Origin of the sequence: Nostoc sp. 'Lobaria pulmonaria (5183) cyanobiont', from assembly GCF_002949795.1 — a bacterium.
Classification (GTDB): domain Bacteria; phylum Cyanobacteriota; class Cyanobacteriia; order Cyanobacteriales; family Nostocaceae; genus Nostoc.
This window is the reverse complement of record NZ_CP026692.1, coordinates 6,835,001-7,061,466: the sequence shown is the minus strand read 5'-3', so window position 1 is coordinate 7,061,466 and position 226,466 is coordinate 6,835,001. Positions and strand designations below refer to the sequence as shown.

Sequence of the window (226,466 nt, the reverse complement as noted above, 5' to 3'; positions counted from 1 at the left end):
ATGAAGATAACAAACCATCACTCAGCGACCAAAAAGATTGAAACCAGGGGCTTACCCCATAGGTTGTGGATGCTCTCATCCGGGGTAGCAGTGATTTTCCTGGGGAGCTGCTCTCTTCTACCTGCTAAGACCTTTGATACTCAGCAAAGTGATATTCAAGCCCAAAAAACAACAGAACCTAATCCGGGAATTGTCCCCCCGCCGATTTTCTCTTCGTCTGGAGATCCTAATTTTGTGGTGAAGGTAGTACAACAGGTGGGGCCTGCGGTAGTTCGCATTGATTCTTCCCGAACAATCACTTCTCGCGTACCAGACGAATTTAACAACGATCCATTTTTTCGGCGGTTTTTTGGAGAGGGAACCCCACAACCTAGACAACGCGTAGAACGCGGTAGTGGCTCTGGATTTATTATTAATTCTTCAGGTCAAATTGTTACCAATGCCCATGTGGTAGATGGTGCTGATAGAGTGACTGTTATACTCAAAGATGGCCGGACTTTTGATGGGAAAGTTTTGGGTGAAGACCCAGTAACGGATGTGGCAACGATCAAAATTAATGCCAACAATCTGCCAACTCTATCTGTGGGTAACTCCGATGCCTTACAACCAGGAGAGGCTGTAATTGCCATTGGTAATCCATTAGGCTTGAATAATACCGTCACTTCGGGAATTATCAGTGCTACAGGGCGTTCTAGTAGCGATATCGGTGCTAGTGACAAGCGGGTTGATTACATCCAAACGGATGCTGCGATTAACCCTGGTAATTCTGGTGGCCCATTGCTCAATGCTCGTGGTCAAGTGATTGCGATGAACACAGCGATTATCCGAGGCGCTCAAGGTTTGGGATTTGCTATACCCATTAACACCGTGCAAAGGATTGCTCAAGAATTAATTGCTAAAGGCAAGGTGGATCATCCTTATTTGGGTGTTCAGATGGTGACATTGACACCAGAAAATAAAGAAAGAATCAAAAATGTCGCAGGCGATCGCTTAAATATTACAGCAGATGACGGCGTTTTGCTGGTTGAGATTGTGCCGCGATCGCCTGCATCTGTAGCTGGTTTACGAGTTGGTGATGTGATTAAAAGCATTAACAGCCAGCCTGTTACTAAAATTGAAGAAGTACAAAAGCTAGTAGAAAAGAGCAAAATTGGTACTAATTTACCAATAGAAGTGGAACGCAATGGGCAAACTGTCCAAGTAGGAGTTCAACCGGCTCCTTTGCCCGTTAGACGTGAAGGATGATGTTTGTCATTTGTCATTTGTCATTGGTCATTTGAAAATAACTGACATACTCCACTCCCCCAATGCCCCATGCCCTGTTTGCCCAATGCCCCATTACCTAAAGGAGTTTTATCATGGGTGAATTAACGCCAATTATTCAATTAGGCAATCCAACATTGCGCCAAAAAGCTGCTTGGGTTGAAAATATTCAAGATGAGCAAATCCAAAAATTAATTGAAGACTTAATCGCAACTGTTGCTAAGGCTAACGGTGTGGGAATCGCTGCGCCTCAAGTAGCACAATCTTATCGTTTGTTTATTGTGGCTTCCCGTCCTAATGCCAGGTATCCCAACGCCCCGGAAATGGAACCTACTGCCATGATTAATCCTAAAATCATTGCTCATTCAACTGAAGTTGTCAAAGATTGGGAAGGTTGTTTAAGTGTTCCAGGAATTAGAGGGTTAGTTCCTCGATATCAAGCTATTGAAGTGGAATACACTGACTCTCAAGGCAATTTACAAAAGCAAGAATTAAGCGATTTTATCGCTCGGATTTTTCAACACGAATATGATCATCTCGACGGTATTGTATTTGTCGATCGCCTAGAGAATACTCTCGATATGATTACTGAGCAAGAATATCAACAACGAATAGTTAACAAATAAATGGCAGTGGGGAGTGGAGAGTAGTGTATTAATTACGTAGCTTGCTTCTCGCCTTCTCTACGAGACGCTACGCGAATGGCGAGTATTACGAATTATTTAAGCGTGTGATTCACAAACTTGCTCGTCCCGCCACAATTGATATAGTCGTGTCGTTGGCATAGTCATATATAAAACATCGCCTTCACTGAGATTAGTTTCTAATAAATCCCATCCATGAAGGGTTTGGTTATTTTTTTCTACGTACAAAGGTACGCAGTCAGCAGACATTGCTACATCTTTCACCCACTGACCGCAAAAGACGTGTGAAGCTGTAATTACAGTCGCAAAAGCTACCCAAAGACTATCTGCTGTGATGCCATTGCCGAGGATGCGTCCCCCTAGTGCAGCAGCAGCAAAAGCTGGGGCTGCCAGTTCAGCTGGACTCAGTACGGCCTCAAAGCCAAATAGCTGTTGTGCTATGCCAGCAAAATCAGGATCGGCATAATGAACAATCACTGGAATGCTCGGTGTCAAACCTTTGGCTTTGAGGGCAATTTCCAAATTGGTAGCATCATTGCTAGTAACAGTAATCACTGCGGCAGCAGAGTCTATATTGCTGGCTTTGAGTATTGTGCGGAAGCTGGCATCGCCCTGAATGACGGGAATACCCAGTTCGCGAGCGGTGTTGATATATTTGTTGTTGGAGTCGGGTTCAACTACTACAACTTCATGTCCGCTGGCGTGGAGTTGCTGGACAATTCTCACGCCAATACCACTCAAGCCACAGACAATGTAGTGATATCGCTGGGGAATTCGGGCTGCATCCCAAAATTGCTTAAAGCGGCTTCCTAAGACAAAATCGGTGAGCATGGCATACCAAATACCAATCACCACTGCTCCAACCAGCATCATCACAACGGTAAATAACTTAATACTGTTAGGAGCATTTTCTACTACTTTGTCATTTCCACCCGCTCCAGTAATCATGCCGACAGAAAAATATAGAGCATCGACAGGAGACAAACTCAACTCAGCCGACATATAGGTGAATGTAGCGATCGCAATAACTGTCAATAGTGCAATAGCACCCATGACTACCGATCGCCCGTGTTGCTGAAACAGCCTAAGATTAGTCAAGACTTTCAGCAGTTTTTTAATCAACGATCTCCGAGGAGGACGGATGCGGGGTTGTGTACCAATAATTATGCGATCGCCTACTTGTATCTTTTGTCCAGATATCACCGCTGACACCAAATCCATCTCACCTTTTACTGGCAAATAATAAATCAGCATCCGCGATCGGTCTTCCCACAATTCACTCAGTTGTCGGCCCTTCCAGAAGTGGTTTTCATCAATGTATTCTTCGTGAATCGGCCAAGTTTGCTGAAATAATTTGATTTGTCCGATCGCTTGGTTTCCCAGTGCTGCAAACGTGAATACGGGTGCTGCTAATCCCACAACACTCATACTCAAGTGGTCTGGCAAACTTTGATCTAGGCGCTCTCCTAAATTTGTATTATAAAAACGGTTGATAATCCGAATCTGGGGATTCAGCACCCGCGCTTGCATCATAATAGACAAATTTAGAGCATCTTTAGATCCAGTGATTACTAAAGTGTGTGCCTGTTGAATTCCGGCTGCTGTTAGGGTAGAAGCTGCTTGTAAATCGCCAACAATCACATCTGGTGCTGTTTCGCCAGGAATAGATCGGTGATGAATACCAACAACGAAGGCTCCCTGCTGTCTCAGCAACCGAAAGGTTTTATATCCGGTAAGTCCTAAGCCACAAACAATAATTCGAGGTTTCATGAAACGGCAGCATCTTTTACAGGTGGGGCTGCATTTCTAGTTATTTATCAATATTGTTGCCCACTTTCCTGGAATATAACTGTAGCTGACAACACGATTGTTTTAATTGGGGGCAGAAGGCAGGAGATCGGAGGCAATAAAATAATATAGAAAAATATGGCAATTTTTGTAGGTTGTGATACGCTATCTGCTTGAGAAGTGTGGAGGAGCCGAAAATGACTAAGCTGCGGGTAGGGTTACTGTTTGGCGGTCGTTCGGGAGAACATGAAGTTTCGATCAACTCAGCACGGGCGATCGCTAAAGCCTTGAGTGCAGAGGAAAATGCTAGTAAGTACGAAATACTGCCTTTTTACATCCAAAAAGATGGCCGCTGGCTGGCGGGAGAAGCACCCGAAAAAGTTTTAGCAACCGGCAGTCCGCTGCTGGAATCGACAGAATCAACTTCTGAGGGAAATCTCACATCCAACCCTCAAGCCCAAACCCTGAGCAAGTGGCAATCTCCCTCTCAAGTTGCCCAAGTGGATGTTTGGTTTCCCATTCTCCACGGCCCCAACGGTGAAGACGGGACAATTCAAGGGTTACTCACCTTGATGCAAGTCCCCTTTGTCGGTTCTGGGGTGTTAGGTTCGGCAATGGGAATGGATAAAATTGCCATGAAAATGGCTTTTGAGCAAGCGGGATTAGCACAGGTAAAATACAAGGCGGTAACTAGAGCGCAGGTTTGGTCTAATCCTTGCGTATTTCCAAAACTGTGTGACGAAATTGAGGCAGCATTAGGTTATCCCGCTTTTGTCAAGCCTGCTAATTTGGGTTCATCAGTGGGTATTGCCAAAGTGCGATCGCGCCCAGAATTAGAAGCCGCTTTAGATAGTGCTGCCAGTTATGATCGCCGACTAGTTGTAGAAACTGGTGTCGTCGCTAGAGAAGTCGAGTGCGCCGTTTTAGGTAACGATCGACCCCAAGCCTCTGTCATTGGAGAGATTATATACGACAGTGATTTTTACGACTATGAAACTAAATATACTGTAAATATGGCAGATTTACTGATACCTGCACAACTTCCAGATGCGATCGCTCGTCAAATCCAAGATATGGCTTTGCAAGCTTTTGCCGCTGTTGACGCTGCGGGGTTGGCAAGGGTAGATTTTTTCTACGTGGAAGCAACACAAGAAGTTTTGATTAACGAAATCAATACCTTACCAGGCTTTACTACGACAAGTATGTATCCCCAACTCTGGGCCCATAGTGGAGTCTCCTTTCCAGAATTAGTCGATCAGTTAATTCAACTTGCTCTTGAAAGGCATTCTCCTAGCTGAGAAAAAAATAAGCGAACTAATTTCAGATTATTAGGGCAAAAAGTCATCATAAATACAGAACTTTGGCAAAATTTAGCCAGATTTTGTAGCATCTGTTTTACAAAAAAGTTACTTAAATCTAAATTTTGTTACGGATACCTGATGCTTGACTCCTCAAGTACAATTTATTGACTAGAGGGGTACAAATCTGAAAGTAATCATGGAAAAAAGTCAGAGTGTACAGCGCGAGCGAACCCAATTAAAAAGGGCTACTCCAGAGCTGACAAATAGGAAATCGAGACTAAAAAACAGCTCGAATGTTCTGATATATCTGGTTGCACATCATCCTTGGCTATTGTTAACCGGGTGTTTAGCCATGTTTATCGGAGGTGGTGCCTTTGCCTTATATAGTTTAGGTAATGCTGGGCCCGTGCCACAAGAAGAACCAGAAAAAATCCCAGTTATAGTTGAAGAACCAATCAATCTGCCCTCTGAAAATAGCAATGCTACACCTTTATGGATGATTGCTGCGATCGTTCTCAGCTGTGGTGGTGGTTCTTTGCTGATTTTCCGAGTGCTTAACCGCACAAAGCAACCGCAAAAACTTCAAAAACAGATTAATCGCCATCAGGTACGCTTGGCACAGAAGCATTACCAAAAATTGGAACCACCACTTCCCAAGAATCAGCCAATTTTTGTGCCACAGCCACAACTAATGCCTCTTATGCAGATGCAACCTAAAACAAAACATCTAGTAACGGTTCTACCAGCAGAACACAAGCATCACCTGGATACGCGCACAGAACCTTTAGCAGACTTGATGGATCTTCGTAAAAATAGTTCATTGTCTGCTATTTTACGTCAGTATTAATACTACTGTAAAGTAAAACCACGTTAAATTAACACTTTTTGCCCATTAGCTTGGCTTAGATTCCTGACTTATTAAATAAGTCGGGAATCTTGTTATGTACTAATAATTTATCTGCTATATAGCGGTTTAACTGCTTTTAAAAAGTTAGATATGAGCAATTAGGAATATTTAAAAACTTGCCAAAATGGCAACCAGCTTTTGATTATTCAAGTTAAATTATATGAAGATAAACAACTTCAAGGGTTTGATTATCAGGGACTACCACCTAAGCAAATTCCTTTTGTAAAATACTATTTACTTAGTGATTTACAAAAACAAAAAGCTATCTCTAACAATTATTTGCAGAGTATTTATCTCAGTAAATAAATTCAATAATCAGGTTTGGCATTTGCTGCAACAGGAATATTAAATGCGTGCAGGCGTTGTTGTTGAAGTACGCATTAGCCCCCAAATAGCGGGTAACGTCTGTATACATTCCTGTTCGCTTCAGCAGCAAATGGTAGAGTGGGAGTTTGAAAGCTGACTGATATGCTTCCTCCCACTCTCTTTTTATCTAATTGTCCCCACTGCTAAATACTCGCACTTGAGTGAGCCTTGAATGTATGGCATCAGCAACGGTTTTTTGTAACTGAGTTGCAGCAGTAGTGGTTCTGTTAGACCTTGGTGATGGGTGTAATCCTTCTGCCTCACTACATCCTCACCGCTTTAGTCCTTGTGTGGGTTTTGAAGTAAAACTGAGATTTTTAAATAATTATGGCACACTCCTAACTGGATAATTAAGCTGTGTTAGGGTGTGAGAAATATAGAAGCAGTTAAAAAAAGCGTGGACAAATGGCGCAAAGAAAAAACGAATATTGAAACTAGAGCCTCATAAGTATGACACCTTAGATATTACTCTACATCTTGCTACAATGTTTCATTAATCTGTAACTAAATCTCTCCTAACGTCCATTTTTAGCATTCAGCTAACAAAAATTATGCAGTGCATTATATGTAAAAAAGATAAGCCTCACGACAAATTTACTGAAGAACATATATTTCCTGACAGTATCGGAGGAAATATCATATTAGATTGTGTCTGTAAAGAATGTAATGATTTCCTCGGTCATTCAGTAGACTCAAATCTTGTTAACCATGTATTTGTTCAATTTAATCGTCTTGCCTTGAAGATAGCTGGTAAATCGGGAAAGATACCAAATCCATTAGCGGAAGGATATATTAATGATAGCCAGGAGAAAATTCAATATATATTTAATAATTCTGGGATACCTAAAGAACTAAGAATATTTCCAAAAATCCAGATTTTTTCTGGAGATAACGGAATATTAGAAATTCAAATTGATGCTGACGTAAAAGACAGAGATAAGTTAACATCCATTATTAATAAAAAATTAAAAAGATTAGGCTTAGATGATTTATCTAAGGAAGAAAAACAAAAAATTGAAAATGCTCAACCCCTCCCTGGCGAACGACCTCTAATTCGTAAAACTATTGCTATAGACATATTCCGTTATAAACGAGCAATTATAAAAATTGCATATGAATTAGCTTATTACTGGCTTGGAGCTACTTATCTCAATGATGAAATTGGAGAGTTATTAAGGTTGAGTATCATGGATAATTCTCTAGAAGGACTTTGGTTAAAGAAATATCCAATTAATGCTCATATTGACTTGATTGGAGAAAAACCAATTTTCCCGTATTGGACAGATGAGAAAGACCATCATATTGGTCTAATACAAAGATTCGATAGTAACCTAATATGCTGTATAAAAATATTTAATATATTTCAAGGAATAATTATTATTAGTAAAAATGCACATTTATATCCTACTTTTATAAATAAATTTATAGCTATTAATGCACAAACACAAGAATCACGGGAATCAGACCTGGAAACAGAATTATTAAAAATTATAGAGTCAATTATTACATATTCGGGAATATAATTTTAAATCTAGAAAAATCAATAACATCAAAGTGATAGTAATTACTAACCATAAAAAAGACTGATTGGTGATAGGGTATAGCAACAATTTGCTGTCGTCATAACTGACTTTTTACATTTCTTATAACAGGCGCTATAACCAATTCAATCCAACCCATCCATTAATAGCTCAGACATTTCCAGTTAATCCTGGTTGCGGTTATCGTCGTAAATCTGGAGCGTATTTAGTTTTGCGTGTCTGCTGAGTTTCTAAGCTTTCCGCACATTCCCATCAGTCTTTTCAAGTACGGCAGTGATGGCACTATGGCGGCAACGGTGTGATGACATAGTTTTTTCTACACCAGCTCGTTTAAATAAATGCTTGACTATTTTATAAATGCCATCCCCGGTTAACCTGTGACCAGCATTTTGGAAGTCAATCGAAGTAAACAACGGACGGGACGAGGATATATCGCCACCACGGGCAATCACCCAGTCAGTAATAGCTATCACAGTGACTTTTGGCAGATTGACTGTCTCTCGGATTTGCTTGCTCTTACCTAAAAAATACCCAGAAAAATAACTAAAATCTATATACAGAAAGACTTTGACATTATTTTGCCTAGTTTATTGATATATCTGGGTTTCAAGCGTTTTTGCTCATTTGGTATATTTCCCTTGCCCTGCATGGGTTTGAGGCTTATTTTTTCCTCAAAAATTTTTAAGTCCCGTTAGATGGAAATTAGCAAAAAGTGGATATGCGATCGCTCAATTGTATTAGTTCATACTAAATTAGTATATTTACTCAACTAATTTGTCATGCTACTTAATTAATATATAACAAATACCATGTTTTTATATGAAAAAAATCAAAGCTTTTTTGATATTTATATCTTTATTATCACCAGTATTTTTAGCTAATATTGTTCAGGCACAGAGTGTTATAAATGTAATCAGTTCATGTTCTGTATTGACAACAGCAGGGATAACAGAGAGGGGTAAATGCAAGATAAAAACTTGGTTAGAAGGTAACTATATTATTGTTGAAGTTAAAAAGTCTTGGGATAGAGAACCTAGTTATTTTAGACTTACAAACAATCCTGAATGTAAATTGTGGGGGCCTGCTTTGGATAATGATAACCCTTGTAAAGCAGTGACAGGAGACGGTAAAAGCTGGGATGACGAGAGCATTGTAGTAGGTATCGGAGAACATACAGATGAAAATGGCAATAAAACGTTTGGATATAGCTTTGGAAGGGCTTATAACTTATTTTATGATGGCCCTTTTGTTATACCTAAATGATGTAATCATTTATCAATTTAATCGGCTCACACAAGCATAAAAGGTAAGAATCCACTTTAGAAGTTAGTCTCTTGTAAAAACTCAAGAATCGTTTTATTCAACACCTCAGAAGCCCCAGTTGAAGCATCATGACAGCAGTTAGATAAAATCTGTAATTTGGAATTGGGGATATGTTGATGTAATTTTTTACCATGACTAGCAGGAAACCAACTATCTTGCTCACCCCACAAAACTAGTGTAGGACACTTAATTGCACTCAGGTTATTTTGAATTTTAGTGAGCATATTTGGCTTATTTGCTTGCCAATTCTCAATTTCTCGCGCGGCTATTTGTAACTCTTCGGCAACTTTTGCGATCGTACCAGGCAATTCAGTAAATGGGTAAGTTATCCAATAGATATCTTCCTGCGTCAAAATTGAGGGATCGAATAATACCCTACGTCTTTCTATTGCCATAACTTCTCTAAATAGAGGTGCAAACAGATATGTCAGACGTAAGGAGTCAATTGTTTGCATTACTTCTAGGGGCGTTTGGGCAAGTAACCACATAGACCAATGGGGTAGCTGTTCGGCAAAAACAGGTACGTTTACTACTATAAGCCGTCCGATTAACTGCGGATTTTCTTGAGCAAGAGCAAGGGCAACTAATCCTCCTAGAGATTCTGCTACAATCACTGCGGGTTCATCACATAATGCCTGAATAATTCTTTGAAACTCAATAACTTGATGACCATTGTCTTCTCTACGAGACAATGGTTTTTCGGAAAAACCAAAACCTTTGGCATCAAAACAAATTACTCGGTAATATTTAGATAATGGTGCTACGCTGTGGCGCCAATTGTAGCTCCAACTCCCCATGCCATGTAATAAAATTAACGGTTTACCTCTACCTTTTTCGCCATAAGCAATTTGTACAGGATAGCCTTTAGCATCAGTAATAACTAGACTTTGCCGCCCTTTGGGAAAAGTAGCTTGCCACCAATCTTTCATTCTTTTATCAATAAACAATTTAACCACCTGAAAAGGCGTTCCACAGGATTCTAATTAGGATCACGGGCAATGCTACTAAGGCAATAGAGATTAGCAACAATCCAGCCAAAACGGCAAAGATAAACCACCTGTCTGTACTTTTTTGCTCGCTGGGAAACTTTAAGTGTTCTTCCAAGAGCTTGATATTATTAGTGTTAGCTTTCCAGGCAAAATCAAAAAAGTCTCCCAAAACTGGGACAGCGCCTACTAAGGCATCAATGATTACGTTCAAAACCATTTTACTTAGAGTGGCTCTAGATACGCCTAGCCGTGCTGCTTCTAGAATAATGTAGCTAGAAAACATTATTCCCAAAAAATCACCACCAATCGGTATGAGTCCTAAAATTGGATCTAGACCAAAACCAATTTTTGTGCCAGGAATGGTAATAGCATTATCCAACAGCCGACTTAACTGACGCAGGCGCTTCAAAGTGGGTGCTTTGGCATCAGGTTCAATCATCGAAAATCGAGGAGGAGAATCAGACATAGAGGCGATCGCTAATTTTGTATTGAATCGTTAGATATTTTACTCCCCTACTCAGCTTTTGCAATCATTTTCTCAAGGATTTACGAATTAATATTTTTCTTGCGATTGCGGCTGGGCTTTTAAGCGCATATCTTCGCCGATAGTCACGTTCAACTGATCGCCGATTAACAGAACAGCAGCGCTCATTGACAGCCAGAGCATTAAAACTATCACAGCTCCTACAGCACCATATACTTTATTATAATTCCCAAAATTCGCCACATACAGCCGAAATAGGGCAGACAACATTGCCCAAAAAACAGCTGCTAAAATTGCTCCAGGCATCATTGGCGTGCCTGAGTTCCACTTGCTTGGGCCATAGCGATAGACAAAGCCAAAGGCGACAGCGACAATACTTAAAGTTAAAGGCCAGCGTAACAGCAGCCAAAGATGCAACAAAAAGATTAAAGAACTATTTTCGCGCGCTACTATTCCCAATAGCCAATCGCTGGTAAACACTGAGAAAGAAGCCAGTATCAAAAGCAACATAGTGCCAACTGTTAATCCCAGAGAGACAAGCTTGGCTTTCCAAAAGGGGCGGATGTTTTCTGAAGGAATTTGATGAATTTGATCGAGGGCTGTCATAGCAGTACTCACCGCCCCAGAAGCAGTCCAAATTGCTAATACAAAGCTTAGAGAAAATAAACCACTGTTTTTGGAGTTGGTAATTTCTGTGGTGGCAAAATTACTAATCAGATCCAGGGCTTCTTCAGGTAGGACTTGACTTAGTTGTGCCGCCAGTTGTTTAAAGGTGTTTTGTAAAGATTTTGCCAATAAGCCAATGGCTGTGATGATAGCCAGAATTGCTGGAAACAAAGATAACATGGCATTAAAGGCGATTTCCGAGGCGAGTCCCAAAAGTCGCCTTTCGATAGTCCTAGAAAAAGTTTTTTTGAGCGTGTGCCAATTGAGGTGACGAAAGAAGCGGATAAAACGAGGCTTTAACATGATTTAGAGTTAAAACTGGTTGCGTTCATTAACTACTGTGCTAAATTTTGCGTAGCGATCGCATCTATCTTTCTACCGCAAGAATATCGAGTGGAGAGTTTCTAACTAATGACCATTGACTAATGACTAATGACTAATGACTAATGACTATTAATCTATGAATCAAGATTTAACACAACAGTGGTTGACAGAAATCCAGGTAATCAAAGAGCAGATGGCACAGCTACAAAACGATCGCGATACGGCTTGGGAAAGTGCCCAAAAATGGCGTCAGCTTTACAACACAGAAGCAGAACAACGCCGCACAGATACTCAACTTTCCCAACAGTTGATCGCCTCCCTTAAGGCAGAACTGCATAAACTCCAAGGTTTTGAAGTAGACACACTGGCTGCTGGGACACCAGTAGCTATCCAACAAGAAATAGAACAGCTAAAATCTGTGGAAGATTTGCAAGCTAAACTCATCGCCGCGATTAAAGAACGCGATCGCCTCTTGCAAACTTTGAAAACTGAGCAGGACAATCACGCCCAAACCCGCAATAGCCTGACTACTGCCTTGGGTGATGCTATTGATAGCTTGACACGCGAACGAGCAGGGGCAGAGGAGCAGAGGAGCAGAAGGGAGAAATAACCAATGCCCAATGCCCAATGCCCAATGCCCTAAAATCCCATTGCCTCAGCTACTGCGCCCAGTTCCGCCGCGATACCCTGTTGAAATTGACTGTGATTGTGTTTAATGGCTGTATCTGGGTCTTTTAGACCATTGCCTGTGAGGACACAAACCACTGTCGCTCCTGTGGGAATTTGGTCTTTCACCTGCAACAAGCCAGCAACAGAAGCAGCGCTAGCAGGTTCGCAGAAGATACCTTCTGATGCTGCCAAAAGTCGATAAGCGTCGAGGATTTCGGCATCGGTAACGGCGTGGAAATTTCCCTGGCTGGCGGTTTGTGCCGCGATCGCTAAATCCCAACTAGCAGGGTTGCCAATGCGAATTGCTGTCGCTAAGGTTTCGGGATTTGCTACTGGCTGACCGTGGACTAAGGGGGCTGCACCTGCGGCTTGGAATCCCATCATCCGGGGTAGGCGATCGCACTTTCTGGCTTGATGATATTGACAAAAGCCCATCCAATATGCAGTGATATTTCCGGCATTTCCCACGGGAATACACAGCCAGTCTGGTGCATCACCCAATGCATCGACAATTTCAAACGCTCCTGTTTTCTGTCCTTCTAGGCGGTAGGGATTGACCGAATTCACCAAAGTGATCGGATAGCATTCGGCCATCTCGCGGACAATTTCTAAAGCTTGGTCAAAATTACCTTTAATTGCCAATACTTCTGCGCCATACAGTAATGCTTGAGCTAACTTGCCCAACGCCACATAACCGTCGGGAATCAGTACAAAGGCATTCATGCCCCCACGTCTGGCATAAGCGGCGGCGGCGGCTGAGGTATTGCCCGTGCTAGCACAAATTACTGCTTTTGCCCCTGCTTCCTTAGCCTTGGAAATCGCCATAGTCATCCCCCGGTCTTTGAAGCTGCCGGTAGGATTCAAACCGTCGTATTTTACAAAAACCCGTACTTGTCTGCCAATGCGTTCTGCGATCGCTGGCACTGGTATTAGAGGTGTATTGCCCTCCAACAGAGTGACAATCGGTGTTTTTTCGCTGACAGGCAAGTATTCGCGATAGGCTTCTATCAATCCGGGCCAGGGTTGGCGATGAGATGTAGCAACAGACAGGCTCAAAGTCACGGGATTTAAAATTTCTGAATGTAAGGATTGGATATTTAGAAAGGGTGAGATAAGGAAGTGCAAAATGGGCAAGAGGAAGAAAGTAGATTTTTCGTTACCAGTTGCCTGTTGAGAGTTCCCTAATCCCAAAGAATCTTATTAAAAATATTATTTTTTGTAATGCAGGCGTTTCACTTGCTATTTTCATTTAGAAGGTTAATTTATCATAAACTGCCACGGCGACCTTCGGTTCAACAAATTAGCTTAGAGGATACTGACGAGGTGAAAAATCATCTACAAATCTATAGGACTCCTATATGATTTTGAATAAGACTCAGTACTTATCTATCCTATTGCTTGTCCACGCAAGTAAATTCAGGAATCAAACCTGATTGCTATATGAGACTTACGTCATAACTCTGTGAAACTCTAATTTACCCGTGGTTAAAGCTGCTTTTAGTGCATTCGTTTAGTCAGGTATATCTATGTATTTTCCCACCTGATTCGCTTTAATTAATCTAGGAAAATACGCAAGAGACTGTCTCTTTTTGATAGTAGCCTTCTATTTCCGTTGCGACGAGAGGCTGTGCCAAGTGTAAGTGCTTCGCCCTACGTTTTTTCATTATTTAGCATAATTCTTGATATAGTCTACATATAATTTCTTGCGTAAATTCCCCAAAAACGGCGATAATTGTTTGTACAACCATAATTGACAGACTAGAAATTAACTATTCCTAAGTACCATACAGTGGAAGAAAGCTTTACACAGTTGGGCCAGTGTTTTTTTTTGGAACACAGCCATTATAATCACCGTCTTTTATGATTGAACCCCAAATCCATTAGAGTAATTGATTGAAAATATACAATAATGTAATAAAGCTTAAAAGAGCATTATTATAATATTTCTAATGGTGTGAGTTAAATTGTGGATTTAATTAGCGATGCCTACTTATTTATCTAACGTTTCCGATCGCGAGTCCCAGACTGCCTGGGTCAGTAAGTTAACCAAGTCTTATTATCAAGACGATCAGCAAGCTAAATTGATGCATTTACAAGCAGAGGTAGACTCTCTGTTGCAGCAATTGGAAAACCTGAAGCACCAACGTCAAGCCGAAACCAACCAAAAAGAAGAATAAGTCAGTCTTGTCGATCGCGATCGCTTTTCCCCTCTCTAATTTAAATTTGAGTAAAGGGGAAATTTGAGTCAGGGATGTGCTATTCAAAGCGCTGATTTTTCTCTGACCAGCGCCTCAAACTGTAGTTATGAGCATTTTCTACCAGTAAAGCTAAGGATTGCACCCCTGAAAGCTTGGCGATCGCAGAGAGTCTTTGTAAGTAATTTCCTGTAAAATCAGTGTAAATGATTTTATTTCCATCAGAAAAAATTATAGTCCGGTCGCGGCGCTGTTCTGTGTTTTTTCTTGGAACTTTAGGTGTCGGTTGATTCAAAGATACTATTGCTTCTGGTGAGATAGTCAGTATTATTTCTGGTTGAGCGTTATTTGTTAAATCAATCACTTGAACAGGCCAATCACCTAATTTTTCCTGCATCTGTTCAAAGCTAGGAATAGCACCACCCGGAACTTCGCCGGATTGTTGTAAAGATTGCCACAGACTCGATAGCATTACCTTCACCCCTTGGGGATTTTGTTGATGCAGTTCTCGTAGAGTAATGGGAGATGGTTGCACCCATTCCAGTGCTGCATTGGTCAAGGCTAAAGGTTTGGGTTGGAGAACATTGTTTTGATTATCTGGAATTTTTGGGCCAGCAGCTAATAGGCGCAAAACTTTACCCCGTAGTTGCACCGCTTTGATAGCGGCTATAGTAATTTTTTGTTCTCCATTTGGCAACCAGACTACAATTTGGATTTCCGGGTCAGAAGTGATTCCCAAAGTTTTCCAGAAAAATTTGGCGGCGTCAGTTTTCGGAGGGTTGAAATTTTCAAAGGGGAAATTTAGCCAGCTTTTCCCGTCATTAAATGCACTTACCTCCACCTGATACCAAACTTGATTATCGGTAAGTTTCAAATCTGCTGGGGAATTTGGTTGCAGCCATTCGGTGTTGGTAACTTGAGTGATTGGTTGCACCGTACCAACAATCTGACTAGGGTGAGTAGAGGATATTTGCGATGTCCCCTTACCATTAAGTCTTGCCAACAAACCTTGAATATAGGCAAGATTATCTTTTGTAATTTTTGGTTGCGCCTTTAACCAAGAATCAGCGTGTTCTTCTCCCCGTTGAACTGCTAAAATCAACGCGAACCAAGCTTGCACCTCTTGTCTATTTGGGTTCACCTGCAACGCCGCCACTGTGCGATTCCACAACCGTTTTTCATCAGCTTTGAGTAGAGTAGCAATTTCTTGGGCATTATGTGGCGACGCTTCAAACACCTGTAAAGCTTTCTCCCAGCGACCATCAATCAAATCTGCCAGCACTTCTTGACTAGGACTGGCCCAATTTTTCTGGGCTTGAATTTTAGTAAGTTGGGAATGCAAGCGAATCAAATCCATTTGCGCTTGCGCCGCTTCTGGTAAAACTCCTTTGCGCTGCTTCTTGACGAATTTCAACCATTCAAAAGCTGGTGTCCACAATCCGCTACGGGCAATTAATAGGGCGTTTTGGTATCCAGAATCTTTGAAGGTTGATGATTTGAGGCTAATCGCCTCCAATTGAATTGGTTTGAGAAATAACTTCAAAGGTTTGACTTGGTAAACCTGTAAGTGCGGTTCTAAACCTACTGTTTGGTCGACAACTAACTCTTTTGTAGCATCACCAGTTACCTGCTGCCATTTGGGCAATTGTCCATTAGGACTAGTCCAAGACAACATTTGTAGTAGATTCGTGCGTTCTGGATTGTAGTATACGACGTAACCGTAGCGGATAACACCAGCTCCTTGTTGGCGTTTACCCCGCAAATCAAACCAAACCCCTGATGATGGTGTCTTACCTTCAAAGCGTTGCACTTCAGTTAAAGGTAGGGGAATACTGATATCCTGGGGTTCTGATGTTCCATCAAGCAAAGAAGAAATCACAAAGAATTCATCTGGGCCAGTTATAGGTAATTGAGTCGCTAGATAGTAGTAACTTTCTGACTGAGATTTAAACTCTAACTCTTCTGAGCGCTCGTAAACTCTGAGTTCCACCAGTTCTTCACAATCAGATAGACAATTAGCACGTTGTTGAAAAACTGGCAGTAAAAATGAAGTTTTCACATCCTCATGTAAAGGCAGAGTTTCCCCAAATATTTGGTTTTTTTTACTTAAATCGAGTTGAATTTGTTTGAGAGTTTGGGGACGTTCGTGTTTACCAAGGGGAATTTGTGCCCATGCAGGTAAAATTTTATTTAGCCAGCTTACCTCGTCTGGATTGAAGATGAAGAGAACACTAATCCAGGCAAAAGCCATAATTAGACTAGCACTACTTAACAGAATTGCGTAGGCGCAGCCCGTCGTAGACATCGCTAGTATTGACGACAACCAACGCCCTCGTTTTAGCTTTTTCTGGGATTTTTTAGCGACGCGTTTCATCGCACCAGCACGAGGTTGATTTAGTTTAGAGGCTTTTGGCTTCAGCTTGCGTGAACGATTTGCCATAGATTCGGGATTATAAAATTGAGGATTAGGGATTGAGAAACTCTTTTCTAGTCCCCAGTCCCCATTCCCCAATACCCTGTTATACTCGCCCTTTAAAAAGTTGCCTAGAAGCATTAAGTCTAATTTTGGACAAAATCCGTAAATGTCCCCATGTGAACCCAAGATGATCGCGAATACACTCTTCACTTAAGTATGTGAGCAGAGTGTAAAAAATTGAAAGGTAGACTTATTAGCCGCAGTCATTGCAAAACCTGGATGCTCGCATGGTTACTAATTGCGGGAGTAAATGGAGTTGCACAAAAAGCATTAGCACAAGAATATATCAATACAGAAACTACTCAGGAGATAGGAGTTAAGAGCGATAATATTATTCCCTCATCCCCCTCCCTCTCTCCAGAAGAACCGATGGCGCAAGTTACATCGGTATCTCAACTCAAGGATGTACAACCCAACGATTGGGCATTCCAAGCCTTGCAATCTTTGGTGGAACGTTATGGTTGCATAGCCGGCTATCCAGATAGCAGCTATCGCGGTAATCGCGCTTTAACTCGGTATGAATTCGCTGCGGGTGTAAACGCTTGTTTAGATAGAGTCAACGAATTAATTACTACAGCCACCAGCGATTTAGTCACTCGCGAAGATTTAGAAATATTACAAAAATTACAGTCAGAATTTGCCCCTGAATTAGCAACTTTGCGGGGTCGTGTCGATAATTTAGAAGCCAAAACTGCTGAAATCGAAGCTAACCAATTCTCAACAACAACTAAACTCAGTGGACTACTGATAGTTGGCATTCAAGGACGAACTAACAATCGTGGTGATATTAATCCTAGAGATGGCCAAAAAGATACAACTGATGCAGGAACAAACATTAATGTTATATCCCTGGCGCAGCTGTATTTAACTAGTCAAATCACTCCCAGTAGTTACTTGTTTACAGGTCTTTTAGATGGAAAAGGAAAAACTACGCCGAGATTTACCAATAGTGTTTCCCGAAATGATGTTTTACTTGGCTACGAATTTCCTACAGATAACTTGATTGTAAGTGACCTCAATTTTCATTGGCTGGTGACAGATAAATTAGCAGTAATGGTAGGAACAGAAGGCGTAAGTATGCCATATGCTTTCCGAGGCCCCAATCGGGTAGAAAGTGCTGCAACTGGACCATTATCTTATTTTGCCCAAAGAAACCCAATTTTAAATATGGGATACGGTCACGGTGGTATAGCTATCGATTGGCAATTTGCTAAACGCGCTAGTTTACAGGCAATTTATACTAGTTATCAGCCAGGAAATTCCGGTAAAGGTAGCGGTTTATTTGATGGAAACACCACTACAGGTGTACAATTACTGCTGACACCAACTGATACTCTAGATTTAAGTTTATATTACGTTAACAATTACGCTTCGGATGGTTGTTTACTAACCTTTGTTGGTGATGAATGCTTAACTACAGTTAATACCACTACCGGAAAATCAGCACCGCTACAAACTAATGCCGTGGGTGCGACTCTGACTTGGCAAATTTCTCCTCACATTAGCGCAGGTGCGTGGGGTGGTTATACTAAATCTTACATTCCTGGGCAATCAGGAAGTGTAGAAACAACAAATTATATGGTGTTTCTGAATTTTCCTGATTTATTTGCTAAAGGAAATTTAGGAGGAATTTATGTCGGTCAACCTCCTAAAATAACTAGTAGTGACTTACCTGTAGGGAATAATGTCCCTGATTTTATCAATACAGGTTTAGGACGAACAGGTGGACAACCAGGCACGACCACTCAAATCGAGGCATTTTATCGTTTCCAGCTAACAGATAATATCAGCATTACACCAGGGATAATTCATCTTATACAGCCTGGTAACACACCAGATAGTGACTCAGTTACTATCGGCATTCTACGGAGTACTTTTAGTTTTTAGTTTTAGTTTCACATAATAAGAAGCATCTGCGGCTTCCCACAGCATGAGCGCTGTGGGAAGCCGCGGAGATTAATTAATTGGGAAATTTTAGAAAGTTGGTATAAATAATCAACATATCTTTTTTAATGCCCAATGTCATATTTTCAATAGATATAGGACTAGTATTTGATTTATGAAAAAGCTCCATACATTTGAAGAGTGGCAAAATCACTCGTTTGTGTGTCGGAGAAACCACTCAAACATCCATTTAAGATGAGAGAACGAAGGAATCAAAGCACAGAAACGCCGCATCCAGGTTTTAGCTTGTAACCAAATATCCTCAATTGGATTTTGTGATATTTAAACGATCTCTGTACAGGCTCTTTCTATTTTGAGTCTTAGAGTAGGTCAGTCAAAAGCTAAAAATTCCCAGGAATTCTTTTATAGTTGCTGTTAAAGTCATTTACAAAAGTTTTCGATATACTGAATTTGAAACCAATAAAAATAAGCCTGCCATTCGCGGCAAGCCTAAATGTATTCATTTAATAAATCTAGGTAGATGTTTTCAGGATTAACCACCAGCAACAGCAGGAACAATACTTACTTCATCACCATCTTTCAAGGCTGTGTTAATACCATCTAAATAGCGGATATCTTCACTATCGACGTAAAAATTTACAAATCGACGTAGCTTGCCTTCTTCATCGCACAACCGCGATTTAATACCAGGAAAGCTTTGTTCTAAGGAGTCCAAGAGTTCAGCAATGGTGCTACCGTTGGATTCTAGACTAGCTTGATTATTAGTCAAATTCTGAAGAGTTGTAGGAACTAAAACTGTTACAGCCATAGAAGTACAAAGTGAAGAGTTAAAAGTGAAAAATACAATTTAAGAGTTAGGAGTCATGAATAAAAAACTCATAACTCATAACTCCTAACTAAACGAGGACTTGTTGCCATTCCAAGCGATCCAGAGTACGCGATCGCTCCAAGGCGCGTTCAAAACTATCCAATTTAGCATCAATAGTCAAGGGTTCACCAACGTAGCCTTGGATTGCTTCTTGCGTTTTCAGACCATTGCCGGTGATGTAAATCACGGTAGTTTCATCTGGATCAATTTTGCCAGCTTCTACCAGTTTTTTCAGCACGGCCACGGTTGTACCACCAGCCGTTTCTGTGAAGATGCCTTCGGTTTCTGCCAGCAACTTGATGCCATCAATAATTTCGGCATCATTGACTGATTCAATGTTACCACCTGTCTTCTGAGCTAGCTCCACAGCATAAATACCGTCTGCTGGATTACCGATCGCTAGAGATTTCGCAATTGTATTCGGTTTTACTGGCTTAATAAAATCGCGTCCTTCTTTGAAGGCTTGGGCGATTGGCGAACAACCTTCAGCCTGAGCGCCACTGAAACGGACGCTCTTGTTTTCTACTAAACCAACTTCGACAAATTCTTGGAACCCTTTATAAATTTTTGTAAAGAGCGAACCAGATGCCAAAGGAGCAACCACATGATCGGGAAGTTCCCAGCCTAGTTGTTCTGCAACTTCAAAACCTAGCGTCTTGGAACCTTCAGAGTAATAAGGACGCAGATTGATGTTGACAAAACCCCACCCATGTGTATTAGCAACTTCAGAACAGAGACGATTTACTTGATCGTAGTTGCCCTTGACGGCCATCAGGGTGGGACTGTAGATCAGGCTACCGATAATTTTACCGGCTTCTAAATCTGCGGGGATGAACACACAGCAATCTAAACCGGCGTGAGCTGCGATCGCAGCTGTAGAATTTGCCAAATTACCAGTGCTAGCGCAAGAAACAGTAGTGAAACCTAACTCCCGCGCTCTAGATAGAGCGACTGACACCACCCGATCCTTAAAGCTCAGGGTGGGCATATTCACAGCATCATTTTTTATATAAAGCTTATTTAAACCCAAACGACGAGCAAGACGGTGGGAACGAACCAACGGAGTCATACCAGTTCCCACATCTATAACATTGTCAGTTGCGACAGGCAAAAAGGGACGGTAGCGCCAAATTGAATTGGGCCCAGCTTGAATTGTTTCACGAGTGACAGTCAGACGTAGGGCGTTGTAGTCATATTTAACTTCTAACGGGCCAAAACATGACTCACAAACATTACTGGCTTTGAGTTCATATTCCGCACCACATTCCTTACACTTCAAGGCTTGAAAGTAGGCAGTGCTGGTTTGGGTTTGGGTTTGGGTTTTGATTGCCTGAGTCATAAACTAGCTTTCCCTGTTTGTCTGTCACTTGTCGCCTGATACTAACACGAGCAAAAATACCAGTCAAACATACCCGACTAAAAATATCGGGTATACTTCGTGTTGAGAAGAATGATTCTTGTAAAACTTTAATACTAGTAATCTCTATTTTTAGTATTTACACAGACATTTTTAATGTTATTAAAAAATAAAATAGCTTCACTTACTCAGCATTAACACGGTAATTTTCATGATTATATCGCATTAATATTATGATAAAATTGCATTAGCTGAAATTAATATCCTATTTAAGCGATCTAAATCGCTTAGTTAACTTTCAATTTTTTTATCTAAATGACTCTACAGAGCAGTATACATTTCTGACAGCAAAGACTCAAAAGCATTTATAGATATAAGTTTTAGTGGTTTAATCAGATGATTAAACCACTAAAAATGCTATGTGTGTTGCCAAAATAAAGTTAATTTTTCAGCTTTGATGTACTCATTCACGTCTAGAGAAGTTGCTTATTTCTACGGAAGACTTTATTTGCTTTAAAAGCTACATTGCTATTTACATCTAAAAGCCGCGGAAATACAGTAATAAATTACACATATTTGCAATTGCCAGCTTTGATTCTCAAGGGTAAGCGTAAAACAAGTAGACAAGTTATTTCTGGTTATTATCTCAATACAGTTTTTAAGGAGTGTCAATAATTTAACTCCTTAAATATGCATTCCCAAAACTTCAACGTTTTGGGCAGCCATAATCGGTAATTCCTAAAAGGGAATTGCCGAACTTTATCCTGTCTCAAAATCCGAGATACAAGTTCAGCAAACAAACTATTTCTATGGTAAATCGAAATCAATCCGTAAATAAGCAGCGTCAACTTTACCAATTTCTAATAGCAACAGCGTTATTAACTGGTAGCCTTTTCCAATTTCTCGCACCTGTATTAGCTGACGGAACTACAGCAGGTACATCTATCAGCAACACGGCGACTGCGACCTACGAAGATCCCAACAATCCAGGGACAACTATAAATGCCACTTCTAATACTGTCGTTGTCACCGTAGCAGAGGTTGCTGGGATTACCGTCTCAGCATCTGGAATCACAGATAGTAATGGTGGTTCTGTTGAAGTTAACGATTTATTAATATATACCTACACTCTGACAAACGTCGGTAATGACCCTACTAAATTCCGGGTTCCTAACCTAGCAACCACAACTGGGCCAGGTACAGTTTCGGGAATATTACCGAATGGTGGTACAGCTAACAACTTGCAATACAGCACTGATGGCGGCGCAACCTGGCAAAATATCACTGGGACTGAAGTCATTACAGCCTCAGTTGCGCCTGGTGGTACTGTGTTGGTACGTGTGCCAGTTACCGTACAGGCTGGCGCTCAAACAAACGATGTAATTACCGTTACCCTTGGTAATACACCTGGTAATGCTCAGAACCAACTACGAAGTCCCGATGGTGGTGACGTTTATACCGTAGATAACGCAGATGGAACTGTTACTGGTGAGGTAGCTGGCGCACCAGTTAACGGAACAAGGGAAGCTAGTGCAACCGAGCAAATCAAGGTAGGTTCTACCCTGAAGTCCTATGCTTTAGCCACCGTGCTGAAGGTTCGTGGTGTTGTAGACACTAATAACACGACCCAGATTACAGATGACAAGATACCTTACAGTTTAAGTTTAAGGGTTGAGTCCAATGACCCCACAAATAACGGAATTAGCCCAGCAGCTTTAGTAGGTACACCCATCAATGTTGATGGTAGTAATGGCAACTATATTTTAGTTTCTGATGCAATTCCAGCAGGCACACAATTAGCAGCTGCGCCAACTCCACCTCCTGGTTGGCAAGCAGTCTACACGACCGAGCCAGTCACAACTAATGCGAATACAGCCAATTGGAAAACCTTTCCCTTAAAAGGTGCTGATACACTGCCAGGTGTGACTCGTGTTGGTTTTATCAATAATCCAACTACTATTACTTCCATTGCTCCCGGTACAACGGTAAATGGTTTCTCAATTCAGTTAGCTGTTAAATCAACTGCAACTTCACCATTGACCGTCTCTAACATTGCCCAATTATTCGGTCAAACTCCTAGTACTAACGCCCTAGTATACGACGAATCTGGTGACCAAAATCCCAGCAACTACGACGGCTCAACACCTCCTCCAGGTACAGATACCAATGGTGATGGTGTTCCTGATACTCTACCAGCAGCTAGTGTTAGTGACGGCTATATTAACGACTCAACAGACCTTACCAACACTGGAACTGATACAGGTAACAACAATACTGGTACTGGTAGTGGTGGTGAAGCAAATAGCATCATACTGCAAACGCCTGTAGCTTCAGGGATACTCAACGGGCCGCAGAATGCGCCAGATGCGACTGGGCCATCCGGGAATAACGATGACTTCACCAATAAATCTTCCCTTGTACCAGCAGGCACACTACCTGGGGCTAAACTTGACCCACAATCAGTTGGCTTTACCAACACAATTAAGAACAATGGCACTAGCACAGGCAATATCACATTAGTACCAACAAAACCAACCAATCAGCTGGATTTACCAAATAGTACGAAGGTAACTATTACCTACAATAGTCAGTCGGTTGTATATACCTACGATCAAGCAACAGGAAACTTTACAACCGCTAGTACACCAATCACTATCTCTAACGTTGCTAGTGGCGCACTCATCAACTATGGTGTAGAAGTCGATCTGCCAGCCAATACTTCTTTGTCAACAGATACTATTCCAGACTATACAGGCGATAAAGAATTTGGCTTCCCAATACCCATTGCTGCCTTCATTGATGCTAATAATGATGGTGCATTCGATAAAAATACTGAAGTCTACAACATCACTATTGATCGCGTGTATACTGGCTTCCTGAAACTGCTGAAAGTGTCGCGAGTTTTACAAGGAACTGGGACTGTAGTCCAGGGGAATGATGGCACATTCAGTATCGATCCGAAGAAGCCTGCACCAGGAAACATTATTGAGTACCAAATTCAATACACAAATATTTCCGATCCTCAATCTGGAACGGGTAATGTGATTTTGAATGCTAACAAAGTTGTGATTACTGAAGATGGTACGAAAACCCCCAACAACTGGGCATTAGACAACGATGCTAGCGGTCAAATTGATACTAGCAACATTGTTGGTTCAGCTAAGGATTCCGGGAGTGCAACCATTCAATTCTTCAGTGGTAATTCAGCTACTAGCTCTGGTATTGACCAAACTGGAACTACGGCAAACACTGATGTTGCTAAGTATATAGATACTGTAACTGACACGATCGCACCGGGTATTCAAAGAACGTTTACCTTCCAACGCAAGGTGAACTAATTCGTTCGGATTGGGGACTTTGAAGTTCGCAAACTTGAAGAGTCTGCGAACCAGTTCACCTCACTCCCCAACCCCTAAACATCAAGCAAATAGGGGAATGACTTTTTCTAAGCAAAAGCTGGGAAAGATAAGTCAACAATTCACATTCTGGAATTTTTTTGAGGTTATTTATATGAAGCGTGTTTCTCTTGCAGGTTTAGGAGCATTTGCTCTCATTGCTACAGTTCCATTTGTCGGTCAAATTCCGGGAATCGCAAATGTATGGCATTTAGAAAGTGCTGTTGCTCAGAATATCAAAACTCAAGGGCAAATTCAATTGCGTTTAGAAGCAGAAAAGCAGGTGGTGGCACAGGATCAACAAGGTAAGCAAAGTAAGAAATGGGAACCTTTGAAAGGTCAAGTTGTGGTGCGACCAGGAGATGTATTGCGATATACCTTAAGCGGTGAAAATAAGAGCGATCGCCCAGTGAAGAATTTGACTTTTAATCAACCTATTCCCAAAGGAATGGTCTACGTGCTGAATTCTACCAGTGTCGCCAAAAATGCCAAAGTTATTTACAGCATTGATGGCGGGCGTAGCTTTGTCGAAAATCCCACTGTTAAAGTTACTCTTCCTGGCGGCAAAGTGGAAACAAAACCAGCACCAGCCATTGCTTACACCCATATCCGTTTGCAGATTCCGTCACTTGCAGCGAAGACGACAGTCAAGGCAACTTATCAAACCCAAGTGCGCTGATTGGGACGCAAGGACACGCCGTCCTGACTCGAAAAAGAGCTGCAATCAACAATATTTCTAGATAAAACCTGAAAACGAGATTTTTAAAGGGTTTTGGCTTAACTGGATTCCCTAAATAAATAGATGCTTTTATTAACAACAAGCTTGACATTTCAGAGGAGATGTGTCCGGTGAGCCGCCCTCAAAACCAAAAGCAAATTACTTCTAGCGGTAGCTGGTGGCAACGGTTAACAGCTACTGTTCTTCTGGGAAGTTTTTTGCATACTACTATTTCTGTGCCAGCGATCGCGCAACAGACTAACAATCTGGTTGCGTCTTTGCCATTAATAAATCAAGCTACTTATACTTATACAGATTCTGCTAGTAATTATCAATATCAAGGAAGTTCTGAGCAAATCAATATTAGTCCTAGCCCATTACTCGATCCATTAGGGCGGATTTTAGGTTGCGCTGGCACAATTCTACCTGACTATACAGGTTTTTCAGTTGGCGTATACGAACCTAATTCTAGCGACCCAACGGGTACAGAATTAGGTAGTTTAGTTGCTTTGACTAGAACAGAGTTACCCGATATTCCGAATAACAACGTTCCTGGCGGTAAATCGCCAAATACCGAGAATAGTAACCCTTACTTCGTTACGAATAACCCTGCGGGTGTCTACAATTTCCTACTCGATCCGAATAAGGGTCAAACCGCTCCAGGTAAAACCTATATTTTTGTAGTCAATCCACCACCAAATTCTATCTACAAACAGCGGCGGATAAAAATTGAAATCCTTGGTAGCACTGGTACACAAGGTAATAGTGTCGTGCGGTATGTCGCTAGTTCTCTAGATGGTCAACCAATCAATATCACAGGTGAAACCAGGGTAGAGCAAACAGTTGTTTTAGTTCCCAATGCAGAAGTAAATGGACTGGACTTATTAGCCTTTGAATTTACCACAAATATGTGTCAAGCCAATCAGTTGCAGATTATCAAAACAGGCGATCGCGCTACTGCTGAACCTGGAGATACGGTAATCTATCGCCTGTCGGTAAAAAATCTTGCTGATGCTGGTTTGAATAATATATTTGTCACCGACGACCTACCTTTAGGATTTCAGTTTTTGCCGAAATCTGTACGGGGAGAGCTAGATGGTCAACTAGTCACGATCGCCTCAGAACGCAATGGTAACACAGTGACATTCCGCACAGACGTCACAATTCCCCCAGAGAAAGTCTTGAATATTGCCTACGCTGCTCAATTAACAGCTGATGCATTGCGTGGTACTGGTCGCAACACTGCGATCGTTAATGCCCAACGAGCTGATAACCGTTTTAGTACTAAGGATGGCCCAGCAACGCACCAATTGAAAATTCGTCCAGGAATAGTTTCTGACTGTGGCACGATTATCGGTCGGGTATTTGTTGATAAAAACTTTGACGGTGAACAACAGCGTGGTGAGCCTGGAGTAGCCAATGCAGTGATTTTTCTAGAGGATGGAAACCGCATCACTACAGATCCTAATGGTTTGTTCTCCTTAGCTAATGCCTTACCTGGATACCACACAGGTGTACTAGACCTTAGCAGTGTAGCAGGTTACACCCTAGCTCATAACGAAAAATTCCGCGAACGAAATAGTCAATCTCGCTTGGTGCATTTAGAGCCTGGTGGTTTAGTACGCATGAACTTTGCTGTCACCCCCACATTTCAGGAGCCAGTCAAGAAATGAAACCCAGGCTGCACTGTATAACCACATTTAACCTGAGATTGATGGGGGCGATGCCAGTAGCTCTCTACCTTGTTTTGTGCCCTGCAATAGTTAAAGCAGAAATCACTAGTAAAAACCTCCTTTTGCCTGATTCCCATTTGCAGGCTGATAAGGGTGTTGAAGATCGTGATTTTTCAAGGGATCTGGAAAACCTCTCTCCAAACCTCTCCCCTATAAGGGGAGAGGCTTTGAATTCTTCCTCTTCAAGGGAAGGGAAGCTTGCTCGGAGGTTAAGTTTCGCTTTGGTTTTTCCAAATGACGTGAAAAGCCGGGTTGAAGATCAAGCGGATCGGAATAAAGTTGCTGAAAAAAGTATAGATTCAAATTCTCCCTATATCTTGGGAAGTTCCGATCGGCATTCTCCACCTCTCAAACTTGCCTCAACTTCTTCAATATCGGCTCCTGAAATTCTAGATGTCCAGCCAAATGAAACGGAAATACACCCATTTCAACCAGCAACTTCTGTTGATTTGCCCAGAGACTCACGCAAAGTAGTCGAAATAGAGGAAAAGAACGACGAACGCAAAAATACTGAGACACTATTTCATGCTTCTCCAACGGAAATACAACCATTTCAGCCAGCAACTTCTGTAGGTTTGCCCAGAGGATTACGCAAAATTGCAGGAGTAGAGGACGCGGGGACAAGGGGACAAGGGGTAAATGAAAATCTTCCCGTGTCCCCCACTGTCCCTACAACAATCAAAATCCTGACTCCGACGGCTGACAGTGTTGTAGATGTACAAGCTAGCACGGTGATTGTGCAGTTTCCTGCTGGTAGTCAAGTGGAATTGCGGGTAAATGGGGTGTTGGTAGACCCTTCTTTAGTGGGACGGACAGAAACTGATGCTACCACCAACTTAGTAAAGCAGACATGGTATGGTGTCTCGTTAAAAGAAGGTGCAAACACCATCTCTGCACAAATTGTTGGAGGAACAGAACCCCCTGTAACAGTACAAGTCGCAGTTCGGGGAGCGCCGCAGCAATTAACTTTAGAAACAGTTGAGTCTCGTATCCCGGCAGATGGACGTTCTACGGCTACAATCCGGGGTCAACTCATTGATGGAAGTGGTAATCGCTCGAATCGTGATGCTGTTATCACCCTGATACCCAGTGCTGGGGAGTTAGTCGGGAAAGACTTCAAACCCGATGAACCGGGATTTCAAGTGGAGGCGAAAGCAGGGCAATTTACTGCGACGTTGCGATCGCAATTAAAGGCCGAAACTGTGACAATTCGCGCGATCGCTAATGATTTAGAAGCCTTCACTCAACTACAATTTGAAACGGCACTGCGTCCAAGTTTAGTGACTGGAGTAGTAGATTTACGATTGGGCGCTAGAGGTACAAATTATTACGGCAGTTTCCGTGATTTCCTCCCTCCTGACAAAAACAACGGAACGCAATTAGATTTCCATTCAGCGATATTTGCCACTGGTGCGATCGGAGAATGGTTGTTTACAGGTGCATATAACAGTTCTCGTAGCCTCAATGAAGATTGCAACTGCGATAATCGCCTGTTTAGAACTTACCAATTCAGCGAGCAAAACTATCCTGTCTACGGCGATAGCTCGAAAGTTGATGTGGTCGCTCCTTCCATTGATAGTGTATTTTTGCGTTTTGAGCGTTCAGCTCGTACCCCTGGCTCCGATCCTGATTATGCTATGTGGGGTGACTATAACACAGAAGAATTTGCACGGCGATCGCAGCAATTTACTTCTATCACCCGTCAACTTCACGGTTTTAAAGCTAACTACAACTTAGGAAACCTACAAATTACAGGTTTCTATGGCGACCACTTAGAAGGATTTCAACGGGATACTATTGCTCCTGATGGCACAAGTGGTTATTACTTCCTCTCTCGCAGACTATTACAAGCTGGTAGTGAAAATGTCTTTATCGAGTTAGAAGAACTCAATCGTCCTGGGACTGTATTAGAACGAAAACAACTTAACCGAGGCCCAGACTACGAAATCGACTACGATCGCGGTACCTTATTATTCCGCGAACCGATTCTACGCACCGATATCGATCGAACCGGACAAGTGTTGGTACGTCGGATTGTTGTTAGCTATCAATATGACAGCGAAGACTCTGACGGGAGCATCTATGCTGGTCGTTTGCAATATAACCTTTCCCACAAACTTAACTCTGAAAGCTGGATAGGAGCAACTTACGTTCAAGAAAATCATGGGGTGCGAGACTTTCAACTTTATGGTGCAGATGCGCTGATTGCTTTGGGTGACAACGCTAAATTAATCGCAGAATATGCCCATTCCACGAATGATTCTGATGTGGTGGGAAAAGTCAGAGGTGATGCCTACCGTTTAGAAGCTGAAGGAAAGATTACTAATGGGATTCAAGGTCGTGCCTATTATCGCTTTGCTGATACGGGTTTTGCCAATAATGCCACTATTAGCTTTGTCCCAGGACAAACCCGTTATGGAGCGCAGCTTACAGCTAAACTCGCCTCAACTACCAACGTCAGAGCGCAATACGACCATGAAGACAATTTTGGGATTGCTCCCCAACCCCTAGATACTTTTGAAGAACTGTTTGCACCGCGTTATGAGGCGATACCTGGTAGTAAGGTAGATAATTCACTGACAACGATTTCTGCTGGGATTCAACAACGCCTGGGTAGCGCCACTATCGATCTGGATTTGATTCATCGTCAACTGGAAGACCGTATTCCTGACAGTACCCTAAGTAGTAATTCCGATCAACTGCGATCGCGTTTTTCAGTTCCTCTAGCTAAAAACCTGACATTCCAAGCCCAAAATGAACTCAGCTTATCTTCCCAAAAAGATGCTATTTACCCAGACCGTAGCATTTTCGGGTTGAATTGGGCAGTAATTCCTGGTGTCAGCGTTAGTCTGGCCCAACAGTATTACAGTAGCGGTCAATATTCGGGTAATTCCATTACTAGCTTGAGTGTCAACGGCGAACACAAACTCGGATCAGATACTACCTTGACTGGTCGTTACTCAATTTTGGGTGGTGCTAACGAAATGACTACTCAAGGAGCAATTGGTATAAATAACCGCTGGACTATTGCTTCTGGATTGCGGCTGAACGTTGCTTACGAACACGTATTTGGCAACTTTTTCGGGCGTACTTTGGCGGGTCAACAATATGCTCAACCCTACGCCTTTGGTCAAGCCGCATCTGCGATCGGATTTGATGGGGGTGATAGCTACAGTGTGGGTCTGGAATATAGTGATAATCCGCAGTTTCAAGCTAGCGTCCGTTATGAACATCGTTCCTCTTCTGGTGGTGCTAATACAGTAATTACCGCAGGTGCTGCGGGTAAAATTTCTCTGGCTCTCACAGCTTTGGTACGTTATCAACAAGCCGGTTCTTCCAATCAAAAGCTTTCAGGATTGGGAGATACTGCTAACCTGAAGCTGGGTTTAGCCTACCGCGATCCCAATAACGATAAATTTAATGCTTTATTACGTTATGAATATCGCCAAAATCCATCAACCATCCCTGACACCATCCTCTTAGGAAGTGGTACGGGTTCTCAAGACCATACCTTTGCTTTAGAAGCGATTTACGCTCCTAATTGGCAATGGGAATTCTACGGGAAGTATGCGTTGCGTAACAGTACCTCTTACATAGCTAGTGATTTAGCTGGTACTAGCACAGTAAATCTGGCCCAATTACGTGCTACCTATCGTTTGGGATATAGCTGGGATTTGGTGGGTGAAGCTCGTGTAATTAGTCAGTCTAGCTACAGCGAGACAGGCTTTGTTGTGGAAACAGGCTACTACCTCACGCCGAACCTGCGCGTTTCTGCTGGTTACGTCTTTGGTAAAGTTGATGACCGGGATTTCTCAGGAACACGTTCTGCGGGAGGCGCGTATTTAGGCTTTACGGTTAAGCTCAACGAATTGTTTGACGGCTTTGGACAACAAAAACCTGTAGCGCGTCAGCCACAGAAATCGGCGATGAAAACTTTGGTCGGTAAACTCAAGGCTGCAATGAGGGGCATACAAAGGCGTGAAATATAAAAGGGTTATTTGATGTATAGATGTTCCTTACAACCTGTATGTACGAATTTAACCTTTCCTCGTGGGAAGACTATTGTCGTAACGATTTTTTATCCGCTTTGAATCTAGTGCAAAAACCTTTCAATTTTCACTCTGGTATTTATATATTTATAAACTCAATATCATTATTTACATATTATGTATTTTTATTGGAACTAAATGATGAAATCTTTATTTAAGAAATTAAGAGCGATCGCCACAGTAAATATTGATGAAAATGATAAATTTTCTCTGTCTGTGGACAACCCAGTAAAAAAAACTATGGAAAAGCCATTAACAATTAGCCACCAAAAATTATGGCTAAGTAGCCTGGGCTTTTTTTTATGTATTTTAGGAAATAGTATCCAACCTAGCTGGGCTGAAGGCAGCAAAGAGTTAGTTTCTGATGGCGGATACAGACCCTACCTAGAATGGTCAGATTTAACACTGGGAGGTATTATTCGGAAAACCACGCTTAAAGTTTATGTGCAAGCGGGAGAAACAGTTAATCTTGGCTCTAGTGTGCCTACTAGTTTCTCAAACTCACAAGATATTGTTTACCGCAGTCCCTTTGGTAGTCAAAATGGCTCTTGTGATGTTCTAGCAACTGGTTTTGGTCTGATTAACACCGTTGCCAAAGAAGCGAACGGCCCTTTACCTAATACTGGTGGCTATACGCCTTGTAAATTCGTCGCTACAGAAACTGGTATTTATGAAGTTGAATTTCATTCTCCAAATACAAGTGGTTCTGGCAATCCGCCACCTATATCTGCAACGGCGGCATTTACTACAGGTAATACTCAACTTTCAGGGGTAGCGGCTTGGGATATTACAGTTCGAGATAGTAACGGCGTTGCCAAAAAAGGGCGAGTATTTGCTAACTATATCGCTATGAATATGGGAGGAAATGCTGGGCAAAATGGCGCTCCTGCTGCTTTAGGACTCAACTCTAAGCTTTATATTCAAACCAAAGATGGGTATCGTTACCAAACTGAGATGAATGGAGTCGATCCCTTTGGCTTCATCTTTTTTGCTAACAACCGGGGATATATTGATAAAACAAATAACAACACTGTCTACCATTCTGCTAAGGCTACTAATAATAATTTAGTCTTTAGTGGCAATGTGCGAGTCCAAGACCCAAGTGTTGCTGATACATCAACAGATATTACCCACTTAGTTTTCTTCAATCGACCCGACACAGCAACTCTCAATGCTTTGAGTATTCCGATAGCAGCGACGATTCCCACAGTACCAACTTCGTTCAAATTCACTGGGGGTAATGGAGGTAGTGGGAACCAAACTTCTGTAGGTGTAGGAGGCAATTTTAGCTTCAACGCTATCTCAACTGGTAGCTATCAAATAATTATTGACACCAATAATGATGGCATCTTTGACCCTAGTAGCGATAGAGTACTACAAAATGTGCTGTCTGTCGGCTCAAATGTGGTGCTTTGGGATGGGAAGAATGCAAGTGGGGTAAATCTCCTACCTCTACCAGGAAATGCACCATACAATGCCATAATCACAACACGTTCGGGAGAATATCACTTTCCCATGTTGGATGCCGAAAATAATCCGCAGGGGTTTAAAATCACAATGGAAAACTCTCCTGCTGCTTTTCCTAACCTTGTAGATCAAAATGGACAGCAGATTGGAGCGACCACAATTTATTACAATGATAACAATTATACTACCGCTAATGGCACGGCGATTAACTTAGATGGTACGGGAGCTACTAACCCGCGTAATGCTGCTAGAGGGATCAATAGTGCGTTAGGAGAACATGAATTTAGTAGTGATTATGGTGACTTTAAGGGAATAGATACTTGGACATATTTCCCAAGTCAAGCAATCACTACTCCCTTAGTAATTACTACTAACACTCAAGCAAATGTCATAGGAACCAAATCTGTTCGCTTCCTCGCAGACAATGATAGTAGTGGAACAGTGACTGTAGGCGATCGCATCGAATATACCATCACTTACTCCAACCTAAATCCAGGTAATAGCAATGCAATTAACTTTGTCATTAACGACTCATTACCCTCACAGTTAACGTTTGTAAGTGCAGCAATTACTGCTGCAACTTCAGGAAATAACATTACACTCAATTCTAGTTATAACGGTACTGGTGTTGTTGCTGTGACAAATTCTGGAATTCTACGTGTAGGTGATACGATTACCATTAAAATTACTGCCACGATTAATAATGCCAATGACGGTAATCCAATTAGTAACCAAGCAAATGCTACTTTTAACACACCTGATAACCCTACAGGAACTGTTGGTACGGTGTTCACAGATGCAGACTCTGCTGGCGCTAATAATAATCCACCTACTCTAGGTAATTCGTTCTTGCAAATTGCTGACAATGGTGTAAATATTGGCAATAATCCTGCCAGTACGGCAGATGATGACCCCACTTTATTTACAGTATTAAATACTGTTAGTTCTAATCCTAAATTGTTGTTAATTAAACGCATCACCCGCCTTAATAACCAAGATTTAACTGATATTGTGGATGGTCGCAGTGACGTTGCTACTAATGCCAGTAACTATGTACCAGAACCTTATGCTACTAATGATAGCGATCCTAAATGGCCTGTTGGCTACTTGCGAGGATTAATTAATGCTGGCACTGTCAAACCGGGAGATGAATTGGAATATACTATATATTTCCTTTCCAATGGTCTTGGTAATGCAACTAATGTGAAATTCTGTGACTTAGTTCCGACTAATGTTAATTTTATTCCTACTGCTTTTAATGGTATGACTCCTAATGATGGTGGCTTACCAGGAGCAGATCGAGGAATTGCCCTAGCTATTGGTTCTACTACACCTACGCTTTATCTCACTAATGTAGCAGATAGCGATCGCGGGCGTTTTTATACAGCTAATGATTCAGGCACACCATCATACTGCGGTACTAACACCAATGGGGCAGTAGTGGTCAATATTACAGTCCCAAGTTTTCCCAATCTACCCGCAGCCACTGGATCTGGCACACCAGCTAATTCTTATGGTTTTGTCCGCTTCCGCGCTAAGGTGAAATAGTTTTAACCACCGCTAACTAGTAAAATTAACGCCATTAAGAGAGTTCCGGCTATTTGCTAACGAGGCGATCGCAGCTTGTTTAGCAAAGCATGGCAGTTGTGCAAAAATATCTCTTTGAATAATCCGAAAAGCAGCAACTTCAGTTTGAAGATTCACCATATACCTACAAACAAGTCATGGTAAATATGAATCTAAAACTGAGATTTAAACCAGTTTCTCACAGTTGGGTTGCTCTACATCCAAAGCCTAAAGGGGTAATTCAATTTATTGCAGGCGCTTTCTTTGGAACATTTGGCTCCATGCTTTTTTATCGTTATCTGCTTCAATCTCTATTCGAGCAGGGATATACAATTATTCTTTTGCCGTTTAATTTTACTTTTAACCATTATGTAGAAGCTGGTTTTCTCATGAGGGAGCAGTATGAAATTCTACCAGAGCTTGTGAGGATGGCAAGTATTGCAGGATATGATTATGAAGCTTATCTAGATGATAAAAACTTTTCTTGGATTGGACATAGCCTTGGCTGTAAATACATCTCCTTATTAGAAGGATTTACTGCTCTATCTCCCAACCCTCAAGATAGAGAGCAGTTTATTCGTAACCTACTATCTAAAACTTCTAATGAGTCAGAAATAGAAAGTGTTATTGCAGATATTGACATTCTTTTTGATGAATTAACGCAAAAAAGAGATGAGGTTAAAAACTTAATTTATACTTATGTACATAAGAATATCAACATTAACAGTGTCTTCATTAAAGGGCAGGTTTCTATCCTATTAGCGCCTGCTATTGCTGACACAGGGAGCGCAATTCGTCCTCAATTTTTAGCGGATATCATCGATAATCTTGGTTGGGGCGTGAAACCAACCGTTGAAGAAACCCAGTATTTAATCAAGGATAGTGAGCTATTTAATATCATGGGTTTAGTCTGTTTCAAATCAGACAATATTGCTAAATCAACCTGTGAATGGTTTACTAATATTCTGCAAAAGCCACCTCAAGATTTTCGGAAAACTTTAGCAGGTGGACATTTAAGACCTCTAGGTATTCAACTAGCTAAGTATGTGATTAATCTTTTTGGTAAACCGTTAATTGAATCAGTTCAAGAGCGAAACAAAGCATTTGAGCATAATGTAATTCACTTGCTTGAGGAACTGAAAGAAAAATCAAAATAATGGGCATTGGGCATTGGGGCAGAGAGGAAAAACTTGCTCCTCTGCTCCCCCACTCCCTAACCCTCTTTCATGACAATCCCAACTCTTCTGGAAAACCGAGCATGATGTTTAGGTTTTGGACTGCGGCTCCTGATGCGCCCTTACCCAAGTTGTCAAGACGAGCAACTAGCAAGACTTCTTTGGTAGTGTCATTGGCGAATACAAAAACCTGAACAATATTAGTATCGTTCAGTGCGTAGGCGTAGCCCGTCGTAGACATCGCATCTAGAAATGTTCCGTCTCTCAGTAGAGTCGAATCTTGGAATGGAGCAACCTGCACGAACTTTTCACTTTGGTAGTAATCAGCGATCGCTTGATGAATAATCTTACCTGATGGTGGATTATCCAAAGTCCCCAGTGGTAAAGGTATCTGTACCAGCATCCCCTGCTCAAAATCTCCCACGGCTGGTACGAAAAGCGGTGGTGATACTAACCCGGAATACTGATGCATTTCTTTGACGTGCTTATGCCCAAACTGCAAACCGTAGATACCATAAGGGTGGAGCGACTCTGCGCCGGCTTGCTGTTCGTGGAAGGTATGATACTGTTTAATGAGATTCTTTCCGCCACCAGAGTAACCAGACACTGCATTAACGGTGATGGGAAAGTTACTGTTCAGGAGTTCTTTGGCAATTAACGGACGGATACAAGCTAAAAATCCTGTGGGATAACAGCCCGGATTGCTGACAAACTGGGCGCTGGCGATTTTCTCTCGTTGTCCTGGATTTAGTTCGGGGAAGCCATATACCCAGTTCTTAGCTGTGCGATGGGCAGTACTAGCATCAAGGATCTTAACCCTAGTATTACTGACTAAGCTAACAGCTTCGCGCGCCGCATCATCAGGCAGGCAGAGAATGATAACATCAACAGCATTGATTAGTTTAGTTCGCTCAGTTGCATCTTTACGTTTAGATGCTTCAATGCTAACTAACTCGATGTCATCCCGTTGGTTGAGGCGTGAGTAAATTTGTAAGCCTGTGGTTCCCGATTCCCCATCAATGAAAATCTTCGGTTTGGTAGTCATGCGCTTCTTATATGTGAGTGATATTTTGACTGATTACTGGACTTTAGACTAAATGAAGAGCGATCGTTAGGTAGCAGGTATGCAAAAAATGAAGGGATACTTATAATAACAAGCACCCCAATAACTCAACATATACTGGAAATGCTCTTTTATCCCAAATAATACTAACTATGAATAAATTTATGCAAGTCCAATTTTTTCTATCAATTGCTACATAAATTATTTTACTATGTGTAAAATATGTTTCTAACTATGTTGTTACTATTGGAAACCAGATTTTTTCAATTGTTAAATTTGGTAGTGATAAAAATCGCTGTATTCTTTTTCTTCGGCTTTCAAATTTAATTGCTAAAGGTAAAGCATTTGCTAATCTTTCTAAGTTGACTTTTTTGATTTACTGTAGGAGATTAAGCAAAATTTTTATGAACAGGTATTCTGCTGTACTCAGTTGACTTTTTAAGTGGTTTTGGTAAAATACAGGTAACATTTTCAACAGGTAGGTCTGATTGCAAATTGAAACCTATCTTTTTTTATCATAAAATGTTACAGGCTTTACATATAAAGCTTTTCAGCCTATATCGTCGCCCCTTCAGCCTTAATTAGTATTGAGCCGATATCCGCATACCGGATACCATTGGCGAATTCCCCAAATAGGGGTAAATATAGCGTAGACACTGTTGGCGAAACATTACTTAACAATCTTGGCAAGTAATATTGCACAAAAATTTAGTTCTTGGCAACTTTTGGTAATAATTGAAGACTACGCCCTTTCAAGCAGAAGGCAGCGATGCTGAAGGGTTTTAAACATTTTGCCTCCCATAAGTGAAACTTGTGACAAAGACTCAGTTCCAATTTTGTTGACGATGACACCCATGATGGTAGGCGGGTACGCGATTGCAGTTGCTTTGATAGCGGGTTATCTAAAAAAGTACAAGTCACCATAGTTTTATATTTGTTGCCTGACTTTGCCTTTCGTATTAAAATTTTAAAGTAATGCTTCATGGTTAATGCAGTCAAACGTTCAATTCGGATATTAAAGATGCGCCCTTGCATGTCTGATTTTTTATATCACCCTACAGAATTTATCTTCTTCCATTTCCAACCTCTTTTTGCGGTGGACTATACTTAGGGTATGTAGGGGCGGGCGATCGCTTAGGTGCGATCGCGTCACTGGTTAACTATCTACTGGGTGCAAAGAGTTGGCTCGTATGTCATCCTAGATTTATGAGAGTTAATTGAGTGATGTCTTTGGTTTTAGTATTGAAAGGCTTTTTCCTTTTAGTATTTACAGACTTCTGAGAGAAATTAAAATCTCTACACAGTGATGATTTTGGAGAGAATCGATGTCAATTTATGTAGGTAACCTCTCTTATGACGTTACACAAGAAGATTTAAGTGGTATTTTTGCAGAATATGGTACTGTAAAGCGCGTTCAAGTACCTACTGACCGTGAAACAGGTCGTCCTCGGGGCTTTGCCTTTGTGGAAATGGGAACTGAAGCTGAAGAAACCGCTGCCATTGAAGCTCTCGACGGTGCTGAGTGGATGGGTCGTGACCTAAAAGTGAATAAGGCTAAACCCAAGGAAGATAGAGGTGATAGAGGTTCCTTTGGTGGCAACCGAGGAGGATACGGCGGCGGCGGCGGTGGACGCGGCGGACGCTACTAATCTTGGAAACAAAAAACTTACCAAGGTCTTAAGGTCAGACAAACAAGAGTCTGTCTTTTTTTTGTAATGTTACCGCCTGCATAGCCATCGATGAAGTCAACTTAGTAGGAGAAATAATGACCCAAGTAATTGTAGGTGACAATGAACACATTGAGTCAGCCTTACGACGATTTAAACGAGAAGTTTCCAAGGCGGGAATTTTTCCAGACATGAGAAAGCATCGTCATTTTGAAACACCCTTAGAAAAACGCAAGCGCAAAGAAGTTGCCAAGCACAGACAAAGTAAGAGAAGTTTTCGTAATTAAGGGCTGATATACAGCAGAATTCAAAATTCAGAATGGGCTGCGCCCCGCTGCGCTAACAGAAGTAAAACAGGCTTTATATCTTGCTTTGACAGGAATCGTTGTGTACTTCACCTTCCTTGAATTCTGTTGTAAATATAAACGAATGCCCTCATAAATTTTATGAGGGTTTTTCTTTTGTCTATTTTAAAATCAGGAAACCTAAAGAAACGCTAAAATCAAGTCAGCCTTTGTATTGTAGCGGTTGTGTCCCACATCACTCAGAGTGCGGTTCACTGCATAAATCCTGATTGTCAACGTCCTTATCCTCAGCCTTGGGGAAACAAATTTTGCAACAGCTGTGGCGCACCGCTAGAGTTGTTAGATCGCTATGTTCCACTTCAGCCCTTGGGATCGGGAGGATTTGCTCAAATCTACACAGTTTGGGATGAAAAAACTCAAACAGAGAAAGTATTGAAAGTATTGGTAGAAGATTCGCCCAAGGCACTGGAATTATTTACCCAAGAGGCAGCAGTTTTATCTAGCTTGCAGCATCCGGGTGTTCCCACAGTCGATAACGATGGTTATTTTCAAGTACAACTGTTTAATCCTAAACCGCACCAATTGCCTTGTCTGGTAATGGAAAAAATCAATGGGCGGACTTTAGAGGAGATATTAAAAAAGTTTCCCCAAGGCTGTCCAGAGGATTTGGTTTTAAACTGGTTTGCCCAAGCTGTGCAGATTTTACAAGAATTACACAAACGTCAGATTCTTCATCGGGATATCAAACCTTCTAATTTAATGCTGGGTACATCTTCGCCAACTGTAATGCTACCTCAAGGGCAAACAGAGGGCGATCGCGTGGTACTAATTGATTTTGGTGGCGCGAAACAATTTAGTGCCTCTAAGCTGCGTTCTGTGTCTAGTTCCACGCGATTATTTTCTTCTGGCTACAGTCCACCAGAACAAGTGACTGGAGGTGTTGTTGGGCCAAGTGCCGATTTTTATGCCCTTGGTCGAACGGTGATTGAACTACTAACAGGCAAATACCCGCTAGAGTTGGAAGATCAGCAAACGGGTAAATTGCGCTGGCGAACTGCGGTGAATGTCAACCCGCAACTAGCAGATTTGCTGGATGAGATGGTGCAGGAAGATGTGCGATCGCGTCCAGCAAATGCAGCTATAATTCAAAAACGTTTGGCGAAGATTTCTCAACCATTACCGCCACCAGGGTTATTTGCCCAACTGCGAGACAAGATTAAGCAAGCCTCAACGCAAGTTTACCAGAGATTTACACTGATAATACAAGCTATTGAGCAAGTTTTAGCTAACTTTAGCCTAGCTGTCACCAAAACCGTTATTTTTATCGCTCAGACAATCATCCAAATTTTCCGAGCTTGTTTGGCGACGATTTGGGCAATGATCCTGAGTAGTATCGGCGCTTGTTTTGGTGCGATCGCTGGTTTTATTTTGGCCTATCGCACCAGCTTGGGGCGTCAGGTTGTGGAATTTATTGGGAGTCAGCTAAACCAATTAGTGCCAAATACTCAACCCGTCTTCGGTGCAGATATTTTGGTGTTCGTCGCCGCAGGCTGGGGAACCGCATGGGGGCTGACAGTATCCGGGTGTTTTGGTCAACGGCGGCGGTTTTTAGTGGCTTCCCTGATGGGCATGATTAGCTATGGCTTCGGCTGGTTAATTTTGCAATTAATCACCCCAAAAGATAGCGGCGAGGGCTTAGTGGCAGTGATTTTAGTGGCAGTTTGCCTACTCACCTTGAGTTTAGGACTTCGCAGCCATCATGTAGTGTACGCTATGTTCGCGGCTTTTGGCAGTGCGATCGCCTATGCAGTTTTGATTCTTTTGAAGTTAGCACCTCCAATCTTCCAATTTACTAGTCAACCAGCCTGGTCAGAGTTATCCTTGCCTCTGACTTTTTTTGCCTCTGTAGGCTTCTTTATCAGCTTCTGGTTAGGAGTGAGTTACTACCTAATTGTCCCTGGACTGCGCCTTTTAGGATGGCGATGAAGAAGGCAGGGGAGCAGGCGAGCAGGGGGGACAAAGGGACAAGGGGGAATTATTCAACAAGTCTCTTCCTTGTCTACCTTGTCTGTTCTCCATGCCCAACACCTAAAAACAAGATCCCCCTAGTCGTCTTTTGAATCGAGCTAGGGGGATCACATATTTGGTAGTCTATAATTGGTTCGGTATAGTTCCTTACGATTTGATTCTATAGCCTATATTTCCGTTTGAGTAGTCTTACTATTATAATTTATAGTATTTTTACAGCTTCTTAATCAATGCTTCATCCCTGTACTTCCTTAGAGAAGCGGTATATGTAAGGATGGCAGTAGGTGATGTTCGTAACTTGTTATTTTTGTAAATATCAGTAAAAAATATGAAACTTAAGATTGTTGCCACCGTCTCCCTGTTAGCTTGTTTAGGGTTTGCAGAGCAGGCTCTTGCATTAAATCAGCTAGACTTGGATCAGTTAAAGGCAACAAGTGCCTGTCCTCGGTGTAATTTGAGTGGCGCTGACCTAACTAGGCTGAATCTAACTGGAGCAAATTTGCGAGGGGCTGACTTGAGCGGCGCTACATTATCTCAAGCTAATCTCACGAATGCCGATCTCACAGGTGCAAATTTAGAAGGTGCGATTCTAAATTCGGCGAATCTCAGTGGTGCTTCTTTAACAGGAGCAAATTTAAAATCAGCCTCCCTGGAAAATGCCGATCTGTCTTTTGCCGGCTTCATCAGTACCAATTTAGAAGCAGCGAACTTAAAAGATGCCAAATTGCAATTTACTAATTTTCGGGGGGCTAACTACCGACTAACAACTTTAAATAATGGTGTTGTCACCTCCGACAAACCTTATGGTTGGTCGTTAGAGCGTCAAAATCCCAGAGAATGTAACGAGTACAAACCCGAAAATACTTTAGCCACAACCTGCTACTCAAAATAAACTGGGGAGTAGGGAATGGGGCATGGGGCATTGGGCATTGAGAAGAGACAAGGTAGACAAGGAAGAGGGGAAAGATAAGGGAGAGACTTGTTCAATAATTCCCCCTTGTCCCCCTTGTCCCCCTTGTCTCCTCGCCTCCCCTGCTCCCTTACCCCTCTGCTTGTTCTCAACTATCCTTGTATGGCAAAGAGCATTTTGTTTGTTAACATTTCTTTATCATGGGAAAAAAGCCTATAGATTAATTAAATCGATGCTTACCCGTATTAAAGACTTAGCAGCAAAACTAGCGCCCCGCTTGATTGAAATTCGCCGCCACATCCACTCTCACCCAGAACTCAGTGGTCAAGAGTACCAAACAGCAGCTTTCGTAGCTGGTGTTTTGTCTTCCAGTGGGCTGCACGTACAAGAAGGAGTTGGTAAAACGGGCGTAATTGGAGAACTCCAAGGCATTAGTCAAAATGACCGTTTATTGGCAATTCGCACTGATATGGATGCCTTGCCAATTCAAGAGGGCACAAATTTAGAATATGCCTCTCGTACAGATGGTATTATGCACGCTTGCGGTCACGATGTCCACACCACAGTGGGGTTAGGAACGGCAATGGTGCTGTCCCAAGTGGCACAGGAGTTGGGTGGAAAAGTGCGGTTTTTATTTCAGCCAGCCGAGGAAATTGCTCAAGGGGCAAGCTGGATGGTGAAAGATGGAGCGATGGAAAACGTCTCAGCTTTATTAGGGGTTCATGTTTTCCCTTCTATACCCGCAGGTTCTATTGGCGTGCGTTACGGGGCTTTGACAGCCGCTGCTGATGATTTAGAGATTCTGATTATGGGAGAATCTGGGCATGGGGCGCGTCCCCATGAGGCGATTGATGCGATTTGGATTGCTTGCCAAGTGATTACTGCACTGCAACAAGCCATCAGCCGGACACAAAATCCTTTGCGTCCTCTAGTCTTGAGTATAGGGAAATTTAATGGTGGCAGAGCGCCGAATGTAATTGCCGATAAAGTGCAGTTATTGGGAACTGTGCGATCGCTCCATCCCGAAACTCGTGCCCATCTCCCAAACTGGATTGAAAATATTGTATCTAATGTTTGCCATACCTACGGAGCAAAGTATCAAGTCAATTATCGCCAAGGTGTACCCAGCGTCCAAAATGATTACGCTCTGACACAATTGTTACAATCAGCCGGAGAAGAAGCTTGGAGTAGCGATCGCGTTCAAGTTTTACCCGAACCCTCCCTTGGATCTGAAGATTTTTCTATTTATTTGGAACACGTCCCTGGTTCCATGTTTCGCTTAGGTGTAGGCTACAAAGAAAGAGTCATTAACCACCCCTTACACCATCCCCAATTTGAAGTCGATGAATCTGCCATTATCACCGGCGTTGTAACTATGGCTTATGCCGCTTATAAATACTGTCAGCAAACTTTGTAAACAAAAACTCCCAGCGCTGATGTGCTGGGAGTTTTTGTTTAACTAACTTTTTTTAGCGGATATAGAAAGCCCAAAAGCATCCTACACATTCGATTCGCTAACAACGCCCAATTTCTCTTGAATTCGGGTCTTAGCGGCTTTGAATTCAGTAGCCAGTTGTTCCGTTTGCTCAGTGCTTAAGTTGTTGCGAATGGCAGCAAACATTGTGCTTTCTTCTTGACGAATATGATCGCCAATAGCGTCCATCAACTGTTTAACTTTCTCTTTGAATTGCGGTGAAGATGGGCTAATAGCCTTAATTTCCTCTAATGCCTGCTTTGCCTGAGCTTGTTCATCAAACAATTCTTGGGTGTTAGCTTGACCGTAGAAAGGACGTACTCTTGGGTAGACTACTTCCTCTTCAGCTTCAGCGTGAGCAGTTAAATCCTTGTAAATTTGACCGAAGTACTCTTGGATCTTTTGTGGATCGTTGCTTTGTAGTATTTCGGTGAATAGGGTATTTACCTTGTTGTGATCGAGGCGGATGACATCTTGGATATTTAGATCCTTTTTGTCGCTGTTTTGGGTAACAGCACTACCTACTACACCACTAACTGCGGCCAAAGCGTCTTGAACACGTGCCCAAATTCCTTGATCTGCATCTTGTCCAGTGAGTTCGCGGACACCCAGAATTTCCAGAATGCCTTTGAGTTGCTCTTGGTGAGCGCGGTTCTCAAAGTTAACGGTATTCAAAGGTGCGATCGCTAACAAGACATCAGCACCAACTTTTTGAGCAGCTTTGTGAACTATCAAGCCACTCATTACTAATTGATGTTTTAGCAATTCATGCTGAGAGACTTTTTCATAGAGGTTCAACTCAGAACTGTTGAACATTTCGCGGGCTCTTTCAATGAATTTTGTAATATTTTTTTTGGGTTCTGCCTGAATCCCATACTGACCAATTACGGTTTCTAAAATACCAAGATTTTTTTGATCGTCATTGATAAAATTTCGGATGCGATCGGCAATTTCGCCATCAAGCCCTTGTGTCAAAAGGGATTGTTCCTTTTCGAGCGCCAACTGTTGGAGAGCTTTAAGAGTTGCAAGTTTTACAGCAATTGCATTGCGTTTCGTATCATCTAATGTAGCTACCATCCGTGTTCTCCTCGGCAAAGTGTTCGTAATTCTTACTGATATAACCTTGGCACAGAGATTAGGGAGATTCCATCTTTCTTTTGAGCGATCGCTCTCACAACTCTGGGTAGAGAAACAAAACTTTTTGTTAGATAAAAATTAAAGCGACACTTCAATGTTTGATTACAATCAAATCAAGCAGTTTAGTATAACATTCAAATTTAAGAGATTACCTATTTGAAAGCAACCTATATCTTTGGAATTAAAATTAATATCAAAAAAACTACTTCTTATTCAAGAGGGCAAAATCGTAACCAGTTCCACTATAACAAGACTCACAACGCTCGATTTTGACTAGCATTGCTTCTCCTTGACGCTCACCGGAAGGCGAAAACTGAATCATTCCGGTTGCTCCAGATGTTGAAAAATTTGGATTAGACAATACCCTTTGTAATCCTTCGCGGGTACTATCTTGTTTTAAGCCAGTAATAATTGCTTGAAGCGCATCATAAGCTCCCGCCGTTCTCTGATTTACTTGTGCATTCCAAAGCTGAAAGGCATTTTTTGCAAAGGGGTTATCTTTATTAGCATTACGATGCCAATACACAGGTAATACCATTCCTTCAAGATCCTTGCCATTTTGTAAAGTTGTAGCACTGTACATAGTTTCAGAAGCAAACAGTGGCTTTCTACCTTTAACCTCTTGTGCTACCTTGGTGGCAAAATATATATTTCTGATTGAAGGTATTAATAAAAAGCCACTTGCATTTTCTGTTTCTATGGCTTTATCCACAAAAGCTTTCGGGTCAAAATTCTTATCTGCTAAATTGCAAGGCGTACTAATAACATTGCTGCCATATTTTTTGATAGCTTGAGTGTACTGTTCTACAAGTATCTGATTTGATGAAGAGGTTGAATTATCTCTTGAACTACGAACATCGCCACAAATAGCAATATTTCTTGCTTGTCGAGCAATGTAGCGAGAATGAGTATCTATTAAATTATCATATAAGGGATTTACATGAAACAAGTAGTTAGTGTTGGAATTATTTAACTGACTATTTACTGTATTATTCTCTAATTTTTCTGGATTTTCTGCTTGATTTGGTAGCTCGACGGGCAAGACTAAAACCAAACCTTTCTCTTTATATATTTCTGCTTTACGTCTAACACCTACCGCAGCTACAAGGCTTTTATCTTGAACTAATTCATTATCTAGCCGGACAGAATCTTCTCTATTATCAGCACTTGCAATGACAATTTGCAATTTTTTACCATTAATTCCTCCTTGGGTATTAACTTCATTTTGAGCTTGAGCTACACCACGTAAAATTTCTTCTGCTAAACTAGGATCAAAATTAATTGGTGCGACGATCGCAACTTTTATAGCTTCTGAATTATCTCGTGCTATTTTGGCATTGTTTAAATAAATTAAAGTTTCTGGGTCATTGCGATTATTTTTCAAAGAATCAGTAAATTTTTTAACGGCAGTACTGAAATCTTTCTCAGCAAAAGCTTTAACTCCATCTGTTTTTTCCGGGGATGTTTGCACTTTCACTAAAATCCTTGTACCCAAATTCATTAGTGAAGGCTTATTTGTCAATGAAGATGAAGTTTTTGTGGGGTTTGATGGTGTTGTTACGATCGTAGAAGAAACTTTGCTAATTAACCATAAAATAGCTGCTACCATTACCCCAGCCAGACCAAGAGAAATAAGCAATTTCAAGTTTTCTTTTTTATTTGTCATGAATAATTACCAAGATTTTATAAAATTTCTTTAAAAGAGATTTTGACAATTGAGCAAACCCAAAAAACTAAATATATTTAGAAATTAATTTGTTAATTATTTCAGACACACCGATAATAATAACTGTCAATAAGCCTGCCAGAATAACTAGTAATCCTACAAGCAACAGTCCATTTAAACCAGCTTTGAGAAGATTATTGTTTAGGAGATTTTTGAAAATAAAGACAACGAGTAAATTTGCGATGATCGCAATAACAATTAAATAAACTTTTTCTAAAAGCGGGCGAGATTGAAGAAAGACTAATCCTCCTAAAATTAGCAACCACAATCCTGAACTAATCCAAGTAGTTCCAAGGAAACTTATAAGTGCGATCGCTAAAAATGAACTACCCGATCCAGCTATTACTGCTCCAGACAATAATTTAGTGTCAGAGAATTGCGGTAGATATCGAGTTGATTTATGTTGACTTTGTGGTTGCCCTCTTGATGGCAGAGTAGGTGGAATAACTGTAGAAGCTAATGTATACATTAGCGGTGGCAACTTTTTCAAGTCTTCTAAGACAGCCTGTGCAGATTGATAACGCTGTTCGTGATTTTCTTGTAGTAACTTATTAAGAATCATCTCTAATTCTTGACTTATGGGTTGCGTTAAATACTGTCGCCAATTAGAAGTCCAACCATAGCCTTGTTTCATCCACAAACTCGAAGGAGAAATATTGGTCAGCAGTTGAAAGCAAGTTATTCCTAAACTATAAATATCACTAGACAGAAAAACTTTACCCGTTTGCATTTGCTCAATCGGTGCATAACCTAATGAACCAATAATTGTCCCTATCGTAGTGTTTGTAGGTTCCGTCCTTTGCTTTGCTACCCCAAAATCAATTAGTACTAATTTCCCATCATTTTGACGGCGAATAATATTTTCTGGTTTAATATCTCGGTGAATTACTTGTTGTTGATGTATATCTGCCAGTACAGATAATAAATCATTTAAAAAATCTCGAATTTTGGCTTCATCAAAAATTCCCTGTTCTTTTAATTCTTGCAACAGATTTTGCCCTTCGATAAACTGCTGCACTAAATACAGATATTCAGCTTCCTTAAAATATGCATACAAATTGGGAATTTGGACATGTTCTCCTAATTCTTTGAGACGTTTGGCTTCTCGTTCAAACAACTCAGTCGCTTTTTTTTGTGCCTGACTACCCTGACTGCCATAAAATTGACTTAGAACCAGCTGCTTAACAACACATCGTTCATTGAGCTTGTCTATATCCTCGGCGATATATGTGCGTGCAAAACCTCCTCTCCCTAATGGTGTGATGATTCGGTAACGATTTCTCAATAACGATACCAACTCTGTGCCACAACTGAGGCAGAAATTTGCCCCGTCAGGATTTTTGGGATTCTCGCAATTAGGATTTAGGCAGCAGACCATATAATTATCGCTGTCATTTTATTAGTTTTTAGAATATAGCTTAAATTCTCTAGAGGCGTTACATTGTAATGTCTTTACATAGATAATAACGTAGGCGTAGCCCGTCGTAGACATCGCTTCTTGCTCTTCTAAATAATTGACCTAGCTCTACATTGTGATAATTCCGTGTAAGTTGAATATTTTTGTAGAGATACCCACCCCATTCTAGTCAAAAAAAACCAGGCTTGGCGATCGCTGCCCTTCGATCCCAAACACGAAATAACTTGACTTTTAGTAGCCAGTAACTTCATCTCTATTGGTCAAAGATCGTACTTTTCACCAAAGCATTTCTAATTACAAATTTCTCTGTGCTAATCAACCGCAATTATCAAAAGCAATACTGCCCTTCAGCTAACACCTGTTTGTCACAGAAGCTTTTGTTATCCCACCAACGCCGTAATTACCACACATCTCCATTGTGGGGTTTACAAAACTTCCCGCAATTGTGACGATTACGCTAGAATTATTAAAGGTTCTTTACAGAATTTGCCGATCGTTCTCAATTCTGTTAAAACAGCCTAGCATTCAAATGTAAATCTTATAAACCCCCTCTAGAGTTCACCAAAAGCTTCTATGACGCTCCCAATTCGCAACGTCGCCATTATCGCCCACGTTGACCACGGCAAAACCACGCTGGTTGACGCACTCCTCAAACAATCCGGCATTTTCCGCGAAGGCGAAGACGTTCCGGATTGCGTTATGGACTCCAACGCCTTAGAACGGGAACGGGGTATTACTATCCTGTCCAAAAATACGGCGGTTCGCTACAAAGAAACACTAATTAATATTGTTGATACTCCTGGACACGCTGACTTTGGTGGCGAAGTTGAACGCGTACTCGGCATGGTTGACGGATGTCTTCTGATTGTCGATGCCAATGAAGGCCCCATGCCCCAAACACGCTTTGTTCTGAAAAAAGCTTTAGAAAAAGGGCTGCGCCCCATCGTTATCATCAACAAAATTGATCGTGGTCAAACTGACCCCCACGTTGCTGTTGATAAAGTATTGGATCTGTTCTTGGAATTAGGGGCAGATGAAGACCAATGTGATTTTACCTATCTGTTTGCCTCCGGTATTGCAGGTTTCGCCAAAGAAAGCTTGGAAGCAGAATCGGTAGATATGCAACCCCTGTTTAACGCGATTCTGCAACACGTTCCACCACCAGTAGGCGACAGCAATAAGCCTCTGCAATTGCAAGTTACAACCCTAGATTATTCTGAATATCTGGGACGGATTGTCATTGGCAGAATTCACAACGGTACTATCCGCTCAGGACAGCAAGCAGCTTTAGTAACAGAAAATGGTACTATTGTCAAGGGTAAAATTACCAAGTTGATGGGCTTTGATGGACTGAAGCGCGTAGACATGGAAGAAGCAACCGCAGGTTATATTGTGGCGGTGGCTGGTTTCGCTGATGCTTATATTGGGGAAACGATTACTGACCCCAATGAACCGCAAGCTTTACCACTAATTAAAGTGGATGAACCAACCTTACAAATGGCCTTCTGTGTGAATGATTCGCCCTTTGCTGGTCAAGAAGGCAAGTTGGTGACATCAAGACAAGTGCGCGATCGCCTATTCCGCGAACTAGAAACCAACGTTGCTTTGCGTGTCGAAGAAACCGATTCTCCCGATAAATTCCTCGTTTCCGGTCGTGGTGAACTCCACCTGGGTATCTTAATTGAAACCATGCGCCGGGAAGGCTTCGAGTTTCAGGTATCTCAGCCACAGGTAATTTACCGCGAAATCAACGGTCAACCTTGCGAACCTTTTGAACTCTTGGTGTTAGACATTCCTGCTGATGGTGTGGGTAGCTGTATCGAACGCTTGGGACAACGCAAAGGCGAAATGCAAGATATGCAACCAGGTAGTGGCGATCGCACCCAGTTAGAGTTTGTCATTCCCGCCCGTGGTTTGATTGGTTTCCGGGGTGAATTCATGCGGATGACTCGTGGTGAAGGCATCATGAACCACAGCTTCTTAGACTACCGTCAACTCAGTGGCGACATTGAAGCCCGTAACAAAGGCGTTTTAATCTCCTTTGAAGAGGGTGTTTCTACCTTCTACGCCATGAGGAATGCTGAAGATAGAGGAGCATTTTTTATTGTTCCCGGCACAAAGGTTTACAGAGGCATGATCGTGGGAGAACACAATCGTTCCCAAGATTTGGAATTGAATATCTGTAAGACCAAGCAGTTAACCAACCACCGGGCTGCTGGTGGCGATGAATTAGTGCAACTGCAAGCACCAATAGACATGAGCCTAGAGCGTGCTTTGGAATACATTGGCCCCGATGAATTAGTGGAAGTTACACCCCAATCGATTCGTCTGCGGAAGATGTCGAAGAAGTTAGCTAAACGGTAAGTCAAGCAATAACTTAATTGATTTAGAAAGCCCGCTCATGTGGGCTTTTTATTTTGTGGTAATAGGAAAATGAATATCTTGATACCTGAGTGGGTAACATAACACTGTGTAATTCATTGTGTTCACTGTCTGGTGTGTATATATGTCATGGAATTCTACAGTCTTTAGTATCTGTGCTTCAGGCAATTCTTGGTTATGGGCTGCTTGGAGTACCATTGATGATGCTTATAATTTTCTAGAAAAGCCTGAAAAGCAGTTAGAGATTGATTGCTTGTTTTTTGCTGAAGCTTCTTCTAAAGAAAATGCAATAAAAACAGCTCATAACCTATTGGGTACTCACATTAAACAAATAAGCAACGAATGGGCAGCAGAAGTCTGTAAAGAGATTCACAAGCAACCTCACATTAATGCTAATAAACCTGAAGTAGTCACTAATGAGCTTCAGCTATGTTTAGATCAACTTCATTCATTAACTGGATTAAGTGCTGTGAAATCTACCGTTCAAGAGTTGGTAAATATTGCAAAAGTAGCCCAGATGCAAGCTCAAGCGGGTATAAAAGCTCCTTCAATCACCAGACACCTCGTATTCACGGGAAATCCTGGAACAGGCAAAACCACAGTAGCTAGGATTTTAGGCGAGATATACAAAAATCTTGGTGTTCTATCAAAAGGCCATTTTCTTGAAGTAGACCGGACTAATTTAGTTGCAGAATACTTGGGACAAACAGCACCCAAAACAGCAAAAGTAGTTGAATCTGCTCTCGGTGGTGTACTTTTTATTGATGAGGCTTACTCCCTTGTTCCAGACGGACGCGGCGATATGTACGGACAAGAGGCAATCAATACTCTTTTAAAAATGATGGAAGATCACAGAGACGATCTGGTAGTTATTGTTGCAGGATATAAAGCGGAGATGTCTCGATTTATTAAATCTAATCCTGGTCTAAAGTCCAGATTTGCAAGGTCGATTCACTTTGAAGACTATTGTCCGTCCGAGTTAACCGAGATTTTTAAAGTCAGGTGTGAACAGCACGGCTATCTGTTCTCAGAGAAGACTCTGGAAGCAGTGCGTCTCTTAGTTAATCAATTTGAACATCAAATAGGAAAACTTGGAAATGGTAGATTTGTGAGAAATATCTTTGATCGTTGTATTGCTATTCAATGTAACCGTTTAGCAGCATTAGCCCAACCATCAAAAATAGACCTAAAAACCTTTCTACCTGCTGATATTCCCACTCATGAGCAACTGGTGCAGTATCTTCTTTAATAAATGTCAGAGTATCTAGTACCACCTAGCTTCGTCATTAACTCATCGAATCTTTGTGGACATTTCGATATCTTTCCGCAGCCTGTTAAACTCTGGGAGGGAGAGGCAGGGAGTATTGTAGATGGAATTTGAATGGAATCCAGAAAAAGCAACACTAAACCTTGAAAAGCATGGTGTTTCTTTTCAGGAAGCTGCAACAGTATTTAATGACCGGCTATCTGTAACTTTCCCTGATCCTGACCACTCCATTAGAGAAAGTCGTTACGTTATTATTGGCTTATCTAGGTTTGAACAACTTTTAGTTGTTGCACATACTGATAAAGAGGAAAAGATACGAATTATTAGCGCCAGAAAAGCTACTCGCCAAGAGAAGAGGTTTTATGAAGAAGGAAGTTGAAAACGAAATGGAAGATGAATTACGTCCTGAGTACGACTTAGCTCAAATGGCAAGCGGGGTTAGAGGTAAATATGTTGAGCGATATCGTACAAAAACGAACCTAGTACTTTTAGATCCCGATGTTGCTCAAGCTTTTCCCAACGATGAAGCAGTGAATGAGGCATTAAGGTTGTTAATCCAAGTCGCCCAGCGCCAGCAGCCCAAGATAACGCTATAAACAATTCCTCAGCGGTACTATTTTGCCGATATTCTTCATGCGGTTCATGCTGTTGCAACTGGAGCGAAACCCCCTGAAAGAACTGAACAAATTTCGGTCACTCATCTAGAATCAGCATAATCAACGCCACGTCACGTTAGCCCCTCAAGTTATTGGTAAAGGCAGATAGCTAGCCAGTAGGCATTCTTACAGAAAGCGATCGCCAAACTATAGCAGAGATTTACAGTGCGATTCCTCCTTGGCATATTTTCACACAAAGCGATCGCAGGTTAAAAATTTTCAATATATTTTCTTAGAAACACTAATTGATTTGCCATATCCTCGGCTTCTACACTTTCTACTAACTTCAACAAGCCTCGCAACTGTTCTCCAATTGCATAGCTCTGCTTGGCAGCAAGTACAATACCTGAATGCTTTTGTTGCTGTTCGAGATAAGCTTTATGCAATCGACAAAAATCACCAACATTGAAACTATAAATAACTCGTCTCTGTTCCGTTGTCCAGATTAATTGGCTATCATCAGACGATGCTAATCTATCTGCCTCAGCCGTTGTCATTACATCAATCCCAACATTGCGTAAGCCATTAGCTAGAGATTTCTTGCCAACATCTTCATCTAAATAGAAGCAGATTTGACTCACGCACAATTACCTGACATCCACTGCGTTTCCAGAGCGTTACATTCTGCTTGATATAAAGCAATTTCTCTATCCATTGCCTCCTGATTAGCATAGTAATAGGCAAGCGCCGCATAAATTTGCGCTAGAGATAAATGTGGATATTCTGTCACAATATCTTGAGGAGATAAACCTGCTTGAGAATCCATCATAAGGTTTTGAACAGTCATGCGCGTACCAGCAATGCAAGGGCGACCTCCAGCAACTTGAGGTGTCCTCACAATTAGGGTTCCAATATCAACTATTGCTACCATGTTTTTTCCACTCTAACTGAATCAATGAATCTTCCACGTCTATTCCATAGTTTAATAATACATTAGCAGTTCTGGCTCTAACAAAGTTACAGATGCAACCAGACCAACCTGCTTAAGCGACCTGACTGATCCCTTCCAGTAGACATTCTTACAGAAAGCGATCGCTTTCTTAGCAGCATAGATTTACAGTGTATAGGCGTAGCCCGTTGTAGACATCGCCTCTCGGTACTGCTTTCATTTCACAAAAATCAGATAAGACTGATATATTTAAGGTAAATAATTTTCATCTAATAATTGAACAAGAGTGTAAGGACACTTTTCTATAAAAATAGTTAAATCGGTTTTAATTTTCACAAAATCAACCGCGCTTTGATAAATATTCTCTAAATCATCCTGTAACTTGTTTATTAAATTCGTCGTTAAATGATTCTTTAAATCATATCTAAAAGTTTTAATTTCTCCAATCCAATGACGATAGTTTCTTTCATATTCCACCTGCCAATATTGGAGTAATAATAAATGAATAATAATTTGCCTTAAAAGACTTTTGGCTTTAGCTAAATCTCTTTTCCCCAAACTGATTAATTCCTCAATTAAGTTTTCTAAATCAAGTTGGTTAAACTGTTTTTGTTTTAATAATTCAATAGTTGTTTCTAACCATAAATTCTCATCGGTTTCATAAAGTTGTTTTAAATTGGTAGTAATTGTCATATTTTTAGCTTCTACCTACATTCCATAATTTAATCATATACAATTATAAATTTATAGATGCAACCCACAAAAATCCAGATAAATTATTAAGTTATGCATACAATTCCTCGGTGACTCCACATTATGAAAAATATTGGGTTGACGCAAGTAAAAATGACAATTACAGAAAGCACGACTCTAGAAGAGTTCTGATCATGACTTTTTTGGTAAACTCTTAAGACACTGTGAATTTCGGGTGGTGTTGGGTTAAAAAAGAAACATGAAAATTCTCAAACCCATTACCAATTGGTTAGAAACCCGCGCCAGTGCCCCTGCTTATGGCGGTTGGGTACTAGCAGCAACGGCTATTTGTTTTTTTGGCGCAGGTATCAATACGATGGCTGGTTGGCTTTACGCCATTAGCGGCATTAGTTTTGCCCTTTTGGGTGTAGCAGCCATCTTACCGCCGCGATCGCTCACAGGTCTATCCATCACCCGCCGTCCCATCCAACCTGTGTCAGCTGGTGACGATCTAACGGTGGAATTAGAAATCTGCAATCAGACACACCAGCCTGTAAGTATGTTGCAAGTTGAAGATATATTGCCCTTCGTCTTAGGGAAACCAGTACAAAAGGCAATCGAAACAATTCCTAGCCAAGGCAGTTACCGTTGGGTATACTACCACCCGACTCAACGCCGGGGTGTTTATCGCTGGCACACAGTCGAACTTGGTTCTGGTGCGCCTTTGGGATTGTTCTGGTGTCGCCGTCAACGTGATTGTGCAGCCACAGCGATCGTTTATCCCACAGTGTTACCCTTGGCTACCTGCCCCTTAGTAGACGAAATGGGGCAAGAAGAGAGCAAAAGGGGCGATCCTCGTGGTAGACCCTTGCAGACAGCGACAACAGGGCTGGTGCGATCGCTCCGTCCTTATCGTTTAGGAGATCCTACTCGCTTGATTCACTGGCGGACTAGTGCCCGCTATGGCGAATTAAGGGTGCGGGAGTTAGAAATGGTAACAGGTGGACAAGAAATAGTTATTGCCCTTGACAGTGCTAGCAATTGGGAAGAAGAAAACTTTGAACAAGCAGTAATTGCCGCAGCATCGCTGTACTTTTACGCACAGCAACAGCAATTACAGGTGCAACTCTGGACAGCATCAACAAGTTTAATTAAAGGCGATCGCTTTGTTCTAGAAACCTTAGCAGCAACCAGAGCATTAGAAGATGCCAGTTCAGTAGTTCCTAAAAGCTACCCTTTGATTTGGCTGACTCAAAATCCCCTCAGCCTTGCTACTCTTCCTCAAGGCAGTCGCTGGGTTTTGTGGCCAAATATTTCCTCACCAGCAGAACCAGAGGTAATTAATTGGGAACACCCTGGTATAGTTTTGCAAAGCGATGTCTATGACGGGCTACGCCTACGTCCACTGCAAACCCAACTACAAAAAACATTACATTCATAAATCAATTCAAATTTTATAATTTCAAAGACTGCTGACAAGTTTAGCTTCTGCGATTTCTGAGATTTTCTCCGATCCCAGTACACCGGATATATCAGCCTTTGACAAAGGTTAAGATAATTTGAGCAGGTAAGGTTGGGGAAATACACCCAGTAATCCCTTAGTGAGGCTGAGGTACAATGCAAAGAAATATTTAAATTATGAGCGACATGATCACATCAGAACATAACACAAAATCCAGCGATAAAAGCCTAGAGGCAATGCGGCATTTTTCCGAACAATACGCCAAGCGTACTGGAACATACTTCTGTTCTGAACCTTCTGTCACCGCAGTTGTGATTGAAGGACTAGCCAAACATAAAGATGAACTGGGTGCGCCTTTGTGTCCTTGTCGCCATTACGAAGATAAAGAAGCTGAGATTCACGCCACATATTGGAACTGTCCCTGTGTGCCAATGAGAGAACGCAAAGAGTGCCATTGCATGTTATTCCTCACCCCTGACAACGAGTTTGCTGGAGAAAAACAAGACATCTCTCTCGAAACAATTAAAGAAGTCCGAGACAGCATGGGATGAGCGAAACCATCCCCCAAGAGTTTTGGCAAGGCGTAGAACAGTTCAATTCTGGTCAGTTCTACGCCTGTCATGACACTTTAGAGGCTTTATGGATTGAAGCCAGTGAACCAGAAAAAACCTTTTATCAAGGCATTCTCCAAATTTCTGTAGCGCTGTATCATTTGGAGAATCGGAACTGGCGAGGTGCAGTTATTCTACTGGGAGAAGGCGGCAATCGCCTACGGCGTTACCCATCTAGTTACGGCGGCGTTGATGTAGATGAGCTATTGAGTCAGAGCGCAGCATTGCTAACGACATTACAACAAATAGGGCCAGATAAGATTACATCTGGCAATCTGGGTGAAAATCAAGTCTTATCTTTGCCTAAAATTGTGCTGACTACTGATTAGACATCTAGTGAAATTAGTTATGCGTTGCCCGAAATCCTTGGTAGGCACAATTCATGAATTGTGCCTACGTCATTTTTACTCAGATACCAATTACCTGAAACCTTAAGGTTAGGGGTAGCGTCACTATTTCAGCCAGTAGTTATCGGAAATCACTCCAGATTGGATATTTCATATCTGGATAAAGTACTTGAGATAATTAGAATGCAAGCTGAAATCCTAAATCCCCAATTGCTATGATGCCCTGCTATCAATTGCCCTTATCCCAGATACGTCGCTTTGGATTAGCTTTAATGCTGCCAGCTGCACTTTTGGGCGCTTTTGCCTTGCCTACCCAAGTGCAAACCGCTACTGCACAAATATCTCAGGCAAATCGCCCTCTCACTATCCGCGCTGATGTGCAAGAATATGACGCGAAAAACCAAGTAATCACTGCTCGCGGTAATGTGCAAATGTTGTACCCGGCTCGCCAAATTCAGGCAACATCTGCCCAAGCACAGTATTTTAGTAAAGAACGCCGAATTGATTTCAGTGGCAACGTCTATATTTTGCAACAGGGCGGTAACAGTATTCGGGCGGAGAAAGTAACCTATTTAATTGATGAAGGGCGATTTGTTGCTTTACCCCAATCCAACCGTCAGGTAGAGTCCATCTACATGGTGCAGGAATCAGATAATAATGGACAAACTGCGACACCTGCCCCAAAGACACCACCTTTGAAGCCTTCTAATTAGCATTCACCACCAATAAAGGGTGCTTCCAGAGTGAAAATTGTTTTAGAGAATATTCACAAATCTTACGGCAAGCGAGTAATTGTCAATCGTGTCAACCTTTCTGTTGCTCAAGGTGAAATTGTTGGTTTACTAGGCCCCAATGGGGCTGGTAAAACCACAACCTTTTACATTGCCACAGGTTTAGAAAAACCCAATCAAGGAAAAGTCTGGCTGGGTAATGTAGAGGTGACGGGAATGCCAATGCATGAAAGGGCACGACTGGGTATTGGCTATTTAGCACAAGAAGCAAGTGTTTTTCGCCAACTCTCGGTAGAGGATAATATTCTGTTAGTGCTAGAACAAACCCATGTGCCACGATGGGAGTGGTCAAGGCGACTCAATACTTTACTGCGGGAGTTTCGGTTGGAAAAATTAGCTAGGAGTAAAGGAATTCAACTTTCTGGTGGTGAGCGACGGCGGACAGAATTAGCAAGGTCATTAGCTGCTGGACGAGAAGGTCCAAAATTTTTACTTTTGGATGAACCATTTGCGGGAGTAGATCCGATCGCAGTCTCAGAAATTCAGCAAATCGTAGCACGACTGCGCGATCGCGGCATGGGAATCTTAATTACAGATCATAATGTCCGCGAAACCCTGGCGATCACCGATCGCGCCTACATCATGCGTGAGGGACAAATCCTCGCTTTTGGCGCTGCTGACGAACTCTATAGCAACTCCCTGGTACGGCAATATTATTTGGGGGATAATTTTCAAGTCTAAATTAACAATTATTTAGTTAATAATTTCAAAGGATATTTTGATTTTTGATTCTTCAGGATGAATTTATTAGTTAGCTTTTAGCCATTAAGTATTTGATTTTGATAGTAAATACAGTAGAGATGCTTTGCTTTGCCAGGGTTGCCAATATTTAAATTTTCAAGTTGCTTATGATATCAAAGAAGCTCACGTCTTTTAATAGTCTTTATTCGCTGTTGCCTTTTACGATCATGGATCGCTATCTTGCCAGCGAATTATTAGCACCGTTTTTCTTTGGTGTCGGAGCTTTTTCATCAATTGGCGTCACTATTGATGCTGTATTCGATCTCGTCAGAAAAATTGTCGAATCTGGGCTACCCATAGACATTGCTATTCAAGTTTTTTTGTTAAAATTTCCCAATTTTATCGTTTTAGCTTTCCCCATGTCCACGCTGCTGGCTACTTTGATGACCTACAGTCGTCTTTCTAGCGAAAGCGAACTAATTGCCCTGCGTGGTTGTGGCGTCAGTGTCTATCGTCTGGTGCTAACTGCTGTGATGTTAAGTCTTGTGGTTACAGGAATGACATTTGTATTTAACGAAGAAATTGCACCAGCAGCAAATTATCAAGCGGCGATGACTCTGGAAAAAGCGCTCAAATCAGACAAGCCAACTTTTAAACAGCAAAATATTTTCTATCCTGAATACCAGGATGTTACCCAGCCGGATGGCTCTAAGAATCGGGTATTGACACGCTTGTTTTACGCCGACCAATTTGATGGTAAGCGGATGACAGGGTTGACAATTATAGATCGCTCAACAAAAAATTTGAATCAAATTGTGGTATCAGAATCTGCCCAGTGGAATCCTTCTAAAAATGTTTGGGATTTTTACAACGGTACGATCTATTTTGTCGCAGCCGATAGCTCTTATCGCAACATCGTGAGATTTGAACACCAACAACTGCAACTACCGCGCACGCCATTAAGTTTGGCAGAAAAAAGCCGAGACTACGGTGAGATGAATATTTCGGAAGCACTACAGCAACTAGAAGTGGAAAATCTCGGTGGCGATCGCCAAAAAATTCGTAAACTTGAAGTGCGGATTCAACAAAAAATCTCTTTACCTTTTGTATGCGTGGTTTTTGGCTTGGTAGGCGCAGCGATGGGAAGCATCCCCCAGCGGACGGGGAGAGGTACCAGTTTTGGGATTAGTGTCGTAGTTATATTTTCGTATTACTTAATTTTCTTTATTAGTGGGGCGATCGCACAAGCAGGTGTCCTCTCTCCCTTTTTGGGGGCTTGGTTGCCCAACTTTCTTTTTTTGGGAATAGGCTTATTCTTATTGATGCGAGTTGCCAGACGGTAAACATCTGGTGTAATTAAATATGCGTTGTCCATAACTCTTGTAGAGACGTAGTACTGCTACGTCTCTACATTCTTTTTCAACAGATGTCTATTATTCCCCCTGATATCATGTCCGGCTAATTTAGTTATAATTCCCAAATCTATGCAGAAAGCCCAAAAAACCCTCCCCTCTGCACCTGAAGCCCCTCTGCTCCTCTGGGTCTTAATGATAAGTCTTTAACCGGACACGATATCATCCCCCCACTTCAATTACGGGTGATAATTTCGACATTGTGGTGCATCAGGGTTTTCCTTGCAGTATTCTTCAAAAGAAACTTTCGCTGATATCATACCCTCAGATTTCTGATGAGCTGCTTCTGCCTGAAGTTCTTCTACCTCATCCCAGGCAGCTGCACAGGGTTTAGAATAAGCGCCTTGTTCAGTGCAAATAGCACGAGCTTGCTCAATTGCTTTTTGAATTCTCTCCTCCAGCAGTAGCGCTTTTGGCGCTTCCACAAAGTCGCTTTTAGTCAAAATGTCGGTAATCGAGATGATGCCCAACAACTTGCCTTGAATCACAGGTGCACGATGAATACCAGTGTTAGCAAATAACCGCGCTACATATTCCACACCCAAATCAGGATTGACCACAATGCAGGGCTTGCTCATAATTTCATAAACCCGCACTTGCTTTGGATCTTTCCCGTAGGCTGTGATCTTATAAACAATATCCGTTTCTGTGACAATGCCATAAGCATCATTGTCATAGCGACGATCCACAACCAGCGCCCGCAATCCTTTATCCTTCATCAGCCCCACCGCTTCAGCAACAGTTGCCGAACCGCGAATGGTAACTACGTCTTTGGTCATGATATCTTCAGCTTTCATCATTGCTGTATCCTGGTTAATAGTCCGGTGCAACACAGCGCCCTCATGGACGTATCGAAGCATTGCAGCGCACAGTTGGCTAACTAGAAAGTAAAAAAAGTTGAACTTTTGCCCAGCTACAACAATAAATTAGACCAGTTGTCAACTTCTGATGTTATCCAATGTAACCAATGCCCAAAAACTAAGCATAAATTGTGATAACATTCTGCTGATCGACAAATGATATCATGTCCGGTTAAATACTTATAATTAAGATTGCAAGAGGGCAGGGAGCAGGGAGCATGAGGAAAGAGGATTTCTAGCTTTTTGCACAGATGCAGGAATAATAACTAACTACCAAGACTTGATATGATGCATGGAAATTGACTGAAAAAGGGATGCGATCAACCAGAACTCCCGTTGTCAAAGAACCAGGCTCTCTTTTTAACAGCCATTTATCAGTATTTATTTTTTAATTACCGAAAATTGCCGAATTTTCCAGAAATAGCTAGAAATCCAATTGGTAATAATATGAGCAACAATCGGCACTAACAAGTTGCCTGTGAGCAGGGCACTATATGCCAATATCATCCCGACAATCGTTGCCCAAATTACATAAGGCCATTGTTGGGAACCGCTAAAATGCAAAATGCCAAAGCAAAAACTGGATACAATTACAGCTGTAAGATCGGAGCCTAAAGCTGGTAGCATCACACCTCTAAATAACAATTCTTCACTCAACCCTGGTAGCAATCCCAGCCAAATTAAATCTAGTAAGGTTAAAGGCTTCAGTACCACTTCTAAGTAATAATCTGCACTTTTACGATAGGCAGTCCATAGGCGATAAGTAAAGCCACTTAACGCAGTGATCAAGAATCCCAACCCTACACCTAAGAGCAACTCTTTTTGGTTCAAGTCCCAAAAAAATAGTGAAAAGTTGCCAAAATATAACGAAAATTTGGCGACTATCAACAAAATGATTGCAGTCGCTCCCATCGCCCCAAGTATTTGGATGCGCGTCAGGTATGGAATTTCTGGCTCTTGTTTTTGTTGTTCAATCACAGGTTTTTAGAGAGAGTGGGGAGTGAGGGGTGGGGGAGGTAGAGGGAGAATTAACTAATGACCAATGACTAATGACTAATTGACTGCAAAGGTAATAATTTGGGACGGAGAGCGGAGGGGTTGATGCCTGCTTTGTGTGCGACTAATACACCCACTGCTTCTAAATACGAGTTTACCTGTATAGCTTTGATTCCCAAGGGGTGGGGAGGAACTTTGATCAGAGTTTTATTTTCTTCTACTGTAATTATTTGGCATCGTCTTTGGCTTAAACTCAGTAAAGCACTGCTACCACAAGCAGTTGCAGGTGCGATCGCAGCATCCACTTCATCTGCCCAAATATCTTCTTGCTGTGATGCGATTGCTCCTTTCTCTATTATAAATTGTGGGGCATGACTTAATCCTACAAGCACGCACGGCAAAAAAGTATAGCCCAATTCTTCGGCGGCAGAACGGGGAGATAAATCAGGTTGTGGAGGTTCGCTTAAAAGGGCGGGAGAATGGGCACAAGGAATTTGAAAAGTTCGCACTAGCAAATGGCTAATTACAGCTTCTGCACCCGCTAAAGGATCTACGCCTTCACCGTGGCGATATTTTTGTACTGCCTCCTCATCCATATCATCGGGGAAACGGGCAACAACTGCGATCGCTTCTGCCCCCGCTTTTTTAATTAATATCTCAGCTGCCCGTAATAAACTATCTGGATTGCCAATTGTCCCCCAACTAGCTCCCGATGCTGTAGTCCGTAATTCTACATTTAATGGCGCATCAGTAATTACATAATCTGTTAAGGTCAATCCTAGAGTTGCTCTGACTGCATCGGCGGCTTGTATATGTCGTAGCCGTAACTCTGGCTCAATGCCTTGGTCTAAAAGCAAACCTACTTTGTTGGTGCGGACTGGACGCAAACCCCAGCATCCAGATGCGAATTTGTCAAGTCCGTAACCTTCAACATAAAAAGCGTTTGGGAGATTCCAATACAAACTTGCGCCATTAAGGACATTGGGGTGAGTAATTAGGCGATCGCAAACCTGTGCTATAACTTTGGCAACAGGCAAAGCATCTCCTGCATAACCCCCAATGGCAGCCCCAACGCCAGTTGGTACAATTAAGACAGCAGTGTATGGACGATTCATCTTAAGTTATGAGTGCTGAGTTATGAATGATGAGTTTATGAATCACAAGCCATCAAATACTAACTCCTGTACAGACGCGATTAATCGCGTCTCTCCTAACTCTTAAGTGTAGTCACCACGGCTTCAACTGTAGCTTTTTGTTCGTCAACGTCCACAGAAGTAATTGCCCAACGAAGGGGTTCCCCTTGTTTCTTCAACTCTGTTTCAATTGCTTCTAATAATTCTGCGGGAGTTTCTTGTAAATCAATTTCTGCGGTAATAAAATGAGTCGTCATTTTGGTAAATCCTGTTTATTTGTAATTTCTAGAATAGCTGATATCAGTTGCTAGTAAATACTTATATTATTTATAACTTTTGGTAATCCAAGCGAACAGTTATCAATAATAAATCAGTATACTGATAACTGTTTACTGATTATTAGTCTTTCCCAAATTGCAACTGATAAACGATGTCTTCCTTTTCTGTCTCAAGTTTCAAATCAGAAAGGGGTTTGGCAACACAAAGCAATACGTAACCTTGCTTTTGCAAATCTGGACTAACGCCCATGCCATCCGTTTGATCCACAGTTCCCTCACTTATTTGACCGGCGCAAGTTGTGCAAACACCTGCATTACAAGAACTTGGCAGTTCCAAACCAGCAGCATCGGCAACTGATAAGATTGTTTCATTTTCAGGAACTTGCAAGGTATGAATTTCGCCTTGATGATTAATTTCTACGGTGTAAGTTTTGGGCATATACAAAGTCAGGTGATGCAACGAACAAATTTATTATTCTATCTGAATTAGTTAAAAATATCTAGATACTAGCATAAAAGTTTAGGTTAAATACTGAGATTATAGTCACTAATTCTGAACAATTTTTAGACTAGTAACATTAATTACTATAATTAGAATTATTAGTTAAATTTACTATAAATATATATGCGCGATCGCGTTTCTTTAGAGACTGTATCTGTAAGTCTGCCTTTTGGCATTGGTTCGATGTCTTGGAAAGTTGACACCACACAAAAGAAGGCGGCTTGGTCGCTTTATGTGGAATTGGTGACGCGCATTATGTAGCGATGATTGGACTCACCAACAGACTTTGGTGATTAAGGTTACAACATTAAGCTTACGGCTTTACTGTTACTGCTAAGTGTAATCCTAAAGCATCCAACAAAGAATTTAGACTGTAAAACTCAATTTCGCCTTTCTCTAATAGCATTTGGTCAAGTTTATTGTAGAGTTCCTTGACTTGTGCAGAAAGCCGGTCAACTCCACCACGCGCTTCTATGATATTTTTCAGTGCCTTACTTAACATTTTAGCGTCGCCTTCTTCTAAAACAACTTCAATATAAGCTGCTGCTTCTAGGGGATCTTGAAGGTCTTGTATCAGTTTTTCGTGATAGCTTGTACTTCTAGGCATCATCCCTACTCCTGTAGTCTTTCCAATATTCCTTGGCTTTAGCAATATCTTTATCTTGAGTGCTTTTATCGCCACCACACAAAAGAATAATAATTGTTGACCCTTCCTGCCCAAAGTATATGCGGTAGCCAGAACTATAGTCTATTCTGAGTTCAAAAACACCATCACCAACTGATTTAGAATCACCTAAATTACCATCCTCTACTCGGTCAAGCCTTGCTCTGATTTTAGCCTTTACTTTTCTATCCCGCAGAGAGTCAAACCACTCAGAAAAAATATCTATACCATCAAATCTTAAATAATTCCTGATTTCTTTTGGTTGAACTTCCATGTTGAAATTTTCCCAAACGCCCGATCCCATTATCATTGATCAATCCAGGGTGCGATCGCGCCCGTTGCTGCGACAATATGATTTAAGGCTGATTTTGCAACTATGATGAGCAATTTTACTATAATAAACCCAAATAAATTAGTTAAATTTGCTTACTATGAATATGCGTGATCGCGTTTCTTTAGAGACTGTATCTGTAAGTCTGCCTTTTGGCATTGGTTCAATGTCTTGGAAAGTTGACACCACACAAAAGAAGGCGGCTTGGTCGCTTTATGTGGAATTGGTGACACGCATTGCTGTACAACCTTTGGAAGTTGACCAGGGTTTGGTACGAGAAGCGATGAACTCTCTTTATAGTTTATTTGGTACAACCCGCGAAGTTCTCAAAGCTGCCGGGCCGGATGTGGGTGCTGCTCGTGATTCAGTGGGGGGAATTGCGATCGCAGTGTTGAATAATGGGTTAAGGCCGTTTTTGGCTAAATGGCATCCGTTGTTGCAAGCGTGGGAAGCTAGACGACCTGTAGGGGTGAGTCCCAAGGAACATGAGCAAAGTTGGTCGGAGGAACCCAAGTTACGAAGTGAGTTGGAAGCTTTGCGAGGTGGGTTGGAAGATTACGCGAAGGCTTTGGCAAAAATTGCAGGCGTGGGAGAGTGATAAGTGGAACAGTTTGATGTGTTTCTTTGCCACAATAGCCAAGAAAAGGCACAAGTAGAAGAAATCAGAACACAGCTATTGCAGACAGGAATATATGCCTGGTTAGATAAGTATGACTTTGAGCCTTTTCGTCCTTGGCAAGACCAACTAGACGAAATTATTTTTCAAATCAAAGCAGCAGCCGTATTTATCGGTTCCTCTGGCGTAGGTCCGTGGGCAGATATTGAAATGAAAGAGTTTCTGGTTGAGTTTGCCAAGCGAAAAATACGCATGGGCTTAGTTATTCTTCCTGGTTGCCCTGATCATCTCATCAATGAAGTTCCGAGATTTATGAGAAGCTTTCAGTGGGTAGATTTTCGACACCAAGATCCTGATCCTATGGAACGGTTGATTTGGGGTATCACTGGCATAAAGCCAGGAACACAAACTATTATTCATCCTCCAGTATTTGAAAGACCCTCAAAACCACCAGAAACTACTCCGAAGCCACCACATCAAACAGATGACCTATCCTCAGAAAAAGGCATAGACTACACTAAACTACGCGACCTACTAGCAGCAAAAAACTGGAAGGAAGCCGACGAAGAAACCTATCGGGTGATGATTCAGGCTGTCGGTAAAGAAGAAGGCGACTACTTCACCAATGACGAACTGTTAAATTTTCCTTGCACTGACTTACGCACAATTGACCGCTTGTGGGTAAAATACAGCAATGGACACTTTGGCTTCAGCGTCCAGAAGGAAATTTACTTGAGCGTTGGCGGTAAAGCTGACGGCAAGTATTACGAAAAAGTCTGGGAGAAGTTTGGCGATCGCGTGGGGTGGAGAGTGAAAAGGAATTTTTTTGTTGTTAGCAATTGGATTAATTACTCTGACGTAATTTATGATACAGCCTCCCCCAGAGGACACCTCCCGGCGGGTCGGTCCGGGATCGGTTTTTCTGTGTCTTCTCTCGCATCGAGACTTGTAAACTGTAACACGCCCTGACGGGAAGTCAAAAGTCAAAAGTCAAAAGTCAAAGATTTATTTCCCTAGCTTTCCTTTAGTCGTTACAATTGATTTGGCAATAATTTTAATTAATTGTTCACACTCATCTAAAAGCTTTTCTACTTGTCCCGGAGTCATCATATCTGATTTAATTAATAGCCTCAACCAGTATTTTGTTTCTTTTGCTTCTTTCAGAGCTATTGATTGCTTGCTAATAAAATCCCTATCACTTTCAGCAGACTGAGATTCTTCAATATTTGCACCAATTGATGTCCCTGATCTAAATAACTGAGCAGCTAATAATCTTGGTGTTCCTGGTTGTTTATCTAAATAAGAACAAATTTTGGTTATTCTGACAGCGAATTCAAAAGCTCTATCAGGAATTGGGATATGATTACTCATATTAAAAAGTATACCAAAACTCAATTATTATTTTTGACTTTTGACTTTTGACTTTTGACTTCCCCAACGGGGCTGTAGCGATGATTGCACTCACCAAGAAACTTTGGTCATCAATGTTACAAGGTTAACTCTTAAAGTTATAACATTAAGTCTTAAGGTTACAACATTAACCCTTAAAGCTAGAACCTGAAGCCTTAAGGTTACAACATTAACCCTTAAAGCTAGAACATGAAGCCTTAAGGTTACAACATGAAGCCTTAGAGCTAGAACATTAAGCCTTAAGGTTACAGCGATCGCTCATAGCGCTTCTCAATTGCATGGAATACAGACCATTTGTAGGAGCACAGCAATGCTCATAAGTGTCAACTTAAGCTGAAATGTTTACCCAATATACGTTTTACCGCATCCCCAATCCTTCCCCTTACCAAACTACAGTGTATACAAAAGTCGAATTACCCCAATTTGAAAAAAGAATGCAACAGATACATACGGACATACCTTTGTTCTGTCTGGCTTTCTTAATTTTGAATTTTGAATTTTGAATTTTGAATTGGTATTACCCCCCTTAATCCCCCATTATAAAGGGGGGAAATAAGATTTCCGGTTCCCTCCCCAATACATACGGGGAGGGTTAGGGTGGGGTAAAACTGACACGAAAACTCAGTGAGTAAACTATTTCAGACTTGTGTATACACCGTAGTTTTACCTTACCAAGGGGAGGGGCGGTTTTGTCTAAAGCCAAAACCGGGGTAGGGTGACGCGATAAGTAATGGTAAGTGAATAGACTTCTTGCATGAATCAAAAACACTCACCCTAAATCCCTCTCCCAAGCTTGGGAGAGGGACTTAGAATTTGGCTCCCCTTCTCCCAAAATTGGGAGAAGGGGTTGGGGGATGAGGGCAAATTTTGCATTTGTGCAAGAGGTCTAATGAACTCAATTTCACGTCTTGACAAGGGTTTCACGTTAAGTTGACACCAATGAGCTTTTTCTGTGCCCTATTGTGTATTGCATCCAAACTAGAACCGCTATAGAAGTAAAAGTGCGTAGTTTACCGCCGTAGGCATCGCTCATACAACAACATTGTAGTTTTCGTGCAACTTAAACATAATATTATTTTGCTAAAAATGCCTTTGGTAATGAAATTACGAGAAATCACGGATATAGATAAAAAGTTTTGCTAAAAAAAATGCGCTTTTTGCTGAACTAGAATACAGGTTAATTGAGGCAAAATAGCTTTGTAAAGCTTTTAAAGGTGTAAATTTATGTCTCGAAGAAAACGTAGTTCCCGGATTCTAGAAAAAGCTGAGTTTAGAGTTGCCGGATTGAAAGCTATCGATCCAAATATCAATTTTGATAATACTTACAACTTGCAAAACCTGACTCAATTAATAGAGCAGTTTCACGATATGCTTGATGATTATAACGCTGCTATAGCTATAATTGACTCTTCTAGAAAAAAGCTGGATGAGATGGAAAAAACCTTAAGTCAGGTTTCAGACAAAATGCTGACTGGGGTTGGTTTCAAGTACGGCAAAAACAGCAATGAATATGAACTTGCAGGTGGCGTTCGAGACAGCGAACGTATTCGTAAAAGTAGATTGACACGCTTGAAATCTAACACAGATAAAACATCAGATGAAAATGCAATAACCGCCTAGTACCGCTAGGCGGAAGTCAAAAGTCAAAAATCAAAAGTCAAAAGGCTTATATAATCTGCTTTTAACTTTTTTAAAATGGTATCTGTGAAAATTCCAGGTGTCTAGATCCCCGACTTCATAAAAGTTGTCGGGGATCTATTGTCTCACGAATGATTCAGGACTGCTATATAATAAAACTTTGCATTAACCCAGAACTTCCGCAATTTGAAAATTGAATGACCCGGTTTATACATGATAAATTTGCCAAAGACTATCTAGAAGAATTACTAAAAGATTACGGAGAAGTCAAAGCATCAGAAAAAGTTGCAGGAGAGATTAAAGAAATAGATGTTTTATTCACTCCTGCCAAACAGCAAAACTCTAATTTACAAGTACTGGGTTTGTTAGGAAGACTTGCAGAACATCCTGCAATTATAGAACCCTTACGGGTTCGCCAGTCGCTCATGGGGGAAACCCCCAAGACCGCGCTGGCTCACCATACCGCAATCCAGCTTCTACCGATGAAATATGCGACTGTATTCTCAAATTATTAGAAATCAAGGCTCTCCTGCGACGAGAAGCTAAAGCCAATAAAATCAAACTTCAGGACTCAGAAATTCCCCAATTGTGGGTTCTTACTCCAACCATATCTGAAACTAGATTGTCTAGCTTTGGAACTATGCAAAAAGCAGGTTGGTTATCAGGAGTGCATTTTCTGCCAGATGCCTTGCGAACAGCAATTGTAGCGATACACCAACTACCCCAAACACCAGAAACGTTATGGTTGAGGCTTTTAGGAAGGGGAAGTGTGCAGTCACAGGCAATTATCGAGTTGCAAACGTTACCATTAGATTATCCATACCAAAAAGCAACTCTTGAATTAGTTTACAATTTGCGCGAAAACTTGAGAGTAAATCAAGAATTAGAAGCAGATGATAAGGAGTTAATTATGCGATTAGAACCACTTTATCAAAGAGACAGAGAACAAGCTATACAAGAAGGAAATAAACAAGGAGAACAACGTCTAGTTCTACGTCAACTCAATCGCCGTATTAGTGAGATTGATGCATCATTAATCGAGCGAGTTCAAGGTTTATCAATTGAACAATTAGAGAATTTAGGAGAAGCGTTATTAGACTTTTCTAGCGTCGCTGATTTAGAAACTTGGTTAAACCAACAATAAGGATAAATCATTATAGCTTTTCCTAATCAAATAAGTTACATCAGAGCAAGCAAGGAGCTTGCTCTTAGTGGGTTGGGGGTGGGGTTCTGTACCTACTCAACTAATCACCGCAAATTTGGATTAATTAATTTCTAAGCAACTCGGATTCTACAGCAACCCTGTTTAGTGTTGCTCGTATTCCATCAAAGTGTAAAAATATTCGCTTCACGAAAACTAAACTTTCAGTATAAAAAAAATTGCAACCAACCGATTACCAGTAAGGCTTTTAGTAATAAAAGTAAGCTAAACTTTTATAGCCAAGTGTTGCCTAAAAATATTTCATAATTAAAGGGAGAAAATCCCAATGGAGAACATTAAAATGCTGGAATCATATCGTAAAGACGTTGCTGATAGAGGGGCACTCGGTATTCCCCCTTTACCATTGGATGCGAAGCAAACCTCAGAATTATGTGAATTACTGAAAAATCCGCCAAAGGGTCAAGAGGAGATATTATTACATCTATTAAGCGATCGCGTTTCTCCTGGTGTAGATCCAGCAGCTTATGTCAAAGCTGGATTTCTCACCGCCATTGCCAAAAAGGAAATCACCAGTCCCTTGGTTTCGCGCATAGAAGCGGTGCAATTGTTAGGGACGATGGTAGGTGGTTACAATGTGCAATCTTTAATCGATTTGCTGCAATGGCCCACCGTATCCCTCTCAGACTCATCTGAAACGCCTCTAGTGATGGGTGGACAAGGAAAGGAACCCATCGCCGCCTATGCCGCCAACGCCTTAAGCAAAATTCTTTTGGTGTACGACGCTTACCACGATGTTTTAGAACTGTCTAAAACCAATCCTTTCGCCAAGCGGGTGATTGACTCTTGGGCGGAAGCTGAATGGTTTACCCTTCGCCCCACAGTACCAGAAGCGATTACTGTTACCGTTTTTAAAGTTCCTGGCGAAACCAATACCGACGATTTATCCCCCGCCCAAAGCGCCACAACTCGCCCAGATATTCCCTTACACGCCTTAGTGATGTTAGAGTCACGGCAACCGGGAAGTTTGAAAACCATTGCCGAACTGAAGAAAAAAGGGCATCCTGTAGCTTACGTGGGGGATGTAGTTGGTACAGGTTCCTCGCGGAAATCTGCCATCAACTCTGTATTGTGGCACATGGGAAATGATATACCTTTTGTGCCAAACAAACGCGCTGGGGGTTATGTTTTAGGTGGTGCGATCGCGCCAATCTTCTTTAACACAGCTGAAGATGCCGGTGCTTTGCCTATTCAGTGCGATGTCACCCAACTCGAAACCGGCATGGTAATTACCATCCATCCCTACAAAGGCGAAATCACCAATGAAGCAGGTGAAGTCATTTCCACCTTTGCCCTCAAACCTGATACCATCCTTGATGAAGTCCGCGCAGGTGGACGCATCCCCCTACTTATTGGACGTACCCTCACCGACAAAACTCGTCTTGCACTTGGTTTAGAACCCAGCACTGTTTTCACCCGTCCCCAGCAAGCCTTTGATACAGGGAAAGGCTACAGCCTAGCACAGAAAATGGTAGGTAAAGCTTGCGGATTACCTGGTGTGCGTCCCGGCACATCTTGCGAACCGATCATCACTACCGTTGGTTCCCAGGATACCACAGGCCCCATGACCCGCGACGAATTGAAAGAACTCGCCTGTCTTGGTTTCAGTGCAGACTTAGTGATCCAAAGTTTCTGCCATACTGCTGCTTATCCCAAACCAGTAGACATCAAAACCCATCACGAACTCCCCGATTTCTTTGCTTCTCGTGGCGGTGTCGCCCTCCGCCCCGGTGATGGTATCATCCACTCTTGGTTAAACCGGATGCTGCTACCCGATACCGTAGGAACTGGCGGCGACTCTCACACCCGCTTCCCCTTAGGTATTTCCTTCCCCGCCGGTTCAGGATTAGTCGCGTTTGCGGCGGCTTTGGGTGTCATGCCTTTAGATATGCCAGAGTCAGTATTGGTAAGATTCAAAGGAGAATTGCAACCAGGTATCACCCTGCGGGATGTTGTGAATGCCATTCCCTACGTGGCAATTCAAAAAGGTTTGCTGACAGCAGAGAAACAGAATAAGAAAAACGTTTTCTCCGGGCGAATTCTGGAAATAGAAGGATTGCCAGATTTAAAAGTTGAACAAGCCTTTGAACTCACCGATGCTAGTGCCGAGCGTTCTTGTGCCGGATGTACAATTAAACTGAGTGTAGAGACAATTTCGGAATATCTGCGTTCTAACGTCGCGCTGCTGAAAAATATGATAGCACGCGGCTATCACGATCCGCGTACCATGCTGCGCCGTGTGGCAAAGATGGAAGAATGGTTAGCAAATCCCGTCTTATTAGAAGGCGATGCCGATGCGGAGTATGCCGAAATAATTGAAATTGATTTGAACGAAATCAAAGAACCAATTGTTGCTGCTCCCAATGACCCCGATAATGTTAAATTATTATCGGAAGTTGCTAACGATCCAGTGCAAGAAGTATTCGTCGGTTCTTGTATGACGAATATCGGTCATTATCGGGCAACAGCCAAAGTTTTGGAAGGCGCAGGTGAAGTGAAAACTCGCCTGTGGATATCACCACCAACCCGCATGGATGAACACCAATTAAAAGAAGAAGGTGTATACAGCGTTTTTGGGGCTGCGGGTGCGCGTACAGAAATACCCGGATGCAGTTTGTGCATGGGGAATCAGGCGCGAGTTGCTGATGGAACAACAGTGTTTTCTACCTCTACCCGCAACTTCAATAATCGCATGGGTAAAGATGCGCGAGTGTATCTTGGTTCAGCGGAATTAGCCGCAGTTTGTGCGCTGCTGGGACGGCTTCCGACAGTGCAGGAATATTTGGATATTGTGGCGAGGAGAATTCATCCTTTTGCAGATGATTTGTATCGGTATTTGAACTTTGATCAAATCGTCGGTTTTGAGGATGAAGGGCGCGTGATTGCGTTGGAAGATATGCCGAAGCTTGAGGATATTTTGGGTATGCCTACTGCGGCGAGGTAGGTAATAATTGACATTAAACGCCGCAGGCTAAAGCCTGGGGCTACACGAACGAAGCCCGCATTAGCGGGCTTTTTAATGCAAATCAATCACACGTAAGTCTTTGATAATCCAAAAATTTAGTTATTATCGTATATGATACATAAAGCAAATAACAAGTATGAAAGCATCAGAAACAAGTCTCCGTAACTTACTAGAAGGTGGTAAACAGTTTCAAATACCTCTTTTTCAGCGACCATACTCTTGGAAAAAGGAGAACTGGGAGACTCTGTGGGAAGATTTGATAAGTCTTTATAATGATGATGAAAAAGGCTTTTATTTTCTTGGGCCTATAGTAACCCAAGCTGAACTGGGAACCGCTGACGGTATAAGTCGATATATTGTTATAGACGGACAACAACGTTTTACAACCCTTAGTATTCTCTTGGCGGCATTAAGAAATTATCTCAAGAAGTCTGACAAACAAATAGCAGAACAGATACATGAATTTTTTTTAATAAACAAGTATCAAAAAAATGATGATTTTTATAAAGTGCTGCCTACTCAGGATGACTGTGACGCATATAAAAGCATTATCGACAATAAGATACCTAAGGCTAAAAATAAAGAATCACAATCAGGAGCAATACATGAAGCTTATAAATTTTTTGATGGCAAGTTGAAAAAGCCTTTTGTAGATGAGGATGTTTTGTTAGACTTTGCCAAATTTAAAAATATTATTTTAGAACGTTTAGTATTAGTAAATATTACTTCTGATAACAACGATAACCCATATCTTATTTTTGAAAGCTTAAATAACAAAGGAGAAGAATTAACCCAGGCAGACTTAGTTCGTAACTATATATTTATGAAGTTACCTTCTGAAGAAAGGGATGAAGTTTACAACAACGAATGGTTGCCTCTTCAAGAAAGTTTTAAGTTAAACATGAAGCAAAAGGAATATGCAGAAGAACTAACTAAGGCATTTTGGTTTTATCTGCGTAAAGATGGAGAGGCAGTTAATGAAAAAGCCGTTTATAAATCAATTAAACAACGTTTTGATGAATCGGCTAAACGCTTTGAAAAACCTGAATTAGGTATCAAGGCTGAGTTACATAACCTTATAAAATTTACTAATTACTATCTACGTCTTAATTTTGATGAGGAAGAACAAGAACCAAAACTAAAGTATTGGTTTCAGCGGTTAAAAAAATTGGATTTTACTACTTGTCATATATTTCTCCTGAATATTTATTATGAATATGAATCACAACGCTTATCTATTCAAGATTTTGAGAAAATCCTGCAATATTTAGAATCTTATTTTGTACGCCGTTGGATTGTCGGGATTCCTACTAGAGCTTTAGGCACAATCTTTAACAATCTTTATAAGCAAGTAAAGCAAAAAAATCCTGAAGATTTAGTGAATGGATTACGCCAAGTTCTAATCAGCTTTGAGAAAACTCAAGTATTTCCTGACGACAATTTATTCTATCAGCATATCATCAATGAACCTTTATATAATAATAAAAGCTCGGCAGCAAATGAACGTGTAAAGTTTTTATTAGAAAGTATAGAACAATCTTTGAGCAAGGAGCGTGTTGATACTCTGCCTATGAGCCTTGAGCATATTATGCCCCAAAAGTCCCCTTTACGTAAAGAGTGGCAAGAAATGTTAGGCGCAGATTATAACAAGGTACATAAGGAATTGCTTCACACTTTAGGTAATCTCACGCTAACACAATATAACTCTGAATTGTCTAATAAATCCTTTGAAGAAAAGTTGAAAATTTTAAGAGCTAGTAATGTGACTTTGAATCAGTATTTCCGAAAGGTAGATGTTTGGAATGAACAGGAAATCAAAAGTCGTGCTGAATATTTAGCTAATATAGCTATTAAAGTGTGGCCTCGATAAAAGAAAGTTGGTATAGTTTAATTCGCTGGGTGTTATGCCCACCTTATTTTTAGCGTTTTCAAGAGGAATATTAATGACCAGTCCATCTTTTATAAATGAAAAAAACCTTTATGAACAAGACTTTTACTTGTGGACACAAACAATTGCCCAGCAGTTAAAAGAAAATAAATTTAATGAAATAGATATACATAATCTAATTGAAGAAATTGAAAGCATGGGGAGAAGTGAAAAACGCGAGTTAAAAAATCGATTAATTGTGCTATTAATGCACTTGCTGAAATGGCAATATCAACCAGAAAAACGTAGTGAAAGTTGGCGCAGTACCATTTCTGAACAGCGTATCTGTATTGAAACATTATTAGAAGATAGTCCCAGTTTGCAACCTCTACTTGCAGAAGTATTTGAAAATTGTTATCAAAAAGCTTGTGTAAAAGCATCTGATGAAACAGGTATTAAATTAAATTTATTTCATAAAGAATCTCCATTTACATTAGAAGAAACCTTAAAAAATAGTTATTAAATTGGAGGAAGGAATAAATTTTTATACCGTCGTACCCAGAAAAAATTCTGGCTATTTGTTTAGGATTGCCAATAAACCGCCTACCACCTAAACCTAGATAATCTACAATCCAATATTCAGGTATTCCAACCTCTTCGTATTTACCTGCTTTGGTAAAATAATCGTCTCGCCAGTTTGTACTTACCACCTCAATTACTAAAGGAATTGATGCCGCTTGGCTTACAGTAGATTCTTTTTTCCATAGAGATTAATTTACTAAATTAGAGTTATTCAACAACAGTACATCTGGTGAGTAAGCTGCTTCGCTTTGAAACAGCGTCGGTTTAATGAAAGCTGTTTTAGGGATGAAATAAGGTAGTTTTAAACGTTTGTATTCTGTAACTATTTCCCCAACTAAAAATCTCACAATCTGTTCATGTTCGCCTGTAGGAGCCATTTCAACAATTACCCCATCATGTAGTTCATAATGCCTATCTGAAGATTCGGGATACCAGGCGATAAATTCATCAAATGTTACTTGTTTGGCTAAGGCTTGAGTCATGCTTTGCCCTTTGTTAATTTAAAATGAAAGGCACAGTCTCCTGAATTACGTTCCCTGTCAAATCCAGAAAACGAAAAATTATATAATTCCTGGGGGTAAAAATGGAAACAAAAAAATTGCGATCGCATATTGGGACAGATGGGATATTGCACATTCAGACACCCACTGATTATAAAGATACATCTGTAGAAGTAGTGGTAGTTGTGCAGCCGTTAGATAAAACAAACCTTGCACCATGCGATGACACTGTACTGCAATATAACGCTTGGGGAAAGCCGACAACAAAAAAATCGATTCAAGAAGCAATTGCCAAAATGCAACAACTGCGGCGAGAAGTAACCTTAGATAAAACCTCAATCCGCGAAATGCTTGAAGAGGGACGAAGATTTTAATGCAGTTTGTTTTGGATTGTTCTGTAGCAATTAGTTGGTGCTTGGTGGATGAAAACGATGATTATGCTAATGCCATATTGGCAATGATGCCAGATTCTGAAGCTTTTGTACCAGGAATTTGGTCGCTGGAGATTGCTAATACCCTTGTTGTGGCTGAACGACGTGAGCGGATGACTAAGGAACAATCTGAGCAAGCTATTGCTTTGTTACAGTCACTGTTGATTCAGGTCGATCGAGTTACGGATGTAAAGGGATTGGATGTAACCTTGAAGCTAGCACGACAGGAAGGTTTAGCAGCTTATGACGCAGCTTATTTAGAATTGGCCTTGCGGTTACAATTGCCTTTAGCAACTCTTGATACTCGGTTAGCAGAGGCGGCGACTCGTTGCGGTGTGGGGTTTGTCGTTGTTAACGAGGAAACATGAACTCAAGGCTGAGTTTGGGGCGTTTGTCACCCCTTCCCATCCGAAACCGGGGAATTGCGTTCCCTGTGAGAGTCAGGGAACGAGAAAAACACGAAAATTTAAACTTTCGCCGCAGTAGCACTTGGTAAACTGACTTTTAAGCGCTTAAACATCGCTTCTCGTGCTTGTACAGCGAGGCTATCGTCAAAAGATTTTAAGGTAATTTCCTGCTGATACTTTAGCCGCAGCGCTGTTTGAATTAACCAATCGGCGACAAAAGGATTTTTCGGTAACAAAGGCCCGTGAGAATAAGTAGCGATCGCATTCTGATAAAATGCTCCTTCTGTCCCATCCTCTCCATTATTTCCCAAACCGTACACCACTCGCCCCAAAGCTTCCACTTTCCCCAACTTGGTACGTCCGCCGTGATTTTCAAAGCCTACCAAATATGGTGTGCTACCTGTCATCTCTTTTAAATCTCGCGCCAGACGGGAAGCTGTCACTTCAATTACTAAGTTGCCAATACAGCGCTTAGTATTTTCACCAGGATGCACAGAAACTAAATCAAGTATTCCCAAACCATCAATTCGTTGTCCCAAGCCTGGTTCATAATAATGTCCCAGTAATTGGGGTGAACCACAAGTAAATACTCCTGGTGTTCCATTTTCGATTTTGTCCCGCATAGCGTCGGCTTTCGCACCTTGCAAATCACGCATGACAATCTCTTGCTGGCGGTCTTGTGCGCCACCACCGACTATGACATCTACAGTTTTAATATCTGCGGCTGTGGCATTTTGATCTAGGGGTAACACTTTCACATCGTATCCCCGCCATTGAGCGCGACGTTCTATAGTAATTACATTACCGCGATCGCCATAGGTACTCATCAGCGTCGGATAAAGCCAACCAATTGTTAATTCTAAATTTTGAGAAGTCATAAATTTAGGGAATAGGGAATGGGACGATCGCAAATGACAAATGACAAATGACAAATGACAAATTTAAAGAATTTTCCTACCAGTTAGGACTTCTCGCACTTCTAGCATGGCTGAGTAGGTAGGCAAAATATGCAAAGTTTCATTCTCTGGTGTATGCTCTAATGCAGTAGCGATCGCTTGTCGCAAATCTTCTTCCACAATTAAATTTAAGTTACTCTCAGGGGACTTTTGGCTGTAACGTAGACGTAGTGCCATATCGTAGACGCGATCGCCACTCACTACTAAAGTCCCGCCTCGTTCGACTAATTTCTCGGTATCTACGTCCCAAATCCAGGATACATCAGTGCCATCGGGCGTGCGATCGTTCAATACCAGCAGTGTGGTTTTATCTGTGCTTTGAGTAACTACGCGAATGGTTTCATTTGTTCCTACAGGATTTTTTGATAACAATATCCGCACTCGTTTACCGTTAATTACTAAATCTTCAGCCCGACCAAAAGCAGCTTGGAAATTATTAATAGTATTTCTAATTGTTGCTTCATCAACTCCTAACTCAATAGCCGCAGTTGCAGCAGCTAAAGTATTATATTTGTTGTACAAACCAACCAGAATTTGCGACCATTCATTACTTTCTAAAGTTGGTTTACTTTTACTAAAACCACACTTGGGACAAGTAAAATCTCCCAAATGAGACAAATAAACACCCTTGTAATCTAGAGAATGTCCACATTTAGGACAATAAATAGAATCAACAGCGTGAGGAATTGCTTCTAGATAATGTTCTGGTTCATTCAAGCCAAAGAATAACACCCGTTGGGGTAACTGCTGACCAAGGTTAGATAAAGTTGGGTCATCAGCATTGGGAATTACTACCGTTTCTGGTGGTAGGGTAGAAATAACTTTTGTCCAACGCTTACTAATTGTGTCTACTTCGCCATACCTATCGAGTTGGTCGCGAAATAAGTTTAAACAGAGAATAATTCGCGGCTGGAGTGGGCTTAATACTTTTGGTACAATATTTTCATCCACTTCCAAAATGGCGTAATCAGCATTTAGCGTACCTAGTAAGTTGGTGCTTTCTAACAGCGCCGTCATCAAGCCATTTTCCAGATTTGCACCTGTAGAATTATGAGTGATGCGAAAACCCTTGCGTTCTAATATCGTGCATAAAAGCAGCGCTGTAGTAGTTTTGCCGTTAGTACCAGCAATTAAAATCACCCCGTTTTTAACTTGCTGACTCAATAATTGTAAGAGTCGGGGTTCAATGCGACGAGCAATCGAGCCTGGTAACACACTAGCAGCACCCAGACGGAGCGATCGCACTATAAACGTCACACTTTTTGCCACTGACACCGCGAAACCCAATCGCAGTCTATCTATGAATTGTATTTTGTTTCCCACATCTGTACCCTAGTCTTCTGGCGGTTGCTAATTAAAAGTGCAAATTTAATCTTGTGAGTTTAGCGAATCCTGGTTGAAAAAGCCAGTCATCGCAATTTTGAATTTTAGATTTTGGACTTCGACTTCTCTTTGAGACGCTGTTCGCATTCGCTCAGTCGAACGATTTTGGATTCTTGAGCCTTACAGTTGCGCTACTTTACCTCTGTTTTGACTTGCGCGTAGCGATACCAGCCACTTGCGACAGATAATCTCAGTAAGCGTTATCTTAAAAAATAGTGCGTGGGCGTAATTACATATCTAGCCCCGGTTGCCAAATTAAGCACAAACTCACAACAAGTAGTAGCTTGCAAGGTTCCTTTTGATGAATAGCACAAAGTTTCTTTTTTTACATAAACAAATTACTGGCTGGCAAGGGTGGTTGTCCAAATGCCTGTTGTTGCTTGCAAGTCTTTTCATTATAAGTATGCAACCTGCATCTGCTGGTCTTAATAATGATTTATATGATGGCAACATCTTTGTCGTTTATGCAGGCAATGGTTCATTAGTTCCTCCCAGACAGACACTGGCACAGACTTTAGCGGAACATAAACCCGTATTTTTGGCTTTTTATCTGGATGATAGCAGCGATTCCAAAAGATATGCCATTTCTATCTCACGGGTACAGGAATTCTATGGTCGGGTAGCAGAGATTATGCCGATTAGTGTAGATACTATCCCGCCTAAAGAGACCTACGACTCAACAGAACCAGGATATTACTATGGTGGGAGTGTTCCGCAAGTAGTGGTGTTAAATAAATCAGGTGAAGTAGTTTTGAATAAAAAGGGTCAAGTAGCTTTTGAAGAGATAGACGATCAATTTCGTAAAATCTTTGATTTATTACCACGCATTGAAACAGCACAGCTAAAGCGGCGAGCCTTCAATGAGTTCAGTAGTGAGTTAGCTAAGTAACTTATGGGGTAGACCAAATTGGTCTGCCCTAATTTTTAGTGCTATCTGTTACTACATTTCTGCCGATGCCAAAGCATAATATTGAAATATCTGTGTTAACAATTGAGGAAATTAATCCATAGTCTATAGTCCGTAATCAATGCCCAATGCCCAATAATTAACTAGAGTGTATTCTGATGTCAAAAGTTTACACCACTCAAGAGCTAATTCAAATTTTGGCAGCCGAACGCCAAGCTTGCCTCAAAGGAAAACGTCTAAAATTAGAAATAACAGTCTCTGGCAATCCTGTAATTGACCAGTTCATCAGAACTGATGGACTGCAACAGTTCACTGCCTATCAAGATTTCAAAACTGCAATTCACGAGTATCAGAGAGAAAACCGAGTTTCTGGTATTATCTGGCGGGAAATGACAGTTAAAGGAAAAAGCTTACACTATCCCGAAATAGATACTGAGTTAATTGCCCTCGCTAGTGACTTAGAAATATTAAAAGCTGCTAAGAATTCCATCGTAAAATTTTGGTGTGAAGTCACTGTGGGCATGGATTTATACTTGAGTTTTAATAATAGTAAACAACACCAACAAATTGTCACATCTGATGTCGAAAGGATTGTTCAAAGAACAGAGTGGGCAAGTTTGTGCAAGTGGGAAAATTCTAGCTTTTTGGAAATGATTTTGCAGCTAGGATGGGGTAAACCAGAAGAAGCTTATTATAAACGAGGAAGACCGCGATCGGGTAGTGAATATATTCATGCAGTCAATCCTGGAAATCGCCCTATTGGTTGACTTCAGGAGGCAGGAGGCAGAAGGAACCCACATTTAAAAACGTGGAATTGAAGCAAAGACGCTTCGTATCTCGTGCTACACTCTCAAGTAGAAAGGTGCATTACACTTCGTCAACGCATCCTAAAAAATATTCCCGAAATTAGGAAATTACCCAAAAATCGGAAATATTATTAACTTTTGACTTCTCAATTACCGACTCTATCTGTAACAGAAATTTCAACTGTACAGATAAGTAGTAGCATGAATCCACAGAGGGTTATTCGCTAGCCTTGCCACGGATCAACCAAGCTAGCGGTTCAGCCTTGTGTAGAATTAGCCTGTGGCAGTACGTCTTGACTGGCGTCGAAATCGGCAAGCTACTAGAAAACGAACTGACTAGGGAATTGTTCGGCTACCGCGACTTACTCAAAGCCAACGTAAGCGTTCAGGGTGAGAAGCTGCTAGGTGGTAAGCACATCCAAGGCAAGCTCATAAGTAAAGTCGTAAACCTACTGTAGCTTAGGGCATCACTGGCTACTTTATGAATTTTACTTGTGATGCTAATTGCTCAGATGCTACCTTGATTTGGAGACAACAGGGTGTGCAATCTGTTGTGGGGTTGAAAGCAGGCGAACGCACTTCTTTAGTAAAAATGGCTAATTCTACGATTAATCCCTAGCTAGCGTCAGAGTTTGATTGTACTTCCCAACGAAACAGCCGCGGCAATTGAGATATATCTATGGCGTAGTTAACAATCCACATCACCAATTCAAAAATCAATAAATATCGTACCCACTGCAACTCGCTTGTAGAATCCAAAAGTGTCAAACCCTCATACAATTGCCAGAAACGGTAAGGGAGATATATATAAGGAACCATCACCCAGACGACATTTTGCAACTGCCTAAGCGTCACTCTTTCAGAAATGATTTGCAACCCTAAGACGATAAAATACCAAGCAAGCACAGTTAAGACCGTGCGATCGCCCCACCATACACCCCACAATAACATGACCGCTAATGGTGGCACTACTGCTAACAGTTGCACCGAGCCAAACCAGATTTTATACCAACCAGGAAATGGTAAAGGTAGAGTATAAGGCTTTGCGTTTTTCCATCCCCAGTTCACAACCACAATAAAAAGTGTGGCAATAAGGAAAAAGAGGAGATTTTCTAGGAACAGATAGAGGTTAATGTTTAAGGAAGTCATGAGGGTATTATCAAACTCTGATGTTTGTGTGTCATTCTCCTCAAGTAGTATTTTTGCTATTTACCGACCTAGCTAAGTTTTAATAATGTCAAGAACACTGAAACCACCCCAAATCAATGCCATTAGTAAAGTTACTTTTGATTGTCGGTCTTACTCAAAAAAATAGCGTTCTAATTCGTTAAACAGTCGAGCCATACACACCAATTTTTATCAAATATCAGTAAATAAATATACTTAATCTCCACATAAAATCCAAAAGATATTTCAGCTTTTGTTTGCTCTATTTTCTTGTATCAAATGAATAATCGATGGCACTAAAGAAATAACTATAATTAGTCCAATAATTGGTAACAAATACTTATCAACCTGTTCAGGTGGTAAAGATTTTCCTAAGAAAAACCCTAACATGGTGATAGCGAATGTCCAAAAAAAGCCACCGATTAAGTTGTAAGACATAAATGTTCGATAATGCATTGCACCAATCCCAGCCACAATCGGCGCGAAAGTCCGTACAATGGGTAAAAAACGCGCTAAAACAATCGTTTTTTTACCGTGCTGTTGATAAAAGTTTTGGGTTTTAATAAGATGCTTTTTATGAAATAACCATGAATCTTCCTTTTGAAAAAGTCTTCTACCAAATTTATGTCCAGTAAAATAGCCAACATTGTCACCTAAGACTGCACAAATAAAAGCACCAAAAATCAAAACCCAAATGTTCAGTAAATTCTGAGATGCAACAAATCCAGCGGTGAACAATAAGCTATCCCCAGGCAGAAAAAAACCAATTAATAAGCCAGATTCAGCAAAGACAATCGCCCAGACCCCAAAATAGCCGAGTGATTTAATCAGTTGTGGTAAATCCAGATGCATAGAATTTTTACTTTTCAACAATAGATCCACAACATCTTAACGTTCTGCAATTTTATTGAATAAAAAGTAATATTAAATTTATGTAAAGTTATTATGTAATCTTGGGAAATGTAATGACAGATGGCAGATTTTAGGTTATTAGTGCAAAAGACAAAGATATTTGAAAGTACTAAGAATATTTTGGGGTGCTGCGATCGCAGCAGAGTTGGAATATCGTGTTAACTTTTTCATAGCTACCCTTAGAGATATGAAAAGTGATCAAATTCCTCCTGGAAGCTTTGGTATACCTGTATTAGGTAAAACACTCTCTTTTGTTTTCGACCGCGATTTCGCTAAAAAGCGCTATCGCCAGTACGGGCCCATCTTCAAAACTCATCTTCTTGGTAGACCGACTGTATTGATGGTCGGACCGGAGGCATTAGAGTTGGTTTTGTCAAGCCAAATGGAGAATTTTTCTTGGCGCGAGGCATGGCCTGATAATTTCAAGACATTACTGGGTGAATCACTTTTTCTGCTTAGAGCAGGTTTTGTGGGAAGTTGAAAGATTGCATCAACCTGTCGGAGGCGGGTTTCGTGGCGTAATTAAAGACTTTGAGTTTAAAGGTTATCACGTTCCTGCTGGTTGACAGTTATACTATTCAATTGGAGTTACTCACCGAATTGAAGAAATTTATTCTGAACCAGACCTGTTTGAGCCAGACCGTTTCAGTCCCCAGCGCCAAGAAAACAAAAAATACCCTTTTAGTTTAATTGGTTTTGGCGGTGGGCCACGCATCTGTATTGGCCTAGCCTTTGCCAAAACGGAAATGAAGATCGTTGCTGCTCATCTTCTCCATAGTTATCATTGGGAGATATTACCCAATCAAAGTTTAGAGGAAGTTGTGGTTCCCACTAATCGCCCGAAAGATGGATTGCGGGTTAGATTTCAACCTCGGTGAAATATTTTATGACATCCCAAATAAACATACATTTACCTAATAGAGTTTTACAACGCTGGCAAAATGTGAAAGATTTTGTGGGCGGAAGCGTTAACTCTCTAAGTAACTCAGCACAACAAGCTGGTGAGTCTTTAAAGACAACAGCCACTACCACAACTGATAGAGCAATTGATACAGTTACAACAAGTTTAGAGCAAACTTGGCAAACAGCAGAGCAATTGAAAAATACAACATCGGGAGCAGTTAAAGATGCAATCGCATCTTCTGCAAGTGATTGGTTAACACAACACCCGATATTTTTTCGGTTAGTTCAAATACTAAGTTGGGGAGCTAATCACCCAATTATTAGTGTAATAATTTTGCTGTTTGCACTTGCTCTACTTTGGAGTATCATCAAAGCAATTGTCCGCCTAATTGAAACCGCTAGTTGCTCAATACTCAAAGTTCCGTTAAAATTGCTTCAGGCTTTGATTAAAGTTAGTTTTCTATCCTTAACTCAAGTTGGAAGTTTTGCTGTTCAAAGAATCCCAGGAGCTAAAATAACTGATAGTCTGCCTACTTTACTACCTGAAAGTTTTCAACAAAATAAACAACAACGATTAGCAGAAATTTCTATTCGTTTGGAAGCAATTCAAAAAGAACAATATGAGCTTTTACAAGAAGCGGCAGACTTGATTTCTACCGACACAATTGATATAGAAATATCAAAAATTAAACAGCTAAAAAGCGCTGAATCACATCTTGGCTAAGTTCGGCTGTGGAACCGGAGGCGACAATACCACCTTTTTGCATGGCGTAATAATAATCAGCCTGACGGACAAAGTGTAAATGTTGCTCTACTAATAACACCGAAATGCCTGTGGTTTCGACGATGCGACGGACTGCGGCTTCAATTTCGAGGATGATGGAGGGTTGAATACCTTCGGTGGGTTCATCTAAAACAAGTAATTGAGGTTCTCCCATTAAAGCACGTGCGATCGCTAATTGTTGCTGCTGTCCTCCACTTAAATCACCACCCATCCGCGAAAGCATGGTTTTTAACACCGGAAATAAACTAAAAACTTCCTCTGAAATTTCTGCTTTTTTTACTGGTTTGCGTCTAGCTTCCAACCCCAGCAGTAGATTTTCTTTAACTGTTAACCGAGGGATAATCTCTCGTCTTTGGGGAACATAACCAATTCCCAACTTTGCCCTTTGGTCTGGGGATTTAGAGTTGATTAATTCTTCAGCTAAATTAATAGTACCGCTGCGGGGTTTGAGTAAACCCATGATAGTTTTTAGTAGGGTAGTTTTTCCGACACCATTGCGTCCAATTAGGCAAACCATTTGCCCAGATGGTACGCTCAAATCTACATTGCGGAGAATGTGGCTTTCGCCATAGTAAACGTCAAGGTTAGATATTTTTAGCATTAGAAGTTATCTGTATATTAAAATTTCACCCACAGGCACAGAGAGAAAGATAGAGTTTTGATATTTTTGTATCAATATGGAATTATTCAGATGGGTTGCATAATTGAAGGCTAGACCGCTATTTATTCATGCTTATCTAAATGCGTAGTCATCAATATTTGATTAATGAAAGTTTTTTACTTTACAACGAAAATAACATCTGTTAATGCACTGAATGTTTGTGATTTCCCAGAATAATTAAAATCCATCTTTAAATCTGATATTTCCTTTGAACTAAAAGCTTCAAGAAAAGTGTTTATCGTAGGTGTTAAGAGGTCTAAGTTCCTTTTAAGTTTCCACGAACTGGAAAAATCATTTGTATCAATTAGTACAATAAACAAGCGGTTTTCTGAGCCAAAACGCATTTCTCCCTGATTCTCATACAACCATTTTGCTAGATTTTTAGGATTCTGTTGAGCTTCGTTAACAATTGCCATATTTTCAGACTTTAACTGATTAAGAACAGATTCAGATGCATTGTCATTTCGATCTCTTAACTTTTCAGTTATTTCATAATATATATTGGAAGGTTTTGCTGTTTTATCAAAGTTAATTGAAAGCTCTTTTGCTTTTTTCTTTAAAAAAGTGAGTTCAACAGGAAGATTCTTTTCCTTTCTCTTGGATTTTAAATATTCTGACGGGAAATAAGTAACCTTTAAATCAAAGGGTATATTTTTAATGAAAAAATCGACACTCTTAATTTGTCCAACAGTAGGTAAAATAGACGGATGTGATTTAAAGATATGCTCAATTAAAATACTAGACCAATGGTTATACCAACTATTCAATACATATCCTTGAACAGTACGATTTATCTCTGTCTCAAACTTTGACATCAATATCTCATAAGATATGATAAATTTAGTTTTAACATAATGGCTTATTAAGTATTTATCCAGTGAGTTTTGATAATCCCCTCCCCATTCAAATGTTTTCAATTTATATAACTCCGAAACCAGGCTTTCCTTATTTAAGGCTTCCAATATTTGTGCATTTTTTTCTTTAATATATAAATCCAATCGCTGATGAGACTGAGATAGGTTTGATTCCAAAAGCAAAAATAACTCCTCGAATTGTCCGTTTAAGCTGCTAGTATTTAAGACTAGTGAATATTTGTTGACAAATTCTGAAATTAATTCTCCTCTTCTGATTGATTTAGTTTTTAACCACAGTTGACCTGTATAATCCGTATTAAATTCTGTTAGATTATCATTCTCATATAATCCTTTCCAATAATAAAAATTCTTCATAGCCAATCCTGAAAAATCTTCATCTTATATTGCTGACGCTATTTGGGATATTGAAGTTGACCAACCTGGTATCTTATTAAGTTCCTGCTGAGAATTAATATTACACCCTTTTCGTTTGAGGACGAGAACATAATCTGTTTTCATTCCACCTCTTCTATTATCTTGCACTACTGAGTTTGCAGAATATTCCATAGGAAAAGCCCCAATAAATTGTAAATTAGAATTATTTTCAAGTATCTCTAAGAATTTCCAACTTTCTTGATCGCGGGCATTAAAGTATATTAAAAACATTCCATCATCAGTAAGAATACGACTAGATTCACCTATAAACAATTTCATTTTTTCAATATACTCGATCTTTTTTTTATTTCTCTCTTTGGCGTTAGAAACAATTATTTCTTTCTCAAAATAAACATTTTTATTTAAAATAGAATTCCATATCTCACTTAATTCAAGGTATGGAATTCGATCACTATGCGGTGGGTCAGTGCAAATCAGTTTTATAGTTTTTTCTGGTATTTTTTGCATTACATCTATGCAATCATCATTAATAATTAATGCTCCTTGTCTATTTTCTAAGAGCGCACTTATTGATTCATGTCTTGGATATTTATGATCGCTAATATCAATTAATGCTTTATAAAGTTTTTTAGCTCTACTCTCAAAACAATTCCAAACATTAATTTCAAAATGTAATTCTGGTCTCCAATAACCAATCACCCAACTACCGACCTCAATTTTATTAGAAATTTGATTTTTTGTTTTTCCTCGATTGGTAATTGCAAATACCATAGATGACATTTGTCCTGATGAAGAAGTAAGAGTTAATAATAAAGCTTTTTGAATTAAATCTGGAAATAGTTTAATTTCATCCAGTATTAAATCAATATTATGCAAAGCTCTACGAGTAAACAAATCATAGATAGACATTTGATTACTTGAGTTAATTCTTGAATTTGTAAAAAAAGTTAGTTTTCTAATGTTCCGTATTGAATATTGAGAAAAAGAGTCAATTTTTTTTAGATCAAAGCTTGTTGTTTCTATCTCAATTCTCCTTCTACCTACCTTTGGCTTCATCCATACTTTTAAAATATCACTACTACTCCATAAATAATGTGATACTATTTCCCCCTTGTCGGTAAGATATGTCTCATTTATTTTATGTTTAATATTTGTTTCAATCTTTTGTAGAGCTGATTGAAATTCTGAAGCTTTTGGAAGTTCTAATAAAAAGTTGGTATGTTCAATTGCAAAAGGATTAATATCAATTCCAATAAATCTCCTTTTTTGGTACAAACATTCTCTACTGATAAGACCTGAACCCAAAAATGGATCAAGAACTATATCTGATTCAGATGTATAGTTTTGTATAAAAAAAGCAATACTTTCAGTTGGCTTTTTACCCCAGTATTTATGGAAAGAATATATACCTTTATAAGTATCAGGATTACTAATATCTTTTATAGTCTTTGCGGTCATGTCAAACTCTATATCTAAGAACCTTAAATATAGAGTATCATGTCCCGGGCAAACGCATCTAAAGTATAATAATCGTTTAATAGCAAAGGTTTCGGCGTTTTTAATTTTTGCTTATTTTTTCATCAATATCCATGCCCAGCAAAAGTTTCAGAAATACCATGCGTTCGCCCTGGTATCATGTCGAGCTTTTGAGATAAAAATTTACTCTTCCTGTTTTCCCAGATATACTTCAATTACACAAAAGTCATTTTGCACTTCTTCAAAATTTCCTTCGCACAGTACCAAACCTTCGTGTAATACTGTTACTTTCTTAGCAATTTTACGCACAAATTCCATATCATGTTCAATTACTAAAATTGAATGACTCTGCGCTAGTGCTAAAAGTAGTTTGCCTATATTGTATGTTTCTTCATCTGTTAAACCAGCAACAAGTTCATCAACAAGTAATAAATCTGGAGACTGTGCTACTAACATTCAAATCTCTAAACGTTATTTTTCTGTGCCTATAACATCTTTGATTCTAGACAGTTAAAAATGGCTATCTTTGTGCAAAATTCTGGTCAATGCTGAATAGATAGCTGGTTAACACAGCAATAGTTTTAATTATTAAGTCAGGTTAGAATGTTCCACCTACACTGCTATTATTCAGATACTCAAATGGCTTGCATTAAATAATCGAATGCAAGATGCTAAAATAGCACCTCGCAAACTGTACCGCTTGGCTCTCAAAGAGCGCTAATTCCGATTAAACAACCACAAAATTGTTTTCGCTAACTGACAATCCAGTAGATAGCTGTGCAAATTTTACCTGAGTAAACCCAGACGCATTGCCATCAAGGTCAAAGAACAGTCCACCTGTAGCACTGTTATAGATAAATCGTTGATTGCCTGTCGTTGCAAATGTTCCGAGGGTAAACTGACTTGTGTTAAGTGAACCTGGTGATAACCCGCCGCCAAAGCCAGTAGCCGATACCTGAATCAGTTCATTAGTCGCGTTGAAGTCATAAATACTGTCAACACCTTGATTGTAACTATTGAAAACAAAGGTATCAGTACCAGTTCCTCCATAGAGGGTGTCATTACCAAAACCACCTATAAGAATGTCATTCCCACTTCCACCATAGATTGTGTTCTTACCAAAGGCGCTAGAGGCGGAGATATAATCATTGCCAGCACCACCATCCAGTAAGTTATCACCTTTTGAATTACTAGCATTCAAGTTATCGTCCCCAGTGCCACCATTAAGGGTGTTATTACTTATAGAACGAGACTCGTATGTGATGGAGACATCGCGGGGTGAGTACGGGTCGCTGGGAATATAGCTGTAGTCGCCAGAGATGGAGAGATAATCATTGCCATCACCCCCAGAGAGCAAATTATCGCCTGTTGAACCGCCAGCACTCAAAGTATCCTTACCTGCACCACCGTTGAGGGTGTTCTTACCAGACGAGCGAGAGTCATAGTTGCTGTAGTTATTTCCTTTGTAGTAGCCAGAGATGGAGAGATTATCATTGCCATCGTCCCCAGAGAGCAAATTATTGCCTGTTGAACCGCTAGCACTCAAGTTATCGTCACCTGCACCACCGTTGAGGGTGTTCTTACCAGACGACCGAGAGTTGTAATCGTAGTCTGGATAGCTAAAGCTCCGGTAGCCAGAGATGGATAGATAATCATTGCCATAGCCTCCAGAAAGCAGATTATTGCCAACAAAGGAGTCATTACCCGTACCACCAATGAGGGTATCATTACCCGTACCACCAATGAGGGTATCATCACCTGCACCACCTCGCAGCAAATCGTTTCCACTCAAGCCATCGATTTTGTCATTACCGCCTTGACCATTAACTACATCATTTGAGTCCTCTAACCCCGTAATGTTATTGTTGAGGTCATTGAGAAAAGTTACTGTGTTCTTGATGCCCAGGCTAGTATCAGTAGAGTTAGAATCGAGGACATTAAAGCTGTCGGTGATGCTATTTTGCCCGTCAAACAGGATATTACCAAGAGCTGGTTTTGCTCCAGACGCTTTCAGATTCTCCAAGTTTTCTAGTTTGAAGTTTTGCAAGATAACTATGGTATTAGCATTCCCTTCAAAGGTGATTTCTAGATCGTTGCCATTCTGGGTCAGCAGTAAATTTTGAGCAGTTAATCCTGTACCCTGGAATTTGATGGTGTCTACTTCAGCAATAACCGCTGCTGTCGGGTTAGTTCCTTTACCTATGCCACCGAAATCAGGGATTGTATCAGTGCCGTCGCCCAAGTCGTAAACAAATTTATCCTTGCCACCGCCACCAATAAGAGTATCATTCCCAGTATCACCAATGAGAGTATCATTCCCAGTACCACCCTGTAGTAAGTCGTAGCCGCTGGTTCCAATGATATTTGCCATAACTTTTACCTACCTGATTCCATTTTTTCAGTAATTTCAGTTCTGAACCTGTTTTGCACAAAGGTGATATCGGGCACACGATGATGTTACCAGAAATTGCACCACTAGCGTTGATATCGGCGCGATCGTTACCCTCTAATTTTGCTCTTTGGAATATAATCCAGTAGTTAAGAGGTGAATTTTCTACGACCTTCAATCATCAACACGGTTGTGATTGACGTAGCGATCGCAATTTTTTCAAGAATTCCCGATCAAAACTTGCAAGTCCCATCTTGCTTGGGTTAGTAACAATCGACTTCTTGGGATTGCGGGGAAAAGTTTTTTCTTCTTCAACATTTCCCTTTTACCTTTCAGTCTAGTAAGTTGAAGCGGACTTTTCTAAACCCTCAAAACTTTTTGAGAAATTAATCATCAATTAAATCTCCAGTTATATAACCATTGTCACGGTTATCTAACTGGAGATTCGCTATATTTAACAGTTAACGGCTAAAAGGAGTTAAAGAGATGGAAATTAAGCCAACTGACCCATCGCTAGCACTCATGGAAATTCCCCCAGGCTATCTCAATATTATGGGTTACGTTGATCAATCAGAAGTTAATGGCCCTGGTTGTCGTGCAGTCGTCTGGGTACAAGGTTGTCTGCGTGAGTGCCCTGGCTGCTTTAATACTAACTCCTGGTCTTTTGAGGCTAATCAATTGATTGCTGTTGATACTCTTGCTGAAAATATTCTCAGCAATCCCCGCAATACGGGTGTAACATTCTCTGGTGGAGAACCCTTTTGGCAAGCAACTGCACTGGCATCTTTAGCCCGGAAGGTAAAAGCTGCTGGTTTAAATGTAATGTCTTTTTCAGGGTTCACTCTTAAGCAGCTACAATCCCAATCGGCGCCGCCAGGTTCCCAAGCATTGTTAGAACAACTCGATATTTTGATTGACGGGCCTTTTGTACAATCTCTGGCAATTAATTCTCCCAATTCTCCAGTTTCTTCTAGCAATCAACGGGTTCGGGTGTTAAACCCGGACTTCCAAGACCAGATTACTTGGGCTAGCGACCAGATAGAAATCCACATCCTTAAGGATGGTGGACGCATTGTCACTGGCTATCAAGGTGGACTAGAACTAACATAAGGGCGCGCCTAATGAGTGGGCTGCCGCCTATTAACTTGCGGCAGCAGCCCAATGAAAAGTATTTCCAGCCTCTGGCTGGAAATGAGGTTTTAAAGGATTTGCGCTTAAGTTGACACCAATGCACAGCCGTGTGTCCCTACAAAAGTTTGGTATTTCGTGAACTGACAAATGTAATTTTATCTTTAACAACCAAGAACGCTGGTTGTTTTGTGTTTAGGTAATCTACAATACTTTTATATTTAAATAAAAAAATTCTTAAAAATAGAGATTTTTCATAATTCGTCTCCATAGCCACCTCAACGAGGAATTAGCAGCTCTAACAAGTTGTGTTTAATTCCTCTAAGCTAATAACTTCCTGTTACAAAAACTGTAATAGTCACATTTGATTTATTAGAGCAAATGCAATAGTTAATCATTGACACAGTATCCGTGTCAACTCTGAGCACAGAACAGGAGTATTTGGCAAGTGAGGTGGTAAAATGAATCGGCAGAAATTTAGTTGTGTGAAGGAAAATTTTATGCAAAGACGTTATGCTCTGGTAGCTGCAAGTATTGTTCTATTTAGTGTATTAGGGTATTCTCAAATCGATAGTAATAAGAGTGCCCTTGCCAAATCTAGCTTACCTCAGCTAGAAACTCCATTGCAAAAAAAGACAGCCAAAACTGATACAAAAATTGTTGCCTCTAGCAATAAGTTTGGCTTCAAACTATTTTCAGAAGTTCAAAAAGGTAATACAGGTGAGAAGAATGTTTTTATCTCACCTTCGAGTGTTGCGATCGCTCTAGCTATGACCTACAACGGTGCAAGCGGCACAACTCAACTAGCGATCGCAAAAACCCTGGAATTACAGGGGATGAATCTACAAGAGATCAACTCTTCTTACGCAGCGGCATTAAAGCAGCTTGTAGACAATTCCGATCCGAAAGTGCAACTGAATATTGCTAACTCACTTTGGGCAAATCAAAATTTTAGCTTTCAGCCAGACTTTCTCCAAAGAATACAGTATTTCTATAAAGCTAAAGTCAGCAATTTAAATTTTCAAGATCCCGCTGCGCCTAATATTATCAATAACTGGGTCAAAGATAATACTAATGGTAAAATCAATAAGATCGTTGATAAAATTGAGCCAAGTCAGGTGTTGTTTCTGATTAATGCCATCTATTTTAAAGGAAAATGGAGCCAAGAATTTAATAAAAATCAAACTGCTCAATACCCTTTTTACAGCACATCTGGCAGACCAAAACAACAGATGATGATGTCACAAAACGGTGACTATAGATACTATGAAAGCAAACAATTTCAGGCAGTTAGTTTACCTTACGGCAAAGATGGTAAATTCAGTTTTTATATTTTCCTGCCGAAACAGAACTCTAATCTAAAAGCCTTCTATCAAAACTTGAATCTTGAAAACTGGGAAAAATGGATGACTCAGTTCAGCAAACAAAAAGGGTTTATTCGCCTACCCCGCTTCAAAACAGATTACGACGTTACACTCAATGATTCCTTGAAAAGTTTAGGCATGGAGGAGGCTTTCAGCGACAAAGCTAATTTTTCCGGTATGGGTAAAAATCTTAAGATTAGCGAAGTTAAGCATAAAACTTTTGTCGAAGTGAACGAAGAAGGCACGGAAGCGGCTGCTGTTACTTCAGTTGGTATATCAACAACAGCTTTTATTGACATAAATCCACCATTCCAAATGATTGTTGACCGTCCCTTCTTCTGTGCCATTAGGGATAATCAGACGGGAAGGGTTTTATTTATGGGTTCAATTATTGACCCACAGTAAAAAATTCAAAATTTCTTCATTTTTAATTGAACTTGAGGGTAATGTCACTTCAGAAATGCTCGGAGTGTTTTTAGCGTCAGCTTTCGGGGACTTGTTTGGTGCAATAGGTGCTGTTATTTCCTCGGTGGCGCTGTCGTCTGTGTCGCTGCTTAGGCTTCTAAGACACAAGGCGCTTAAGGTCGAAAAGTAGACCAAATGGCACTTTCAGCCACAAGAAGGTAGGGATAAGGCCTGATGTTATACAGGTAGATAAAATTAACTGGGTGACAAAGAAATTTTGGAAGCTCAGGCTGACTATTTTGGAGAAAGGATGGCGAAATTTGACTAGACCATTTCAGACAATTTTTACTGAACACCGCGTATTTTGGGCTGTTTTACTCTTTGGTACAGCACTGGTGGTAACGCTAGCACTGTCGCTTTCTCAAGGAGCAGTACCTTTAAATATGTCGGAATTTTGGCAAGCTATTCTCCACAAAGGCGATCCGGTTAAACAGACAATTCTCTGGGATTTACGTCTCCCGCGCATTACGGCTGCGATCGTTGTCGGCGCAGCTTTGGGAATGTCAGGAGCTTTGCTGCAAGGAATGTTACGTAATAGTCTTGCCGATCCATTTATTTTGGGCATTTCAGCAGGTGCGGGACTACTTGTAATTCTGATGATTGTCTGCCAAATATTCCCGATCGCAATTCCTTTAGCAGCATGGATAGGAGCAATTTTAACTGCCGCGATCGTTATTTTACTCGGTCGTTCGGGGTCGGGAATTTCTGTTGAGCGGTTGATTTTAGGCGGAGTGGCGGTGAGTTCTTTATTTGGTGCTGTACAAAGTACATTGCTGCTTTTAGCTGAAGATGGGCAAATTCAAATTGCGCTCAGTTTCCTAGTTGGTAGTCTTAATGGACGGGGTTGGCAAGAAATTGCTACGACTGGCCCTTATATCATCGTTGCATTGATCGGGGGATGCTTGCTGGGGCGATCGCTAAATATACTGGCTTTGGGAGATGATTTAGCTGTGAGTTTAGGGCTTTCGTTGACGCGAACGCGCCTGTTAATTGGTGGTGTCGCCACTTTATTAGCCGCAGGTGCAGTCAGCATCAGTGGCTTGGTTGGATTTGTTGGTCTTGTTGTTCCTCACGCTGTCCGCCTGATTGTTGGTACAGATCATCGCTTTGTTTTACCACTTTCCGCCCTCGCAGGTGCATGGTTACTCACTTTTGCAGATTTACTCTCTAGACTAGGAACAGTAGAACTACCAGTAGGTTCGGTCACTGCTTTGCTGGGTTCACCCCTGTTTATCTGGTTACTTTATCGTCGTTCTGCTGGATTTAATAAATTTTGAGCTATCAGACCGCTATCCATCCCTCTTATGTCACTTTCCGGGAGGGCGATCGCTAGAAGCCTCATGAGACAATCAATACAAGCTATACTATTAGAAAAAAATGGGTCTTGTATTTGTTCTTAGAAAAGAATCGCGCGATGCCTGCGGCGGGCTACGCCTACGCTTGCTATACAAAAGCTCTAGAATTCAGAAATGGCAAATGTTTTCGGAGAGTGACAGAAGAGGGATATAGCCGTAGCCACATAGGTTAGGACAATGTTTATTGCTAAAAGCCTTGATTTAACTGGGTTTCTACTCAGCACTCAGCACTTTGCTATACATCAAGGTTTAGAAGATACCTTGCGCTTGTTTGCTCATAAACTCAAGTGCGGTGTCCAAGTGCAACGCAATTACGATCAACGTCTTCCGAAAATTCTTGCCTATGGCAGTGAACTCAATCAAGTGTGGACGAACTTAATTGATAACGCCATTGATGCAATGGATGGTAAAGGACTGCTGGAAATTACAACACACCATTGCGATCGCTATGGCCATATTGACATCATCGATTCTGGTAGTGGAATTCCACCTGAAATTAAAACCCGCATTTTTGAACCTTTCTTCACCACTAAATCAGTGGGGCATGGTTCAGGACTCGGTTTAGAAACTGTTCGCCGGATTGTAGAAAATCGCCATCACGGTACGCTTTCATTTGAGTCGCAGCCAGGCAGAACTTGTTTCACTATTTGCTTGCCCTTATTGAATCAATAGGCGATGGGATTAGAGATGAAAAAAATGGGAACCAATGGTTCCCAAAATATAGCAGCAAGTGAATATTTCTGTTAAACTTCTAGTTTCTTATACCCAACATTTTCAGGGCTTTGTTGGATTTTACTCCATTCAACCCAACCTACAAATTTTCTTAACCGAGTAGTATTAGGATTACTCCTAGTCAATTAATATCTGATAATTTTGGTGTTTTGGGTTGTTGTTCGGAGTTAATGAATTCAGTTTTTGGTGGTTTTCCTATTGTCTTAGGGGGTTGTGTTTTTTTTGTGGATTGTGAGTTATTATTCTCGCTCATGTTAATTTATCTCCTTAATAGCTTTAGTTATTTGGCTGTTTTCAGATTTATTGCTTGGAGTTGGTCAAGCAATAAATTCAGTGAACGCAGTCAGTTTGTGTTCCGATGATTATGACTTCAAGTGATGTCATTGCAATTCCGTAATCCTGTTGAAAATTTTGCTCCCTTGTACGTTGAATACTATTGTCAAAGAGGTAGATAGGGGAGAAAACTCCTTAGTATCTACCTCTTTAACCTTAGTTTTCTATTTAAACTATTTTTGCAGCCAGACCGATATTGAACCACCTGGACATGGGAAATTTCCCCATCCGTCGTTATTGGTGTGAATGATATCGTTTATATGTCCCGTAACATCGTAAAATTCCTGATTCGGTCGGAACACATTCATCCACTTGTTCCCTGGTGCGCTATTGGTCAGCACTACAGCCATTGCACCCGGATGTTCCCTAGTACCCAAGCGCGTCCAACCGATAGTATTGGGATGGTCAAAGTAATCATGCTGGTCGCCAAAACCGTATTCTCTACGCGCCTTTAAGAACTTGTCAATCAAAAAACGGTGAGAGTAAAGGGTGTTATCACGTTCTTTATCTTGATATTGTGCGCCGTAATAATCTGCATAGAAAACGCAAGGATAGCCTTCTCGGCGCAGTAAGATTAGTGCATAAGCTAAGGGCTTAAACCAAGGTTCAACAGGCGACTCTAGGGATTGACAAGGTTGGGTATCATGGTTTTCAACAAAGGTAACAGCTAGGGCAGGTTGTTCTTTAACTAGGGTTCTATCAAAAATCGATTGCAGATCGAAACTACTACCTTGGCGACTAGCTTGGTGAAATTTGAAATGTAGAGGCACATCAAATAACGACAAACGCCCATCACTAGAGGCAATATAACCGTGTAAGGCATCGATATCTTGAGACCAGTACTCACCAACGCTAAACAGTTCCCGCCCACCAAAATGAACTCGCAAGTGATTTAACCAATCACGGAAAAAAGTAGAGCGGATATGTTTAACAGCGTCAATGCGAAAGCCATCTACACCTGTGGTATCAACAAACCAACGCCCCCAATACATCAACTCACCGCGCACGAGGTCATTACCTGTATCCAGGTCGTTCGCCATTAAATAATCGTAGTTGCCGTGTTCGTGGCTAACTTCCGTCTCAAAATGTTTATCTTTAAGACGGTAGAGTTTGTCTGCCCTTTGGGTATCTGCGTTATATGATAATGAATCAAAGCACCACCAATACCATTTCATAGTGGAGTATTTATCTCCACGACCAGAAAAATTGAACTTTGTATAAGCTCCAATTTCGTACCAATCGCTGACTGGATGGTTGCGGTCATTCCAATCCATTTCTTGGGCCGAGATGCGTTCTATTTCATCCCCACCATCTTTGTGGTTGAAAACCACATCAGCATAGATTTGAATACCTGCACGCTGTGCCGTTTTAATCGCCTTTAAGTATTGCTCGCGTGTTCCATATTTTGTCCGAACAGTATTTTTTTGATCGAACTCACCCAGATCAAACAAATCGTAGACTGCGTATCCAACATCCCATGTTCCACCACTGCCCTTATAAGCTGGCGGCAGCCATAAAGCAGTGAAGCCTGCATCAGCTAGCTCATTGGCTGTTTTATCCAGCTTGTCCCATAATGTACCATCATTGGAGATGTACCAATGGTAATACTGCATTATTACGCCGTTGGTCATGCGATCGCCTTTGTAGAATCTTTGATTTTAGAGATTTCTGTCAGAAATCTCTGATGCTAGAATATGTTACTTTTGTCACACATCCTCACTTCATCCGAATTTTTTTAGGTTTCAATGACGACTTCACAAAGAGCAATTACGAATTACTGGGACGGGATAATTGCTGATTTGCCTTGACTATTCCCTAATGCTAGACGGGAATGGTTCGTGTTGTAGAAGTTACAGTTACCAAAACTGAAACGATTATCAAATCCCAAGCTGCTCAGGACTATTCTGGGTAAATAGTCAAATGTGATAGAACAAATTTAGTGTGAGGATTTAGCCATGTCTTACCCGATTTCATCCAAAATGTGGCAGCGAGTCAGTATTGTAATATTGTTTTTATTGATACCCTCAGTAGGAATTGCCGTTTTACGTCAGTCTGCTACAGTTGCAGTTCCAGCCAATCAGACTCCTGCCAGTTCTACCCCAAAAACTTCCATTCTACCCAATCACCCTGACTACCAAGCACTCCAGGCATTGGTACAACAGTATAGTTGTGTCGTTCCCGTCCAAAATTTTGGCACTCTTCCTGTAACTCGAACTGAGTTTGCCACAGTCTTGAATGCCTGCGTGAATCGCAGCAATGAGCTAATAGCGACTGATCCCAAGATCGTTACCCCAGCAGATATAAAAATTCTGCAACGTTTGCAGTCAGAATTTGCACCAGAGTTAGCAACCCTAAAAAGTCCGATAGATGAATTGGAAGCTCGTAGTCCCATCACTCCGACTCAGACGACCAGAGAACGGACTCAAACCGAGTCTACCCGAAAGACTCAACCTTTACCCACAGCCCTACCCCTTAGTATTCCGTCTGGCTCATCTGTGCAGGATCAAGTTGCTAACCGTGCGAATATGCCTAAACTCCAAACTCGTGGCAGTATTGGAAGGGTTGCCCCGGAACCACAAATAGATAGCAGATTCAATACAGAAAACTATAACCCGATTGAGGATAATCCCTTTCATCGCGTCGGTAACGATCCTCTTTCCACCTTTTCCATTGATGTAGATACAGCATCTTACAGCAACGTGCGACGGTTTATTACTCAAGGGGAATTACCACCCAAGGATGCAGTGCGAATTGAGGAATTGATCAATTATTTTACCTACAATTATCCCCAACCAAAAGGCGAACGTCCTTTTTCCGTCACCACTGAAGTTGCTGCTGCTCCCTGGAATCCTCAACACAAGCTGATACAGGTGGGTTTGCAAGGTAAACGCCTAGAAAGCAAAACCTTACCACCTAGCAACCTAGTATTTCTGATTGATGTCTCCGGTTCTATGGATGACCCGAACAAATTACCCTTGGTGCAACAGTCACTCAAATTGCTGGTGAATAAACTGCGTCCTGAAGATCGGGTGAGTTTGGTAGTCTATGCTGGGAATGCTGGATTGGTTTTACCTGCTACTCCTGGTAGTGAAAAATTAACAATTCTGGCGGCGATTGACCGCTTAGAGGCTGGAGGCTCGACTGCTGGCGGCCAGGGTATTGAACTCGCCTACAAAATAGCCAAACAAAGCTTCCTCAAGTCTGGTAATAACAGAGTAATTTTAGCTACCGATGGAGATTTTAATGTCGGGGTTTCTAGTGATGGCGACCTAACGCGATTAATTGAACAAAAGCGAGACCAGGGAATTTTCCTGACGGTGTTGGGATTTGGCACCGGCAATTATAAGGACGCAAAAATGGAGCAACTGGCTGATAAGGGTAACGGCAACTACGCTTACATAGATACCTTATTAGAAGCCAAAAAGGTTTTAGTTAACGATCTCAGGGGAACTCTATTTACTATTGCCAAGGATGTGAAAATTCAGGTGGAGTTTAATCCGGCAAAAGTTCAGGCATATCGCTTGATTGGTTACGAAAACCGCCTGCTGCAAAACCAGGATTTCAATGACGACAAGAAAGATGCAGGGGATATTGGGGCTGGTCATTCTGTGACAGCGCTTTATGAAATAATTCCCACTGGCACGAAAAGCGATGTGAAACTGCCAGAGATAGATCCTTTGCGCTATCAGCGTTCTGGTGAAACTGTCTCGGATGCTGCTGGTAATGAGTTGATGCAGGTGAAACTGCGCTATAAGTTGCCCCAGGACAGCACCAGTCAACTAATTACCCAAACTATCCAAAATGATGATTTGAGAACCGACCAGATACCCTCCACAAACCTGAGATTTGCTGCTGCGGTAGCTACCTTTGGGATGGTGCTGCGTGACTCTGAGTATAAGGGGGATGCTAGTTATGATTTGGTGATGAAATTGGCAAGCCAAGGGAAGGGGGAAGACCAGGAGGGCTATCGGGGTGAGTTTATTCGCCTAGTGGAGCAATCTAGAGGGTTGATTACAAGAAAATGATTTTAGACCACAACTGAGACGGGGACTAGGGAGTGGTGTAGTTCAATTACTTAAAAACCGCTATGATATCTTGGAGATATTCACAATCCACATCAAAGGCGATCGCTCTCTACTGTATTAGATATCTGCAATAAATATAGCAATTTAATTTCAGAAGAGAGCATTACATATCTGCAAGATATTTTTTGATCACTGCTAGTCAAAAAACTTATTCCCTACTCTGCAAGACGAGAAGGAAGAAATGCTTAACTGAACTGTATTGTGCCATGTAAGGTTTTTATTTGTTTCTATTTTCTCCCCTTTCTTCCTACTGGTATACACATCGGTGTACCGGAAACTGGGTCTGGGATAATCCGACATTCCAATCCAAACACCTCCCTTACCATCTTCTCAGTGATCACCAAATTAGGTTCGCCAACAGCAAAAATTTGACCTTCTTTCACCGCTACCAAAGAATCAGCATAACGACAGGCGTGATTCAAATCATGTAACACCATGACAATCGTTCGTTGCTGGTTTTGGTTCAAATCATACAATAAATCTAAAACTTCTATTTGGTGCGCCAAATCTAAAAAAGTAGTTGGTTCATCTAACAATAAAATATCCGTATCTTGAGCTAATGCCATTGCAATCCAAGCACGTTGTCGCTGTCCACCAGAAAGAGTATCTAACTCGCGTTCTGCTAAGTATTTAATCTCAGTAATTTCTAACGCTAGTTCTACTAATCTTTCATCTTCTTTTGTCCACTGCTGCAACCAGTTTTGATAAGGAAATCTTCCACAAGCTACCAAATCTCGAACGGTTAATCCTTCTGGTGCAACGGGTCCTTGGGTAAGAATTCCTAATTTTTTAGCAACATCTTTTGTTGATAGCTTAAATATATCTGTTGTATCTAAATAAATTGTGCCAATACGAGGTTTTAATAATCTTGCTAAACCCCGTAATAAAGTGGATTTCCCAGAACCGTTTGCACCAACTAAAGCAGTTATTTTTCCTGGTGGTATATCTAAATTTAAATGCTTAATAATAGTTATATGGTCGTAACCCAAAGTCAAATTATTCGCTGAAATTTGGTAATGTAGATTATCGCTCAATAATGACATTGACATAATTAAATTTAAGGGAATATTTTGATGATTTTGTAAGTATGTAATATCATGTCCGATTGATTACTTAATTAAACCCAAAAAACCCCACGCTGCTTTAGCAGCGCTTTATCTCCCCTTCTTGCAGGTAGATAGGGGATTAGGGGAAGCCAGCACGGTGATAGAAGAAACCCCATGAGAAATTGGCGCGTAGGGTGCAATGACTATGGGAATCATAACTAGTTACCTGAACATGATATATTACACTATTCACTTTTATTAATGCTACACCTAAAAAAAATTTTTCTCTACTTACTTAGTATTAAGTATACTGAATTAGGTCTTATTTTTTCGATTCTTAATTAATAAATAAAATCTGGAGCACCAATCACAGCAGTAACAATTCCACAAGGAATTTCGATAGGAGCAAAAATAATTCTGCCAATAAAATCAGACAAAACCAGAATCATTGCTCCTGTTATTCCCGCTACTGGAATCAAACCTTGATGATTTCCACCTACTAATTGACGAGCAATTAATCCTACAAATCCAATTGTTCCCGCAGTTGCTACTGCTGCACTAATTAATAATAATAAACTGCGCTACCATTACAACTTTATTACCTAAACCTTTGGCAATCTCATCTCCTAAATTTAAAGCATTTAATTCTGATGCTTTGATTAACCCTCTTTTGTCACTCTCAAAAAACAATAATCTCAGCCAAATTCTGAGACTTTGATTTAATCCAGGTTTGAGGCTTTATTTTCTAATAGAAGCTAAAATTTATAGACAAAAGGTAGAAATTAAAGCCCCATAACCGTTTGAGCAATTGGATTATCCCAAAGTGATAAAAGAGGGATGAGTATCTGATGCAGAGGAATATCTGCTGCGCCAAATGAGACGCTGAAAATTAGACAAATCAAAAGAATTAGCAATCCCACAATTAAACCCGCAACGGGAAATGTTAGGAATGACAACAATCCTCTGGCTGGTGAGGGAACCGATCTACTCATTGTTCAAATTACTGGCTTTAAGCAGTGTAATTGTTGCTTGTGAAGATAAGCCAACACAAGCTGCTAGCTCTTCTAATGCCAAGCGATCGCGTGCGTTTGTATTCAGCATCTCCGTTGCAGCTGTAACATAGTCAGGATTCGCCAGGTGACTTAAAGTTCCTTGAGAATTCATGGTAGCAATCCGCTCAGTTTTTGCTCCCAAAAGGGCAAGCTGTTGCATTCGATAAGTGGCTATTTTCGCAGCTTGACGGGCTTGTAAGTAAGCAAGATAGTATTGGACAACGGCTACCCGTTTTTGCTGTTTAACTTCATGCCAGCGAGCTTCTCTTATCGGTAATTGCTGAATGATATTCAAAACTTTAATCGGGTCAATTGTCATTGCGATCGCAAAACTGCGCTGACTTTCAGATGCTATTTCAGGCAAGTTGTAATCGATCGTGCTTTGAGATGGTGATAATTCTACACTCAAAACATCGGTGAAAGCACTCCATCCCATAGCAGCTTTTGCCTCCTGTACCTGCGAAGACTGACGTTGGGCGATCGCAACTAACTGCTCAATAATTTTTAGATCGCGATCGCTAATTTCTGTCTGAAGAATTTGTGGTTGATAATTATTCAGCTGTTTGTTTTCTGACAACGCTGGTAAAGGCAGACTAATAAGTGCGATCGCCAGAACAATTTTCCAGCTGTACAGACAGCCTATTAATTCATAACTCATAGCTGTCAAAAAGTTTTGCGTTCCTCCAAGTGTGCTAATACTTCTGGACGAGTTCGCCAAACAGGACGCAATTGCTTCTGAGAAAACAGTGGTAGTTGGTCGGTAATATGGGGTGAACCGGGTTGAGTAGCGTTACCGTAGCTGATGAGAGCCATTGCTTTTACTGGTTGCGAAAATTCAATGGCTGCAACATAACTATCACCAGCTACGGCTTGAAAGCGTTCATCCTTAGCTGGAGCAAAATAGAGGGCACGGAATATTCCTTCATCGCCATCGCCACCATTGGCAGGTAAATCTAAGTTTCCGCTATGCACTCGAAAGACTTCACCCCAAGCAACATCTAGCTTTCCATAAGCTTTTTCGACTTTTGTTGCTGCTATTTGTAGCGCTTTCGCCGCACTTTCGGGGTCTTTTAAACCATCAGGTGTGGTGCGCGGCGAGTTCTCACTCCAAGGAATACTAAAGGTTTGCTCTTGATCCATTTCTTGCCACCAAAAAGAAAACAATACCGCGCCTCGACTATCAGCATTAGCATTCCGATCCCAAGCAGCCAAAATTTCAGCAGCACGACGGGCTAATTCATCACCATAAGTTTGAGCAGCAGGGATTAGGTCATCAAGGATGCGTTCTGCAAGTTCCATTTTGGTGGAATGTTTGTACTTAATCATGTTCTCAAAAGAAATTTTTGGATCTTCAGCCAACATTTTTGCAGAACTTTGTGCCCGAAAAGACATTTTTCCTCGTGGAGCCATATAGGCAGGGTAATCATCTGCTTTGATGGCAGGGGGGAAAGTTGTTGTCCAAGGTGCATCATTAGCATTTTGCAACCAACCGCTAGGCGGGTCAATTACACGCGGTAAATCTTTGTATGGGTGCATTTTTGTCCACAAAGTCTTAGATGTGTCGCCAGGAATTAAGCCTTCCCAGTATTTAAAGTCTCCTTGTTGACGAATCGGCACTAGACCGTTGAATAGGTGCATGATGTGTCCGGCTCGATCTGCATACATGACGGTAAACATCGGTAGTTGCAAGCGTTTCAATACTTTTTGAAATTGGTTGAAGTTTTGAGAACGTGCCATATCCCACCACTGTTCCAACACACCGGGACGGTCTGCACCGACAACCCGCAGCGCTACAGCGAACCCATCTTTTTCTTGAACGACTGCACCGTGGACGGAACTTTTAACTAATAATGGTTGTTCGACTAACGAGCCATTCTTTTGCTTGACCTTTAACAAAAACTTTGATGTTGTAAAAGGACGGACTTTGCCATCAAAAAGATAACCATTATCAGCCAATTTCAACTTGTATACATCCCAACCATCAAGGGTATTGACGGTATGAGTCCAACCCAAATGATCGTTAAAGGCGATCGCTAAAACTGGAATTCCCACTAAGGCTGCTCCAGAAGCATTCATCCCTGGCGCAGTAATTTGTGCTTCATACCAGACAAATAAATCCGACCATAACAAGTGGGGATTTGCCAACAACATCGCTTTTCCACTGGCAGAATGTTTGGGTGCGATCGCCCAACCGTTAGAACCAGCTTTCGATTGAGTATGAGTAATATTTGCTGCTTGTTCTTGATTGACAATAAAAGTAAAATCCAGCACTCTTTGCAAATGTGCCAACACATCTTCTGGCTTGATAGGTAATACTATTTTTACTTCATCATTAATTAAATCAGGATGTGCTTTAGCATACGCATTTATCCCAGTGGCAAAGGCATTTATATAACTACGAAAAGCTGGACTTTGTGCCTGATACCAAGAACTAGCACGATTGGGCACTCCCATCGTCAGTACCCATTTATCAGATTCTAAATACTCTTCTCCCCAGTATTCAGCTGCTTTTCCCCTAGCTTGACCATAGAGGTGCAACAGCAAGTTAGCATGACTCTGCATCTGTGCCCAACCAAACGCCTGGAAAGCACTTGGAGCATCTTTACCGTATATATGCGGTATGCCGTAAGTATCCCATAATATTTCTGTAGTTCTGGGTGCAGTCGCAAAACTGTTATTTGCCAAAACGACAACTAAAATAGCACTGAGGATAAAAGCTAAAAATCTAAATAATTTTCTTTTCAGTCTTAGCTGGTCAAATTGCCACAAATACACCCTAACATTCAACATGATGGTTTGATTAAATTAATTTGACTCGGAAAAATTTAGTGCTTTTGGTCTATATTCCGTAACAAACCGACATTAAATCCAAATACACCCACCAGCAACATACATAAAGCAGATAGAACGTAACTTTATTAACGTTATCAATGCGTTGCACAAGCAATTGTGCCGCTCCGGTAGAGTGAGATTTATGACTAGATAATTCGGCTGTCTGTGTTCCTGCATGGGCTGGTTGTACTAAGCTGCTAATTACCGCTGATGCTAATGCCACCGAACGTATCTCACTCATTAACCCACCCTTCATTCTTGTTTCTCCTTGAACTGAACCTGTAATTAACAGGCTTTTAAGTAAAGGCTTTAGTTGCATATTGATACTCATTCTCACAGTCTGTGAAAAATGTCATCCCCTCAGATTAATGACGCGATTTATTATCAATAATGCTTGACACTAGCTCTAGAAATCTTCAAAAGCTATCTGCGACTAATTTGCATTTAACTCTAGTGCTATTAGGAGACATTATCATAAAGGTTACACATGAGCAAGCTATCAAAACTTCTAAATTTTATAAATCTGACTAGCGTTATGTGAAAAATCTTTATAAATAAGTCTTTTCAAGATATCGCTACAGTAGAAATCAAGTTAAGTTTACCTAATTTACACTTTGTAATCTATCTGTTGATATATTTTATAAAAATTATTTTGAGCAAAAGATAATAATAGTTTTTAATTAAAATTTGCTTGCTATCTTAGCTAAGTTGCTTTGGAGCCTTAATTAATTGCAAAGTAAAAGCAATAATATTCTAAATAGAACGCGGTTAGAGTTTGTCATTCTTTTGGCAAAGGCTGCAACGGCTTGATATTCCAGAATTCTTTGTGCATCAGGATTTTGAAAGTACAATGACTCAATATGTCAATAGACCTCTTGCAAAAATCCTTGAATCACCCCTCCCCAACCCAGGGCTGTTTCATTCCCTAAAAGGTGTAAAATGACAAGCGTCGAGGGGATGAAAACAATGGGTGCAAATCTGATTGAACAACTACGGCAAGTAAAAGATTTTCGAGTCAAAGATGGGCAAAGACATGGGTAACGCCCCTGCAAATCTATCGGTACTCCGAACGTAGGCGTAGCCCGCCTTCGGCATCGCACTCAATATTTGGCGCCGAAATGGTTATTCTTCCATCACCTCAGCCCAGAGATTTACCTCTAATGATATTGACAAACGCTTATCCTTTGTGGAATGAAACAGCCCTGCCTTCTTAAGGGGGAAACAAGAAATCCAGTTCCCTCCCCAATGCATCGGGGAGGGTTAGGGTGGGGTAAAACAGCACGGCGTAAATAAAGCAACTATTTCAAATCGTTCAAAAGCCTGTCTTCTAAGCTTTTTGACTTTTGACTTTTGAATGCATGACTTCCGCCTTGCGTCTTGCGGTACTAGGTATATTTGCAAAAATGAGATACCCGCCTAGTAAACCAATACTAACAACAGCTACCCATCGCATCGGCTAGAGGGGGATGAGACGAAGCACACTAAAAATTTATTTTTATAAGTGAAAATTTTATTTTATTTATGTGTTAAGTAACTTTTAGGATGTTATCTGTATAATCTATCATTCAGTCTGAATTATCGAGTGTATAATCTATCATTCAGTCTTATTGATTATTGACCTCTGTTACTTATTGATAGGTTGAAATTTGGGGATTAGGGCATCTCTTTTTAAGACATAACATACCACTCACCTAGTAGTTATTTATTAACGGAATTTGAGAAGTTATGTAGGCATACTCTATCCTAGACATTACCTAAACTTCTACTTGAAAAATCATGAGCCATTATATGGATAGTTAGCACCTTTACAGCACTATCCAATGTCTCAAGACTTATTAAACTCCTTTCAAGAAGCATACAGCAATCTCGAACTGTTTCCGTTGATGGAATGGAACGAAATGGAAAGATTTCGAGTCGAATATGGTGATGATTTGATTGCAGACCTGAACCAATTAGTGGAAGATAGTCCTAATGGAGATGGCAAAATTGTCTTTACAGGACATCGAGGATGTGGTAAGTCTACTTTGTTAGCTGAGTTTAGCCGACAAATTCAAGATAAATATTTTGTAGTTCTCTTTTCTATTGCTGACAAAATTGAAATGTCGGCTGTTAATCATATTAATATACTGTTTGCGATCGCAGTTAATTTAATGACAGAAGCAGAAGCACGCAAAGTTGATATTCCGCAATCTACTAAAGAAGCTCTTTATAAGTGGTTTGCTACCCGCACTCGCACTGAAGAATCAAATTTGCAAACAGAAGCTAGTATAGGTTTTGACCTCTTAAAACTGATTAGTTCTAAATTAAAAGCTGATGCTAGCGTTCGGGATGAAATTAAGCAAGAGTTTGAACGTAAGTTATCAGATTTAGTTGCCAGAATTAACGAAATAGCTGCTTTAATTCAAGCTGCAACTAAACAAAACGTTTTAGTAATTATTGATGATTTAGACAAACTAGACTTAGGCAGAGTTAATGAGATTTATCGAGATAACATTAAAGCTCTTTGTCAACCTAATTTTCAAATTATCTACACTATCCCGATCGCAGTCCTTCGGGAAACATTTATCAGCACAATAATTGCCACTGAAACCAACGATCAAGTTGTGGCAATGCCTGTCTTAAAAATCTTTGAGAAAGGTAAAAATCGCTTCCCTAACGCTGAACCTCGCCCAGAAGCAACAAAGATTCTCGGTGAAGTTTTAGAAAAGCGAATTCCCAGTGAATTAATTACAGCAGAAACGGCTGAAAAAATTGTGATTTACAGTGGTGGCGTATTGCGAGAGTTAATTCGGATTTCTAAGGAATGTTGCCGTATATGTTTGCGAACGATCCGGCGAAATCCTTCAGCCAAAGTTATTATTGATGATAAAATTCTCCTGCAAGCAATCAATAAAATTCGCAATGATTTTTCCATACGCTTAGGAAAGGTTGATATCGATATTTTGCAGAGTGTGTATGAACAATTTATGCCCAACGATCCCAAACAAGCAGAGTTTTTAGATTTGTTACATGGGCTGTATGTTCTAGAATATCGCACTGATGAAACTTGGTATGATGTTCATCCTATTATTATCGAAAGCTTGAAAAGACAGGGAGCCATTAATGTTAAATGAAGAATTATTAGATGATGAAGGAGAAAATCAAGATGCGTATGATGATTTAATTGTTTCTATTGAAGCTCAAAAGCGGGGATTAAATTTGCTGATTGCGGTTTGCGATGATGCTAGCTTTCGTGATGAGATTATTGCCCAGTATGAAGCCGAACTACAACCCGCTTCCCGTCCATATCGAGTGACTTTACCACGTCAGGAACCAAGCCTAAAAGCTGCCCTTAATCAACTTGTACAACAAGAAGAATATCTTCGTCAGCAGAACCCGGCGGTAATCACTGTGACGGGTGCTGAACAACTTTATTTTCTCAGATTAGGAAATGAGCAATCGGAACAGGAGAAATTTTTTGGTTACTTACAGTGGACAAGGGAAGGATTGCGTGAGTTTCCTTTTGCGATCGTGCTTTGGGTAACTAACCAAATTTTAGTCAACCTAATTAAAAAAGCCCCTGATTTTTGGAGTTGGCGCAACGGTGTATTTCGGTTTGAATCTAAAAAGACGAATTCTATTCCTGGTAAAGAACTAGAACATATACGCTTTGTTTTTAGAGACACAGAATTAGCCAGCACAGATACTAATGAAGATAACTCTTTTTTCTTGCCCATCCAAGATTTACAAGGGTTAATTGAGAAGGTAGAACAAGAACGGGGAACTAAAGATCCTACTTTGGCTACGTTATATTCAAGATTGGGTGATATTTACCACAGCAGATTAGATCGGGGTGAATCTCAAAATTATCAAGAAGAACAGGAATTAGCAATTAAATATTGGCGTCAGGCGAGTGAGCTACAAAATGAATTAGGTTTGCAGATAGACTTAGCTAATAGCCTCAACAATTTAGCAGGAATATATCGTGCAACGGGACACTACAGCGAAGCCGAACCCTTATATAAACAAGCTTTAGAACTGAGGAAACGCCTGTTAGGAGAAAATCATCCTGCTTTTGCAATTAGCCTGAATAATTTGGCTGGACTCTACAAATCTACTGGACAATATAGTAAAGCAGAACTCTTATATCAAGAAGCTTTAGAACTGAGGAAGCGTTTGTGGGGAGAACACCATGCCGATGTCGCCGCCAGTCTGAACAATTTGGCATTACTATATGATGAACAAGGACGTTATGACGAAGCAGAACCTTTATATTTGCAATCATTAGAACTCGAAAAACGTCTGGTTGGTGAAAATCATCTTTCTTTCGCTCTGATACTGAATAATTTAGCGCTACTTTATTATCATCAAGGACGTTACAGTGAAGCCGAACCCTTGTCGCAACAAGCAATAGAATTAGATAAGCGATTTTTGGGAGAAGAAAATCCTGATGTTGCAACAGATTTGCACAATTTAGGTTTAATATACCGCGCTCAAGGACGTTACAGTGAAGCCGAGTCTTTGTTTTTGGAATCATTGGAACTCAAGCAGCGTGTATTACAAAAAGCGCATCCGCTTTTAGCAGATACGATCTACGCTTTGGGTTATATGTACAGGGAGCAGGGGCGTTACAATGAAGCGGAACCCTTATGTATAAGAGCTTTAGAACTTGATAAGCACCTATTGGGAGAAAATCATCCCAATGTTGCCGAAAGTCTGAATAATCTGGCAGAAATTTATCGTGAAACTGGACGTTACGGTGAAGCAGAACCGCTATATTTGCAAGCTTTAGATATTTGCGAACGAGTCTGGGGTGTTGAGCATCTTCGTAGTGTGGCTGTGCGGGAAAATTTAGAAAAACTGGCGGCGGCTATGGGGAAAAGTTAAGAATAAATCACGCAGAGATGCACAGACAAGGAGTAAATAATTGGATGTCAAAAATATGAGATGTTCTCGATTTGGTTAGCGATCGCATTTTTCTCAAGCCAGATTTATACTATAATAATCGCGTTATCAGAAATCGGCTCGTCAGCCATTGGAGTTTAAGAATAAATGCGATTGCACCTTTATTTGGAACAGAGCGATCGCTCTAAATCCCCGACTTTTTAAACAAGTCGGGGATTGGTAGGAAGCTTGCTCAATTATCCTTCAAATCTACTAGCGAACTCTAACAAAACCAGCTTGCTCAATTGCTCTTTGCCCTTGGTCAGTTAATAAAAGATTGGCATAAGCATTTCCAATCTGCTGTTCTGAACCTTTATTCTGCTTAATAATCACAAACAAATTAGCAATCATCGGATAGCTGCCATTTTTGATCGCCTGAGTATTTAGCTGGTTGCGCTGACGCGGACATTGCTCAGGCGAAACCATCGGCTCCCGATAGGGGGTAATTAGCTGACCAGAAGTCTGACCCAATGGCAAAGCCTTCACGCTACATTGAAAGACTACCGAACGGGCAGAAGCGTAATACACACCACCAGGGGTTTTACTGAGTTGGCGCACTGCATCTGTAGCAGAGTAGACATACTGCACATTCGAGCCAAATGCTTGCCCCTTTAAGTCGCTGTTATTAGGGAATATTACTGTATCTGCGTCCTCTGGACGTTGGGAAAAAGCTGTAATGGGTAGATTTGGCCCACCGACTTGATTCCAGTTAGTAATTTTCCCCAAATAAATTTGCTGCAATTGTTCGACAGTTAAACCAGGCACATTGAGTGATGGATTGACTACCACTGCTATCCCATCTCTACCCACCTGACGTTGCTCAAGGGTGAAGCCTCGCTCTTTTGCCGTAGCTTGTTCTTCATCTGTGAGGGGACGGGAGGACTGAGCAAAGTCTAGTTTCCCATCAAGCAACATCCGAATGCCGGAGCTAGAACCAGGGCTACCATTAACAGGGTTTACGTAGCGTAATTGTAGTTCTGGGCGATCGCTCTGGATCTGAGAATCTACCAATTGCCGGATTGATGCCCATGCTGTACTACCTCCGTAATTGAATGAGGCAGGGGGAACATCAGCAACTGTCTGAAAAGTTGATCCATTATTATTAGAGACATTATTAGAGATATTATTAGAGACATTATTAGAGACGCTCTTGACATTTTGAGCAGAGGAAGGGTTAACACTGTTGCGGGACGACAATAAATTTGGCTTCAAGAACCACCAAAGTAATCCGCCAATAACCATAAGTGTGAGAACTTTACCAATAATCAAACCTCTGAGAAAGAGGGAGATTTCGCTGTTAATTAAAGCTTTTCTTTGATTTGTATTGTCCATATTTTTAAATATTGTTTCATTGTATTTATCTTACAGGAATATCTAAGTATTTATCCTACAGTCATCTTAAAATATTTAGATTAAAAATAAATCTGTAATAGCTAGTTAATAGGCAGTTATTATGATTGTTGCTAGATGATTAACTCTTTCTCATTGAGATGAAATTTGCTCTTTGGTAGTTTCTGCAATGGTGCAATTGCTTTGACAGATTCTTCTGTTTGGTGTTGATTTAGCTAGTAGACTATTTGTATTAATTAACGGTAACTCAACAAATCTTTCTAGAAAACTCTTTAGTGGAGTAGGTTGGTTTGGAAGCGATGTCCCTGTATTAATAAAGGTGTAGATTAAAACTATTACTATCAAACTAGTGGTTGCACCAAGACCGATGCCCAGCAGCAAAATAAAGTTTCTATAAGTTAGCAAATAGGTATCATCAGCCTTGTGGTTGATGTCAGCAGATTGTGAAGACTCTGACAACGCTACATCATTAAGGGCTTGTAAAGCTTCTGTGGCAGACTGATAACGCTGGCTGTAGCGATCGCGAACCATTGTATCTAAAATATTTGCCAGACTATCACTTACCTGTGCTTTATCGCGCCAGATAACTTCTCCAGTACTGGGATCTTCTGGTAGTTGCTCAGGTATTAAACCTGTTAAAGCTTGAATGCCAATCATCCCTACAGCATAAATATCGCTGCAAAGTTTTGGCTTTCCCTTAGCCTGTTCGCTTGGCATATAGCCAGGGGTTCCAACAGCAATTGTTAAGCCTGCTCCCAAAGCACCAATTTTCTTAATACTCCCAAAGTCAATTAGCACAATCTTCCGATCTGAAGACCGTCGCATTAAGTTTTGAGGTTTTATATCTCGGTGAATAATATCGTGTTCGTGGACGAAAGCCAGTACTTCTAAAATGTCTTTTAATAAATTTAAAACTGTATTCTTGTTAAGAGGCTGACCTGGGACAATTTCTTGAGTCAAGGCATGACCGTCAATAAATTCCTGAACTAAATAAAAATCCCCATCTTCATCAAAATGGGCAAACAGTCTCGGAATTTGATCGTGGTCGTTGCCTAGCTGGTATAAAACTTCCGCTTCTCGAGCGAATAGCTTTTTAGCAATGGGTAGAACAGCAGGGCTGGAATCTTTTGGGTGAAAATGTTTGACGACACAATGGGGTTGTCCTGGTAAATCCAAGTCAATAGCCAAGTAAGTATCACCAGAACCTCCACTTCCTAAGTGTTTGATAATCTCAAAGCGATTCCGAAGTGTTTTTCTATTGAAAGAGTATCGATTTCTGTTACGTATAGCACCCCCTAATAAGTAAGTATTATCAGATTCTCTGCTTTCCATCACTTTGACAGTTTCAAAGCGACTTCGGAGTGTTTTTCTGACTAGAGGGTTCTGGCTCATGTGGCGTGTACTACTTCTTAATTTACTGACCATTCAGAGCTTGGGTGAGGTTATGAATAACTGCTTGCTGGTAGATTTGCTGGTATTTGCGGCAGTTAGCCATCGGGCAACCTATGCTTTAGATGAGTTGGATGCTTAGTTGCTTGATTGCTTAATTTAATACCTTTATACGTATCTTGATACAAAATTAATTTATGAAATACTTTTGTAATTTTATCACTTAAGTAAATTTAACACTAGTCTACAGTATTTAAACTGGGGGCGGAAAATAATATTCACGAATCAGGATATTTACTTATTTATTTTAACTGTTAAGTCTGATTACTGACAAAACCTTGAATAGTAAAATTTAAAGGCAAAAGGCACAAATACCCTGACAGTTTCGCCACAATTTTTTTACCAGATTTTAGTCATTACCAACCGCGATCGGGTTGTCAGATCAATGTGAGTTCGACGAAAAAATTAAAAAAGAGAGGATAAGTTTTTGAGGTAGATACTGAGTGATAGTTTTTGAGGTAAATTAAGTGTAACTTTTTAATCACTCACACATTTAACGATCTCGATATACTCATAATTCTGGCAAATCTGTAATGCGTATTCGCTTCCATGAAATACCACAACCAACACCTGATACCAATTGTTAAAAAAGATTCCGTCCCTACCCTACCCTTAGCAAGGCGAGAGTGCAGGTTGGGTTATCTGTCGTAAACATTTTTTGAATTGATACAAGCCACTTAAATGAGAAAGCAAAATGGCGAATTACAATGCTTGCAATCTCTCGAATAACTTTAAGTTCCCACTTTTCTGAGTAGAAGAAATATTAGGACTGCATTTCCTTAAGTTAAATCCGCATAAATTTGCGAACTTTCTTTATTTATTGGTTTACTTAGTCCTTAAGATATCAATTTACAGTATATTAACTGCTTATTCAATACTTCCTCCAAAACATCCTACTTTTCCGACTTTTCCCACCTTTTACTTCAATTGCATATATATCACTTGCAACAACTCAGTTGCATCTAGCAAAAGTAATAGTGGGAATAGTCTAAACTTGCTTTTATATATTTTTTATTTAACTTTTTTAGGCAAACGATAAATATGCGTTATCCATGATCCTTGTAGAGACGTAGCACTGCTACGTCTCTACAATCTTTTTCACTGATATTTTTATTCTGTTAATTAAAAAAGCCCCCACCAAGGGGGCTTATTAAGTTGTCCGCGTGGATTAAACAACTAGTTAATTAATACTCACAGTAGATACAGTAATCCGAACAAAATAATCCAAATCACGTCAACAAAGTGCCAGTAGATTTCGGCTGCTTCAATACCAAAGTGCTTTTCGTTACTGTAGTGACCCGGAAGGCGCGATCGCCACAACACAGCAACAATTGCCAAAACGCCGATAGTAACGTGCAATCCGTGGAAACCAGTCAAAACGTAGAATGCACTGGCAAATAAATTGGTAGTTAAACCAAATTCTAAATGGGTATATTCATATACTTGACCCACCAAGAAGATAGCACCCATTGCAGCGGTAATTGCTAACCAAATCTGGGCACCCCGCGCATCGTTCTTTTTGATCGCAGTATCGGCATTGTGCATGACAAAACTACTAGAAATTAGATTGATGGTGTTGACTCCAGGTAGCAATAGTTCTAACTCTGGGGTACCTGCTGGCGGCCATGCCGGTAAGGTAGCACGAAAAGCCAAATAGGCTCCGAATAGTCCCATGAAAATCATCCCTTCAGCAATCAGGAAGACAATTAGCCCAAACATACGATGATCTGGATGTTCTTCGTGATGACCGACGGACGCTTCCGCCGCGTGGTGATGATTCAGTTCGGTTTTAGCTGGGTCAATAGTTTGACTTTGCATGAATTTTGATAAGTGGGGAATTGGGAATGGGGAATGGGGAGTGGGGGGTGGGAGTTAGGAGTACAGACGCGATTAATCGCGTCTGTACAGGAGTTAGGAATTGTCATAACTCATCATTCATAACTTATAACTCTTCACTCCTAACTCATAACTCTATTTCCGGTCTTCGGGATTGGCGGCAACCGCTGGGTCGGGTTCTGCTCTTAATACTGAGTTTGGCCCACCAGATAAGAGAGGATTGGGATCGGATAAAGGTACATCTTCATTAGAATTTTCCAAACCGTAGTCGTAGGGGCCTGTAGCCAGTACTGGGGTTTGATCAAAATTCTCGATCGCAGGTGGTGATGTCGTCATCCACTCTAAGGTCAATGCTCTCCAGGGATTATTACCAGCTTTTTCGCCGTATAACCAACTCCAAATGGCATTGATGATGAAGGGAAATGTCGAAACTGCCAGTATGTAAGCGCCATAAGTGCAGATTTCGTTGAGAAAGGTAAATTTGGGGTCATACTGGGCGATGCGGCGGTTCATGCCCATTAATCCCAGCTTGTGCATTGGTAAAAAGGTCATATTTAGACCCACAATTGTTAAGGCAAAGTGAACCTTACCCCAAAATTCGTTTACCATCCGTCCCGTCATTTTCGGGAACCAGTGGTAAATCGCCGCATAAATGCCGAGAACGCTACCACCAAATAAGACATAGTGCAGGTGGGCCACCACAAAATAAGTGTCATGAACGTGAATATCAAAGGGCACTGCTGCCAACATCACGCCACTGATCCCGCCAATCACAAAGGTGCCAACAAAGCCGATGGCAAATAGCATGGCACTGTTAAGCCGGATTTTCCCACCCCACATGGTTGCTAACCAGCTGAAAATTTTAATTCCCGTGGGTACGGCAATGATCATCGTGGTGATCATAAAGAACATCCGCAACCAACCGGGGATACCACTGGTAAACATGTGGTGCGCCCAAACAATTAGCCCCAAAAAGCTAATGGCAAGAGACGAATAAGCGATCGCTTTATAGCCAAAAATCGGCTTGCGGGAATGCACCGGAATAATTTCTGAAATTGCCCCAAAAAAGGGCAAAATCATGATGTAAACTGCTGGGTGGGAGTAAAACCAGAACATGTGCTGATACACAACTGGGTCGCCACCCCCAGTTGGGTTAAAAAATGTCGTTCCTGCCAATAAGTCAAAAGCCAGCAGAATTAGACCTGCTGCTAACACTGGCGTAGATACCAAAGTCAGCGCCGAGGTAGCAAACATCGCCCAGCAGAATAAGGGCATTTGGTGAACCCCCATACCAGGGATACGCATCTTGAGCAATGTAACCAGGAAATTGATTGCCCCTAAAATCGATGACGTACCTAGTAGGAGAACGCTCATAATCCAAATTCCCTCACCTACTTGACCTGTTACCAAGCTCAGGGGAGGGTAGGAAGTCCAACCCGCATCCGGTGCATCGCCTACCACTAAACTAGCGATCAACAATAAACCCGCAGGGGGAATCATCCAAAAGGCAACAGCATTCAAGCGTGGAAATGCCATATCCTTTGCCCCAATCATCAAAGGAATGAGGAAGTTAGCAAAACCCGCACCAGCTGGCACGATCCACAAGAAGATCATGATCGTGGCGTGCAGCGTAAATAAGCTGTTGTAGACTTCAGGGGTGACGAAATCGACTTCTGGGGTTCGCAGTTCTGTACGAACCAAGTCAGCCATCACCCCACCGATACAGTAAAAAATGAATGTAGTGACTAGGTATTGAATCCCAATCACCTTATGGTCGGTGTTGAAACTAAAATAGTCTTGCCATTTTCTGATCCCTGGCTCCTCAAGAAGAGCAGGGGCGTTGGCAGTTTCTTGCACTTGAGCTTGGGTCATTTGTCATTTGTCCTTTGTCATTTGTCCTTTGTCACTTGTCCTTTGTCACTTGTCCTTTGTATGAGTACTAATGATCAGTGACTAATGACTAATGACCAATGACTATTTGTGAACTTGATGAAGGATTTCTGGCTGAATTCCCATGTCCTTGGTGTAAGGAGCAAGAAATTCATTTGGGGATAGATTCGCAGGGTTAACAGCAACGGCTTGATTTAGTGTTTCTTTGCTGGCAACTAGTTGTTCTTGCACCCATTTATCAAAGGCTTCTTCTGGCTCAACGACTACTGTTGCTCTCATCGCACCGTGGTAGGGGCCACAAAGTTCAGCACAGATTAGGGTATAATCGCCTGCTTTTTTGGGGGTGAAGCGAATCTCGCTTTGCCTACCAGGGATCGCATCTTGTTTCAGGCGGAACTCTGGCACCCAAAAGGCGTGGATAACATCGTTGGCTGTCATATTGATTTCCACTTCTCGCCCGATGGGTACGTGCATTTCACCTGTAGTTATACCAGTTTCAGGATAGGTGAAAATCCAGGCATATTGTAGACCTGTGACGTTGACCTGTAATCCTGCTGGTTTGCCTGCTTTATCAGGAGTTCCCCCAATTGTCGGAGCAACACTACCGACACCAGGAGCATTCCGCAGTTGGGGAATTTGGTCAGCATTACGAACTTCTGCGGTAGCTGGGTCTTGCATTGCCTCATCAGATTTTTCTTGATTGAGGTTGGGTTCGGTGCTAGGAGGAGTATCGTTTAAAGTTGCTGCCATAGCACTTCCAGGCATTGCCATCGACTCCTGATTCATCGGCGCTTGATGGATAGCATGGGGATCAAAGCCACCGATTTCGTTGTAGACATCAAAGCTGTAAACAGAAATACCGATAACGATAATTGCTGGGATCGCCGTCCAGAGAATTTCTAAAGGTACATTGCCCTCAACTGGTGGGCCGTCTTCATTGTCACCTGCACGCCGACGGTATTTAAATGCAGAGTAAATTAAAACACCTTCTACGAGGAGGAATATACCTGTAGAAATGACCATCATCGCGTTGAACAGATTATCTACCAAGACGGCTTCATCTGTGGCTGCTGCTGGCAACAGTCCGTGATTTTGACCGTACCAAAGGCTGGCGAGCGTTAGCACGATGCCAATGAGTAATGTCCAGATTGAACTTGGAATCTTCACGGCTTACTTAATTGAATTTACTACGTTATCTTAAAGCTGCTCACTTACTAAGGTAGTCTAGGCTAGAAGGCATGGAGTCCAAAGGTCTGAAATTTTTATTAATTTTTTTGGCTATTTCATTAATTTTGAGTATGAGTTTACTATCATACAACGCCAAAAATAGATGTGAATCAGTGAAAAAATTTAAGGAAAAATTTAGAATGTTTAAATTAATTGTGATTAATCAATTTTTGACATCTTGAAAAATACCTAAAGCTTCAGGCAAAACCTTTCTAGAGTGATTCAAAGTATAAGTGAGTGCTAATCTATAAAACCTTAACCTATACGCTAGGGTGAAGATAGGACGCTAAAAGAAAATTGAAGATTTTAAGAGATCCACCAAGAGCGGGCAGAAGGTATCGTTCATGAGCGAATTTGTCCTACAACAACAAAATGAAGCGGCTCTTCAGCAGCAAAAGCCCAAGGAAATGATTCGGCGCTTGGTGTGGAAAATGTGCATAGCCACCTTAATTTTGATGGCAATAGGCAGTGCCACCCGCGTGATGAATGCTGGGCTTGCTTGCCCAGACTGGCCCTTATGCTATGGCGAACTCGTGCCAGCCAAGCAAATGAATCTCCAAGTGTTTTTGGAGTGGTTTCACAGATTGGATGCGGCTTTAATTGGTTTAAGCGCGATCGCACTTTTCGGTTTGTCCTGGTGGCGTCGTCGTTTCTTACCCTCTTGGCTGCCTTGGGCATCTACATTCGCCCTATTTCTAATCGTCTTCCAAGGTATCTTAGGGGGACTCACCGTTACCGAACTGTTGCGGTTTGATATTGTTACTGCCCATTTAGGAACGGCGCTGTTGTTTTTTACTACTCTCCTGATTATCGGCACAGCACTCACACCCTATCAGGGGAATGGAACCGTTGGTAAGTTGCCTTGGGTCGGTTTAACTGCTGCTGTTCTAGTTTACCTGCAAAGTTTGCTAGGTGCTTTGGTAGGCTCTCGCTGGGCGCTACACCAATGCCTCGGCGGTTCTCAACTTTGTACTGTAATGTACAGCCATATTGCTGGTTTGGTGCCGCCAACAGTGGCAACCTTGGCAATGGTATTGATCTGTTGGTGGACACCAGCACTACATCCAGCCTTGCGGCGACTGGCAAATATGGCTGGTGCTTTGTTGACATTACAAATCTTGTTGGGATTTGCCACTTTCAAATTACACCTCCAAGTCGAGCCTCTCACAGTCTCTCATCAAGCTATAGGAGCTACTTTGCTAGGTACTTTGGTGGTTTTCACAGTTCTCGCACTGCGTGACTCAGTGAGTGCTAATTCACAAATGCTAAGTGCTGAGTAGGAAATGGGGCATTGGGCATTGGGCACAAGAAGAAGAGGGGAAAAACTTACTGCAACTTCTCCTCTGCTCCCCTGCTCCCCTGCTTCCCTACCCCCTGCCCCCACTCCCCACTAAACGACGAAAGCCGCAACGGCGAGTATTGCGACCCACGCAGGTGCAGAAAATCTGTGTTTTCGTTTGCCTGAAAGAGCCACCTTGAGCGGGGGCTGCATATAAGTTGTTGAAAAATAAGGAACCAGAGCCAAAATGATTGAGACTAATGTCTCTCGCCACCACCAAACATTTTTACAGGTAATTCAAAGTTACTACCAGCTAACGAAGCCTCGGATTATTCCGTTGCTTTTAATTACCACGGCTGGGAGTATGTGGATTGCTGCTAAGGGAGAAGTAGACCCATTGCTGTTGCTAGTAACTCTCACTGGTGGCACTTTGGCTGCTGCAAGCGCTCAGACGATTAACTGTGTGTATGACCGGGATATTGATTATGACATGGAGCGGACGCGCCACCGTCCGATACCTTCGGGTAAGGTGCAGCCACGCGATGCTCTAATTTTTGCGATCGCACTGGCGACGATTTCCTTTACACTCCTGGCAGTATTTGCCAACCTGTTAGCCGCCTTGCTAGCCTTCTCTGGTATCGTCTTTTATATTTTGGTCTATACCCATTGGCTTAAACGCCACAGCACCCAGAATATCGTTGTTGGTGGGGCCGCTGGGGCAATTCCGGCGTTAGTGGGTTGGGCTGCTGTCACGGGTACATTAAGCTGGTCAGCATGGCTGATTTTTGCGATCGTCTTTTTATGGACACCGCCCCATTTTTGGGCGTTAGCTCTGATGATTAAAGATGACTACGCAAAAGTTGGGATACCAATGTTACCTGTGATTGAAGGTACTACGGCAACCGTGAAGCAGATTTGGTACTATACCCTGCTTACCGTAGTTGCAACCGTGTTATTGGTTTATCCCTTGGGAGCAAGTGGAATTCTTTATGCTGCGATCGCCCTAATTCTGGGAGGATTATTTATCCACAAATCTTGGCGGTTGTTGCAAAATCCAGAGGATCGCACTGTAGCTAAAGAGTTGTTTCTCTTTTCCATCTCCTACATGATGCTGTTGTGTCTGGGGATGGTAGTGGATAGCCTTCCCGTTACCCATAATCTAATTAATGCAGCGATCAATCAGTTGCATTTTATTGCTTAGGGGATGCAAAATTTAGCGATCGCGTTGGGAAAGTGGCGCGATCGCATTTTCAGAAATTAAAAAATATACATAATAATTAGAGTTTGGCGGATTTGCGATTAAAAGTAAAATTTAAGTCATAGGCAAATTGATCAAAAAGCTAAATGTTGACAAATTACATTCGTACAGCATTACACAAAGCAACCTACGATTTGCTTGAGGATGGAACTTTTTATAGCGAAATTCCAGAATGTCAAGGAGTTTGGGTAAACGCTGCAACACTAGAAGCTTGTCGGGAAGATTTGCAAGATGCTCTTGAAGAATGGATTATTTTAGGATTCCGTTTGGGTCATACTCTACCGATACTTGATGGTGAAGTTACCTAATCCTTGTAAGGCTATCAAAAATAAATATCCTTGTTCTCGCAGTGCAACCCAATTTAAGGTTAAAAGCTAAAAATTTTCAAGGAATCTGTCTTCTTCGCTGCTCAAAGATTGATATAATTTGCCATTAGGCATGATTGCTCCCTTCAAGCTAGCACCGTCCAAATTAGCATTGGTTAGATTAGCAATCCGTAAACTGACACCAGTCAAGTTAGCACCCGTCAAGTTAGCATCCGTCAAGTTAGCACCCGTCAAGTTAGCACCCGTTAAGTCAGCACCCGTTAAGTCAGCACCCGTTAAGTCAGCACCCGTTAAGTCAGCATCAGTCAAGTTGATACATCTCAGGTTGCTAGTACTCAGATCAGCTTTTCCTAGTCTGGCTTTACTGAAGTTAGCATTACTCAGATCAGCGTTAACTAAACAAGCTGTTTCTAAGTTGGCGTCAGCGATATCGGTATCAATCAGTTTTGTCTCACGCAGGTCTGCAAACTTGAGATTCGCTTTTCTGGCTTTGGCATTTGTCAAGTTTGCTCCTCTCAAGTTGACTCTAACCATTTCTGCATTATCTAAATTTGCTTCTTTTAAAACAGCCCTACTTAGGTTTGCCCACCCAAGCTCTGCATTTTGGAGATAAACTTGGCTGAGGTCTGCTTCAGTCAGTTCCGCACAAAACAGATTCGCAGACACTAGTTTTGCAAAAAGGAGCTTTGCCTCTCTGAGTGTTGCTTTTTTTAAGTTTACTCCTTCAAGATCAGCTCTTCTTAGGTCAGTCTGATCTAAGTTGGTTTTACTCAAGTCTGCCTGACATAGGTTTGCTCCTGTTAGATTTGCTCCTGTTAGATTTGCTCCTGTCAAGTTTACCTGACTTAAAATAGCCCCGCCTAAGTCTACACCAGAAAAATCCCTTTTTCCTGCATCATATCGCTTTATAAGCTCATCCTCTTTCATTCCTTCAGCTTGCATAATAAACAAATCACCCAAGTCACAGCCAAAGTAGTTACACAAAACTTCAGCAGTGTTGCAGTCAATTCGATCAAACTCTTCTTTATAAAGCCTCCCAATAGCATTGACGCTAATACCAGTGTTTTTAGCTAATTGGTACTGGGATAAATGCCGTTTTTCCATAAAGTCTTTTAACTTACAGCTAATCTTTCTCATAAATGCTCTTTAAGATTTAATTACGAGGTATGCATTAGCTTACACTAGCAAACTGTATTAGCGCTACAGTATACTACGGTAAAAATAATATAGTCGTTATTATTGACAAAGTAATACGGACAAAGTAACGTGTATATATTCGGCAACAAAATTGCCAAAAAAAATGCCCTCAAGCTTTCAACTTGGTAGGCATGTTTTCAATTATTTATTTCGTACTCCTATTATGACGCAAAATACCTTCGTTTCATCCAATGCTCAATTTCCTACACCCGATCAGGTTCTAATCCTTGATACAGAAACCACAGACTTAGACGTTAAGACAGGGCAGGTTATAGAGCTAGGAGCTATTCTGTATTCGGTGAAACATCAAACCACCATTAAACAATATTCAGCTCTTCTCCCAGCACAGAATAATCCGGCAGAGCATATAAACAGGATTAAGCCAGCACCGTTAATGGAAATAACAGAAGAACAAGTAGCTGAAAGTGTGTGGATGATAACTGAGATGGCAAAGAAGGCGCAAGTTATTGTGGCACACAATGCTGAGTTTGATCAGAAGTGGTTTGGTTCTTCAAATAATGGGAAGAGTCTACTACCTGTTTTATTGAACTCTAAAAATGAACCACTTCGTTGGGTTTGTACCTGTACTGAATTTGAATGGCCTCGTCAAATCCGATCTGGTCAATCTCTTATTGAATTAGCAGCAGCACATGATATTGGTATTTTTGGAAATCATAGGGCATTAACAGACTGTCAATTGATCGCATATCTTTTTGATCGGATGGAGAACCTGAATGCCATGTTTAAAATGGCGTTAAGACCCAAAGCTTGGTTTAAAGCTCTTGTAACCTATGACAATAGGGAACTTGCAAAAAAGGCAGGTTTTAAATGGATTCCTGAACTTAAGAGTTGGGTGAGGAAAATGGCTGTGGATGATACCAAAGAACTTCCTTTTATGGTAAACCAAATTGAATTTTATCAGTAATCTAGACGAAGTTCATTTATTTCCTGAAATAAAGCGATTGCGCCTATGTTATCCCAGCCGTTGGCCAGAGGTGCAATCAATCTTTAACTTTAAGTCCAGATAGGCTGTCTTTTTTAAGATAGCCTATATCTAACCTTCAGGAGTCTACAGTTTAAGTCAACTTTTGCTAGCGTAATTATATAGAATTTATCGCTCCCCAGTAAGCGCTTGGAAGCAAAAGGATTAATATGGCTCATTTAAATCAGTGTCGCTCCCAAAATGTTAACGGCGATTTTTATGTAGACACTACCTGTATTGATTGTGATACCTGTCGCTGGATGACTGCTGAAGTGTTTTATCGTGTTGATGAACAGTCAGCGGTTTATCATCAACCAATGAATGATGCAGAAAGATTCGCAGCACTTTAAGCACTTTTGGCATGTCCTACTAATTCTATTGGCACAGTTAAAAACCAAAAGATATCACAGTTGCTCAACAACAGTTTCCAATATTAGCAGGAGAAAATATTTACCACTGCGGCTATCATTCTGAAAAATCTTATGGTGCTGCTAGCTATTTAATTCAACTTCCAGAAGGGAACATTTTGGTGGATTCTCCCCGCTTTACGCCGTCTTTAGTTAAGCGTTTAGAAGAACTGGGATCAATTCGTTATATGTACCTAACTCATAAGGATGATGTGGCAGATCGTCAAAAGTTTGCCGAGCATTTTCAGTGCGATCGCATCCTCCACATTGATGATATTACTGCGGCTACTCGCAATGTATAAATACAGATAACTGGTTTTGAACCACTTGCCTTGACTCCAGATTTATTAATTATCCCAGTTCCCGGTCACACCAAAGGACAAACTGTTTTAGGGACTTCCAGAAATTAAATTATTCAATTTTGTGAGCGAAGACGATCGTTAGATTCTTCCTCCCCTGCTTCCCCTGCTCACCAAAGTGATGGGTATTTTTTTAGTTGGAAGTCCCTTGCTGCTCCGTCACAAGGGTACAGGATTGAGTTGTTGACAATGCGTAAGTTCTGATAGAATTAATTCTCATTTAGCTTTAAATTATCACAATCTGGTTTGCTAGCTCTGTGACAAGGGCACAGGATTAAGTTTTTGAGAAGGGTCTACCATGAATGCAAGAACGATTCGCAATACTGCATTTCACCTGCATCGCTGGCTCGGTTTAATCGGTGGCACTCTACTCTGCATCGCTGGATTGACGGGCAGTGTACTGGTTTTCTGGCACGAAATCGATGGCATTGTTCTAGCACAACGGTTTGGTCGCATCATCCCCGCTAAAGAGCGAGTTTCAATTCACGCGATCGCAGACACTGTGAAAACTGCCTACGCCTCCAAAGGCTTGACTATTGGCGGTGTCAGCTTGCCAGAACACATCGATCAACCTTACCAGGTGTGGTTGAATGATGCAGCCGATCGCGTTTGGTATGTGTTTGTGAACCCATACACAGGGCAAGTAATGGGCGATCGCCAGTGGGAAACCAGTTGGATTGGCAGCATTTATAGCCTGCATTACAAACTCTTAGCAGGCGATATAGGCCAATGGATCATGGGTATTGTTGCCCTTCTAACTCTGATCCTTAGCATCACGGGTATCATCCTCTGGCCCGGTTGGCGCAAATTGATTGCTGGATTCAAAATCAAATGGCAGAAGGCTCATATCAAACGCACGAATTTTGATATTCACAAAGTAGCAGGTATTATCACCGCCGTCTTTCTTGGCTTCATTGGCTTCACCGGTTTTGCCTGGAACATTCCTCAAGCAAAGGTGACTGATATCATTTATGCTGCAACCCTGACACCAAAACCCGCAGAGCCAGTTTCTAAACCGATTTCTCTTCAGCAACCCTTGGCGATCAAAGACCTGCTACAACGAGCCGATACCGCCGTTCCCAATGCTACTACTACCTACGTTTCTTTTGCTAATAAACAGGAAGAACCATTTCGGGTGGGCAAAAAGCAGGCTCAAGAAACAGGTCAATATGGGAGAACGCAAGTCTATCTCGATCAATTCACAGGCAAGGTGATTCAGATTAATGATGGCGTTAAACCCTCGCGTGCCGAAGCCATTTTGAATCAGTTTGGCTCTGTGCATTTTGGCACCTTCGGTGGACGGCTGACGCAGGTTTTGTATGTGTTTGTGGGTCTGGCTCCTACCGTGCTGATGGTGACAGGTGTTGTGATGTGGTGGTATCGCCGTCGGGTGAAAGTGGGCACTCAACGAGAGGTCAACGTGGCAGCTGAGGTGATGCTTTAGATGTCATAACACAGTGTCCGCCATTCTTTGCTCAAGGCTACTGGCGTATATATTCAGCTGCGGGATGGGTTAAAAATCTCGCTCGGCAATATACGAATGTGCGATCGCTTTCAAACGGATTACCCTGAAGGAAAAGTAGGCGGAGTAGAGTATCATTTTCACTTCTCTGGAGAGCATCAGGATCGCTATCATTTCTCTGGAAACTATCAGGAGCAGGTGCGACCCCAAAAGAATGGTGCTATGGGTATTCCTGCTGAAGGGAGTGTCTTAACCAATCTGAATGGCAAAATCCCGCGCAATCGTAACACAAATGAGCCATAAGATAAGTAGGTCAACCTAATTAAATGTAAAACGCTCAACTTGATACTGTCGGTGGTTAGCTCGGTTATTTATACCATTAATAATAGCGATCGCTAATTCATATTCATCCTCAAAAACTTGACCAGCAAGCTCGTCACGCCTGAGATGCAACCATTCATCTTCAATCCGATTCATTTGGGGACTATTCCGATCCTGCAATTAGGCAAAGAGCCGATTACCGATTTGATTGAGGACGCTTCAATCCATCATGATCGCTATCTCTATGCCAACCCGTAAGATTTGTCTCGATACCAGCTATCTTCTAACACTCGAACTGGCAAACGATCAAAATCATTAGGCAGCACAAGGCCATTGGCAGCAAGTAATTACTACTTCACCAGCATGGTTTTCAAAAGGAGCCAAAATAGTCTATTTGTCTTTTGTTACCATGATAAATGAGGGCAAGAAGCCTGACAATTGCATGGGTCAACTAACATGACACCTGAACGTGAACTAAGAGTCGAAATCGCAAGAAACATCATTGATGAATGTGAAGTTCTGTTTAGCGCCCAAGCGTGGAAGTTCTATCAGCACTCTGGTCGGGGTTATCTGTATCTTCACAAAGTCGTAAATATCCAGCATTCCGGTGGCAACGACTTTTCAATCACAGAAAGTCCATCTGCGATCGGGAGCAAGGTTCATTATGTGGCGCAAAGAAGTGAACCCTGGAAGATGATGATGCTCTCGCAAGCGGCGAAACAACAGCCGATCGAATATGCTGAGTTGTTTAATGTGATTGACACCTATAAGCCCAAGGAAGAGTATGTGGTAATAGTGGGATTTAATTACGGCTCTGATGCCTCAGAAAACTGGTTTTTAAGACGACCAGAATTGCCACCAATGAAAGCCTATACGGCGGTTCGCCATCGTCCGCAGGAATTTGGAGTAGATTCGCTCTAAGCGCGAAACAACTATTCAATATTCCCAAAACTAAATATCAACTTTCTTCCTTCTCCACCTCAAAAAGTAGGAAATGCTCTTTCTAGTGCATGAATATTAAAAGTAGTTGATTGTTTAGGATGCTCTTTAAGCAGATGGTGTCTATGTTAAGTTTTTCATTTTCTGCTTACTGGGTTTCACGAGTCTTTATATTTTTGAGCAGATTTACTTCTAATAGTGTCTACAGTCTCAAGTTACTTTTGCTAGCGTAGGGATATAAGGTTTATCGCTCCCCAGCAAGCACCTGGAAGCAAAAGGATTAATATGGCTCATTTAAATCAACGTCGCTCCCAAAATGTCAACGGCGATTTTTATGTAGATACTACCTGTATTGATTGTGATACCTGTCGCTGGATGACTCCTGAAGTATTTTCTCGTGTCGATGAACAGTCGGTGGTTTATCATCAACCTACGAATAATACAGAAAGATTAGCAGCCCTTGAAGCACTTTTAGCTTGTCCTACTAGTTCTATTGGTACAGTTGAGAAACCAAAAGATATCAAAGTTGCTCAAGAAAAGTTTCCAATATTAGTAGCAGAAAATATTTACCATTGCGGCTATCATTCCGAAAAATCTTATGGTGCTGCTAGCTATTTAATTCAACTTCCAGAAGGTAATATTTTAGTGGATTCTCCCCGCTTTACGCCGCCTTTAGTCAAGCGTTTAGAGGAACTGGGACCAATTCGTTATATGTACCTAACTCATAAGGATGATGTCGCAGATCATCAAAAGTTTGCTGAACATTTTCAGTGCGATCGCATCCTTCACATTGATGATATTACTGCGGATACTCGCAACGTAGAAATACAGCTAACTAGTTTTGAACCATTAGCCTTGACTCCAGATTTATTAATTATCCCAGTTCCCGGTCACACCAAAGGACAAACTGTTTTACTCTACAAAAATAAGTTTCTGTTCACTGGCGATCATCTCGCTTGGTCAGAAAGCTTGCACCAACTGGCTGCATTCCGCGATTTCTGCTGGTATTCTTGGTCAGAACAGACTAAATCAATGCGTAACTTGGCTAATTACTCTTTTGAGTGGGTACTACCAGGTCATGGGCGAAGGTTTCATGCTGATAGGGAAACCATGCACCAGCAGATGCACAAGTGTATTGAGCTGATGGAATCTTTGAATTGACATTAAATAACTGACTTTTCAGGTCATGTCGAAAAGCCCAGGAAAACGTAACCCCCTAACCCCCTTCCCGTGTCGGGAAGGGGGAAATTCAAAGTCTCTCTCCTTTTAGGAGAGAGATTTAGAGAGAGGTCAGACTGTATTGCATACAAACCAGCGATCGCTATAACCTGGGTTTTAGCACCCTTTTAACCAAACACAGATTATGAAAAAGCTGATCAACAAGCCGGAAGACTTTGTGCAAGAAAGTCTAGAAGGTATGGCGGCGGCTCATTCCGATTTAATTAAACTGAACTACGATCCTGCCTTTGTCTATCGAGCCAATGCACCTATTCTGGGTAAAGTAGCAATTATTTCAGGTGGTGGCAGTGGACATGAACCAATGCACGCTGGCTTTGTGGGCAGAGGAATGCTGGATGCAGCTTGTCCTGGTGAGGTTTTCACTTCACCGACTCCTGACCAAATGCTAGAAGCAGCCAAGCAAGTAGATGGAGGCTCAGGTATCCTTTATATCGTCAAAAATTACAGTGGCGATGTGATGAACTTTGAGATGGCAACGGAGTTAGCCCGTGGTGAAGGCATTCGATCGCTAAATATTTTAATTGATGACGATGTAGCAGTAAAAGATAGTCTTTATACCCAAGGACGGCGGGGTGTGGGAACAACAATACTGGCGGAAAAGATTTGTGGCGCGGCGGCTGAGGCAGGGTATGATTTGCCACAAATAGCAAATTTATGTCGCCGAGTAAATCTGAATGGGCGGAGTATGGGAATTGCTCTAACGTCTTGTACAGTACCAGCTAATGGAACGCCGACATTTGAATTAAGCGATCGCGAAATCGAATTAGGTATCGGTATCCACGGGGAACCAGGAACAGAACGTACAACCATAAAATCAGTAGATGAGATTACCGAAATTTTGACGCGATCGCTTATTGAGGATGCAGCATACAGCCGCACACTGCGCGAGTGGGATGAAGACAAAGAAGAATGGGTAGATGTAGAGCTAACAAGTCTACCATTTGCCAAAGGCGATCGCCTGTTAGCTTTTGTCAATAGTATGGGTGGAACTCCGGTTTCGGAACTGTATATTGTTTATCGCAAACTCGCCCAAATCTGCGAACAGCAAGAATTGCAAATTGTGCGAAACTTGATAGGTTCTTACATCACATCTCTAGAAATGCAAGGTTGCTCTATTACCTTGCTGAAATTAGATGATGAGATGATCAGGCTATGGGATGCACCAGTAAAAACGCCAAGTTGGCGTTGGGGAATTTCATAATTACAAATTACGAATTACGAATTATGTTGATATGGTGACTCAAGCGCAGATATTACAATGGTTGCAGGCTTATGCAACCGAGATAGAGCAGAATAAAGCATATTTGACAGAATTAGATGCTGCGATCGGAGATGCTGACCACGGGATCAATATGGATCGCGGCTTCAAAAAAGTAAGTGCTCAGTTACCAACTCTTACAGATAAGGACATCAGCAGCATTCTTAAAGTTGTGAGTATGACCCTAATTTCTTCTATTGGCGGTGCTAGTGGTCCTCTTTATGGCACCTGGTTTTTGCGAGCAAGTACAGCAGTTGTTGGTAAGCAAGAATTAACAGAACAAGATGTTTTAGGAATACTTCAAGCAGGCTTAGACGGCGTGCTGCAACGTGGTAAAGCGCAACTAGGAGACAAAACAATGGTGGATGTGCTATCTCCGGCTGTAGCCGCTTTTGGGCAAGCTATAGGAGAAAGTAAGAGGACGGTGGAAGCTATGCAACAGACCGTAGCAGCAGCCCAAAAAGGGTTGCAAGAAACTATACCGATGCAGGCGAAAAAGGGACGGGCTAGCTACCTGGGAGAACGGAGTATCGGGCATCAAGATCCAGGAGGGACTTCTGCTTATTTGATGTTGAAGATTTTGTTAGGGGTGTTGGAAAGTTCTAGGTAATATCAAGTTCGGGTAATTAGGAGTCGTGCGGAAAGTAGTCTAAAGTGCTATATATTACCTATTGTATAATTAATAAGCTAGTAAAAAGGGTGGCTTTTACCACCCTTTTGATTTTAATAGTTGATATATTGTTGAGCCTTTTAATCCATAAATCTTCTCCAAAGCCAGTAAGCACCACAACCGACTGCTGCTGCTGCTGCAACTGGTGCGGCTGCGGCAACAACAATTCCTCCTACCATTGTTCCCCCTCCGATCGCAGCTAAACCAGAAGTTATTCCTGCTGCACTCAGACCTGCAACGCTACCGGAGGCTGAAACTAGACCAATTGTCCCGGCTGTAGCACCTACCGCACCTGCGGTAGCACCTACTGCACCTGCCCCTAATGCTCCGTTATCTTCCATATTTATTGTTACCTTTCATACAGGTAAAAAAATTAGCAGCAATTCAGCTAGTAGAAGGCATTGGCATAGCTACAAATGCTTTCTCTAGTTTTATGCTTACATTATTATTGCTATAAAGAAAATTAAAGACATAGAGACAAAGTTACAATTTACACATTCTTTACAAAGTACTATTTGATAAAGTAGCCCGAAGCCTATGAGAATCAATCGTTTTGCAAGGCAGAAGTACTAACATCCGACCAAATTAATTTACTATTTTCTGAAGATTTTGTGAACCCACAGCCCGTCGTAAACATCGTCTAAAAATCCAAACTTAGGAACGCGGATTAAATAAAATGCAAAACTTCATCCTGTATGTAGCTTCCCTCTCCTTTATAAGGAGAGGGATTGAGGGTGAGGTAAGCCAGAGACATAAATTGTATGTTATTTAATTCTTATTCCTTATCTAATTATCTGATTCACAACAGATGCACTCTGAATACGCCATTTACCTTGTTGTCTAATCAAATCATACCGAACTCGCAAATTATCGTTAGAAGAGTTTTTAAACTGACCATTTTCATATAACTGCGTCGCTTCCTTCACCGTAGCTACGACTGCGGCACGATCTGCAAATAAATCAATTTTATCTACAGATTCCACCTTCAGACTATGCTCGTACTTTCGGTAGCGGTTGTCAGACCTATCCTGTTGAGCAATCACCCGCCATTGAGACAAAGCTGAACCAGTTAAAATCTGCTCTAAATTATTGATCTCATGATTCGGCCCTAAAGCTTCGGCTTTAGTAGATAGCCAAGTGCGAATGATTTCCTCTGCCGCTGTATCTGTTAGAGGACCATCTAATCCTTGTGGTTTACTATTTGGATCGGGAATAGATATTGGTGGTTGATTTATTTGTACAAACAACTGTGAATTAGGTACAGATCGTGTAGGAAAAAACAGATTTTTTAACCATCCAAAAGTTGTTGTGGCTAACACCCAGAAAACTAATAGACTCACCAGAGAAATAAACACTCTCCATACCAGCCGTGTTTTCCCTTCGATGGTGTTAGCAAAAGTTCGCCGCCGCCGAGGACGACGAGAATGGGGACGATTATTCGGTAGACGCTCCCGGATAGCAGATGGAGTAGGTTTTCTTTGCCGACGCTTTTGGTTATGAGCAGGTGTAGCACTTTTAGCTGAACCGTTCAAATGCTCCTTTGTGCCTCTGCTCGTCCGTTCAGCAGCAGGAATGTCTGATTTTACACTTCCAGATGAATTCCACATAGGTGGTGAGAAGTTTGAATATTCTGGTGTGTCTGGCAAATCTAGGTCAGGTGTTCTGCTGTGGTTAAATTGCCTTGGAGTCCTATTTGAATTCTTAGGGAAAGGCGAATTATTTGTCTGCGGCTGGGGAAAATTTTGGGGGTTAATTACAGCCCACTCATTATTTGTTTCTGCATCCGTTGGCAGTGCTTCTAAATAAGCTTGTACCTGTTGGTTAGCAAAGTAATCTTTTAGAAAAGCTTGCTGGTTTGCTAAATCTCGAAAATGGGGAAATACTTCATGTTGCAACCACTGTTCTGCATATAGACATAGCCCTGGTAACAAATCTGGAGAGTCTTGAGATTTTTCTCTAATAAAAGCTAAAGCTTCGTACTCCTGACTAAGTTCTAAAACCCGAGTTGCTTCTTCAGTTTGTCCCAAAAGTAACGCACATAGAGACTGTTCTAAATGTACATCTTGGCGCTTGCCCAGACGTATGAGCATTTGCCTTGCTTGACGAATTAAAGCAGGTTGCCGTTGAGCAAATCCCCGCGCTATCAAGGCATAAACAGCTAAGTAAGTGGCAACAGCAGAAGGGCGTTTGCTTTGGGCTTCAAATAACTTGTGCTGCTCGGCGACTGTTAAGTGGTTGCGTAACTGCTGGATAAATCGCAGAAAGTCATCTATATTTAGACCAGAGTCATCATTGTTCGTGCCATCAATCCCGCCACGATCTTCTAAGAGGTTTTGCAATAATTCCAAACCTTGGCTTCGTTCGGCAGTCTTTTCTTGAGGTAGTGCCAGCAACTCCAAAATTCGATATGGTCGCAATTTATAAAGATCCGCCTGAATTTCTGCCTGGACACTGACGAACAACCCTTCGCGTACTAGTAGTTCTTGACCAGTTTCTAGAGATATAGCGGCATTTTCATAGTGACCTTGTTGCCACTGTTCGCGACCTAATTCTAGACAAGCAAGGGCGACAGTGAGAACAACATCTGGATGTTCAGCACTTTCATGTATTTCTTCATGTGCTAAATTATTGCCCTTTCTTGCACTTGTAGCACCATTTTTATTTACCAGGTACGGACGACCTAGTTTTAGTACAAGTTCGTATTCCCCCAACTCTTGCAAAATTAATAAAGCGCCCACTAATTCGTCTTGAGTAATTTCGATACCCAGACTCTGGGTATCACTACCCCTTTTGGTGCTTTCTGGACGATTTTCCAGTGCTACTGCGGCAGCAGCAAGGTTATCAGGGTCATAGGCGTGGGTAAGATAAAGCTGATCGTAGGTACTGCGTTGTTTTGGATCTGATAAAACCACGTAAGCTTCTTCTATGAGTTGTTTACGAGAAGAAATTGCTGCCTGAGAATACTCACGTCGTGGCAATTGTACAATGCGATCGCTGTATGCCTGTCGCAATTGTTCATCACTTGCCGCTAACGGTAGTCCTAAAATTCGGTAGTAATCTAGCGGAATTCGCACAGCCTACTTCCCCTGCACCGCGATCAACATAATTTACCTAGAGCGTTCCAGGCCTGTAAAACTGTGCCATAAAAATGCCGTATAGAATTTACTCTACAAGTGTATATTGCAACAACTTGTTTTGTACCTTCCCGAAATTTTGAGTCACATTTTAGTACTAATTTTTTGCTTTCGCCTAGAAAGCCTCAATTGTTTGTTTTAATTCTTAGTATTTTTGTTTAACACAACTATTATCAGCCTTCGATACCACAAACCACAACTACCGCTTTTAATCACAGCATAATTGTTCTGGCTGGAAGAATCTATTGATGATTGTTTTTTTTGGGACTTTCCCACTAGACAGTAACAAAAATACCACTATTGGGGATTTACCCTGATAACAGGAGAGAAAAAGCATATCATAATTTACCCTTCATTACAATTACCTATTTGGGTATTATAGATTTTTGCCTCCTTTTTTTTAAATTGTTAATGGATATGCAGAAAGCAGTCTATTTTGATTGCTAGTCTGTGAAGGGGAATAGTGAGAGAGAAAACCTAAAGCGGGAGATATTGCCGTTAGAGTCAAATCCTCACGGGGAATGAGCTGAAAAGTTAAAAATCAAAAATTAAAAATTCAGCTATTCCCTAAGACCCTTTTTTGGTGCATAAATAAAGTTTGATTGTTGAGTCTTACAAACGCTAGCCTGTTAAAAGCTGAGGTGTTATCAGACCAACTTATTTAAGACCATAACTTTAAGTTGTACAACAGGGATACTCAAAAATAATGGTTCAAGAGCGTACTTTACCCACTTTTAATCCTGCTACTACGCAAATTACTAAGGAAGAAGGATTACGGTTATATGAGGACATGGTTTTAGGGCGCTTGTTTGAAGACAAGTGCGCTGAAATGTACTACAGGGGCAAGATGTTTGGTTTTGTCCATTTGTACAACGGTCAAGAAGCCGTTTGCAGTGGTGTTGTACAGTCAATGCGACCGGGTGAAGATTTCGTTTGTAGTACCTACCGCGACCACGTTCATGCTCTGAGTGCAGGTGTACCAGCAAAAGAGGTAATGGCAGAATTATTTGGTAAAGCCACAGGTTGCAGCAAAGGGCGTGGTGGTTCCATGCACATGTTTTCTGCCGAACATCGCTTGCTCGGTGGCTATGCTTTTGTGGCTGAGGGAATTCCTGTAGCAGCTGGAGCGGCTTTTCAAAGCAAATACCGCCGCGAAGTGCTAAAAGATGAAAGTGCTGACCAAGTGACAGCTTGCTTTTTTGGCGATGGTGCAGCTAACAACGGTCAGTTTTTCGAGACGTTAAATATGGCAGCCCTATGGAAACTGCCAATTCTGTTTGTAGTCGAAAATAATAAGTGGGCAATTGGGATGTCTCACGAGCGAGCCACTTCCCAGCCAGAGATTTATAAAAAAGCCAGTGTATTTAACATGGTGGGCGTGGAAGTAGATGGCATGGATGTATTAGCAGTCCGAGCCGTAGCACAGGAAGCTGTAGCCCGTGCTCGTGCAGGTGAAGGCCCAACATTAATTGAGGCACTTACCTACCGCTTCCGGGGTCACTCCTTGGCAGACCCAGATGAAATGCGAAGCAAAGCGGAGAAGGAATTTTGGTTTTCCCGTGACCCAATTAAGAAGTTGGCAGCTTATTTGCTAGAGCAAAACCTCGCGGATGAGGGAGAAATTAAAGCAATTGACCGTAAAATTCAGGATGTAATCGATGAGGCAGTTAAGTTCGCCGAAAGCAGCCCTGAACCAGACCCCAGCGAGTTATATCGTTTCGTGTTTGCAGAAGACGAATAAACAGTGCTGAGTTATGAGTGCTGAGTGCTGAGTACTTTTTATTTTACTCAGGACTCAGCACTAGGTACTCAGCACTCCACCTTACCCAGGACTAAAATTTGTGTTTAGCATTGCAGTTCAACAGCAACAGTACAAGACGTACATTCTTTCTGACGAAGCCGCTAGTTCTCAATTGGAAGTCGTACCAGAACGCGGTGGTATCATCACTCGTTGGCGCATTCAAGGGCAAGAAATTTTCTACCTAGACACTGAACGTTTTACTCATCCTGATTTGAGTGTAAGAGGTGGAAATCCAATTTTGTTTCCTATTTGTGGCAATCTACCAGATAATATTTACACTCACAACGGGCAAAAATATACTCTCAAACAACACGGTTTTGCCCGTGAATTACCGTGGAAAGCAACAGAACAAAAAACTGGAGATAAAGCTAGTCTCACTGTTGTTCTTGATAGCAATGAGCAAACTAAGGCAGTTTATCCTTTTGATTTTCAGCTGGCTTTCACCTACGAACTTCAAGGTAATACCCTAGAAGTGCGTCAGCAGTATAAAAACTTGTCATCCACACCAATGCCCTTTTCGGCTGGTTTCCATCCCTACTTTTTGTGTGGTGATAAAACTCAGTTAGAGGTTGAAATTCCTGCTAAACAGTATCAAGACAATCAAACTAAAGAAATTCACTCTTTTGACGGCAATTTTGACTTTAGCCGTGATGAAATTGATTTTGCCTTTGGACAGTTAACAAGTCAATCCGCCACTGCAATAGATCGCAGCCGTAAGTTAAAACTCACCTTGGATTATGATGATTTCTCTACTTGGCTGGTATTTTGGACAGTCAAGGGTAAAGAATTCTACTGTTTAGAACCGTGGAGTGCCACCCGGAACTCTCTCAATACTGGTGATAACCTGACTGTGTTAGCACCAGGAGCTAGCCACACAGCATCTGTAAGGTTGACGGCTAATTTTTTCTAAACCCCTTTACAAATCTACAGAAATATATGCTATGATGGCAAAGTTGCGAAATGCAGCGAAAGGGTCGCTAACTCAACGGTAGAGTACTCGGCTTTTAACCGATTAGTTCCGGGTTCGAATCCCGGGCGACCCATATAAAAGTTTATTGAATGGTATGAGAGAGCGATCGCTATTGATTAGGGTTACGATAGGCGCGATCGCTTCGAGATGACCATTTTGGATACTGGGCTACCAGAGCTACTAGTTGTAGGGTAACTAAATGTACAGCAATACAGAGCAACTATGGGGCATAGTACAGCAGTAGAGAGCAAGTATAGGGCATATTTATAATAACTCTGGGGTAAACTTTTTCAACATAGACACACGACACTAGTTATAATTTCCTATAAGTTGAAAAAACTCTTAAGATTTAGCGTAATGATTACGCTTTTCTCAGACCGACTAGCTGACAACCACATTAGGAGGACTATCTATGGCGCTTGTACCACTGCGGCTGCTGTTGGATCACGCAGCTGAAAACGGTTACGGCATCCCAGCTTTTAACGTTAACAATTTGGAGCAGATTCAGGCGATTATGAAGGCTGCTGTCGAGACAGATAGCCCCGTAATTTTACAAGCTTCACGCGGCGCTCGTAATTATGCAGGAGAAAACTTCCTCCGCCACCTGATTTTGGCAGCCGTAGAAACCTATCCTCAGATTCCCATTGTCATGCACCAAGATCATGGTAATGCCCCTTCTACCTGCTACTCAGCAATTAAGAACAACTTCACCAGCGTGATGATGGATGGTTCTTTAGAAGCTGATGCTAAGACCCCCGCTAGCTTTGAATACAACGTCAATGTTACCCGCGAAGTTGTAAACGTAGCTCATGCTCTGGGTGTCAGTGTTGAAGGTGAACTAGGTTGTTTGGGTTCTCTAGAAACTGGTGCTGGTGAAGCTGAAGATGGTCACGGGTTTGAAGGTACACTCGACCACTCACAACTGCTAACCGACCCCGATGAAGCTGTTGACTTCGTAGAAGCAACCCAAGTAGATGCTTTGGCTGTTGCCATTGGCACAAGCCACGGTGCTTACAAGTTTACCCGCAAGCCGACTGGTGAAATTTTGGCTATCAGCCGCATTGAAGAAATTCACCGCCGTCTGCCTAACACCCACTTGGTAATGCACGGTTCTTCTTCTGTACCTGAAGATTTGCTTGCACTGATTAACCAGTATGGTGGTGCAATTCCTGAAACCTACGGTGTACCTGTAGAAGAGATCCAAAAAGGTATTAAGAGTGGTGTACGTAAAGTAAACATCGACACCGACAACCGTTTGGCTATTACTGCTGCTGTACGTGAAGCTTTGGCTAAAAAACCAGAGGAGTTTGACCCCCGTCATTTCCTCAAGCCTTCTATTACATATATGCAGAAGGTTTGTACTGAACGCTATCAGCAATTTGGCACGGCTGGGAACGCAAGCAAGATCAAGCAAATTTCTTTGGAAGATTTTGCTGCTAAGTATGCTAAAGGTGAACTCAACGTTATTACCAAGGCTGCTGCTAAAGTTTAATTGTCACAAGAGACAAGTAGGTGCATAGTGCTGCTATGCTCCTAAAAAGTTGAGGATTTTAATATTGACATAAACCGGGTACCTACCCGGTTTTTTGTTTTATAAGGGCTGGGAATGAGGCATTAATCTGTGTGTCCCCAATCGCCAATCCCTAGAATACCCGATGTTGTAAAGAGGGCATTTGACGGCGGACTTGTTCTAACCTAGTGGGCTTGATTTCTGCGATCGCAATTCCCGGTTTTTCCCCAGCATCGGCTAAAATTACACCCCAAGGGTCGATAATGACGGCGTGACCGTGGGTTAGACGGCGGGCGTAGTTATTGCCTGCTTGGGCAGGAGCAATCACGTAGGCGGTATTTTCGATGGCTCTGGCTTGTAGTAGTACTTGCCAGTGGTCTTTGCCAGTAAAGGCGGTAAAGGCGGCGGGAATAAAGATAACATCAGCTCCCTTATCTGCTAGATGACGGTACAGTTCAGGGAAGCGGACATCATAACAAATAGAAAGTCCTAAATTACCGAGTTTTTCTGAGAAATAGACGGGGGGTAGTTGCGTGCCAGCCACAACAGTGCTGGATTCACGATAGGTGTTACCGTCAGGGACATCAACATCAAATAGGTGTACTTTGTAGTAGCGGGCAAGTTCTTGACCGTTTGGGTCGATGAGTAGAGTGGTGTTATAAACTTTGCCTGTATTGTCTACAGGAAGTGGAAAGCTGCCGCCCAAGATCGTAATTTGAAAGCGTTGAGCCATTTTTTTGAGAAATTTTTCACTTTCAATAGCGATCGCATCACCTTGCGCGAGTTTGTCTTTTTCTTCTCCCATATAGGAAAAGTTTTCTGGCAAACCTACCAATTCAGCACCTTGACGCACGGCAAGCTCTATTAATTCTTCTGCCTGTGCCAAATTTTTTTGTAGATCGGGCACACTGGTCAATTGAATAGCGGCGGCTAAATAAGACTTCATAGATTCAACAACGAACAGTTGATTTATGGAAGATAGATTATCAAAATATATCGCTAGTTAAACATTTGTGGAATTTAATTAGAAATGTGTCAGCGAAGATTTTCTTTAATGGACTTGTTTTATTGCTGATCTTAATATTCCTCTGGATTCTAGCAAACTGATCAAGATTAAGATTAGGTTTGTGATTAAACCCTGATCAAAACTACCTGCTGTGGATATTCCTATTCTCATTCAAACATTTATCGCTGTGTTTGTCCTGGCAGATGCTGTGGGCAATATACCAATTGTTTTAGTTTTGACTAAGGGCATGATGCCAGACCAAAGAAACAAAGTTATAGATAAAGCAATTATCATTGCGATCGCAGTTCTTTTGCTATTTGCCTTTTCAGGGCAAGTAATTTTAAATTATTTGGAAATCAGTATCGGCTCTTTGCGAGTAGCAGGAGGACTATTGTTGCTGTTAATTGCTTTGCAAATGCTGCGGGGAGAATTAGATCAGCCGATTATTGAGGAAGGACGCGATGTCGCAATTACTCCACTAGCTTTACCACTGCTAGCGGGGCCGGGGACTTTGACAACGGTGATGTTGCTGATGTCGAAATCACAGAGTCCGCATATTGCTGTGGCAGTGGGTATCTTAGGAGCGATGTTTATCACTTGGTTGATTTTGCGTTTAGCAAATCTGATTGACCAGTGGATTGGTGCAGAAGGTGGAATAATTGTGACTCAACTTTTAGGTTTTTTGTTGGCGGCGCTAGCAGTGGAAATTGGTAGTACGGGAATTAAGGAGTTGTTTTTGAGCTAAAAAACTCCTAAAAATATTCGCAATCGCAAACTGTATAGAAATGTAAATAAGTTTGAGAGACGAGAAATTCGCGCCTCTCAAACTTATTTATAAAAATTAACCTAAACTTAGAACAACATGGATAACTCAAGAGGATTTTATTGCCGATTGAGTTTCAAAGATGCTTTTCGAGAGTGGAAGCTAATGTAGTTTTAGGCACAGCGCCGACCACCATATCCACTTTTTGTCCACCCTTAAAAATCATTAATGTGGGAATGCTGCGAATGCCGTACTGACTAGCAACATTCGGATTTTCATCTGTGTTGACTTTTACGACCTTTATTTGACCTTTGTACTGTTCGGAGATTTCATCGACAACAGGAGCTACCATACGGCATGGTCCGCACCAGGGTGCCCAAAAGTCAACTAAAACGGGTACATCGCTGTCGAGTACTTCTTGCTTAAAACTAGAATCGGTAACTTGTGCGGCTGTTGACATGCCTAAAACCTTCGCCAATAATATCTGAACTTGGTGAAAATTCTACCATAGCAAAAACCTCAGCTTGGGAGTGGGAGGATGTACATTTGCTAAGAAGCTCTAGAATTTATTTACAAACATAAGGAACCGCCCGAACAGTAGTCCGGGCGGAGTGTGGTGTGAGGAGTGAACGGAAACATGCGTCTCCGCTATCTCTATTGTAAGCGACATATCGGATTTTTCCAGCAATTGTTTAGGGGGCCAGAAATAATTTATCGAAGGATTAAGGATTAGGATTAAAATAAATCTTTCCCAGTCCCCAGTCTCCAGTCTCCAATTTTATTTCCCCATACCTAATTGTTGAGCTTTTTGGTAAACTTTCCCCTCGGTTAATAAAGAAGGTGCAATCACAACTTCCACCTGCTGCATTTCTTTAATATTTTTCACTCCCAAAGTGCCCATACTAGTCTTTAAGGCTCCTAAAAGATTGTGAGTGCCATCATCTAGCCCTGCTGGGCCAATGAGTATTTGCTCGAGGCTACCAGTGGTGGCTACGCGAATGCGAGTACCACGGGGCAAGACTGGGCTAGGAGTCGCCATACCCCAATGATAACCTCGTCCTGGGGCTTCTGCGGCTCTGGCAAAAGGGGAGCCAATCATCACACCATCAGCACCACAGGCGATGCATTTGCAAATATCGCCACCGGTGATTAAACCGCCATCAGCAATAATGGGAATATAGTTGCCAGTTTCGTTGTAGTAATCATCTCGTGCTGCGGCACAATCTGCGATCGCAGTCGCCTGTGGCACACCTACACCCAACACCCCACGAGAAGTACAAGCCGCACCAGGCCCAATTCCCACCAGTACCCCAGCCGCCCCAGCTTTCAACAAATTCAACGTGACTTCGTAAGTCACGCAATTACCCAATACCACGGGGATGGGCATGGAACGGCAAAATTCTGCTAAATCAAGTGGTACTAAAGATTCTGGTGACAAATGTGCAGTAGAAACTACCGTAGCCTGGACAAAAAATAAATCTGCCCCCGCTTTTGCCACTACCTCACCATATTTACTTGCACCGGCTGGAGTCGCACTCAGTGCGGCAATGCCACCTTGTTGTTTAATTTCCTGAATACGTTGTTCAATTAATTCCGGTTTTATTGGTTCGGCATAGAGTTCTTGCATTAGAGCAACAAATTCATCTTTCCCCACAGAGGTAATCCGATCTAATATTGGCTCTGGGTCGGCATAGCGAGTTTGAATACCCTCTAAGTTGAGGACACCTAATGCTCCTAACTGTGACAAACGTACAGCCATACGAACATCTACTACACTATCCATAGCACTAGCAATTATTGGGATTTCTCGCTCAATATTGCCAATACGCCAGTTAGTATCTGCCAAACTAGGGTCTAGTGTTCTGTTACCAGGGGCTAGAGCAATTTCATCTATTCCGTAAGCTCTGCGAGCTGTTTTTCCCCGCCCAAGTTGAATTTCCACGCTTTAACTTTACTCAAATCTGTTTAAGCTAGGGTATCAAATTGTGAGGAAATTTGGGGCGTTTTTTCCCGAACCATATTAAGTGACTAGTGACGGCTGTCATTAGTCATTTGGATTTTGACCGATTCAAAATCCAAAATTAGTTTTATTTACCGTTTATTTTTAGCGGCATCCACACCAGTGTAACCAGTTGCTAACCAAATTATCGCTCTAGCTCCATCACGAATAGATTTTTCGATAGATTCAGGGGGTTTTTCTGACGGAACTGGCACTGGTTTTAAATAAATACCCCGACTACCCAAAATAATTTCGCCAATGACACAAGCCCGGCGCATGTGGAAGTCTGAAGTAATCAAATAAACGCTTTTAATGCCACGAGCTTGCAAATCATCTACCAAAGTAGTAAAATTAGTAACTGTATCTACTGCTTCATAATCCAAGTGTAAACGTTGAGGATCAACACCAGCTTTGGTAAACACTCTCTGGGTGAATGTACGTGGACTGCCGCCTGTAATCCAAATCGGTATATTTGGATGCTCGCGAACAAATTTTGCGGTAAATTTTTCTCGTTCTAAATGTCTGGTTGAACCACCTAACACTACAACTGCTTGCGGCTGCACAAATTGGTTTTGTACTTCTTTGTATCCCCACCAGATAATTATTGGTAGGACAAAAGCCATAAAACGAAAAGATTTATTTGTAAAGAGTAGCTTATTCAAGGCTCAATAACTTAATTTACTTAGTGCACAATTTTCTCTGGATATAAGAAAAAACAATTGATAGTAGAGTAGCAAACTTCTAAAGAATCTGCCCAAATATAAATTTGGCTGGTTTTCGTGTAACAGCGCGATTAAGCGTGCCTGGAGTTTTTCCTCTAATGGATGTAATTGATGGATTATCCTAACCGATATCGGACGATTCATCAAAGGGTTCTAACCACTTTATCTAGTAGTTCTCAATCGCACAGAATATAGGAGCCAGTTGCGTGAGCGGATATGCCGACTTGGGCGAACTGGCATACTACTGTTAGAGGCACAGCAATGCTCTTACCCTGTGAATTGATATATATCAATTGTCTGAACATAACGGGACTGGTGCGACTTGAACGCACGACCTGACGCTTAGGAGGCGTCCGCTCTATCCAACTGAGCTACAACCCCAACTGCGAAGCATATATAATTATAGCAGTAGTTTTAGGGAGACTGCCAAAAATTATCCCAAGAGCCGCCGCCTACTTCTAAACCACAAAGAAAACTTTCTGCTTTTAAAATTATTTTAGATTTTCTCCCATTTAGTTCTCGTAACTCTAAATTTAGTTTTCCTTGCATGGTGTCCCGGCAACAGTATATTAAACCTTCTGCTGTGGGCGCACGTAGAGGTGTACCAGATAAATCTGTGGTTCCTGTTAATTCAATTTCATAATTAGAGTTGCTAGCTTTCATTTGCCACCTACCCCAAGGCTGAATTTCCCACTCTACTTGTGAATTCCAGGGAACAAATTCATAAAACTTGCCTTGATAGTGCAGTCCAATCATCGCTACAGATTCCATCCACCACAGCACACCCCGCCGTCCACCGCCAGCAGTTAATGCTAAGTCGGGTTCGTCCTCGAAGCAATTACAATTTATCCAAAACCATTTCTGAGGAAAAGCACCACCCCAATTTTTCTCACCGTAAGCTGGGGCGTTAGTGAATTCGTAGATTTTGCCATTCCAGTCAATCTTCCCACTGGCTAAACCATGAGCCATCAAAATTTGCCATCCAGGTTCAAAAATCTGCAAGAATGACAGCCAGCCTGCGGTTGATTGCTGAATAGCATTTTGATTGCCCCAACCGTATACTGGTTGAATTTCATACTGCCAACGGCAATAATTATTGGTGGCGCGTTCGCGAATTATTCCCTGATTCAAGGTGGCTGTGGCTTGATAACCTTCTTGGACATGATACTCAAACTCTGCTGGGAGTAAGTATAGGGGAGAAACTTGCAAATTATTTTTACCCCAATGACCTAAACCCAAAACATCCCGACTACCCCAAAATTTGTTGACATCAGGAAAAGTACGGCAAAGGTACTCATCATCCGGGCCGAGGATTTGAGCTGCACCGCCACTGTAAGGTTTACCGCCGATGGGATCTTCAATAGAGTACATAAAGGCGAATGTTTGCCCAATTTCCGGTAACGTGACGCGGTAATACCAACCTTCAAAGAAGCGGCGATTACTACCATCCCAGTGATAGCCAGAATGGGGTGTTTGGAGAGAATTTAGAGGAATAGTTAACATAGATTTATCTAATTGCCGATTTTTTCAGTATGCGCGACGATCGCTTCGATATTAATGATGCTTATGAAATTCTTGGGCTGGAACCCGGTGCGTCTCAAGCACAGGTGAAGCGAACTTACCGTAAACTGGTGAAAATTTGGCATCCCGATCGCTTTGTCGATCAAAGGCAAAAACAGGAAGCTGAAGAAAAAATAAAATCAATCAACGCAGCTTACAACAGGCTCAAATCTGAAATTCCATCTGAGCCACCTATTCCTGAAAACCCATCTTCATCTTCGCCTAAAAATCCCCCAAAAATATCTGTCAATCGTTGGGATGCAGAAACTTTCTATAATTTAGGAGTAGAAAATGCTACACAAGGCAGATATGAGGATGCGATCGCAGATTTTACGCACGCAATTGGTCTTAATCCTCACTATGTTGATGCATATAAATATCGTGGGCTAGTTTGCTCACAATTAGGATATGAATATAGAGCCGCTTCAGACTTAAATAAAGCTGCACAAATAGAAGAAGAGTTAATAAATCCAGGGAGTACGCGTAGATCGCGATCGCCTAGATATGTATCAAAACCTAGACCTCTAGTAGAAAGATTTTGTCAGAGGATAAAAAGTTTACTAAGACTAAATCGGCGTTAGAGATAAGGAGCGAATATAGTTTAAGACACTTCAGATGGCGACACCAGAGATGGAGTTAGATACTACTTATACTTGGGAATACTAAGTGTAGTAAGATTTGCTGCTGATTTCTTAGTATGAGCGATCGCTTCGATATAAATCATATTTACGATATCCTTGGATTAAAACCAGGTGCATCTGCTGATGAGGTCAAGCAAGCTTACCGCCAGATGGCTAAGACTTGGCATCCAGATTGTTTTATTGAACCGGAGCAAAAGCTAGAAGCAGAAGAAAAAATCAAAGAAATCAATCAAGCTTATGCAAGATTAAAGTCTTATCAGCCAAATGAGACAAATCAATCTGCTTCCACTTCTACCAAAATTGATTTCACTCCATCTAATGCTGAAAGTTTCTACAAACTGGGCATGGAGAAAGCTCAAAAAGGAAAATATAGTGAAGCAATTGAAAACTTTACCCAAGCGATTCGTCTCAACCCCAACTACTTTGAAGCCTACAAATACCGAGGGCTTGCTTGCTCGAAACTAGGATATGAAAATAGAGCCAAGTCAGATTTTAAAAATGCCAGAGAACTGGAACTGAAACAGAAAAAAGTATCGCCAAAGCCACCACCACCCAAACCGACATCGCCGCCGCCAAAGCCACCAACGTCGCCACCACTTGAATCACAGTCTCAACCTTCACCCTGGAAATGTGTACACACCCTGACTCATCAGAACTGGGTTTTTACAACTGCAATCAGTCCAGATGGGCAAACTTTGGCTAGTGGAAGTAGTGATAATACTATCAATATTTGGCATCTCGACACAGGGAAATTACTACATACTCTCACTAGTCATACCAAATGGGTAAGATGCCTAGCCTTTAGCCCAGATAGCCAAACTCTGGTTAGTAGCAGTGATGACAGCAGCATAATGATTTGGCAAATGTCTACAGGTAAATTATTCAAGACACTCAAAGTACATTCAACTCCAGTTTTTTCTGTAATCATTAGTCCAGATGGTCAAACTATCCTGAGTGGCGGTACAGATACTACTATCAAGATTTCCCATATAGAGATGGGGCAATTACTGCAAGTCCTCAAAGGTCATTCTTCCTTCATTTACTCCCTTACTACTTGCCCAAAACAACAGATTTTTGTAAGTAGCGGTGCGGATAATACCATTAAGCTATGGAATTTTAAGAGTAGAAAACTGCTGCAAACTCTCAACGGGCATTCAGGTTGGGTGATGTGTGTTGCTATCAGCCTTGATGGGCAAATTTTAGCTAGTGGCAGTTATGACCAAACTATCAAGCTATAAAACAGTAGTACAGATAAGCTAATTAATATTCTTGCTGGACATCGCAGCTATGTTTGTGCGATCGCTTTTAGTCCCGATGGTCAGCATCTTGCTAGTGGTAGTGCAGATTGTACTGTGAAGCTATGGGATGTTAACACGGGACAAGAACTTTACACTTTGGATAACCATTCAGATTGGGTTAACTCTGTCGCTTTCAGTCCTGATGGCAAAACTTTGGTTAGCGGTAGTCGAGATATGACCATTAAGCTTTGGCGATGCGATATATAATAACAAATTAAAAATTTAGAGAATTGAAGCAAGTTGTTAGATTTTTCGATCAATTCATTAACTGACAGTTTAATAACATCCATCTTTGGGATACTCTTTCTCTTGATTAAGTATTAACTCTCTAAAGATTAAGTATTAACTCCCTGGAGATAGAGCCACTTGTTTGAGAGCAGAGGTTATTCTGAGATTACCAACAGTTGAGTAGCAAATAAGACTCAATATTTATCAGCAACATATATTTTCAGTTCATTAAAATCTCTTGTTTTCACAAAGCTTTAGTTCATCAATATCTTAATCTGAGGAGTTAAATCAACGGCTATGTCTATTCCCAATGAACGCGAAATCAAAAACAGTGAAGTCAAGCAAGAATCTTACACTGATATTAATGGTAATACTCATACTGACTTGACACGAACCACTGAAACAGTCAAGAATAGCGCAGCTAATCCCAACTCTTACACTAACGGTTACGTAAATGGTCGAAATGTTGAGCGTAACTACCAGCAAGCAGATTTAGCCCAGCGTGATGAAAACAATGCTAGTGGTGGTTTGCTGTTGGGTATTATCATTACTTCCCTGCTTGGTTTGGTTATAGGTGGGGTTTGGTACTTCAACCAGCAGAATAACGCAGCAGTTAACAATACTGTGCCGGTTGTGGTTCCTGTACCGAGTAAGAGTAGTCCAACGCCCAGTACATCTCCTCAACCACAAACGAAGATAATCGAAACCATTAAGGAAGTACCTGTTCCTGTTGCTGTTCCTGTTCCCCAACAGCAGGTTACACCTCCGTCTGCACCTCGCCAACCGGATATTAACATTACTATTCCACCCCAGCAGCCTGCGGCAGAAAAAGCACCTTCTGTAACCCAGCCAGCCCCTAAAGCGACACAAAGTCCGGCGACGAGTCCAACTACTAATACTCCGGCTTCGCAGAACGATAGTTCTACTAATACTGTTGCTCCTAGTACGAAAAGTGACACTTCTAAAAGTACTACACCTCAAGGAGTAGACCAGTCAAACAGTACATCTAATAGCAGTTCTTCTACCGCAGGCGATTCTGCTCAATAACGGGTTCTGAACTTTCAGCCCACTTGGTAATGTTGGCGTGAATGCCAATATTACCAAGTGGGACAATTTTTAAGGAAGATTTCTGAATTATTGCGATAAATTAATGGTATTCAAGTTTAGTAAAGGTGTCTTGTAGCTAAATAAACACAATGCTAGATTAAGACCAAGGTACAAACAGGTTAAAAGTTAAACAAAAACTTTCAAGTTAGAGCCTGTGCCTCCTGCTCTAATCTTCTGGCGATCACTATGATTGGTTGTGGCATCCGTTGAATGTGTTTTTGCCTTAAGTTCAATGAGTTGTTTTGGAGGTTTTAGAACGCACAGCCAGAAAATGCCTGCCTAGTTGGAATATAAGGATGTGCAATTCTGAGTGAAGCGATGTCTACGACGGGCTACGCCAACGCGAATACTGTCCACCAAATTTTAAGTTAGTCATTTCTGAATTATCCAATCTTCAAGGAACCGCCCCAAGCTATTGAGATTTATCTATCGTAGCTTCAGGCGGTTTCTGCTTTGAGTTTATGTATTTAAATTGCACTTTGACCAGTGAAGGCTGTCATTTGTCCTTTGTGATTTATTTAGACCAATCACCAATGATCAATGACCAATGACTAATGACGAATTAAAGTAATTACAGTCACTTCCGGCGGACAAAATAAACGTCCTGGTTTATAAGTTCCTAAACCACGATTAACATATAGTTGATTTTCTTCTACCTTGTGAAACCCTTGCGCCCACTCCCAATATCGCACTACTTTTGAGCAGTCTCCTAAGAAAAATGTTACCCAACGCCGCAATTTTTTGGGAATTTGTTTGAGGAGCTTTTTATAATAAAGTACTACAGGCCCAATGCCCGGAATGACGATGTGACCACCGTGGGTATGACCAGATAGTTGTAAATCTACGCGCCATTGTTGCAATATCTTGGCTGTATCTGGGTTATGAGATAAAACGATGCGCGGTGTAAGCGAGTCTAGTTGATTCATGACTAGTGCGGGGTAAAATTCCCGTGACCAATAATCAGCTAGCCCTACCAGTGGTAATTCTTTTCCTAGTGGATAGGCGATTTCATTCCAAAGTACGTGAACCCCAATGCTAGTTAATGCTTGTGTAACTTCTGCTTTGGAGTGGCTGTAATAGATATCGTGGTTCCCAAGTACGGCGTAGATACCACAGCGACTTTGCAGATGTTTGAGTCGAAGCACCAATTGGTGAATTGGTGTGGGATCGTCAGTTACGTAGTCACCAGTTAATAGAATTAAATCTGGTTCAGCTTCATTAGTAAGTGCGATCGCTTTTTCTAACATCTCTTCCGACAGTCGCAAACCATCATAGTGAAAATCTGATAACTGTACTAACGTTGTACCTTGTAAAGATGCAGGAAGTTCCGCAATCTTAACCGTTATTTTATCTACTCTTAAATGTCCTGTAAACAACCAATGCATAAGACAACCGATACACCTCATACCAGCGCTTACAGCTTACCAAAAATCAAAATGTAACTTGATAAAATGCAATAATTTATGTCATCTACTTCAGATACAATTAATTCATTGATTTAAATTCTCTCAGGCAGTGATTAGCCAGAATCCCTGCTGTAATTGTATTCTTTTATTTTGAATTTGGAATTATCTACTCACCTTGTAGGGTAATTATAGTAACTTCTGGGCGGCAAAATAAGCGTCCTGGGAGGTAAGTTCCCAAACCACGATTGACATATAGCTGATTTTTACCTAGCCGATGCAAACCCTGCGCCCATTCCCAATGGTTGACTACAGAAACATTTATTTCTAAAAATGGGAATCGACGCCGCACTTTTCTGGGTATTTTTTTTACAAGCTTTTCGTAAAACAACGCCGCAGGGCCAATTCCGGGAATCACGATTTGACCACCGTGAGTATGACCAGATAATTGTAAATCAACTCGCCATCTTTGTAATATCTCCGCAGTATCTGGGTTGTGAGATAAAACGATGCAGGGTGTGTCGGGGTCTAGCTGGTTCATAACTGTTGCGGGGTAGAATTCCCGTGACCAACTATCAGCCAGTCCAACGAGTGGCAATTCTTTTCCTAATGGATAAGCAATTTCATTCCAAAGGACGTGAATTCCAATATTAGTAAGGGCTTCTGTAACTAATACTTTTGCCTGTCTGTAATGTATATCGTGATTGCCAAGAATAGCATAGATACCACTGCGACTTTGCAGATGTTTGAGTCGAAGTACCAGTTGGTGAATTGGTGTAGGATCGTCAGTTACGTAGTCACCAGTTAATAAAATTAAATCTGGTTTAGCTTCGTTAGTCACTGCGATCGCTTTTTCTAACATCTTTTCCGACAGCCGCAAACCATCGTAGTGAAAATCTGACAATTGCACCAGCTTCTTACCTTGTAACGATGCAGGCAACCCTGCAATGTTAACCGTCAATGCTTCTGTACTCAACGGCCCAGATAACAACCAATGCATAAAACGTTCAATAAAGCTCAATCATAGCGCTTACAGCTTAACTGAACATTGTTGGTTTGTGTGTAGCGACCAGTGCAACTTATTGAAAATTTTATGAAAGCTGTATATTTTAGGGTATTTATATTTATTGAAATCAGATGTAACTTTGCTGTTAATTTATATCAGAGTATGGTTTTTTTTCTGAAAGACAGAGGGATAGTGATTCATGTTACGTAAATAAATCAACTATACGGTCAGGGTTGATTTTGGTAGAGTATACTGTATTACATACTACTACATGGAACCAAAACACCTAAAGCTGTTTATGTCGTCATCATTAGAGCCACAATTCATCCAGGATTTTACCCACTTTGAGCAGCACGTAGCGAAATTGATCCATAAAGCAGGTTGGACAGTTGAAACTGCAAAGACCAATCAACCTGGCTACGATCTAGTGGTCAAAAAAGAAAACCTAGTTGTTGTTGTTCAGGTTAAATGGCTAAAAAGTAATGTAACAGCGCCACAGCTTTTAAAGTTTGCTGACTTTTTAGATTCTGACGAAGGTAAAAAATTTAATTTTGGTTGGTTCATAACTACAAAAGGATTTGGCGGCCCAGCATTGGCATTAATGAGAACCTGGGGTAAAGATACTAAAATTCGCTGTGGGATTGCCCATGAAAATAAGCTGGTTGCCATTAATGGCCCAAATAATCCTGACCCTCTGCCAAAAACTCAAAAAAAAGTTTATTTTGGAGTTTTTACCTGTAAAGGCGGAGTAGGAAAAACAACTGTAGCAGGTCATTTAGCAGGAGCATTAGCGCTGCAAGGATTTAATGTAGCACTTGTGGATTTAGACCCAGAACAAAATCTGCAAAAATTAGTAGGTGATGGGGTTTTTGTTCCCAATCCTAAAGGGGTAGGTACAACTATTCAAGTTTTTGATGGAAATGATTGGGATGAAGATGCTGCACGTGACTGTCAAATAGTAATTTGCGATTGCTCACCAGCATTAGAGCGTAATCCCCAAGAGCTAGTTAAGCGATTAGATTATTGTATTATCCCAACAACCTTCAATCCACTGGGAATAAGTAAGCACGGTAAAGTTATTCAAGATACTGTTAAAGAAATACGTGAAATCAATAATAAAGCTGATTTATTCGTACTAGTTAACAACTTTAAAGATCCTGGGATTAAGCGTTTAAGGCTTTTAAAAGAAGTCTATTCTAATAATTATAAAGAAATTAGTAAAATAGATAAGAAATTTCATTGTATAGATCCAGAAGAAGTTTGTATTCGGACTAGCGACCTACTTTACTACTGGGGTATACATATACTCGAAAATCCAGAAAATCCTGCCAGTAGATTAGCCTTTGATCTAGTTGGCGGAAGATGCTACCCGCGTGAAGATTTTATCAACTTAGCAGATTACATTGAAAGAGAAGCTGGTATAGGAATTCTTAGAGCTAATTAAGACTATTAAGATAAGTTTACACTTAGCGATCGCTAATTTTCTGATAAAATTTTTACCTATATCTATCCAAAAATCGAACCTCATACAGAAATTGCCTTTTAACCTGACGGTATAGAGAGGTTAGAGGGAACATCGTAATGCACTTAACAATTTAAGGGGCTGGGAGTTAGGTCTGTATTGGACTGAACTAAGAACCGCTATAATTACAAAACAGCGCCAGACTAATGAAAGACTGGCGCTGTTTTGTAATTTAATTCGCAGTTAAAAATAGTTAAATGAATTTGCTAAATCTTTTTCATTGATTGACCGCAATTTTATATTTATACAGCACTGCGGTTGGTTATTAAATTCCACAAGAAAACTGCGACAATTGCACCAAGAACAGCGACTGCAATACCTGGAATACTAAGACTAGGAGCGGCCAGGGCTAAGGTTCCCGTACTGAAGAATACACCTAAACTACCGCCAACAAAAGCACCGATGATTCCTAGCACAATTGTTCCTAGAATACCGCCACCTTGATGACCGGGGTAGATAGCTTTTGCGATCGCACCAGCAATTAGACCTAAAACAATCCAAGCAAGAATATTCATTGTTGTTAAGTTGGTATAACGTTTTTGACTTACAAGTCCATATTAACTATCTTCATCCCTGATCTAATCTACCATCAGAATTAATTATGAATATCCATAAGGAATAGTTTAATTGCTACTAAGTTTTTTAATACATAACCCAATTGAGATAGATAGTCAATTAAAAAAAAGCTCCTAGTAGGTCTTTAACTAGGGGCTTATACAAACTATTGCTTGGTAATTGCAGTATAGGCATTTTTAATTAGCTCTCTCCTCTACTAGAAGAATTAAGCTGAGTTTTTACAGACTGTCTCTAAAGTAATGTAAAGGAAGCAAAATCGGGTGATTGAGACGATTGCCTATCCCATTGCAACTTCATATCTAGTTTTTAATTTTTAATTGCTTATCCCACGATCGCTACCAATGACTTGATGGCTGAGAAATGGAAACAGTCTGCGGTAAGACCAATGCATACTTAGAAAAATCAGACTTACTAAGGTTAGCAGCATAACGCCCAGAATCGTTGTATATGCTTTAGTGCGCCACCAAAAGTCATTTGCACCCAGTCGCACAAGCTTCCATAAGTTAGTTATATCGGCGCTTTCAGAATCGTGAATGATGATTGGTAAGGATGCTGCTGTGTTTTGTCGTGCAATTGTCATTTTAATTACTCCTTTAGACTCAAATGCTGAGGCATTTAATTTTAAAATACGTAAATACGATAGACTTACCGTTATTTTATGTAATATCTCATAGCTTGATGTAAGAAGCAAGTTTTAAGGGAATTGGGAATAGGGCATTGGGTATTAGTGGGCATTAGTATTAAAAATTAGGTATTTACTAGATTGAAAACTATTCTCTAGTCCCAATTCCTACTCCTAGTCCCCAATCCCTAGTCAAAATGCCTAATCAAATTTGGTTATCACAGTTGGAAAAACACCGAGCGATCGCAGTTATCCGCGCCCCTAAAATCGAAGTGGGGCAACAAATGGCAATGGCTGTAGCATCTGGGGGAATGCAGCTAATTGAGATTACCTGGAATAGCGATCGCGCTGGGGAATTAATCAGTCAACTACGTTTGGAATTACCAGCCTGTATCATTGGCACTGGTACGCTATTCAATGTGCAGCAGCTACAAGATGCGATCGCATCTGGGGCGCAATTCCTCTTCACACCCCACGTCGATCCGGCAATGATTCAAGCAGCACAAGAAAAAAATGTGCCTATCATACCAGGAGCGCTGACTCCTACAGAAATTGTTACCGCTTGGAGTCAGGGCGCTAGTTGTGTAAAAGTGTTTCCCGTGCAGGCAGTGGGAGGGGCTGATTATATCAAAAGTTTGCAAGGGCCGCTGGGTGAGATTCCCTTAATTCCTACTGGTGGTGTCACTCTCGAAAATGCCAAAGAATTTTTGCAAGCCGGAGCGATCGCTGTCGGTTTGAGCGGAGAATTATTTCCCCAAAAGCTTCTCATAGAGGGAAATTGGTCAGCGATCGCAACTCAGGCAAAAAACCTAATGCAACAGTTAGGTTAACTTAGAATCAAATCATCAAATATTCACGTCTATTAAAGTAATAGATATGAAAATAAAGGTGAAACCTGATAAGTTTCTCAAGACCCCATGATTTGAGTGTGAGTGTATCTAAAATGAAAAGACAAATTTCTCCTGACTGGGTTCGTCGCTTACAAATAATACTCACTGGTACGGCACTGACCTTAAGTGTTTTTACTACTACTGGAACCAGTGAAGTTTGGGCGAATTCCAAAAATCAAGTGATTGCACAAAAAATCCAGACATTACAACAATCAAATCAGCGCTGGATTCAAATTGATCTTTCAAAGCAAAGATTAATAGCTTGGCAAGGTGACAAAGTGGTTTATGGAAGTGCTATTTCCTCTGGTAAAAAAGCTACTCCTACTCTTGTTGGTACTTTTAAGGTTCAATCCAAGTTTAAAACTACGCGGATGCAAGGAGAAAACTACAATGTTCCCAACGTTCCTTATGCGATGTTTTACCAAGGTAATTACGCTATTCACGGAGCTTACTGGCATAAAAGATTTGGTACTCCAGTGAGTCACGGCTGTGTGAATATCGCACCTAAACATGCAAAATGGCTATTCGAGTGGGCATCGGTAGGGACACCAATAGTCATTCATAAATAATAGGTGAAGCAGCCAAAAAGCAATTTAGGTAAAATTATAAATAACAACAAACCAAGACAATTAAGTGATTCCCAGCAATATTTTATGCTGGGAATCTTCGGAGTCGGAATTACTGAACTTGGAATAAAATCTAGAAAAGGGCATTTAACGATTTGCCCAAAAAATAAGCGGAAATCCTGATAATTCCTGTATGAAATTACAAATGCAAATATAAATTTGGGGAAAGTTTGTATTTAAGCATTTAAATGACAGATTTTTGTAAAGATTGTCCTTTGTAATTATTCATTGGTCATTAGTCACTAGTTAGGACTCATCATTTAATTATGGACAAATGACAAATGTGCAAATTGGATGCGAATTAACTTAGGACTTGTCTTGAGAAGCATTAGCGGATGAATTGCGTAAATCCTCTACAGAAAGCAAGTAGTCGATCTGGAAATTTATAGTTTTCCAGAAAATTACTTCACTTGATGATTTTTGCGTAGTTTAGAAGATGAGGCATAATGCAAACTTGGATTCGCCGTGGTGGGATTCGTTCTTCAGGAACTTTTTGTACAGGCGTGGCGCTGATGGTAGTGACTTTATTCTCTTGGTCATCACCGTTAACAGGTACACCCAACTCGACTACAGCAACAGCCACATCAGTTGATGAAAACAGCATCACTTTATCTAATAATATTAGCCAACCTCGCTGGATTGAAATTGATTTGTCAGAGCAACGTTTACGTGCATGGGAAGGTAATAAACTTGTTTATTCATATCGCATTTCTGGAGGTAAGCGAACGACTCCTACACCCATAGGTAGATTTCGGATTAATTCTAAGTATCGCACTCACCGGATGCGAGGCAGAGGCTACAACATTCCTGACGTTCCTTACACAATGTATTTCTACAGAGGGTATGCCATTCACGGCGCTTATTGGCATAACCGTTTTGGGACTCCAGTTAGCCACGGTTGCGTAAATTTACCTGTTAAGCAAGCTCGTAATCTTTACAACTGGGCTTCAACAGGAACTTTAGTAGTAGTGCGGAAATGATTGGTAATTCGTAATCAATATCTGCAATTTTTCCTTTGATGTATAGACGGGTGCGTTCACGGAGTTAAGCACCTGTCTATACATATTGCTAGACTAAAAACACATTTTTGAGGGATTCAGGAGCTATGAGCGTCATAATTACTCAACCTCTCACATTGAAAGAGTTTCTGAAGCTCCCAGAAACAAAGCCTGCGAGTGAATATATTAACGGAGAGATTATTCAAAAGCCAATGCCAAAAGGGAGACACAGCCGCTACTTCATTTATCTTAAATACGCTGTATGTCTAAGTATTGCTCGTCACTATTGAAATTGCCAAACGCTCCGATGAATTATGAGATCAACTAAGATTAAGTGGGAAAACACACACCCAAGTAGATATGATGATTGCTGTTCAAATTCATCAATTGACCTTAGTAACGCGCAACATCTGCGATTTCAATGGTTGCAGTATCCCACTTTTAAATCCTTTCAATTAATTAACTCAACTGTGCCACAAGTTGATTTTCTAAAAGTGTGTCATTCGTTAACAAGTCCTCAACGGTGATTCGTAAAAAGCGTTGTTCATCAACTTGAAAAAGGATTTTGATGCGATCGCTTCCAGGATATCCGGCTGGTGTCAGTTGGGCAATTGTCCTCGCCCCTTCTTGCTCGTTGAGGGGTTTGACACTGGTTTCACTATTGTCCATACGACGGGTAATTAAGCGATCGCCATCAAAATAAACTTCAGTACTAGCTGTATCTGCTCCCAATTCTCCCACAATTAATTCAATACTAGGCTGATTTTCCATAGAAGCGCCTAAGACTAATTCTACTGGCTGACTCATTGGGTATGCCTGTCCAGCTTTAATTAAAGAATGCCATTTGTGACGCTGATTGCGGCGATCCCAGTAGCGGATACCATAACTATGGTAAAGAAAGTCTTTAATTTGTATCCCTTGTGCTAACTGTAATGCACCTTGAGCGATCGCTTCAAAGGGACGTTCGCAACGGATTTTTTCTGGCTCAAAATACTGTTTGATCCATGTCTGCACTGCCGGCAATTGCACTGTCCCACCAACTAACAAAACTGCATTAATATTTGGAAGTTCTATCCCTTGCCGTCTTGCTTGCTGCAACAGTGTCGTCATCGACTCATCCAATAACTCAAAAAAGGCGTGTTCTTTAAGGATATTATCAAAAGTGTCGCGGTTTAGTTCCAGTTCATAGCTTTCAAATGTCTCATCATCAAAATAAACTTCACTAGCTTGATTTTGAGTTGATAGCTGAATTTTCACCCGTTCTGCCAATCTTGTTGTCAAAGGACTTACCGCCAACTCTTGAGTTTTGGCAAAGTAATCTACCAACCAATTATCAATATCAGTACCGCCCAAATTTTGCCCAGCTTTCGCCAATACACGGGCAGTTTTGACTTTTTGTTTTGAATCTTCAGCCAAGGACTTATTACCCCACTTCAGGATAAATCCGAGTGGTTTGGTGGTTGCTTGCACACCTTGATCCAACCGGACAAGGGACAAATCCAAAGTACCGCCACCAAAGTCGATCACCAAGAGAATTTCTTGATCTGCCAAGCCATAACCTAAGGCTGCGGCTGTGGGTTCATCCAACATTCGTACTTGTTCGACGGGAAGGGATTGACATACTGTCCCCAACCAATGACGATAGGCTTCAAAACTGTCTACAGGTACGGTTAACACGAGAGAATCTAACCCACCTTGCAGAGGCGCTAGTTCTTCAATTACTTTGGTGAGGAACCATTGCCCTACTTGTTCAAAGGTGACAATTTGCCCATCTAGTTCGGGTAAGAAACCTTGAATATCTGCACCAATACCGCGTTTGAAACTGCGGAAAAATCGCGTTTCGCCTTTGAGGTCAAAACCGCGATCGCGTACTTGTTGCCCGACTAAGACTTGATTTTGACTTGCGTCTTCAACATAAACCAAGCTGGGAATCAGTGGCGGATTGAGACTTTGTTTAATTGATAAACCTGGTAGAGTCAGGGTTTCTGGCTGCTGGGTTACAGGGTTCCAACGAGCAATGACTGTGTTGCTAGTACCAAAATCGATTGCGATCGCCATATTTTATATTTATTCTCTCGCACGAAGACACTAAAGCTGCTTTATCTGTGATTATTCTCTATAAGCGATCAACAATGCAAATGCGTCCAGACGTTTGCTTATTTGCATCCAAACCCAGATATCGATTCAGTCTGTTGCAGCGAAGTGTTAGATGCAACGGATAGCAGAGTTAGACAATGATCCTGGATTTTGACGTGTCCAGGAGTTGCAATTAACTCATTGTTTTTCAGCGAACTCGGTCATGCCAGTAATCAAACAATGCCTTGCTGTCGTCCATTATTATTGTGCGTGGAGGAGTTTTGTCGCTGGGTGTACCGCTTCATGGGCAATGCTCAGTTCATCTCTCCTCAACATCTAGCTGAACAACACCAGAAATTTGCTCGTGCATTAATAGATCGGTATTCTTCCAAAGCCATATAAATCAGGATGATTGACCCTTAAAGTGTAGGCACTGGCTAATTAGTACAGAAACCTAATCTAACCCGAAGTTTCGGGTTAGTGGGAGTTCATGCTCAATCTTCATTCCGTAACTGCCAGACTGCACCAAAAGCTGCCCCAGCCCCAGCTAACAATCCAGTACTCATTCCTTGGATAGTTTTTTGGAATGGATCTTGGGTTAGGCACTCACTTGTAACCTTACTATCTTCCAAGCAGAGACTACTTTCTGCCCAACCAGCAGTACCTCCTAAAATTACACCAGTGATACTACAAGAAACAATTAGCAGCAAAAGGCGTTGTGTTTTTCTAGCCATAGATGGATGTTTTACTCAATTTCGTATTTTAGACTTTAAGTTGGATTGGTATGTAAATACACTTGGTCTAGATAAAAAATTTTAGATTTTTCCATACTTGAGCCACTGTTTAACCAGGCTGCTTCAGCAAAATTCCAAATCTAAAATTCTGTCAAAAGTTGGAAATTGTAGTTGACTTTAAACTACTTTACACATCCAGGCAGCAAATGTCAGCTGGTTTATGGTTGGTGAGGTAAACTCATGCGCTTCGTCCTAGTAATCTATCTTTAAATTGATAAGTACACAATTTCGTAGCAAAGACTTTAGCTCTGAGAAAACAAGGACTAAAATCGTTACTACAAATCCTCAAAACTAGTTTGACGTAATATTTGGTAAGTTGTTGCCCACTGATACTCAAAAAACCATCTACTCAATCTTCAAGTTGAAAGGCAAGCGGGCGTAGACCCCCTGTGGATCGTTCATCTTTTGCAAAATCTCTACTTCCTGTTGCAATTTTTGGAATTCGGTGGTGAGGGGATTGGCTGATTTGAGTTGCGTCCCTTCAATCCCTAAAGCAGTCCGCACCTCTTCTGTTGCACGCCCAAAAAAGCGTTCTCTGAAACTGCTAGTGCGAGGATATTCTTGCACTTCCCAGTCTTCTCCTAGTTTCGCCTGCTTGGCAGTGTATGCGATCGCAGTATTCAAACCACCAATTTCATCTACCAAACCAATTTCTTTGGCCGCCTCACCTGACCAAACCCTTCCTTGGGCAATTTCTGCTACTTTTTGTTCTGGGAGTTTCCGACCTTGGGAAACTTTATTCAGAAACATATTATAAATACGGTTAACACTGCGCTGATAAATTTCTAACTCTTGAGGCGATTTTGGACGCGAAACTGTTTGACTATCAGCATAGCGTGCGGTTTTCACTGAATCCCAAGTAATACCATTATTATTGGCCAGCTTTTCCCCATTGAATAACATCCCAAACACCCCTATGGAACCTGTAATGGTATTTGGTTCTGCAAAAATGCGATTAGAGTCGCTAGCAATCCAATAACCACCAGAGGCGGCGACATCACCCATTGACACTACAACTGGTTTTACCTCACGAGTTAATTTCACTTCTCGCTGCATAACTTCGGCTGCGGTAGCGCTACCACCAGGACTATTAATTCGTAATACAACAGCCTTCACATCCTTATCTTGTCGCAGCTTGCTGAAGATTTTGGCAAAGCGATCGCCTCCTACTTGCCCATCTTCTCCTTTACCATCGACAATCTCGCCTTCAGCATAAACAACGGCTATTTGATTTTTGGAGTTACGTTCTACACCTAGAGATTTACCAGAAACTTGGGCGTAGCTATTGAGACTAATTTGTCGGAATGTTTTGTCTTCTTTATCGCTATTTGTCAACTTTTTCAGGTCAGCGACAACTTCATCGGGGTATTGGACTCGATCGACTAAACCGCTAGTTTTGGCTTGTGTGGCTTCTAGTAAGGACTGATTATCAGCGATCGCTTGCAATTTATCGGGTTCAATTTTCCGAGTGGCGCCGACAGCAGTGCGCCACTCTCCCCAAACATCATCCAACAATTTCTGAGTTTGTTCGCGGTTTTCTGGACTCAACTTGTTGAGAATAAATGGTTCAACGGCTCCCTTAAATTTCCCGACTCGCACGACTTGAACGCCAATGCCATACTTCTGCAATGCTCCCGCTAAAAACATTGGTTGTGAACTCAAACCGTTGACTTCCATCATCCCCAGAGGATTAAGGACAATGGAATCTGCCACTGAACTAACGTAATATTCCTTTTCACTCCAATCACTGCCATAAGCGACAATCTTTTTCCCCGCAGCGCGAAACTCCTCTAGCGCTTTCCGAATTTCTTTAAGAGAGGCATAGCCGACGCTACCAGTTTGGCTTGTGTTTGTTGCATCCACATAGATCCCAACAATGCGCGGATCGCGCCGTGCCTTTTCCAAAGTTTCCACAACTTTGCGGAGTGCCATTCTATCTTCATCCACACCTGATATTGTGTTTTGAAACAGTTCGCCTGAACTAGGTTCGCTATCAGTAATTTTCATTGACAAGTCAAAAACCAACACTGACTTATCTTTCACATTTGGCCCAGTATCTTTAGAGGAGCTAGCAGCTAATATCAGCAAGAACAGTCCAGTGGTTCCCAGACCACCGAAAATAATTAGTCCTAATAAGGTGCCAACTAAACTAGCAAAAGTTTGTTTGATAAAATTACGCATTAGTTATTAGTTATGTTATTGGGAATTGGACATTGGGCATTGGGCAAAACAGTTCCGTTATTTCATTCTCTACAAGAGGCTGTGCCAACGGGGCATTGAGCCAGTTCCGAGTTCTAAGTAAAAAAGTGAAATTCCCTACTCAGCACTCAGCACTCATTACTCAGCACTCTTGAGGGGCATTGGGCATTTACAAATGACAAATGACAAATGACTAATGACCTATTTACTTATTCTATGCGCTGTAAACTGCCAGAGTGCTTTAACTGATACAAGGTGGTGTTGCCTGTACAAAATAAGACTGTGGTGATTTCAGCGATTAATACCTCAGCCAGTTCCGCAACTGCTGTCTCTGATGTTGCTGCTGCTTGCAAAAAAGGCATTGCTAAACCAGCTATATCTGCTCCCAAGGCGATCGCAGTGGCGGCATCCAATCCATGACGCAAACCTCCTGAAGCAATTAAGGGTACATCTTTGGCGATCGCTCTAATAGTTGTAATGCACTCTGCTGTCGGTAAACCCCAATCGGCAAACGTCCTCCCTAAGCGACGCTGCAAGGGATTTTCTGCCCGTTCGCTTTCTACTTTTGCCCAAGAAGTACCTCCTGCACCCGCGACATCAATTGCTGCTACCCCAGCCGCGATCAGTTTCTCGGCGATCGCTGCGGAAATGCCGTTACCAACTTCCTTCGCAATCACTGGTACTGGCAATTTTGAGCATAATATAGAAATCTTGTCAAGCAAACCCCGAAAATTTGTATCACCTTTGGGTTGAATGCACTCTTGTAAAGGGTTAATGTGTAAAATCAAGGCATCAGCTTCTAAAATATCAACTACGCGCAAACATTCATCTAAGCCGTACTTGTAGTTAAGTTGCACAGCCCCCAAGTTTGCAAGTAGTAGAACGTCAGGGGCATACTTGCGGACAGCAAAAGTATCAGCCACCTGGGGTTTTTCCACCGCTACTCGCTGGGAACCGACACCCATTGCAATTTTGTAGTGTTGTGCGACTTGGGCCAAACGTTGGTTAATGATTGCGGCTTGTTCTGTTCCGCCAGTCATGGAAGAAATTAACAAGGGTGCGTCAAGCTTTTTTCCCAGAAAAGTTGTACTGATATCAATATCGTTGTGGTTGAGTTCAGGTAAGCAACAATGGGTGAAACGATAACGTTCCAGTCCATTGGTGATTCGATCGCACTGAACATCTTCTTCTAAGCAGATGCGAATGTGATCGGCTTTGCGATTCTGAGTTTGTGCAGAGATAGTGGTAGGGGCGTTCACTGGTGGGTATGGCTAAAAGTATTTGCTTGCGATCGCTATTGTTACATTGTCTGCAACTGTATTTGTATAACAAAAATCTTTATTTTCGCTATCTTTCGGGTACGTTACGCTATTGATAACAGAACCATTCCCCCATTTGGTGAGTTAATTAATATGGTTTTACAAACAGAAAAGCACTACACCCCTGAAGAATATTTGGAATTAGAAGAGAAGGCTGAATATAAAAATGAATACAGGGATGGAGAAATTATACCCATGACTGGGGGAACAACTAACCACAACAAAATTGCACTTGATTTTTGTCGCAAGTTTCCCCTGACAGTCCAAGGTCAAGCTTATGATATATATATGGCTGATGTTAAAGTATCAATACCCCGTTATCGCCTCTATACTTATCCTGATATTATAGTCATCAAAGGTAAACCTATTTACGAGGGAACAGGTACAACAACTATTACTAATCCCTTATTAATTGTTGAAGTCTTATCAAATTCAACTAAAAATTATGACAAAACAGATAAGTTTAAATATTATCGTTCAATTCCTGGTTTTCAAGAATATATTATGATTGACCAGTATAGTTTTGCTGTGGAACAATTTGCAAAGCAAACAGAAGGACAATGGATTTTTAAGGAATATGAAGGTAAAGATGCAGTTTTAGTCTTAGATTCTATCGATTTTCAAATTGCCTTGCGTGATATTTACGAGCGAGTTGATTTTGAGTTGATTGAAGAATAAAGCCTAACTACTAAGGTGCGATGCCTGCGGCGGGCTACGCCTACGCAAAGCATGGGCATCATTCACTGTGAATGATGCCTACTTGTTGCTTATTACGCCGTTTGTTTAGAAGCCGCTTTTGAGTCTGCGGTCGATTTTAACCGGGTAATGGTGGCTTTACGAATGCGATCGCTTTTGCGTACACCACCTGTCATTTCGTATTCCCGGCTGTCTTTGCCATACTTCAACACTACACCACTAACTAAGCGTTCTGAAGTTTCCCGAATGGTCTTTTCAAGGGTTTCTATTTCTGCTTTTGCTGTGTCAAGGGCAGTTAACATCATATTATATTGGTCAATATGGTTGCGAAGTTGCCCGGTTAACTGGGTTAAATGATTTACACTGATAGAATCACCAAAGTCGAGGCTAGAATCAATTGATTTAAATCCAATTACTCTCTGTTCAGTTTTTTCTAGCACGTTAGAACTTCTTTTTTTGCGTGGCATCAATGCACTCCTTTTACTAAACTTATCTTTCTAGAGTGTCTCAATGGAGCAATGTAGTGGTTCAGTAAAATTTGCAAAAAAGGGTATTTTTTATAATAAGATTTAGTTGATAGCTCAGTAATTACACGACGCTACACAACAAATGGTTAAGAATGGACTTGTGTTGGGAACGAATGGACTTGTGTTGGGAACGAATGGACTTGTGTTGGGAACGAATGGACTTGTGTTGGGAACGAATGGACTTGTATTGGGAACGAATGGACTTGTGTTCTGAATGAATGGACTTGTGTTCTGAACGAATAGACTTGTCTGTTTGATTATTTATTAAACTTGAAGAACCCCAACCCTTAGCAAGCTACGGTGTAGACACAAGTCTGAAATAGGTGATTAACCAAGGTTTTACCCCACCCTAACCCTCCCCTTAGAAAGCAGGGCTGTTTCATCCCCTAAAAGGCGCTGGTTTACAAGCGTTTCAAGGAAAAAATCAGGTAACTAAAAAATTTGATTAGACAAGGAAATGGCATTTGCACTTAAATTTATCCGTTGAACTGGTAATTTTTCTTTTTCCCATTTCCCTAAATTTATCGCTCATACTCTTGACAAAATCATGACCTTATCGAATGAAACAGCCCTGCCAATTGCAGAGGGAGCAATAATAGCACTGTCTCAGACAAATCGCATAAAAGCGATTGATGCCTTGGTGGAGTTAATCGGCAATCCACAACTGGATGATTCTACCCGATCGCAGGCGGCAGAAAGCTTAGGACAAATTGGCTCTGGCAACCAAAAAGCGATCGCTGCTTTGGTGGAGTTAATCGGCAATCCACAACTGGATGATTATACCGGATGGCTAGTGGCAGAAAGCTTAGGGCAAATTGACCCAGGCAACCAAAAAGCGATCGATGCCTTGGTGGAGTTAATCGGCAAACCACAACTGGATAATCCTACCCGATGGCAAGTGCCAGAAAGCTTAGGGAAAATTATGTTAGAGGAGCAGATGCCGAGTGTTGTCACTGTGTTGAAGGATTACTTATCACCTGAAACTTACAAAAATGACTTTAAGCGATTTGATAATTGCTACGAAGTTATCTGGGACTGCGCCCAAAATATGTCCTACCCAGCTTTTTATCAAGCTTGGCATCAACAAGAGAAAGTGAAAGATGGAGAGTAGCAAAGAAAAATACTTCCTCCAGCCAAAACATAAGCGAAATGTAGAAGCAGCAATCCCTTGTAAAGACTCGATTCATCCCATCTCGTAAGCGTCTCGTAAATCTATCGCGTCTGATCTTTCCACAATCCAGGGAATGCGATCGCCCCTAATAAAACAAATATTGTAAACAGAATGGGAATGCGATCGTTTTTGCGATCGCCCCTTGTAGAGACGCGATTCATCGCGTCTTTCTTTCCCACGATTCATCCCATATTTACATAGTGAGAATAATTCCGAGTTTTTTGGGTTGGCAATTACATCAATGCAAGGCAATAATTGCATAAATTTTTGTATCAATCAAAGATGTAATCATGAATCATTACGATCCTCAACCAGAAAACAACAAACCTAAATACAAAGGTAAATATCGAATTGATTCAACCCGGTTGCCAGCATGGAGTTATGCTAGTAATGCTGGATATTTCGTTACTATTTGCACCGACGGTAAAAAATGCTTTTTTGGTGAGGTTGTGCAGGGTCAAATGCAGTTATCACCAATTGGAGAAATTGCTCAGAAATTGTGGTACGAGATTCCTAATCATTTTTCTAATTGCCAGATAGATTCGTTTTGCGTCATGCCTAATCATATTCATGGAATTTTGATTATTAATCAAATACGAGAAGAAGGCGTGATGAATCAAACACAGGAAGAAGACGCGATGAATCGCGTCTCTACAAGGGGGGACGATCAACGGGGTGGGGTTACTGGGTTATTTAATCCGATGTTGTCTAAAAATTCCCTTTCTAAAATTGTTAGGTGGTACAAAGGAAGATGTACATTTGAAATTAATCAAATTTATGAAGGTTTTGGATGGCAAGAAAGGTTTCATGACAACATAATTCGTAATGAATTCGGCCTCGATCAAATTAGACAATATATTATCAATAACCCGATCAATTGGGAACGCGATCGCGAACAACCACCCCATTCCCCCTTGTAGAGACGCGATTCATCGCGTCTTCTTGTATTTGATTCATCGCGTCTTCTTGTATTTGATTCATCGCGTCTTCTTGTATTCGATTCATCGCGTCTTCTTGTATTTGATTCATCGCGTCTTCTTGTATTTGATTCATCGCGTCTTCTTCCTGATTCATCATCGCATTCTTTATTGACGGGTATAACGATGTTTTACCCCAATGGGGAAATATTCAAAATCACCCATTGGGGCTAATGTAACCTGTGGTGTTTGATATTCTGGAAGAACATAATTAGCAAACTCGCTATTTAGACGTAGCAGTTGTGAAAGAATAGAAGATGCGATCGCAAGTCTTTGATCTTCACTACCCTCTACCCCTACTGCTAATTCCACAACTACAGATAAAAATCGGTTTTTGTCAGCATCTTCTATTACCTGCAACACGAATTTACCTGTCACCCATTCTTGAATTACTGGTTGTTCTAATCCCACCGTCACATTTTCGGGATAGATATTTGCGCCAAAGTAAGAAACTGTAAAGTTAGAACGACCGAAGACATAAACAAAAGGTAGCTGATGAATACCTCTTGGTGATTCTTGAGTATCAGAACGGAGATTTTCAAGCGGGTTAAATCCCCATTCAGCTAAAAATTGCAGCATAGCATCATAACTAATTATCCCGCCAGTATCCAAGATGTCATAACGCACTAAGGGAATACCGTTATCTCCCGAAAACAGCAATCCGCCATCTTGAACTTCAAAAAAGCGAGTGAAGGGATCGTATTGTACTAGTGTGGGTAAACGCGATTCTCCAAATAAAGCTCTAGCTGCATCGGGATTTTCTGCCAAAAAACGGCGAATGCAGATACTTAACGGTGTTTCATTACCCAAAACTCCTGCATCTGCCGTGCCGTAAAGTGATGCAAAATCATAGCAAGGATTTCGCGAACCAACTCTTTCGCCAACTAAACTTCGCCATTCTTCACTAAATACTTCTCCCGCCATCACTAATTTAATCTGATATTGCTGCCACTCCACACCACGAGCGATACCAGTATCAATCACATCTTTTAAAAATGGCGGGTATCCCAATAACACCACTTGCTCAAAACCTGAACCAAGTTCCTGCACAACTCGCAAGATTTCTTCTTTGTTGTTACCAGGAGTAATTACAGTGATGAGATAACCTTTGCTAGCAAGATAACGACAGCAATTAGTGGTAAACATCCCACCTACCCAAGTGCCTAAAGTGAAACAAATCACTGCTAAGGTACGTCTGGTGTCTGTATAGAAACTATCGTGAAAAATCTGTTCAAAGCGTGTGGCGATTTGGAGTTCATCTGTGAAAAAACGAGGCCAAAATGTCGGTTTACCACTGGAACCTGATGAAGCAGCTATCATGTCGCACTCTTGGAGTTGTCCGTTACGGCACAAGTCAGCTAGAGGATAACGCAGTATATAATTTTCTTTAGCGATCGCTGGTAATTTCTGAAACTCCTCCAAGGTTTGAACAGTCGCGGGATTAATTTCCCTTTCTGCTAAAAATGCCTTGTAGGCTGGTACATTCGCCACCACATCATGAAATAAACTCAAAGCTGCCGAAGTTTGAGTATTGAGATGCCGTTGCAGTATCGTTTCTAGAGGGGTAGACAAAAAGTCTTCAAATGCTTTAATTACTTGCTGATGTCGTGATTTGCAGTTCATGACGCTTGTTGTTTATCCTGAAGTAGAATCAACACCGTTAAAAATAATTCGTAATTCGTAATTCGTAATTCGTAGAATATCCGAAAATGAGGGTATGCGCGTTGTAGTCATTCAATAAAACCTTAATTTATCCTTCAGCACCATGCAGCTCTATTGCAGTAAACAACACACAAATAATGGTAGTAACCGCTTTTGTACCCATTGTGGTGAACCATTACCTCTTGCTGTGGGACAGGTTGTGGATAATCGCTATCAAATTATCCGTCATCTAGGGCAGGGCGGCTTTGGACGCACCTATTTGGCGGAAGATATCAATAAATCCCATCAAACCTGTGTGCTGAAGGAATTTGCACCCCAAGTACAAGAAAATCAAGATTTACAAAAAGCTAAAGAGTTATTTGAGAGAGAAGCGAGTGTCCTGAAAAAACTCCAGCATCCACAGATTCCACGTTTTCACGCCTCGCTACAAGTGAAGATAGGTACTAAAGATTTTTTCTTTTTAGTGCAAGATTATGTGGATGGTGACAATTACTACCAGTTATTAGAACAGCGTAAAAGTCAAGGAAAAACCTTTAGTGAAGAGGAAGTAATCATCCTCCTGCAACAGATTTTACCTGTGTTATCCTACATCCACTCACGAGATGTAATTCACCGTGATATCTCTCCCGATAATCTAATCTGGCGGCGTTCTGATAATTTGCCAGTGCTAATTGATTTTGGTGGCGTTAAACAATTGCCAGCTTCTCAGGGCTTTTGGCGCACTAAGCTGGTTGGAAATAACACTTTACTGGGTAAAAAAGGCTACGCTCCAGAAGAACAGCTACGGCAGGGAAAAGCCTTTTTTAGTAGTGATTTATATTCTTTGGCGGTGACAACATTAGTATTGCTTACAGGTGAAGAACCACAAAAATTATACGACAGCTATCAGGGAATTTGGGGGTGGGGAAAAGAAATCCAAGTTAGTCCCCAACTGGAAACAGTGTTAAAAAAGATGCTAGCTTATAGACCGAGCGATCGCTATCAACGAGCCGAGCAAATTCTCAGAGATTTACCATCACCAACTGCAACTAAATCTCCAGGTAATTATATTACCACCAAGATTAAAACAATGGTAGTTGCTCCAGGAAGACAACGCGCCAGTGCTGTTGTGAGTAAATTCCAGAGGCAAACGCAAGCGATCGCTAAACCGGCATCTTTCCCTGTTTGGATTCGCCCTTTTGTGATGAGTTTAGGGGGAACGGCTTTAGTTGGATTAACTTTAGCGGCGGGAAATGCAGCCATTCGGGCCGTAACTTCAATCACCATCCCATCAATTTCATTACCTTCGTTACCGCAAATCCCACACTTTCCAACTGGAAAACCAGCCGGCGACAAAGGAAATAGCGACCTACAGAAAATTATCAGTCGTCGTCAAGAATTAGAAATTACTGAAGGATTTTTTATTCGCACAGTAGATGATTTATTTTATACAAAAAAACCAGAATTAAAAGGACGTAGCCTGACATCTAAACCTGAAGACGCTGGTTTACGAGATGAATGGTCTGGTATCGCTGATGATTTATTGGATAAACTAGAACAGGCTAAACTCAGTACAACAGCTCGTCAGAAATTGGGGAACTATAGTCAAAAAGATTACGATACATGGAGACAACAAGCGCGGTCGCGGCAGTTTGAGAACTACACAATCGATCAATTGACTAAAGACACAAATGAAAAATTCGATCGGTTGTTTCCCGGTCAGCAGCGTAAGAAACTGAATCAACAGACTTTCGGTCAAATTTGGTATGCGATCGCAGCCGATCAAGTCACTAAAGTACAATCTGGCAAATAAGGGGACTGGGGAAGAGTAACTAATAACTAATAACTAATGACAAATGACAAATGACAAAAATATATTGTTCTAAAGGACATGAAAATTCCCCAGGTAGTCGCTTTTGTCTCCAGTGTGGTGAAAATTTGTTGGATATGCCCATGAGTTATAGTATCCAACCGGGACTGACTTTAGGCGATCGCTATGTGATTGTGCGTCAAATTGGCCAAGGTGGCTTCGGGCGCACTTATTTAGCTGAAGATGTCAACCGTTTCCGCGAACTTTGTGTTTTAAAAGAATTTTCCCCCCAAGTTCAAACCGCTTACGTTGTCGAAAAAGCTGAAGAACTCTTTGAGAGAGAGGCGAGTGTTCTTTATAAACTGCAACATCCCCAAATTCCCCGCTTCCGGGAACTGCTGCGGCTGAATTTAGGGGGCAAAGAATATCTGTTTTTGGTGCAAGATTATGTAGAAGGGGAAACTTACAATTCTTTGTTAAATGCTAGGATACAACAGGGTTTGCGCTTTACAGAGACGGAAATACGCCAATTGTTCCTTTCAATTTTGCCAGTGTTGGAATACATCCACTCATTAGGAGTAATTCATCGAGATATTTCCCCAGATAATTTAATGCTTCGCACTGTTGACAAACTGCCAGTTTTAATTGATTTTGGCGGTGTCAAACAAGTAGTAGCAACCGTAGCTTCGGAATATTACCAACCCGGTATGGTCGCACCTCCACCAGCACCAACCTTATTAGGTAAAATCGGATTTGCGCCCCCAGAACAAATGCAAACTGGGTTAGTATCTCCCCACAGCGACTTATATGCAATGGCCGCAACAATGTTGGTTTTACTGACAGGGAAACAACCCCAAGAATTAATTGATACCTATACTCTCACCTGGCAGTGGCGACGGGAAGTTAGTCTGAGTCAAAATTTGGCACAGGTATTAGATAAAATGCTATCTGCCAGACCAAGCGATCGCTATCAATCAGCCCGTCAAGTACTCCAAGCCCTCAACCCGCCCTCGGCTAACTATCCGCCAACTCAATATCCCACTCCACCACAACCCACATCCGCCACTGTTGCCGTCTCCCCACCTCCCCCACCTTCTCCATCCCCCTCATATTCCTCATCTCCCCCGCCTTCCTCCTGGTGGACACCAACAAAAACTTTCCTGGTGGCGGCGCTAGTCGGTGGTAGTGTGGGATTAATTTGGTGGGGATTGAATGGTAGACGAGATGTCGAACAAGTCCAACCTAATCCTACAGTCAGCCCTACTCCAACTAGTGAACAACCAACTGATCCTCTAGCGCAATATTCGCCAGCAGAACGAGAACGCAAAGAAAAATTAAGCGATCGCCGTCAACAGTTGGGTATTGACTCTAACTTCTACGTGAACTTGGTGAATCAAGTTTTTTGGGACAGAAATCCCAGTTTACGGGGACGTACTCTCAGCAATGGCGCTGAAGATGAGAGTTTGCGCGCAGAATGGGATAAAACAGCCTCAGAATTGCTAGAAAAGCTTGCACCACTGAGTAATAATGCACGCCAAAAAATGGGAACTTACACAACTGCTGAACGCGATCGCTGGAAAGTGGAAGTCAACAAAGTCAATGTTGGTAGCCGTTCTTTGTATGATTTGGGAGATGCAGCTTTTTCCCGTGTATTTCCTGAACAACGGAGTAAAAATTTCCAAGGTCAGCCCATTGGACAAGTTTGGTACGGATTTGTTAGCGATCGACTCAGTGCTATCCTCGGCGGTAGCGCTTTCCAGAAACTTGTCTTCGATCCGGGGGCTACTGGCAAAACAGTCAACGGCACTCTCCAACCTGGTGATGGTAAAGTATTCATTGCTGGACTTGCCAAAGAACAATCTCTAGACTTGAAGTTAGAAGCAAATTCCCAAGTTTTGTTATCAGTCTATTCACCTTCTGGGAAAATTCGATTTTTAGAAGATTCTACCAAGCGTAGTTTGTCAACTAAATTAGCAGAAAATGGATTTTATGAGTTTGTCGTAGTTTCTACAGCAACGAAACCAGTAGATTATCAACTCACTATTACAGCGGAAAATCCCACTCCTCTCCCATTTCCAACAGCAACGCCCACGGAAACATCCACGCCAACACCAGCTCCCACGCCAACGCCAACGCCAACGCCAATACCCACGCCTACAAAAATCTCCACACCTGAACCTGAACCTACACCAATACCAACTCCTGAGACAACGCCCTAGCAGTCTGTCAAGTTTAAATTGACAGGTAAACAAGTTCGTAGTAAAACACTTTATTCCTTAATTTTCTAAGCACTAAAGTGCTTACTACAAAGCCTCTTACACTAACTTAGACATTAGACTTGTTGCATGAATCAAAAGACCTCACCCTAAATCCCTCTCCCAAGCTTGGAAGAGGGACTTTGAAATTGGCTCCCTTTCTCCCAAAATTGGGAGAAGGGGTTGGGGGATGAGGGCGAATTTTGCATTTGTGCAAGAGGTCTATTGTAGTGATGTCTTTCAACCTGTCTCTACTACACCATGTTTCCAAAGTGATTCTTTTAATTCACGCGACTCTAGATTTGTGAGACAGTTAAGATTGCAACCTCGCAGGACTTCAATTCCGAGTCTTGGGTGGTGCTGGATTGGCTGTTGTTGTTGAGTAATTTGAGTCATTGCTATGCATTTATTTTGGGAACAAACTATATAGTTAATTAGTGTAGATAATAAATTTATGTAGTAGTATTTTACCTAAAAAAATTGGCAAAGTATATTAAATATTGAAGGGCTACTAATCAAAGTCCGTTGGTAAATCTGGTTGGCGATAATGTTGAAAAAGTCGATTTATTTGTACTGGTGTCACACGTCCGAGAGAAAGTTCTGGTAACGCACCTTCAGGGAAAAAACCTACTTCTTCAGTTTCAATACTTGATGATGGAGAACCACCAATAAGTTCACAGTGAAAAAACAGCTTGTAGACATAAAACGGTAATGGTGGATGTCCCTGTTTGTTTCTGTCATAGACTGCTAGGAGTTTGATAGCGCGTGCTTGATATCCCGATTCTTCATATACTTCTTTCACAACTACCTCACTAGGCGACTCACCAACATCAGCCCATCCACCAGGTAAAGTCCAACAGCCGTCTGCTCGTTCCTTGACTAATAATATAGTATCATCACGAAAAATTGCTCCTCGCACATCAACTTTGGGAGTTGCATATCCTAATTCACGGCTAAATAAATCGAGGACATAGCTGTGTTCTACATTTGAGTAACTCGCCATGATTTCCGTGGCGAGCGCTCGTAATTGTTTGTAACGTTCGATATCAAAAGGGTTTTCAGAATAGGTTAGACCATTTTGAGCGATCGCTTGTAACTTCTGTCCCCATTCCAGCCATTTCGTTTCCACATTTTTTACCAAATTTATGTAAGTTAGTGTAAGCAAGTACCTGATTAAGAAATTTTATTTGACGATGCTTCTTAGCCCATCTCAAAAAATCTGAAAACTTCTAGAGAGATTGTTTTCTACATCCATGTGGGGAGAAACTTTCTCAGCAAAGTTGATTTTTTGTAAACCTGTCTCATAGCCATATTTTTTTAGTATCTTATCTAGTTGCTCCCATGTACCACCTTTGATAGTATCTGGATTCCGAAATTTGGCTTGCTGGGATAAAGAAACAGGAATCTTTTGATATTCAGCCCTAATTGCTGTCACATCACCTTTAAACCATGACTCCAGTTCTTCTACAGCAATTCTATGGAGAACAATATTTCCTTTGTATTTAGTCACAACACTGCTAGCATCACAAAGTTTCCTCTTTAATTCTCGACAATCACATCTATCTTCATCTACTATAATCACGATCCGCCAGTCATCCTGCACAGAGTTAGCATAAGCTCTCATCCGCTCAGGTAGTCTTTTTAAAAGTCTAGCTTTATTTTGAAAGTTATGAATTTTCAGCGTATGAGTATCACCTATAATTTTAGGGACAATAAAATTTAAAGCAACTTCAGTTGAAGGTTCTTCTACTAAAAACTCTATATGCATAATTGCTACTACTAGTAAGGTAATCCTCTAAGATATCCCTCAGACCAGAGATCACCTAAGCCTGCTTGGGATTCTATAAAATGTTTAGCATCATGGATTTGGTCAGCCCTTGTAACAGTTGCATAACCTTTCTCATCGCGTTGAAAAATCCAGAGTTGTCTAGCATCTTTTATTGTGTTAACAAAAAATGGGGAGTGGGTAGAAACAAAGACTTGTGCGCGTTGCGAGTAAGCCTGAGCTTCCTCACTTAAAGAATCAAGCAGTCGATGGTGCAGTCCATTTTCTGGCTCCTCGATGCAAAGTAATTGAGGAGGATTAGGGTCATTTAATAATATTAAATATGCCAGTAATCTTAGTGTACCGTCTGAGGAAAACCTAGCTAAAAATGGTTTACTAAAAGGTGTATCTTTAAATAAAAAAGCTAGTCTGCCATCAATTGTTGGCTCCGATTCCACTTTTTCTAACTGGGGAACACGGCTAACCAGTAACTTCAAAATTTTGGATAAAGTTTCTTGATGTTCATCAGCAAGATATTGAACTACATTGGCAATATTGTCTCCTTCACGAGAAAGATGTTCCATTGCACCAGCAGTCGCTAGCTGACGAGCTTGATCTGGTATGAAATAAGAGAGAAACCATTCCTCAATAAAACGGCGCAAACTAGCAATGCGTGGGTTATCTGATAATTGACCTATAGTTTTAATAGCCAGGGAATTGGGGTCATCCATTTGATAGTGAATTCTTTTGTCATTAATTTCGGGATTTTCACCACTAATTACTTCACCTCCACCATTTTCAAACTTTAGAAAATCAAATGGGTTTCCACGAGAACCGCGCTTCCATTTGAGAGTTTCTCTTGAAACAATTGGCGCTCCATTTTGTAAAGCAATAGCAACTGTATAGGTGATTTTAGGAGATTGATTATCTTCTCGATATTTAATTACAATTTCAATTTCTTGACCTTGACAATCACGGGAGATGACTTCTTGAAATCTTCCTCGCTTTTCTAAGGCTTTGCGAACATTAGTAGTAAGGCAATCTGAAAGAAAACCTATCACATCAAAAAAAGTAGTCTTGCCACTACCATTAGGGCCAAGGAAAACAGAAAAAGGTTTGATATCTTTTAGGGTAATATTTTGCATAACCCTATAGTTTTTGACAGAAATTTCTTCAATTCTTGCCATTACACTTTCACCTCCACGATTTTGGTGGTATGGTTGCCAAAAATGCTAATAAATACAGTAAGGGTACGGTATACCGCACCCTTACTACAATTGTCAAAAACTACCAGATTTTTTCAGTAGCTTAAGAGCTAATTTTCTTAAGCATCATCTAAAGCTGCAATTCCAGGCAATACCTTGCCTTCAAGTAACTCCAAGCTAGCGCCGCCGCCAGTGGAGATATGGCTCATTTGGTCGGCTAAACCAACCTTTTCCACAGCCGCTACTGAGTCGCCACCACCAATGATGGTAGTTGTGCCAGTTTTGCCGATTTCAGCGAGGGTATGAGCGATCGCTTCCGTACCTGCGGCAAACTTATCAAACTCAAACACACCCATTGGCCCATTCCAAATTACCGTTTTGGTATCTGCAAGAGCTTCTTGGAAAAATTTCACCGAGTCTGGCCCAATATCCAAACCCATCCAACCATCTGGGATACTCTCAATGCTAACGGTTTGAGAATTGGCATCAGGGGCAAAATTATCTGCCAATACCACATCTGTAGGCAGCAATAAAGCAACACCCCGTTCTTTAGCCTTAGCTTCCAAAGTTTTCGCTAGTTCTAGCTTGTCTTCTTCCACCAACGACTTACCGACATTCAAACCACGGGCTTTGTAGAATGTGAAAATCATCCCACCGCCGATGATCAGCTTGTCGCACTTCTCCAGCAACGTTTCAATCACGCCAATTTTACTGGAAACCTTGGAACCGCCAATAATTGCCGCCAAAGGACGTTGGGGATTTTCAATGGCGTTTTGCAGATATTGCAATTCCTTCTCAACCAAATATCCAGCCACAGAAGGACTGAGGAATTTAGTCACACCTTCAGTAGAAGCATGGGCGCGGTGTGCAGTACCAAAAGCATCATTTACATAAAAATCAGCATTAGCTGCCAATTTTTTCGCAAATTCTGAGTCGTTTTTCTCTTCTTCTGGGTAAAAACGGACATTTTCCAGTAACAGCACTTGGCCATTTTGCAACGCGCCAACTTTAGCTGCAACTTCATCGCCAATAGAGTCATCAGTTTTAATGACTTCTTGCCCTAGTAACTCCGACAGACGCTTGGCAACGGGAGTTAGGCGTAATTTGTCATCCACACCCTTGGGACGCCCAAAATGGCTGGCGAGAATGACCTTAGCTCCCTTCTGCGTCAAATCTTGGATGGTTGGTAGAGCAGCGCGAATGCGAGTATCGTCAGTAATGTTGCCTTGATCGTCCACAGGCACATTAAAGTCAACCCGCACTAAGGCACGTTTCCCAGAGATATCAGCCGAAGATAAACTTGCTAAACTTTTTTTGGACACACCAAACTCTCCTGATTGCCTTTTTGTTATTGTTTTGAAAGTAGAACCATCAAGATTTTACCGGAGTCAGGGGTACCCAAGTGACAGATATATTTAAGACGGTATTATTTCCTATCGATCAAAGCCGGGAAACGCGGGAAGCTGCTGACGTTGTTACCAACGTAGTTAAAAAGTACAGCAGTCGCTTGGTGCTGCTGTCTGTGGTAGAAGAACCGCCTCCAGATGCGCCTAGCGCCGATGATCCGATGGTGTCGCCAGAGGTAGTTGCTAAACTGTTAGAAAATGCCCAATCTTTATTTTCTGGGCAAGGAATTCAATCTGAAATCTTGGAAAGGCGAGGCAAACCAGCTTTTACGATCTGCGATGTCGCTGATGAAATCGGGGCAGATTTAATTATCATGGGCTGTCGCGGGCTAGGCTTGACAGAAGAGGGAGCGGATGATAGTGTTACAACTCGCGTGATTAACCTTTCCCCTTGCCCAGTGCTGATTGTGCCTTAGCAGTGTGTTGCTCAATACTAGTAAATTTGTAGTGCGATCGCCAATTAAAAAAGAGGGGAAAAGGACGAATGTCACGAAGAAAAGTGAAACCCTTGCTTTTTCTGGGTGTAGGAGGGTAAAGGAAGTAGTTGATTTGTAAGTATTATTTGGTTTTTAGTTTCTGACAAACAGAAAATTCTGAGCGCCGGAAGTCAGCGCTCAGAACTTTAGAGACAAAGCTTGCATATTTACACGCTTTACCTAACAGCTTAAAAGCGATAGTTGCGATCGCGCACCCACATACTAAGTGGCACTGCCTTACCTTGTGGATCTACTTTCGCTTTTACCACAATAGGTGGTACTTGTCCTCTGCGAGCGCGTTGGGCTTGTAAGTCGTTCCGAATCTGCTGGCGTTGGTTTTCTGGGATGTAATATGTTTCTAAACCGTAGTTAATAGAACCATCCTGATAAACACCTTTTAAGGCTACTTGATTAGCTCTAAGAGTTGTGGGGCGATCGCTACTTACTCGTAACGGTCTCCAAGCTCTCGGAACACCGCGACCAGAAGATAATTGCTCTTGCAAAGTCACGTAAATATTGGTTCCTTCAGGCAATCTTCTACCGCTTCCACGACCTCTGCTGACTAATGTTTGCCAGCCAGGTAGTCTGCTCAAATTTGAGATCCGGGATATGTTGTAATCTAAGGCTAAGGTGTTACCTTCGATCGCATTGTTAGGGTCTACAGGTACGGTTTGCAAAATCACCGTCTTACCTGTTACGTCTGTATAAACTGCTTGGGCTGGTACTGCCATAATTAGCCCTGTTTGCAGCGCCAGGGGAGCAAGTAACCGCCAAAAAGGTAAGGGCTTATTCGATTTTTGTTCAGTAGCAATCAAGTAATCCCGAAAAGTCACCTTATTGGAAAATTCGGCTTCGGGAGACAAGGGTTTATTCTTAGATTCAGAAGAGGTATTAGTCATGAGCGTAGTCCTAAAAAGCAGAGGTCTTGAGGAGTTCAAAAGTAACGAGATTAGGACTGACGCAGAGAAACTTTAAAAATTTTGCCGCACAGAGATTTTGATGATGGGCAGATTTCTGAATTCTGAATTTGCACTACTTTTTACTTGTAGAGCTACCACCAGGTAAACGGCGTTCAAACCAGAGTCCAGCGCTAATTAAAGCAGAACCGCACAGGACAAAGATCAGCGACTTAAAAAGTAAGTCGGTGTCGTACTCCTGCACACGACTGATAATTTGCAGTGTTACTAACAGCATACCGCCCCAAAAGGAACTTCTGTTGCTTAATTTCAATCCTTCTTGAATTAGTCCCCAGGCTAATGTTGCAAGAAGTACATTGAAAATAAAAATGCCAAGTTCATCAATCCGGCTGATAGTTTGATGCCAAAAAGGTACTATTGCAATAAAGACAAGAAATGTACTAATGACAGCAGTTGTGAAAATCACTTCGCGGCGCGGAGGATTATTTCTTTGACGCAGTAGAAACAACCATTGCAATACCGCCAAGCCGCTGAGAATCCCTAAATCGATAATCGGCAGAGACTTGAATAAGTTTGTCAAATTCGTTGGCTGATTAGAACTATAATCTGGAGATTCCCAGACCCAACGAAAAGACAAAACGTAAAAGACAATGCCGAAGCATACCAACGCTAAATTACGCGCTAGAGATTGAAACAATCTGTAATTTATCGTTGGAAACAGTAAATCATCATAACTCCAGAATAATGCAGGTGGCAGTGCAAAAGCAAAAGATGCCACCCAAGGTGCTATATCAGCATAATTCAGCAGTGGCAGTGGATTAAGGTTAGCTTGTAAGGAACTAGCAAAAACAAAGGCTGCTAGACCAAAAATCCAACGGGATCGACAGAAGTAAGCTAAAGGTACAAATACTAGCCATGCCAACAAAGGCAGATGCTGCACTACTAGCCGCGACCAAGTTAATTCACCTGAAGCGTACCACAAGTCTTCTAGTCCAGTCCAGTAGCCGATTTCCACAAGGATAATTGACAGAATTCCTAAAGAATTTAAGGACAAACTGAAGGCCATGACTACAACACCGAATCCCCAAGCGAGAAACAGTTGGGAAGCTGAACCGATGATATTGAACATCTGGGCCATCAGCAGTAAATTTGCACCGAAGATGAAGGCGCTTAAAATTAGCAAGCCCTCTCCCAGTAGGCGTTTGCTTCGTTCTGGCTTCTTTCCTTCAGGTGGTCTCCAGGTGTAAAATCCAGTGATGGCGATCGCAAAAAACAAACTCATCATCAGAATAATTTTGATTTCTCGCGATCCTCCCTGCCAGTTTCCTGATACAAAGGTAATTATGCCTAAGCATAAAAGTATGCTGCCGATCGTGATCGCGATCGCTTTATTGCGATCGCGTGCAGCAGCTTCCAGGTTTTTAAATTGATAACGTTCTGCTATCTGCTCATACTGCGAAGAACTAATTAATCCTTCATCCCTCCATAAGTGTGCTTCTTTGCGTAATTTTTCCTGAAAACTATCTAAGAACATGACCTTCTCCGGTGCAGTGGGGTAGCTTGGCCATTGCGATCCCAATGGCGGTCATTATATTTTGAGTATGAAGCCAAAAGCCTTAATTACATTGTTCTTGTGTAACAGTTTAATTTGATTCAGATACAACGTACTAATTCGTAATTCGTAATTCGTAATTCGTAATTGATAATTCATAATCTACATGGAAAAACCTTCTAATTTATTACTTAAAGTCTCGCGGCGTTTGTTTACTAATCTAGATGAGCAAGAAAAGTTTATTGAGGCTTTAATGAATCCTCAGCCTTTTTCACCTACTATTCTTTGGTGTCAAGAAAAGCCAGATGTTTCACCTTTGACAGTGGAAACACCAATCTCTTGGCAACCACAATTTATAGACCGCTTATCTCTGGGAGAAAAACCTGGTCAGCATCCCTTGCATGAAAAAGGATATTTCTATTGTTTAGATTTTTCTTCGGTGTTTGCAGCTACTACTTTGTTAGCTATTCCTGAGTCAATGCATTTAGTTTTTGATATGTGTGCGGCACCGGGAGGTAAAAGTATCTTCGCTTGGAGAGCTTTAAAACCTGAATTGCTCATCAGTAATGAAGTAATTGGCAAACGTCTGGGAATGCTAATTTCTAATTTGAAGCGTTGCCAGGTTAGCCCTAGCGCAGTGGTTAATCGAGATTCGAGCATATTTGCCGAAATGTTTCCTGGCTCTAGCAATATAGTAATAGTAGATGCTCCGTGTACTGGACAATCTCTACTTGCTAAAGGTGAAAAAGCACCCGGATGTTTTCACCCAACTGCTATTAATAAGAGTGCAAATCGGCAAAAGCGTATCATAGCTAACTCTGCTAAAATTGTTTCACCACAAGGCTATCTTGCTTATATGACTTGCACATATTCGCCTGAAGAAAATGAGCAAGTTTGTGAATGGTTCTTGGAAAGGTTTCCCCAGTTTGAAGCGATAGAAATTAGTAATTTAGCCAAATATCAATCACATTTAACGACGATGCCTTGTTACCGGATATTTCCTCAAGATAGGTTAGGTGCTGGTGCATTTACAGTCCTATTTAAAAATACTCATGAGGATGAATATGAGCCTAAAGAAGTAAATTACAATACAATTTCTTCGCTGTATATTTACCAAAATCTGAAAAAATCAAATTATATCATGTCCGTATAATTAAAGCGCGTCCACGTTGAAAACTGTAGTTCTGTATGAACAGAAAAACCCTCATCCCCCAGCCCCTTCTCCCAATATGGGGAGAAGGTGAGCCAAAAACAAGTCCCTCTCCCAAGTAGGGAGAGGGATTTAGGGTGAGGGGAAAAACTACGGTTCTCAACATAGATGAGGTTTAGTTATAACTTAGTTGGGGAAATATATTTGATTAGGCGTAAGCCCTCTAGTCTGAGAGCTTAAGATAGAGAGCTAGAAAATGTAAATAAGCTAAAAATCTTTTAATTTGCATCCTCCAAAAAATAAATCTCTTGTGGGGTGGGCCGGACAGCCATTAGTGTCAAGTTAAGATGAAATCACTGGGGTCAATTAGTATAGCTGGAGACTGGGGACTGGATGAAAAGTCTTTTTGTGTTTAGGTTTTATCCTCCTCAAATTAAAATTGAACAAAAATAATAAACGGCTGCCCGAATTCAATAAACGGCTGCCCGAATTCAATAAACAACTGCCCGAATTCAATAAACGGCTGCCCGAATTCAATAAACGACACCCCGAATTCAATAAACGGCTGCCCGAATTCAATAAACGACACCCCGAATTCAATAAACGGCTGCCCGAATTCAATAAACGGCTGCCCGAATTCAATAAACGGCTGCCCGAATTCAATAAACGGCTGCCCGAATTCAATAAACGACACCCCGAATTCAATAAACGACACTCCGAATTCGATGAACATACCTTTGACATTTGGGCTTCTGCCTTAACTTGACACCAATGGCATCTTGCCCGCCCTAGTTGTGCAAATTAAAGCAAGGGCAGCTTATAAGCGAGGTTTAGTAATCCTTGCAGGAGTTCCAAACAAAAAGATCCCCTCTTTTTGAAGAAGTCGGGGATTTCAAGCTGTCGAAATTAGAGTGAATATGTGTTGAAGAATTAATTGAATTGCTGGTTGTCGGAAGTGCTAAGGAATTTTTCCTGGCGAATAGTCCATCAATTTGGAGAACACCTGGCACAAAAATCAGGACTGAATTTGCAGTATTGGCTACCTGTCAATTGGTAAGCTGTACAATAAGGAAAACTTGTAAGTTCAATTTTGGCTGTTTGTAATTTGGAAGTATTCACCAACGCTTCAGTAAGTTTGGTTTTATCATCCAAAAGGATAGCTAAAATCTTCGGTAACGCTATGCAAGCAGCAATATTGAGCAGCGTTAGCATTATGGTGTCGATAAAATTCATAGGTAATCATCTCCTGTGAAATATAGGCGATCGCTGTTCTTAGATGCAAACCCAATCATTGCTTGCACTCTATGTAAATTAACTTTAACATAAATTTTTGTGAATATAAACGTGGAATTCCTGGAATGATCGTACACAGAAGGGAATGTGGATAATAATGACGGTTATTGTAGCCTAATAACAAAATAAGCTGGAAAACGATCAGTTAAAAATATTTAGGTAAGGTGTTATGTCAAAAACCCAAACCGCGTCTTCTTTTTTATCTAACATCAGTGAGCGAGAACGGCAGGCATTAAAACGGTTGGTAGATTACACAAATGTGGAATCGCTACCAGAAATTTGGCCTTTGGCAGCTCAACGATTTGGTGATATTGTCGCTCTCCGCAATCCTCACGCCAAACCAGAAGTAGTGATTACTTATACCCAGTTGGCAGAGCAAATGCAACTATTTGCTGCTGGCTTACAGGCGTTGGGAGTAAAGGTAGGCGATCGCATTTCCCTAATTGCTGACAATAGTCCTCGGTGGTTTATTGCCGATCAAGGCATAATGACTGCTGGAGGCGTTGATGCGGTGCGTAGTTCCCAAGCCGAAAAAGAAGAATTGCTGTTTATTATCACTAATAGCGGCAGTACAGCGATCGTCGTTGAGGATTTAAAAACACTTAAAAAACTACAAGACCGCCTCAAAGATTTACCAATTCAAGTGGTAATCTTACTTTCGGATGAAGCACCACCAACAGACGAAACCCTAAAGGTGCTGAACTTTACACAGTTGCTCGAAATTGGAGTAAATCATCATTTTGTGCCAGTAAAGCAAAATCGTGACGCTTTGGCGACCTTAATTTATACCTCTGGTACTACGGGTAAACCCAAGGGTGTAATGCTGTCTTATAACAATTTGATGCACCAAGTAACAACATTTGGGACAGTATTGCAACCAAATGCTAGCGATATCGTTCTCAGTATCCTGCCTTCGTGGCACAGCTACGAACGAACTGTTGAATACTACCTACTATCTCAAGGTTGCACCCAAGTTTATACTAATTTGCGCTCCGTAAAAGGGGATTTGAGACAATTTAAACCCAATTACATGGTCGGTGTACCCCGCCTGTGGGAATCGATTTATGAAGGAGTGCAAAAGCAGTTCCGGGAACAACCAGCGAACAAGCAACGCCTAATTAACTCTTTATTGGGTATTAGCGAAAAATATATCAAAGCGCGGCGAGTTGCTCAGGGATTGAGTTTAAATAATCTTCATGCTTCAGCCGGCGAACGATTAGCAGCTAAGATCCAAGCATCAGCTTTATTACCCCTCCATGCCTTGGGAGAACGACTGGTTTACGCCAAAGTTAGGAAAGCCACAGGGGGAGAAGTTAAGCAGATGATTAGTGGTGGTGGTGCCCTTCCCAGACACATAGATAATTTCTTTGAAATTATTGGTGTGCAGATTTTGCAAGGCTATGGCTTGACAGAAACTTCTCCTGTTACCCATGTACGGCGTCCTTGGCGGAATTTGATTGGTGCGTCAGGGCTACCACTCCCGGCAACAGAAGCTAAAATTGTCGATCCTGAGACAAAAACGCCTTTACCAATAGAGAAGCGAGGCTTAGTATTGTTGAGGGGCCCGCAGATTATGCAAGGCTATTACCAAAATCCCGAAGCGACAGCGAAAGCAATTGATCCTGAAGGTTGGTTTGATAGTGGCGATTTGGGTTGGCTGACACCACAAGACGACTTAGTGCTGACTGGCAGGTCTAAGGATACGATTGTATTGACTAACGGGGAAAACATCGAGCCACAGCCGATCGAAGATGTGTGTTTGCGATCGCCATACATCGATCAAATTATGCTCATTGGTCAAGATCGGCGCACTCTGGGAGCCTTAATTGTCCCCAATGTCGAAGCCTTAGAAAAATGGGCAGCAAGTCAGAATCTAACGCTAGATACGCCCAACGATCGAGTGACTTCCTCAGATAGTCAAAAAATTGACTTGGAGAGTAGAATGATCCAGGATTTATTTCGCCAAGAATTAAATCGGGAAGTCCAAAATCGTCCAGGCTATCGACCGGATGACCGCATCGGAACGTTTAAAATCATCCTGGAACCATTTTCCATCGAAAATGGCTTGATGACACAAACACTAAAAGTTCGACGACACATCGTCACGGAACGCTATCGCGATATTATTGACGGCATGTTTGCCTGATGATTCCACCTGCTAACTGTAAAGAGTGAACGTGAAATATTTATGGATGTCTCCAAATCTAATTTGCTTCTGAAACGCGTCGTTAACGTCAAAGTCATTGTGACTCCCCTCTGGAAAGAGGAAGTACAACAGCAGCTGCAAACCCAGATCAATCAACTCGATCAGCAACTGCAACAGCTAGACGTTGAAGGACAAAGAGCGATCGCAGCAATTCAAAAGCAGAGTCTGCAACCACCTGGCCCCCAGACCCTCCAACAAATTGACAATATCCAACTCCAAGTCAATCAAAAGAAAAGTGAATTTTTGGAGCAAAAAAACCAGTTGCTACAAAACCTCCAGCAAGTACAGTTTCTCCAGCAAGATCAGGAAGTCAACCAATTTCAAATGGAAGGTTTTTTCCGGGTAGAAACCGGTGATAACCTGATTAGTAAAATGCAGGTTGAAATCGTTCTGCGCGATGGCATTGTAGAAGAAATTCGCGGCGACATTTAAATTTTTCATTTGTCCGTTGTCATTAGTCATTAGTCATTTGTTTTGTTACCAATGACCAATGACTAATGACAGATGTGATTTAACTTAGTGTAAGAGCGGCTCCCAGACCAACATTCTGCCTGGGAGCCAGCCCAAACAATTTGCCACACTGGAGGTGAGCTAATAAAAAGCGATCGCCCAAAGGTTGTCATCTCTGCTCGATATTTAACTGTCCCAACTGAATTATTATCCCGTTTGATTTGCGTAATCGTTACTAACGCCTGATTTGGTTGCGGATAAACTACATCTATCTTTCGCGTTCCTCCCACTGCTATATCCTCAAAGGCATTCAGGGCGAGGGTCGTAGGATTACTGCCTTGGAGAGATGAGTTGAGCTTTTCTAAAGGTATAGTTTGATAATCGGAACGCTCTGAGAATGCTGCAACTTCCTGAGACTGATGTATTGCTCCCATCTGCTGGGTTTGCTCATCACTAGTCTCAACAATTGGTGCAGATTGCTGGTGCTGAATAATATAAATTCCAGCACCAGCCGTGGCAGAGATACTTAATATCACAATCAAAAAGAATTTCAGCTTTGCCGACATAAAAATAAACAGGAATTTCAAATAGGTTTATTACCAGTTTTGAATTCTAGATTGAACTACATCCTATATCCTCTATCCGTGAGAAGCTCTTGTATCTTAAGTAGTGGTTATGAGGAATATTAAATAGCAATCCCATTTAATCTGTGAGAAACTCGTGGTGGTTTTTGCAAGTCAATGACTAAAACGACATCGAGATATTGGCTAACCATTGAGGATAGTTCTGTATTATAGACCTCTAAGCTATATTTAGGTTCCTAGAGTCATTAGTGAATAACCAATGCCCAATACCCCATGCCCTTCAGGAGTGCTGAGTGGGGAATGTTACTTCTTTACTCAGCACTCGGAACTATTTTGCCCAATCCTCAACCTAAAATATAAACAGTCTAAAACTCTCCCATCAAGATACAATTCGATCTGACAAAAACTGTTAAAGTCCATAAACCATTGATTTCCAAACCACCCTATGAGCATTCACGAAGTATTTATGCCGGCGCTGAGTTCCACCATGACGGAAGGCAAAATCGTCTCCTGGGTGAAATCGCCTGGGGACAAAGTGGAAAAAGGCGAAACAGTGGTGGTTGTAGAGTCAGATAAGGCAGATATGGATGTAGAAACCTTCTATGAGGGATTTCTTGCCCATATCATAGTTGAAGCTGGTGAAACTGCCCCAGTAGGATCTGCGATCGCCTTCATCGCTGAAACGGAAGCTGAAATTGAACAGGCCAAATCTCTTGCCAATTCTGGCGGCGCAGCTGCTACTCCTACCTCTTCCCCTGAACCAGTTGCCGCTACAGCCTCAGCCGCCACACCTGCCTTAGCGTCTCAAAACGGTTCTAACCACAAAGAAGGAAGGCTTGTAGTTTCACCCCGTGCCCGTAAGTTAGCCAAAGAACTCAAAGTTGATTTAACTACACTCCAAGGTAGTGGCCCACACGGACGCATTGTCGCCGAAGATGTAGAAGCATTGTCTAATAAGGGCAAACAACCTGCACCTGCCCCAGCTGCCCCACCAGCACCCGTACCAACCAGCGCCCCAATTGCACCCCCAGCACCTCGGACACCAGCACCCGCACCCGTGGCGACGGCTGTTCCTGGTCAAACCGTACCTTTAACTACCTTCCAAAATGCTGTCGTGCGGAATATGGTAGCCACCATATCCGTGCCCGTCTTCCGTGTCGGTTATACAATTACCACTGACGGATTAGACAAACTTTATAAACAAATTAAATCCAAAGGCGTGACAATGACAGCGCTACTAGCGAAAGCTGTAGCAGTGACATTGCAAAAACACCCATTGTTAAATGCTAGCTACTCAGACCAGGGTATTGTCTATCATTCTGATATCAACATTTCTGTAGCAGTAGCAATGGATGATGGCGGATTGATTACACCTGTGCTGCAAAATGCAGACGCAGTGGATATTTATTCTCTGTCGCGTACTTGGAAATCTTTGGTAGAACGTGCCAGGGCAAAACAACTACAGCCCCAAGAATACAACAGTGGTACTTTCACTCTGTCGAATTTGGGGATGTTTGGCGTAGACAAATTTGATGCGATTTTGCCACCTGGACAAGGTTCAATTTTAGCGATCGGGGCATCCCGTCCGCAAGTGGTAGCAACACCCGACGGTTTATTTGGCGTGCGCCAACAAATGCAAGTCAATATTACTTCCGACCACCGGATTATTTATGGTGCCCATGCTGCGGCATTCTTGCAAGATTTAGCGAAATTGATTGAGACAAATCCTCAATCTTTGACAATGTAATTTTGAAAAGACACCAAATTTAAATGTTAGCGCTATCAGCGAGTAGTAGTTTGTCGTAGACTAGCGCTAACAATAAATAATACCTACACTTAAATTTTTATGGACAGTAGCATTAGAGACAGGGGTGCTTAGGGTGTGATGGGCTTAGTATTAGGCGTTTTTCTGATTAACAAAAATATTTATATTCGTAGTGCATTTTGTGTAGTTAAACTTTGCATCTTCTGGATTTTCAAAAGTTAACTCTTCAGTAGCAACCCATGTACCTATAAAAGATTTTCTAGTTAAAGAATAAATGTTAATCTGCGCTCCCCCCGTGTTTGGCCCATCAGCAACTATTACTATCCCATTCTTAAAAACATAAATTCCTTGATATTGATTTTTCCATCTTCTTCCTTCTTTTTTACGCCAAATATATTTACCATTTGAAGTATAAATAAAACGCTCATAGTTACATTTACCAGTCTGACTCCACTCACCTATTAAAAGAGCAGAATTTATTGTTTTTGAAGCTTTTGTTTGATCCGATTGTGTTGAAGCTGAAGGCCATGTTTGGGTAGTGCTGTTTATTTCAAAAACATTTCCAGCCTTTACCATTGAAAAATTAGTGAGGTTAATTGCACCAATTAAGAATATCACTAAGCTGCTTCGAGTAAAAGATGGTTGAAAAGATTGTTTTAAAGACATAATTAATTATAGTTGTGATTATTATTTTATATCTCTATGATTTCCTAAAATTATTTTTTAAATCGTCAATAATTTTTACCACGATATAGGATTATACTTTACCAAAATAGGTGATAAACTAGCTGTCAAAAATTCTAAATAGGCTACATTTAAAGTCCTGTTTATATTTGATTTTTTAAATTACCACTAAAACAAAATTGAAATATTGTAAAAATTCACTATTAACCTAAACTAGATTGATTCATAGTTTACTTTCTGCATCAAGGGGCTAAAAATTTGTTGAAGTCTGTCTCAACACCTGATGAATATTCCAAAATAGTTCGCGGAGTTGAAATCAGAACTCGCGTTGAATCTGTATATCCATGACTTCCATAACGAAACTGTGACCACTTTTCTGTTCGACTTGCATAGTCAAATAATCGAGTTGCTAAGTCACGCCATCCTTCGTTACTGGTCTTTAAAACCCCAATTGATGGTTCATTCTTTGATCCATAAATAGTTGAAAACTTATCGTTTTTAACAACCTTTATATCAGATATTGTTTTATAGTTGTTACCGATTTTAGTATATATAAAAATTGGACAACTACGGTTACTGCACATTACTCCACTTGCCGGATATAAAATTGTTTCCTTGACATGATCATTGTTAAGATCAACAAAAAAAACTCTGTGATCCTTGCTGTTCCTGCTGTAATCACCAAAATTCTCCTGATACTGCAAGAAATCTTGACGAATAGCAGCTATGAGTGCTGATGGTAATTCCTGGTAATTCAAAGAAGCAACTGCTTTGCTAGTTAATAAAGATAAAACGACAACCAAACTAAATATTAATGCAAACAAAAAATTCTTTCTCATTTTTAGCTCCTGAATAGCGATCGCATATTTTTCTCCAATAATTTGAGCAAACTATAAGAAATACCTGAGTTTAAATGTCCCTAAATCAGCACGAACTTCACTAATTTTATAGCTATAAAAATAACTCAATATGCTATTAGACTGTCTCAGTATTTTTACTAAATACGTGTTTTTTTCGTAGCATGATTTTTTTGTTATGGTAAAAGAGTCTAGGATTATCTATGCTGGCTGACGAAAACTCAAGAAGACAAACACAACGCAACGTTTCATAGGCCGCCGATTCCTGTTTACTTGGTACTGACTTCGAGATCATATCTACTTCATGTGCATATCGTGGCACTGATAGATAGAAAACGCACCAGCACCTATTTTAAAAGCTTACCATTGAAATTTTTATAAAGGTTTTCCCTAATTACCGAGTTTATACTGAAGCAGTAGTACTTAATCTGACCTTAAGACTGGAGTTTAGACTAAATGGGAAATTACCAAAAATAAAGGGGGGTCTGATTGAATACAGTCCCCTTTTTGGCAGAAACTGAGAAAAGAACTACCATTACTCATCTGCAACATGAAACGTGCCAGACTCGAAGAGTTTCGTCAAGTAGCTTACAAACATTTAGGTAGAGCCAAAGACGCAACCTTTGAATTGACCGATGCCATATTCCTAACCCGTAATATTTACTCCTTAGCAGACTTATCCTTCTCGCCAGTCTTTAGAAGCTATTTGTTCAGTCTGATTCACTTAAAACAATCATTTCTTCCTCAGCGTGCCTCTGCATTTAAAAAAATAAAAAAGGTGGGCATTACCCACCCTACCTAATTTATCCTTTTACACAAAGAACTTGCTTAAGTGTTGCTACAACTTCAACCAAATCTGCTTGATTTTGCATAACTTGTTCTATCGGCTTATAAGCACCAGGAATTTCATCTAACACACCCTCATCTTTGCGGCATTCTACGCCATTTGTTTGCTCTATCAAATCATCAAGTGTGTAGACATTTTTTGCCTTATTTCTAGACATTAAACGCCCTGCACCATGAGAACAAGAACAAAAGCTGTGAGCATTACCTTTACCCTTAACGATGAAAGACTTTGCCCCCATCGAACCAGGAATAATCCCATAATCTTCAGTTTGGGCGCGGACTGCACCCTTACGAGTAACGTATACATCCTCGTCAAAATGCACTTCTTTTTCGGCGTAATTATGATGACAATTAACCTGCAATAAAGGTTTAGTTGCCTTCCCACCTGCCAGATGCTTTTCAACTATGTGCTTAAAACGCGCCATCATCACATCGCGGTTGACACGCGCATAGTTTTGTGACCATTGCAAATCGTGCCAGTATGCTTGAAATTCTGGCGTACCAGCCACAAAATGAGCCAAATCAGGGTCAGGCAATTTATTACCTGCCATTTTTGCTAATTCTCTGGCTGTATGAATATGACACTGGGCGAGTTTATTGCCGATGTTGCGCGAACCAGAATGCAGCATCAGCCAAACTTGGTTCTCTGTATCGAGGCACACTTCAATAAAGTGGTTTCCTCCACCGAGAGAACCCATTTGTTTCATTGCTTTACTTTGTAGGTCTTGCACACCACGATGCAAGTCTTTAAAATCATCCCAGTGTTGCCAGTTGATAACAGATTTTTCAACGTCTTTGTTTTCGTTGAATCCAGTAGGAATTGCTGCTTCAATATCCAGACGGATTTTCTTGAGTTTACCTTCTAGTTGTTCGGCAGTAAATGATGTTTTGATAGCGCTCATTCCGCAACCGATATCTACACCGACAGCAGCAGGCATAATTGCCTCTTTGGTCGCAATTACAGAACCCACTAAAGCACCTTTTCCTAAGTGAACATCTGGCATTAATGCCACGTGCTTAAATACAAATGGTAATGATGCCACATTCTTGGCCATCTTGGTTTCTTCTGGACCCAAAGAGTGATTTGCCCAAGATAAGACGGGTGCTGGTGTGGTAATTTCTAACTTTTCGTAGGGCATAATTTTTTCTATTTTGGATTTTAAATTTTAGATTTTGGTGAGGTAGTGCGGTCTTCTCCCAAGGGCATGGGGGTTTCCTCCATGAGCAACTACCGTTAGCGCAGCGTTAGCGAGGTACGAGCGTCACCCGGAGGGATTGAGTATAAGGCAGTGATAATTATTGGTATGACTTATAAACCATTACTTAGTTAGTTGTAGCAATATAAATGTTGTATTGTCTTTCATTTGACTCTCTGAATTTTCGTAAAGCTGAAGAACTACTTTTAGGAGTTATATTTGTATACTACAATTATAGTACAATAAATTACAATCGTCAACGTATCACCATAGGGAGAAAGCAGATGCTTCCCAAATGTATTAAAATTTGTAAAGAAAATCACTTTGTTTAAATAGCTCCTTAAAGTTCTGACACAATATGGCAGTGCGTCAAGATACAATCTGGGAACGTTTTTTATCCCCTGTAGTGCGTCTTTTGATTGATGAAGACGGGTTACGGCGTTACGCTGATAGTATTGATTGGGAGAAAGAGAGCGATCGCTATCGACGAGATGATGTCATAATTCCGTGGTACTACAGTAATCAAAACTTTCACGGGATTGCTGGCGGATATCTGACTTACGATGCAGCAGTTACTTACGATCCGATTACCCACTATGTTTTGCCACCGAATGAAAGTATTGTTCGTCAAGCTTTAGTTGATGCCGTCAAGGTAAAACCACGACGCATACTCGATTTAGGCTGCGGCACAGGTTCCACTACTTTAATGTTAAAACAGGCTTTCCCCGAAGCGGAAGTTATTGGTTTGGACTTATCGCCCTATATGCTGGTAAGGGCAGAAGATAAAGCTAGAAATGCTGGTTTAGATATAGTATGGCGACATGGAAATGCTGAAAAAACTGGTTTGAGGGATGCAACATTTGACTTAGTAACAGCTTCTTTGCTATTCCACGAAACACCAGATGCAGTGTCTTTGGCAATTCTGCGGGAAAGCTTCCGGTTGCTGGGAACTGGAGGACAAGTGTTAATTCTAGATGGGAATCAGAAGACTCTGCGTCAGTTAGAATGGCTCAATGATGTTTTTGAAGAGCCATATATTCGTGAATATGCTGCTAGTAGTATAGAAGCGAATATGGGTGCAGCCGGATTTGAAGCAGTGCGATCGCAAGATGTATGGTGGATAAATCAGGTAACTAGCGGCATTAAACCAATAGCAACCGAAAATATCCGTCGGTATACTCACACATCAGTAGATAATAATGATTTGGAGGGACTTGGTTCTCCAGCATTTGGCATAATGGCATGAGTTTAAAGGCAGTTCTCTTTGATTTTAATGGTGTAATCATTAACGATGAGCCAATCCACCTGCAACTGATCGATGAGATTCTCATGGAAGAAAATCTCCAACCCCAACGCGTCGATGAGCGTCAAGCTTCTTTAGGACGCAGTGATCGCGCTTGTTTTCAGCAACTACTCGCTAATCGTGGTAGAGTAGGCAATGAAAACTATTTAACTCAGTTGCTGTACCGGAAAGCCCAAGCGTATGTGGTCGAACTAGAGAAAATAGAGAGACTGCCTTTATATCCAGGTGTAGAAGACTTAATATTTCAGGTGCGATCGCGGAATCTGAAACTAGGATTAGTTAGTGGCGCTTTTCGCAAAGAAATAGAACTGGTACTCCATCGAGCTAAACTAGCCGAACATTTTAAAATTATTGTCGCGGGTGATGACATCACCACCAGCAAACCAGAACCCGATGGTTATCTACTGGCAGTGAAACACCTGAATAAGGAATATCCCGAATTGAATCTTCAACCACAGGAATGTCTGGCAATTGAAGATACTCCAGCAGGGATCGAAGCGGCGAAGCGATCGCAGATGCAAGTAGTTGGTGTAGCGAATACTTACCCATTCCACATGCTCCAGCGTTGCTGTAACTGGACTGTTGATTATCTCAATGATTTGGAACTCGAACGTGTGCAGAAGGTTTATTCCCAAAAACAGCCTCAACCATCGGTAACTGAATGTTAGAATAATCTATGGTGATAATGTCTTAAATTAATGAGTAATAGTACTCTTAATTTAGCACCGATTAAGGGGAATTAGCTCAGTTGGTAGAGTGCTGCGATCGCACCGCAGAGGCCATCGGTTCGAATCCGTTATTCTCCATATGTCCATTAAATAATTATTGTCAATTTTAAAGAATTAATGTCCATTTTTTCCAACTTCAGGGGCATAAGTTACGTATTTTCGCGGCTTTCAGCAATTAAACCAGTTTTAAAGAATTATTGTCCAGAGTTGAAACCAGTTTTAAAGAATTATTGTCCAAAATCCGCCTGTAAAACTCAGCTAAATAAATATATGTTTTCTAATTTAATTTATTACAGCAAGCCCAAGGCTCTTGAATTAGAAGAATAGCTTTAAAGCACTTTATTTGCAGTCTAATTACAAAAATATATAACCTCTTCTTTTGCTGTTTTCACCCAAGCAGAGGCTCCATTACTATAAAATAGCTGCGTTTTACGTGCGATCGCAGCGCTCCTTTCAAACCACCCTAATAAAGAATTATATAGCCAAATTGGCGTCTTCAATTATAAGAACTTCAACCCACCACCTAACGGGAGGGCTGTGGAAACTTCGGGTGGCACACCGCAGGGCGATAGGGTTTCTCCATCTTTCAACCCACCACCTAACGGCTATAGTAACCGTACTTCCATATATTTCCCCAAAGATATCCACGAGGCTTTGGTAAGATGGGCTGAGGAAGAAGACCGTCCCATCAGTAATCTTGTTGTGCGGCTTGTGAGTAAGGCAGTTGAGGAGCGGGAAAAGAAGCAAAATCCGCCGCAATAATATCTAGGTATCGCAGATAGGACAATTTGTAAATTCCTGGTATACGATATATCCTCAGCCACTACATGAGCAAAGTCCTTGTGCGTGGTATGTTATTGGTTCTTTGCACGATGTAAAAACTTCAAGGCAAAGTGTCAGACGGGCTTAAGAACGTCTGGCAAAGTTGATCAGGGGAGGTATGCGTGAAGGCTACACGAAATGGCAATTAAGAAAAGTGAACTGAGGGACATCTTCAGAAAATGGCGATGGTGTGGTGATGAAGAAATTTGGCAAGCAATTCGTCTGTTTTGCCAATTACCTTGAAGTTGTAAAATATTAGACTCACACATAACTAATGTCCTTAGTCATTTGTCCTTTGTTAGTTACTAATGACTAATGACCAATGACTAATGACTAATGACCAATGACTAATGACTAAAACTATGCTTCCCTTCATCCGGTCAGATTTAGCCCAATTCACCGCCTATAAACCTCATCCTAGCAGCGATACAGCCGATTCTGTCACTACACAGTTCGATCGGTTAGATACAAATGAAAGCCCCTACGATTTACCACCTGAGTTAAAAGAGAAGCTGGCATGGACGTATCAGCAAGTAATTGAAACAAATCGTTATCCCGATGGCGGACATGAAACACTTAAGGATGCGATCGCTGAGTATGTCAATCAATCAGCCGCCCTCTCATCATCCTTATTTACTGCTGCCAATATTTCTGTTGGTAATGGTTCAGATGAAATTATCCGCTCTTTATTAATCGCCACCTGTCTAGGAGGAGAAGGATCAATTCTCGTTGCCAATCCTACTTTCTCAATGTACGGGATTTTGGCGCAAACATTGGGCATTCCTGTAGTGGCGGTGGGGAGAAATGAAAGAAATTTTGAAATTGACATAAGCGCCGCACAGTCTGCGATCGAACAAACTCAAAATTCACCGATTCGCGTAGTTTTCGTAGTACATCCTAATTCGCCAACTGCCAACAGTTTAACTGAGGCAGAGTTGGCATGGTTAAGAAGTTTGCCACAGCATATTTTGGTAGTAATTGATGAAGCTTACTTTGAATTCAGTCAAACTACCTTAGTAGGTGAATTAGCACAGCGTCCTAATTGGGTAATTTTACGCACTTTTTCTAAAGCTTTCCGATTGGCATCTCTCCGTATCGGTTATTGTGTCGCTCATCCCGAAGCGATCGCCATCTTAGAAAAAGTTCGCTTACCCTACAATCTCCCCAGTTTTTCCATCGCAGCTGCATTAGTTGGTTTACAAAATCGTACACTTTTGCTGGAATCAATTCCCCAAACCCTGAGTGAACGAACCAAACTAATCGAAATTTTATCCCAGCAACCAGAATTACAAATTACTCCAAGTGCTGCCAACTTTGTTTACCTGCGTCTCAAACCAAATGGCTTTTATTCACAAGAAGTTGCTTTAAAAACTTTCCACCAGAAACTTAGAACACTGGGCACTCTTGTGCGATGCATCAGCGGAGGATTGCGAATTACTGTCGGAACTATAGAAGAAAACGCCCACACCGTTAATCGAGTAAAAGCTGCTTTGGCCAATTTGTCATCTTAGCAATTTACTCAGTAATTAAACCTGCTATTCACCTCACTGCCCAAACGGCGTACTACTCCCACTGTTTGTGGCAGCACACCCACTAAAAGAGCAAAAGCAACATCCGGCAAAAGAGCCACTATTTCTGGTGGAAAGTATTGTTCAAATTGATCGAGAATTTTCTGGACTCGCTGCCCAGGCAGTGGGTTTTCTGTAATTTGTTTGATCAATCGAATCCACTGTCGCCTAATCAAGTAAGCCTTCTGGCGTTCTTCATTAGATTCAGGAGTTAATAAAGAAAGATTACCTATAGGCAGTGCCCTTTGGCAATCACAATCGTAATCCCCACCCACAGCAGCCCCAGGCCCAGCAAACTCTGCATGGTAGCGTTTAAAGAGTATTAATCCATTTCGCCTACGACTATTGACAATGAAAACTTTTCCACTGTGCAAACGTGTAAGGATATCCGAGCCTTGCGATTGCTCAGTTCCGTCTGACATGACAACAGAGTCAAGGAAAGTTGTTTCAGGGTAATAAGTTGATACCATAGAGGTCTGATAGCGTCGATGCTGTTCGCTATCCATGTTTTTTAAACTTTTAATGAATGTTGTTGTAGTATGCACTTCAAAACGGAATTAACTGTTATATCAAATCAAGTTTTTGAATTCTTTTATTATCAAGACCTTTCTGGTCAATCCAACTAAAAATAGCAATCGATAGGCGTTGTTTCACTAATTTAGTGATTATATCTTAAAAGATATAACAAGATTTGTCTGTAAACTATACTAATGTTTTCTTAAAGTTTTTATAAAGATGAATATCTTAATTACAAAGTTATTATGAGGAAGTGATGATTTTTTAGAACGTGATTTTGCCTATGTTGCCATTATAGTCGATTTTTATCTATATCGAATGCTTTAAAAAACTTGTTAACCACAAATCCCAGAAGGCTAAGTTTAACATTTTTTAATATTAAAATATTTACTAATAAAATAATTGTTTTTATCCGAACGAGGGGGATTTTCGTAAAAAGTTAAAACCAAATATTCTTTTGAAAAAGAATTAGCAAAAGCTATTTACTGGCTTCGGAAATTAACATGTTTTAGTTTTTATCTATAGGACTCCTATTTGATTGGGTGAAAAACTCAGTGCAACTCCAAGAGCCTTCTTTACCCTTGCCTCTTGCTTGCTAAACCAAGTAAGTTCTCCAAATCAAAGCGAATTTCTATAGATATTTAGCTAATATTGGCTGGATTTGTAATTAAACCTCGTCCATTTTAAAACCGGAAGTTATTAAAAGGAGTATATTATTAGGTTTTAGCTTGGGTTTTAAGCTTTCTCTAAGTCCAAATAACTATGATTTTCAAGGTAGACGTGGTTTAACTTAGTTTGTGTTTGATTACCGCTATGAGTTACAGACTTTATCAAATTTAATTGGAATGGAAAACAAAATTTGACAATTGCCAAAACACAATTCAGATAATGGAATCAGCACTCAGGTGCTTGTGCAATAACATCTGGCTTGAGCGTCTTAGAAGAAATGTATTCCAGTTCGATTCGACTTTATGCACTCGATATCCCAGCTTGAAATAAAGCTGCCTTGCTTGATGGTTATTTTCTAAAACATGGAGATATAAGTCTTGAAATCCCCACTCGCGAGAGACTTTTTCACAGCTAGTAAGCAATCCTGAAGCCACACCATGTCTACGGTATTTTGGGTGAACCGCTAAATTAGATAAGTAAGGAAAACCTACACCAACTTGGCTCCATGAATCACTACTATAACGTACACCCAGTTCCACACTTCCGACTAAGTTATTAGCCTCACCAGTAGTAGATTCAAGAGCAACTAAGCAAATATGACGGGGCGTAGGTGATGCCATCCGATGCCTTAAGTCTTCGTAAATACCCAGACGTAGCAACGGGAAAGCCCATCCCCATATACCGTTGTGGGAGTGAAAGCTTTCAGTAATAATTTGGGCGACACCAATCAAATCAGTCGATGTAGCTGTACGAATTTGGAATTGGTAGGAAGCTGGATCGATTGGCTGTTGGTGGTATGGGTGAAAAAACCGATATTTCAAGGCTAGTTTAGTATTGATTTTATTCAACAAAAATTTTCTCAAAAATCCTAAAACAAAATTTAAACTAAATCAAAACTTTAGAGTTGCCCAGGAGATTTAACTGAACCAGTATTGCTAATTCATTTTTGCTTGTCGATTAAACAAATTTTTACACTTTAGTTTGGAGTTTTATAACCTGCATTTTTGAAAGAGTATTAGGAGTTACAACTTCATAAATCTATAACCTTAAATTCAGTAGATTCATTGCATCCCTTGTTTTAGGTACCCAGAATATCAAACTGATTGCCACAAAAGCATCTGTAAAGTGATAGAGCTTTGAATGAGTGGGCAGAGGAATAGCATAACTTGTCCGTAAGCAGCATCTCCGAAATTGTTAAGTAAGTACACTATTGGCAAACTCTGGTTTCAAACTACCCTTGCTTGCAGTACTGAACTTGTTTTTGCAGTTGCCGATACACTGGCACTACTTTGCTACTAAGTCATTCAAATAAACTGTAAAGCTACTGGGACAAGAATCTGCAAGGTTCTCTAATCCCTAATCTCTGACTCCTCAACGACTACCACTTGTCTTAATGATAGTTCTGATTGCTAAATTAGAAAGAGGTATTTGTCTAATAGTATACTTTGGCTTTAAATCTTAATTGTTCTAATTTGGCTGACTCTACCATGACTACCATAAATAAAATTTACCTGCAAGTGTTATTACAACAGATGCAAAGGGAAAACTTAATATGCAGCTTTATCTGGATTTTTCAGCTGGCTATGAGCGCTGTATGTATTATCAGACATTGCTCACAGGAGGTGAAAAAAGATTTGGCAAGCAAGTGTCGACTCTGTAAAACTAAAACTGACAATGAAAGCAATTACACTGCACCAACGCAAACGGTAATCGGTACAAGCAATTGAGACGAATTACTGTGAGTAAACGCTCCCACACTCAGCAGTCATGTAGCCAAACAGCCTTATTGGTCGAAATGCTCTGCTCTTACCTGACTCAGAAAAATCCTTACCTGATCAGATTATTCTTTATCCGACTGCCGTTGCAGCAGGAAAGCGGTGCATGAAATCCCAAGCAAACAGTAAGCCTAAAATTTTGGTTGTCGATGATGAACCAGACAACCTTGACTTGCTTTACCGCACTTTCTATCGTGATTATAAGGTGCTAAGGGCAACCTCTGGCCCTGCGGCCCTCGATCTGCTGACTCAAGAGGGGGAGATTGCGGTGATCATCTCCGATCAGCGGATGCCAATGATGAGCGGTACAGAATTTTTGAGCCTGACAGCAACTCAATATCCAGATATTATCCGGATTATTTTAACTGGCTACACCGATGTCGAAGACCTGGTGGAAGCAATCAACGCTGGTAAGGTCTTTAAATATGTCACTAAACCGTGGGAAGCGGAGGAACTCAAAGCAGTGGTACGCCAAGCTTTGGATACCCACAATGTTCTCAAAGCCAGAACCCGCGAACTTACCCGCACACTCCGTCAAGAATCGCTGCTGAATACCGTTACCAATACGATTCGCAGTGCTTTAGACTATAGACAAATTTTGCAAGCAATTGTAGATACAGTAGGTCACATGTTGGAAGTGGATGTCTGTCTGTTGCGTCCCTTCCAAGATGAGCAGTTGGCGGATAAAGGGTTTATTTATCAGAAGCCTCTTTCTGAAGAAACAGAGGTGCAGGAGAACGAAGGGGAACTAGCACTAGGTCTTTCATCTCTGCCCGCCTCCTCTGCTCCCCCTCTGTCTCTTTTGGCTCAGACGGTGTGGGAAACCCGCGAAGTTCAGGTGATTCACGATGCGATCGATGATCAGCGCATTCACGGTAACACTCCCGAACTGCGCGAACGTGGGCAAGCTTTTGCTGCTGCTAACATTTGTTCTAGTTTAGTTGTGCCATTGATCTGCCAACAAGAACTGATGGCAGTGCTAGCACTGCACCAGTGTTCTCTGCCTCGCTTTTGGGGAGATGATGAGGTGCAATTAGTGTTGATGGTAGCGGATCAGGCAGCCTTAGCTTTATCTCAAGCTTATGCTTACGAACAAGTACGTGCCCTTGCCAAGCGAGAGAGCTTGATTAATACGATTACTAGCGCAATTCGCTCTAGCTTAGATCCTCAAGATATTTTTGCGGCAATTACCCAGCAATTAGGACAAGCTTTACAAGTCGATGGCTGCGTCTTGTCTTTATGGACAGAGGAAGATGAGTTTGTTGAGTGTGTGGGCTTGTATGACAGTTTTCAACATCTAGAAAATTTCAGTAGGCACAGCCCGCCGCAGGCATCGCCAGCCCTAGAAAATAGATTAAGTAGCAATAATCACCTACCAACCCAGAGATTACCCTATTCTCAAGCATCTATACAGGAGAATCCCATCCTCCAACAAATGCTACAGACACATGAACCTGTGGTAATTGGTAATGTGAGTCATTCTCACTCAGATGTGCGGGGTTTTGATTTGCCTTTAAAAATGCCAGCGCGATCGCTAATGTTTGTGCCATTATTAGCTGATGGTAAATGTATTGGTAGTATTACTTTACATGAAGGTAAAAAAGTACGTCAGTGGTTGCCATCTGATATCGATTTGGCCAAAGCAGTTGCAGCGCAAGCAGCGATCGCTGTGCAGCAGTCACATTTGTATCAAAAAACTCGCCAACAAGCCGAACGCTTACTGGAATTAGACAAACAAAAAACCGAATTTTTCCAAAATATTTCCCATGAGTTTCGCACACCAATTACCTTGATTCAAGGGCCCTTAGAGTCGGCGGTGGCGGCTGGTGAAGGATTATCTTACTCCCAATGTGCGATCGCCCTACGTAACTCCCGCCGTCTGCTGCGACTGGTAAATCAACTCTTGGATTTACAACGCCTGAATGCCGGGAGAATGCAGCCTAGCTTCCATCCCTGCGATTTAGTCGAATTTGTCAGCCAAATAGTGGAATCTTTTCGTCCCTACTGCGAGAAAAAGAGACTGCATCTCGTTACCCAGCTAGATGAATGTTCGACGGTGTACTTAGACATGGAAAAATTTGACAAGGTGGTTTATAACCTCTTGTCAAATGCCATGAAGTTTACTCCTGAAGGTGGCACGATTGGTATTCGACTAAAATCTGAGCGCGATCGTTGCATCTTGCAAGTACAAGATACTGGAATAGGCATTGTTAAAGAACAAATTCCTCACCTATTTGAGCGCTTTCGCCAAGCTGAAGGTTCAGCAAATCGCTCCTATGAAGGCAGTGGTTTGGGTTTAGCTTTAGTTAAAGAATTAGTAGAATTACATGGTGGTCAAGTCACTGTGGAATCAGTTTATGGTGAAGGTACTACCTTTAGTTTATGGCTAGTGACTGGAAATGCTCATTTACCTGCACAGCAAATACTAGAGACGCCTATCGAACTAAATACGAGCCGCGCTAGCGTAGAATTGGCTGATTTAGAACTAGTAGAGCCAACAACAAACAATATTGAAGATATTACAATAAATCTCTCTTCCAGTGTTGAGACTAAAGACTCAGCACTTAAGACTCAGCACTCAATTTTAGTTGTAGATGACAACCCCGATTTGCGAACCTATGTATCTGAGATTTTCCGCCGTAATGGCTATCATGTAAAGACGGCTCGTAACGGTCATGAAGGGCATAGTAAAGCTAAGGAAATTATACCAAGCTTGATTGTGACTGACTTAATGATGCCCTTAGTGAGCGGACTTGAGATGATTCAGATGATCCGCAATGAGGAGACGTTGAAAGGAACACCAATCATTCTGCTGACAGCGAAAGTAGATGAAGAAACCCGCATCGAAGGTACAGAACATGGCGCGGACGCTTATTTAGCAAAACCATTTAACGATCGGGAACTTTTGGCGGAAGTTCGGAATCTTTTAGCATTGAAAGAAAATGAACGGCGAATTGTGGAGTTAAATACTTATCTAACAGAATCGGTGCTAAAGCGCTTTTTGCCTGCTGTATTGGTGCAAAAAGCCGCAACCGGAGATTTAACGTTAGATTTGCGCCCAGAACCACGCTTAATTACAGTTTTGTTTAGCGATATTGTGGGTTTTACACAGCTAGCAAATACTCTCAGATCCCGACGAGTCGCGGAGTTGCTAAATGAATATTTAGAAGCCATGACCAAAGTTGTCTTTAGCAATGGCGGTACTGTAGATAAATTTATGGGAGATGCTATCTTAGCTTTATATGGAGCGCCGGAAGAACTAACCCCTAACGAACAAGTGCGTCGTGCGATTAATACAGCAAGAGCAATGCACCGCTCACTGGCTGAGTTAAACCAGCGCTGGCGAGAGCAAGGTGTATTCAATAGCGACAAACTTACTAGCGTACAGTTCCGGTGCGGTATTCACCAAGGTACTGCTGTTGTGGGGATGTTTGGTAGCGCTGAACGTGCCGATTATACAGCTATTGGCCCAAGTGTGAATATTGCTGCAAGGTTGCAAGCTGCCGCTGTTCCCGGTACAATCCTGGTTTCTGCTGCCGTAGCAGATTATTTACAGGAAGGAGAAATTACTAAAGGTAGGCCGCTAGAACTGAAAGGAGTAGATGAAACAGTTTTGACTTTCGCTGTTACACCAGAGGTAATGGTTAATCGCTAAAATTTAGACTGGTATTTTAAAGCATTACCAATGAGTAAAAGTGCATAATCATATCCAGTTTATATAATATGACACCATCGGTTGCAGACAAAACTCCAATTCCAGCCAAGGTCTGGAGACGACACACCGATCCACCAGGTTTGTGGATTTTTGTCGTTGTCAGTTCAGTCTCTCTGCACTTGCTGGTGTTCTGGCTGATGCGCTTATCTAATGCATTTAGTCTGTGGTTTCCCCAGCAAAATCAATCTGCTGTTCCTATTGAATTGATAGAAATTGCTCCTAAAACAAAATCAATAATCAAATCAAAATCAACAGCCAAAATAGTTTCGTCAAAGCCACTATCCTCAACTCAAAAGTCTGTACCAACACGTTCGTCACAAACAGCACGAACTACTCCTAAAAATGAAGATTTTGGTGCAATCAATTCCCCTGAGAATCTCCAGAAAAAGAGCCGAATTTACGCCTCTCAACCTAATAGTCAACCCTTTAGAAAACAGATAGTCCCCACGCCAACACCGAAACCTACACCTAAAGCCACACCGAAACCTATAGCTAAAGCCACAACGAAACCTACACCTAAAGCCACACCAAAACCTATAGCTAAAGTCACACCGACACCTACAGTTCCAGTCGGTAATTTACCTTGGAAGCGTCGTCAAGAAATTAAACTGGGAAAGGGAACGCAACTACCAACAGGTATTCCATCAAATCGACCAGTTTCAGAACCTGAAAATAGAGAAACTCCAGCAACTTCAACTAGGGAAACTCCAGCAACTTCGACTAGGGAAACTCCAGCAACTTCAACTAGAGAAACTCCAGCAACTTCGACTGGGGGAGCATCGGTAGCAATAGTAGCTCCCTTATCTAGAAATCAAGTGATTAGCTTGATACAATCAAGAGGATTCCGACAAGATGCTTTACCCGACGTTATCGCTTTATACAGAGGAAGCAATACAAAACAATTAGACCCAAGTTTTCTTGTCCACAATTCTGGACTTGAAGCAGCACAACTCTTGGCTAGCTTGATAATCGATAACAATGGTAATTTTAAACAAGCTGTAGTTCTAGAAATAGAACCAGCAACACTGCAAAGTGAAAAAAGTACATACGAGCAAGTTCTCAATGAAGTTTTTAAAACAGAAAACTTTCTTGCTGCCCACAATAACGATGGCACAAAACCAGAATTGAGCAATCTATATGTCAGGATCAGAATCCAACCCGCCAATTCCAACTAAATACTTGAATTTTGGCAAAAACTGTGTTACGTTTATATGGTTGGAAATTTGCGGGCGTAGTTTAGTGGTAAAACTATAGCCTTCCAAGCTATTAATGCGGGTTCGATTCCCGCCGCCCGCTTAGAAAAAACTCTTAAATATACGAGTGCAAAAACTAAGTCTGAATCTTGGTAAAATAATTAGTTAAAAAGCAATTCACAATTTTGCAGTATACAGAAATAGCCTGAAACTGAGAGTAGCCGAATTCAAGACAGGATGAGGAATCAGCAACAGTTTCTTTAACGACATCCGCACTCTGGCTACCTACTTATTGTTTGTTTATAGTTGGCAGTAGTCTGGAAACCGCCCAATACGTTTTGATTTTTTGGATTTTTGAATTGCTGCTAATTGAGATTTTCTAGGCGAATGCGTGGATCAGCTGCTTTGAGCATCAAGTCGGCGATTAAATTGCCAATAATCAGCAGTACTGCGCCCATCACCAAGCTTGCCATTAATAAATATAAATCTTGAACTTGTAAAGCCTGTAGAGTCAACCTCCCTAAACCGGGCCAGTTGAAGAAAAATTCGGCGATGAAGGCACCATTTAATAAACTAGCTAATTCAAAACCTAATAAGGTAATTAAGGGATTTATGGCGTTGCGGAGTGCATGAACGTAGATGACGCGGTTTTCTGGCAAACCTTTGGCACGAGCCGTTTGGATGTAGTCTTGACGCAGAACATCCAATAATTCGCCGCGAGTGATGCGTTGCAAACCAGCAAAACTAGTAATTGAGAGTGCGATTGTGGGTAAAATCATGTGCCAGCCGATATCTAAGATTCTGCCAAACCACGACAGTTCTGAGTGATTGATGCTAGTCATGCTACCCACTGGGAACAATGGCGAGGTGATTTGGGCTAAAACCAGCAGCGCTAAGGCAGTGATGAAACTGGGAAAGCCTTGTCCAGCGTAACTAATCACCTGTAAAATCTGGTCTGCTGGCTTATTTTGTTTAACAGCCGCAAAGATCCCCAGAGGGATGGCGATCGCCCATGTGACAATTAAAGATGCGATCGCTAATAGTAATGTCGCTGGTACTCGTTCCCACAACAGCGATGCAACTGAACGTTGATAAATAAAACTCGTGCCAAAATCCCCTTTGGTCAAGATTCGCCATAGCCACAGCCCAAATTGTTCTGGCCAAGACTTATCCAGACCAAACTGCCGCTTGATTTCCTCAATTCTTTCAGGAGATATCTTCGGGTTTTGCCGTAGCGTATCTACATAATCACCAGGAGCGAGTTGAATGATGAAAAACGACAACGCTGACGCCAATAACAAAGTTAGCAGTGCCTGCAATAGCCGCTTTGCCACATAAACAAAAGTTTCGCTCGTGACTAGCTCGATTAGCCAATCCCGACTTGTCTCCAAGGAAATTTTCGCAGATGTCATTTATATTTTGTCCTTTGTCATTTATATTTTGTCATTTATATTTTGTCATTTGCCAGTTGTTTTGCTATTGACTAATGACTAATGACCTATGACCTATGACTAATATTCAACTAAAGAGATAATCGGCACGTCCGGTAAATGTGTACGCCCTTGTAAATCCCGTAGCTCGATAATAAACCCAAATCCTACTAGTTCACAGCCAATTTTCTGCACCAATTTGGCTGTGGCACTTGCAGTTCCACCTGTGGCAATCAAATCGTCCACAATCAAAACTCGGCTACCTTGATGTAAAGCGTCTTGATGCACTTCTAGGCAGTCTGTACCATACTCTAGTTGATATTCAATTGAGTAAACAGCTGCTGGTAACTTCCCTTTTTTGCGGATGGGAATAAAACCAGCTCCTAATTTATAAGCTAAAGGTGAACCAAAAATGAATCCCCTCGACTCCATACCAATGACGTAATCAACTGTTATTCCAGCTTCGTTGCATTTTTGTGTTAAAAAGTCAATAGTGTAGCGCAGTCCCTCTGGATCGCGTAGTAACGTAGTAATATCCCGAAATAAAATTCCGGGTTTCGGGAAATCTGGGATGTCACGAATGAGAGACTTTAAATCCATAAAATGGGGAATGGGGAGTAGGGAATGGGGAATGGGGCATGGGGAATGAGGTAGATAAATATAATAAACAATGCCCAATGCCCAATGCCCAATGCTCAATTTCAGATACCTGAAAAATCGTACACTATAATGTCATACGCTGGGGGTCAAGTGGAGGTAAAGGTTGAAGCTTCGCCCTTCATTGACGATAATTAGAATCTAAACCAAGCTATAAAAGGTATTTCACTAATAAATGAGGTGAATTTAATTATGTTTTAAAATTTTGATTTCAATATAGGGAAAACTTTGAGTAGAAAGAGTTAAGTAATGTATATATCAGGTAGTCATGCTACTGTCACAAGTCTAAGGCTCAAGTCTTGGCTACCAATCTTAAATTTGTTTTATCTAGTCTGTTGGAACCGCACAAGGTATTTATAGAATGAATGTTTCAGCAAGTTTAACGCCGTTCAACAGTCCAACCCAAGACTCACTGCCGATGATTCTGGACACTTTACCAGATCCTGCGATCGCTTCTAAAACGTGTCCTCGCAGAACCAGGCTGCAAATTGACCTGATTTTACTGGCAATTGAAGCTTTAGAGCTTGGTGGTTCGGAAGCAATCCTGGCTTTTGCTCAAGAGTTGGATCTTAAAGGAATTGTTAAAGACAGGGTGAATTTATGGCGGATGCGTAGTTCTAACCCGCTACGAAGAGCGCACATGCGCCGTCCCTTAACTATTATGGAAGCAAAAGCTCTGGTGGTCATTGCTTGCTATATAGCACGGCGTTTAACTGTTGTCATCCGCCAGTTATTAATGATATGTCAACAAATGGAAGAAAAACAGATTCCATTAGAACAGAATTTACGGCTATCTAATTACTTAGAGCGGTTTAGAGCGCATTTTAAAAGCCGGATGAATGCTCGACGTTCTGGCGTACTAGCATTAACCTCTGATGAAAAATTAGATGCGCTAGCAATAAATTTGTTAGGACAATTACTCTTTTGTACTGGTACTGCTGGAATGCAGCGGTTCTGGATTAGTCTTTTTGACGGTGAAGTGGAATGAATATTCAACGTAAGTACAGTCTACCTAATTGTACTCTTCTGTTAGAAGGGTTAAGTGATGTGACTAGGGCTGCACAGTTCCAGGAAATGCGCCCAGAATTATCAATATTGGTAAATGCAGAATGCTATTTATCTGGTTATAACCAACCCCTAACTGGAGGGCGAGAATTTTTTGAAAGTTTGGTGAGGGCTGTTAGTGGTTACGCCCAAGAATTTCTGAGTAGCGTATCCAATCCGCAAGCACACAACCAAGAATCGGAGCTAGTAGAGTTTCAAAAAATTGATGGCAACCTCCACAGGTTAATCATACATTCAGAAAGCGCTCCAGAGGGGTTCGATCACTCTAATAATTCTAAACGTCCGCCGATTGAAATAGATTTGAATACGGTGCAGTTGTTTGATTTAGTAGAAGCAGTGGATCAGTTTTTTGCTGATACCCAGACTTTACCAGAATTATCCCTAGAACTACAACCAGTTACTAGACGCTATGGCGGTGCTAATCAGGCTGTAATCAGGCAGGCTGTTCCTGCTGCCGTGGGAGTATCGAGTTTAGCAGTAGCAGCGATCGCATTTAACTTGATTCCACCTCCCCAAATGCGTATACCGCAGCCTAAGCCAGATGAGCAAACTAGCTCTACAACAAAGAGCCTTAATCCTCCAGCATCAGCAGCTGCAACACCTATCGTGGCTACAACACCAACACCACCACCCACAGCTAATGAAAAGCCAGCAGTTAAAGATTTAGAAGCACTTTTAAATACAGTTCCAGAAATTACCGATCCATCCCAGCTGCGTGCATTGAATCGTCAAGTGTATAACCAAATTCATCCAGCTTGGACTAAACGCTCAGGATTGCAACAAGATTTGATTTATCGTTTGGGTGTAGCTGCGGATGGAGCGATCGTTGGTTATAAAGCGGTGAATAAAGAGGCCAATCAAGGAGTCGGGCAAACTCCTCTGCCTAACCTACTTTATAATCCTGCTAACCGCGCTCCCATTTCCAATGAACCAATTGCTCAATTCCGAATAGTGTTTACTACAAATGGTGTGCTGCAAGTTAGCCCTTGGCGAGGATATGCTAAGACACCAGAAGTACTCGGTGCAAAAATTACTGACTCTAATATCACTAAAGGTTTAAATCAAAAGCTTTATAATACAGTTCGCCAAACCTGGAGTGGCACTCCCACCTTTACACGAGATTTGAAATATCGGGTAGCAGTCAACAAAGATGGTGTAATTGCTGACTATGAACCACTCAATCAAGTCGCCTTTGATTATTTCCGAGAAACACCTCTTCCTAAGATGTTTAACGCTGTCTATGGTTCTAATGTAGCTCCTCCCAATGACAGAGAACCTCTAGCCCACTTCCAAGTGATATTCAAGCCTAACGGCAAGCTCGAAGTCACTCCTTGGAAGGGATATCAGTAATTGGGCATTGGGCATTGGGCATTGGGCAGAGAATTAAGTTGGAATTCCCTATTCCCCGTTCCCCATTCTCGATGCACCATGCCCTATTCCCTATTTCCTATGGATTTTAGATAAGCATTGAGCTTGGGTAATAGTTCATCAAGAATTGGTTTAAATCTACTTACCTGTTCATTTGTCAATAACTGTCTGGCGTAGGCTAACCTCAACAAGCTGATAGTTTCATACAAAGACCCTCTCGCAATCTTGACAAAACGCCGATTATCTTGGTCGTTGTACCTACCTTTACTTTCTGCGATGTTCGCACAAATACTATCAGCAGACCGAACAATTTGTTTGCCCAGTGTATCTTTAGTGAAATTGTCCCATCTTTGAACAATATGCCAAATTTCATTAGCTAGCTTTTGGGCGAGTTGATAAACTTCTAAGTCCTCAAAATCAGGTCTTCTCACAAAAGTCCATTGATCATTTATTGATCAATAGTTCCCAATTCTCAATGCCCAATGCCCAATTACCGTGTAATTCTCCGCATATAATTCCCCCATAATTGAGCTGCTTGAGCACTGCTGCCAGATGTCGGGGAATTATTGTCGTTTCCCAGCCAAACGCCAGTTACAAGTCGCTGACTGGGGATAAAACCAATAAACCACAAGTCAACGTTTTTATCAGTCGTGCCAGTTTTACCAGCTTCACCTAGTCCAATGGCAGCACTACGACCAGTACCTCTTGCGATTACACCACGCATCAAACTAGTCATTTGATCGGCGACATCATTTGTCAACACTCGTTTGTTGGCACCTGGATCTTGGTCGAAGGAGTAGATTACACGACAGGTTTTGATATCATTGCGATCGCGACAATCACCACTGTCTAAAATTCGGTTAATGGCATGGGGAGGATTGGACACACCGCGATTGCCAATAGCGCCAAAAGCACCAGTCATTTCCAAAACATTGACTACGCTTTGACCCAGTACTAAGCCAGGAACTGGATCGAGGTTTGATTTTATCCCCAAACGCTGCGCCATTGCTACTACTTTATCCAGCCCGACTTCTTTCGCAACTCGCAAGGCGATAGGATTTTCTGAAAGCGCCAGCCCGGTGGCAATATCGAAGCTAGTGTCAGCACCAGCACGACAGGGTTTATAAGTAAAACCTTGCCAAGTTAAAGGGGCGCAGGAATAACTCTTTGATGGCGAAATTCCCTGTTGAATGGCGGCAGTGTAAGCAAAGATTTTGAAGGTGGAACCTGGTTGTCTTTTGGCTTGAACAGCACGATTGAACTGACTTTTTTTGTAATCAGTCCCGCCTACCATTGCGAGGATACTGCCTGTACTAGAGTCAAGAGTGACTAATGCCCCTTGAGAAAAATTAAAAGTTCTACCAGAGTTGTTGACCGAATTACTTAACGCTGCTTCTGCTTGTTTCTGTATGCCTAGATCGAGCTTGGTTTCAATGATATAGTTTCCCTCTCTTGCAGCTCCCTCCCCCAAAATTGATTCGAGTTCAGAGAAGACGTAACTGTAAAAATAAGGTGCGATCGTTTTAGCTTGCTGTTCGCACACTTTAGGACTAATTTGGACAGTGGAGCGTCTAGCTCGGTTCGCATCCTCTGGTTTAATTTTGCCCATCTCCAGCAACCGCTTAATTACGCGATTTCGGTATTCAGCCGCTTCTAGCTTATTTGGCCCATCCCCACAAAAATCGAAAGCGTTGGGAGCAGGCAAAATTCCTACCAATGTTGCTGCTTCTGCCAAAGTTAATTCTTTAGCCGGCTTCTCAAAGTAATACCGGGCTGCATCCTCAAAGCCAGAGGTATCCCCTCCCAAAAAAACCCTATTTAAGTACATCAGCAAAATATCATCTTTGCTGTAAAATGTTTCGAGCTTTAGGGCGACAACTGCCTCCCGCAATTTGCGACCAAGGGTATCTTGTCTACCTACATACTCGCGGAACAAACTGCGCGCAACTTGCTGGGTTACAGTGCTGGCTCCTTGTTGCACATCTCCGGTGCGGCTATTAATCAACACAGCTCGTAAAATCCCCAGAGGATCGACCCCAAAGTGCCAGTAATAACGACTATCCTCTGAAGCTACTACCGCAGCAGGCAAATAAGGGCCAAATTCCTCTAATCGCTTCATATCTACATGAGAGATTGTCCGAGGTTCTCTCAGGGGAGTGGCTCCATCACGGGCGTAAACAACTACTGGGGCGCGTGTCGCTGTCGGTAGAGGTTTGACTGAAAATTTCAGCCATTCGACGCCAATCACTAATGTTAATAGGGCACTGACACCACCAATTCCATAAGCTGTCAAACTTGCAGCTTTGACATACCATGCTGGTGGATCGACATATTGCAACCGCACAGAAGCGGCGAGTTCTGGGGGGCCCAGAGTCAGAATATCGCCGTGACGCAGTTCTAGAGAGCTAACACGACGCTTACCACGATAAATGCCATTGGTTGAGTTTTCGTCTTTGATCGTGAAAACTGGTGTGCGCTGAGTAGAATTGCGCGATAGTGACAGGTGAATTTGGCTGACAACAGGGTTACGGATGACGATATCGCTGGATTTGGAGCTACGACCGAGAATATAGCGATCGCCCAACAGTGGATATACCTCTGCTTTATCCGCCCCCGCATCCTGCACCCAAAGTTCTGGTACTTTGGCATTAGGCTTGAGCGCCAATTTAGAAAAATCGACCCTAGCTTGAATCGTATGTACTGCTTGAGTCAGTTGACCTAGTAACGTTTGTGGCTTGTGAGGGGGTTGGGGAGAACTCATCGGCTATTCACATCACAGTTTTTAATGAAGAATCGGGCGAATTACAATTAATATTAGATGTTAGTCTTTCATCATTTTACTCATAAGCCAAAGCATAAATTGCCTATACGGAACTTTTTGAACTAATTTATACTTTAATTTATATTAAAGTTAGAACTGATTTGTGATTTTAGTCACTTATTTATTGAAGTAAAATTTTTTATCCCTTCTCAAAGCCTTATCTAAGCTAGTATTAATAGTTCTATAACTAGAACTATAAGATTTCCTTTGTATTTTTTAAGACTAGTTATAAATAAACAACTGATTTAAATTTTACCAATTTTACATATCCACATATATTGAAACAAACTTAAATATCTTCATTTAGGAAGATATTCTAAATCTTAATTATCTGCTTTAATAGGGCGAGTGTTCAGTTGAGGTTAATTTCAGAATGATGGGAAAATCTCTGACCCTGATTGGTACAGCTTTATCTTTGGCACTTACCACTAACATTGCTGTAGCCGAATCCAGTAAATCCCCCATAGCCCAGTCTAGTAGCGACTCCACTAGCACACCAACGGAAATCAAGATGTCGCCAGAAGGTATGAAAATTCTGTGCGATCATTTTCCGCTCAACTCACGCTGTTCCGGCGGCACAGCAGCCACCCCTAGCGCTCCTGCGCCTAACGCTCCTGGTAGCACTACAGTACCAGGAGGAACTACAACGCCTGATAGCACCACCACTCCTGATAGTACAACTACACCAGGAACCACCCCTCCTGAATCTGGCACTCCTGAAACCACTCCAGCACCAGGAAGCGTTACTCCAACCACACCAGAAGGCGCACCTAGCAACTTAACTCCAGCACCAGGAAGCGTTACTCCAATCACACCAGAAGGCGCACCTAGCAACTTAACTCCAGCACCAGGAAGCTCTACCACACCTGAAGGCGCACCTAGCAACCTAACTCCAGCACCAGGAAGCGTTACTCCAACCACACCCGAACAACCTGGCACTCCTGGCAGCTCTACCGAACCAGGTAGCTCTACTACTCCTGAACAACCTGGCACTCCTGGCACTCCTGGCAGCAGTATTGAACCAGGTAGCTCTCCCAGTACTCCTGGCTCTATTTCGCCAAAAACTCCTACCACAGGTAATTAAATAAAAAGCTGCGGCATAATCTAAATACTAGTTTGCCATCAGCGATTGTCGGTGCATCTTTCTTGAACTCTTGCACCAGTTATGCAAACTGGTGTCAGATGACAAATAAAAATTGATAAAACCTTATACGTAAAGTCTTCGCATATAAGACTGAGCAAGGGTTTCACTAAGTCAATAGCCTGGGATTAATCATCCCAGGCTTAATAGTTTAATGGGATCTGCCAGTTGGAGTTGGTGTTTTTTGCAAAGAAGCAATTAACAGGCAAACAATACCGATACTAATAAATGAATCTGCCACATTAAATACAGCAAAGTTAATTAGGCGAAAATCAAGAAAATCAACGACATAGCCTAAAACAAAACGATCGATACCGTTGCCCATAGCTCCACCTAAAATTAAGCCATAGCCTAACTGATCCCATAAATTTAATGTTGGGCCAATTAGCGCCAACGCTATCAAGACTAAACTCACTCCTAAAGATAGCCAGCGCAACCACTCTACTTTTCCACTTAACAGACTAAAAGCCGCACCAGTGTTAGTGACATAGGTGAAGTGAAATATCCCAGGTAATAGTGGTAGTGTCTGCCCCAAGCTAAAGCTTTGTACTACCCAGTACTTTGTTATTTGGTCTAAGAAAAAAGTGATGAAGGCAGCGATCCAGAAAAGACGATTTTTTAAATGCATGGCAAATTAGTCATTGGTCATTGGTCATTGGTCATTGGTCATTGGTCATTGGTCATTGGTCATTGGTCATGAGCTTTTGACAAAGCGCAAAGTCTGAGCGCCGGAAGCCGGCGCTCAGAACTTTGTAAGAGAGGACAAATAACAATGAACTAATAAAACATTAAGTGACGCAATATATATGCTATTACAGTAACTGCACAGACCACAGTTAGTTGACCTGGTAGTGCAAACCAGGAATATTTAAGGATTGCTTGCATCAAGGATAGATTTTCTGTGCCTTTCCAATGAAAAAGATAGCTAATAATCAAATAAGTAATACCGCAGATGTGGAGAGTTAACAAGCCACAGACGCAACTAAAGGCAAGAGTTTCTAGTCGAGGTCTGGCTTTAAAGGCAACTAAGCCACAAATCCAAGCTCCAGGAATAAAGCCTAGTAGATAGCCAAACCAAGATAGCTTGACATAACCAATACCGCCGCCATCGGCAAATACTGGTAATAAGGTTAACCCCATAACTAAATAGGCAATTTGCGAAAGCGCACCTGCATTTTTGCCCCCTAAACAACCCACCAACAATACTGCGCCAATTTGAAAAGTGACACCTAAAGGAAAAGTCTGAATTCCGTGCTGACTCCAAGTCCAAGGTAAGGTGATGCCATAAACTTCTAAGAAGGTACCACCCATTGTCAGGAGTAAGCCAATCATAGACCATAGTAATTGATTGGAAGCAGCAAACATTTATTAGGCAACCAAGGAAAAGCAAAAGGGAAAACCAACAGCAACTAGTATATTCATTAATATTGAAATGAAATTTGTGCTTACATCTTAAGAACTAGCATATTTTCTTTTGCCTTTTTGGTATGTAATTTTTCAGTTCTACGAATTGCAACTGAGGTGTCTATTATCTGATTTTCTTAGCTGAAGCGTGCTGTGAATTCTGGTGTTTAACCTAAAACAAGGTAAAATTGACATTCATTATTTATATTAGTATTTATACTAGTTTTGCAGAGCAGTGGCTAAATTTGGCTACAAAGTGTTTAATGCTTAATCTTAATTAATATTAATCTATTTTTTTTTATAACTTGACCAACGAAATTACACTAACAATAAAGTTTTGTAAATGAGTACAACAAACTTACTGTAGTCATATTTCTATCTTCAACCTAAAGCAAGAGTATAAAATTTATCAATCAAATCTAGAAACAAGGGTTTGCTCTTCATCAAAAAAACAAGTATTTTTATTGCTTTGTTAACCTTTCGTTAATCTCTATTGTTGTTCTTTGGGAGTATCTTAGAAACGCTCACCTGAAAAGTTACTAAAAAATTGATAGCGATGCTCTCACGTCTTAGTGCAATAAAAACTCATCGCCTCACAGGTTCAATTTCAGTGTTAGCACTGACAATCAGCCTAGCAGCTTGTGGCGGACAGCAAACACCAGATAGTACAGCCACCAAAGATACGCCTTCTGGTACTGCTACAGATACTACTGCCTCTAGCCCAGCTAAATTAGACCTTGGCGGAACCGTAAAGTTAAGCGGAGCTGGTGCGTCTTTTCCGGCACCACTGTACGATACCTGGTTCACAGATTTAAACAAAAAATATCCCAATCTGCAAGTTGACTATGCATCAGTTGGTAGCGGTTCTGGAGTTGAACAATTTATCAAAGGCACTGTAGACTTTGGTGCCAGCGATGTTGCAATGAAGGATGAAGAAATCCAAAAAGTACCAGCAGATAGAGGTGTTATTTTACTGCCTGTGACTGCTGGTAGCATCGTGTTGGCTTACAACTTGCCTGATGTTCCAGAACTTAAGCTCCCACGAGCCGTTTACGCCGATATTCTACTAGGCAAAATCACGTCTTGGGATGATGCCCAAATTGCCAAGGCTAACCCAGGTGCAAAGCTTCCGAAAGAGTCAATCACAGTTGTTTATCGTTCCGATGGTAGCGGAACTACGGGTGTGTTCACAAAACACCTCAGCGCTATCAGCCCTGAGTGGAAAAGTAAAGTTGGTGAAGGTAAAACTGTCAACTGGCCTAAGGGAGTGGGTGCTAAAGGTAACGAGGGTGTTACTGCCCAAATCCAGCAAACTCAAGGTTCCATTGGTTATGTCGAGTATGGCTATGCCAAACAAAATAGTCTCAAGTTTGCTGCTTTGGAAAATAAAGGCGGTAAGTTTGTTGTAGCTAGTGAGGAGTCAGCTTCTAAAACTCTCGAATCAGTAGCTCTACCCGCAAATCTCCGCTCCTTCATTTCCGATCCTGACGGGGCTGATTCCTATCCCATCGTCACTTACACCTGGATTTTGGCTTACAAGAAATATCCCAATGCGGCAAAAGCCAAAGCGATTGAAGCTGCGATCGAATACGCTTTAACTGATGGACAGAAGCAGGCTAGTGCATTAGGATATGTTCCTTTACCCTCAAATGTTATTACAAAGGTGGCTGCTGCTGCTGACCAAATCAGCCCAGAGTATAAAATTTCTGTCGCCAGTGGTAATAGTGCTAGCAAGTAAGCAATCAAACACGCTTATTCAGTAGTAACTTTGAACACAGAGTTACTATTGTATCAGTTTAAATAGATGATGAGGCAACAATTTTACCAATCTGGATTGCCTCCCATATTTTTCTCTGATTTCATTCTAAAAGTCGGTATTCATGACTACAAATTCTCAAAATCTGTCATCAGCGATGAAAAATCGCTCTGACGCCGAAAAATCCTTAGATTTGGGTTTTATTTGGCTGACTAAAATTTTCGCTTTTGGAGTTGCTGGGACTCTATTATGGATCGGGTCGCAGGTTGCAATTGCTTCTTGGCCTGCTATCCAAAAGTTTGGTGCTAGCTTTTTAGTCAACACCACTTGGAACCCGGTTAATGATAGCTACGGAGTTCTACCTCAAATCTATGGAACTCTCGTGAGTTCTTTTATTGGTTTGCTGATAGCAGTACCAATTGGGGTTGGTACTGCTATTGTACTGAGCGAGGATTTTTTGCCCGCTAAAGTGAAACTGGTACTGGTTTTCGCAGTAGAACTGCTCGCAGCTATTCCCAGCGTTGTCTACGGCGTGTGGGGTATTTTCGTTTTAGTGCCAATCTTAACCAATTTGGGAAAATGGCTCAATGGTTACTTTGGCTGGCTGCCATTTTTTAGTACTTCTCCTACAGGCCCAGGAATGTTGCCGGCGGGAGTCATTTTAGCGATTATGATTTTGCCCATCATCACAGCCTTATCCCGCGATGCCTTGATTTCTGTACCCCCAAGTTTGCGCCAAGCCTCTATCGGACTAGGAGCAACACGCTGGGAAACGATTTTACAAGTTCTTATCCCAGCAGCCTTTTCGGGCATAGTGAGTGCTGTGATGCTGGGACTTGGGCGGGCAATGGGAGAAACAATGGCTGTAACGATGTTAATTGGAAACTCCAACAATATCAGTCTCTCTCTTTTAGCACCAGCCAATACAATTTCTTCTCTACTAGCAAATCAATTCTCAGAAGCGAGTGGTTTGCAAGTTGCGGCTTTAATGTACGCGGCTTTAATTTTATTTTTTTTGACACTGGTAGTCAATATTCTGGCAGAGTTGATCGTTCTGAGAGTCAAGCGAATATAGCTTAGTTTTGGGTTAAATTATGACTTCTAATTTTCCAGAGCGCAGTTTAACTCGCTCCCCCACGTCTCAAAGGACACTGTTTAATACAGTGATGACTGTAGTCGCATTTATCTGCGGAGTATTGGCACTTTTACCTTTGCTAGCAGTGCTTTCTTACGTGATTATTAAAGGTTTTAGCAGTCTGAATCTGGCCGTGTTTGTGGAATTGCCACCCAAAGCTCTCCAAAAGGGAGGAGGCTTTGGTAATGCAATTTTAGGCACCCTGCTGATGGTAGGAATTGCTGCCTTGATTAGTATCCCCTTTGGAGTTTTAGGGGCGATTTACATCACAGAATTTAGTTCGGCGAAAGTAGCTAGATGGGTGCGTTTTGCGGCTAACGTCCTTAGTGGAGTCCCTTCAATTATTGCTGGGGTATTTGCCTATGGGATTGTAGTTTTGACAATGGTAAAGTTGAACTTAGGATCGTATTCAGCTCTAGCTGGAGGGTTTGCACTGGCAATTTTAATGTTGCCAATTATTCTGCGAACTACTGATGAAGCCTTGCAGTTAGTATCGCAAGATTTGCGACAAGCATCTGTAGGGTTGGGAGCGACTAACTTTCAAACGGTGAGTCAAGTAGTCTTACCAGCAGCTTTACCAGCTATTGTAACTGGGGCAACGCTAGCGATCGCCAGAGCATCTGGAGAAACCGCACCTTTGCTATTTACTGCCCTATTTTCTAACTTTTGGCCAGATGGTTTATTCCAACCAACAGCTTCTCTGGCTGTTTTAGTTTACAAATACGCCATTTCTCCGTTTAAAAATTGGCAATCTCTAGCTTGGGCAGCATCTTTAATTTTGGTATTGATGGTTTTAATCACAAGTATCATCGCTCGCTGGGCAACTCGCAAAAAAGCTTAGTAAGCAATCATCCACAGTGCAAATCCCGATCGCTTAAACTAACACTAAATTTAATTTATGGCTACCAACACTAGGACAGTGAATGACACTGAAACCGTTTTACGCACTGAAAATCTCAATGTTTACTATGGCAAGTTTTTAGCATTACAGAATATTTGGCTAGATATACCGAAAAATCAGGTTACTGCTTTTATCGGCCCTTCTGGTTGTGGTAAAAGTACGTTGTTGCGATGCTATAACCGTCTCAATGACCTGATTGAGTCATTTCGGGCAGAAGGTAAAATACTTTTTTACGATAAAAATTTGTACGCGTCCGACATCGACCCTGTAGAAGTGCGTCGGAGAATTGGGATGGTGTTTCAAAGACCAAACCCATTTCCCAAATCAATTTATGACAATATTACTTTTGGAGCCAAAATCAACGGCTATAAAGGTAATTTGGATGAATTGGTAGAAAGCAGTCTCAGAAAAGCAGCTTTGTGGGATGAAGTCAAAGATAAACTACAGCAAAGTGGCTCATCTTTATCTGGTGGACAACAACAACGGTTATGTATTGCTCGCGCGATCGCAGTACAACCTGAAATTATACTGATGGATGAACCTTGCTCCGCTCTTGACCCCATTTCTACCTTGCGTGTTGAAGAACTGATTCACGAACTTAAAGAGCAATATACTATTGTCATTGTCACCCATAACATGCAGCAAGCAGCGCGTGTTTCTGATAAGACAGCCTTTTTTAATGTTCGGACTTCTGAAACAGGAACCCGTAATGGCTATATGGTAGAGTATGATGCAACAGAAGTAATTTTCAACAATCCTCAGCAGGAAGATACCAGAGATTACGTCAGCGGCAAATTTGGATAAATAAATATTTTACATTGTTGATATTAAAGCAATGAGGGATATTCGGAAATTAAAGCTGCGCGATATTCCTCTATGTTTTTTATTTGAAGGATTTTTTCCTCCCCAACAAATCTTATCTCCATGTTGTCTGAAGTCTATTATTTGGTGCGTTCAAAAACTGACGGAAATTATCTTATAGCTCGTCCTGATGCTGAAACATCGGGCTATTTATTGCTGTTTCAAGAAAACTTTGATGCCCTTAGCTATCTCAACACCCACGCAGCAGAAGTGGCAAATCGCTTTGCTGTGGAATCTATTGCGCGTACACAGTTGGGAAATTTGCTCAAACGCTGGGGTTTTAGCGGTGTGGGTATTGTGACTGACCCGTTATTGCCCAAAGTTGAGTTTTTACAGCACAATTAACTAATTCGTAATTCGTAATTCGTAATTTTTATTAATTAAATAATTGTGCGTAGGCATAGTCCGTCGTAGACATCGCACAAGTAAAATTAGGCAATATGGGTGAACTCAATTCATTACCATTGAATAACGTAGCAACTAACTTTAAACTTGCTTGTTCGCGCCGATATACTTCCACCTGTTGCTTGCGCCAATCTACAATCCAATATTCTCTGACACCTCGTGATTAGTAGAGCTTAAGTTTTAGTTCTCTGTCCCGCTTTTCGTTTTCACTACCAGCAGATAACACCTCTACAACCAATTCTGGCGCACCAGTCTAAATGTCCCGCCTCGTCTAAAAGTAAAGGCAATCTCTCGTTGCTAGCCCAAACAACATCGGGAATAACATTATCATTATCGCTAAAAATTATTCCTGGAGCCGTCACAACTTCTCCTAGACCAGTAATTTGTGACCAGTTATCCAAGGAAGTGCTAATTCTGACACAGGTTTTTTGATGCTTCCAATGAGGCGCTCTACTTGGACAAAATCTGAATTACACCGTCAAGAAATTCTGGTGAAATCTATTGGTATCTACCAAAAAATGGTGCAAGCTTGCATCAATGCTGGACAAATAGAAAAAGCCTTTGAATACTCAGAGCGATGGAAAATTCACTGTGTCCGGTTTGCTCCCAATTGTCCGTCACAAAATCCAATTGAGGATATTTGGTTGCAGGCTAAAACTTGGGTTCGACGTTTTTGTGCTTTAGTGCCTTCGTTTTCTCATTTAAAGTGGATGTTTGAGTGGTTTATCCAAAATACTGCCTTTGATTTTATGTCTCTCCAGATGTACGGAGCTTTTTCAAAAATCAAATACTAATCCTAGACTGTTAATATAAAAAGTACCGTAAAGTGTTAAGTCAAATTTATGACATAAAAAATTCGACAGAGGAATTTCCCTTTTCACATACTCATTACTGGGCTGCTTTTATTTGCCACGGTTTACGGTGAGAAAATAATAGTATTGGGGCAATTACTCGCCCTGTTCATCAACCTGATTAAAATTTGGTAATAATTTAGGATTCAAAGTTTGGTCTAAAGTGTAGGGACAGATTTCTGGAAAAACATTTTCACCCAACTCAGTTTCTCGAATCGCTAAAGCCAAACCTAGTTCATAAACACTGAAGAAAACTTCATCGAGATAGGGTTTCAAACTAGGGCTATCTTGCAGAAGCAGTTTAATTTGAACACGTTGCTCTCGAATTGTACCCAACCAGCTATTGCTACGTTTTTCAGGTTGAAATTGCCATTTTAGTAGATGTCCTAGCAATACTCCCAGCCGATTTCGCAATTCTTGCCGTTCTCTTCTGCCCAAAGTTTCAATTTCTTCAATCAGGTTAACTGTATCTAATTGTTCCCACTGTTGAGTTTTGAACAAGCTAACCTGCTTTTGCGTCCAATCATAGAAATCTGTTTCATATAGGTGAGATGTATACATTTTTTCCACTTTATTTACACCTATTTACTTACCTACCCCTGCGGTAACGCTTGCACCAAAATCCAAAATCTAAAAATAAATATTGGGTTTAGCGATGCTTACGGTAGCAAGCTACGCCAAACCCAACCTCAAATAATCTAAAATCTCAGAACTAATTTGCTACCTCAGCTACTTCAATGACTCGCCCTTCATAGTCCTTGACTAAAAAGTTCAGGGGTTTCTGGTTACGAATCTTCAATTTCAAACCGCGCGTTTCGACTCGCATTAAAATCATTTCCAGGCAGTCGTGGTCAAAACAAACGTGGCGTTGCTGATTTTTGCTACCTAAACTTGCACCAGTAATGACGTGTAGCTGGGTGTTTTTCTTCAATTGATACCACAGCCCATCGTTAGCATTATTCATCATTTTGCTAGACAAGCTCGGGCCAGTAGACATATATAACGGATCGATGCCAGTTGCGCCTATAGTTTGTTCGTAGTTGTAGTAGTAGTGCAATGGCACCTCAGCTGCTGGCAAATCTAGCAGCCCTTCATACAATTGTCGGGCAATCTCCAAATCTGACACCATTACAGTGTGTACTTTTGGGGCACTGGTGAGAAACATCCACATAGCACCAGCGTAAGCTGCTAGTAGCATCACCATAATGCCTTGGGTGGAGAACAGGCTATCTAAGGGCAGGGAAGGCAGAAAGGAGCCTAAAGTAAGGGGACTGAGCAGGAACGATATGACACTAACTGCTATAACCATGAACAAATAAGGATTCTTTAAGAGAGTTGATTTTATGATTGTCGATTAAGACTAAAATTAAGTCCTTGTTTCTAGTTTATCAATACTCAAGTAGTCTGAGTCTCATCTACAAACTGAGCAACACCAAGATATTATGCGATTAACTAGGGGAGTGCAATTCCCAAAACTATTTTAACAACTATCAACTCCAAGACTTGTGCAAATTCCTCATTTTCCCGAAGCTAATCACCCACTGGTGAAATCGCTGTTCCATCACAGTGACCATGAACTACTGACTCTGTTTCAGCGCTATCCAGATGCTGGAAAGTACTTTACGGTGATTTTTTGCCGCTATAGCCCCATAGTTTACACCTTAATTCGGCATTCGGCGCGATCGCCTGTGCAAGCAGATTATCTGTTTGCCCTCACCTGGCGACATATATATTACGAACTCGGTGGACTAAAGTTAACTGACTCTGAATCAGGTGAAGAAGCTTTGACCATGCAGAATTGGTTAATTAATATGACAGCTTTCTGTATAAATGAGATTAAACTACCACCCACAGAAGCAATTCATTATTCTCTGCAAGCGACTTCGCCGCCGCTATGGTGCTATGTAGAACAGGCGTTAGACCAACTACCACCAGTTTTACGATTAATTGTATTAATGGCTCAAACTTTCCACTGGAGTGAAACTAGAATCGCTGCTTATCTACAAGCTGAAGGAGAAGCGATCGCTCCTAATGAAGTAGCCAATTTTCTCCAAGAAGGCTATCGTATGCTAGAGGACAAATTGCCCACAGATATCCGCACCATATACTTTGGGGAAGATTTATTTAAATCAAAAACTTAAGTACAAACGCGTATATTCATTGTCTTCAATTTAAAACATTAAAACTTCTTCTTAGACCTTCTACTTAAACCCGCAACTTTACGGGTAATTTTTATGAAACAACGGCTTGTATTTCCCTGCCAAAAGCTAGGCTTAATTTGTGTAGGTGCGATTTCTTGTCCCCAGGTACTTTTACACAGCTTTTTATTGTTAGCTTTTTTGCTGAGTCCTGTAGCGGGTGCGGTTGATATTACCGAACAACTCCATCGCCCTTTAAATAATTCTGTTGGGCGACAATCAAGAGATGAAGCAGACGGTTTGCTGCGTATTGCTGAACAAGAATACGCTTCAGGACATGGCGACAAAACAATTACGTCTTGTTTGCGGGCATTGGAACTATATCATTCCATTGGCGACTTGAAAGCACAAGGTCTAACGTACAATTTGCTTGCTAAGGCTTATGTGCAGCTTGGTAATTCAAAAGAGGCGGAAGATGCTTTCAGAAGAGGATTAGCGATCGCTCGTGATACTAAAGACTTCCAATCTCAGATTTTTGTGCTGAATAATATCGGTACATATCTGCTGCAACAAGGCGAATCTGTTGCTGCTGGTAAAACAGTTGAAGATGCACTGACAATTGCTCGCAGTGTCAAAAATATTGAAGGTGAAGGACTGTCTTTAAGTAATTTAGGTTTGGTAAGTGCCAGGTTGGGAGATTATAACAAGGCGATTAAACTGTACGAAAATGCTTTAATTTTCCGCCGTCAGACTGGCGATGCTATTGGTGAAGCAAATACCTTAAATAATTTAGGAGATGCTTATTTAGCATCTGGAAATTATCAAGATACCATTGCTACTTATGGTGAAGTAATGCAGACAGCTAAAACCAACCGTGATCGCACTAATCAATTACGGGCAATTGACGGTTTAGTTACGGCTCACACTGCTGTAGGACGTTACGAACGCGCCTTTGACTTACTAGAGCAGCGTTTAGCACTCGCTAAAGAATTACAAAATTTACGCGAAGAATTAAAATCTTTTGAATCTTATGCTCAGTTATATAAGCAACAAGGTAATTATTTAACTGCCCGCAATTTTTACGAAAGGGCAATTATACTGGCGCGGACATTGCAAGACAGCAAACAAGAAGTGCAATTGCTGGATCAGTTAACTAAAATGCTTCAGCGAAAGTAGTTAAAAGGGCGGTTGGAAACCACGTCTACACAGGCAAAATCGACCTACCTGGGTTATAAAAGCTTGATTTTCTCTAGCCCAGGTCGGTGTAGCTCTTATTTATGTAGCCGTAAATGACCTTCGCCCTAATTCTAAATTAATTAATTCAAGAACACTGAACCATTTCGTTCAATTCTCATTGTACTTCTACCCTGTGTTGCATTGGTGGCTTCCTTGAATGTAACTTCCAAATTTCCTGGCTCTGAAGCAGCTTGTGGAGTCACTATCAACTGTCCGCCATCTTCTCGTTCAAATGTTACTGTTACTGGTGCTTTTAAAGCTTGGAGTGTTACATCTGACTTACCTTGTAGCGATCGCGGTGCCGTATCGCCAATCACTTGGAAAGTTATATTAGTCGCAGTATTATTAACTAACTTGATATTAACCGTACCATTAGTAATTGCGATCGTCGCATTGGGGGTTTGCCGTGGTTCTACTTGTGGTTGTTGGTCAGTAGAAACCGCAGGTGGTGAAGGCTGTTGAGTTCGATCGCCAGGAATTGGGCGTGCTGGTCTAGCACCTGGTTGTGGTGGTACGGGAGACACTTGCCCTTCAGCCGGAGGAACTGGTTGTGGTAGTGTGACACCTGATTCTGGTGATCCGGGAGCTTGAGAGCGGTTGTAGGGTGGTTCGCTAAAAATGCTGGGACTTGGGTTTAGTGTTGAAGAAGTAGCTCCTGGCTCTTTAACAGTGGGAGTAGATTCTTGTGCGAAAGCTCGAGTAATTACTGGCAGACTAATTAGCAATCCCCCACAAAGAGCGCCAAATAACTTGCTAGACTTGCGGAAATTTTGAGACTTCATATTTGTTCTTAACTCCTAAAAAAACTTCAACTTTTTTTCTTACAAAGTATTTCTTCAACCGGAAATTAAATTAGGTTTTATCGGTCGTTGAGTACATCTAACTATTTAACAAACGACTAGATTTATTGCATCTAGCTAAGGATACGGAAATCATTTAAAAAAATGAAAATATTTCATTCTCAAGATTTAAAGTCTTACATCATTGTCATTAAGCACATTTGTGTAATAGTCAAATTCAATATACTGCTAAAAAATAAATTTTCTCGCTAATAAATAAAGTCAATTTTAATGATTTAAAATCTTACATCTATCACAGGAAAGAAAAATTTATTAGCAAATTAAGACTCAAGAGTTATTGGTAAAGTGATAGTAAAGGTAGTGCCAATGCCTTGGGTACTTTCAACTTGAATATGACCGTGATGATGTTCGACAATAGCTTGAGCGATCGCTAATCCCAATCCTGAACTAGTAGCGCTGGCTGTAGCTGTATTCCCCGTCCTATGAGTACGTGCCGGATCTACTCGATAAAAGCGATCAAACAAGCGTGGTAATGCTTCGGCTGGAATTCCGACTCCGGTATCACTCACCTTAACTTGCAACTGGGCACTGGTGTTACGTAGTCCAGAAACACGATTTATTCCCTCTATCCGCGCTAACTCCACTTTCACTCGTCCACCTGCTGGAGTGTAATGCAAAGCGTTAGCAATTAAATTTGTGAACAACCGCACCAATTGATCCCAATTACCTACAAGAGTAAACCAATTTTCCAGTAATTCGGGGCTAGTTTCAGAAATAGGAGGATCGACTGAGTTTAGAGAAAGGGCGATTTTTTTCTCAGGGACTAACAATTGTTGTTCTTCAACCACCTCTATTAGCAAAGCGTCCAACGGACAAGGTGAAAAAGTATCTTTGCTAATACCACTATCCTGTCGGGCTAGGAAGAGTAAATCATTGACTAACTTACCCAAACGCTGCGTTAACCGTTCCACCACCTTTAACTGTTGTCGATATTGCAAAGAAGTAGTCGTTTCTGTCTCTGCTAAATCCAAGTCAGCAAGCGCAACTTGCACATTAGTTTGAATCAAAGTGATAGGACTTCTAAGTTCGTGGGAAGCATCAGCAGTGAATTGTTTAAGACGTTGATAAGACTCACCCACTGGTTCCATCGCTTTACCCGAAAGAAACCAACCACTTGCGCCTACGGAAAGCACCATTAACCCAATACCTAATGCCAAATCAAAAATTAACTGGCGACTAGGTTTAGTAACTTCAAACCAGGGATGACTAACACGCAGATATCCTAATACTTGTCGTCTCACTTCTACGCGTTGGGTGACTTGTCGTAATAAGAGTGGGGAGTTAGGAATTTTAAATTTTGAATTTTCACTCTCCCCCTTGACTATGCGCACAGTTTCACCAGTGCGATTGACACGAATGGCAATATTTAGGGGTTCAGATAGCGTTGACCAAAGTAATTTACCATTTGGACTAAACCATTCTAGGTCGATGTGGTCATCTTCTACAGTCTCGGTATTATTACCAAAACTGGCTTCTACATTAATGCGAAATTTATCTGCATCAGTATTAATTGGCTCAAATATGAGTGTAGATGCACAGCCACTAGTTGTAAGGCAACGCTCCACTATTTCCACTACATGGTTAAGGGTGTCATCAATCCGCTCAATCAGTGTAGTACGAACGTATAAATAAACGCCACTGGCAAACAGTAGCAGTAATACAGCAGTGACAGCAGTGTACCAAATTGCAAGACGGCGGCGAGTAGCCTGAAACATATTTTCACCTACTTCTTTTAACTGAATATCATCAGATTACATGTTAAGAATAATTAAAAAATAATTTTTATTATCAACGGTTTTGTCCCAAATCATACTACTTATTTTTTTAGCGATCGCATCAAATTTTAACGCTCAAAAAAATATTACTTTGTCTGCCAAAATAATATAAATATAACTTTGATTCAATTTGCTGAGGGTTTAAGAAAAAAATTTAATCTTTGTATGCGGGAAGTTTCTACAAGTCTTATGCAACAAAAAGTAAGAATTTTTAAAACCTAGTTTTTAGCCATAAATTATACCAATTTGAAAAAAGAATGCGGCAAATAGACATTCATTTGTAGAGACGCGATTTATCGCGTCTTTACCCAAAGATGTGTTGCAATCATTAATCAAATTGGTATAACAGTTGAGTATTTTTTATCTACAAGTTACTTGAATACAAGATGCTGTAAGAACGAATAGTACAGCGTTAACTAGGAACGAGCATCTAAAGAAGCGTTATTACGAATCACATGATATTAAACCCCTACCAAAACGGACTCCCGCAGCTTGCCAATCACATCACTCAGATTACCCGTATTCAGGCGGTAACTCAGGGGATGGGCAATCAACCGCGCCGTGCTTTGATACAGACTAGCAATTTCAATCAAACCATTTTCACGCAAAGTTCGCCCTGTAGAAACCAAATCTACGATCGCTTCTGACATTCCAGTAATTGGGCCTAATTCCACTGAACCATACAACGGCACTATTTCCACAGGTAAATCCAGACTATGGAAATATTCACGAGCGCAATTCACATATTTTGAAGCAACTCTACCATGCGGTGGTAAATCTAAAGGCGATCGGTAAGAACTTGATGCTTTTACCGCTACTGACATTCGACAATGACCAAACTGCAAATCTACCAAGTGGGCAACTTGCGGCTGCTTCTCCCGTAACACATCGTAACCAACAACCCCTAGTTGTGCTTGACCATATTCCACATAAACAGGCACATCTTGCGCCCGCACCAGTAAAGCTTTTGCAACTCCCTTAGTATCAGGAATTTGAAGTTGGCGAGTTCCTGAATCTAAAAAAGCACTAAAATCTAATCCGACAGCTTGTAGCAAGCGGATGCTATTTTTAAGTAGTTCCCCTTTTGGCAATGCAACAGTCAACATTTTTTGTATTGGTATCCTTAGCATCTTGGCAGTTGAATAATATTGAGAATATCTCTATATGCTTACCACAAGCAGTATGAGAATTTTATTAGTTGATGATGAAGTTGAACTAACTCAACCCTTGAGCCGCTTGTTAACTCGTGAGGGTTACGCTGTAGATGCCGTTTATGATGGGACATCTGGCAGCGAACTTGCACAAGCAGGCAGTTATGACCTACTTATTTTAGATTGGATGCTGCCAGGAAAAACGGGTTTAGAGATTTGTCAGGAATTGCGACGCCAAAGCAAAACCACTCCCGTTCTGTTTCTCACAGCTAAAGATACTCTAGATGACCGCGTACAAGGTTTAGATGCTGGTGCTGATGACTATTTGGTTAAACCTTTTGAACTGCGGGAGTTACTAGCGAGAGTCCGTGCTTTATTGCGTCGTTCCGGTTCCCAAACCTATGAAACCACCACTGGACGTTTAACCGTTGCTGATTTAGAACTCGATAGTGAAAATCAAGTAGCCTATCGCCAAGGACGAATAATTGAGTTATCGCAAAAAGAAAGTCAGTTGTTGCAATACTTTATGGAACATACTGGACAACTTCTGACTCATGCCCAGATTATGCAAAATTTGTGGCAAGAGTCAGAACTACCCAGTAGTAATGTAATTGCGGCATTAATTCGTTTGTTGCGGCGTAAGATTGAGGTAGGTAAAGAAACTGCACTGATTCACACAGTCTACGGTAAAGGCTATCGTTTCGGTGCTTCTTCAGTGGAGTCAGTTTAGCCGCCTGCTTTCGACTCACAAAGATTTGGTTAATTGTTTAGAAGAATCATTGATATTTTTCAGTCTTTGCGACTGTTAATCCTGGGTAAGTTCGAGATTTTTCCCAAACACCACCAAGTCCTTTTTGTTTCTCAAAGACAGTAACATCGTAGCCTTCTTCGACAAAAGTTTTAGCTGTTACCAGACCGCTAATTCCAGCCCCAATCACGCAAATTTGTTTGATTTCCATTCTTTTTTAAGTAAATTCTCAAATAATTTCTGCAAAGATGAATTTATAGTAATTCACGCACAAGTATCAAAAAAAGAATGGCTATAATTTTGCCGCTGATTGATAAGTTTTACTTAAGCTGTGGTAACGACGACATAAGCATTTGCCACAAGTAGATAAGCATTCGTAACAAAACAGTTTGTGTTGGTAACGAACGCATAAGTTGTCGTTACTAAGGGATAAGCATTCGTGACGAAACAGGTTATGTTGGTAACGAACGCATAAGTTGTCGTTATTAACGGATAAACATTTTTAACGAAACAGGTTATGTTGGTAACGAACGGACAAGCTGTGGTAGGAACAATAACTTCATTCCTAACAACACGTCCATACAGCATTACCAATGTTATCAACGATTTTCTCTAGTGGCTTAGTCAACAGTATAGTGGCGATCGCACTCACAACAACCATCACCGTCCCAGCTTTTAATAGCTTTCATTTAATTGAACCACATCGTAAATCGGTTATAATCAACCAATTTCAGCTTGTACTATTAAGATTTACCCAAAAACTGATTAATTTGAAGTTGCAGTTTTTCTCGTAATTGTTGCGCCTGCTGATAGGCTGCTGCACGCCCTTGCTTTGAGTGGTTATCCAATCCTGCTGGTTGCAAAGGGCCAATAAAGTAACGCAAACGAGTTCTCATTGCCCAAACTCCCATTGAGGGAAACAGAAGTAAGGCAAACATCAAAGGCGACAAAGGTAAGAATGGTAGTTTGACTAGTCGTTGCAATTTGGTGAAATTAATAGCCCAAGGATGCAGAGATTCACTACCGATGCAAACTACTGGCAGAATCGGAATATGATAGCGATCGCTCAACTGAATAAAACTCACATCAAACTTTTCTAGTTGATAGCGTCTTCTCCAACCTTTCAAAGGGCCGCGGATACCTTCGGGTGCATATAAGAGAGTTTTACCTTGAGCAATTGCTGACTCAAAATCATTTAATTCGGCTCGCACACCACCTAAAACCTGCGACCATTGAGGTGGTAGCCACCAATTCACCCAAGGATGCTCAAATAATACTGGATTTGCTATGGGTTGTACTACCCATCCTTTGGCTTCACTTAATAAATAACCTAAGGTTAAAAAGTCCCAAGGAAAACACATCCCAGCATGATTCATTGCTACAATTAATGGCCCTATTGGCGGCAAGTTTTCAACTTGTTGTAACTCTCCCCGAAAATAGTATTTAACGATGGGACCCAGAATTTCTTTGCGAAAAGCTTGTTGATATTTGGAATCGAATTCACCAACTTCTTTTCGGGGTGAACGAAAACCCAGACGCAACCAGCGACTCAGCAACGCTAAATAAAATCCACCAGGAATTAAAAATAATCCATACTCTAGCCAATTCCAACCATCTGGATCTGTGTGATAGTACTGCCAATGGCGATTGAATAAAATTAGCCACCCTGAAGGATACCAAAGACAAAACCAATCAAACCAGTTAAATATATAGCCTTCACCTGGTGCATTTTCTAGTTGACTGTTTAATAAATTTTCGGAGTGTTGATTAATCAAAACAGTTAAAGATTAGGATTAGGCAAAAAAAAATTATTAAAAGTACATCATAATTTTTTAGTTTTGTGACTGGCATCTTACCATATTCAGATTTAATCCGTGAACTTCGGCAGCAACTCGATCTCTCTCAAGAAAAGTTTGCAGCCAAGTTAGGAGTTTCCCTACGAACAATCTATAGCGGTTATCAGTTGAGGGCAATACAGACCTAACCCCCAGCCCTTTCCCTATAAGGGAAGGGGAGTAAGATTCCATTCCTCTCTCCTAAAAGGAGAGAGGAATGGAAGTGAGGTCAAACTGTATTGCATTCAAACGAGAACCGCTATAATCGCTGGGAGAACGGATCTACAGTGCCTTCACAGATGGCACTAAAGCTGATTGAAGAAATGTTAGAGAAGATGGACCAAGCAGGCAAAAGATTAGTGAACGAGTATCTCCCAAAATCGGAGCAACGGGAGGACTCTTAAGATGATGGTGAAAGTACCTGAAAAAATTTTCATGATGCGTTCTTGGTTCATAGCTTTTAGTGTGATGATTTTAGCAGTCATAACGGCACTGCTGTTGACAAAAATCTTACTAGCAGTTTTTGATCCAAGCATATTTACATTATTTTATGCTGTTGTAGCAGTTAGCGCTTGGTATGGCGGTATGAGGCTGCTTCGATGCAGGTAAAAAAATTTGCATGACGTAAGCGGCACATAATCATTGATACCAAGGGGAAAGCTTATTGTTGTGGTAATCACAGCTGCTTCGGTAAGTGAGCAAGCGGGCGCAAAACAAGCTCTATCAAAGCTTAATCAAATACGCCTAGGCGTAGCCCGCCGTAGGCATCGCATGGGTAGATTAATTCGGATTTGGGTTGATGGTGGCTATCGCGGTCAAGATTTTACGCACTGGGTGATGGATGTTTATCGCTGGCTGTGGAGCGTTATTACACGCTCTGAAGAACAGAAGGGTTTTGTTGTTCTTCCAAAACAGTGGTTGGTTGAAAGAACTTTTGGTTGGTTCAATTGGTCTCGCCGACTAAGTAAAGACTATGAGATTTTACCTGAAACGACAGAGGCTTTTATTTACGTTGCAATGATTCGTTTAATGTTAAAGCAACTTGCATGATGAAAATTACCTATCTAAAACTTTTCAGACATCCTCTTAGAATTAACCCAAGTCAGAACGGCAAAATTATACCTTCAGCGACTTTTAAAACATTGTCTTACATGGAACTGAATTTTTCTGAGCAGTTACAGCAAAGACCTTAAGACATTTTACCTATCTTTATACTTTATATATGGACACAGAAGCAGACAGGCAAACGTGGGTAAAAAACAATTGGGCGTTAGATAGCATCTGTCAGACTGAAGCGCAAAGGAATTGGTCTATAAATAATTTATGCTCTAGAAAAGCGATCGCCCCTGCCAATATCCTCCACCAACCAGGCACGCAAAAGAGGATCTAAAACCAGCCAGGGAGGCAAAACACTAGAATTGCTCACAAATTAAAATGCTTCCTTAGAGACTTCCAGGAATACTATAGTCTAAAACCCTTAGGTTACAAGGATTTTATAGCGATATAGAAACAGTCCAAAAGAATTTTTGGAAAAATAGTTGACAAGCTTAAGGAGGTTCGCTATATTGAATAAGTGCTGGAAGCGGAGCGCGAAAAAGCGACGCTTAAAGAACACCGAACCTTGAAAATATTATAGTTTGAAAGCGATTATACAGCAAGTGGATTGCGTCAAGCAAATAAAAAATAACTAAGCTGAAGTTAAAAAAGAGCAGCTATAGAGCTAAAAAGCTTTCCAATTCAAAACGGAGAGTTTGATCCTGGCTCAGGATGAACGCTGGCGGTATGCTTAACACATGCAAGTCGAACGAACTCTTCGGAGTTAGTGGCGGACGGGTGAGTAACGCGTGAGAATCTGGCTTCTGGTCTGGGACAACCACTGGAAACGGTGGCTAATACCGGATGTGCCGTAAGGTGAAAGGTTAACTGCCAGAAGATGAGCTCGCGTCTGATTAGCTAGTTGGTAGAGTAAGAGCCTACCAAGGCGACGATCAGTAGCTGGTCTGAGAGGACGATCAGCCACACTGGGACTGAGACACGGCCCAGACTCCTACGGGAGGCAGCAGTGGGGAATTTTCCGCAATGGGCGAAAGCCTGACGGAGCAATACCGCGTGAGGGAGGAAGGCTCTTGGGTCGTAAACCTCTTTTCTCAGGGAAGAACACAATGACGGTACCTGAGGAATAAGCATCGGCTAACTCCGTGCCAGCAGCCGCGGTAATACGGAGGATGCAAGCGTTATCCGGAATGATTGGGCGTAAAGCGTCCGCAGGTGGCAATGTAAGTCTGCTGTTAAAGAGTCTAGCTCAACTAGATACAAGCAGTGGAAACTACATAGCTAGAGTACGTTCGGGGCAGAGGGAATTCCTGGTGTAGCGGTGAAATGCGTAGAGATCAGGAAGAACACCAGTGGCGAAGGCGCTCTGCTAGGCCGTAACTGACACTGAGGGACGAAAGCTAGGGGAGCGAATGGGATTAGATACCCCAGTAGTCCTAGCCGTAAACGATGGATACTAGGCGTGGCTTGTATCGACCCGAGCCGTGCCGTAGCTAACGCGTTAAGTATCCCGCCTGGGGAGTACGCCGGCAACGGTGAAACTCAAAGGAATTGACGGGGGCCCGCACAAGCGGTGGAGTATGTGGTTTAATTCGATGCAACGCGAAGAACCTTACCAAGGCTTGACATGTCGCGAATCCTGGTGAAAGCTGGGAGTGCCTTCGGGAGCGCGAACACAGGTGGTGCATGGCTGTCGTCAGCTCGTGTCGTGAGATGTTGGGTTAAGTCCCGCAACGAGCGCAACCCTCGTTTTTAGTTGCCAGCATTAAGTTGGGCACTCTAGAGAGACTGCCGGTGACAAACCGGAGGAAGGTGGGGATGACGTCAAGTCAGCATGCCCCTTACGCCTTGGGCTACACACGTACTACAATGCTCCGGACAGAGGGCAGCTACCACGCGAGTGCAAGCAAATCCCGCAAACCGGAGCTCAGTTCAGATCGCAGGCTGCAACTCGCCTGCGTGAAGGAGGAATCGCTAGTAATTGCAGGTCAGCATACTGCAGTGAATTCGTTCCCGGGCCTTGTACACACCGCCCGTCACACCATGGAAGCTGGTAGTGCCCGAAGTCATTACTCAAACCGTTCGCGGGGGAGGATGCCTAAGGCAGGACTGGTGACTGGGGTGAAGTCGTAACAAGGTAGCCGTACCGGAAGGTGTGGCTGGATCACCTCCTTTTTAGGGAGACCTACACCCCTCAGAAATCAAAAAACACACAGTTATATAGATTTTGAGTTGGTCTAACCTAGGTCGGTCGCAGACATTTGCAATGCAAAATGTAAAAAGCTTTCAAACTATGATTTGGTTCGATATGGGCTATTAGCTCAGGTGGTTAGAGCGCACCCCTGATAAGGGTGAGGTCCCTGGTTCGAGTCCAGGATGGCCCACCTGAAAGTAATTAGTAATTGCTAATTGGTGATTCGTCGTAATTAACTGCGAATTAAAAATTGCGAATTACGAATTATGATTTGGGGGTTTAGCTCAGTTGGTAGAGCGCCTGCTTTGCAAGCAGGATGTCAGCGGTTCGAGTCCGCTAACCTCCACCT

Annotated in this window: 203 protein-coding genes, 6 tRNA genes, 1 rRNA gene and 12 pseudogenes; 119 read left to right on the top strand and 103 right to left on the bottom strand. The window is 41.4% G+C overall.

All coding sequences use genetic code 11. From position 1 onward, the window contains the following. Entirely contained in the window at nt 1–1,245 is a 1,245-nt protein-coding gene (locus tag NLP_RS31315; protein ID WP_104909711.1) for an HhoA/HhoB/HtrA family serine endopeptidase, read from the top strand. Between the two features lie 113 nt (nt 1,246–1,358). Further along, nucleotides 1,359–1,889 (top strand): peptide deformylase, encoded by a 531-nt coding sequence (gene def / locus NLP_RS31310; RefSeq protein ID WP_104909710.1) that lies wholly within the window; start codon nt 1,359–1,361, stop codon nt 1,887–1,889. Nucleotides 1,890–1,985: 96 nt separating this feature from the next. Here the strand turns inward: def and NLP_RS31305 are convergent, their stop codons facing one another. Continuing rightward, a complete protein-coding gene (locus NLP_RS31305) occupies nt 1,986–3,677 on the bottom strand; it encodes an NAD-binding protein (protein WP_104909709.1) in 1,692 nt (563 codons plus the stop codon). Between the two features lie 215 nt (nt 3,678–3,892). Here NLP_RS31305 and NLP_RS31300 point away from each other — a divergent pair, with 215 nt between their 5' ends. The 3 genes from NLP_RS31300 (at nt 3,893) to NLP_RS31285 (ending at nt 7,792) form a co-directional block, all read left to right on the top strand. After that, the gene (locus NLP_RS31300) at nt 3,893–4,993 is read left to right on the top strand and encodes a D-alanine--D-alanine ligase family protein (RefSeq protein ID WP_104909708.1); all 1,101 of its coding nucleotides are present in this window, start codon (nt 3,893–3,895) and stop codon (nt 4,991–4,993) included. A 355-nt stretch (nt 4,994–5,348) separates the two neighbouring features. Next, nucleotides 5,349–5,843: a hypothetical protein gene (locus NLP_RS31295; protein ID WP_104910112.1), complete on the top strand. Its 495-nt coding sequence runs from the start codon at nt 5,349–5,351 to the stop codon at nt 5,841–5,843. Nucleotides 5,844–6,820: 977 nt separating this feature from the next. Then, a complete protein-coding gene (locus NLP_RS31285) occupies nt 6,821–7,792 on the top strand; it encodes an HNH endonuclease (RefSeq protein ID WP_104909707.1) in 972 nt (323 codons plus the stop codon). 248 nt (nt 7,793–8,040) lie between these two features. Here NLP_RS31285 and NLP_RS35370 read toward each other — a convergent pair whose 3' ends face one another. After that, nucleotides 8,041–8,316, bottom strand: a complete 276-nt coding sequence (locus NLP_RS35370; RefSeq protein ID WP_267894956.1) for a tyrosine-type recombinase/integrase — start codon at nt 8,314–8,316, stop codon at nt 8,041–8,043. Between the two features lie 313 nt (nt 8,317–8,629). Here NLP_RS35370 and NLP_RS31275 point away from each other — a divergent pair, with 313 nt between their 5' ends. Further along, nucleotides 8,630–9,073, top strand: a complete 444-nt coding sequence (locus NLP_RS31275) for a hypothetical protein (protein ID WP_104909706.1) — start codon at nt 8,630–8,632, stop codon at nt 9,071–9,073. Between the two features lie 56 nt (nt 9,074–9,129). On the opposite strand, the gene NLP_RS31270 is transcribed toward NLP_RS31275, so the two are convergent. The 3 genes from NLP_RS31270 to NLP_RS31260 form a co-directional block, all read right to left on the bottom strand. Beyond that, on the bottom strand, nt 9,130–10,062 hold the full coding sequence (locus NLP_RS31270) for an alpha/beta fold hydrolase (protein ID WP_104909705.1): 933 nt from the start codon (nt 10,060–10,062) through the stop codon (nt 9,130–9,132). 19 nt (nt 10,063–10,081) lie between these two features. After that, nucleotides 10,082–10,588: a DUF4112 domain-containing protein gene (locus NLP_RS31265; RefSeq protein ID WP_104909704.1), complete on the bottom strand. Its 507-nt coding sequence runs from the start codon at nt 10,586–10,588 to the stop codon at nt 10,082–10,084. An 87-nt stretch (nt 10,589–10,675) separates the two neighbouring features. Next, complete coding sequence (locus NLP_RS31260) at nt 10,676–11,575, bottom strand: YihY/virulence factor BrkB family protein (protein WP_104909703.1); 900 nt, start codon at nt 11,573–11,575, stop codon at nt 10,676–10,678. 157 nt (nt 11,576–11,732) lie between these two features. Here NLP_RS31260 and NLP_RS31255 point away from each other — a divergent pair, with 157 nt between their 5' ends. Then, a complete protein-coding gene (locus tag NLP_RS31255) occupies nt 11,733–12,206 on the top strand; it encodes a hypothetical protein (RefSeq protein WP_104909702.1) in 474 nt (157 codons plus the stop codon). 29 nt (nt 12,207–12,235) lie between these two features. Here the strand turns inward: NLP_RS31255 and thrC (NLP_RS31250) are convergent, their stop codons facing one another. After that, on the bottom strand, nt 12,236–13,327 hold the full coding sequence (gene thrC, locus NLP_RS31250; protein ID WP_104910111.1) for a threonine synthase: 1,092 nt from the start codon (nt 13,325–13,327) through the stop codon (nt 12,236–12,238). 920 nt (nt 13,328–14,247) lie between these two features. On the opposite strand from thrC (NLP_RS31250), the gene NLP_RS31245 reads away from it, so the two are divergent. Continuing rightward, entirely contained in the window at nt 14,248–14,442 is a 195-nt protein-coding gene (locus NLP_RS31245) for a hypothetical protein (RefSeq protein ID WP_104909701.1), read from the top strand. 79 nt (nt 14,443–14,521) lie between these two features. Here NLP_RS31245 and NLP_RS31240 read toward each other — a convergent pair whose 3' ends face one another. Further along, entirely contained in the window at nt 14,522–16,900 is a 2,379-nt protein-coding gene (locus tag NLP_RS31240; protein WP_104910110.1) for a hypothetical protein, read from the bottom strand. Between the two features lie 255 nt (nt 16,901–17,155). Here NLP_RS31240 and NLP_RS31235 point away from each other — a divergent pair, with 255 nt between their 5' ends. Next, nucleotides 17,156–18,823, top strand: a complete 1,668-nt coding sequence (locus NLP_RS31235) for an iron uptake porin (RefSeq protein ID WP_104909700.1) — start codon at nt 17,156–17,158, stop codon at nt 18,821–18,823. A 170-nt stretch (nt 18,824–18,993) separates the two neighbouring features. On the opposite strand, the pseudogene NLP_RS31230 reads toward NLP_RS31235, so the two are convergent. The 3 genes and pseudogenes from NLP_RS31230 to thrC (NLP_RS31220) all read right to left on the bottom strand — a co-directional run. Beyond that, nucleotides 18,994–19,156 (bottom strand): annotated as a pseudogene (locus NLP_RS31230) (IS630 family transposase); the annotation flags it as partial. A gap of 217 nt (nt 19,157–19,373) precedes the next feature. After that, a complete protein-coding gene (locus NLP_RS31225; protein ID WP_094342283.1) occupies nt 19,374–19,649 on the bottom strand; it encodes a ubiquitin-like small modifier protein 1 in 276 nt (91 codons plus the stop codon). An 88-nt stretch (nt 19,650–19,737) separates the two neighbouring features. Continuing rightward, a complete protein-coding gene (gene thrC / locus NLP_RS31220) occupies nt 19,738–21,048 on the bottom strand; it encodes a threonine synthase (RefSeq protein ID WP_104909699.1) in 1,311 nt (436 codons plus the stop codon). 827 nt (nt 21,049–21,875) lie between these two features. On the opposite strand from thrC (NLP_RS31220), the gene NLP_RS31215 reads away from it, so the two are divergent. From NLP_RS31215 to NLP_RS31195, 5 genes are all read left to right on the top strand, one after another. Next, complete coding sequence (locus NLP_RS31215; protein ID WP_104909698.1) at nt 21,876–24,404, top strand: beta strand repeat-containing protein; 2,529 nt, start codon at nt 21,876–21,878, stop codon at nt 24,402–24,404. A 172-nt stretch (nt 24,405–24,576) separates the two neighbouring features. Continuing rightward, nucleotides 24,577–25,140, top strand: a complete 564-nt coding sequence (locus NLP_RS31210; RefSeq protein ID WP_104910109.1) for a DUF11 domain-containing protein — start codon at nt 24,577–24,579, stop codon at nt 25,138–25,140. Between the two features lie 161 nt (nt 25,141–25,301). After that, on the top strand, nt 25,302–26,852 hold the full coding sequence (locus tag NLP_RS31205; protein ID WP_104909697.1) for a DUF11 domain-containing protein: 1,551 nt from the start codon (nt 25,302–25,304) through the stop codon (nt 26,850–26,852). Then, nucleotides 26,849–30,901, top strand: a complete 4,053-nt coding sequence (locus tag NLP_RS31200; protein WP_104909696.1) for a hypothetical protein — start codon at nt 26,849–26,851, stop codon at nt 30,899–30,901. Before NLP_RS31205 ends, NLP_RS31200 begins: the two co-directional genes overlap by 4 nt. 198 nt (nt 30,902–31,099) lie before the next feature. Continuing rightward, a complete protein-coding gene (locus tag NLP_RS31195; RefSeq protein WP_234017134.1) occupies nt 31,100–33,976 on the top strand; it encodes a DUF11 domain-containing protein in 2,877 nt (958 codons plus the stop codon). Between the two features lie 12 nt (nt 33,977–33,988). On the opposite strand, the gene NLP_RS33870 is transcribed toward NLP_RS31195, so the two are convergent. After that, complete coding sequence (locus tag NLP_RS33870) at nt 33,989–34,135, bottom strand: hypothetical protein (RefSeq protein WP_158680619.1); 147 nt, start codon at nt 34,133–34,135, stop codon at nt 33,989–33,991. A 26-nt stretch (nt 34,136–34,161) separates the two neighbouring features. On the opposite strand from NLP_RS33870, the gene NLP_RS31190 reads away from it, so the two are divergent. Then, the gene (locus tag NLP_RS31190) at nt 34,162–35,151 is read left to right on the top strand and encodes a DUF1350 family protein (protein ID WP_199784731.1); all 990 of its coding nucleotides are present in this window, start codon (nt 34,162–34,164) and stop codon (nt 35,149–35,151) included. Nucleotides 35,152–35,218: 67 nt separating this feature from the next. On the opposite strand, the gene argC is transcribed toward NLP_RS31190, so the two are convergent. Then, nucleotides 35,219–36,214: an N-acetyl-gamma-glutamyl-phosphate reductase gene (gene argC, locus NLP_RS31185; protein ID WP_104909693.1), complete on the bottom strand. Its 996-nt coding sequence runs from the start codon at nt 36,212–36,214 to the stop codon at nt 35,219–35,221. Nucleotides 36,215–36,332: 118 nt separating this feature from the next. Next, a pseudogene (locus NLP_RS35365) lies at nt 36,333–36,701 on the bottom strand (IS4 family transposase); the annotation flags it as partial. A gap of 856 nt (nt 36,702–37,557) precedes the next feature. On the opposite strand from NLP_RS35365, the gene NLP_RS31175 reads away from it, so the two are divergent. The 5 genes from NLP_RS31175 (at nt 37,558) to NLP_RS31150 (ending at nt 42,559) form a co-directional block, all read left to right on the top strand. After that, nucleotides 37,558–37,881 carry an RNA recognition motif domain-containing protein gene (locus tag NLP_RS31175; RefSeq protein ID WP_104909692.1) on the top strand — a complete coding sequence of 108 codons (324 nt, stop codon included), beginning with the start codon at nt 37,558–37,560 and terminating at the stop codon, nt 37,879–37,881. Between the two features lie 116 nt (nt 37,882–37,997). Further along, complete coding sequence (rpsU, locus tag NLP_RS31170; RefSeq protein ID WP_012407716.1) at nt 37,998–38,186, top strand: 30S ribosomal protein S21; 189 nt, start codon at nt 37,998–38,000, stop codon at nt 38,184–38,186. Between the two features lie 243 nt (nt 38,187–38,429). Next, on the top strand, nt 38,430–40,190 hold the full coding sequence (locus NLP_RS31165; RefSeq protein ID WP_199784730.1) for a serine/threonine protein kinase: 1,761 nt from the start codon (nt 38,430–38,432) through the stop codon (nt 40,188–40,190). Nucleotides 40,191–40,560: 370 nt separating this feature from the next. Continuing rightward, entirely contained in the window at nt 40,561–41,124 is a 564-nt protein-coding gene (locus NLP_RS31160; protein ID WP_104909691.1) for a pentapeptide repeat-containing protein, read from the top strand. A gap of 250 nt (nt 41,125–41,374) precedes the next feature. Then, nucleotides 41,375–42,559, top strand: coding sequence for a M20 family metallopeptidase (locus tag NLP_RS31150; protein WP_104909689.1), 1,185 nt, complete (start codon nt 41,375–41,377; stop codon nt 42,557–42,559). Between the two features lie 81 nt (nt 42,560–42,640). On the opposite strand, the gene NLP_RS31145 is transcribed toward NLP_RS31150, so the two are convergent. The 3 genes from NLP_RS31145 to NLP_RS31135 all read right to left on the bottom strand — a co-directional run bounded on the left by NLP_RS31145 (nt 42,641) and on the right by NLP_RS31135 (nt 46,857). Next, nucleotides 42,641–43,693: a hemerythrin domain-containing protein gene (locus NLP_RS31145; RefSeq protein ID WP_104909688.1), complete on the bottom strand. Its 1,053-nt coding sequence runs from the start codon at nt 43,691–43,693 to the stop codon at nt 42,641–42,643. 262 nt (nt 43,694–43,955) lie between these two features. Then, nucleotides 43,956–45,419, bottom strand: coding sequence for an ABC transporter substrate-binding protein (locus NLP_RS31140; protein ID WP_104909687.1), 1,464 nt, complete (start codon nt 45,417–45,419; stop codon nt 43,956–43,958). Nucleotides 45,420–45,486: 67 nt separating this feature from the next. Next, a complete protein-coding gene (locus NLP_RS31135; protein ID WP_104909686.1) occupies nt 45,487–46,857 on the bottom strand; it encodes a serine/threonine-protein kinase in 1,371 nt (456 codons plus the stop codon). Nucleotides 46,858–47,469: 612 nt separating this feature from the next. Here NLP_RS31135 and typA point away from each other — a divergent pair. The 4 genes from typA to NLP_RS31115 all read left to right on the top strand — a co-directional run bounded on the left by typA (nt 47,470) and on the right by NLP_RS31115 (nt 51,141). Further along, nucleotides 47,470–49,260, top strand: a complete 1,791-nt coding sequence (typA, locus tag NLP_RS31130; RefSeq protein WP_104909685.1) for a translational GTPase TypA — start codon at nt 47,470–47,472, stop codon at nt 49,258–49,260. 142 nt (nt 49,261–49,402) lie between these two features. Beyond that, entirely contained in the window at nt 49,403–50,527 is a 1,125-nt protein-coding gene (locus tag NLP_RS31125; RefSeq protein ID WP_104909684.1) for an AAA family ATPase, read from the top strand. Between the two features lie 121 nt (nt 50,528–50,648). Continuing rightward, nucleotides 50,649–50,924 carry a BrnT family toxin gene (locus NLP_RS31120; protein WP_104909683.1) on the top strand — a complete coding sequence of 92 codons (276 nt, stop codon included), beginning with the start codon at nt 50,649–50,651 and terminating at the stop codon, nt 50,922–50,924. Then, a complete protein-coding gene (locus tag NLP_RS31115; protein WP_104909682.1) occupies nt 50,908–51,141 on the top strand; it encodes a hypothetical protein in 234 nt (77 codons plus the stop codon). The genes NLP_RS31120 and NLP_RS31115 overlap by 17 nt, the downstream gene beginning before the upstream one ends. A 269-nt stretch (nt 51,142–51,410) precedes the next feature. Here the strand turns inward: NLP_RS31115 and NLP_RS31110 are convergent, their stop codons facing one another. The 3 genes from NLP_RS31110 to NLP_RS31100 form a co-directional block, all read right to left on the bottom strand. Beyond that, nucleotides 51,411–51,782 (bottom strand): DUF5615 family PIN-like protein, encoded by a 372-nt coding sequence (locus NLP_RS31110; RefSeq protein WP_104909681.1) that lies wholly within the window; start codon nt 51,780–51,782, stop codon nt 51,411–51,413. Continuing rightward, nucleotides 51,779–52,072, bottom strand: a complete 294-nt coding sequence (locus tag NLP_RS31105) for a DUF433 domain-containing protein (RefSeq protein ID WP_104909680.1) — start codon at nt 52,070–52,072, stop codon at nt 51,779–51,781. The genes NLP_RS31110 and NLP_RS31105 overlap by 4 nt, the downstream gene beginning before the upstream one ends. Nucleotides 52,073–52,339: 267 nt before the next feature. Next, entirely contained in the window at nt 52,340–52,783 is a 444-nt protein-coding gene (locus NLP_RS31100; RefSeq protein WP_104909679.1) for a DUF29 domain-containing protein, read from the bottom strand. Between the two features lie 259 nt (nt 52,784–53,042). On the opposite strand from NLP_RS31100, the gene NLP_RS31095 reads away from it, so the two are divergent. The 6 genes from NLP_RS31095 (at nt 53,043) to NLP_RS31070 (ending at nt 58,018) form a co-directional block, all read left to right on the top strand. Further along, nucleotides 53,043–54,224, top strand: coding sequence for a DUF58 domain-containing protein (locus NLP_RS31095; protein ID WP_104909678.1), 1,182 nt, complete (start codon nt 53,043–53,045; stop codon nt 54,222–54,224). Nucleotides 54,225–54,430: 206 nt separating this feature from the next. Beyond that, nucleotides 54,431–54,796 carry a ferredoxin thioredoxin reductase catalytic beta subunit gene (locus tag NLP_RS31090; protein WP_104909677.1) on the top strand — a complete coding sequence of 122 codons (366 nt, stop codon included), beginning with the start codon at nt 54,431–54,433 and terminating at the stop codon, nt 54,794–54,796. Continuing rightward, nucleotides 54,793–55,185 carry a DUF309 domain-containing protein gene (locus NLP_RS31085; RefSeq protein ID WP_104909676.1) on the top strand — a complete coding sequence of 131 codons (393 nt, stop codon included), beginning with the start codon at nt 54,793–54,795 and terminating at the stop codon, nt 55,183–55,185. The genes NLP_RS31090 and NLP_RS31085 overlap by 4 nt, the downstream gene beginning before the upstream one ends. A 233-nt stretch (nt 55,186–55,418) precedes the next feature. Continuing rightward, nucleotides 55,419–55,916, top strand: coding sequence for an LptA/OstA family protein (locus NLP_RS31080; protein WP_104909675.1), 498 nt, complete (start codon nt 55,419–55,421; stop codon nt 55,914–55,916). 30 nt (nt 55,917–55,946) lie between these two features. Next, nucleotides 55,947–56,675 carry an LPS export ABC transporter ATP-binding protein gene (lptB, locus tag NLP_RS31075; RefSeq protein ID WP_104909674.1) on the top strand — a complete coding sequence of 243 codons (729 nt, stop codon included), beginning with the start codon at nt 55,947–55,949 and terminating at the stop codon, nt 56,673–56,675. Nucleotides 56,676–56,902: 227 nt separating this feature from the next. After that, nucleotides 56,903–58,018: an LptF/LptG family permease gene (locus tag NLP_RS31070; protein WP_104909673.1), complete on the top strand. Its 1,116-nt coding sequence runs from the start codon at nt 56,903–56,905 to the stop codon at nt 58,016–58,018. A 248-nt stretch (nt 58,019–58,266) separates the two neighbouring features. Here NLP_RS31070 and NLP_RS31065 read toward each other — a convergent pair whose 3' ends face one another. The 5 genes from NLP_RS31065 to NLP_RS31045 all read right to left on the bottom strand — a co-directional run bounded on the left by NLP_RS31065 (nt 58,267) and on the right by NLP_RS31045 (nt 61,793). Then, nucleotides 58,267–58,887 (bottom strand): CP12 domain-containing protein, encoded by a 621-nt coding sequence (locus NLP_RS31065; RefSeq protein WP_199784896.1) that lies wholly within the window; start codon nt 58,885–58,887, stop codon nt 58,267–58,269. Between the two features lie 441 nt (nt 58,888–59,328). Further along, entirely contained in the window at nt 59,329–59,925 is a 597-nt protein-coding gene (locus tag NLP_RS31060) for a CPBP family intramembrane glutamic endopeptidase (RefSeq protein WP_104909671.1), read from the bottom strand. A 68-nt stretch (nt 59,926–59,993) separates the two neighbouring features. Next, nucleotides 59,994–61,058, bottom strand: coding sequence for a DUF3326 domain-containing protein (locus NLP_RS31055; RefSeq protein WP_104909670.1), 1,065 nt, complete (start codon nt 61,056–61,058; stop codon nt 59,994–59,996). A 95-nt stretch (nt 61,059–61,153) separates the two neighbouring features. Continuing rightward, the gene (locus tag NLP_RS31050) at nt 61,154–61,333 is read right to left on the bottom strand and encodes a hypothetical protein (RefSeq protein ID WP_104909669.1); all 180 of its coding nucleotides are present in this window, start codon (nt 61,331–61,333) and stop codon (nt 61,154–61,156) included. Between the two features lie 142 nt (nt 61,334–61,475). Further along, nucleotides 61,476–61,793, bottom strand: a complete 318-nt coding sequence (locus NLP_RS31045) for a 2Fe-2S iron-sulfur cluster-binding protein (protein ID WP_104909668.1) — start codon at nt 61,791–61,793, stop codon at nt 61,476–61,478. A 186-nt stretch (nt 61,794–61,979) separates the two neighbouring features. Here NLP_RS31045 and NLP_RS34455 point away from each other — a divergent pair, with 186 nt between their 5' ends. After that, complete coding sequence (locus NLP_RS34455) at nt 61,980–62,117, top strand: hypothetical protein (RefSeq protein ID WP_199784729.1); 138 nt, start codon at nt 61,980–61,982, stop codon at nt 62,115–62,117. A gap of 52 nt (nt 62,118–62,169) precedes the next feature. On the opposite strand, the gene NLP_RS31040 is transcribed toward NLP_RS34455, so the two are convergent. Together NLP_RS31040 and NLP_RS31035 are read right to left on the bottom strand one after the other, a co-directional pair. After that, nucleotides 62,170–62,463 (bottom strand): helix-turn-helix domain-containing transcriptional regulator, encoded by a 294-nt coding sequence (locus NLP_RS31040; RefSeq protein WP_104909667.1) that lies wholly within the window; start codon nt 62,461–62,463, stop codon nt 62,170–62,172. Continuing rightward, the gene (locus NLP_RS31035; RefSeq protein WP_104910107.1) at nt 62,456–62,794 is read right to left on the bottom strand and encodes a type II toxin-antitoxin system RelE/ParE family toxin; all 339 of its coding nucleotides are present in this window, start codon (nt 62,792–62,794) and stop codon (nt 62,456–62,458) included. Before NLP_RS31035 ends, NLP_RS31040 begins: the two co-directional genes overlap by 8 nt. Before the next feature lie 163 nt (nt 62,795–62,957). On the opposite strand from NLP_RS31035, the gene NLP_RS31030 reads away from it, so the two are divergent. Both NLP_RS31030 and NLP_RS31025 read left to right on the top strand, forming a co-directional pair. Then, on the top strand, nt 62,958–63,449 hold the full coding sequence (locus NLP_RS31030) for a hypothetical protein (RefSeq protein ID WP_104910106.1): 492 nt from the start codon (nt 62,958–62,960) through the stop codon (nt 63,447–63,449). A gap of 3 nt (nt 63,450–63,452) precedes the next feature. Next, nucleotides 63,453–64,436 carry a GUN4 domain-containing protein gene (locus NLP_RS31025; RefSeq protein WP_104909666.1) on the top strand — a complete coding sequence of 328 codons (984 nt, stop codon included), beginning with the start codon at nt 63,453–63,455 and terminating at the stop codon, nt 64,434–64,436. Nucleotides 64,437–64,472: 36 nt separating this feature from the next. Here NLP_RS31025 and NLP_RS31020 read toward each other — a convergent pair whose 3' ends face one another. Beyond that, nucleotides 64,473–64,862, bottom strand: coding sequence for a four helix bundle protein (locus tag NLP_RS31020; protein WP_325034706.1), 390 nt, complete (start codon nt 64,860–64,862; stop codon nt 64,473–64,475). A 1,239-nt stretch (nt 64,863–66,101) separates the two neighbouring features. On the opposite strand from NLP_RS31020, the gene NLP_RS31015 reads away from it, so the two are divergent. The 5 genes and pseudogenes from NLP_RS31015 to NLP_RS30995 all read left to right on the top strand — a co-directional run bounded on the left by NLP_RS31015 (nt 66,102) and on the right by NLP_RS30995 (nt 73,089). Next, nucleotides 66,102–66,497, top strand: coding sequence for a hypothetical protein (locus NLP_RS31015; protein WP_104909664.1), 396 nt, complete (start codon nt 66,102–66,104; stop codon nt 66,495–66,497). Nucleotides 66,498–66,712: 215 nt separating this feature from the next. Beyond that, nucleotides 66,713–67,659 (top strand): annotated as a pseudogene (locus tag NLP_RS31010) (DUF4351 domain-containing protein). Between the two features lie 358 nt (nt 67,660–68,017). Then, complete coding sequence (gene acnB, locus NLP_RS31005; protein ID WP_104910105.1) at nt 68,018–70,678, top strand: bifunctional aconitate hydratase 2/2-methylisocitrate dehydratase; 2,661 nt, start codon at nt 68,018–68,020, stop codon at nt 70,676–70,678. Nucleotides 70,679–70,835: 157 nt separating this feature from the next. Beyond that, nucleotides 70,836–72,569 (top strand): DUF262 domain-containing protein, encoded by a 1,734-nt coding sequence (locus NLP_RS31000; RefSeq protein ID WP_104909663.1) that lies wholly within the window; start codon nt 70,836–70,838, stop codon nt 72,567–72,569. 73 nt (nt 72,570–72,642) lie between these two features. After that, nucleotides 72,643–73,089 (top strand): DUF29 domain-containing protein, encoded by a 447-nt coding sequence (locus tag NLP_RS30995; protein ID WP_104909662.1) that lies wholly within the window; start codon nt 72,643–72,645, stop codon nt 73,087–73,089. Here the strand turns inward: NLP_RS30995 and NLP_RS30990 are convergent. Then, nucleotides 73,055–73,630: pseudogene (locus NLP_RS30990) on the bottom strand (Uma2 family endonuclease). The gene NLP_RS30995 and the pseudogene NLP_RS30990 sit on opposite strands and share 35 nt — an antisense overlap. 101 nt (nt 73,631–73,731) lie before the next feature. On the opposite strand from NLP_RS30990, the gene NLP_RS30985 reads away from it, so the two are divergent. Together NLP_RS30985 and NLP_RS30980 are read left to right on the top strand one after the other, a co-directional pair. After that, complete coding sequence (locus NLP_RS30985; protein WP_104909661.1) at nt 73,732–74,022, top strand: hypothetical protein; 291 nt, start codon at nt 73,732–73,734, stop codon at nt 74,020–74,022. After that, the gene (locus NLP_RS30980) at nt 74,022–74,447 is read left to right on the top strand and encodes a type II toxin-antitoxin system VapC family toxin (RefSeq protein WP_104909660.1); all 426 of its coding nucleotides are present in this window, start codon (nt 74,022–74,024) and stop codon (nt 74,445–74,447) included. Before NLP_RS30985 ends, NLP_RS30980 begins: the two co-directional genes overlap by 1 nt. 98 nt (nt 74,448–74,545) lie before the next feature. Here NLP_RS30980 and NLP_RS30975 read toward each other — a convergent pair whose 3' ends face one another. Both NLP_RS30975 and NLP_RS30970 read right to left on the bottom strand, forming a co-directional pair. Beyond that, nucleotides 74,546–75,364, bottom strand: coding sequence for a type 1 glutamine amidotransferase (locus NLP_RS30975; protein ID WP_104909659.1), 819 nt, complete (start codon nt 75,362–75,364; stop codon nt 74,546–74,548). A 63-nt stretch (nt 75,365–75,427) separates the two neighbouring features. Continuing rightward, a complete protein-coding gene (locus tag NLP_RS30970) occupies nt 75,428–76,765 on the bottom strand; it encodes a Mur ligase family protein (RefSeq protein ID WP_104909658.1) in 1,338 nt (445 codons plus the stop codon). Nucleotides 76,766–77,126: 361 nt separating this feature from the next. On the opposite strand from NLP_RS30970, the gene NLP_RS30965 reads away from it, so the two are divergent. The 4 genes from NLP_RS30965 (at nt 77,127) to NLP_RS33865 (ending at nt 79,157) form a co-directional block, all read left to right on the top strand. Continuing rightward, nucleotides 77,127–77,714, top strand: a complete 588-nt coding sequence (locus tag NLP_RS30965; protein WP_104909657.1) for a thylakoid membrane photosystem I accumulation factor — start codon at nt 77,127–77,129, stop codon at nt 77,712–77,714. A 176-nt stretch (nt 77,715–77,890) separates the two neighbouring features. Beyond that, on the top strand, nt 77,891–78,499 hold the full coding sequence (locus NLP_RS30960; protein ID WP_104909656.1) for a hypothetical protein: 609 nt from the start codon (nt 77,891–77,893) through the stop codon (nt 78,497–78,499). 269 nt (nt 78,500–78,768) lie between these two features. Next, nucleotides 78,769–78,996 (top strand): hypothetical protein, encoded by a 228-nt coding sequence (locus NLP_RS30955; protein ID WP_234017133.1) that lies wholly within the window; start codon nt 78,769–78,771, stop codon nt 78,994–78,996. A 23-nt stretch (nt 78,997–79,019) separates the two neighbouring features. Further along, a complete protein-coding gene (locus NLP_RS33865) occupies nt 79,020–79,157 on the top strand; it encodes a hypothetical protein (protein WP_158680618.1) in 138 nt (45 codons plus the stop codon). Here the strand turns inward: NLP_RS33865 and NLP_RS30950 are convergent. Both NLP_RS30950 and NLP_RS30945 read right to left on the bottom strand, forming a co-directional pair. Further along, nucleotides 79,154–79,687: a hypothetical protein gene (locus tag NLP_RS30950; RefSeq protein WP_199784728.1), complete on the bottom strand. Its 534-nt coding sequence runs from the start codon at nt 79,685–79,687 to the stop codon at nt 79,154–79,156. The two genes, NLP_RS33865 and NLP_RS30950, sit on opposite strands and share 4 nt — an antisense overlap. A gap of 264 nt (nt 79,688–79,951) precedes the next feature. Further along, complete coding sequence (locus NLP_RS30945; protein WP_104909655.1) at nt 79,952–80,557, bottom strand: DedA family protein; 606 nt, start codon at nt 80,555–80,557, stop codon at nt 79,952–79,954. A gap of 160 nt (nt 80,558–80,717) precedes the next feature. On the opposite strand from NLP_RS30945, the gene NLP_RS35360 reads away from it, so the two are divergent. The 3 genes from NLP_RS35360 (at nt 80,718) to NLP_RS30935 (ending at nt 82,244) form a co-directional block, all read left to right on the top strand. Beyond that, nucleotides 80,718–81,098, top strand: a complete 381-nt coding sequence (locus NLP_RS35360) for a cytochrome P450 (RefSeq protein WP_234017132.1) — start codon at nt 80,718–80,720, stop codon at nt 81,096–81,098. A 100-nt stretch (nt 81,099–81,198) separates the two neighbouring features. Next, the gene (locus NLP_RS35355; RefSeq protein WP_325034774.1) at nt 81,199–81,495 is read left to right on the top strand and encodes a cytochrome P450; all 297 of its coding nucleotides are present in this window, start codon (nt 81,199–81,201) and stop codon (nt 81,493–81,495) included. Between the two features lie 8 nt (nt 81,496–81,503). Then, nucleotides 81,504–82,244: a hypothetical protein gene (locus tag NLP_RS30935; RefSeq protein WP_104909654.1), complete on the top strand. Its 741-nt coding sequence runs from the start codon at nt 81,504–81,506 to the stop codon at nt 82,242–82,244. Here NLP_RS30935 and urtE read toward each other — a convergent pair. The 6 genes and pseudogenes from urtE to NLP_RS33860 all read right to left on the bottom strand — a co-directional run bounded on the left by urtE (nt 82,207) and on the right by NLP_RS33860 (nt 88,258). Continuing rightward, nucleotides 82,207–82,905 (bottom strand): urea ABC transporter ATP-binding subunit UrtE, encoded by a 699-nt coding sequence (gene urtE / locus NLP_RS30930; RefSeq protein WP_104909653.1) that lies wholly within the window; start codon nt 82,903–82,905, stop codon nt 82,207–82,209. The two genes, NLP_RS30935 and urtE, sit on opposite strands and share 38 nt — an antisense overlap. Nucleotides 82,906–83,081: 176 nt before the next feature. Next, entirely contained in the window at nt 83,082–84,194 is a 1,113-nt protein-coding gene (locus NLP_RS30925; RefSeq protein ID WP_104909652.1) for a hypothetical protein, read from the bottom strand. Between the two features lie 24 nt (nt 84,195–84,218). Continuing rightward, the gene (locus NLP_RS30920) at nt 84,219–85,673 is read right to left on the bottom strand and encodes a DNA methyltransferase (protein ID WP_104909651.1); all 1,455 of its coding nucleotides are present in this window, start codon (nt 85,671–85,673) and stop codon (nt 84,219–84,221) included. A gap of 201 nt (nt 85,674–85,874) precedes the next feature. Beyond that, nucleotides 85,875–86,147: pseudogene (locus NLP_RS30915) on the bottom strand (ABC transporter ATP-binding protein); the annotation flags it as partial. A gap of 271 nt (nt 86,148–86,418) precedes the next feature. Beyond that, nucleotides 86,419–88,062: pseudogene (locus tag NLP_RS30910) on the bottom strand (calcium-binding protein); the annotation flags it as partial. Beyond that, the gene (locus NLP_RS33860) at nt 88,004–88,258 is read right to left on the bottom strand and encodes a hypothetical protein (RefSeq protein ID WP_158680617.1); all 255 of its coding nucleotides are present in this window, start codon (nt 88,256–88,258) and stop codon (nt 88,004–88,006) included. The gene NLP_RS33860 and the pseudogene NLP_RS30910, both read right to left, overlap by 59 nt. A 308-nt stretch (nt 88,259–88,566) precedes the next feature. Between NLP_RS33860 and NLP_RS30905 the strand changes: the two genes are divergently transcribed. Beyond that, on the top strand, nt 88,567–89,190 hold the full coding sequence (locus NLP_RS30905) for a 4Fe-4S single cluster domain-containing protein (protein ID WP_104909649.1): 624 nt from the start codon (nt 88,567–88,569) through the stop codon (nt 89,188–89,190). A gap of 479 nt (nt 89,191–89,669) precedes the next feature. Then, a complete protein-coding gene (locus NLP_RS30900) occupies nt 89,670–90,977 on the top strand; it encodes a serpin family protein (protein WP_104909648.1) in 1,308 nt (435 codons plus the stop codon). A 175-nt stretch (nt 90,978–91,152) separates the two neighbouring features. Here NLP_RS30900 and NLP_RS35350 read toward each other — a convergent pair. Further along, nucleotides 91,153–91,299: pseudogene (locus NLP_RS35350) on the bottom strand (AI-2E family transporter); the annotation flags it as partial. Between NLP_RS35350 and NLP_RS30890 the strand changes: the two are divergent. Both NLP_RS30890 and NLP_RS30885 read left to right on the top strand, forming a co-directional pair. Continuing rightward, on the top strand, nt 91,298–92,314 hold the full coding sequence (locus NLP_RS30890; RefSeq protein WP_104909647.1) for a FecCD family ABC transporter permease: 1,017 nt from the start codon (nt 91,298–91,300) through the stop codon (nt 92,312–92,314). The pseudogene NLP_RS35350 and the gene NLP_RS30890 sit on opposite strands and share 2 nt — an antisense overlap. A gap of 255 nt (nt 92,315–92,569) precedes the next feature. Next, nucleotides 92,570–93,064, top strand: a complete 495-nt coding sequence (locus NLP_RS30885; protein ID WP_234017131.1) for a sensor histidine kinase — start codon at nt 92,570–92,572, stop codon at nt 93,062–93,064. Nucleotides 93,065–93,630: 566 nt separating this feature from the next. Here NLP_RS30885 and NLP_RS30880 read toward each other — a convergent pair. Next, nucleotides 93,631–95,088, bottom strand: a complete 1,458-nt coding sequence (locus NLP_RS30880) for an alpha-amylase (RefSeq protein ID WP_104909646.1) — start codon at nt 95,086–95,088, stop codon at nt 93,631–93,633. Between the two features lie 324 nt (nt 95,089–95,412). On the opposite strand from NLP_RS30880, the gene NLP_RS30875 reads away from it, so the two are divergent. Beyond that, nucleotides 95,413–97,482 carry a vWA domain-containing protein gene (locus NLP_RS30875; RefSeq protein WP_104909645.1) on the top strand — a complete coding sequence of 690 codons (2,070 nt, stop codon included), beginning with the start codon at nt 95,413–95,415 and terminating at the stop codon, nt 97,480–97,482. Nucleotides 97,483–97,769: 287 nt separating this feature from the next. Here NLP_RS30875 and NLP_RS30870 read toward each other — a convergent pair whose 3' ends face one another. From NLP_RS30870 to NLP_RS30850, 6 genes are all read right to left on the bottom strand, one after another. Then, nucleotides 97,770–98,591 carry an ABC transporter ATP-binding protein gene (locus tag NLP_RS30870; RefSeq protein ID WP_325034705.1) on the bottom strand — a complete coding sequence of 274 codons (822 nt, stop codon included), beginning with the start codon at nt 98,589–98,591 and terminating at the stop codon, nt 97,770–97,772. Nucleotides 98,592–98,929: 338 nt separating this feature from the next. Continuing rightward, on the bottom strand, nt 98,930–99,103 hold the full coding sequence (locus NLP_RS36295) for an iron chelate uptake ABC transporter family permease subunit (protein WP_442946679.1): 174 nt from the start codon (nt 99,101–99,103) through the stop codon (nt 98,930–98,932). A gap of 267 nt (nt 99,104–99,370) precedes the next feature. Further along, the gene (locus NLP_RS33850) at nt 99,371–99,580 is read right to left on the bottom strand and encodes a hypothetical protein (RefSeq protein WP_158680616.1); all 210 of its coding nucleotides are present in this window, start codon (nt 99,578–99,580) and stop codon (nt 99,371–99,373) included. Further along, on the bottom strand, nt 99,573–100,298 hold the full coding sequence (locus NLP_RS30860; RefSeq protein WP_104909643.1) for a hypothetical protein: 726 nt from the start codon (nt 100,296–100,298) through the stop codon (nt 99,573–99,575). The genes NLP_RS33850 and NLP_RS30860 overlap by 8 nt, the downstream gene beginning before the upstream one ends. Before the next feature lie 5 nt (nt 100,299–100,303). Beyond that, complete coding sequence (locus tag NLP_RS30855) at nt 100,304–102,430, bottom strand: acylase (RefSeq protein WP_104909642.1); 2,127 nt, start codon at nt 102,428–102,430, stop codon at nt 100,304–100,306. A 49-nt stretch (nt 102,431–102,479) separates the two neighbouring features. Continuing rightward, complete coding sequence (locus NLP_RS30850) at nt 102,480–102,791, bottom strand: hypothetical protein (protein ID WP_104909641.1); 312 nt, start codon at nt 102,789–102,791, stop codon at nt 102,480–102,482. A gap of 1,501 nt (nt 102,792–104,292) precedes the next feature. On the opposite strand from NLP_RS30850, the gene NLP_RS30845 reads away from it, so the two are divergent. The 3 genes from NLP_RS30845 to NLP_RS35720 all read left to right on the top strand — a co-directional run bounded on the left by NLP_RS30845 (nt 104,293) and on the right by NLP_RS35720 (nt 107,544). Then, on the top strand, nt 104,293–105,585 hold the full coding sequence (locus tag NLP_RS30845; RefSeq protein WP_104909640.1) for an ATP-binding protein: 1,293 nt from the start codon (nt 104,293–104,295) through the stop codon (nt 105,583–105,585). Beyond that, a complete protein-coding gene (locus tag NLP_RS30840; protein ID WP_104909639.1) occupies nt 105,575–107,338 on the top strand; it encodes a tetratricopeptide repeat protein in 1,764 nt (587 codons plus the stop codon). Before NLP_RS30845 ends, NLP_RS30840 begins: the two co-directional genes overlap by 11 nt. 71 nt (nt 107,339–107,409) lie before the next feature. Next, entirely contained in the window at nt 107,410–107,544 is a 135-nt protein-coding gene (locus tag NLP_RS35720) for a hypothetical protein (RefSeq protein WP_267894901.1), read from the top strand. A 64-nt stretch (nt 107,545–107,608) separates the two neighbouring features. On the opposite strand, the gene NLP_RS30835 is transcribed toward NLP_RS35720, so the two are convergent. Next, complete coding sequence (locus NLP_RS30835) at nt 107,609–108,727, bottom strand: PstS family phosphate ABC transporter substrate-binding protein (protein ID WP_104909638.1); 1,119 nt, start codon at nt 108,725–108,727, stop codon at nt 107,609–107,611. A 150-nt stretch (nt 108,728–108,877) separates the two neighbouring features. Continuing rightward, a complete protein-coding gene (locus tag NLP_RS30830) occupies nt 108,878–110,137 on the bottom strand; it encodes a serine/threonine-protein kinase (protein ID WP_234017130.1) in 1,260 nt (419 codons plus the stop codon). On the opposite strand from NLP_RS30830, the gene NLP_RS33845 reads away from it, so the two are divergent. Next, a complete protein-coding gene (locus tag NLP_RS33845) occupies nt 110,136–110,276 on the top strand; it encodes a hypothetical protein (RefSeq protein WP_158680614.1) in 141 nt (46 codons plus the stop codon). The genes NLP_RS30830 and NLP_RS33845 overlap by 2 nt on opposite strands. Before the next feature lie 1,109 nt (nt 110,277–111,385). Here NLP_RS33845 and NLP_RS30825 read toward each other — a convergent pair. The 3 genes from NLP_RS30825 to NLP_RS30815 form a co-directional block, all read right to left on the bottom strand. Beyond that, complete coding sequence (locus tag NLP_RS30825) at nt 111,386–112,012, bottom strand: cytochrome c oxidase subunit 3 (RefSeq protein WP_104909637.1); 627 nt, start codon at nt 112,010–112,012, stop codon at nt 111,386–111,388. Between the two features lie 153 nt (nt 112,013–112,165). Then, nucleotides 112,166–113,902: a cytochrome c oxidase subunit I gene (ctaD, locus tag NLP_RS30820; RefSeq protein WP_104909636.1), complete on the bottom strand. Its 1,737-nt coding sequence runs from the start codon at nt 113,900–113,902 to the stop codon at nt 112,166–112,168. Between the two features lie 102 nt (nt 113,903–114,004). Beyond that, a complete protein-coding gene (locus tag NLP_RS30815; RefSeq protein WP_104909635.1) occupies nt 114,005–115,087 on the bottom strand; it encodes a cytochrome c oxidase subunit II in 1,083 nt (360 codons plus the stop codon). A gap of 404 nt (nt 115,088–115,491) precedes the next feature. Here NLP_RS30815 and NLP_RS30810 point away from each other — a divergent pair, with 404 nt between their 5' ends. The 3 genes from NLP_RS30810 (at nt 115,492) to NLP_RS30800 (ending at nt 117,992) form a co-directional block, all read left to right on the top strand. Continuing rightward, on the top strand, nt 115,492–116,427 hold the full coding sequence (locus tag NLP_RS30810; protein ID WP_104909634.1) for a COX15/CtaA family protein: 936 nt from the start codon (nt 115,492–115,494) through the stop codon (nt 116,425–116,427). 246 nt (nt 116,428–116,673) lie between these two features. Next, nucleotides 116,674–117,627 (top strand): heme o synthase, encoded by a 954-nt coding sequence (locus NLP_RS30805; protein ID WP_104909633.1) that lies wholly within the window; start codon nt 116,674–116,676, stop codon nt 117,625–117,627. Between the two features lie 143 nt (nt 117,628–117,770). Continuing rightward, nucleotides 117,771–117,992 (top strand): type II toxin-antitoxin system HicB family antitoxin, encoded by a 222-nt coding sequence (locus NLP_RS30800; RefSeq protein ID WP_104909632.1) that lies wholly within the window; start codon nt 117,771–117,773, stop codon nt 117,990–117,992. Nucleotides 117,993–118,058: 66 nt separating this feature from the next. On the opposite strand, the gene NLP_RS30795 is transcribed toward NLP_RS30800, so the two are convergent. After that, nucleotides 118,059–119,147, bottom strand: a complete 1,089-nt coding sequence (locus NLP_RS30795) for a pentapeptide repeat-containing protein (RefSeq protein ID WP_104909631.1) — start codon at nt 119,145–119,147, stop codon at nt 118,059–118,061. Between the two features lie 223 nt (nt 119,148–119,370). Here NLP_RS30795 and NLP_RS30790 point away from each other — a divergent pair, with 223 nt between their 5' ends. The 4 genes and pseudogenes from NLP_RS30790 to NLP_RS30775 all read left to right on the top strand — a co-directional run bounded on the left by NLP_RS30790 (nt 119,371) and on the right by NLP_RS30775 (nt 122,720). After that, a complete protein-coding gene (locus tag NLP_RS30790) occupies nt 119,371–120,132 on the top strand; it encodes a 3'-5' exonuclease (RefSeq protein WP_158680612.1) in 762 nt (253 codons plus the stop codon). A gap of 227 nt (nt 120,133–120,359) precedes the next feature. Continuing rightward, nucleotides 120,360–120,988: pseudogene (locus NLP_RS30785) on the top strand (4Fe-4S domain-containing protein); the annotation flags it as partial. A gap of 265 nt (nt 120,989–121,253) precedes the next feature. Next, nucleotides 121,254–122,399, top strand: a complete 1,146-nt coding sequence (locus NLP_RS30780; protein WP_104909629.1) for a PepSY-associated TM helix domain-containing protein — start codon at nt 121,254–121,256, stop codon at nt 122,397–122,399. A 27-nt stretch (nt 122,400–122,426) separates the two neighbouring features. Beyond that, nucleotides 122,427–122,720, top strand: a complete 294-nt coding sequence (locus NLP_RS30775; protein ID WP_158680610.1) for a hypothetical protein — start codon at nt 122,427–122,429, stop codon at nt 122,718–122,720. Between the two features lie 15 nt (nt 122,721–122,735). On the opposite strand, the gene NLP_RS33840 is transcribed toward NLP_RS30775, so the two are convergent. Further along, nucleotides 122,736–122,894, bottom strand: a complete 159-nt coding sequence (locus NLP_RS33840) for a hypothetical protein (RefSeq protein ID WP_158680608.1) — start codon at nt 122,892–122,894, stop codon at nt 122,736–122,738. Nucleotides 122,895–123,194: 300 nt separating this feature from the next. Between NLP_RS33840 and NLP_RS30765 the strand changes: the two genes are divergently transcribed. The 4 genes from NLP_RS30765 (at nt 123,195) to dhaL (ending at nt 126,784) form a co-directional block, all read left to right on the top strand. Beyond that, nucleotides 123,195–123,659, top strand: a complete 465-nt coding sequence (locus NLP_RS30765; RefSeq protein WP_104909627.1) for a hypothetical protein — start codon at nt 123,195–123,197, stop codon at nt 123,657–123,659. 303 nt (nt 123,660–123,962) lie between these two features. Further along, nucleotides 123,963–124,838: an MBL fold metallo-hydrolase gene (locus NLP_RS30760; RefSeq protein WP_104909626.1), complete on the top strand. Its 876-nt coding sequence runs from the start codon at nt 123,963–123,965 to the stop codon at nt 124,836–124,838. Between the two features lie 202 nt (nt 124,839–125,040). After that, nucleotides 125,041–126,117, top strand: coding sequence for a dihydroxyacetone kinase subunit DhaK (gene dhaK, locus NLP_RS30755; RefSeq protein WP_104909625.1), 1,077 nt, complete (start codon nt 125,041–125,043; stop codon nt 126,115–126,117). A gap of 31 nt (nt 126,118–126,148) precedes the next feature. Continuing rightward, the gene (gene dhaL, locus NLP_RS30750; RefSeq protein WP_104909624.1) at nt 126,149–126,784 is read left to right on the top strand and encodes a dihydroxyacetone kinase subunit DhaL; all 636 of its coding nucleotides are present in this window, start codon (nt 126,149–126,151) and stop codon (nt 126,782–126,784) included. 140 nt (nt 126,785–126,924) lie between these two features. Here the strand turns inward: dhaL and NLP_RS30745 are convergent, their stop codons facing one another. Then, a complete protein-coding gene (locus tag NLP_RS30745; RefSeq protein ID WP_199784726.1) occupies nt 126,925–127,185 on the bottom strand; it encodes a hypothetical protein in 261 nt (86 codons plus the stop codon). Nucleotides 127,186–127,626: 441 nt separating this feature from the next. Then, nucleotides 127,627–129,918 (bottom strand): IMS domain-containing protein, encoded by a 2,292-nt coding sequence (locus NLP_RS30740; RefSeq protein ID WP_104909622.1) that lies wholly within the window; start codon nt 129,916–129,918, stop codon nt 127,627–127,629. 766 nt (nt 129,919–130,684) lie between these two features. Between NLP_RS30740 and pdhA the strand changes: the two genes are divergently transcribed. The 4 genes from pdhA to fba all read left to right on the top strand — a co-directional run bounded on the left by pdhA (nt 130,685) and on the right by fba (nt 134,241). Further along, a complete protein-coding gene (gene pdhA / locus NLP_RS30735; protein ID WP_104909621.1) occupies nt 130,685–131,719 on the top strand; it encodes a pyruvate dehydrogenase (acetyl-transferring) E1 component subunit alpha in 1,035 nt (344 codons plus the stop codon). 100 nt (nt 131,720–131,819) lie between these two features. Then, nucleotides 131,820–132,689, top strand: coding sequence for an aldose epimerase family protein (locus tag NLP_RS30730; RefSeq protein WP_104909620.1), 870 nt, complete (start codon nt 131,820–131,822; stop codon nt 132,687–132,689). Between the two features lie 61 nt (nt 132,690–132,750). Further along, nucleotides 132,751–132,822 (top strand) — tRNA-Lys (locus NLP_RS30725). Between the two features lie 339 nt (nt 132,823–133,161). Beyond that, the gene (gene fba / locus NLP_RS30720) at nt 133,162–134,241 is read left to right on the top strand and encodes a class II fructose-bisphosphate aldolase (RefSeq protein WP_104909619.1); all 1,080 of its coding nucleotides are present in this window, start codon (nt 133,162–133,164) and stop codon (nt 134,239–134,241) included. Between the two features lie 151 nt (nt 134,242–134,392). Here fba and NLP_RS30715 read toward each other — a convergent pair whose 3' ends face one another. Next, nucleotides 134,393–135,205: a carbon-nitrogen hydrolase family protein gene (locus NLP_RS30715; protein WP_104909618.1), complete on the bottom strand. Its 813-nt coding sequence runs from the start codon at nt 135,203–135,205 to the stop codon at nt 134,393–134,395. 211 nt (nt 135,206–135,416) lie between these two features. Here NLP_RS30715 and NLP_RS30710 point away from each other — a divergent pair, with 211 nt between their 5' ends. Further along, nucleotides 135,417–136,010, top strand: coding sequence for a MarC family protein (locus NLP_RS30710; protein WP_104909617.1), 594 nt, complete (start codon nt 135,417–135,419; stop codon nt 136,008–136,010). Nucleotides 136,011–136,164: 154 nt separating this feature from the next. Here the strand turns inward: NLP_RS30710 and trxA are convergent, their stop codons facing one another. The 5 genes from trxA to NLP_RS30685 form a co-directional block, all read right to left on the bottom strand. Then, nucleotides 136,165–136,488 (bottom strand): thioredoxin, encoded by a 324-nt coding sequence (trxA, locus tag NLP_RS30705; protein WP_104909616.1) that lies wholly within the window; start codon nt 136,486–136,488, stop codon nt 136,165–136,167. Between the two features lie 318 nt (nt 136,489–136,806). Continuing rightward, a complete protein-coding gene (locus tag NLP_RS30700; RefSeq protein ID WP_104909615.1) occupies nt 136,807–137,970 on the bottom strand; it encodes a GuaB3 family IMP dehydrogenase-related protein in 1,164 nt (387 codons plus the stop codon). 149 nt (nt 137,971–138,119) lie between these two features. After that, nucleotides 138,120–138,650: a YdcF family protein gene (locus NLP_RS30695; RefSeq protein ID WP_104909614.1), complete on the bottom strand. Its 531-nt coding sequence runs from the start codon at nt 138,648–138,650 to the stop codon at nt 138,120–138,122. 406 nt (nt 138,651–139,056) lie between these two features. Further along, nucleotides 139,057–139,130: transfer RNA gene (locus NLP_RS30690), tRNA-Arg, on the bottom strand. 33 nt (nt 139,131–139,163) lie between these two features. Beyond that, nucleotides 139,164–140,252, bottom strand: coding sequence for a tocopherol cyclase family protein (locus tag NLP_RS30685; RefSeq protein ID WP_104909613.1), 1,089 nt, complete (start codon nt 140,250–140,252; stop codon nt 139,164–139,166). A gap of 29 nt (nt 140,253–140,281) precedes the next feature. Here NLP_RS30685 and NLP_RS30680 point away from each other — a divergent pair, with 29 nt between their 5' ends. From NLP_RS30680 to NLP_RS30670, 4 genes are all read left to right on the top strand, one after another. Then, a complete protein-coding gene (locus NLP_RS30680; RefSeq protein ID WP_104909612.1) occupies nt 140,282–140,890 on the top strand; it encodes a DnaJ domain-containing protein in 609 nt (202 codons plus the stop codon). 116 nt (nt 140,891–141,006) lie between these two features. After that, nucleotides 141,007–142,188, top strand: coding sequence for a DnaJ domain-containing protein (locus NLP_RS30675; RefSeq protein ID WP_234017129.1), 1,182 nt, complete (start codon nt 141,007–141,009; stop codon nt 142,186–142,188). Between the two features lie 21 nt (nt 142,189–142,209). Next, the gene (locus NLP_RS35715) at nt 142,210–142,455 is read left to right on the top strand and encodes a WD40 repeat domain-containing protein (RefSeq protein ID WP_325034773.1); all 246 of its coding nucleotides are present in this window, start codon (nt 142,210–142,212) and stop codon (nt 142,453–142,455) included. 318 nt (nt 142,456–142,773) lie between these two features. Beyond that, nucleotides 142,774–143,523, top strand: coding sequence for a hypothetical protein (locus tag NLP_RS30670; RefSeq protein WP_104909611.1), 750 nt, complete (start codon nt 142,774–142,776; stop codon nt 143,521–143,523). A gap of 611 nt (nt 143,524–144,134) precedes the next feature. Here the strand turns inward: NLP_RS30670 and NLP_RS30665 are convergent. Both NLP_RS30665 and NLP_RS30660 read right to left on the bottom strand, forming a co-directional pair. Beyond that, on the bottom strand, nt 144,135–144,968 hold the full coding sequence (locus tag NLP_RS30665; protein ID WP_104909610.1) for a metallophosphoesterase: 834 nt from the start codon (nt 144,966–144,968) through the stop codon (nt 144,135–144,137). A 187-nt stretch (nt 144,969–145,155) separates the two neighbouring features. Continuing rightward, complete coding sequence (locus NLP_RS30660) at nt 145,156–145,986, bottom strand: metallophosphoesterase (RefSeq protein ID WP_104909609.1); 831 nt, start codon at nt 145,984–145,986, stop codon at nt 145,156–145,158. Between the two features lie 277 nt (nt 145,987–146,263). On the opposite strand from NLP_RS30660, the gene NLP_RS30655 reads away from it, so the two are divergent. Beyond that, nucleotides 146,264–147,436, top strand: coding sequence for a nucleotide-binding protein (locus NLP_RS30655; protein WP_234017127.1), 1,173 nt, complete (start codon nt 146,264–146,266; stop codon nt 147,434–147,436). A gap of 320 nt (nt 147,437–147,756) precedes the next feature. Here NLP_RS30655 and NLP_RS30650 read toward each other — a convergent pair whose 3' ends face one another. Further along, the gene (locus NLP_RS30650) at nt 147,757–148,029 is read right to left on the bottom strand and encodes a GlsB/YeaQ/YmgE family stress response membrane protein (protein ID WP_104909608.1); all 273 of its coding nucleotides are present in this window, start codon (nt 148,027–148,029) and stop codon (nt 147,757–147,759) included. A gap of 374 nt (nt 148,030–148,403) precedes the next feature. Continuing rightward, on the bottom strand, nt 148,404–148,670 hold the full coding sequence (locus tag NLP_RS30645) for a hypothetical protein (RefSeq protein WP_104909607.1): 267 nt from the start codon (nt 148,668–148,670) through the stop codon (nt 148,404–148,406). A gap of 239 nt (nt 148,671–148,909) precedes the next feature. Between NLP_RS30645 and NLP_RS30640 the strand changes: the two genes are divergently transcribed. The 4 genes and pseudogenes from NLP_RS30640 to NLP_RS30625 all read left to right on the top strand — a co-directional run. Next, entirely contained in the window at nt 148,910–149,542 is a 633-nt protein-coding gene (locus NLP_RS30640; RefSeq protein WP_104909606.1) for a bifunctional 4-hydroxy-2-oxoglutarate aldolase/2-dehydro-3-deoxy-phosphogluconate aldolase, read from the top strand. 113 nt (nt 149,543–149,655) lie between these two features. Continuing rightward, nucleotides 149,656–150,171: a L,D-transpeptidase gene (locus NLP_RS30635; RefSeq protein WP_104909605.1), complete on the top strand. Its 516-nt coding sequence runs from the start codon at nt 149,656–149,658 to the stop codon at nt 150,169–150,171. A gap of 503 nt (nt 150,172–150,674) precedes the next feature. After that, nucleotides 150,675–151,208, top strand: a complete 534-nt coding sequence (locus tag NLP_RS30630) for a L,D-transpeptidase (protein WP_104909604.1) — start codon at nt 150,675–150,677, stop codon at nt 151,206–151,208. A gap of 125 nt (nt 151,209–151,333) precedes the next feature. After that, a pseudogene (locus tag NLP_RS30625) lies at nt 151,334–151,462 on the top strand (Uma2 family endonuclease); the annotation flags it as partial. A gap of 223 nt (nt 151,463–151,685) precedes the next feature. Here the strand turns inward: NLP_RS30625 and NLP_RS30615 are convergent. Further along, nucleotides 151,686–153,284 (bottom strand): Hsp70 family protein, encoded by a 1,599-nt coding sequence (locus tag NLP_RS30615; RefSeq protein WP_104909602.1) that lies wholly within the window; start codon nt 153,282–153,284, stop codon nt 151,686–151,688. Nucleotides 153,285–153,503: 219 nt separating this feature from the next. On the opposite strand from NLP_RS30615, the gene NLP_RS33835 reads away from it, so the two are divergent. Continuing rightward, the gene (locus tag NLP_RS33835) at nt 153,504–153,704 is read left to right on the top strand and encodes a hypothetical protein (protein ID WP_158680606.1); all 201 of its coding nucleotides are present in this window, start codon (nt 153,504–153,506) and stop codon (nt 153,702–153,704) included. 92 nt (nt 153,705–153,796) lie between these two features. Here NLP_RS33835 and NLP_RS30610 read toward each other — a convergent pair whose 3' ends face one another. The 3 genes from NLP_RS30610 to fni form a co-directional block, all read right to left on the bottom strand. Further along, nucleotides 153,797–154,036, bottom strand: coding sequence for a hypothetical protein (locus tag NLP_RS30610; RefSeq protein WP_104909601.1), 240 nt, complete (start codon nt 154,034–154,036; stop codon nt 153,797–153,799). A 405-nt stretch (nt 154,037–154,441) separates the two neighbouring features. Continuing rightward, the gene (sppA, locus tag NLP_RS30605) at nt 154,442–156,277 is read right to left on the bottom strand and encodes a signal peptide peptidase SppA (protein ID WP_104909600.1); all 1,836 of its coding nucleotides are present in this window, start codon (nt 156,275–156,277) and stop codon (nt 154,442–154,444) included. Nucleotides 156,278–156,504: 227 nt separating this feature from the next. Next, complete coding sequence (gene fni / locus NLP_RS30600; RefSeq protein WP_104909599.1) at nt 156,505–157,554, bottom strand: type 2 isopentenyl-diphosphate Delta-isomerase; 1,050 nt, start codon at nt 157,552–157,554, stop codon at nt 156,505–156,507. 153 nt (nt 157,555–157,707) lie between these two features. On the opposite strand from fni, the gene NLP_RS30595 reads away from it, so the two are divergent. Continuing rightward, nucleotides 157,708–158,292 (top strand): Uma2 family endonuclease, encoded by a 585-nt coding sequence (locus NLP_RS30595; protein WP_104909598.1) that lies wholly within the window; start codon nt 157,708–157,710, stop codon nt 158,290–158,292. A gap of 92 nt (nt 158,293–158,384) precedes the next feature. Here NLP_RS30595 and NLP_RS30590 read toward each other — a convergent pair whose 3' ends face one another. Then, the gene (locus NLP_RS30590; RefSeq protein ID WP_104909597.1) at nt 158,385–158,777 is read right to left on the bottom strand and encodes a hypothetical protein; all 393 of its coding nucleotides are present in this window, start codon (nt 158,775–158,777) and stop codon (nt 158,385–158,387) included. A 142-nt stretch (nt 158,778–158,919) separates the two neighbouring features. Here NLP_RS30590 and NLP_RS35710 point away from each other — a divergent pair, with 142 nt between their 5' ends. Then, the gene (locus NLP_RS35710; protein WP_267894900.1) at nt 158,920–159,051 is read left to right on the top strand and encodes a hypothetical protein; all 132 of its coding nucleotides are present in this window, start codon (nt 158,920–158,922) and stop codon (nt 159,049–159,051) included. Between the two features lie 333 nt (nt 159,052–159,384). After that, a complete protein-coding gene (locus tag NLP_RS30580) occupies nt 159,385–159,948 on the top strand; it encodes a HEAT repeat domain-containing protein (protein ID WP_234017126.1) in 564 nt (187 codons plus the stop codon). 101 nt (nt 159,949–160,049) lie between these two features. Here the strand turns inward: NLP_RS30580 and NLP_RS33830 are convergent, their stop codons facing one another. Then, nucleotides 160,050–160,187, bottom strand: a complete 138-nt coding sequence (locus NLP_RS33830) for a hypothetical protein (protein ID WP_158680604.1) — start codon at nt 160,185–160,187, stop codon at nt 160,050–160,052. A 111-nt stretch (nt 160,188–160,298) separates the two neighbouring features. Here NLP_RS33830 and NLP_RS30575 point away from each other — a divergent pair, with 111 nt between their 5' ends. Next, nucleotides 160,299–160,928: a transposase gene (locus NLP_RS30575; protein WP_104909596.1), complete on the top strand. Its 630-nt coding sequence runs from the start codon at nt 160,299–160,301 to the stop codon at nt 160,926–160,928. Here the strand turns inward: NLP_RS30575 and NLP_RS30570 are convergent. Together NLP_RS30570 and NLP_RS30565 are read right to left on the bottom strand one after the other, a co-directional pair. Further along, nucleotides 160,882–161,061 carry a hypothetical protein gene (locus NLP_RS30570; RefSeq protein WP_158680602.1) on the bottom strand — a complete coding sequence of 60 codons (180 nt, stop codon included), beginning with the start codon at nt 161,059–161,061 and terminating at the stop codon, nt 160,882–160,884. The genes NLP_RS30575 and NLP_RS30570 overlap by 47 nt on opposite strands. A gap of 32 nt (nt 161,062–161,093) precedes the next feature. Beyond that, entirely contained in the window at nt 161,094–162,608 is a 1,515-nt protein-coding gene (locus NLP_RS30565; protein WP_104909594.1) for a phenylacetate--CoA ligase family protein, read from the bottom strand. Between the two features lie 142 nt (nt 162,609–162,750). On the opposite strand from NLP_RS30565, the gene NLP_RS30560 reads away from it, so the two are divergent. Then, nucleotides 162,751–164,439 (top strand): serine/threonine-protein kinase, encoded by a 1,689-nt coding sequence (locus NLP_RS30560; protein WP_104909593.1) that lies wholly within the window; start codon nt 162,751–162,753, stop codon nt 164,437–164,439. 50 nt (nt 164,440–164,489) lie between these two features. Further along, nucleotides 164,490–166,655: a serine/threonine-protein kinase gene (locus NLP_RS30555; RefSeq protein WP_104909592.1), complete on the top strand. Its 2,166-nt coding sequence runs from the start codon at nt 164,490–164,492 to the stop codon at nt 166,653–166,655. 276 nt (nt 166,656–166,931) lie between these two features. On the opposite strand, the gene NLP_RS33825 is transcribed toward NLP_RS30555, so the two are convergent. The 5 genes from NLP_RS33825 to NLP_RS30535 all read right to left on the bottom strand — a co-directional run bounded on the left by NLP_RS33825 (nt 166,932) and on the right by NLP_RS30535 (nt 170,983). Beyond that, complete coding sequence (locus NLP_RS33825) at nt 166,932–167,087, bottom strand: hypothetical protein (RefSeq protein WP_158680600.1); 156 nt, start codon at nt 167,085–167,087, stop codon at nt 166,932–166,934. Between the two features lie 115 nt (nt 167,088–167,202). Next, the gene (locus NLP_RS30550) at nt 167,203–167,820 is read right to left on the bottom strand and encodes an NUDIX hydrolase (RefSeq protein WP_104909591.1); all 618 of its coding nucleotides are present in this window, start codon (nt 167,818–167,820) and stop codon (nt 167,203–167,205) included. An 81-nt stretch (nt 167,821–167,901) separates the two neighbouring features. Continuing rightward, on the bottom strand, nt 167,902–168,459 hold the full coding sequence (locus tag NLP_RS30545) for a DUF4276 family protein (RefSeq protein WP_104909590.1): 558 nt from the start codon (nt 168,457–168,459) through the stop codon (nt 167,902–167,904). 11 nt (nt 168,460–168,470) lie between these two features. After that, entirely contained in the window at nt 168,471–169,643 is a 1,173-nt protein-coding gene (locus tag NLP_RS30540) for an AAA family ATPase (protein ID WP_104909589.1), read from the bottom strand. Between the two features lie 137 nt (nt 169,644–169,780). Further along, nucleotides 169,781–170,983 (bottom strand): phosphoglycerate kinase, encoded by a 1,203-nt coding sequence (locus NLP_RS30535; RefSeq protein WP_104909588.1) that lies wholly within the window; start codon nt 170,981–170,983, stop codon nt 169,781–169,783. Between the two features lie 89 nt (nt 170,984–171,072). On the opposite strand from NLP_RS30535, the gene NLP_RS30530 reads away from it, so the two are divergent. Then, entirely contained in the window at nt 171,073–171,483 is a 411-nt protein-coding gene (locus NLP_RS30530; RefSeq protein WP_104910100.1) for a universal stress protein, read from the top strand. 248 nt (nt 171,484–171,731) lie between these two features. Here the strand turns inward: NLP_RS30530 and NLP_RS30525 are convergent, their stop codons facing one another. Together NLP_RS30525 and NLP_RS30520 are read right to left on the bottom strand one after the other, a co-directional pair. Further along, nucleotides 171,732–172,442, bottom strand: coding sequence for a GDYXXLXY domain-containing protein (locus NLP_RS30525; protein ID WP_104909587.1), 711 nt, complete (start codon nt 172,440–172,442; stop codon nt 171,732–171,734). A 133-nt stretch (nt 172,443–172,575) separates the two neighbouring features. Then, entirely contained in the window at nt 172,576–173,994 is a 1,419-nt protein-coding gene (locus NLP_RS30520) for a DUF2157 domain-containing protein (RefSeq protein ID WP_104909586.1), read from the bottom strand. A gap of 184 nt (nt 173,995–174,178) precedes the next feature. On the opposite strand from NLP_RS30520, the gene NLP_RS30515 reads away from it, so the two are divergent. Next, on the top strand, nt 174,179–175,165 hold the full coding sequence (locus NLP_RS30515; protein ID WP_104909585.1) for an RsmB/NOP family class I SAM-dependent RNA methyltransferase: 987 nt from the start codon (nt 174,179–174,181) through the stop codon (nt 175,163–175,165). Between the two features lie 430 nt (nt 175,166–175,595). On the opposite strand, the gene NLP_RS30510 is transcribed toward NLP_RS30515, so the two are convergent. Then, on the bottom strand, nt 175,596–175,895 hold the full coding sequence (locus NLP_RS30510; RefSeq protein WP_104909584.1) for a hypothetical protein: 300 nt from the start codon (nt 175,893–175,895) through the stop codon (nt 175,596–175,598). A gap of 254 nt (nt 175,896–176,149) precedes the next feature. Beyond that, nucleotides 176,150–176,395, bottom strand: a complete 246-nt coding sequence (locus NLP_RS30505; protein ID WP_104909583.1) for a hypothetical protein — start codon at nt 176,393–176,395, stop codon at nt 176,150–176,152. 229 nt (nt 176,396–176,624) lie between these two features. Here NLP_RS30505 and NLP_RS30500 point away from each other — a divergent pair, with 229 nt between their 5' ends. Continuing rightward, nucleotides 176,625–178,601, top strand: coding sequence for an AMP-dependent synthetase/ligase (locus NLP_RS30500; protein ID WP_104909582.1), 1,977 nt, complete (start codon nt 176,625–176,627; stop codon nt 178,599–178,601). 42 nt (nt 178,602–178,643) lie between these two features. Continuing rightward, the gene (locus tag NLP_RS30495) at nt 178,644–179,093 is read left to right on the top strand and encodes a YlqD family protein (RefSeq protein WP_104909581.1); all 450 of its coding nucleotides are present in this window, start codon (nt 178,644–178,646) and stop codon (nt 179,091–179,093) included. Nucleotides 179,094–179,155: 62 nt separating this feature from the next. Here NLP_RS30495 and NLP_RS30490 read toward each other — a convergent pair whose 3' ends face one another. Further along, a complete protein-coding gene (locus NLP_RS30490) occupies nt 179,156–179,677 on the bottom strand; it encodes a hypothetical protein (protein ID WP_104909580.1) in 522 nt (173 codons plus the stop codon). A 463-nt stretch (nt 179,678–180,140) separates the two neighbouring features. On the opposite strand from NLP_RS30490, the gene NLP_RS30485 reads away from it, so the two are divergent. Beyond that, entirely contained in the window at nt 180,141–181,442 is a 1,302-nt protein-coding gene (locus tag NLP_RS30485) for a dihydrolipoamide acetyltransferase family protein (RefSeq protein WP_104909579.1), read from the top strand. A 150-nt stretch (nt 181,443–181,592) separates the two neighbouring features. Here the strand turns inward: NLP_RS30485 and NLP_RS30480 are convergent, their stop codons facing one another. The 3 genes from NLP_RS30480 to NLP_RS30465 form a co-directional block, all read right to left on the bottom strand. Beyond that, a complete protein-coding gene (locus tag NLP_RS30480) occupies nt 181,593–182,126 on the bottom strand; it encodes a hypothetical protein (RefSeq protein ID WP_104909578.1) in 534 nt (177 codons plus the stop codon). Between the two features lie 260 nt (nt 182,127–182,386). After that, on the bottom strand, nt 182,387–182,983 hold the full coding sequence (locus NLP_RS30475) for a hypothetical protein (protein WP_104909577.1): 597 nt from the start codon (nt 182,981–182,983) through the stop codon (nt 182,387–182,389). 821 nt (nt 182,984–183,804) lie between these two features. Further along, on the bottom strand, nt 183,805–184,986 hold the full coding sequence (locus NLP_RS30465) for an RtcB family protein (protein WP_104909575.1): 1,182 nt from the start codon (nt 184,984–184,986) through the stop codon (nt 183,805–183,807). Nucleotides 184,987–185,401: 415 nt separating this feature from the next. On the opposite strand from NLP_RS30465, the gene NLP_RS30460 reads away from it, so the two are divergent. From NLP_RS30460 to NLP_RS30440, 5 genes are all read left to right on the top strand, one after another. Next, complete coding sequence (locus NLP_RS30460) at nt 185,402–186,289, top strand: class I SAM-dependent methyltransferase (RefSeq protein WP_104909574.1); 888 nt, start codon at nt 185,402–185,404, stop codon at nt 186,287–186,289. Further along, nucleotides 186,286–187,014: an HAD family hydrolase gene (locus NLP_RS30455; RefSeq protein ID WP_104909573.1), complete on the top strand. Its 729-nt coding sequence runs from the start codon at nt 186,286–186,288 to the stop codon at nt 187,012–187,014. Before NLP_RS30460 ends, NLP_RS30455 begins: the two co-directional genes overlap by 4 nt. A gap of 65 nt (nt 187,015–187,079) precedes the next feature. Next, nucleotides 187,080–187,152: transfer RNA gene (locus tag NLP_RS30450), tRNA-Ala, on the top strand. Nucleotides 187,153–187,611: 459 nt separating this feature from the next. Then, a complete protein-coding gene (locus NLP_RS34445) occupies nt 187,612–187,836 on the top strand; it encodes a ribbon-helix-helix domain-containing protein (protein ID WP_199784725.1) in 225 nt (74 codons plus the stop codon). Between the two features lie 422 nt (nt 187,837–188,258). Continuing rightward, nucleotides 188,259–189,407, top strand: a complete 1,149-nt coding sequence (locus NLP_RS30440) for a histidinol-phosphate transaminase (RefSeq protein WP_199784894.1) — start codon at nt 188,259–188,261, stop codon at nt 189,405–189,407. A gap of 8 nt (nt 189,408–189,415) precedes the next feature. Here NLP_RS30440 and NLP_RS30435 read toward each other — a convergent pair whose 3' ends face one another. After that, nucleotides 189,416–189,970, bottom strand: coding sequence for a hypothetical protein (locus tag NLP_RS30435; RefSeq protein WP_104909571.1), 555 nt, complete (start codon nt 189,968–189,970; stop codon nt 189,416–189,418). 891 nt (nt 189,971–190,861) lie between these two features. Continuing rightward, on the bottom strand, nt 190,862–191,500 hold the full coding sequence (locus tag NLP_RS30430) for a GNAT family N-acetyltransferase (protein WP_234017125.1): 639 nt from the start codon (nt 191,498–191,500) through the stop codon (nt 190,862–190,864). A gap of 1,030 nt (nt 191,501–192,530) precedes the next feature. On the opposite strand from NLP_RS30430, the gene NLP_RS30420 reads away from it, so the two are divergent. The 3 genes from NLP_RS30420 (at nt 192,531) to NLP_RS30410 (ending at nt 197,435) form a co-directional block, all read left to right on the top strand. Next, on the top strand, nt 192,531–196,079 hold the full coding sequence (locus NLP_RS30420) for a response regulator (RefSeq protein WP_104909569.1): 3,549 nt from the start codon (nt 192,531–192,533) through the stop codon (nt 196,077–196,079). Nucleotides 196,080–196,147: 68 nt separating this feature from the next. Further along, nucleotides 196,148–197,314, top strand: coding sequence for a hypothetical protein (locus NLP_RS30415; RefSeq protein WP_104909568.1), 1,167 nt, complete (start codon nt 196,148–196,150; stop codon nt 197,312–197,314). Nucleotides 197,315–197,364: 50 nt separating this feature from the next. Continuing rightward, nucleotides 197,365–197,435: transfer RNA gene (locus NLP_RS30410), tRNA-Gly, on the top strand. Between the two features lie 262 nt (nt 197,436–197,697). Here the strand turns inward: NLP_RS30410 and NLP_RS30405 are convergent. Together NLP_RS30405 and NLP_RS30400 are read right to left on the bottom strand one after the other, a co-directional pair. Then, nucleotides 197,698–198,744, bottom strand: coding sequence for an ABC transporter permease (locus NLP_RS30405; RefSeq protein ID WP_104909567.1), 1,047 nt, complete (start codon nt 198,742–198,744; stop codon nt 197,698–197,700). Nucleotides 198,745–198,843: 99 nt separating this feature from the next. Beyond that, on the bottom strand, nt 198,844–199,362 hold the full coding sequence (locus NLP_RS30400; RefSeq protein ID WP_104909566.1) for an adenine phosphoribosyltransferase: 519 nt from the start codon (nt 199,360–199,362) through the stop codon (nt 198,844–198,846). Between the two features lie 418 nt (nt 199,363–199,780). On the opposite strand from NLP_RS30400, the gene NLP_RS30395 reads away from it, so the two are divergent. Further along, entirely contained in the window at nt 199,781–200,407 is a 627-nt protein-coding gene (locus NLP_RS30395; RefSeq protein ID WP_094350233.1) for a DUF3038 domain-containing protein, read from the top strand. Further along, nucleotides 200,404–201,834 (top strand): DUF4335 domain-containing protein, encoded by a 1,431-nt coding sequence (locus NLP_RS30390; protein WP_104909565.1) that lies wholly within the window; start codon nt 200,404–200,406, stop codon nt 201,832–201,834. Before NLP_RS30395 ends, NLP_RS30390 begins: the two co-directional genes overlap by 4 nt. A gap of 83 nt (nt 201,835–201,917) precedes the next feature. Here the strand turns inward: NLP_RS30390 and NLP_RS30385 are convergent, their stop codons facing one another. Together NLP_RS30385 and NLP_RS30380 are read right to left on the bottom strand one after the other, a co-directional pair. After that, nucleotides 201,918–202,283 carry a four helix bundle protein gene (locus tag NLP_RS30385; protein ID WP_104909564.1) on the bottom strand — a complete coding sequence of 122 codons (366 nt, stop codon included), beginning with the start codon at nt 202,281–202,283 and terminating at the stop codon, nt 201,918–201,920. 59 nt (nt 202,284–202,342) lie between these two features. Beyond that, complete coding sequence (locus NLP_RS30380; protein WP_104909563.1) at nt 202,343–204,613, bottom strand: transglycosylase domain-containing protein; 2,271 nt, start codon at nt 204,611–204,613, stop codon at nt 202,343–202,345. A 433-nt stretch (nt 204,614–205,046) separates the two neighbouring features. Here NLP_RS30380 and NLP_RS30375 point away from each other — a divergent pair, with 433 nt between their 5' ends. Beyond that, entirely contained in the window at nt 205,047–205,757 is a 711-nt protein-coding gene (locus NLP_RS30375) for a hypothetical protein (protein ID WP_104909562.1), read from the top strand. A 208-nt stretch (nt 205,758–205,965) separates the two neighbouring features. Here the strand turns inward: NLP_RS30375 and lspA are convergent, their stop codons facing one another. Then, a complete protein-coding gene (gene lspA, locus NLP_RS30370; protein WP_104909561.1) occupies nt 205,966–206,442 on the bottom strand; it encodes a signal peptidase II in 477 nt (158 codons plus the stop codon). 149 nt (nt 206,443–206,591) lie between these two features. Further along, nucleotides 206,592–207,179 (bottom strand): biotin transporter BioY, encoded by a 588-nt coding sequence (locus NLP_RS30365; protein WP_104909560.1) that lies wholly within the window; start codon nt 207,177–207,179, stop codon nt 206,592–206,594. Nucleotides 207,180–207,774: 595 nt separating this feature from the next. On the opposite strand from NLP_RS30365, the gene pstS reads away from it, so the two are divergent. The 5 genes from pstS to NLP_RS30340 all read left to right on the top strand — a co-directional run bounded on the left by pstS (nt 207,775) and on the right by NLP_RS30340 (nt 212,216). Next, on the top strand, nt 207,775–208,956 hold the full coding sequence (gene pstS / locus NLP_RS30360; protein WP_104909559.1) for a phosphate ABC transporter substrate-binding protein PstS: 1,182 nt from the start codon (nt 207,775–207,777) through the stop codon (nt 208,954–208,956). A 142-nt stretch (nt 208,957–209,098) separates the two neighbouring features. Further along, nucleotides 209,099–210,049 (top strand): phosphate ABC transporter permease subunit PstC, encoded by a 951-nt coding sequence (pstC, locus tag NLP_RS30355; RefSeq protein ID WP_104909558.1) that lies wholly within the window; start codon nt 209,099–209,101, stop codon nt 210,047–210,049. A gap of 19 nt (nt 210,050–210,068) precedes the next feature. Then, nucleotides 210,069–210,950: a phosphate ABC transporter permease PstA gene (gene pstA, locus NLP_RS30350; protein WP_104909557.1), complete on the top strand. Its 882-nt coding sequence runs from the start codon at nt 210,069–210,071 to the stop codon at nt 210,948–210,950. Nucleotides 210,951–211,007: 57 nt separating this feature from the next. Next, nucleotides 211,008–211,814 (top strand): phosphate ABC transporter ATP-binding protein PstB, encoded by an 807-nt coding sequence (gene pstB / locus NLP_RS30345; RefSeq protein WP_104909556.1) that lies wholly within the window; start codon nt 211,008–211,010, stop codon nt 211,812–211,814. 120 nt (nt 211,815–211,934) lie between these two features. Then, on the top strand, nt 211,935–212,216 hold the full coding sequence (locus NLP_RS30340; RefSeq protein ID WP_104909555.1) for a hypothetical protein: 282 nt from the start codon (nt 211,935–211,937) through the stop codon (nt 212,214–212,216). A gap of 31 nt (nt 212,217–212,247) precedes the next feature. Here the strand turns inward: NLP_RS30340 and NLP_RS30335 are convergent. Beyond that, nucleotides 212,248–212,731 (bottom strand): annotated as a pseudogene (locus NLP_RS30335) (Uma2 family endonuclease); the annotation flags it as partial. Nucleotides 212,732–212,845: 114 nt separating this feature from the next. On the opposite strand from NLP_RS30335, the pseudogene NLP_RS30330 reads away from it, so the two are divergent. Beyond that, nucleotides 212,846–213,070, top strand: a pseudogene (locus NLP_RS30330) (IS630 family transposase); the annotation flags it as partial. Nucleotides 213,071–213,223: 153 nt separating this feature from the next. Here the strand turns inward: NLP_RS30330 and NLP_RS30325 are convergent. Then, nucleotides 213,224–213,688 (bottom strand): DUF29 domain-containing protein, encoded by a 465-nt coding sequence (locus NLP_RS30325; protein WP_104909554.1) that lies wholly within the window; start codon nt 213,686–213,688, stop codon nt 213,224–213,226. A 151-nt stretch (nt 213,689–213,839) separates the two neighbouring features. Then, complete coding sequence (locus tag NLP_RS30320; protein WP_104909553.1) at nt 213,840–214,436, bottom strand: glyoxalase-like domain protein; 597 nt, start codon at nt 214,434–214,436, stop codon at nt 213,840–213,842. 196 nt (nt 214,437–214,632) lie between these two features. Between NLP_RS30320 and NLP_RS30315 the strand changes: the two genes are divergently transcribed. Continuing rightward, nucleotides 214,633–215,268 carry an RNA polymerase subunit sigma-70 gene (locus tag NLP_RS30315; protein ID WP_104909552.1) on the top strand — a complete coding sequence of 212 codons (636 nt, stop codon included), beginning with the start codon at nt 214,633–214,635 and terminating at the stop codon, nt 215,266–215,268. Nucleotides 215,269–215,361: 93 nt separating this feature from the next. Then, the gene (locus NLP_RS30310) at nt 215,362–216,441 is read left to right on the top strand and encodes a tetratricopeptide repeat protein (protein WP_104909551.1); all 1,080 of its coding nucleotides are present in this window, start codon (nt 215,362–215,364) and stop codon (nt 216,439–216,441) included. A 140-nt stretch (nt 216,442–216,581) separates the two neighbouring features. On the opposite strand, the gene NLP_RS30305 is transcribed toward NLP_RS30310, so the two are convergent. The 3 genes from NLP_RS30305 to hisG all read right to left on the bottom strand — a co-directional run bounded on the left by NLP_RS30305 (nt 216,582) and on the right by hisG (nt 220,242). Beyond that, nucleotides 216,582–217,283, bottom strand: a complete 702-nt coding sequence (locus NLP_RS30305) for a hypothetical protein (RefSeq protein WP_104909550.1) — start codon at nt 217,281–217,283, stop codon at nt 216,582–216,584. Between the two features lie 338 nt (nt 217,284–217,621). Further along, nucleotides 217,622–219,076, bottom strand: a complete 1,455-nt coding sequence (locus tag NLP_RS30300) for a sensor histidine kinase (protein ID WP_104909549.1) — start codon at nt 219,074–219,076, stop codon at nt 217,622–217,624. A gap of 521 nt (nt 219,077–219,597) precedes the next feature. Then, nucleotides 219,598–220,242, bottom strand: coding sequence for an ATP phosphoribosyltransferase (hisG, locus tag NLP_RS30295; RefSeq protein ID WP_104909548.1), 645 nt, complete (start codon nt 220,240–220,242; stop codon nt 219,598–219,600). Nucleotides 220,243–220,318: 76 nt separating this feature from the next. Here hisG and rppA point away from each other — a divergent pair, with 76 nt between their 5' ends. Beyond that, nucleotides 220,319–221,017, top strand: a complete 699-nt coding sequence (gene rppA / locus NLP_RS30290; protein WP_104909547.1) for a two-component system response regulator RppA — start codon at nt 220,319–220,321, stop codon at nt 221,015–221,017. Between the two features lie 46 nt (nt 221,018–221,063). Here rppA and NLP_RS30285 read toward each other — a convergent pair whose 3' ends face one another. Both NLP_RS30285 and NLP_RS30280 read right to left on the bottom strand, forming a co-directional pair. Continuing rightward, nucleotides 221,064–221,246, bottom strand: a complete 183-nt coding sequence (locus tag NLP_RS30285) for an FAD-dependent oxidoreductase (protein ID WP_234017124.1) — start codon at nt 221,244–221,246, stop codon at nt 221,064–221,066. A 532-nt stretch (nt 221,247–221,778) separates the two neighbouring features. Further along, entirely contained in the window at nt 221,779–222,810 is a 1,032-nt protein-coding gene (locus tag NLP_RS30280) for a 1-acyl-sn-glycerol-3-phosphate acyltransferase (RefSeq protein WP_104909546.1), read from the bottom strand. Between the two features lie 65 nt (nt 222,811–222,875). Here NLP_RS30280 and NLP_RS35705 point away from each other — a divergent pair, with 65 nt between their 5' ends. The 3 genes from NLP_RS35705 (at nt 222,876) to NLP_RS30260 (ending at nt 223,920) form a co-directional block, all read left to right on the top strand. Beyond that, on the top strand, nt 222,876–223,019 hold the full coding sequence (locus tag NLP_RS35705) for a helix-turn-helix domain-containing protein (RefSeq protein ID WP_104909545.1): 144 nt from the start codon (nt 222,876–222,878) through the stop codon (nt 223,017–223,019). Between the two features lie 256 nt (nt 223,020–223,275). After that, the gene (locus NLP_RS30265) at nt 223,276–223,479 is read left to right on the top strand and encodes a hypothetical protein (RefSeq protein WP_104909544.1); all 204 of its coding nucleotides are present in this window, start codon (nt 223,276–223,278) and stop codon (nt 223,477–223,479) included. A 33-nt stretch (nt 223,480–223,512) separates the two neighbouring features. Continuing rightward, nucleotides 223,513–223,920 (top strand): transposase, encoded by a 408-nt coding sequence (locus tag NLP_RS30260; protein WP_267894899.1) that lies wholly within the window; start codon nt 223,513–223,515, stop codon nt 223,918–223,920. Nucleotides 223,921–224,206: 286 nt separating this feature from the next. On the opposite strand, the pseudogene NLP_RS30255 reads toward NLP_RS30260, so the two are convergent. Continuing rightward, nucleotides 224,207–224,296, bottom strand: a pseudogene (locus NLP_RS30255) (carboxylating nicotinate-nucleotide diphosphorylase); the annotation flags it as partial. A 313-nt stretch (nt 224,297–224,609) separates the two neighbouring features. On the opposite strand from NLP_RS30255, the gene NLP_RS30250 reads away from it, so the two are divergent. The 3 genes from NLP_RS30250 (at nt 224,610) to NLP_RS30240 (ending at nt 226,463) form a co-directional block, all read left to right on the top strand. Then, nucleotides 224,610–226,098, top strand: a 16S ribosomal RNA gene (locus NLP_RS30250). 135 nt (nt 226,099–226,233) lie between these two features. Next, nucleotides 226,234–226,307: transfer RNA gene (locus tag NLP_RS30245), tRNA-Ile, on the top strand. A gap of 83 nt (nt 226,308–226,390) precedes the next feature. Then, nucleotides 226,391–226,463, top strand: a tRNA-Ala gene (locus NLP_RS30240). Nucleotides 226,464–226,466 lie beyond the last annotated feature (3 nt).

Excerpts from the sequence above, each read along its gene's own strand:
- dhaL (WP_104909624.1), top strand. The coding sequence starts at position 126,149 with ATGGTGACTCAAGCGCAGATATTACAATGGTTGCAGGCTTATGCAACC.
- NLP_RS30375 (WP_104909562.1), top strand. The coding sequence starts at position 205,047 with ATGATGGGAAAATCTCTGACCCTGATTGGTACAGCTTTATCTTTGGCA.
- NLP_RS31100 (WP_104909679.1), bottom strand. The coding sequence starts at position 52,783 with ATGACAATTACTACCAATTTAAAACAACTTTATGAAACCGATGAGAAT.
- NLP_RS31145 (WP_104909688.1), bottom strand. The coding sequence starts at position 43,693 with ATGGTAGCTACATTAGATGATACGAAACGCAATGCAATTGCTGTAAAA.
- NLP_RS34455 (WP_199784729.1), top strand. The coding sequence starts at position 61,980 with ATGCGCGATCGCGTTTCTTTAGAGACTGTATCTGTAAGTCTGCCTTTT.
- NLP_RS30635 (WP_104909605.1), top strand. The coding sequence starts at position 149,656 with ATGAAAAGACAAATTTCTCCTGACTGGGTTCGTCGCTTACAAATAATA.
- NLP_RS30980 (WP_104909660.1), top strand. The coding sequence starts at position 74,022 with ATGCAGTTTGTTTTGGATTGTTCTGTAGCAATTAGTTGGTGCTTGGTG.
- NLP_RS30630 (WP_104909604.1), top strand. The coding sequence starts at position 150,675 with ATGCAAACTTGGATTCGCCGTGGTGGGATTCGTTCTTCAGGAACTTTT.
- urtE (WP_104909653.1), bottom strand. The coding sequence starts at position 82,905 with ATGCTAAAAATATCTAACCTTGACGTTTACTATGGCGAAAGCCACATT.
- fba (WP_104909619.1), top strand. The coding sequence starts at position 133,162 with ATGGCGCTTGTACCACTGCGGCTGCTGTTGGATCACGCAGCTGAAAAC.
- acnB (WP_104910105.1), top strand. The coding sequence starts at position 68,018 with ATGCTGGAATCATATCGTAAAGACGTTGCTGATAGAGGGGCACTCGGT.
- NLP_RS31065 (WP_199784896.1), bottom strand. The coding sequence starts at position 58,887 with ATGATGAAAGCTGAAGATATCATGACCAAAGACGTAGTTACCATTCGC.
- NLP_RS30480 (WP_104909578.1), bottom strand. The coding sequence starts at position 182,126 with ATGTCTTTAAAACAATCTTTTCAACCATCTTTTACTCGAAGCAGCTTA.
- def (WP_104909710.1), top strand. The coding sequence starts at position 1,359 with ATGGGTGAATTAACGCCAATTATTCAATTAGGCAATCCAACATTGCGC.
- NLP_RS30545 (WP_104909590.1), bottom strand. The coding sequence starts at position 168,459 with ATGCATATAGAGTTTTTAGTAGAAGAACCTTCAACTGAAGTTGCTTTA.
- NLP_RS30810 (WP_104909634.1), top strand. The coding sequence starts at position 115,492 with ATGAGCGAATTTGTCCTACAACAACAAAATGAAGCGGCTCTTCAGCAG.
- NLP_RS30835 (WP_104909638.1), bottom strand. The coding sequence starts at position 108,727 with ATGGACAATACAAATCAAAGAAAAGCTTTAATTAACAGCGAAATCTCC.
- NLP_RS31240 (WP_104910110.1), bottom strand. The coding sequence starts at position 16,900 with ATGGCAAATCGTTCACGCAAGCTGAAGCCAAAAGCCTCTAAACTAAAT.
- NLP_RS30935 (WP_104909654.1), top strand. The coding sequence starts at position 81,504 with ATGACATCCCAAATAAACATACATTTACCTAATAGAGTTTTACAACGC.
- NLP_RS30920 (WP_104909651.1), bottom strand. The coding sequence starts at position 85,673 with ATGACCGCAAAGACTATAAAAGATATTAGTAATCCTGATACTTATAAA.
- NLP_RS30440 (WP_199784894.1), top strand. The coding sequence starts at position 188,259 with ATGCTTCCCTTCATCCGGTCAGATTTAGCCCAATTCACCGCCTATAAA.
- NLP_RS30405 (WP_104909567.1), bottom strand. The coding sequence starts at position 198,744 with ATGACATCTGCGAAAATTTCCTTGGAGACAAGTCGGGATTGGCTAATC.
- NLP_RS30855 (WP_104909642.1), bottom strand. The coding sequence starts at position 102,430 with ATGTTGAATGTTAGGGTGTATTTGTGGCAATTTGACCAGCTAAGACTG.
- NLP_RS30685 (WP_104909613.1), bottom strand. The coding sequence starts at position 140,252 with ATGTTAACTATTCCTCTAAATTCTCTCCAAACACCCCATTCTGGCTAT.
- NLP_RS30885 (WP_234017131.1), top strand. The coding sequence starts at position 92,570 with ATGTTTATTGCTAAAAGCCTTGATTTAACTGGGTTTCTACTCAGCACT.
- NLP_RS30610 (WP_104909601.1), bottom strand. The coding sequence starts at position 154,036 with ATGGCTAGAAAAACACAACGCCTTTTGCTGCTAATTGTTTCTTGTAGT.
- NLP_RS31105 (WP_104909680.1), bottom strand. The coding sequence starts at position 52,072 with ATGGTAGCAATAGTTGATATTGGAACCCTAATTGTGAGGACACCTCAA.
- NLP_RS31160 (WP_104909691.1), top strand. The coding sequence starts at position 40,561 with ATGAAACTTAAGATTGTTGCCACCGTCTCCCTGTTAGCTTGTTTAGGG.
- NLP_RS31245 (WP_104909701.1), top strand. The coding sequence starts at position 14,248 with ATGCCTACTTATTTATCTAACGTTTCCGATCGCGAGTCCCAGACTGCC.
- NLP_RS30670 (WP_104909611.1), top strand. The coding sequence starts at position 142,774 with ATGTCTATTCCCAATGAACGCGAAATCAAAAACAGTGAAGTCAAGCAA.
- NLP_RS30380 (WP_104909563.1), bottom strand. The coding sequence starts at position 204,613 with ATGAGTTCTCCCCAACCCCCTCACAAGCCACAAACGTTACTAGGTCAA.
- NLP_RS31175 (WP_104909692.1), top strand. The coding sequence starts at position 37,558 with ATGTCAATTTATGTAGGTAACCTCTCTTATGACGTTACACAAGAAGAT.
- NLP_RS31305 (WP_104909709.1), bottom strand. The coding sequence starts at position 3,677 with ATGAAACCTCGAATTATTGTTTGTGGCTTAGGACTTACCGGATATAAA.
- NLP_RS31295 (WP_104910112.1), top strand. The coding sequence starts at position 5,349 with ATGTTTATCGGAGGTGGTGCCTTTGCCTTATATAGTTTAGGTAATGCT.
- NLP_RS30485 (WP_104909579.1), top strand. The coding sequence starts at position 180,141 with ATGAGCATTCACGAAGTATTTATGCCGGCGCTGAGTTCCACCATGACG.
- NLP_RS30285 (WP_234017124.1), bottom strand. The coding sequence starts at position 221,246 with ATGGAAATCAAACAAATTTGCGTGATTGGGGCTGGAATTAGCGGTCTG.
- NLP_RS30860 (WP_104909643.1), bottom strand. The coding sequence starts at position 100,298 with ATGAGTTATGAATTAATAGGCTGTCTGTACAGCTGGAAAATTGTTCTG.
- NLP_RS30310 (WP_104909551.1), top strand. The coding sequence starts at position 215,362 with ATGAAACAACGGCTTGTATTTCCCTGCCAAAAGCTAGGCTTAATTTGT.
- NLP_RS31210 (WP_104910109.1), top strand. The coding sequence starts at position 24,577 with ATGAAGCGTGTTTCTCTTGCAGGTTTAGGAGCATTTGCTCTCATTGCT.
- NLP_RS30680 (WP_104909612.1), top strand. The coding sequence starts at position 140,282 with ATGCGCGACGATCGCTTCGATATTAATGATGCTTATGAAATTCTTGGG.
- NLP_RS30825 (WP_104909637.1), bottom strand. The coding sequence starts at position 112,012 with ATGCAAAGTCAAACTATTGACCCAGCTAAAACCGAACTGAATCATCAC.
- NLP_RS30365 (WP_104909560.1), bottom strand. The coding sequence starts at position 207,179 with ATGTTTGCTGCTTCCAATCAATTACTATGGTCTATGATTGGCTTACTC.
- NLP_RS31085 (WP_104909676.1), top strand. The coding sequence starts at position 54,793 with ATGAGCGAAACCATCCCCCAAGAGTTTTGGCAAGGCGTAGAACAGTTC.
- NLP_RS30645 (WP_104909607.1), bottom strand. The coding sequence starts at position 148,670 with ATGACAATTGCACGACAAAACACAGCAGCATCCTTACCAATCATCATT.
- NLP_RS33850 (WP_158680616.1), bottom strand. The coding sequence starts at position 99,580 with ATGAGTAGATCGGTTCCCTCACCAGCCAGAGGATTGTTGTCATTCCTA.
- NLP_RS30765 (WP_104909627.1), top strand. The coding sequence starts at position 123,195 with ATGACACCTGAACGTGAACTAAGAGTCGAAATCGCAAGAAACATCATT.
- pstA (WP_104909557.1), top strand. The coding sequence starts at position 210,069 with ATGACTTCTAATTTTCCAGAGCGCAGTTTAACTCGCTCCCCCACGTCT.
- NLP_RS30695 (WP_104909614.1), bottom strand. The coding sequence starts at position 138,650 with ATGGCTTTTGTCCTACCAATAATTATCTGGTGGGGATACAAAGAAGTA.
- NLP_RS30395 (WP_094350233.1), top strand. The coding sequence starts at position 199,781 with ATGAATGTTTCAGCAAGTTTAACGCCGTTCAACAGTCCAACCCAAGAC.
- NLP_RS30665 (WP_104909610.1), bottom strand. The coding sequence starts at position 144,968 with ATGCATTGGTTGTTTACAGGACATTTAAGAGTAGATAAAATAACGGTT.
- NLP_RS31255 (WP_104909702.1), top strand. The coding sequence starts at position 11,733 with ATGAATCAAGATTTAACACAACAGTGGTTGACAGAAATCCAGGTAATC.
- NLP_RS31275 (WP_104909706.1), top strand. The coding sequence starts at position 8,630 with ATGAAAAAAATCAAAGCTTTTTTGATATTTATATCTTTATTATCACCA.
- pstS (WP_104909559.1), top strand. The coding sequence starts at position 207,775 with ATGCTCTCACGTCTTAGTGCAATAAAAACTCATCGCCTCACAGGTTCA.
- NLP_RS30760 (WP_104909626.1), top strand. The coding sequence starts at position 123,963 with ATGGCTCATTTAAATCAACGTCGCTCCCAAAATGTCAACGGCGATTTT.
- NLP_RS30400 (WP_104909566.1), bottom strand. The coding sequence starts at position 199,362 with ATGGATTTAAAGTCTCTCATTCGTGACATCCCAGATTTCCCGAAACCC.
- NLP_RS31030 (WP_104910106.1), top strand. The coding sequence starts at position 62,958 with ATGCGTGATCGCGTTTCTTTAGAGACTGTATCTGTAAGTCTGCCTTTT.
- NLP_RS31000 (WP_104909663.1), top strand. The coding sequence starts at position 70,836 with ATGAAAGCATCAGAAACAAGTCTCCGTAACTTACTAGAAGGTGGTAAA.
- NLP_RS30800 (WP_104909632.1), top strand. The coding sequence starts at position 117,771 with ATGTTGACAAATTACATTCGTACAGCATTACACAAAGCAACCTACGAT.
- lspA (WP_104909561.1), bottom strand. The coding sequence starts at position 206,442 with ATGCATTTAAAAAATCGTCTTTTCTGGATCGCTGCCTTCATCACTTTT.
- NLP_RS30995 (WP_104909662.1), top strand. The coding sequence starts at position 72,643 with ATGACCAGTCCATCTTTTATAAATGAAAAAAACCTTTATGAACAAGAC.
- NLP_RS33870 (WP_158680619.1), bottom strand. The coding sequence starts at position 34,135 with ATGGTGAATCTTCAAACTGAAGTTGCTGCTTTTCGGATTATTCAAAGA.
- NLP_RS31150 (WP_104909689.1), top strand. The coding sequence starts at position 41,375 with ATGCTTACCCGTATTAAAGACTTAGCAGCAAAACTAGCGCCCCGCTTG.
- NLP_RS30840 (WP_104909639.1), top strand. The coding sequence starts at position 105,575 with ATGTTAAATGAAGAATTATTAGATGATGAAGGAGAAAATCAAGATGCG.
- NLP_RS30975 (WP_104909659.1), bottom strand. The coding sequence starts at position 75,364 with ATGACTTCTCAAAATTTAGAATTAACAATTGGTTGGCTTTATCCGACG.
- NLP_RS31195 (WP_234017134.1), top strand. The coding sequence starts at position 31,100 with ATGATGAAATCTTTATTTAAGAAATTAAGAGCGATCGCCACAGTAAAT.
- rppA (WP_104909547.1), top strand. The coding sequence starts at position 220,319 with ATGAGAATTTTATTAGTTGATGATGAAGTTGAACTAACTCAACCCTTG.
- NLP_RS30880 (WP_104909646.1), bottom strand. The coding sequence starts at position 95,088 with ATGACCAACGGCGTAATAATGCAGTATTACCATTGGTACATCTCCAAT.
- NLP_RS35710 (WP_267894900.1), top strand. The coding sequence starts at position 158,920 with ATGGTTAAGAATGGACTTGTGTTGGGAACGAATGGACTTGTGTTGGGA.
- NLP_RS30650 (WP_104909608.1), bottom strand. The coding sequence starts at position 148,029 with ATGAATATTCTTGCTTGGATTGTTTTAGGTCTAATTGCTGGTGCGATC.
- NLP_RS33825 (WP_158680600.1), bottom strand. The coding sequence starts at position 167,087 with ATGACTCAAATTACTCAACAACAACAGCCAATCCAGCACCACCCAAGA.
- NLP_RS30715 (WP_104909618.1), bottom strand. The coding sequence starts at position 135,205 with ATGAAGTCTTATTTAGCCGCCGCTATTCAATTGACCAGTGTGCCCGAT.
- NLP_RS31285 (WP_104909707.1), top strand. The coding sequence starts at position 6,821 with ATGCAGTGCATTATATGTAAAAAAGATAAGCCTCACGACAAATTTACT.
- NLP_RS31055 (WP_104909670.1), bottom strand. The coding sequence starts at position 61,058 with ATGAATCGTCCATACACTGCTGTCTTAATTGTACCAACTGGCGTTGGG.
- NLP_RS30305 (WP_104909550.1), bottom strand. The coding sequence starts at position 217,283 with ATGAAGTCTCAAAATTTCCGCAAGTCTAGCAAGTTATTTGGCGCTCTT.
- NLP_RS30460 (WP_104909574.1), top strand. The coding sequence starts at position 185,402 with ATGGCAGTGCGTCAAGATACAATCTGGGAACGTTTTTTATCCCCTGTA.
- NLP_RS30590 (WP_104909597.1), bottom strand. The coding sequence starts at position 158,777 with ATGCCACGCAAAAAAAGAAGTTCTAACGTGCTAGAAAAAACTGAACAG.
- NLP_RS30520 (WP_104909586.1), bottom strand. The coding sequence starts at position 173,994 with ATGTTCTTAGATAGTTTTCAGGAAAAATTACGCAAAGAAGCACACTTA.
- NLP_RS31090 (WP_104909677.1), top strand. The coding sequence starts at position 54,431 with ATGATCACATCAGAACATAACACAAAATCCAGCGATAAAAGCCTAGAG.
- dhaK (WP_104909625.1), top strand. The coding sequence starts at position 125,041 with ATGAAAAAGCTGATCAACAAGCCGGAAGACTTTGTGCAAGAAAGTCTA.
- NLP_RS30950 (WP_199784728.1), bottom strand. The coding sequence starts at position 79,687 with ATGACTTCCTTAAACATTAACCTCTATCTGTTCCTAGAAAATCTCCTC.
- NLP_RS30805 (WP_104909633.1), top strand. The coding sequence starts at position 116,674 with ATGATTGAGACTAATGTCTCTCGCCACCACCAAACATTTTTACAGGTA.
- pstB (WP_104909556.1), top strand. The coding sequence starts at position 211,008 with ATGGCTACCAACACTAGGACAGTGAATGACACTGAAACCGTTTTACGC.
- NLP_RS30830 (WP_234017130.1), bottom strand. The coding sequence starts at position 110,137 with ATGAGCCAGAACCCTCTAGTCAGAAAAACACTCCGAAGTCGCTTTGAA.
- typA (WP_104909685.1), top strand. The coding sequence starts at position 47,470 with ATGACGCTCCCAATTCGCAACGTCGCCATTATCGCCCACGTTGACCAC.
- NLP_RS30660 (WP_104909609.1), bottom strand. The coding sequence starts at position 145,986 with ATGCATTGGTTGTTATCTGGGCCGTTGAGTACAGAAGCATTGACGGTT.
- NLP_RS30985 (WP_104909661.1), top strand. The coding sequence starts at position 73,732 with ATGGAAACAAAAAAATTGCGATCGCATATTGGGACAGATGGGATATTG.
- NLP_RS31015 (WP_104909664.1), top strand. The coding sequence starts at position 66,102 with ATGTCTCGAAGAAAACGTAGTTCCCGGATTCTAGAAAAAGCTGAGTTT.
- NLP_RS31225 (WP_094342283.1), bottom strand. The coding sequence starts at position 19,649 with ATGGCTGTAACAGTTTTAGTTCCTACAACTCTTCAGAATTTGACTAAT.
- NLP_RS31215 (WP_104909698.1), top strand. The coding sequence starts at position 21,876 with ATGGTAAATCGAAATCAATCCGTAAATAAGCAGCGTCAACTTTACCAA.
- NLP_RS31270 (WP_104909705.1), bottom strand. The coding sequence starts at position 10,062 with ATGAAAGATTGGTGGCAAGCTACTTTTCCCAAAGGGCGGCAAAGTCTA.
- NLP_RS30850 (WP_104909641.1), bottom strand. The coding sequence starts at position 102,791 with ATGCAACTAAAGCCTTTACTTAAAAGCCTGTTAATTACAGGTTCAGTT.
- NLP_RS31050 (WP_104909669.1), bottom strand. The coding sequence starts at position 61,333 with ATGACGACTCATTTTATTACCGCAGAAATTGATTTACAAGAAACTCCC.
- NLP_RS31095 (WP_104909678.1), top strand. The coding sequence starts at position 53,043 with ATGAAAATTCTCAAACCCATTACCAATTGGTTAGAAACCCGCGCCAGT.
- NLP_RS30465 (WP_104909575.1), bottom strand. The coding sequence starts at position 184,986 with ATGCCCTACGAAAAGTTAGAAATTACCACACCAGCACCCGTCTTATCT.
- NLP_RS30945 (WP_104909655.1), bottom strand. The coding sequence starts at position 80,557 with ATGCATCTGGATTTACCACAACTGATTAAATCACTCGGCTATTTTGGG.
- trxA (WP_104909616.1), bottom strand. The coding sequence starts at position 136,488 with ATGTCAACAGCCGCACAAGTTACCGATTCTAGTTTTAAGCAAGAAGTA.
- NLP_RS31120 (WP_104909683.1), top strand. The coding sequence starts at position 50,649 with ATGGAATTTGAATGGAATCCAGAAAAAGCAACACTAAACCTTGAAAAG.
- NLP_RS31125 (WP_104909684.1), top strand. The coding sequence starts at position 49,403 with ATGTCATGGAATTCTACAGTCTTTAGTATCTGTGCTTCAGGCAATTCT.
- NLP_RS30925 (WP_104909652.1), bottom strand. The coding sequence starts at position 84,194 with ATGAAGAATTTTTATTATTGGAAAGGATTATATGAGAATGATAATCTA.
- NLP_RS30495 (WP_104909581.1), top strand. The coding sequence starts at position 178,644 with ATGGATGTCTCCAAATCTAATTTGCTTCTGAAACGCGTCGTTAACGTC.
- NLP_RS30500 (WP_104909582.1), top strand. The coding sequence starts at position 176,625 with ATGTCAAAAACCCAAACCGCGTCTTCTTTTTTATCTAACATCAGTGAG.
- sppA (WP_104909600.1), bottom strand. The coding sequence starts at position 156,277 with ATGCGTAATTTTATCAAACAAACTTTTGCTAGTTTAGTTGGCACCTTA.
- NLP_RS30615 (WP_104909602.1), bottom strand. The coding sequence starts at position 153,284 with ATGGCGATCGCAATCGATTTTGGTACTAGCAACACAGTCATTGCTCGT.
- NLP_RS33845 (WP_158680614.1), top strand. The coding sequence starts at position 110,136 with ATGTGGCGTGTACTACTTCTTAATTTACTGACCATTCAGAGCTTGGGT.
- NLP_RS30515 (WP_104909585.1), top strand. The coding sequence starts at position 174,179 with ATGGAAAAACCTTCTAATTTATTACTTAAAGTCTCGCGGCGTTTGTTT.
- NLP_RS31300 (WP_104909708.1), top strand. The coding sequence starts at position 3,893 with ATGACTAAGCTGCGGGTAGGGTTACTGTTTGGCGGTCGTTCGGGAGAA.
- NLP_RS30870 (WP_325034705.1), bottom strand. The coding sequence starts at position 98,591 with ATGTCAATGTCATTATTGAGCGATAATCTACATTACCAAATTTCAGCG.
- NLP_RS30340 (WP_104909555.1), top strand. The coding sequence starts at position 211,935 with ATGTTGTCTGAAGTCTATTATTTGGTGCGTTCAAAAACTGACGGAAAT.
- NLP_RS30540 (WP_104909589.1), bottom strand. The coding sequence starts at position 169,643 with ATGGCAAGAATTGAAGAAATTTCTGTCAAAAACTATAGGGTTATGCAA.
- NLP_RS30780 (WP_104909629.1), top strand. The coding sequence starts at position 121,254 with ATGAATGCAAGAACGATTCGCAATACTGCATTTCACCTGCATCGCTGG.
- NLP_RS30390 (WP_104909565.1), top strand. The coding sequence starts at position 200,404 with ATGAATATTCAACGTAAGTACAGTCTACCTAATTGTACTCTTCTGTTA.
- NLP_RS30965 (WP_104909657.1), top strand. The coding sequence starts at position 77,127 with ATGAATAGCACAAAGTTTCTTTTTTTACATAAACAAATTACTGGCTGG.
- NLP_RS31040 (WP_104909667.1), bottom strand. The coding sequence starts at position 62,463 with ATGCCTAGAAGTACAAGCTATCACGAAAAACTGATACAAGACCTTCAA.
- NLP_RS30560 (WP_104909593.1), top strand. The coding sequence starts at position 162,751 with ATGCAGCTCTATTGCAGTAAACAACACACAAATAATGGTAGTAACCGC.
- NLP_RS30435 (WP_104909571.1), bottom strand. The coding sequence starts at position 189,970 with ATGGATAGCGAACAGCATCGACGCTATCAGACCTCTATGGTATCAACT.
- NLP_RS30675 (WP_234017129.1), top strand. The coding sequence starts at position 141,007 with ATGAGCGATCGCTTCGATATAAATCATATTTACGATATCCTTGGATTA.
- NLP_RS30845 (WP_104909640.1), top strand. The coding sequence starts at position 104,293 with ATGTCTCAAGACTTATTAAACTCCTTTCAAGAAGCATACAGCAATCTC.
- NLP_RS30510 (WP_104909584.1), bottom strand. The coding sequence starts at position 175,895 with ATGTTCATCGAATTCGGAGTGTCGTTTATTGAATTCGGGGTGTCGTTT.
- rpsU (WP_012407716.1), top strand. The coding sequence starts at position 37,998 with ATGACCCAAGTAATTGTAGGTGACAATGAACACATTGAGTCAGCCTTA.
- NLP_RS31190 (WP_199784731.1), top strand. The coding sequence starts at position 34,162 with ATGAATCTAAAACTGAGATTTAAACCAGTTTCTCACAGTTGGGTTGCT.
- NLP_RS30490 (WP_104909580.1), bottom strand. The coding sequence starts at position 179,677 with ATGTCGGCAAAGCTGAAATTCTTTTTGATTGTGATATTAAGTATCTCT.
- NLP_RS30595 (WP_104909598.1), top strand. The coding sequence starts at position 157,708 with ATGGTTTTACAAACAGAAAAGCACTACACCCCTGAAGAATATTTGGAA.
- NLP_RS30905 (WP_104909649.1), top strand. The coding sequence starts at position 88,567 with ATGGAAATTAAGCCAACTGACCCATCGCTAGCACTCATGGAAATTCCC.
- NLP_RS30580 (WP_234017126.1), top strand. The coding sequence starts at position 159,385 with ATGACCTTATCGAATGAAACAGCCCTGCCAATTGCAGAGGGAGCAATA.
- ctaD (WP_104909636.1), bottom strand. The coding sequence starts at position 113,902 with ATGACCCAAGCTCAAGTGCAAGAAACTGCCAACGCCCCTGCTCTTCTT.
- NLP_RS31035 (WP_104910107.1), bottom strand. The coding sequence starts at position 62,794 with ATGGAAGTTCAACCAAAAGAAATCAGGAATTATTTAAGATTTGATGGT.
- NLP_RS31265 (WP_104909704.1), bottom strand. The coding sequence starts at position 10,588 with ATGTCTGATTCTCCTCCTCGATTTTCGATGATTGAACCTGATGCCAAA.
- argC (WP_104909693.1), bottom strand. The coding sequence starts at position 36,214 with ATGACTACCAAACCGAAGATTTTCATTGATGGGGAATCGGGAACCACA.
- NLP_RS30960 (WP_104909656.1), top strand. The coding sequence starts at position 77,891 with ATGTCAAAAGTTTACACCACTCAAGAGCTAATTCAAATTTTGGCAGCC.
- NLP_RS30570 (WP_158680602.1), bottom strand. The coding sequence starts at position 161,061 with ATGAATCAAATACAAGAAGACGCGATGAATCAAATACAAGAAGACGCG.
- NLP_RS30265 (WP_104909544.1), top strand. The coding sequence starts at position 223,276 with ATGATGGTGAAAGTACCTGAAAAAATTTTCATGATGCGTTCTTGGTTC.
- NLP_RS30325 (WP_104909554.1), bottom strand. The coding sequence starts at position 213,688 with ATGTATACATCTCACCTATATGAAACAGATTTCTATGATTGGACGCAA.
- hisG (WP_104909548.1), bottom strand. The coding sequence starts at position 220,242 with ATGTTGACTGTTGCATTGCCAAAAGGGGAACTACTTAAAAATAGCATC.
- thrC (WP_104909699.1), bottom strand. The coding sequence starts at position 21,048 with ATGACTCAGGCAATCAAAACCCAAACCCAAACCCAAACCAGCACTGCC.
- NLP_RS30505 (WP_104909583.1), bottom strand. The coding sequence starts at position 176,395 with ATGAATTTTATCGACACCATAATGCTAACGCTGCTCAATATTGCTGCT.
- NLP_RS31260 (WP_104909703.1), bottom strand. The coding sequence starts at position 11,575 with ATGTTAAAGCCTCGTTTTATCCGCTTCTTTCGTCACCTCAATTGGCAC.
- NLP_RS30415 (WP_104909568.1), top strand. The coding sequence starts at position 196,148 with ATGACACCATCGGTTGCAGACAAAACTCCAATTCCAGCCAAGGTCTGG.
- NLP_RS30320 (WP_104909553.1), bottom strand. The coding sequence starts at position 214,436 with ATGGTTATAGCAGTTAGTGTCATATCGTTCCTGCTCAGTCCCCTTACT.
- NLP_RS31135 (WP_104909686.1), bottom strand. The coding sequence starts at position 46,857 with ATGGTCTGCTGCCTAAATCCTAATTGCGAGAATCCCAAAAATCCTGAC.
- NLP_RS30875 (WP_104909645.1), top strand. The coding sequence starts at position 95,413 with ATGTCTTACCCGATTTCATCCAAAATGTGGCAGCGAGTCAGTATTGTA.
- NLP_RS31070 (WP_104909673.1), top strand. The coding sequence starts at position 56,903 with ATGGATCGCTATCTTGCCAGCGAATTATTAGCACCGTTTTTCTTTGGT.
- NLP_RS31045 (WP_104909668.1), bottom strand. The coding sequence starts at position 61,793 with ATGCCCAAAACTTACACCGTAGAAATTAATCATCAAGGCGAAATTCAT.
- NLP_RS31115 (WP_104909682.1), top strand. The coding sequence starts at position 50,908 with ATGAAGAAGGAAGTTGAAAACGAAATGGAAGATGAATTACGTCCTGAG.
- NLP_RS30475 (WP_104909577.1), bottom strand. The coding sequence starts at position 182,983 with ATGAGAAAGAATTTTTTGTTTGCATTAATATTTAGTTTGGTTGTCGTT.
- NLP_RS30455 (WP_104909573.1), top strand. The coding sequence starts at position 186,286 with ATGAGTTTAAAGGCAGTTCTCTTTGATTTTAATGGTGTAATCATTAAC.
- NLP_RS31200 (WP_104909696.1), top strand. The coding sequence starts at position 26,849 with ATGAAACCCAGGCTGCACTGTATAACCACATTTAACCTGAGATTGATG.
- NLP_RS30795 (WP_104909631.1), bottom strand. The coding sequence starts at position 119,147 with ATGAGAAAGATTAGCTGTAAGTTAAAAGACTTTATGGAAAAACGGCAT.
- NLP_RS30300 (WP_104909549.1), bottom strand. The coding sequence starts at position 219,076 with ATGTTTCAGGCTACTCGCCGCCGTCTTGCAATTTGGTACACTGCTGTC.
- NLP_RS30900 (WP_104909648.1), top strand. The coding sequence starts at position 89,670 with ATGAATCGGCAGAAATTTAGTTGTGTGAAGGAAAATTTTATGCAAAGA.
- NLP_RS30555 (WP_104909592.1), top strand. The coding sequence starts at position 164,490 with ATGACAAAAATATATTGTTCTAAAGGACATGAAAATTCCCCAGGTAGT.
- NLP_RS30745 (WP_199784726.1), bottom strand. The coding sequence starts at position 127,185 with ATGGAAGATAACGGAGCATTAGGGGCAGGTGCAGTAGGTGCTACCGCA.
- NLP_RS30420 (WP_104909569.1), top strand. The coding sequence starts at position 192,531 with ATGAAATCCCAAGCAAACAGTAAGCCTAAAATTTTGGTTGTCGATGAT.
- NLP_RS30655 (WP_234017127.1), top strand. The coding sequence starts at position 146,264 with ATGGAACCAAAACACCTAAAGCTGTTTATGTCGTCATCATTAGAGCCA.
- NLP_RS30525 (WP_104909587.1), bottom strand. The coding sequence starts at position 172,442 with ATGACTAATACCTCTTCTGAATCTAAGAATAAACCCTTGTCTCCCGAA.
- NLP_RS31235 (WP_104909700.1), top strand. The coding sequence starts at position 17,156 with ATGCTCGCATGGTTACTAATTGCGGGAGTAAATGGAGTTGCACAAAAA.
- pdhA (WP_104909621.1), top strand. The coding sequence starts at position 130,685 with ATGGTTCAAGAGCGTACTTTACCCACTTTTAATCCTGCTACTACGCAA.
- NLP_RS31205 (WP_104909697.1), top strand. The coding sequence starts at position 25,302 with ATGTGTCCGGTGAGCCGCCCTCAAAACCAAAAGCAAATTACTTCTAGC.
- NLP_RS30565 (WP_104909594.1), bottom strand. The coding sequence starts at position 162,608 with ATGAACTGCAAATCACGACATCAGCAAGTAATTAAAGCATTTGAAGAC.
- NLP_RS33840 (WP_158680608.1), bottom strand. The coding sequence starts at position 122,894 with ATGAATCGGATTGAAGATGAATGGTTGCATCTCAGGCGTGACGAGCTT.
- NLP_RS30640 (WP_104909606.1), top strand. The coding sequence starts at position 148,910 with ATGCCTAATCAAATTTGGTTATCACAGTTGGAAAAACACCGAGCGATC.
- pstC (WP_104909558.1), top strand. The coding sequence starts at position 209,099 with ATGACTACAAATTCTCAAAATCTGTCATCAGCGATGAAAAATCGCTCT.
- NLP_RS33865 (WP_158680618.1), top strand. The coding sequence starts at position 79,020 with ATGAATTTTACTTGTGATGCTAATTGCTCAGATGCTACCTTGATTTGG.
- NLP_RS31315 (WP_104909711.1), top strand. The coding sequence starts at position 1 with ATGAAGATAACAAACCATCACTCAGCGACCAAAAAGATTGAAACCAGG.
- NLP_RS31140 (WP_104909687.1), bottom strand. The coding sequence starts at position 45,419 with ATGACAAATAAAAAAGAAAACTTGAAATTGCTTATTTCTCTTGGTCTG.
- NLP_RS30575 (WP_104909596.1), top strand. The coding sequence starts at position 160,299 with ATGAATCATTACGATCCTCAACCAGAAAACAACAAACCTAAATACAAA.
- NLP_RS31080 (WP_104909675.1), top strand. The coding sequence starts at position 55,419 with ATGATGCCCTGCTATCAATTGCCCTTATCCCAGATACGTCGCTTTGGA.
- NLP_RS30790 (WP_158680612.1), top strand. The coding sequence starts at position 119,371 with ATGACGCAAAATACCTTCGTTTCATCCAATGCTCAATTTCCTACACCC.